At 43.3% G+C, this 230,686-nt stretch carries 173 protein-coding genes, 2 pseudogenes and 5 riboswitches (1 of these 180 cut by a window edge); of the genes and pseudogenes, 85 read left to right on the top strand and 90 right to left on the bottom strand.

The features are described from left to right. Positions 1-1,239 (top strand): sulfatase-like hydrolase/transferase (locus BQ7394_RS00880; RefSeq protein WP_075555645.1); only part of this gene is annotated, 1,239 nt, incomplete at its 5' end. Positions 1,240-1,355: 116 nt separating this feature from the next. Continuing rightward, positions 1,356-1,883: a 3'-5' exonuclease gene (locus BQ7394_RS00885; RefSeq protein ID WP_075555646.1), complete on the top strand. Its 528-nt coding sequence runs from the start codon at positions 1,356-1,358 to the stop codon at positions 1,881-1,883. Between the two features lie 9 nt (positions 1,884-1,892). On the opposite strand, the gene BQ7394_RS00890 is transcribed toward BQ7394_RS00885, so the two are convergent. The 3 genes from BQ7394_RS00890 to BQ7394_RS00900 form a co-directional block, all read right to left on the bottom strand. Beyond that, entirely contained in the window at positions 1,893-3,089 is a 1,197-nt protein-coding gene (locus BQ7394_RS00890) for a dicarboxylate/amino acid:cation symporter (protein WP_075555647.1), read from the bottom strand. Beyond that, positions 3,058-4,524 (bottom strand): Na+/H+ antiporter NhaC, encoded by a 1,467-nt coding sequence (gene nhaC / locus BQ7394_RS00895; RefSeq protein WP_075555648.1) that lies wholly within the window; start codon positions 4,522-4,524, stop codon positions 3,058-3,060. The genes BQ7394_RS00890 and nhaC overlap by 32 nt, the downstream gene beginning before the upstream one ends. A 363-nt stretch (positions 4,525-4,887) precedes the next feature. Continuing rightward, a complete protein-coding gene (locus BQ7394_RS00900; protein WP_075555649.1) occupies positions 4,888-5,586 on the bottom strand; it encodes an SIR2 family NAD-dependent protein deacylase in 699 nt (232 codons plus the stop codon). 321 nt (positions 5,587-5,907) lie between these two features. Here BQ7394_RS00900 and BQ7394_RS00905 point away from each other — a divergent pair, with 321 nt between their 5' ends. Continuing rightward, a complete protein-coding gene (locus tag BQ7394_RS00905; protein ID WP_075556816.1) occupies positions 5,908-6,366 on the top strand; it encodes a hypothetical protein in 459 nt (152 codons plus the stop codon). Between the two features lie 515 nt (positions 6,367-6,881). Here BQ7394_RS00905 and BQ7394_RS00910 read toward each other — a convergent pair. Continuing rightward, the gene (locus BQ7394_RS00910) at positions 6,882-8,351 is read right to left on the bottom strand and encodes a glycoside hydrolase family 125 protein (protein ID WP_075555650.1); all 1,470 of its coding nucleotides are present in this window, start codon (positions 8,349-8,351) and stop codon (positions 6,882-6,884) included. A 26-nt stretch (positions 8,352-8,377) separates the two neighbouring features. Then, positions 8,378-9,562, bottom strand: coding sequence for a glycoside hydrolase family 76 protein (locus tag BQ7394_RS00915; RefSeq protein ID WP_075555651.1), 1,185 nt, complete (start codon positions 9,560-9,562; stop codon positions 8,378-8,380). Between the two features lie 306 nt (positions 9,563-9,868). Between BQ7394_RS00915 and BQ7394_RS00920 the strand changes: the two genes are divergently transcribed. The 7 genes from BQ7394_RS00920 (at position 9,869) to BQ7394_RS00950 (ending at position 15,561) form a co-directional block, all read left to right on the top strand. Further along, positions 9,869-10,456, top strand: coding sequence for a BamJ family beta-barrel-assembly machinery protein (locus BQ7394_RS00920; RefSeq protein ID WP_075555652.1), 588 nt, complete (start codon positions 9,869-9,871; stop codon positions 10,454-10,456). Between the two features lie 13 nt (positions 10,457-10,469). Beyond that, positions 10,470-11,186 carry a BamJ family beta-barrel-assembly machinery protein gene (locus tag BQ7394_RS00925; protein WP_075555653.1) on the top strand — a complete coding sequence of 239 codons (717 nt, stop codon included), beginning with the start codon at positions 10,470-10,472 and terminating at the stop codon, positions 11,184-11,186. Positions 11,187-11,356: 170 nt separating this feature from the next. Next, on the top strand, positions 11,357-11,824 hold the full coding sequence (locus BQ7394_RS00930; protein WP_028728227.1) for an Lrp/AsnC family transcriptional regulator: 468 nt from the start codon (positions 11,357-11,359) through the stop codon (positions 11,822-11,824). A 109-nt stretch (positions 11,825-11,933) separates the two neighbouring features. Beyond that, on the top strand, positions 11,934-13,310 hold the full coding sequence (locus BQ7394_RS00935; RefSeq protein ID WP_075555654.1) for a S8 family peptidase: 1,377 nt from the start codon (positions 11,934-11,936) through the stop codon (positions 13,308-13,310). Then, positions 13,291-14,634, top strand: a complete 1,344-nt coding sequence (gene xseA / locus BQ7394_RS00940) for an exodeoxyribonuclease VII large subunit (protein ID WP_075555655.1) — start codon at positions 13,291-13,293, stop codon at positions 14,632-14,634. Before BQ7394_RS00935 ends, xseA begins: the two co-directional genes overlap by 20 nt. Before the next feature lie 13 nt (positions 14,635-14,647). Further along, positions 14,648-14,845, top strand: a complete 198-nt coding sequence (xseB, locus tag BQ7394_RS00945; protein WP_046145623.1) for an exodeoxyribonuclease VII small subunit — start codon at positions 14,648-14,650, stop codon at positions 14,843-14,845. Then, positions 14,845-15,561, top strand: a complete 717-nt coding sequence (locus tag BQ7394_RS00950; RefSeq protein ID WP_075555656.1) for a 2-C-methyl-D-erythritol 4-phosphate cytidylyltransferase — start codon at positions 14,845-14,847, stop codon at positions 15,559-15,561. Before xseB ends, BQ7394_RS00950 begins: the two co-directional genes overlap by 1 nt. Here BQ7394_RS00950 and BQ7394_RS00955 read toward each other — a convergent pair. Beyond that, positions 15,532-16,116, bottom strand: coding sequence for an RNA polymerase sigma-70 factor (locus BQ7394_RS00955; RefSeq protein WP_075555657.1), 585 nt, complete (start codon positions 16,114-16,116; stop codon positions 15,532-15,534). The two genes, BQ7394_RS00950 and BQ7394_RS00955, sit on opposite strands and share 30 nt — an antisense overlap. Positions 16,117-16,210: 94 nt before the next feature. Between BQ7394_RS00955 and BQ7394_RS00960 the strand changes: the two genes are divergently transcribed. The 5 genes from BQ7394_RS00960 to BQ7394_RS00980 all read left to right on the top strand — a co-directional run bounded on the left by BQ7394_RS00960 (position 16,211) and on the right by BQ7394_RS00980 (position 27,256). Continuing rightward, on the top strand, positions 16,211-17,131 hold the full coding sequence (locus BQ7394_RS00960) for a FecR family protein (RefSeq protein WP_075555658.1): 921 nt from the start codon (positions 16,211-16,213) through the stop codon (positions 17,129-17,131). Between the two features lie 234 nt (positions 17,132-17,365). Then, positions 17,366-20,731: a TonB-dependent receptor gene (locus BQ7394_RS00965; RefSeq protein ID WP_075556817.1), complete on the top strand. Its 3,366-nt coding sequence runs from the start codon at positions 17,366-17,368 to the stop codon at positions 20,729-20,731. Positions 20,732-20,753: 22 nt separating this feature from the next. Continuing rightward, positions 20,754-22,310 (top strand): RagB/SusD family nutrient uptake outer membrane protein, encoded by a 1,557-nt coding sequence (locus tag BQ7394_RS00970; protein WP_075555659.1) that lies wholly within the window; start codon positions 20,754-20,756, stop codon positions 22,308-22,310. Positions 22,311-22,397: 87 nt separating this feature from the next. Then, on the top strand, positions 22,398-24,704 hold the full coding sequence (locus BQ7394_RS00975; RefSeq protein WP_075555660.1) for a glycoside hydrolase family 3 N-terminal domain-containing protein: 2,307 nt from the start codon (positions 22,398-22,400) through the stop codon (positions 24,702-24,704). 17 nt (positions 24,705-24,721) lie between these two features. Then, positions 24,722-27,256 carry an alpha-L-arabinofuranosidase C-terminal domain-containing protein gene (locus tag BQ7394_RS00980; protein ID WP_075555661.1) on the top strand — a complete coding sequence of 845 codons (2,535 nt, stop codon included), beginning with the start codon at positions 24,722-24,724 and terminating at the stop codon, positions 27,254-27,256. 97 nt (positions 27,257-27,353) lie between these two features. Here BQ7394_RS00980 and BQ7394_RS00985 read toward each other — a convergent pair whose 3' ends face one another. Both BQ7394_RS00985 and BQ7394_RS00990 read right to left on the bottom strand, forming a co-directional pair. Continuing rightward, on the bottom strand, positions 27,354-29,417 hold the full coding sequence (locus BQ7394_RS00985; protein ID WP_075555662.1) for a glycoside hydrolase family protein: 2,064 nt from the start codon (positions 29,415-29,417) through the stop codon (positions 27,354-27,356). Positions 29,418-29,548: 131 nt separating this feature from the next. Further along, positions 29,549-30,685, bottom strand: coding sequence for a GntR family transcriptional regulator (locus tag BQ7394_RS00990; protein ID WP_082211589.1), 1,137 nt, complete (start codon positions 30,683-30,685; stop codon positions 29,549-29,551). A gap of 470 nt (positions 30,686-31,155) precedes the next feature. Here BQ7394_RS00990 and BQ7394_RS00995 point away from each other — a divergent pair, with 470 nt between their 5' ends. The 21 genes and pseudogenes from BQ7394_RS00995 (at position 31,156) to folE (ending at position 58,655) form a co-directional block, all read left to right on the top strand. Then, positions 31,156-32,637 carry a glycoside hydrolase family protein gene (locus tag BQ7394_RS00995; RefSeq protein WP_075555664.1) on the top strand — a complete coding sequence of 494 codons (1,482 nt, stop codon included), beginning with the start codon at positions 31,156-31,158 and terminating at the stop codon, positions 32,635-32,637. 340 nt (positions 32,638-32,977) lie between these two features. Then, a complete protein-coding gene (locus BQ7394_RS01000; protein WP_082211591.1) occupies positions 32,978-36,178 on the top strand; it encodes a SusC/RagA family TonB-linked outer membrane protein in 3,201 nt (1,066 codons plus the stop codon). Positions 36,179-36,201: 23 nt separating this feature from the next. Continuing rightward, positions 36,202-37,920 carry a RagB/SusD family nutrient uptake outer membrane protein gene (locus BQ7394_RS01005; RefSeq protein WP_075555665.1) on the top strand — a complete coding sequence of 573 codons (1,719 nt, stop codon included), beginning with the start codon at positions 36,202-36,204 and terminating at the stop codon, positions 37,918-37,920. Positions 37,921-38,049: 129 nt separating this feature from the next. Then, positions 38,050-40,224 carry a glycoside hydrolase family 32 protein gene (locus BQ7394_RS01010; protein WP_075555666.1) on the top strand — a complete coding sequence of 725 codons (2,175 nt, stop codon included), beginning with the start codon at positions 38,050-38,052 and terminating at the stop codon, positions 40,222-40,224. A gap of 13 nt (positions 40,225-40,237) precedes the next feature. After that, a complete protein-coding gene (locus tag BQ7394_RS01015; RefSeq protein WP_075555667.1) occupies positions 40,238-41,764 on the top strand; it encodes a glycoside hydrolase family 32 protein in 1,527 nt (508 codons plus the stop codon). A gap of 13 nt (positions 41,765-41,777) precedes the next feature. Beyond that, entirely contained in the window at positions 41,778-42,932 is a 1,155-nt protein-coding gene (locus BQ7394_RS01020; protein WP_075555668.1) for an MFS transporter, read from the top strand. Between the two features lie 101 nt (positions 42,933-43,033). Then, entirely contained in the window at positions 43,034-44,383 is a 1,350-nt protein-coding gene (locus BQ7394_RS01025; RefSeq protein WP_075555669.1) for a sedoheptulokinase, read from the top strand. A gap of 54 nt (positions 44,384-44,437) precedes the next feature. Further along, on the top strand, positions 44,438-44,764 hold the full coding sequence (locus BQ7394_RS01030; RefSeq protein ID WP_075555670.1) for an alpha-L-arabinofuranosidase C-terminal domain-containing protein: 327 nt from the start codon (positions 44,438-44,440) through the stop codon (positions 44,762-44,764). Between the two features lie 152 nt (positions 44,765-44,916). Next, complete coding sequence (locus BQ7394_RS01035; protein ID WP_075555671.1) at positions 44,917-45,852, top strand: DMT family transporter; 936 nt, start codon at positions 44,917-44,919, stop codon at positions 45,850-45,852. Between the two features lie 590 nt (positions 45,853-46,442). Next, positions 46,443-46,646: pseudogene (locus tag BQ7394_RS01040) on the top strand (IS66-like element ISPba3 family transposase); the annotation flags it as partial. Between the two features lie 401 nt (positions 46,647-47,047). Further along, positions 47,048-48,409, top strand: coding sequence for a tetratricopeptide repeat protein (locus BQ7394_RS01045; RefSeq protein WP_235848642.1), 1,362 nt, complete (start codon positions 47,048-47,050; stop codon positions 48,407-48,409). Positions 48,410-48,604: 195 nt separating this feature from the next. Next, positions 48,605-48,940 (top strand): DUF3244 domain-containing protein, encoded by a 336-nt coding sequence (locus BQ7394_RS25320; protein WP_161951769.1) that lies wholly within the window; start codon positions 48,605-48,607, stop codon positions 48,938-48,940. A 75-nt stretch (positions 48,941-49,015) separates the two neighbouring features. After that, complete coding sequence (locus tag BQ7394_RS01055; RefSeq protein WP_075555675.1) at positions 49,016-50,236, top strand: hypothetical protein; 1,221 nt, start codon at positions 49,016-49,018, stop codon at positions 50,234-50,236. A 305-nt stretch (positions 50,237-50,541) separates the two neighbouring features. Next, positions 50,542-51,003, top strand: a complete 462-nt coding sequence (locus BQ7394_RS01060) for a hypothetical protein (protein WP_075555676.1) — start codon at positions 50,542-50,544, stop codon at positions 51,001-51,003. Positions 51,004-51,172: 169 nt separating this feature from the next. Beyond that, entirely contained in the window at positions 51,173-53,269 is a 2,097-nt protein-coding gene (gene recG, locus BQ7394_RS01065) for an ATP-dependent DNA helicase RecG (protein ID WP_075555677.1), read from the top strand. Between the two features lie 210 nt (positions 53,270-53,479). Then, positions 53,480-54,733 carry a M23 family metallopeptidase gene (locus tag BQ7394_RS01070; RefSeq protein ID WP_075555678.1) on the top strand — a complete coding sequence of 418 codons (1,254 nt, stop codon included), beginning with the start codon at positions 53,480-53,482 and terminating at the stop codon, positions 54,731-54,733. Positions 54,734-54,826: 93 nt separating this feature from the next. Then, a complete protein-coding gene (locus BQ7394_RS01075) occupies positions 54,827-55,372 on the top strand; it encodes a DUF1599 domain-containing protein (protein WP_028728255.1) in 546 nt (181 codons plus the stop codon). A gap of 3 nt (positions 55,373-55,375) precedes the next feature. Beyond that, on the top strand, positions 55,376-56,653 hold the full coding sequence (locus BQ7394_RS01080; protein WP_075555679.1) for a BT_3928 family protein: 1,278 nt from the start codon (positions 55,376-55,378) through the stop codon (positions 56,651-56,653). A gap of 34 nt (positions 56,654-56,687) precedes the next feature. Next, complete coding sequence (gene tpiA / locus BQ7394_RS01085; RefSeq protein WP_075555680.1) at positions 56,688-57,443, top strand: triose-phosphate isomerase; 756 nt, start codon at positions 56,688-56,690, stop codon at positions 57,441-57,443. Positions 57,444-57,513: 70 nt separating this feature from the next. Continuing rightward, positions 57,514-58,017 carry an SPOR domain-containing protein gene (locus tag BQ7394_RS01090; protein ID WP_075555681.1) on the top strand — a complete coding sequence of 168 codons (504 nt, stop codon included), beginning with the start codon at positions 57,514-57,516 and terminating at the stop codon, positions 58,015-58,017. A 44-nt stretch (positions 58,018-58,061) separates the two neighbouring features. Then, on the top strand, positions 58,062-58,655 hold the full coding sequence (folE, locus tag BQ7394_RS01095) for a GTP cyclohydrolase I FolE (protein ID WP_075555682.1): 594 nt from the start codon (positions 58,062-58,064) through the stop codon (positions 58,653-58,655). A gap of 217 nt (positions 58,656-58,872) precedes the next feature. Here the strand turns inward: folE and BQ7394_RS01100 are convergent, their stop codons facing one another. After that, the gene (locus tag BQ7394_RS01100) at positions 58,873-61,236 is read right to left on the bottom strand and encodes an HzsA-related protein (protein ID WP_075555683.1); all 2,364 of its coding nucleotides are present in this window, start codon (positions 61,234-61,236) and stop codon (positions 58,873-58,875) included. Between the two features lie 26 nt (positions 61,237-61,262). After that, entirely contained in the window at positions 61,263-62,063 is an 801-nt protein-coding gene (locus BQ7394_RS01105) for an IclR family transcriptional regulator (protein ID WP_075555684.1), read from the bottom strand. A gap of 183 nt (positions 62,064-62,246) precedes the next feature. Between BQ7394_RS01105 and BQ7394_RS01110 the strand changes: the two genes are divergently transcribed. Both BQ7394_RS01110 and BQ7394_RS01115 read left to right on the top strand, forming a co-directional pair. Further along, positions 62,247-62,732 carry an RNA polymerase sigma factor gene (locus tag BQ7394_RS01110; RefSeq protein WP_075555685.1) on the top strand — a complete coding sequence of 162 codons (486 nt, stop codon included), beginning with the start codon at positions 62,247-62,249 and terminating at the stop codon, positions 62,730-62,732. 13 nt (positions 62,733-62,745) lie between these two features. Further along, positions 62,746-63,333, top strand: coding sequence for a hypothetical protein (locus BQ7394_RS01115; protein ID WP_075555686.1), 588 nt, complete (start codon positions 62,746-62,748; stop codon positions 63,331-63,333). Here the strand turns inward: BQ7394_RS01115 and BQ7394_RS01120 are convergent. Beyond that, positions 63,325-63,597: a type II toxin-antitoxin system RelE/ParE family toxin gene (locus BQ7394_RS01120; protein ID WP_075555687.1), complete on the bottom strand. Its 273-nt coding sequence runs from the start codon at positions 63,595-63,597 to the stop codon at positions 63,325-63,327. The genes BQ7394_RS01115 and BQ7394_RS01120 overlap by 9 nt on opposite strands. A 3-nt stretch (positions 63,598-63,600) precedes the next feature. Further along, positions 63,601-63,801: a hypothetical protein gene (locus tag BQ7394_RS01125; RefSeq protein WP_075555688.1), complete on the bottom strand. Its 201-nt coding sequence runs from the start codon at positions 63,799-63,801 to the stop codon at positions 63,601-63,603. A 162-nt stretch (positions 63,802-63,963) separates the two neighbouring features. On the opposite strand from BQ7394_RS01125, the gene BQ7394_RS01130 reads away from it, so the two are divergent. From BQ7394_RS01130 to BQ7394_RS01145, 4 genes are read left to right on the top strand one after another with little or no spacing between them, the layout of a single operon-like run. Then, complete coding sequence (locus BQ7394_RS01130; protein ID WP_075555689.1) at positions 63,964-66,162, top strand: outer membrane beta-barrel family protein; 2,199 nt, start codon at positions 63,964-63,966, stop codon at positions 66,160-66,162. Positions 66,163-66,166: 4 nt separating this feature from the next. Further along, on the top strand, positions 66,167-67,189 hold the full coding sequence (locus BQ7394_RS01135; RefSeq protein ID WP_075556819.1) for a sensor histidine kinase: 1,023 nt from the start codon (positions 66,167-66,169) through the stop codon (positions 67,187-67,189). Next, positions 67,186-67,881 carry a LytR/AlgR family response regulator transcription factor gene (locus BQ7394_RS01140; protein ID WP_075555690.1) on the top strand — a complete coding sequence of 232 codons (696 nt, stop codon included), beginning with the start codon at positions 67,186-67,188 and terminating at the stop codon, positions 67,879-67,881. The genes BQ7394_RS01135 and BQ7394_RS01140 overlap by 4 nt, the downstream gene beginning before the upstream one ends. A 36-nt stretch (positions 67,882-67,917) precedes the next feature. Continuing rightward, complete coding sequence (locus BQ7394_RS01145) at positions 67,918-68,580, top strand: outer membrane beta-barrel protein (RefSeq protein WP_082211601.1); 663 nt, start codon at positions 67,918-67,920, stop codon at positions 68,578-68,580. 30 nt (positions 68,581-68,610) lie between these two features. Here the strand turns inward: BQ7394_RS01145 and BQ7394_RS01150 are convergent, their stop codons facing one another. The 5 genes from BQ7394_RS01150 to BQ7394_RS01170 form a co-directional block, all read right to left on the bottom strand. After that, positions 68,611-69,819, bottom strand: coding sequence for a hypothetical protein (locus BQ7394_RS01150; RefSeq protein ID WP_075555691.1), 1,209 nt, complete (start codon positions 69,817-69,819; stop codon positions 68,611-68,613). A 51-nt stretch (positions 69,820-69,870) separates the two neighbouring features. Beyond that, the gene (locus tag BQ7394_RS01155; RefSeq protein WP_075555692.1) at positions 69,871-71,724 is read right to left on the bottom strand and encodes a DUF349 domain-containing protein; all 1,854 of its coding nucleotides are present in this window, start codon (positions 71,722-71,724) and stop codon (positions 69,871-69,873) included. A 228-nt stretch (positions 71,725-71,952) separates the two neighbouring features. Then, positions 71,953-73,188, bottom strand: coding sequence for a sodium ion-translocating decarboxylase subunit beta (locus tag BQ7394_RS01160; RefSeq protein ID WP_075555693.1), 1,236 nt, complete (start codon positions 73,186-73,188; stop codon positions 71,953-71,955). After that, entirely contained in the window at positions 73,188-75,077 is a 1,890-nt protein-coding gene (locus BQ7394_RS01165) for a biotin/lipoyl-containing protein (RefSeq protein WP_075555694.1), read from the bottom strand. Before BQ7394_RS01165 ends, BQ7394_RS01160 begins: the two co-directional genes overlap by 1 nt. 22 nt (positions 75,078-75,099) lie before the next feature. Further along, complete coding sequence (locus tag BQ7394_RS01170; protein ID WP_075555695.1) at positions 75,100-75,372, bottom strand: OadG family protein; 273 nt, start codon at positions 75,370-75,372, stop codon at positions 75,100-75,102. A 1,069-nt stretch (positions 75,373-76,441) separates the two neighbouring features. Here BQ7394_RS01170 and BQ7394_RS01175 point away from each other — a divergent pair. The 10 genes from BQ7394_RS01175 to BQ7394_RS01220 all read left to right on the top strand — a co-directional run bounded on the left by BQ7394_RS01175 (position 76,442) and on the right by BQ7394_RS01220 (position 89,005). Continuing rightward, positions 76,442-77,404: a tetratricopeptide repeat protein gene (locus tag BQ7394_RS01175; RefSeq protein ID WP_075555696.1), complete on the top strand. Its 963-nt coding sequence runs from the start codon at positions 76,442-76,444 to the stop codon at positions 77,402-77,404. A gap of 39 nt (positions 77,405-77,443) precedes the next feature. Next, positions 77,444-78,040: an RNA polymerase sigma-70 factor gene (locus BQ7394_RS01180; protein WP_235848643.1), complete on the top strand. Its 597-nt coding sequence runs from the start codon at positions 77,444-77,446 to the stop codon at positions 78,038-78,040. A 69-nt stretch (positions 78,041-78,109) separates the two neighbouring features. Beyond that, positions 78,110-79,120 (top strand): FecR family protein, encoded by a 1,011-nt coding sequence (locus tag BQ7394_RS01185; protein WP_235848644.1) that lies wholly within the window; start codon positions 78,110-78,112, stop codon positions 79,118-79,120. 271 nt (positions 79,121-79,391) lie between these two features. Further along, positions 79,392-82,844, top strand: coding sequence for a TonB-dependent receptor (locus BQ7394_RS01190; RefSeq protein ID WP_075555699.1), 3,453 nt, complete (start codon positions 79,392-79,394; stop codon positions 82,842-82,844). A gap of 12 nt (positions 82,845-82,856) precedes the next feature. Then, positions 82,857-84,746, top strand: coding sequence for a RagB/SusD family nutrient uptake outer membrane protein (locus BQ7394_RS01195; RefSeq protein ID WP_075555700.1), 1,890 nt, complete (start codon positions 82,857-82,859; stop codon positions 84,744-84,746). Between the two features lie 97 nt (positions 84,747-84,843). After that, positions 84,844-84,996: a 50S ribosomal protein L34 gene (gene rpmH, locus BQ7394_RS01200; protein WP_075555701.1), complete on the top strand. Its 153-nt coding sequence runs from the start codon at positions 84,844-84,846 to the stop codon at positions 84,994-84,996. 123 nt (positions 84,997-85,119) lie between these two features. Beyond that, a complete protein-coding gene (locus BQ7394_RS01205) occupies positions 85,120-85,743 on the top strand; it encodes a PASTA domain-containing protein (RefSeq protein WP_075555702.1) in 624 nt (207 codons plus the stop codon). A gap of 2 nt (positions 85,744-85,745) precedes the next feature. Then, a complete protein-coding gene (locus tag BQ7394_RS01210) occupies positions 85,746-86,822 on the top strand; it encodes an RluA family pseudouridine synthase (protein WP_075555703.1) in 1,077 nt (358 codons plus the stop codon). Between the two features lie 2 nt (positions 86,823-86,824). Then, positions 86,825-87,832 (top strand): D-alanine--D-alanine ligase, encoded by a 1,008-nt coding sequence (locus BQ7394_RS01215; RefSeq protein WP_075555704.1) that lies wholly within the window; start codon positions 86,825-86,827, stop codon positions 87,830-87,832. 12 nt (positions 87,833-87,844) lie between these two features. Continuing rightward, a complete protein-coding gene (locus BQ7394_RS01220; RefSeq protein WP_075555705.1) occupies positions 87,845-89,005 on the top strand; it encodes a 1-acyl-sn-glycerol-3-phosphate acyltransferase in 1,161 nt (386 codons plus the stop codon). Between the two features lie 77 nt (positions 89,006-89,082). Here the strand turns inward: BQ7394_RS01220 and BQ7394_RS01225 are convergent, their stop codons facing one another. Then, positions 89,083-93,042, bottom strand: a complete 3,960-nt coding sequence (locus tag BQ7394_RS01225) for a hybrid sensor histidine kinase/response regulator transcription factor (protein WP_075555706.1) — start codon at positions 93,040-93,042, stop codon at positions 89,083-89,085. 226 nt (positions 93,043-93,268) lie between these two features. Here BQ7394_RS01225 and BQ7394_RS01230 point away from each other — a divergent pair, with 226 nt between their 5' ends. The 8 genes from BQ7394_RS01230 to BQ7394_RS01265 all read left to right on the top strand — a co-directional run bounded on the left by BQ7394_RS01230 (position 93,269) and on the right by BQ7394_RS01265 (position 108,005). Further along, positions 93,269-94,504 carry an MFS transporter gene (locus tag BQ7394_RS01230; RefSeq protein ID WP_075555707.1) on the top strand — a complete coding sequence of 412 codons (1,236 nt, stop codon included), beginning with the start codon at positions 93,269-93,271 and terminating at the stop codon, positions 94,502-94,504. Positions 94,505-94,859: 355 nt separating this feature from the next. After that, positions 94,860-97,817, top strand: coding sequence for a M26 family metallopeptidase (locus tag BQ7394_RS01235; RefSeq protein WP_139317663.1), 2,958 nt, complete (start codon positions 94,860-94,862; stop codon positions 97,815-97,817). Positions 97,818-97,839: 22 nt separating this feature from the next. Next, positions 97,840-100,662, top strand: coding sequence for a hypothetical protein (locus BQ7394_RS01240; RefSeq protein ID WP_075555709.1), 2,823 nt, complete (start codon positions 97,840-97,842; stop codon positions 100,660-100,662). A 224-nt stretch (positions 100,663-100,886) separates the two neighbouring features. Beyond that, positions 100,887-102,098 (top strand): ornithine--oxo-acid transaminase, encoded by a 1,212-nt coding sequence (gene rocD, locus BQ7394_RS01245; protein WP_075555710.1) that lies wholly within the window; start codon positions 100,887-100,889, stop codon positions 102,096-102,098. A gap of 50 nt (positions 102,099-102,148) precedes the next feature. Then, positions 102,149-103,045 carry an arginase gene (gene rocF, locus BQ7394_RS01250; protein ID WP_075555711.1) on the top strand — a complete coding sequence of 299 codons (897 nt, stop codon included), beginning with the start codon at positions 102,149-102,151 and terminating at the stop codon, positions 103,043-103,045. 512 nt (positions 103,046-103,557) lie between these two features. After that, the gene (locus BQ7394_RS01255) at positions 103,558-104,334 is read left to right on the top strand and encodes a DUF4469 domain-containing protein (RefSeq protein ID WP_075555712.1); all 777 of its coding nucleotides are present in this window, start codon (positions 103,558-103,560) and stop codon (positions 104,332-104,334) included. 152 nt (positions 104,335-104,486) lie between these two features. Beyond that, on the top strand, positions 104,487-107,717 hold the full coding sequence (locus BQ7394_RS01260; RefSeq protein ID WP_075555713.1) for a GLUG motif-containing protein: 3,231 nt from the start codon (positions 104,487-104,489) through the stop codon (positions 107,715-107,717). A 12-nt stretch (positions 107,718-107,729) separates the two neighbouring features. Further along, positions 107,730-108,005, top strand: a complete 276-nt coding sequence (locus BQ7394_RS01265) for an HU family DNA-binding protein (protein WP_075555714.1) — start codon at positions 107,730-107,732, stop codon at positions 108,003-108,005. A 69-nt stretch (positions 108,006-108,074) separates the two neighbouring features. Here the strand turns inward: BQ7394_RS01265 and BQ7394_RS01270 are convergent, their stop codons facing one another. From BQ7394_RS01270 to dinD, 4 genes are all read right to left on the bottom strand, one after another. Beyond that, on the bottom strand, positions 108,075-109,445 hold the full coding sequence (locus BQ7394_RS01270; RefSeq protein WP_075555715.1) for a TolC family protein: 1,371 nt from the start codon (positions 109,443-109,445) through the stop codon (positions 108,075-108,077). After that, positions 109,435-112,662, bottom strand: a complete 3,228-nt coding sequence (locus BQ7394_RS01275) for an efflux RND transporter permease subunit (protein ID WP_075555716.1) — start codon at positions 112,660-112,662, stop codon at positions 109,435-109,437. Before BQ7394_RS01275 ends, BQ7394_RS01270 begins: the two co-directional genes overlap by 11 nt. 15 nt (positions 112,663-112,677) lie before the next feature. Further along, on the bottom strand, positions 112,678-113,778 hold the full coding sequence (locus BQ7394_RS01280) for an efflux RND transporter periplasmic adaptor subunit (RefSeq protein WP_235848692.1): 1,101 nt from the start codon (positions 113,776-113,778) through the stop codon (positions 112,678-112,680). A 230-nt stretch (positions 113,779-114,008) separates the two neighbouring features. Next, positions 114,009-114,842 carry a DNA damage-inducible protein D gene (gene dinD, locus BQ7394_RS01285; RefSeq protein ID WP_075555718.1) on the bottom strand — a complete coding sequence of 278 codons (834 nt, stop codon included), beginning with the start codon at positions 114,840-114,842 and terminating at the stop codon, positions 114,009-114,011. A gap of 245 nt (positions 114,843-115,087) precedes the next feature. On the opposite strand from dinD, the gene BQ7394_RS01290 reads away from it, so the two are divergent. Further along, positions 115,088-116,005, top strand: a complete 918-nt coding sequence (locus BQ7394_RS01290) for a helix-turn-helix domain-containing protein (protein WP_235848645.1) — start codon at positions 115,088-115,090, stop codon at positions 116,003-116,005. Positions 116,006-116,011: 6 nt separating this feature from the next. Here the strand turns inward: BQ7394_RS01290 and BQ7394_RS01295 are convergent, their stop codons facing one another. From BQ7394_RS01295 to BQ7394_RS01330, 8 genes are all read right to left on the bottom strand, one after another. Next, positions 116,012-116,338, bottom strand: coding sequence for a DUF2149 domain-containing protein (locus BQ7394_RS01295; RefSeq protein ID WP_075555719.1), 327 nt, complete (start codon positions 116,336-116,338; stop codon positions 116,012-116,014). Beyond that, positions 116,325-116,921 carry a MotA/TolQ/ExbB proton channel family protein gene (locus BQ7394_RS01300; RefSeq protein ID WP_075555720.1) on the bottom strand — a complete coding sequence of 199 codons (597 nt, stop codon included), beginning with the start codon at positions 116,919-116,921 and terminating at the stop codon, positions 116,325-116,327. The genes BQ7394_RS01295 and BQ7394_RS01300 overlap by 14 nt, the downstream gene beginning before the upstream one ends. Then, entirely contained in the window at positions 116,918-117,601 is a 684-nt protein-coding gene (locus tag BQ7394_RS01305; RefSeq protein ID WP_075555721.1) for a hypothetical protein, read from the bottom strand. The genes BQ7394_RS01300 and BQ7394_RS01305 overlap by 4 nt, the downstream gene beginning before the upstream one ends. A gap of 3 nt (positions 117,602-117,604) precedes the next feature. Next, on the bottom strand, positions 117,605-121,855 hold the full coding sequence (locus BQ7394_RS01310) for a cobaltochelatase subunit CobN (protein WP_075555722.1): 4,251 nt from the start codon (positions 121,853-121,855) through the stop codon (positions 117,605-117,607). Between the two features lie 60 nt (positions 121,856-121,915). Beyond that, complete coding sequence (locus BQ7394_RS01315; RefSeq protein WP_075555723.1) at positions 121,916-122,602, bottom strand: HmuY family protein; 687 nt, start codon at positions 122,600-122,602, stop codon at positions 121,916-121,918. 36 nt (positions 122,603-122,638) lie between these two features. Continuing rightward, positions 122,639-124,867, bottom strand: coding sequence for a TonB-dependent receptor (locus tag BQ7394_RS01320; protein ID WP_161951770.1), 2,229 nt, complete (start codon positions 124,865-124,867; stop codon positions 122,639-122,641). A gap of 79 nt (positions 124,868-124,946) precedes the next feature. Then, positions 124,947-125,224, bottom strand: a riboswitch (cobalamin riboswitch). Positions 125,225-125,478: 254 nt separating this feature from the next. Further along, positions 125,479-125,979 (bottom strand): anaerobic ribonucleoside-triphosphate reductase activating protein, encoded by a 501-nt coding sequence (gene nrdG / locus BQ7394_RS01325; protein ID WP_075555725.1) that lies wholly within the window; start codon positions 125,977-125,979, stop codon positions 125,479-125,481. Between the two features lie 42 nt (positions 125,980-126,021). After that, positions 126,022-128,229, bottom strand: coding sequence for an anaerobic ribonucleoside triphosphate reductase (locus tag BQ7394_RS01330; protein ID WP_075555726.1), 2,208 nt, complete (start codon positions 128,227-128,229; stop codon positions 126,022-126,024). 286 nt (positions 128,230-128,515) lie between these two features. Next, positions 128,516-128,714, top strand: a riboswitch (cobalamin riboswitch). Between the two features lie 59 nt (positions 128,715-128,773). On the opposite strand from BQ7394_RS01330, the gene BQ7394_RS01335 reads away from it, so the two are divergent. The 6 genes from BQ7394_RS01335 to BQ7394_RS01360 all read left to right on the top strand — a co-directional run bounded on the left by BQ7394_RS01335 (position 128,774) and on the right by BQ7394_RS01360 (position 134,855). Beyond that, entirely contained in the window at positions 128,774-128,989 is a 216-nt protein-coding gene (locus BQ7394_RS01335) for a cysteine-rich CWC family protein (protein WP_075555727.1), read from the top strand. Position 128,990: 1 nt separating this feature from the next. Then, positions 128,991-130,505 (top strand): acetyl-CoA carboxylase biotin carboxylase subunit, encoded by a 1,515-nt coding sequence (accC, locus tag BQ7394_RS01340; protein ID WP_075555728.1) that lies wholly within the window; start codon positions 128,991-128,993, stop codon positions 130,503-130,505. Positions 130,506-130,541: 36 nt separating this feature from the next. Then, positions 130,542-131,063 (top strand): acyl-CoA carboxylase biotin carboxyl carrier protein subunit, encoded by a 522-nt coding sequence (locus tag BQ7394_RS01345; protein WP_075555729.1) that lies wholly within the window; start codon positions 130,542-130,544, stop codon positions 131,061-131,063. Between the two features lies 1 nt (position 131,064). Then, entirely contained in the window at positions 131,065-132,597 is a 1,533-nt protein-coding gene (locus tag BQ7394_RS01350; RefSeq protein ID WP_075555730.1) for an acyl-CoA carboxylase subunit beta, read from the top strand. Between the two features lie 108 nt (positions 132,598-132,705). Next, positions 132,706-132,903: riboswitch (cobalamin riboswitch) on the top strand. A 60-nt stretch (positions 132,904-132,963) separates the two neighbouring features. Continuing rightward, positions 132,964-133,176 carry a hypothetical protein gene (locus BQ7394_RS01355; protein ID WP_075555731.1) on the top strand — a complete coding sequence of 71 codons (213 nt, stop codon included), beginning with the start codon at positions 132,964-132,966 and terminating at the stop codon, positions 133,174-133,176. A 2-nt stretch (positions 133,177-133,178) separates the two neighbouring features. After that, entirely contained in the window at positions 133,179-134,855 is a 1,677-nt protein-coding gene (locus tag BQ7394_RS01360; RefSeq protein ID WP_075555732.1) for a putative transporter, read from the top strand. Positions 134,856-134,966: 111 nt separating this feature from the next. Here BQ7394_RS01360 and BQ7394_RS01365 read toward each other — a convergent pair whose 3' ends face one another. The 10 genes from BQ7394_RS01365 to BQ7394_RS01410 form a co-directional block, all read right to left on the bottom strand. Next, a complete protein-coding gene (locus BQ7394_RS01365; RefSeq protein WP_075555733.1) occupies positions 134,967-135,821 on the bottom strand; it encodes a F0F1 ATP synthase subunit gamma in 855 nt (284 codons plus the stop codon). Positions 135,822-135,837: 16 nt separating this feature from the next. After that, on the bottom strand, positions 135,838-137,427 hold the full coding sequence (atpA, locus tag BQ7394_RS01370) for a F0F1 ATP synthase subunit alpha (protein ID WP_075555734.1): 1,590 nt from the start codon (positions 137,425-137,427) through the stop codon (positions 135,838-135,840). Positions 137,428-137,440: 13 nt separating this feature from the next. Next, a complete protein-coding gene (locus BQ7394_RS01375) occupies positions 137,441-137,983 on the bottom strand; it encodes a F0F1 ATP synthase subunit delta (RefSeq protein WP_075555735.1) in 543 nt (180 codons plus the stop codon). A gap of 3 nt (positions 137,984-137,986) precedes the next feature. Beyond that, positions 137,987-138,487, bottom strand: a complete 501-nt coding sequence (atpF, locus tag BQ7394_RS01380; RefSeq protein ID WP_075555736.1) for a F0F1 ATP synthase subunit B — start codon at positions 138,485-138,487, stop codon at positions 137,987-137,989. Positions 138,488-138,500: 13 nt separating this feature from the next. Continuing rightward, the gene (atpE, locus tag BQ7394_RS01385) at positions 138,501-138,755 is read right to left on the bottom strand and encodes an ATP synthase F0 subunit C (protein WP_007655657.1); all 255 of its coding nucleotides are present in this window, start codon (positions 138,753-138,755) and stop codon (positions 138,501-138,503) included. Between the two features lie 49 nt (positions 138,756-138,804). After that, positions 138,805-139,866 carry a F0F1 ATP synthase subunit A gene (gene atpB, locus BQ7394_RS01390; RefSeq protein ID WP_075555737.1) on the bottom strand — a complete coding sequence of 354 codons (1,062 nt, stop codon included), beginning with the start codon at positions 139,864-139,866 and terminating at the stop codon, positions 138,805-138,807. Continuing rightward, entirely contained in the window at positions 139,847-140,278 is a 432-nt protein-coding gene (locus tag BQ7394_RS01395; RefSeq protein WP_235848646.1) for a hypothetical protein, read from the bottom strand. Before BQ7394_RS01395 ends, atpB begins: the two co-directional genes overlap by 20 nt. 11 nt (positions 140,279-140,289) lie before the next feature. Continuing rightward, positions 140,290-140,529, bottom strand: coding sequence for a F0F1 ATP synthase subunit delta/epsilon (locus BQ7394_RS01400; protein WP_075555739.1), 240 nt, complete (start codon positions 140,527-140,529; stop codon positions 140,290-140,292). Positions 140,530-140,535: 6 nt separating this feature from the next. Next, a complete protein-coding gene (gene atpD, locus BQ7394_RS01405) occupies positions 140,536-142,053 on the bottom strand; it encodes a F0F1 ATP synthase subunit beta (protein WP_075555740.1) in 1,518 nt (505 codons plus the stop codon). A 285-nt stretch (positions 142,054-142,338) separates the two neighbouring features. Then, the gene (locus BQ7394_RS01410; RefSeq protein WP_075555741.1) at positions 142,339-143,676 is read right to left on the bottom strand and encodes a threonine/serine exporter family protein; all 1,338 of its coding nucleotides are present in this window, start codon (positions 143,674-143,676) and stop codon (positions 142,339-142,341) included. A gap of 45 nt (positions 143,677-143,721) precedes the next feature. Then, a riboswitch (cobalamin riboswitch) is annotated at positions 143,722-143,985 on the bottom strand. A 216-nt stretch (positions 143,986-144,201) separates the two neighbouring features. Here BQ7394_RS01410 and BQ7394_RS01415 point away from each other — a divergent pair. From BQ7394_RS01415 to BQ7394_RS01465, 11 genes are all read left to right on the top strand, one after another. Then, positions 144,202-144,774 carry an RNA polymerase sigma factor gene (locus BQ7394_RS01415; RefSeq protein ID WP_082211605.1) on the top strand — a complete coding sequence of 191 codons (573 nt, stop codon included), beginning with the start codon at positions 144,202-144,204 and terminating at the stop codon, positions 144,772-144,774. Positions 144,775-144,852: 78 nt separating this feature from the next. Beyond that, complete coding sequence (locus BQ7394_RS01420; protein ID WP_075555742.1) at positions 144,853-145,824, top strand: FecR family protein; 972 nt, start codon at positions 144,853-144,855, stop codon at positions 145,822-145,824. A 157-nt stretch (positions 145,825-145,981) separates the two neighbouring features. Continuing rightward, on the top strand, positions 145,982-149,302 hold the full coding sequence (locus BQ7394_RS01425; RefSeq protein WP_082211608.1) for a TonB-dependent receptor: 3,321 nt from the start codon (positions 145,982-145,984) through the stop codon (positions 149,300-149,302). A gap of 7 nt (positions 149,303-149,309) precedes the next feature. Continuing rightward, on the top strand, positions 149,310-150,923 hold the full coding sequence (locus tag BQ7394_RS01430; RefSeq protein WP_075555743.1) for a RagB/SusD family nutrient uptake outer membrane protein: 1,614 nt from the start codon (positions 149,310-149,312) through the stop codon (positions 150,921-150,923). Positions 150,924-150,940: 17 nt separating this feature from the next. Beyond that, positions 150,941-152,068: a formylglycine-generating enzyme family protein gene (locus BQ7394_RS01435; RefSeq protein WP_075555744.1), complete on the top strand. Its 1,128-nt coding sequence runs from the start codon at positions 150,941-150,943 to the stop codon at positions 152,066-152,068. A gap of 7 nt (positions 152,069-152,075) precedes the next feature. Next, positions 152,076-153,398 carry a fibrobacter succinogenes major paralogous domain-containing protein gene (locus BQ7394_RS01440; RefSeq protein WP_075555745.1) on the top strand — a complete coding sequence of 441 codons (1,323 nt, stop codon included), beginning with the start codon at positions 152,076-152,078 and terminating at the stop codon, positions 153,396-153,398. Positions 153,399-153,417: 19 nt separating this feature from the next. Next, positions 153,418-155,343: a DUF6383 domain-containing protein gene (locus BQ7394_RS01445; RefSeq protein WP_075555746.1), complete on the top strand. Its 1,926-nt coding sequence runs from the start codon at positions 153,418-153,420 to the stop codon at positions 155,341-155,343. 126 nt (positions 155,344-155,469) lie between these two features. Then, positions 155,470-155,669, top strand: a riboswitch (cobalamin riboswitch). Positions 155,670-155,702: 33 nt separating this feature from the next. Beyond that, positions 155,703-157,709, top strand: a complete 2,007-nt coding sequence (locus tag BQ7394_RS01450) for a TonB-dependent receptor plug domain-containing protein (protein ID WP_075556823.1) — start codon at positions 155,703-155,705, stop codon at positions 157,707-157,709. Positions 157,710-157,728: 19 nt separating this feature from the next. Continuing rightward, on the top strand, positions 157,729-159,150 hold the full coding sequence (locus BQ7394_RS01455; RefSeq protein ID WP_075555747.1) for a DUF5074 domain-containing protein: 1,422 nt from the start codon (positions 157,729-157,731) through the stop codon (positions 159,148-159,150). 40 nt (positions 159,151-159,190) lie between these two features. Beyond that, on the top strand, positions 159,191-160,270 hold the full coding sequence (locus BQ7394_RS01460) for an ABC transporter substrate-binding protein (RefSeq protein WP_394333685.1): 1,080 nt from the start codon (positions 159,191-159,193) through the stop codon (positions 160,268-160,270). A 963-nt stretch (positions 160,271-161,233) separates the two neighbouring features. After that, positions 161,234-162,109, top strand: coding sequence for an arginase family protein (locus BQ7394_RS01465; RefSeq protein WP_075555749.1), 876 nt, complete (start codon positions 161,234-161,236; stop codon positions 162,107-162,109). Between the two features lie 107 nt (positions 162,110-162,216). On the opposite strand, the gene BQ7394_RS01470 is transcribed toward BQ7394_RS01465, so the two are convergent. The 18 genes from BQ7394_RS01470 to BQ7394_RS01555 form a co-directional block, all read right to left on the bottom strand. Beyond that, positions 162,217-163,590, bottom strand: coding sequence for an NAD(P)/FAD-dependent oxidoreductase (locus BQ7394_RS01470; protein ID WP_075555750.1), 1,374 nt, complete (start codon positions 163,588-163,590; stop codon positions 162,217-162,219). 206 nt (positions 163,591-163,796) lie between these two features. Beyond that, on the bottom strand, positions 163,797-165,866 hold the full coding sequence (locus BQ7394_RS01475) for a ligand-binding sensor domain-containing protein (protein WP_075555751.1): 2,070 nt from the start codon (positions 165,864-165,866) through the stop codon (positions 163,797-163,799). A gap of 84 nt (positions 165,867-165,950) precedes the next feature. Beyond that, positions 165,951-169,169, bottom strand: a complete 3,219-nt coding sequence (carB, locus tag BQ7394_RS01480; protein WP_075555752.1) for a carbamoyl-phosphate synthase (glutamine-hydrolyzing) large subunit — start codon at positions 169,167-169,169, stop codon at positions 165,951-165,953. A gap of 380 nt (positions 169,170-169,549) precedes the next feature. Continuing rightward, the gene (locus tag BQ7394_RS01485) at positions 169,550-171,379 is read right to left on the bottom strand and encodes a Wzy polymerase domain-containing protein (protein ID WP_075555753.1); all 1,830 of its coding nucleotides are present in this window, start codon (positions 171,377-171,379) and stop codon (positions 169,550-169,552) included. 269 nt (positions 171,380-171,648) lie between these two features. After that, a complete protein-coding gene (locus tag BQ7394_RS01490) occupies positions 171,649-174,882 on the bottom strand; it encodes an efflux RND transporter permease subunit (protein ID WP_075555754.1) in 3,234 nt (1,077 codons plus the stop codon). A gap of 29 nt (positions 174,883-174,911) precedes the next feature. Then, positions 174,912-176,390 (bottom strand): TolC family protein, encoded by a 1,479-nt coding sequence (locus tag BQ7394_RS01495; protein WP_075556824.1) that lies wholly within the window; start codon positions 176,388-176,390, stop codon positions 174,912-174,914. A gap of 19 nt (positions 176,391-176,409) precedes the next feature. Next, entirely contained in the window at positions 176,410-179,496 is a 3,087-nt protein-coding gene (locus BQ7394_RS01500) for an efflux RND transporter permease subunit (RefSeq protein WP_075555755.1), read from the bottom strand. A 20-nt stretch (positions 179,497-179,516) separates the two neighbouring features. Beyond that, complete coding sequence (locus BQ7394_RS01505; protein ID WP_075556825.1) at positions 179,517-180,590, bottom strand: efflux RND transporter periplasmic adaptor subunit; 1,074 nt, start codon at positions 180,588-180,590, stop codon at positions 179,517-179,519. Between the two features lie 97 nt (positions 180,591-180,687). Next, positions 180,688-182,523 carry an O-antigen ligase family protein gene (locus BQ7394_RS01510; RefSeq protein WP_394333679.1) on the bottom strand — a complete coding sequence of 612 codons (1,836 nt, stop codon included), beginning with the start codon at positions 182,521-182,523 and terminating at the stop codon, positions 180,688-180,690. 9 nt (positions 182,524-182,532) lie between these two features. Next, on the bottom strand, positions 182,533-183,405 hold the full coding sequence (gene lepB, locus BQ7394_RS01515; protein WP_075555757.1) for a signal peptidase I: 873 nt from the start codon (positions 183,403-183,405) through the stop codon (positions 182,533-182,535). Between the two features lie 20 nt (positions 183,406-183,425). Continuing rightward, entirely contained in the window at positions 183,426-185,468 is a 2,043-nt protein-coding gene (locus BQ7394_RS01520; protein WP_235848647.1) for a hypothetical protein, read from the bottom strand. A gap of 15 nt (positions 185,469-185,483) precedes the next feature. Then, positions 185,484-186,533, bottom strand: a complete 1,050-nt coding sequence (locus BQ7394_RS01525; protein WP_075555758.1) for a 6-bladed beta-propeller — start codon at positions 186,531-186,533, stop codon at positions 185,484-185,486. A 513-nt stretch (positions 186,534-187,046) separates the two neighbouring features. After that, on the bottom strand, positions 187,047-188,060 hold the full coding sequence (locus BQ7394_RS01530) for a hypothetical protein (protein ID WP_075555759.1): 1,014 nt from the start codon (positions 188,058-188,060) through the stop codon (positions 187,047-187,049). A gap of 64 nt (positions 188,061-188,124) precedes the next feature. Next, on the bottom strand, positions 188,125-188,385 hold the full coding sequence (locus tag BQ7394_RS25620) for a hypothetical protein (protein WP_075555760.1): 261 nt from the start codon (positions 188,383-188,385) through the stop codon (positions 188,125-188,127). A gap of 11 nt (positions 188,386-188,396) precedes the next feature. Further along, on the bottom strand, positions 188,397-188,663 hold the full coding sequence (locus tag BQ7394_RS25330) for an NVEALA domain-containing protein (protein ID WP_082211614.1): 267 nt from the start codon (positions 188,661-188,663) through the stop codon (positions 188,397-188,399). A 172-nt stretch (positions 188,664-188,835) separates the two neighbouring features. After that, the gene (locus tag BQ7394_RS01545) at positions 188,836-189,717 is read right to left on the bottom strand and encodes a DUF1573 domain-containing protein (protein ID WP_075555761.1); all 882 of its coding nucleotides are present in this window, start codon (positions 189,715-189,717) and stop codon (positions 188,836-188,838) included. 8 nt (positions 189,718-189,725) lie between these two features. Continuing rightward, the gene (locus BQ7394_RS01550) at positions 189,726-190,781 is read right to left on the bottom strand and encodes a BF3164 family lipoprotein (RefSeq protein ID WP_075555762.1); all 1,056 of its coding nucleotides are present in this window, start codon (positions 190,779-190,781) and stop codon (positions 189,726-189,728) included. A 3-nt stretch (positions 190,782-190,784) separates the two neighbouring features. Further along, positions 190,785-191,006 carry an NVEALA domain-containing protein gene (locus tag BQ7394_RS01555; RefSeq protein ID WP_075555763.1) on the bottom strand — a complete coding sequence of 74 codons (222 nt, stop codon included), beginning with the start codon at positions 191,004-191,006 and terminating at the stop codon, positions 190,785-190,787. 155 nt (positions 191,007-191,161) lie between these two features. On the opposite strand from BQ7394_RS01555, the gene BQ7394_RS01560 reads away from it, so the two are divergent. Continuing rightward, positions 191,162-192,259, top strand: coding sequence for a winged helix-turn-helix domain-containing protein (locus tag BQ7394_RS01560; RefSeq protein ID WP_161951771.1), 1,098 nt, complete (start codon positions 191,162-191,164; stop codon positions 192,257-192,259). A gap of 222 nt (positions 192,260-192,481) precedes the next feature. Here BQ7394_RS01560 and BQ7394_RS01565 read toward each other — a convergent pair whose 3' ends face one another. From BQ7394_RS01565 to BQ7394_RS01625, 14 genes and pseudogenes are all read right to left on the bottom strand, one after another. Beyond that, entirely contained in the window at positions 192,482-193,537 is a 1,056-nt protein-coding gene (locus tag BQ7394_RS01565; RefSeq protein ID WP_075555765.1) for a 6-bladed beta-propeller, read from the bottom strand. Between the two features lie 318 nt (positions 193,538-193,855). Next, on the bottom strand, positions 193,856-195,025 hold the full coding sequence (locus BQ7394_RS01570) for an ATP-binding protein (RefSeq protein ID WP_075555766.1): 1,170 nt from the start codon (positions 195,023-195,025) through the stop codon (positions 193,856-193,858). Positions 195,026-195,175: 150 nt separating this feature from the next. After that, positions 195,176-195,619 carry an HU family DNA-binding protein gene (locus BQ7394_RS01575; RefSeq protein WP_075555767.1) on the bottom strand — a complete coding sequence of 148 codons (444 nt, stop codon included), beginning with the start codon at positions 195,617-195,619 and terminating at the stop codon, positions 195,176-195,178. Between the two features lie 150 nt (positions 195,620-195,769). Continuing rightward, complete coding sequence (locus tag BQ7394_RS01580) at positions 195,770-197,098, bottom strand: ATP-binding protein (RefSeq protein ID WP_075556827.1); 1,329 nt, start codon at positions 197,096-197,098, stop codon at positions 195,770-195,772. Between the two features lie 290 nt (positions 197,099-197,388). Further along, positions 197,389-198,399, bottom strand: a complete 1,011-nt coding sequence (locus BQ7394_RS01585; protein ID WP_075555768.1) for a hypothetical protein — start codon at positions 198,397-198,399, stop codon at positions 197,389-197,391. A gap of 137 nt (positions 198,400-198,536) precedes the next feature. Beyond that, positions 198,537-199,472, bottom strand: a complete 936-nt coding sequence (locus BQ7394_RS26155; RefSeq protein WP_235848648.1) for a tetratricopeptide repeat protein — start codon at positions 199,470-199,472, stop codon at positions 198,537-198,539. Positions 199,473-199,649: 177 nt separating this feature from the next. Continuing rightward, a pseudogene (locus tag BQ7394_RS26595) lies at positions 199,650-200,621 on the bottom strand (O-antigen ligase family protein); the annotation flags it as partial. Further along, positions 200,608-201,795: a zinc metalloprotease gene (locus BQ7394_RS01595; protein WP_075555770.1), complete on the bottom strand. Its 1,188-nt coding sequence runs from the start codon at positions 201,793-201,795 to the stop codon at positions 200,608-200,610. The gene BQ7394_RS01595 and the pseudogene BQ7394_RS26595, both read right to left, overlap by 14 nt. A 1-nt stretch (position 201,796) precedes the next feature. Further along, on the bottom strand, positions 201,797-204,088 hold the full coding sequence (locus BQ7394_RS01600; RefSeq protein ID WP_075555771.1) for a TonB-dependent receptor: 2,292 nt from the start codon (positions 204,086-204,088) through the stop codon (positions 201,797-201,799). 187 nt (positions 204,089-204,275) lie between these two features. Beyond that, positions 204,276-204,491 carry a hypothetical protein gene (locus BQ7394_RS25925; protein WP_075555772.1) on the bottom strand — a complete coding sequence of 72 codons (216 nt, stop codon included), beginning with the start codon at positions 204,489-204,491 and terminating at the stop codon, positions 204,276-204,278. 18 nt (positions 204,492-204,509) lie between these two features. Then, positions 204,510-205,694 carry a radical SAM/SPASM domain-containing protein gene (locus BQ7394_RS01610; protein WP_075555773.1) on the bottom strand — a complete coding sequence of 395 codons (1,185 nt, stop codon included), beginning with the start codon at positions 205,692-205,694 and terminating at the stop codon, positions 204,510-204,512. Next, positions 205,685-207,637, bottom strand: coding sequence for a transglutaminase-like domain-containing protein (locus tag BQ7394_RS01615; RefSeq protein WP_075555774.1), 1,953 nt, complete (start codon positions 207,635-207,637; stop codon positions 205,685-205,687). Before BQ7394_RS01615 ends, BQ7394_RS01610 begins: the two co-directional genes overlap by 10 nt. Before the next feature lie 50 nt (positions 207,638-207,687). Then, positions 207,688-208,035 carry a DUF3244 domain-containing protein gene (locus tag BQ7394_RS01620; protein ID WP_075555775.1) on the bottom strand — a complete coding sequence of 116 codons (348 nt, stop codon included), beginning with the start codon at positions 208,033-208,035 and terminating at the stop codon, positions 207,688-207,690. A 107-nt stretch (positions 208,036-208,142) separates the two neighbouring features. After that, complete coding sequence (locus BQ7394_RS01625) at positions 208,143-209,906, bottom strand: tetratricopeptide repeat protein (RefSeq protein ID WP_075555776.1); 1,764 nt, start codon at positions 209,904-209,906, stop codon at positions 208,143-208,145. 354 nt (positions 209,907-210,260) lie between these two features. Between BQ7394_RS01625 and BQ7394_RS01630 the strand changes: the two genes are divergently transcribed. From BQ7394_RS01630 to BQ7394_RS01640, 3 genes are all read left to right on the top strand, one after another. Next, on the top strand, positions 210,261-210,884 hold the full coding sequence (locus BQ7394_RS01630; protein WP_075555777.1) for a DUF4373 domain-containing protein: 624 nt from the start codon (positions 210,261-210,263) through the stop codon (positions 210,882-210,884). Positions 210,885-210,945: 61 nt separating this feature from the next. After that, positions 210,946-211,410, top strand: a complete 465-nt coding sequence (locus BQ7394_RS01635) for a DUF6633 family protein (RefSeq protein WP_235848649.1) — start codon at positions 210,946-210,948, stop codon at positions 211,408-211,410. Continuing rightward, complete coding sequence (locus BQ7394_RS01640) at positions 211,403-211,633, top strand: DUF4248 domain-containing protein (RefSeq protein ID WP_075555778.1); 231 nt, start codon at positions 211,403-211,405, stop codon at positions 211,631-211,633. Before BQ7394_RS01635 ends, BQ7394_RS01640 begins: the two co-directional genes overlap by 8 nt. A gap of 79 nt (positions 211,634-211,712) precedes the next feature. Here the strand turns inward: BQ7394_RS01640 and BQ7394_RS01645 are convergent, their stop codons facing one another. After that, complete coding sequence (locus BQ7394_RS01645; protein ID WP_075555779.1) at positions 211,713-212,909, bottom strand: ATP-binding protein; 1,197 nt, start codon at positions 212,907-212,909, stop codon at positions 211,713-211,715. Between the two features lie 237 nt (positions 212,910-213,146). Between BQ7394_RS01645 and BQ7394_RS01650 the strand changes: the two genes are divergently transcribed. From BQ7394_RS01650 to BQ7394_RS01660, 3 genes are read left to right on the top strand one after another with little or no spacing between them, the layout of a single operon-like run. Next, positions 213,147-213,596: an N-acetylmuramoyl-L-alanine amidase gene (locus BQ7394_RS01650; protein ID WP_075555780.1), complete on the top strand. Its 450-nt coding sequence runs from the start codon at positions 213,147-213,149 to the stop codon at positions 213,594-213,596. Beyond that, a complete protein-coding gene (locus tag BQ7394_RS01655) occupies positions 213,583-213,816 on the top strand; it encodes a hypothetical protein (RefSeq protein WP_075555781.1) in 234 nt (77 codons plus the stop codon). The genes BQ7394_RS01650 and BQ7394_RS01655 overlap by 14 nt, the downstream gene beginning before the upstream one ends. Beyond that, positions 213,800-214,264, top strand: coding sequence for a hypothetical protein (locus BQ7394_RS01660; RefSeq protein ID WP_139317664.1), 465 nt, complete (start codon positions 213,800-213,802; stop codon positions 214,262-214,264). The genes BQ7394_RS01655 and BQ7394_RS01660 overlap by 17 nt, the downstream gene beginning before the upstream one ends. Before the next feature lie 139 nt (positions 214,265-214,403). Here BQ7394_RS01660 and BQ7394_RS01665 read toward each other — a convergent pair whose 3' ends face one another. The 17 genes from BQ7394_RS01665 to BQ7394_RS01740 all read right to left on the bottom strand — a co-directional run. After that, a complete protein-coding gene (locus BQ7394_RS01665; protein ID WP_075555783.1) occupies positions 214,404-215,981 on the bottom strand; it encodes a RagB/SusD family nutrient uptake outer membrane protein in 1,578 nt (525 codons plus the stop codon). A 22-nt stretch (positions 215,982-216,003) separates the two neighbouring features. Then, on the bottom strand, positions 216,004-218,907 hold the full coding sequence (locus BQ7394_RS01670; RefSeq protein ID WP_082211616.1) for a SusC/RagA family TonB-linked outer membrane protein: 2,904 nt from the start codon (positions 218,905-218,907) through the stop codon (positions 216,004-216,006). A 290-nt stretch (positions 218,908-219,197) separates the two neighbouring features. After that, on the bottom strand, positions 219,198-219,932 hold the full coding sequence (locus BQ7394_RS01675; RefSeq protein WP_075555784.1) for a Mom family adenine methylcarbamoylation protein: 735 nt from the start codon (positions 219,930-219,932) through the stop codon (positions 219,198-219,200). Positions 219,933-220,000: 68 nt separating this feature from the next. Next, positions 220,001-220,243, bottom strand: a complete 243-nt coding sequence (locus BQ7394_RS01680; protein ID WP_075555785.1) for a hypothetical protein — start codon at positions 220,241-220,243, stop codon at positions 220,001-220,003. 184 nt (positions 220,244-220,427) lie between these two features. After that, positions 220,428-220,934 carry a hypothetical protein gene (locus tag BQ7394_RS01685; protein WP_075555786.1) on the bottom strand — a complete coding sequence of 169 codons (507 nt, stop codon included), beginning with the start codon at positions 220,932-220,934 and terminating at the stop codon, positions 220,428-220,430. Positions 220,935-220,944: 10 nt separating this feature from the next. Then, entirely contained in the window at positions 220,945-221,157 is a 213-nt protein-coding gene (locus BQ7394_RS25335; RefSeq protein WP_082211618.1) for a hypothetical protein, read from the bottom strand. Between the two features lie 18 nt (positions 221,158-221,175). Then, entirely contained in the window at positions 221,176-222,231 is a 1,056-nt protein-coding gene (locus BQ7394_RS01690) for a reverse transcriptase/maturase family protein (protein WP_082211620.1), read from the bottom strand. Positions 222,232-222,665: 434 nt separating this feature from the next. Further along, a complete protein-coding gene (locus BQ7394_RS01695) occupies positions 222,666-224,759 on the bottom strand; it encodes a hypothetical protein (protein ID WP_075555787.1) in 2,094 nt (697 codons plus the stop codon). Further along, the gene (locus BQ7394_RS01700) at positions 224,756-225,535 is read right to left on the bottom strand and encodes a hypothetical protein (RefSeq protein ID WP_075555788.1); all 780 of its coding nucleotides are present in this window, start codon (positions 225,533-225,535) and stop codon (positions 224,756-224,758) included. The genes BQ7394_RS01695 and BQ7394_RS01700 overlap by 4 nt, the downstream gene beginning before the upstream one ends. Beyond that, positions 225,532-225,987 (bottom strand): hypothetical protein, encoded by a 456-nt coding sequence (locus BQ7394_RS01705; protein ID WP_075555789.1) that lies wholly within the window; start codon positions 225,985-225,987, stop codon positions 225,532-225,534. Before BQ7394_RS01705 ends, BQ7394_RS01700 begins: the two co-directional genes overlap by 4 nt. Positions 225,988-225,989: 2 nt before the next feature. Next, the gene (locus BQ7394_RS01710) at positions 225,990-226,790 is read right to left on the bottom strand and encodes a hypothetical protein (protein ID WP_075555790.1); all 801 of its coding nucleotides are present in this window, start codon (positions 226,788-226,790) and stop codon (positions 225,990-225,992) included. After that, a complete protein-coding gene (locus BQ7394_RS01715) occupies positions 226,766-227,068 on the bottom strand; it encodes a hypothetical protein (RefSeq protein WP_075555791.1) in 303 nt (100 codons plus the stop codon). Before BQ7394_RS01715 ends, BQ7394_RS01710 begins: the two co-directional genes overlap by 25 nt. Continuing rightward, positions 227,055-227,351, bottom strand: a complete 297-nt coding sequence (locus tag BQ7394_RS01720; protein ID WP_075555792.1) for a hypothetical protein — start codon at positions 227,349-227,351, stop codon at positions 227,055-227,057. The genes BQ7394_RS01715 and BQ7394_RS01720 overlap by 14 nt, the downstream gene beginning before the upstream one ends. Before the next feature lie 3 nt (positions 227,352-227,354). Continuing rightward, positions 227,355-228,002: a hypothetical protein gene (locus BQ7394_RS01725; RefSeq protein WP_075555793.1), complete on the bottom strand. Its 648-nt coding sequence runs from the start codon at positions 228,000-228,002 to the stop codon at positions 227,355-227,357. Continuing rightward, the gene (locus BQ7394_RS01730; RefSeq protein ID WP_075555794.1) at positions 227,999-228,961 is read right to left on the bottom strand and encodes a hypothetical protein; all 963 of its coding nucleotides are present in this window, start codon (positions 228,959-228,961) and stop codon (positions 227,999-228,001) included. Before BQ7394_RS01730 ends, BQ7394_RS01725 begins: the two co-directional genes overlap by 4 nt. Position 228,962: 1 nt before the next feature. Beyond that, a complete protein-coding gene (locus tag BQ7394_RS01735) occupies positions 228,963-229,559 on the bottom strand; it encodes a DUF6046 domain-containing protein (protein ID WP_075555795.1) in 597 nt (198 codons plus the stop codon). After that, a protein-coding gene (locus tag BQ7394_RS01740) for a phage tail tape measure protein (protein ID WP_075555796.1) crosses the window boundary here: on the bottom strand, positions 229,556-230,686 show its end. Its footprint extends 1,749 nt past the window's final position; the window shows 1,131 of its 2,880 coding nt (coding positions 1,750-2,880); its start codon lies off the right edge, out of view; its stop codon occupies positions 229,556-229,558. Before BQ7394_RS01740 ends, BQ7394_RS01735 begins: the two co-directional genes overlap by 4 nt.

The raw sequence follows: 230,686 nt of genomic DNA on the forward strand, positions 1-230,686 counted from the left end.
CAGCGTCAGTGGCTGGCACACCAGGTGCAACACGATGAATTTGCACCCAAAGATAACTATCCGATCAACCGTGGTTTCCAGGATTGTTACGGTACGATCTATGGAGTGGTGGATTATTTCGACCCGTTCAGCCTGATCAGTGGAGATAAGCCGGTGAATTCTGTTCCAGATGATTATTACAGCACGATTGCATTGGCCGATACAGCCGTTGCCTACGTGAATAAGTATGCGGAAACCGATAAGCCTTTCTTTATGTACCTGGCTTTCCACTGTCCGCATTGGCCGTTGCATGCACTACCTGAAGATATAGAAAAGTATAAAGATACTTACAAAGACGGTTGGCAGGCTATCCGGGAAGCCCGTTACCAGCGGATGAAAGAAATGAAACTGTTCGGTGATGCTGACAATTTCCTATCTCCCCGCCAGTTTACCGACTCCTGGGACGAGAACCCAACCAAGGAATGGGATGCCCGTGCGATGGCAGTTCATGCAGCTATGGTAGACCGTATGGATCAGGAGATCGGTCGTGTGATAGAGACGCTAAAGAAGAACGGACAGTTGGATAATACCCTGATCCTCTTTATGTCGGATAACGGATGCAGTAACGAGGACTGTCAGAATTATTCGGAAGGGGAAAACGACCGTCCTGCCGAAACGCGCGATGGCCGTAAGATCGTTTATCCGAAAGAGAAAGAGATAATGCCTGGCCCGGAAACAAGTTATGCCTCTGTGGGTGCCAGATGGGCGAATGCCGCAAATACGCCGTTCCGTTTCTGGAAGGCAAAATCGTATGAAGGAGGAATTTGTACTCCGATGATCGCCCACTGGCCGAAAGGGATCAAGCAGCCGAAAGGAAGTGTTAATACCCAAATGGGGCATGTGATGGATATAATGGCAACCTGCCTTGATATATCCGGTACCGACTATCCGACGGAATACAATGGAAATAAGATCATTCCATTGGCCGGCAAAAGTCTGGACCCGATCTTTAAAACAGGGACGCGCCAGGGACACGACGAATTATGCTTCGAGCATTTCAACGAGAAAGCCCTGATCGATGTCTCCGGCTGGAAGATCGTATGGCCGAACAATAAAAAGGACTGGGAACTTTATAACCTAAATGAAGATCGCAGTGAGATGCATAATCTGGCCGATCAGTATCCGGAAAAGGTAAAAGAGATGGTAGCCCGGTATGAGGAATGGGAGAAAGATTATATGGTCGTTCCCCGTCCGAAATAATACATTACGTTTTTCAATATATGTAAATTAGAAAAACTTCCGGCTGTATTAGGAAGCATAAGCTCCTACATCACCGGGAGTTTTTATATCTTTGTGCGGAACATAAAACACATAATATGGAACGCTTCGCCGCAATTGATTTTGAAACTGCCAATGGAAAACGCTGCAGTGTATGCAGTGTCGGGGTGGCTATTGTCGAGGATAATAAAATCATCGATCAGGTATACAGCCTGATCCGCCCTTATCCGAATTACTATACACAGTGGACTACTGCCGTACATGGACTTACGCCAGCCGATACGAATGATGCCCCCGATTTTGAGGAAGTATGGGCAAAGATCGCACCTAAAATAGTCGATTTACCCCTGGTTGCCCATAACAGTCCTTTCGATGAAGGATGCCTGAAAGCCGTACACCAAACATACGAACTGGCTTATCCGAAATATCAGTTCTACTGCACCTGCCGTTTGTCGCGTAAGATGTATCCGTTCCTGGTGAATCATCAGTTGCACACGGTGGCAGCTTATTGTGGGTATGACCTTAGAAACCACCATCATGCAATGGCGGACGCGTATGCCTGTGCCCATATTGCAGTCACTATGATGCGCGAGAAAGGAGTAGAAACCTTACAGGAATTATTATAACCGGCAGCCTTATTCGGTGACCTCTTCTACGGTTACAGTCTGCTGCTTCCCGGCAATCTTATCGACCACAACTGCAATTGCGCCGTCGCCTGTTACGTTGCAGGCCGTACCGAAGCTATCCATTGCGATATAGAGGGCAATCATTAAAGCCTGTAAAGTCTCGTTGAATCCCAGCATGCTCTGCAATAATCCGAGCGCAGCCATAATAGCTCCCCCCGGGACTCCCGGAGCGGCAACCATCGTAATGCCCAGCATCATAATGAATCCGGCTAAACCGGCAAACGTTACCGGCTCTCCGGCCATATACATGATAGCCATTGCACAGGCCGTAATCTTCATCGTACTACCGGAAAGGTGAATGGTTGCGCATAATGGAATAACAAAAATAGCGATTGTCTCCCTGACGCCGTTCTTGACAGTCTGAGCCAGTGTCACCGGAATGGTAGCAGCCGACGATTGTGTTCCTAATGCAGTAGCATAAGCCGGCAGCATGTTTCTTAATAACCGGAATGGATTTTTTCCACTGATACTTCCGGCAATCGTGAACTGAATAATCAAAAGTAACACATGCAGTACGAATATCACGATGATCACTTTCAGGAACATGGCTATAATACTCATCACTTGTCCGCTGACCGTCATATTCAGAAAGATACCGAAGATATGCAAAGGAAGTAGCGGAATAATAATGGCCTCGATAAGTTTGGTTATAATCTTCTGAAAATCGTTGAATGCTTCCCGTAATGCGTTCCCGTCGATATAAGATAGTCCTAGCCCGATTGTAAACGATAATAACAGGGCGGTCATGACATCCATCAATGGAGGCATACCCACGGTGAAATAAGGAAGCAGCATGAAATCTTCCGGATTATCCATGGCTGTGAGTTCCGCATTGGCTGGTAATATATGCGGGAAGATCGCCGAAGTACTGAAGAACGTGAAGAATCCTGAAAAGATCGTCGATCCATAAGCGATCAGAGCCGTGATAGCCAATAGTTTGCCGGCTCCTTTTCCCAGGTCTCCGATGGCAGGTGTCACCAGTCCCAGAATGATAAGCGGGATGGAGAACGAAAGGAAGTTTCCGAACAACGAGTTGAAGGTTACAAAGATACGTGCGATACCATTCGGCAGAAACTGGCCGAACAACACACCGGCAGCGATGGCAATGACTACTTTAGTCAGTAGCGATACTTTCAGTTTTTTCATTTATCCGTTTGATTTTATACCCGATGGCGGCAACCGTGATGCTCATCAACGGGCTGATTAGATTAAAGAAACAATAAGGTAAATATGTAAGAGTGGCTACACCCAGAATGGTGGCCTGCGTCATACCGCAAGTATTCCATGGGATAAGAACGGAAGTCACCGTTACCGCATCTTCCGTGGTTCGGCTTAACAGGCGGCTTTCATATCCCTTCTTTTGATAAATATCCTTGAACATATTTCCTGTAAGGATAATCGAGATGTATTGGTCGGCAGTACAGATATTAAGGAACAGACCCGACACGACAGTCGATGCAACCAGTCCTACGGTACGTTTCATAAAGCGGATGAATACCGAGGTGATACTTCCCAGCATGCCGCTGGCAGTCATGGCTCCCCCGAAACACATGGCACAGATGATTAACCAGATCGTGTTCATCATTCCGCTCATCCCCCGGGTGGATACCAGATCGTTCAGGTCGGCATTGCCTGTCTGCACCTGGGTACTTCCATAGAAAGTCATAAGCAGCCCTTTGAATTGCGATTGTATGTTTTCGACAGGCAGGCCCGATATTTCCTGCAACAGGTGAGGCTGAAAGATTAAAGCGAATACACCTGCCAGGGTGGCAGATATAAATAAGGTGATGATGGAAGGCACCCTTTTGGCAATCAATATGCCGGTAACAATCGGGACGATCAACAGCCAGAATGAGATATTGAATGTTTCCTTCAGAGAGGTCGAGTACATAGCGATCTGGTCGCTTGCCGTTGCCTCGTGTGTGAAACCTGCTACGGTGAAAATAACTAGTGTGATTAGCATGGAAGGAACCGTCGTTATCATCATATATTTGATATGTTTGAACAACGGGGTATCGGTAACCGATGCAGCCAGTACCGTCGTATCCGAAAGCGGAGATATCTTATCGCCGAAATAGGCACCTGAAATAATAGCTCCGGCAATCCATCCGGCATCGAATCCCTGCGCCAGACCGATACCCAGTAAAGCTATACCGATCGTGGCAATCGTCGTCCACGAACTTCCCGTCATAACAGAAACGACCGCGCAAATGACACAGGTCGATGCCAGGAAGAAACTGGGGTGAATGATCTGCATTCCATAATAGATCAATGTCGGCACTACCCCGCTTATCATCCAGCTGCCGGATAACGCCCCGATAATTAAAAGAATGATCAGTGCCGTCGCTACCCCGGTGATATTGTTGATCATCGCCAGCTCGATCGATTTCCAGCGTACTTTGCTGTATCCCATGGCGATCAGACAGCAGACAGCTGTTGCCGTTAGCAAAACGACCTGGCTGCCTCCGCTCAGGGCATCACTGCCGAAGGTGCGGATGGTGACGAATAGGAGCGCAACCAATACAAGTATGGGAACGAGAGAAAGTAAGGGTGAAGGTATCTTTGCGGGAGTTTGATCCATATAAAATGAGTACTTGTAATTTTGCCTGCAAAAATACAACAAAAAAGTGAAATTGGGAAAAGTATGCCATCTTTGCCACCTCTCATAATCAAGAAATAAATGTAATAAATTTGATTTTTATGGAAAATGAAATTTTATTTGTATTGCTTAATGATTTTGCCGATTGGGATTGAGTAACCAAGACACGCTCGTCCTTGCTCAGATTAGCCGCATCCGCCACTTTCAGCAAAGGCAAATCGACAACCGTAGACGAAGGCGGCAGTTACACGATCAAGGACATCCAAAAAGATACGGAAATCGTCGTGTCAGGTATTGTAAAGAAAAAGAATACCGCTACCGCTTTAAGTAAGGGGAAGGCATTGTTTAGCTTGATCCCCCTTTTAGTATTATTGCCAGTTGCTTAACACCTTCCGATGCACCGGCTTTGATGAAGTGGATATCGTTCCGGTAAGTATTTACTTCTTTCGGGTCGATAAGATAGATAGGCTGGCCGCGACGAACGTAATTCAGCAGTCCCGCTGCCGGATAAACATTGAGGGAAGTGCCGATCACCACAAACAGGTCACATGACTCCACCAGGCGGATAGCCGGGTCGATCATCGGAACAGCTTCACCAAACCATACGATAAAAGGACGTAGCTGATTATCATGCGGATCTTTGTCACCGAGGTGGATGTCCGGATGTTCGGGGGAGATATCGTAGGTCGTGTTGAGATCCCGTACGGAACAGGATTTCATCAATTCTCCGTGAAGATGGAGCACGTTGCTGCTACCTGCCTGTTCGTGCAGGTTATCGATATTTTGTGTAATGATGTGCACATCGAAATCCTTTTCCAGTTCAGCCAGTCCGATATGTCCCGCGTTGGGTTTGGTGTTGAGCAATTCCCTGCGTCGCTGGTTATAGAAGTCGAGTACCAGTTCGGGGTTGGAGGCAAAGCCTTCGGGGGTTGCAACCTCTTCCACCCGGTATTTTTCCCAGAGACCATCGGAGTCACGAAAGGTCGAAATACCGCTTTCAGCACTCATGCCGGCGCCGGTCAGTACGACTAATTTCTTTTTCATAAGGCTATTGTTGTTTAATTTTACAAAGATAGAAAAGAATGTAGCTAAATGTATCTTCCTATAAATTTTGAAGCGTTTTTTATTGCACCCTTTAATTATTATCGTACATTTGCTGTGCATTTCATTCCAAAAGGTGGGGAAACCTGCCAATTTCCGTGGCGGGCATTTTTATGTCCGCTTACGATCATTCTATATGGCGGTTCCGTACCCCCGTGTGGAATATTAATGTATCTACTGCCTTTTGGGGTGAAATGCAACGGGACAGGCGGAACCGCTCTTATATTCAGAAAATCTTCGCCTTCACATCTAATATTAATAGGTATGGACACAGAATTTTTAACTGCCCAGCAAAGTGAAGACCTGCAAAGGTTAAGTGGAAACCCCTCTCCTTTTTCTGAAGAAGAACTAAAAGATTTTTACCTCAAACTGGCCCGTCTGGTCAATCCGGGTGCATGTTCTCCTAAACGCACCGATTTTGAAATATTGAGCATACTTAGTAAAGACCTGAAGAGAAACCTCGGATTTTTATGTAAATATACGCAACACTCCTGGGACGAAGGATTGTTGGAGATACAAATGGCCTGCGGCGTTTATTCCGTACAGGACAGTATCCCCAAAATGCAGCGATTAGAAATGAATACTTCTCTGGGGAGGCATTTACAATTTCTTGCCCGGATGGCATCCAGCTGTTCGGTTGCAAGAAAGATGCACGCGGAATATACCCGGCATTTTATTAATGTAGAATACCTTTTAAAGCAAATGGGAAATAAGACTAACTGAGTGGCAGGAGCTGGGAAAGTAATTTATTTCTCCCTATAAACTAATCGGAAAGTTAGGACTTTTTACTGCCAGGGTGTACAGGGTGACTGCGTAGGGTGTACTGGGTAGCAGGACAAGGTGTACACCCTGGTGGATTATCCTGTACAGGGTGGTTTTACAAACCGGGGAGTTAACAGTTAGTTTGTCATAGGTTTTGTTTTAATGAGACTGGGGGATGATAATAGTATCTTTATACACAAAGTTTACTGGTTTTGTTTGTTATTTGCAATATTTGCTTGTAATTTACTGGTATTAAGGTTTGTAAGACATTGCAAACGGGCTTTTTATTTGCAATGTTATTTGTCATCTGTCATGCTCTCTCTTGCAGTCAAACTATGACAAATGACAAACGCTATTGCAAACAAAGGAGGTGTTTGCAATAGCGTATCATATTGTTATGTAGTATATTATATCGATATATTGCAAATAACAAATAAATTGTCCAAACATTTTGTTGGATAACTATAATTACTCTGTTATCCCAGATTGTTCAGGATATCTGTTTTTCCTTCCTGTACCAGGCGGTAGATCATTTCTCCGAATAGAGTATTAACCCAGGCAAACCAGGAACGGGTAAAGTTCTTTGGATCGTCTTTGTGGAACGATTCGTGCATGAAACCGGTTTCTCCGTCGGTATCGCGCAGCATTTTAACGCAATGGCGTATTTCTTCCGGATCGCTGGTCGTGTTGCATCGCATGATGATACTCATAGGCCAGATAAAGTCGAAGCCGATATGCGGTCCGCCGATACCTTCACCCGCCTTACCTTTGAAGAAGTAAGGGTTTAATTCGCTAAGCACCAGCTTGCGTGTGTTCTGATATACCGGGTCGTTTACATCGACGCATCCCAGGTAAGGCATTGCCAGCAAACTCGGAACATTGGCGTCGTCCATGAAAACATGGTTGTAGAAACCGTCTGCTTCGAATGCATATACTTTACCGAATTTCGGATGCTCGACGATTCCGTATTTTTCGATGGCGGCAGCCACTTCGTCAGCCAATGAATCGCACTGGCGGGCAAAATCGTTATCCTTTTTGATGTCGCGCATCATTTCGGCCAGCTGGCGCAAGGAAGTTACGGCAAACATATTCGACGGGATCAGGAAGCCGAACAGGGTCGCGTCGTCCGAAGGACGGAAAGACGAAACGATCAGGCCTACCGGACGTACCGGGCTACCGTAACCATCATTTAGCAAAGTATCGCCCTGACGGTCTGTCTTACGGGAGAAACGGTAAGGGCCGAGGCTGTCTTTACGTTGTTGTTCGATGAAAGTCTTATAGACAGATTTCATTGCTTTGTCCCAGTCTGCATCGAAAGGAGAGGTGTCGCCTGTTTTTTTCCAGAAATGATAAGCCAGGCGGATCGGGTAACAAAGTGAGTCGATCTCCCACTTACGTTCGTGGAGCTCTTTCTTCATCTCCGTACGGTCGCTTTCCCATTCGCTGCCTGTCGGGCCTTCGTTGAAGCCGTTGGCATACGGATCGATGTTAATGCACCAGGTCTGACGGTTGATTACACCAGCCAGCATGGTTTTAACTTTTGGATCTTCATTGGCAAATTTAATGTGTGGGAAAACCTGTGCCGACGAGTCGCGCAACCACATTGCGTGGATGTCGCCTGTCAGGACGAAAGTGTCGGGTTTACCGTTCACTATCTTATGTTCGCAGGTGGTATCCAATGTGTTAGGGAAACAGTTTTCGAACATCCAGGCCAGTTTCGGGTCTTTTAGTTTTGCTTTAGTAGTTTTGATTGCCTGTTCTACGGCTGGCGAAGAAAAGTGACGTTTTTCCAGTGCCGGACGCAGACATGTGTACTGTGAAGTTTCAGAAATAACCGGCGAACCTGTAGCTGCTGACTCTGCTATGTGGGCAAACGATTTTTGTCCGACCAGCAGGCCTGCCAGTGAAAGGCTTCCGGATTTCAGGAAGTTTCTACGTGTAGTCATGATGAGTTTACGTTTTTGTTTTATGATTATTGAATATTATTGATCTCAGCAAAAAGTTCAATCATGCAGGCGTTGTCCAGCAACCATTTGAACTTCTTATTCTTGGTCCCCGCCCAATCGTTTCCCAGGAAACCGTTCTCGTCACGCGTATTTTGCCACGCATAACGGGCATTATCAGCCATGGTATTCACATACTCGTAATTGTTGTCGACCTCTGCCAATGCGAGAAGGCCACGCAGCAAAATGACATTGAACCACGGATTTGCGGGGTAAAAATAAGCATCTTTTCCATCAATACCAGTACGTTTATTCAAAAAATGCTTGTAAGCACCCTTCGCCGTATTTTGTGCATCTTGCAGGAATGTTTCATCCGAGGTGGTTTGGTATAACAGTACACCAGCTTGTATCATCTGTCCGCTGTTGTAAGTGAACTTTGCTTTGCCGATGGTTTTATCGAGGCTTATGTTGTCCCAATAAACCGAATCGGCAGGGTCGCATAAGTTTGTCTTTGTCCAGTTATAGGTTTTTATGGCCTGGTCCAGATACTTCTGTTCTTTCGTCAGGTTATACAGTTTCATACATAATACGGCTGCCGGAGCATTAGAGCAGGTGTTTTTGGATACTTTTTTCTGTTCGCACCAGTAGATACCACCATCCAATACATCGTCCCAGCCACTATAAATATATTCGTGTAATTCTTTTGCTTTCAGTAGATACTGCTGGTCGTTGGTGAGTGCATACAAATCGCAGAAGTCGATAGCCAGCCAATCATTATCATCGTAGAAACGGTCGCTTTCGCCGTTGAACATAGGATAGCTTTGATAGCAATGCGGGTTGCGGGTGTTGTCCCAGTATAAATCCAATCCCGGGATGATGCGTTTTTCCAATATTTCCAGGTATTTGTTATCACCGGTAGCATCATACAGGGCGATACAACCTGATAACATACCGGAGTAAGGCCAAAGGAAAGATACTTCCTGGTCCTTTTTCTGTTCGCTTCCTTCAGCGAGGTAAGTGACTTGGTTTTCAGGGTTAACCGGATAAGTCTCAGAAAGAAGACCGTATTTCTCGACATTATACTTTGTCAGAATGTTGGTCAGTAGCGAGTCTGCGATAATCACATCCTTGTTCGCATGGGGCTGTGGTTGCTTGGTGCACGCACAAAAACATATTGCGAGCAGGCAACAATTAAAAATTGGTCTAATTCTCATGGTCTATATATTTGAACTGAAATTGAAAAGTGCAAATGTAATATATTTTCTTTAGTTATTGAATAATAAAAGATAGTGGTTTTATACAATGAGCTATGTAGGAACTTGTATACTGACTTTTTTTTAGAAGTTCTCCCATGTAGTGGCGTTTTTATACAAAATTGTTAATTAATCACAATCGGTTGAAGATTTCATTCGTCATTCTCCATAACAGATGCAAAAGTAATAAAAAAGTACCTTCTGATGACGTTTGTGTACTTAAAAGCATTACTTTTGTAGCTTGTAATTAGTTGAAAACGAAAAAGAATGGATAAAGTAAGTTATGCACTTGGCTTAAGTATCGGAAATAATTTCCAGAACTCAGGCATTAATGATCTTCAGGTTGAAGACTTTGTAAAGGGATTGAAAGATGTTTTGGGTAATCAGACTCCTGAAATCAGTTATGACGAAGCTAAGCAAGTGATCAACGATTACTTCATGAAGCTACAGAAAGAAAAATTCGAAGTAAACAAAAAAGCCGGAGAAGAGTTTCTAAGCATCAACAAAGGTAAAGCGGGTGTTGTTACATTACCCAGCGGATTACAATATCAGGTACTTCAAAAAGGAAACGGTGCGAAACCGACCGCATCCGATCAGGTGAAATGCCATTATCACGGTACATTAATCAATGGAACAGTTTTTGATAGCTCCGTACAGCGCGGCGAACCGGCTGTATTCGGTGTATCGCAAGTGATCCCGGGATGGGTAGAAGCGCTGCAACTGATGGAAGTGGGCTCAAAATGGAGATTGTTCATCCCGTCTGACCTGGCTTATGGCGAACATGGTGCAGGTGAAGCGATCGAACCGAACAGTGCATTGGTATTTGATGTTGAATTATTGGACATAGTAAAATAATTTATAGAGAAAAATGAAAAAGATTAGTGTTTTAGCCGCTACAGCTATTGTAGCATTGGGCGTTTCTGCCACATCTTGTGACTCAAAAAAGAGCGCGAACCTGAAATCATCAGTAGATAGCGCGAGCTATGCAATTGGTGTTGCTAACGGTAGCATGTTCAAACAGAACCTGGATGGTATGCCTGGTGGTCCTGCTAATGTAGATGCTTTATTGGCAGGTTTCGAAGCTGCTATGAAGGGTGATTCTACCGGATTGAAAATGACTCCGGAACAGGCTCAGACTTACCTGAATACTTATTTCGTAGAAGCTCAGGCTCGTGACGCAAACAAGACAAAAGAAGAAGGTGAAAAGTTCCTTGCTGAAAACAAAGCTAAGGAAGGCGTTATTACTACAGAAAGCGGCTTGCAGTACAAAGTAGAAACAGAAGGTACAGGTGCAAAACCGACAGCTGACGACCAGGTGAAAGTACATTATACAGGAACATTGTTGGATGGTACTAAGTTCGATAGTTCTGTTGACCGTGGCGAACCTGCTGTATTCGGCGTTGGCCAGGTGATCAAAGGATGGACTGAAATCCTGCAGATCATGCCGGTAGGTTCTAAGTATGTGATCTGGGTTCCTTCTGATCTTGCTTATGGCGAACACGGAACTCGTGGTATCAAACCGAACAGCGTATTGAAATTCGAAGTGGAATTGCTGGATATCGTTAAAGACGATCAGAAAAAGTAATTTCTCATTTTAGTAGATAAAGGAGCGGGTAATTTATGCTGAAAAGCATTAATTGCCCGCTTTTATTATTTATTTGCTACTTTTTTCTTTCAGAATGATAGAATGTTGAAAATTATTATATACTTTTGATATATAAATAATTTAGAGCGTATAATAAAGCGATAGAAAACATGGAGAAAATAGACAAGCTGGATCGGCAGATATTGAACATTATTTCAAAGAATGCCAGGATTCCTTTCAAGGATGTAGCTGAAGAGTGTGGTGTGTCTCGTGCAGCCATTCATCAAAGGGTACAGCGCATGATTGATATGAATGTGATCGTTGGATCGGGTTATCATATTAATCCTAAAATTCTGGGATATAATACCTGCACGTATATCGGTGTTAAATTGGAACGTGGTTCTATGTATAAGGATGTGGTTCCTGAATTTGAAAAAATACCGGAAGTGGTTGAGTGTCATTTTACTACCGGTCCGTACACAATGCTGATCAAGTTGTATGCTCGCGATAATGAGCACCTGATGGAGCTTCTGAACTCGAAGATTCAGGAAATACCGGGTGTAACGGCTACAGAAACGCTGATCTCATTGCGGCAGAGCGTGAAACGTGAGATTCCTATCTGCAATGTCAACGAATAATTTGTAACATAATAGACAGCCCGGCCTCCTGAAGAGTTGCCGGGCTTTTTTATATCCATAGCAATTATTACCTTTGTAAAACCAATGTAATATAGAGTTTATTTGCTCCATGAAAAGATATGTAGGACTTATCATATTATTAAGCTGTTTTTCCTCATGGCTTGTTGCCGGGGAAAGCTATTGCTTTCGTGTCTATCTGAAAGATAAAGGCGATTCCGGTTATACAGTCGACCAACCGGAAGCATTTCTTTCGAAAGAATCTATTCAACGTCGTGAGAAAAACGGTACGCCTGTATCGGTCACCGATCTCCCCATAGCACGTTCTTACCTGGATACATTGGCTTTGGCAGGGGCTGAACCGGTTGTCCAGAGTAAATGGTTTTCTACTGTGGTGGTGACAAGCCAGGACAGTACTGTTGCTGATCGGCTGAAAGAATTAGCTATCGTCGACTCCGTAAAATGGGTCTGGAAAGGCAGTAATGTAGTTACTGCTGAACAGGAGGAGCAGGACGAGCGCTTCTTTCCGGCAGATACTCCGCTAAAAGACAGGTACGGATATGCCAGCGAACAGATTAAAATGCTTAACGGTATCAAATTGCATGAGGCAGGATTCCAGGGTGAAGGTATGCGAGTGGCCGTGATAGATGCCGGTTTTCAGAATGTAGACCGGATCAGTGTGTTCGATTCGTTGAGGCTGATCGGTACGCATAATGTGGTTTACCCGGGACAGAGCGTATATAATGCCGACGATCATGGAACGAAAGTGCTGTCTTGCTTGGCTGCCGATATGCCGGGTATTATGGTGGGGACGGCTCCTAAGGCGTCCTATCTCCTGATCAAAAGCGAAGACAGCGATTCCGAGTATCCCATCGAGGAAGACTATTGGGCGGCTGCGGTTGAGTATGCCGATAGTGTGGGAGTCGATGTGATCACTTCATCACTGGGGTATTTTGCTTTTGATGCCGATGAATTATCGTATGACCAGTCTGCCCTTGACGGCAAGACAACGTTGATCAGCCAGGCGGCTCATATGGCTGCCCAGAAAGGTATCCTGATGTTTTGCAGTGCAGGAAATGAAGGTAACGGGATTTGGGGAAAGATCACTTTCCCGTCCGATGCATCGGATGTGCTGACGGTGGGAGCGATCACGGAAGAAAAGAAGAAGAGTGTTTTCAGCTCTGTCGGTTTTACGGCCGACTATCGGGTGAAACCGGATGTGGTGGCACTGGGGTCGGGTAGTTGTGTGATCGACCCGAAAGGAAATGTGCGTTATGCCAGCGGAACTTCTTTTGCCACACCAATCCTGGCAGGTCTGGGTATTTGCCTGTGGCAGGCGTTACCCAAGCTGAATAATAAAGATATTATAGACCTATTGCACCAGGTGTCAAGCCAATCCAAACGGCCTGATGCCGAGCTGGGATATGGTATTCCCAATATGTACAAAGCTTATAAGAAAGGACTTCAATATGCCGGGGCTGAACATTAATCCGGAATATACAGGCAATGAACGCCGGGAGTTCTCTTTACTGGAATTGAATAATCTGGTACGGGGAGCGATCAGTGATGCTTTTCCCGGTACTTGCTGGGTGCGTGCGGAAATGAGTGATGTGCGGACCAATGCGGCTTCCGGTCATTGTTATCTGGAATTTATAGAAAAGAATCCGGTAACCGGACAACTGGTTGCCAGGGCACGAGGCTCTATCTGGGCGAAGACGTTCCGGATGTTGAAGCCTTATTTCGAGATGGAGACGGGGCAATTGTTTGCTTCCGGGCTGAAAGTATTGGTAAAGGTTTCCATCGAGTTTCATGAGTTGTACGGATATAGCCTGACTGTGACGGATATCGATCCGGCTTATACGATGGGTGATATGCTCCGGCGCCGGATGGAGATCATCCGCCAGTTGAAGGAAGAGGGTGTATTTACGCTTAACAAAGAGTTGCCTTTTCCTGAATTACCTAAACGTATTGCTGTTATCACTTCGCCTACTGCGGCAGGATATGAAGATTTCCTGAACCAACTAGCACATAATAAAGCCGGTTATCCTTTTTATACAAAGCTTTTTCCAGCCCTGATGCAGGGAGAAAAAACGGAAGAGTCGGTTATTGCGGCGCTGGACCGTATTTATCATCATATCGATTGTTTTGATGTGGTGGTGATCATTCGTGGAGGTGGAGCGACCTCCGACCTGAATAGTTTCGATTCGTATTTGCTGGCGGCTAATTGCGCCCAATTCCCTTTACCGGTTATTACCGGTATCGGTCATGAACGTGACGATACGATTCTGGATATGGTGGCTCATACCCGAATGAAGACGCCGACGGCTGTGGCGGAATTTCTGATCGGCCGTATGGATGCGGTGGCGATGGAGTTGGAAGAACTTCAACAGGATGTCAGTGAACTGGCTACCGGGATCTTGCAGAAGCAAAGGAATTTCCTGCAATTGTTGGGTACCCGCCTTCCTGCAATCACTATCAACCGGATTGAACGCAATCGCTCTCTTTTGCAGATGCTGGGGAATAAGCTTCCGGTATCCGCTTCCGCCATGTTGTTGCGTCGTCGTTCCGCGTTGGATACATTACAGTTGCAATTACAAAATCGTGTAACTTCCCGGATCACGGAGGGAACCCGTTTTATCCAGCTGACGGAGCAGTTCATCAAAATGGCTTCTCCCGATTATGTACTGAAACGAGGCTATAGCCTCGCCCTTAAAGACGGCAAAATAATTAAACATGCCACCGAACTGAGTTCCGGCGACGAACTGGTCACCCGGTTTGCGGATGGGGATGTGAAGAGTATCGTTAAAAAATAAATCAATCCGATATATGACAAAGAAAGAGGAAACATACAATGAAGCAGTAGAAAAACTGCGTAAGATCGTAGCCGATATAGAGAACGGCGAACTGGATGTGGATGTTCTTTCCGAGAAAGTGAAAGAAGCAACCCGGCTGATCAAATTGTGTAAAGAGAAATTATATAAGGTAGACGAAGAAGTTAAAAAGGTACTGGAGGAACTGGAATAATGCGTAAATACGTTCTGATCGTTGCCGGAGGGAAAGGGCTTCGGATGGGAGGAGACCTGCCAAAGCAGTTTATCCCGCTGGAAGGGAAACCTGTCCTGATGCATACGCTGGAAGCGTTTCATCGGTGGGATGCTTTGGCTGAACTGGTGTTGGTTCTTCCCGAAGATCATCAGTCTTATTGGAATATGCTTTGTCGCGAAATCGGATGCAAAGTACCTCACCGGATTGCCAATGGCGGGGAGACGCGTTTTCATTCCGTTCGGAACGGTTTGCAATTCCTTTCGGAAGAAATTGGAAATACATCCGGGAGAAATGAAAAAGCCCTGATAGCGGTGCATGACGGCGTACGCCCGTTTGTCTCTTCTGAAGTGATTGCTGCCTGTTTCGATGAAGCGGAAAAAAACAGAGTCGCTATTCCTGTTATGCCGATGATCGACTCCTTACGCGAAACAGACGAAAAAGGCTCTCATCCGGTAGACCGCAACCGTTATTTTGCTGTACAGACGCCGCAAGTGTTTGATGCCGAGCTGTTATTGAAAGCTTATGAACAAGAGTTTTCTGCTCTTTTTACAGATGATGCATCTGTCGTGGAAGCGATGGGGGAAGCCATTCACATGGTTACCGGAAACCGGGAAAATATAAAAATTACGACACCTTTTGATTTACTGGTTGCCGAAAGTTTGATTTTAAAACAAATATCCGATAAGGAGCGGTAAGTAATCTTTCAGGTCTTTTTTAAGAAGCTCGATTGCTTTATTTTTATACCGTTCAACTGTCCGTGTCGAAATATCCATCGATTCGGCTATTTCTCCGTAGCTTTTATCTTCAAAGCGGTTTAGTATGAATACACGGCGATAGTCTTCCGGGAGTTTGTTAAGTGCTTTCGCCAGTAATTCCTGTAATTCGGTCAGTGTATAAAAATCGTCATTATTTTCTGCGTATATAGGAATATTCTCCTGAATGACCTGTTCGAACGATTCTGTTGGCTGGCGGCGGAGAAAATTCAAGCAGTGATTTCGTACGCAAGTCAGTAAATAATTCCTGGCAGAAGTTTGCACAGATATATATTTCCTATTTTCCCAAATAGAAAAAAATACATCTTGAACGATGTCCTCCCGGGTTTCTCTTTCCTTGATAAAGCGCTTTGCATAGAGACATAATGCCGGGTAATAATATTCGAATAATTTACGAAAAGATCTCTCATCATCCAGGGTCGAAATGTTCCGAAATAAGAGCTCAATATCAACTGCGCCAGCGTGTTCCTTTTCCATGATTTGACAAATGTATTTCTTTTTTTGAAAAAAAACGGATTTTGCTGTCGTGATTTTTATTTTCGTGTGTCTCTATTATACAAAGGCTTGGAAAATGGAAAATAATAAAAAAACGATAGAAGAAATAAAGGCATTGACTGAAGATATTTTAGAATATCAGTCAGTAGATGTGGAAAAAGGATATATACGAATAGGAAAGCGGATGCAAAAAAAGCAAGGTCGCCGGATCTATATGCAGACCATTTCCCGTATAGCCGTTATTCTACTATTACCGTTGCTGATTTCTTCGATTGTTTTTTCTTATTTATACATGGATCAGAAAAAACAGCTGGCTCAGGTCACCTACAATCAGGTAAGTTCTGCTCCGGGTACAGTGACCCGCTTGGTTTTGCCGGATCAGTCCGTTGTATGGTTGAACTCCGGAAGTTCGTTGAGCTACCCGTCTGTCTTCAGTAGCAAGGAACGGGACGTGAAATTATCGGGCGAAGGATATTTTGAAGTACAATCGGATCGGGAGCATCCGTTTTACGTTTCCACCGACGGAGGTGTCAGGGTGATGGCTTACGGGACAAAATTTAATATCAATGCGTATGAAGATGAATCCGGCATAGAGGCTGTTCTTGCAAAAGGCAAGATCGACGTGATCAGCCAAAATCAAACGGTTTCTTTGGAACCGGAGAAACAAGCACTGTTTGATAAGGTAACAGGAAAGTTCACCGTCTCATCAGTGAACCTGGAGGAAAAAATAGGTTGGAAAGACGGACGGTTGGTTTTCAGGAATACACCGCTGGATGTGGTATTGAAGAAATTGTCCAAACGATATAATGTTGATATCGTATTGCATAAAACGAGTAACAAGGAATATAAATATCGTGCAGCATTCACGACAGAAACGGTAGAACAGATCCTGAATTACCTGAAACTGACAGCGCCTATTGAATGGACTGTGAAAGGCCTGGAGCAAAATAACGATGCCACTTTTGCCAGGGAACGGATCGATGTGTATCAGAAATAAAGACAAATAAAATATAGTTGTACTTAAATCGAATATGCCTATGGTGTAATAAAGAAATGTGCCTTAAAAAAAAGCAAGAATAAGCGCCAACTTATTCTTGCCCGTGTGAAACATCTTTTGACAGGCGCCAACCTGTCAAAAAAACAATAAATATAAATCATTTACAAAGTTATGAAGTTATTTAAATTACGCAAGAGCATCTATGCCCGATGTTTGCTTAAATCTTTCCGTATTATGAAGTTAAGTGTAGTGTTTTCATTTCTGTTGGCTACTCAGCTGTATGCAGGAGTATCTTATTCACAGACAACTTCACTTTCGTTATCTTTGAAAAACGTAACGGTTGAACAAGCGCTTGACCAAATAGAAAAAGAAACAGGTTTCTCTTTTTTGTTCAGAGATAATACAGTGGACGTAAATCGTATTGTAAGCCTGAAGGTAAACGGAGGCGATATCAATCATATCTTATCCCAGATATTCAACAATACGAATGTTGAGTACAAAATTGTGGACAAACAGATTATTTTGTCTAAAAAAGCAGCAGTAGCAGCAACTGTTCAGCAACAAGACCGTACAATCACGGGTGTTGTTACCGATAACCTGGGTGAACCTATTATCGGAGCTAACATTTCAATTAAAGGAACGACAATCGGTACGGTAACTGATATCGATGGTAATTTCTCGTTGGAAGTTCCTGCATCGGCTACTATAACGATCTCTTATATCGGTTATCTGACAAAAGAAGTTCCGGTAGGAAATAATTCCCGGATTGCTGTCAAGCTGGTGGAAGATACACAAAACCTGGATGAAGTTATTGTCGTAGGTTATGGTGTCCAGAAGAAATCAGACCTGACAGGTTCGGTTGCCAACATTAAATCGGAGAAATTGATGGAACGTCCGGCAACAACTGTTGAACAGGCTTTAGCAGGACGCGTAGCCGGTGTAAATGTATCTACCAACTCAGGTCGCCCGGGTGGACGAACCAGCATACAGATCCGTGGTTATAGTTCTATCAATGCAAGCAGTACCCCTCTTTATGTAGTCGACGGTGTTGTATGGGAAGGCGGAGGCCTAGATGCTATTAACCCGAATGATATCCAGAGCGTCGATGTTTTGAAAGATGCATCTTCTACCGCTATATACGGTACTCGTGGTTCTAATGGTGTTATCATCATTACAACGAAGAAAGGTAAACTGGGTCAAAAGGCAAGTGTCAGCTATGATGCTAACGTATCATTCAGCAAACTGGCCCGTAAGATCGATGTATTGAATTCAGAAGAATTTATGCAGGTATGGGATACCGGTTACAAGAACGCAGAAAAGTTCGACCCGGAAGGTTGGAAATCAGGAAAGTACAACTCATTCAGTCCCGAATATGTCCGCGAACATTATAAAGTAGGCAATACTTATGGCAACCGCGAATTGTTCGATGCCAACGGTAAGCCTTTATATGACACAGACTGGCAGGATGAAGCAACCCGTCTGGCTGTAAGTCAGAACCATAACCTGTCGGTAACAGGTGGATCGGAAAAAACATCTTATGCTGCTTTCCTGAATTATACAGATGATGAAGGTATCCTGAAGTCAACTTATAAGAAACGTTTCTCTGGTCGTCTGAACCTGGATACTGAAATTACCGATTGGTTGAAGGTCGGAACAATGTTAAGTTATAGTGATATCCGCGAAAGCTTCCAGGATCAGGAGCAGGGTTCAGGTAATATCCCGAGAACCATGATTGAAACGACTCCGATCATTCCTACCAAATGGGCTGATGGAACTTTTGCCCGTCCTGCAGATTTTGCCGGTATGGAAGATGCTGATACTCCTGCCAGCCTGGCAAGTGAATTGAAGTGGTTGAACAAGAGTGCTGTATTCAATGGTAATGCCTATGCGAACATTACTTTTATGAAAGGTCTTGAATTCAGAACGACTATTGGTGTCTCCAATACAGATTGGCATGAATTTATCTTTGCTCCTACTACGATCAGCTTACGTACAGGTGTGGGTAAAAACAAAGCGAATGTAAACAGTGAACGCCGCCGTTTCTGGCAGTGGGAAAATCACTTGACTTACAATACGACGATCAACGATATCCACTCGATCAACGCGATGGTCGGTGCCGAGTATCAGAAATATCACAAGCTGCGTACGGAACAAACCGGGCAGGATCTGTCTGACGATTTCTTCAATTGGAACAACCTGGGACAGGCAAAATCACAATCTATTGCTTCCGAATTTATGGGATGGCAGATGGAGTCTTATTTCGCCCGTATCAACTACAGTCTGAAAAACAAATATTTGCTGACTGTGACAGGACGTGTGGACGGTTCTTCCAAATTCGGTAAGAACAATAAATATGCATTCTTCCCATCAGCTGCATTAGGCTGGCGTGTCGTAGACGAAGCTTTCATGGAAAATACAAAAGACTGGTTATCTAATCTGAAACTGCGTTTAAGCTATGGTTTGACCGGTAACTCCGATATAGGCCAGTATCGTTCACTTTCAATGTTGGGATCAACTACTTATGTATTCGGAGGCGACAGAGCTCCCGGTATGATTATCGGTGAGTTGGCTAACCCGGATCTGAAATGGGAAAAGACAGAACAGTGGGACTTCGGTTTCGACTTCGGTGTACTTGACAACCGTCTATCTCTGGAAGCCGACTTCTTCCTGAAGAAAACAAAAGATTTATTGTATGAAGCTCCGGTTCCTGCAACCAGTGGTAAACGTTCTATGATGTCTAATATCGGTAGCATGGAAAATAAAGGTATTGAGTTGACATTGAACACTGTCAATATCAAAACCAACGACTTCCAATGGTCTTCTTCATTCAATATTTCATTCCTGAAGAACAAAATTACCCAATTAGGTGTAAATAATGAAGACAAACTGGTCGATCCCGATTTCCTGGGTAAGAACGTTATTCTGCGTGTCGGAGAACCTGTCGGATCATTCTGGGGTTATAAACTGCTGGGAACATGGGGTAGCAATGAAGCCGAAGAAGCCGCTAAATACGGAAAGAAACCGGGTGACCTGAAACATGAAGACCTGAATAATGATAATCAGATCAATGACGCAGATAAACAGATCATCGGTCGTGGAACACCTGACTTCTATGGTACATTCAATAACTACCTGCAATATAAGAACTTCGACTTCTCTCTGGAATTGCAGTATTCTGTCGGTGCCGATGTATTGAACAATACTAATCACTCTTCGGAAGACCGTACCAGCATTGCCAACTCTAAAAAGACTGTGTTGAATGCCTGGACAGAAGAAAATCAGAATACACCGATCGCACAGACTCGTCTGGCCAGTGCCGGATATACAACGCTGATCGACTCTCATAAGGTTGAAAACGGTTCTTTCCTGCGTGGTAAGAATATCTCTATCGGTTACTCTCTGCCAACAGAACTGATCAGTAAGATCGGTTTCACTAAACTTCGTGTTTCTTTCTCTGCCCAGAACTTCTTCCTGATCACATCTTATTCCGGATACGATCCTGAAGTTTCTACCTGGGATACCGGATTCTCACAGAATATCCAGTTCTATGATTATCCTAAAGCAAGAAGCTACACCTTTGGTCTTAGTGCAAGTTTTTAATTTAATATAATCTATATTGATCATGAAAAGAACAGTAAAACAATTCTATATATTCGCTTTGAGCGGTTTGCTTTTAGCAGGAGGTACCTCCTGTGAGGATTTTCTGGAAGAAAATCCTAAAACTAACTTTAGTCAGGATAGTTATTTCCAGAACATCAACCAGGCTAAGACTGCGGTAGACGGTGCTTACGAACGTTTGAGAGCGTTGCAGGCTTATGATGGTTATGGTGAAGGCCCGTGGGTAACACTGGAGTTATTGTGCGGACATGCAACCACTTTGGGACAAAGTACTTATAACAACGGTTATATCCGTCATACAACAGGAACGAACAGCCCTTCTTTCAAGAATATCTGGGAAGGTTTCTATGAAGGAATTGCCGACTGTAACATGTGTATCACCGGTATCCAGAAGGTTAGTGGCGACACTAAGAGCCTGCTGGGCGAAGTTCATACGTTGCGTGCCCTTTATTATTTCTATCTGGTACGTCTGTACGGCGATATCCCTCTGATCCTTGAACCAGTGACAGCCGACTCTGAACTCCTGTATCCGGAACGTGCCACAAAAGAGAAAGTATTCGAATCGATCCTGAGCGATTTGAAACTGGCAGAACAATCCGGTCTTCCTGAAACCGACCGTACGGGCCGTGTTTCTTTAGGTCTGGTGAAAACGATCATGGCTGATGTTTATCAGTATATGGCAGGTGCTCCGTTGAATAAGGGTGCTGAGTATTATAAGCTGGCTTACGAGAAAGCAAAAGAGGTGCTCGACAAATCTTATTGTGTTTCTCCAGCCAGTGCCGATTATAATGCCAGTGCAGCAGGTTCAGCCTGGTATTCTTTGTTCGATTCTTATGAAAAACTGCATGATGATGAAAACAAGAACCGTGGTGAACTGATCTTCCAGATCCAGTATAAAGAAGGTATCACAACGAACCAGATCACTTCCATGATTGTACCGACTATGAAGCAGATCATCAAGATCTACGACGAGTTCGGTGCTCTGATGCCGACCTGGGATTTCTATAATTCTTACGAAAAAGGAGATAAACGTACTGAAGAAAAGGAAATGTTTTTTACTAAAGACGGACATCGTGATGATAAGACCAATATTATCGAATTCGGTTCACCGGCTTTGTACAAGTATTATGACATCGAAGGTGCATTAAAGACCGGTCTGTGTGATATCAACTTTACTTTGTATCGTCTGCCGGAAGTTATGTTTATCTATGCAGAATCTTATACTCAGGCAAACGGTGCTCCCGACCAGTTGTCTTACGATATGGTCAACGCTATCCGTAGCCGTGCTAACCTGGCTCCTGTTGCCGGATTAAGCAAAGACGATTTCCTGCAGGCTGTATGGAAAGAACGTGCACATGAGTTATGCTTCGAGAATAAAGATTATTTCGATATTCAGCGTACCCGTAAGGCATATAATGTGAAAGCTAACAGTTATGATGCATATGATGGTTTTGCTAACGAAAGCGGTGTTACTTTCGACGAGAAATATCTGTTGTGGCCTATTCCTTCAACAGAGACAGATGCGAATCCGAAATTATTGCCGAATAACCCCGGTTGGTAATCATTCAGTTTAAATAATAGAAAGGGTAAGGGTTTTGGGAATGATTTATCAAACAAGACTTTTACCCTTTTTTATAAAGAGAAATATATGATCAGAAAAAGTATATGTATTCTTTTGGCTGTCTTTTGCGGACATGCGGCTTACCCGCAGTTGTATAAAGATCCGAAAGCCCCGGTAAAAGACCGTGTTGAAGACCTGCTCGGGCGCATGACGCTGGAAGAAAAGGTAGAACAAATGTCGATGACGGGACTAGGAAATTTCCCGCGTTCTTCGGGTGTATATGGCGTTTGCGACAGTCCTTTCGAAAGTCTGGAAAAGATTGTCGAACAATCCGCACAAGCTAAAAAGCATGCCCGCGAAAATACCCGTTTGGGTATTCCTCCGATCCAGATCGCGGAATGTCTGCACGGACAACTGGCCTACGGGGCAACAATATTCCCACAGGCCATCGCGCAGGGGAGCACCTGGAATCCGGAACTGATAGAAGAAATGGCCTCCGTCATCGCCTATGAAGCTTCTGCTTCGGGAGTAGACCAGGCTTTGTCTCCGCTCTTTGACCTGATCCGTGACGCACGCTACGGACGGAACGAGGAATGTTATGCCGAAGACCCTTACCTGGTAGGACAGATGGGATCGGCCTTTGTTATCGGTATGCAAGGAAAACCGGAACAGACCCGTATCGGTATTCCAGCCGGTAAACTGATGTGTACAGCCAAGCATTTTGCCGGATATAGCCAGCCGTGGGCTGGCATCAACCTGGCACCGGCATCATTGGGTGAACGAGAAATGCGATCTCTCCATTTGCCTCCTTTCCGGCAAGTCGTAAAAGACGCAAATGTATATGCCGTTATGCCATCCTATAATGAAGTGGACGGTGTGCCGGCTCATGCCAATCATTTCTTATTGACAGAGGTTTTACGTGATGAATGGGATTTCCAGGGATATGTCTTTTCGGATTACGGAGGTGTTTCGCAGCTCTATAACTTCCATAAGGTAGCCAGTGATAAAGCGGAAGCTGCTAAAATGGCCGTAACTGCCGGACTCGACCTGGAAGCAGCCCGCCCGGATATCTATCCTCATCTGGTTCAATTGGTGAAAGAAGGAAAAGTATCAGAGTCGTTGATCGATAATTCGGTCCGTCGTATCCTGACGGCAAAATTTAAAGCCGGCCTGTTCGAAAAACCTTATCCTGAAGCAGCAAATATAAAGAAAAGAGTTCACCTGCCGGCTCATATAGAACTTGCACAGAAGGTGGCAGAAGAATCCATTATCCTGTTGCAGAACGAGAACAAGACGCTTCCGTTGGAGATCGGCCAGCTGAAGAATATCGCCGTGGTTGGTCCGAATGCCGATCAGGTGCAGTATGGAGATTATTCCTATACGCGTGATAATAAGTCGGGAGTTACCGTGCTGGAAGGAATCCGGCAGGCGGTAGGAGACCGGGTGAATGTGCATTATGCCAAAGGTTGCAATATCTCGGGATTAAGTAAAGAAGGTTTCCCGGAAGCCGTAAGGGCTGCAGAGAAAAGCGATGCCGTAGTTGTCGTATTAGGCGGAACCAGTGTGATCCTTTCGGGACTGGGCTGGGGAAAAGGACCGGGCGAGAACGAGGTAGGCGACCCGTTTACCTGCGGGGAAGGATATGACCTGACAGACATCAATCCGCTGGGCGTTCAGCGTGAACTGGTACAGGCCCTGAAAGAAACCGGCAAGCCGATCATCCTGGTGTTGGTACATGGCCGTCCGTGGAGTATCTCCTGGGAAAAAGAAAATGTCCCGGCTATACTCGAAGCCTGGTATCCGGGGGAAAGAGGAGGTACAGCCGTTGCCAATATCCTGTTCGGCAAGGTGAATCCTTCCGGTCGTTTAAATGCGACGATCCCCCGGTCGGTGGGACATATTCCTGTTTTCTATGATTATAAACCCTCCGCAAAAGGGATCAACCGTGAACCGGGGACAAAAGAAAAGGCCGGACGTGATTATGTGTTTTCATCTCCAGCTCCTTTATTTCCTTTCGGATTCGGTTTGTCTTACACTTCTTTCGAATACTCCGATATGCAAGTTTCCAAAAAGACTTTCGGTAAAGAAAGTGTAGAGGTTTCCGTACTTGTAAAAAACACCGGCGACCGGACGGGAAAAGAAGTCGTACAATTTTATGTGAATGATAAAGTGAGTAGCGTCACTACTCCGGTAATTGCATTGAAACGTTTCAAGAAAATAGAACTAAAACCTGGTGAATCTAAACGTGTTACATTCTCAATATCCTATATAGAACTCGGCTTGTGGAATTCCCGGATGGAATTCGTTACGGAGCCCGGTGAGTTTGAATTTATGTTTGCAAAATCGGCGGAAGATATACAATGCCGGCAAACCGTAGAATACGTAGATAATTAATCTCAATTTTAAATACAATGGATAATAAATGGTATAAAAGATCTGGTTGGTTGGCAGGACTATCGTTGTGCTTGTCGATGGTCGCTTGTAATAAGTCGGACCAGATAATTGTGGATGTCTCCCAGGAAGGGGCCGAAGTGCCCTCTTCACTGTACGGTGTGTTTTTCGAAGAAATTACACATTCCGGAGATGGTGGTTTATATGCGGAAATGGTGCTTAACCGTGGGTTCGAAGACGGTAACTTGCCGTCAGGGACTGTTTACGAGGATGGATATGCCGTATCGAAAGATTTACCTTGCTATTCCAACGACTCGATCAATCATTTCAAGGTAAAATGGCAGGATGGAAAGGCCATGAACGGGTGGGAAGTCGTTTGTGCGGCAGGCCAGCCTGTTTATAAGGTCGTGGATAACCAACCCCTGCATCCGGCAACCCCGCATGCTTTACAGTTGGAACTGGGAAAGTCGGCAGGTGACGTACAGGTTATCAACAATGGATACTGGCATATGGCCCTTACCAAAGGGAGTTCTTATAAGCTGGCTTTTTACCTGAAAGCGGATGCTGCCAGCGATGAAGAAGTGTCTGTCGCTTTAATCGATGAGAACAATCAGCCGGCTGCTTCACAGAGCTTTAAAATCATCCGTGATAACCAGTGGCACCGTTACGACGGAACACTTGTCTCTGCTTCGACAGGAAACAAATACCGTCTGGCACTGACCTTCAAGAACAAAGGAACTATTTATCTGGATTATGTATCCCTGTTCCCGGAAGAAACATTTATGGATCGTCCGAACGGTATGCGTAAAGATGTGGCTGAAATGCTGGCTGATCTTCATCCTGCCTTTATCCGTTGGCCGGGTGGCTGTATCGTGGAAGGCCTGAACATGGCAAACCGTGTTAAATGGAAAGAAACGATCGGCGATCCTGTGACCCGTCCGGGCGAATATAACCTTTGGGGATATCGCAGTACGTATGGTTTCGGTTATCATGAGTTCTTGCAATTCTGCGAGGATGTGCATGCGGACGGTATGTTCGTTTGTAATGCCGGTATGGCCTGCCTGTTCCGTAACGGGGATTTCTGTGACGATAAACAGGTGGATGACCTGATCCAGGAAGCGTTGGATGCTATCGAGTATGCCATCGGCGATACAGATACTTATTGGGGTAAGAAAAGAGCGGAGAACGGTCACCCGGCTCCTTTCCCATTGAAATATGTCGAGATAGGAAACGAAAATATCGGTTCCCGTTATGCTGCCAATTACAAACGCTTCTATGCGGCTATCAAAGAGAAATATCCTCAGATCACACCGATCTGTGCCCTGATGTTCAGTCCTTATCTGCAAGAAGCCGGACCGATCGATATCATCGATCCGCATTATTATGAGACGGCCGACTGGTTCTATCGCAACGGCGACCTGTATGATAAACTTCCGGCCGATTATCCTTATAAGATTTATGTCGGTGAGTACGCCGCTACCGGACGTTCCAGCTTGTATTCTTCATTGGCTGAAGCTGCTTATCTGACGGGTGTGGAACGTAATGCCGATAAGGTACAGTTGGTATCTTACGCTCCTCTATTGGAAAATGCGGACGGACATGGCCGTAACCACCTGATCGTTTTGAAGAACGACTCGGTATATGGCCGTACGAACTATCATATCCTGAAGATGTTTTCAGATAACCGTCCGGATGTCAACCTGAAAACCCAGGTTCTTCCGGCTGAGACGCAGCCTATTTTCCAGACACAGGGAATTCTGGGTATCGGAACTTGCAACACCGTAGCCGAATTCAAAGACTTTAAGGTAACCCGTGACGGTGAAACGGTATACGCTACCGACTGGAGCGACCTGTCTTCTGCCTGGACTGCTTCACAAGGCGACTGGAGCCTTGATAACGGCGTCCTGAAACAGTCGAAAGTGGAAGGTGACTCTTACTTGTGGCTGAACGGCAAAGAACTTGGCGACTGCACCATAGAACTGAAAGCCCAAAAGCTTGAAGGACGTGAAGGTTTCCGTATCTTTTTCGGTTCTAAAGGAGAAGAACAATATTTTATGGCGGATATCGGTAGCCATACGAACGAGTCTGTGATCTTCGGAGAAAGAAATGCTGCCGGCAATGTCTCTTTGTTCGACTATCGTAACGCAACCGGTGTAAATACTTATCGCTGGTATGATGTCAGAATCGAGATTAAGGGAAATCACTGGAAATGTTATCTGGATAACCAGTTGGAGTATGAATATACTTATCTGCCGGTAATCCGTCATTATGCTGTTTCCGGCTATGACAAGCAGACTAACGAGGTTGTTATCAAATTGGTAAATGGTGAGAATACACCGTGGAATACTTCGATCAACCTGTCTAATATGAAATCGGTTCAAGCGGAAGGTACGCAGATCACTTTAAGTGGTGTGGATCCGGATGATGAGAACAGTTTTGCAAATCCGGAAAAAGTCGTTCCGGTAGAAACTGTCTTGAAAGGAATAAAACCTTCTTTCGAAATGGTTTGTCAGCCTAATTCATTTACGATCCTGCGAATTCCTTGCGAACGATAAGCACGATTAGCAAGTAAATATAATACCTGCCGGAATCTTTACAAAAAGACTTTCGGCAGGTATATTTATATCCGGACAGATAGAACAATTATATTAACTATTTGAGGGGAGCTATTTTCAAGTTTTTTATTTCTGTTTGTTCGGAGCGAAGAATTAATTTTTCCACTTTCAAACCCGGACGAAATGATATCATGGTACGTTGGCCTGCAATTTCAGTATCAATTTGTGAACCACCAAATTTATCTTCATATTTGACGATCATACGAAGTGTAAACGGTTTGTCGGTATCGATCAAGTTTTCAATGGCATAATCGCGTGCATGGTTTGGATAACCTCCTTCACGTAAAGTCTTTTCTGCTTCTGCGAATTTCTGCAGATTTCCTTTTGCATACTGTGCTTTCTTTGCTTTGGGACTAACCTGAATTTCACAAGCGTGATCGTTTTCGTCGGCACCGAGAAGTAAAGCTCCGAGTTTTCCGGATAGATCATCTCCGGGCTCAACATCGAATGTCAACATAAATGAAGGATTTTCAATAGTAAAAGAAGATGGCTCTGTTATTTTTTTAGCCAAAGTCTTTGCCTTTTCAGTAGCTGGAATAATTTCCTCCATCCATTTTGTTCCGATACGGCCGTCAGGGTAATGGATCATCTCATGAATGTTTAATGTCCCGCCCCAGTTAACCATTGGAATCCAACCGGCCATCAGGAAGCGCCCACCAGCTATTTCAGTGATGGCGGGTACACACATCCCATTATAAAAATCCAGTCCTTGTTTGACTACATCCGTATATTCATCTTCACCTGCATTAGATGGTTTTGACCATAAGCCAGTAAATCCACCGATTACATAATCAAAATTTCCCCAGCGGAAAAAGAACGTGCAGTCACCTCCCGGAGGAAATCCGGGATTGACAGACCACCAGCCACCATCGATTGAGCCAGACTCCCAGGTTCCTTTGGCTCCATAGTTGGCCAACATGCGTAAACGTCCTTCCGGATCGGTATATACACTTGGGTTTTCGCATGGGTGGAATAATATATGTGTTTTCTTGAAATTGCTTATACCATCCTGGCTGATAGAGTAAGTCGAACCGGCAGGAAATCCGGGCATCGTATCGTAACGGAAGGAGCCTGTTGCACCATGTTCATTATAGTAATCCCATAACTGTGGTAAGGTTGTCTTTTCTTTGGGATAAATACGGGTCGTATGAAGTCCGTAGCTGATACAAAGTTTATCGTTAAAAACAAAAGGCGTACCTGTACCTAATGTTTCCCATTGTTCTTCAATAGGGGTAGCTGGATCGTGTTCAGTCCATGTCTTGAAGTCAGTTGTTGAGATATGCTCGAAATAATGGGCTCCCCTGCCGAATTTGCTGGCATGTCCGCGTCTGTCATACAAATAAAATACATGATAACGTCCTTGGTAGAAGAAAGTTGCTACATCACCTACCCAGGTATTATGCCCTTCAGGTGTCCAGTATTGGATTTCCGGTGAAGTGCGTGGTGTATCTAAATTTGTTTTTTGAGGTTCAATTCCCGGAAAATATATTTCAGCTTTCGAAACAATAGAAGGATCTATTTCCCAGGTTGTTTGTTCTCCCCATTGAGGATAACCTAAAGGGAAGTCATTATCCAGGAGTTCATTGTCGACAAACATAGTCCATCGAACCCCTGAAAAATGAAGGACAATTTCATGTTCTCCTTCAGGCTTATCCAACATTGCCAACGGAATACCGACTGGCATATAGCGGGCTTCTTCCGGTTGAACCGGTAGATGGAGCAGGAGGGAAGCCTCCAATACAGGTACGGAACCGTCAGCCATAGGATAGGCCGGGTAATTTTGTTGTTTGCGGTCTTCCGGATCGTTTCGATATGTATTTAATTCCAATACCCCCGGAATTGTAAGTAACGATTTTTTTGAAGTGACTTTTGTCAGGTTGACCTGTAGTTTAATAGTGAAACTGCTACTATCTCCCGGTGATACAAAATTATTTTTTGCATTCTGCTGCGTGAGGGTATTTAATGGGGTATCCTGGGTTGTAAAATTCCAGGGGGAAGAACGGAGTTCGAGTTGAACCGGCTTTTGTGTCTCGGTACAGCCGATAATACTACTGATAATGAGTATGACTACGGTAAACGAAGTAATAAATTTAGTATTCATTTTTCCAGAAATTTGAGTGTAACAATTATCTGTCACAATCTTTTAAGAGACTGTGACTGTTAGAATTTAATAATTTGTAATCTCTGATGCCTGATGTAAGTCAAAAGGATCAGAGTGTAATTTGTATAATCTTAGAGAAATTGACTGGATTCACGAATCACTATTTCTCCTGTCAGGTTTGCTGTAATGGGAATGTGGTTGTTGTCTTTTAATCTCCGCATCAATAACTCAATGCTGACGTTGGCAATCTCCACACATGGTTGCCTGTAAGATGTCAATGAATGTTTGAGATGCTTTGAATATTTCATATCATCATATGCGCACATCAAAATATCCGATGATATTTTGATGCCTAAAGCATCCAAAGAAGACATGAGCACTGCAGCTGTGGAATCATTAGCACATATAATACCTGTTTTCCCGGGAACAATTTCCATTTGTTTAACAAAATCCAGATCTTCAGGATTCCCACAAAAAATATTATTCTCAGTAAATGGATACTGATGTTTAAGGACAGTTTCACGAACACCGGAAAGGCGTAAGTCTACAGAACTGGCCGAATCAGGACGGTAAAAAAAATGAAGTTTATTGCAGCCCTGATCGATCAGGTGTTTTGCCATGATACAACCGGCACTGAAATTATCCAGGCATACCACATCAAATTCACTTCGTTCGGGAAAAGTCAGAATATCCCTGTCAATAAGAACTAATGGTATATTGGCTTCCCGTATAGCTGCACAGATTTTTAAATTCAGGTTGTATGCATCCGGAACTCTTTCCAGCGGGGAAAAGAAAATACCATCGACCTTTTTATTTATGTAACTTTCACAGCACGTTTCAATAAGTGTTTTTCTGATTTCCGCACTGCTTGCTGTAGCTCCTTCCCAAAGGCAATTGAATCTACCGATTTCGGATTGCCTCAAGAGTTGGTCATTAATAATGGAAAATATTTCCGATTCACCTGCTCCGGGTAAAAGTAAGCCAAATGTATAGGTTGTATTTTTACATTGGTATATAACGACTGTACCAAGTCCTTTCGTCTTTTTTATAAAACCTTCTTCTTGTAACTGGTTATATACCTTAGCAATAGTCGGTCTGGAAACAGAATATTTTTGAGCCAGTGTTTGCTCGGTAGGTAACATAGACCCCGGGGCAAATGCTTCTTTCAATATCTGATCTTTCAATGTATTGTAAATAACCTTGTAGCTTATTTTAGATTCCATAAAGGTGATTTTAAAGTTATGTGCAAATGTAATTATTATTTGCAAATAGTTTGCATTTGTTGGTGGTAAATGTGATTTTTTTTTGTTGGTGGATTAGGAATGTAAAATATAGACCTTGCTGGATGTAAGTTATTCTTCTTGAAATGTTAAAGTGTGACATGTTGGTGTTTACATTTAATGAATGTAATGTTTGTAAGGTTTAAGATATTTTATTTAAAGGTATTTTGATGCTTATGCATTGATATATATACTATTAGGCTGTGTATTGCTTCTGTTCTGTCCTGGCGTCTTATATTTCTGTTTACTCTTTTTTAAGTATTGTATATGACGATAAATGTAATAAATGTGATAAATTAAAATGTGCTAAAATGTAAATTGTTCTTTGTTTATTATGATCTGATCTCTATATTTGCAACGGGAGACAAGGGATGTTTTGTTAGCTAAATGTAATATGACTATCATATTGCTTTGTTATTTACTTTACAACTAATGTATAAAAATTAAATCATACTCAAATGAAAAAAGAACTTTTAGCAACTTTTCTATTAGTTACGATATCTTCTTTTGCACAGGTTGTAAAAGATTATAATCCGGCCATTCAGCGCACTACCCATATGCAATATTTTAAACCGGTAGAAGAACATCTGTTTTCCGGTGATTGTATGCCTTATTATCATAATGGAACATTCTATTTGTACTGGCTACTGGACGAAGGGCATCATGCGGGTCTTGGAGGTTTGGGAGGTCATCAGTGGGCATTGAGCACTACAACTGATTTGATAAACTGGAAACACTATCCGGTTGCTTTAGGTATTGAAAACGAGGAATGGGAAAAGTCTATCTGTACAGGATCTGTAATTGCGGAAGGTGATAAATTCTATGCATTTTATGCAACGCGTGTGAAGGAAAACGAGAGAGTACATGAACAACTGAGCTATGCAATAAGTACGGATGGCGGATATACTTACCAAAAGCAGGAACCCAATCCGTTTTATTATGCTCCAGAAGAATGTATAAGCCGCGATTTTAGAGACCCGAAAGTCTTTAAGGATGAAAACGGTCTTTTCCATTTGTTCATTCCCGGTAATTTGAAAGAGCCCTCTTTAGACGGTTTTGGAGGATATCTGGTGCATCTTACTTCAACTGACCTGAAAAACTGGAAGGAAGTGGAATCTCCGTTGAAAGGACAACGCGGAACTCCCGAATGCGCGGATTATTTTAAGTGGAACGATTGGTATTATTTATTATACAGTATTGGTGGCCACACCTATTATCTTATGTCCAAAGATACGTATGGCCCCTGGATATATCCGGAATCACAGGCCTTGATTGAATATTTCGGAAGTGTCTATAAAACAGCTGGTTTTAAAGACGGACGCCGTATTGCAGTGGCCTATTCTCCCTGTCGTAAGGATGATAAAGATAACGGGGATAGGATTTGGGGTGGAACTATTTTGCTCAGGGAAGTATATCAGGAGCCGGATGGAACCTTAGCAACCAAATTTTTAAAAGAAGTTTTACCGGCTATGCATCCGATAACGACTCCGGCCATACAAATTTCTTCACCCGCAAATATTGTTTCTGTCTCCAAGGGAAATATAACAATGAATGCTTCGGGCGATATCGGTGTAGCTGCTCTTTCCGACCTTCCGGATAATTATCGCATTTCGATGAAGATAGAACCTAAAGGAAATTATGAAGAGTTGGGTTTGTTTTTGCGTGCAACAGACGGTCGGAAGAATGGTTATCGTTTGGAGTTAAACCCGGATAATCAAACGGTTTTAATGCATAATACATCTATTCATGGTGTAAAAGAATTGGATAAACCCATCTTGCTGGATTTGATTGTGAACGGAGAATTTTTTGATGTGTCTATAAATAACAAACGATGTGTGCTTAATCGTTTGCCAGAGCAAAAGGGGAAAAACCTCTTCTTCTATGTAAAAAACGGTAATGCCGTTATCAGAGATATACGAATTCAGGAAATCAAAAATTAGTGTTTATGGGTTTAAAATAAAACTTCAGTTTCTTTCCGTTCGGGTTGAATATGCCCGGAAAACTTATTTGAATATAATGTGTGAAAATCATCCGGATTGTCCGGTTGACAGGGCCCCTTTTGTCTTTAAAAGGTGAGTTTTTGATTGGATATTTTTCTGTCAGGGGAAATGATAGCCAAGTCTGGTAAATGGTAAATGAGTGACAAATTTATATATGTATGAAGAATTTAAATAGTGGATGAATCTGATTTAGGAAAGTATGATAAATACTTTGAGAGCAAAGTGAAAAGGCGAATATTAAAAAGCACCTTAAGTTTAATAACAATTAAAAATCTATTTCATGAATCAAACAACATTTCATGTGAAAAAAGCAATGTGTTACCTGACACTTGCGTTTTCCCTGTGTGCTATTACCGGACATGCATCTGCCGTGGATAAGGTAGGTACTGTCAATCAGCAGAAAATAGTTGCGACAGGTACTGTTTTAGATGAGACCGGCGAGCCTATGCCCGGCGTTTCTATTGTTGAAAAAGATGGAGATCGTAATGGCACCATAACAGATGCCGACGGACGTTTTTCATTAAATGTCGGAAGCCAAGGCACGTTAGTTTTGAGCTTTATCGGATATAAGACGAAGGAAATCCCAGTCTCGACAGCGAAAGATATAACGATCAGATTGGTAGAAGATGCACAGAATCTGGATGAGGTAGTTGTGACTGGTTATACCAGCCAGCGCAAAGCGGATTTGACTGGTTCCGTGTCTGTTGTCAAAGTAGACCAGATTCGTTCAAATATCGCAGGTAATGCTATGCGTGCCATCCAGGGAAAAGTAGCCGGTATGGCTGTCTCTACTAATGGGTCTCCGGATTCCAAGGCAACTATCCGTATACGTGGAGAAGGTACTTTAAACAACAATGACCCGTTGTATATTATTGACGGAACACCTACGACCCGTTCCATGGAAGAACTGTCCTCGATGGATATTGAATCGATCCAGGTGTTGAAAGATGCTTCTTCTGCATCTATCTATGGTTCGCGTGCTGCAAATGGAGTTATCATTATTACTACCCGGAAAGGGAAAAAAGGAACGACAGTCGATTTTAAGGCTTCTTATACGGTGGCAAGCAGTAAGAAGCCTTATGAACTGATGAACACCGAACAGCGCGGTATTGCTCAATACTGGGCGATCAAAAATGATAATTCCCAAGCTGATCCCAACCAGGTGGGTATCGGATATGTGAATGGTTATGGTGGTTTGTACCAATACCAGGATCATCAGGACTCGAACGGAAATTGGGTTTTGGATAATGTTTCCTGGCGAGAATATCTGGACCCGGTCGAAAAGACTATGCGTTCGGCTGATACGGATTGGCAAAAAGAAATTTTACGTACGGGACAGATCCAGCAATACAATGTCACTTTATCATCCGGTACAGATAGTGGAAATGCTCTTTTTGCTCTTGACTACTATGATAACAAAGGTACGATAAAAGGAAGTTATTTTAATCGTTTTAATGCCCGTGTAAATACTGATTACAGTTGGTTGGGCGGACGTGTGAAAGTCGGTGAGAATTTTACTGTATCCAAATGGAGGAGTAGCTCTAATGTCGGGGATGGCAACTTGGGAGGCTGCAAATCCCTGATGTCTATTGTCCCTGTTCATACGGTCGATGGAATTGGTTGGGGTGGCCCTATAGGTGGTATGAGTGACCGTCAAAATCCCGTCCGCTTAATTGAGGATAATGACCAGAACTATCAGGATAACCTGCGTTTATTCGGTAATGCCTATATCAGTATTGAGATACTGAAGGGACTGACTTTCCGTTCTTCTTTTGGAGCTGATTTTGTCGGTTTCTGGAGAAGAGAAATGAATCTGACTTATAGCTCCGGTTTTATGAGTGAAAGCCGTAACAAGCTAACCCAGACTTCAGACTATAATTTCGACTGGAATAACAGTAATATTTTGCAATATGTCTTTGATATAAATAAGCATGGTTTCGATATTATGCTGGGGCAGGAAACAGTGGACCATAGCTATCAAAAACATTGGGGAAGCAGACGTGTATTTGCATTGGAGACTCCTGATTATATGCAATTGGGTGCAGGTGAAGAAGACAGGGATAACGGAGGTTCTTCCAGTTATAATACGCTGATATCCTGGTTTGGTAAATTCAACTATAATTATGGAAACCGTTACCTTGCTTCAGTTACTCTCCGCCGGGATGCTTCTTCTGTATTCGGAGCGAATAACCGTTGGGCAACATTCCCCGCATTCTCATTGGGTTGGGTATTGAATAATGAAGCATTCCTGAAAGATGCATTATCCAACTTCTCTATTTTGAAACTTCGTTACGGTTGGGGACAAAACGGTAACTCACGTATAGATGACTATGCAGCTTATTTGATGTACGAGGCTCTCTACGATCATTATGCGGAAGATTGGAACTGGGGTACGGCTTATGACTTTACAGGGCAAGGCGGAAATAATCTACCTTCAGGTTTTCGCCGGACTCAAAGAGACAATCCTAACTTGAAATGGGAAACAACCGCACAGCATAACTTTGGATTGGATTTTGGTTTCTTTGATTCAAAGTTCGGAGGATCGTTTGATTACTACATAAAGAAAACATCCGATATCCTGATGAAGCCGGGTACTGTTGCCACTTTAGGTGAAGGAGCCCAGATGTGGTTGAATGGTGCTGATATTGATAACAAAGGGTTTGAATTAACCTTGAACTATACCGATAAATTTGGTGATGTAGGCTTTGACGTAAGTGGAGTATTCTCACATAATAAGCAGAAAATAATCCATGTTCCCGATGAGGTAATAAACAATTTTGCAGGTAACGGTACAGACCAGAATATTCTTGGCCGTCCCAAATCTTCTATGTATGGTTATATCGCTGACGGACTATTCCAGTCTCAGGCAGAGGTTGATGCACATGCTACGCAGGTAGGTGCTGCTCCCGGTCGTATTCGATACAAGGATATCAATAAAGACGGAAAGATCGATAGTGAAGACAGAACATGGTTAGGCGATCAAAATCCGGCCCTTGAATATGGTGTTAATGTTGCCTTAAACTGGAAAAACTTTGATTTTTCTGTATTCTTCAATGGAGTATTTGGAAAAAAACTGGATGTCAGCGGATGGAAGTCATGGACTGATATCTATGCGTTAAGTACTTCTGGTGAGAATTATGGAACACGTATGTTGGATGCCTGGACTCCGACGAATACCAGTTCTACCATTCCGGCGATGTCAATTAATAACTATAATGACGAAGGACGTTTTTCTACCTATTATGTGGAAAGTGGTTCTTATATGAAAATCCGGAATATCGAATTAGGATATACTATACCCAAGAATGTGCTGGCAAAAGTGAGAATGAGCAGAGCGAGACTTTCATTGAGAGCCGATAATGTGCTCACCTTGAAGAAAACCTGGGGCGACAATGCCTATACCGGCCTTGATCCGGAAACTCCCGGCAATGGATACCCGTTACCATTCTCCATGACATTCGGGGTAAATGTATCTTTTTAATAACTTCTAAAATTTAATGAAATATGAAAGCGATAACAATAGCCATTTTCGGTTTATCTCTACTCTTCTGTTCCTCATGTGATTCCATGCTGGATACGAAGCCACAGGGAGTTGTGTCCGATGAAGACTTAAATACACCTGAAAGAGTTGAGCAGATGGTGAATGCAGCTTATTCTTTTTGCGGACAAAACCATTTCAATAAACAGATGGGTATGCCCTATGAAGAAGGATCTGTCCGTGGTGGAGAAGCGTATAAAGGTGGTTCGGGTACAAATGACAATGCGGAAAGAAACCGTTGGGAAACATTCACATATATGCAGGCGACTAATGTAGGAGACCTGGATAACCTTTGGTGGGTTCATTACGTAGCGATAGGTAGGATACATGATGCTTTGAGAAGAGTAAAAGCATTGACACCGGAGGAATACCCGCTAAAAGACCAGCGGATCGCAGAGTTACGTTTCTTACGGGCGCATATCTACATGTATATGAAGCAATGTTTCAAATTCTTCCCTTATATCGATGAGGATACTCCGCAAGATATGTATGATAAGGTAAGCAACGATGAGTTGACCGATCAGGAACTTTGGGGAAAATTGATTGACGATCTTCGTTATGGGGTGAGTACTTTGCCTGAAAAACAAGATGAAGTAGGACGCCCGAATAAATTCGCGGCAAAGGCTTATTTGGCGAAAGTACTGATTTTTGCAGCCTATGAACAGGATGAAAAGCACAATGTCGTTAATATAAATCGTGAGAAACTAACAGAAGTTGCAAGTCTGTGTAAAGATATCATCGATAATTCCGGTAAGAGTCTGGCGTCAGATTTTGCGGAAAACTTCTTGTGTGAGTTTGAAAATGGTCCTGAATCTATATGGGCAATTCAATATACAGCAGATACTCCTCAGGGACGATTGAATTCCTGGTTGGTATCTCCCGTTAATTCGGACTATGGCTGTTGCGGATTCCTGCAGCCATCTGTAAATATGATGAACCGGTATAAAACAGTGAACGGAGTACCTGATTTCGAAAAGTTCAACGAAGGCGAAACGCTGGATAACAAAGAGGCTTTTGCTAAGACACCGATGGATCCGCGTTTGATGCATACCGCTTGTGTTCCAGGAATGCCCTGGAAGTACGAACCTTCTTATGTGATGCAGGAGAATTGGACACGTACGCCTGAAGTATATGGTTATTCCATGAGTCAGAAATTGCTTGTTTTACCGACATGCGATTGTTTTAAAAAGACCAATCCGTTTATGGGAGCCGGCTTGAACTGGGATGTACTTCGTTTGGATGAAGTGATGTTGTGGAGAGCGGAAGCGCTGATTCAATTAGGAGAAGGTATGGACGAGGCTCTAAACCTGATAAACCAGATTCGTCTTCGTGCAGCAGCAAGTACAGGTAGATTAAAGTTTGAAGATGGCACTCCTACCGGTAAGTTTGATGTTCAACCTTATCGACCGGGAGTGAACTGCCCCGCATGGACAAAAGACTTTGCGATGCAGGCTCTTCGCTGGGAACGTCACCTTGAATTCTCAACAGAGGGTAAATGGTTCTTCGATCTTGTACGCTGGGGTATTGCCGCAGAATACATGAATGAATATTTCGAAGTGGAGAAGACTCGCCGTTCTTATCTAAAGGATGCGAAGTTTACAAAGAACCGGGATGAATATTTCCCGATCCCTCAGGTACAGATCAGTTATGTGAAGGGATTATACAAGCAGAATACCGGATGGTAATATAACCGGTGATTGTAGGAGCTGTGCTCAGTTTCCTGAGTATGGCTCCTTTTTGCAAATCGAGACTGTATGCCTAAAAGGTTGAAGCCTGGAAACAAAGTAAAAAATATCCATAGAAATAGAAGTTATATGAATAGATTGTTTACATGGGGATTTATAGTGATGTTGTTAGCCTCATCCTGCCGTTCGGAAAGTGTTTTCGACGATGCTGTTGCCGTATGGGCATTCTCTGATCTGAATGATCAGGCGGGAGAAAACAGTATGTTGAAATCTCATGGCGAAGTTCCGATTGTGAACTTAAAAGGGAATAAAGCAGCTCAGTTTGACGGCTCTGCATGGCTGACCGCCGGCCAGGGAGCTGGTAACGAGCTAAATTTGACAGGGAAAGAGGTTACGCTTTATGCCCGTGTGAAGGCTTCTGTCGTGAATGGATATTCTCCGGTTATCACTAAGGCAGGCAACGATCAAAATCTGGCTTATAGCATTGCCCTTAATCCAATAGAAAAAGATATTTACATTGAAGTAAAAATGGGTAGCGACGAAATTGCCGGAACTCATTTATTAAAATATAAATTGTCGGAAGACGAAATAAATGGCTGGCAGGACATTCTTTTTCGTTTTAATGGAAAAATATCCGAATTGTTTGTAAATGGAATATTACGGGATGACGAAGTTACTGTTGGACAGATACGTGATTGGAACTGTCGTCCGTTACTTATCGGCGCACAATATAAACAACCTGACGGATACGCAGAAGTTGCAGACAATGAAGTGGAAGCTACTTTTAAGGGGTTGATTGACCTCGTTGCATTATGGGATAAGTGGTTGTCAGACTCGGAAGTCATGGCATTGTCTAATGTCACGATATTGAAAGACGGCCGGCCGGAATACTACAAAGAAAAATATCGCCCCCAATTCCATTTCTCTGCTAAAAAGAACTGGTTGAATGATCCGAACGGCCAAGTCTTTTATGACGGCGTTTATCATTTGTTTTTCCAGTATATGCCTCCGCATCGCCCGGGAGCGTATAAAGATTGGGGACACGCAATCAGTAAAGACCTGGTGCATTGGGAGCAGATAACAAATCATATCACTCCTCATAAAGTGTGGTCGGGATGTTGGTCGGGATCGGCAGTGGTCGATGTGAACAATGTCGCAGGTTTTCAAACAGGAGATAAAAAAGCAATTATTGCTTTTATCACAAATGGTGGACATCCGGATGCGGGCCTGGGCCCTTTATGCACGCAATGTATCGCTTACAGTAATGATGGCGGTATGACCTTTACTTATTATGATCAGAATCCAGTGATCCGGCATATTAAATATGCCAACCGTGATCCGAAAGTGGTATGGGATGAAGAATCGCAACAGTGGATCATGTCCTTGTTCATGAATGAAGGATATGAATTTGCCCTGTTCGGTTCGAAAAATCTGAAAGAGTGGAAATACCTGAGTACTTCTTCCATTGAGGGAGTAAGAGAATGTCCTGGGTTTGAAGCCCTGCCGGTTGATGGTGATCCGGACAATAAGAAATGGTTGTTTTTTGGTGCTAATGGGGACTATGTGATTGGTTCCTTTGACGGTAAAAACTTTAAGGCTGAAACAAAAGTGTTACGGGGGGATTACGGTACCAATTATTATGCGGCGCAGACATGGAATAATGTGCCAGACGGCAGATGTGTTACCATAGCTTGGATGCCAACATTAAAATATCCGGGAATGCCTTTTGAGCAACAGATGAATTTTCCGACTGAAATTACTTTACGAACGACTTCTACCGGATTAAAAGCCTTTCGTATACCTGTTCGGGAGATACAAAACCTCTATGATAAAGAATATACATGGGAAAATCAAACGATAAACGGAGAAGAAAAACTGGATAAACTGCATGATGATCTTTATGATATGGAATTTGAACTTGATGTAACCCGGTCGTCTTCCTTCGAAATAGCATTACGTAATGTGACGGTAACATACGATGCCGTAAAGAAAGTGCTCTCCTGTGGTGGAACTCCCATGCGCAACGGTATTATTCCCGATAACTGGGTTTCTGGAAATAAATCGGAAATCAATGATACGAACAATCTGGGAAGAGCATTCTTGCCTTCCCGGGATGGAAAGATCCGTCTGCGTATCTTATTAGACCGTAATTCGGTGGAGATATTCGGCAATGATGGCGAAGTCGTGATGAGCTCCTGCTTTATGCCGGAGGATAATAATAAAACGTATGCGATCCGTTCTCAAGGATCACTTCTGGTGGTGAAAGCCGAAGTTTATTCTTTAAAATCGGCCTGGAATATTTAAATGCAATAGTAAAATGAAACAGTTTGCTTTTTTGATTATAGGAATAATAACCGGACTTCTGTCCTCTTGCGGAGAGGGAAACGTTCATATCGGTGAAGAGATACATTTTTCACGGGAACAGAACTGGACCGGAGAACCGGCCGGTTTGATACATCATAACGGGAAATATCATCTGTTTTATCAATGTAACCCGTCGGATATTGTTTCTGGGAATATCTGTTGGGGGCATGCTGTCAGTACAGATATGATCCATTGGGAAGAATGCCCGATCGCAATCGCAGCAGATGAGAACGGCCAGGTTTATTCCGGTAGTGTGATTGTCGATAAGGACAATACCTCCGGACTAGGCTCTGCGGATCACCCGGTTTTTATCGCTTACTACACCCGTTATAAGCCGGAACAAGGTACAGGCAGTAATTCCTCTCCCTATTCGGTTGGAATGGCATACAGCAGAGATGAAGGAACGACCTGGACAGAGGCTGGTGTGGAGTGGGAAGATAATTCCGATAATAAGCGTTATCCCAATGTCTGTTGGAATAAACAGATAGATGCATGGGTAATGACTGTTTCTACAGGACGTACAGTCCGGTTTTATTTTTCACCGGATGCTATCCACTGGAAATGCATGAATGAGTTTGGAGGAGAAATGGATATAACGGGCAGTTGGGAAAATTCAACGCTTAGCCCATTGAAGATAGAGGGCTCGGATGATACGAAGTGGGTATTATTTATCAATGTAAACGAAGGAGTGTCGGATGGGGCACCGGGCACACGCTATTTTATTGGCGATTTCAATAACTCCGGTTTTCATATGACACAATCGAAAGAGTTGTGGGTTGATTATGGTAAAGATAATTATGGAGGCATCTTATGTAATAATTTACCGGATGACCGTACCATCATGGTCAGTTGGATGAATTGCTGGTTATATGCAAATCTGACACCACAAACAGAGAAGCGTGGAAGTATGACATTCCCCCGTGAATTGACATTGGTTTATGAAGGTAACAATTATACGCTTTGCTCAAAGCCGGTGCGTGAACTGAGCAGTTTATACGGCAAGACCCGGAAAATTGAAAATACGGAAATAGCAGGTATTCAAACTATTTTCAATAAAAGATCAGTCTCCCGATATCCTTTCGTTATTCATTTGGTTTTCGATGCCTCCGATCGTTATGCGATGTGGCATCCCCGTGAATATGGCATTCGTTTGAGAACAGTTTCCGGCGGAGAAATAGCCTTTGCATATCGGGCTGAAATGAATTATTACTATATGGATCGCTCCCGATTGTCGGACACTTCTTTTTCGGAAGATTATACAAGTCCGTTAGGAGCAGCCTACCGGGTAAATCCTCCGGTTGATGAATGGTACATTCTTGTCGATCGGGGCTCGGCTGAATGGTTTGCAGGAGACAATAAAGTTGCTATGACCTCTCTCTGTTTTACGGATGAGGCTATAGAATCAATAGATTGCTATACGGAGTCAGGGCATATTAATTTGAAAGAAGCCTCTTTGATAAGTATTGAAACAAACAAATAAATAAACAAATACCATGAAAAATGAAAATGTGATAGCAAAAATTATCCCGGTGATGCTGGTCTTCTTTACGATGGGGTTTATAGATCTTATCGGGATAGCTACGAATTATGTGAAGAGTGATTTTGACCTTTCCGATACGGCAGCCAATGCCTTTTCGGTGATGGTATTTCTGTGGTTCTTGGTCTTTTCTGTTCCTACGGGAATACTTATGAATAAAATCGGCAGGAAAAAGACGGTGCTGCTGAGTCTGATAGTCACCTTTGTTGCTTTATGTGTGCCTTTTGTCGCTTACAGCAGTATTTCCATGCTATTATGTTTTTCTCTTCTCGGACTGGGGAATACATTGATGCAAGTATCATTAAATCCTTTACTAACCAATATCGTAAGCGGGAATAAACTACCCAGTTTCCTGACATTGGGACAATTCGTAAAAGCTATAGCTTCTTTTGCTGCTCCGATTATTGCAGCTCAGGCATTGATTCATTATGGCAACTGGAAGCTACTTTTCCCGCTCTTTGCCGTTATTACCCTGATTGCTATCTTTTACCTCTATTTTACCGATATTAAAGAACATGCCATCGAAGGTAAGACTTCTTCTTTTAAAGAATGTATCGGAATGCTGGGGGATCGGATCATTCTGATCCTGTTTTTGGGTATATTGGTTCATGTAGGGATCGATGTCGGAGTGAATATTACAGCACCGAAGCTACTGATTGAACGAACCGGTATGGAGCTGGCTGAAGCTGGATATGCAACCAGTTTATATTTCCTGTTTCGTACTTGCGGTTGTTTTGCAGGTACTTTCATTCTGGCCAGGTTCTCTTCGAGAAATTTCTTTGTTATAAGCGTCTGTTTGATGCTTTTAGGTATTCTTGGCCTTTACTTCAGCTTTAATGCAATGACAATTTATATATGTGTGGCCTTTATCGGATTAGGAAACTCGAATGTATTTCCGATCATTTTCTCACGCGCCTTAATGTATAAGCCGGCACGTAACAATGAGATTTCCGGGTTGATGATCATGGGAATAGCCGGAGGAGCTGTTTTTCCGCTGTTGATGGGACTTGCTTCCGATAATCTCGGTGGCCAGGTCGGAGCTGTCGTTGTGCTAACAGTTTGTGTGGCTTACCTCGTATTTCTTATGTTGAAGTTTAATGAAAATACGTAACTTTGCATTTAATTGTCTGTACTACACAATTATATAAAAAAATATAAAGATTGGATTTTCCAGAATATACATTTAATGATTAGTAATTAAAGAAATAAAATATGTGCTTTATTGGAATAGATATCGGAACCAGTTCTATCAGTAGTGTTGCTTATGATCTGAAAAAAAATAAAATAGAATCGGTCACAATTACCAACGACTCAACGATTGTTTCGGAGGTTCTTTGGGAGAAAACCCAATCTCCCGGCAGAATCATTGAGATCGTGGAAGAAATAATGGATGATTTCTCTTCGCGTTACCCGGATATTAAAGGCATTGGTGTTACGGGACAAATGCATGGAATACTTTATTTGAATGAACAAGGCGAAGCGGTCAGTCCACTTTATACCTGGCAGGATGGGAGAGGTAATCAGTTATATCGTGATAATAAGACTTATGCAACTTACTTGTCGGATGAAACAGGCTATGCGCTGGCAACAGGTTTCGGTCTGGTGACGCATTTCTATAATCAGGTAAATGGGCTGGTTCCCGGTGATGCGAAACAGATCTGTACGATCATGGATTATGTTGTCATGAAGTTGGCCGGACAGAAAACGCCTCTTACTGATTACTCGAACGGTGCAAGCATCGGCTTTTTCGATACGAAAAATTTGTGCTTTGATCATGCCGCTTTGGATAAAGTGGGAATAGATCTTTCTATTTTACCGGAATTGTCGGAATCGGCCACTTGTTGTGGTTATAATAAGCAGCAGATACCCGTATATTCAGCGATAGGAGACAACCAGGCTGCTTTCCTCGGCTCGGTAAAGGATATCCATCATTCAATTCACATAACCGTAGGGACAAGTAGTCAGATCTCTGTTTACTCGGATAAGTTTATAAAAATACCGGAACTGGATACAAGGCCTTTCCCCGGGGGTGGATACATATTGGTGGGAGCCGCTCTTTGTGGCGGTCAGGCGTTCGTTTTGTTGAAAAACTTTTTTGAGCAGACTCTACGGTTTTTTTTACCGGCATTATCAGATGAGCAACTCCAGGCCGGCGGTTTGGATTTTTACCAGGTGATGACTTCTGTTCCCTATAAAGGAGACGTTAGTGGTCTTCCCATTGTGGAAACTTTATTTGACGGAACCCGTTTTGCTCCGTGCAAACGTGGTCATATTGAAAATATATCTCTTTCTAATTTTACTCCGGAAAATTTGATATTGGGTTTTCTGAAAGGCATCAGTCGTGAACTGTATAATTTTTATCAAAGGCTTCCGGAGAATATCCGTCATGAAAAAGATGTTATCGTTGGTTCGGGGAATGCTCTTAAAAGAAATCCGCTCCTGTGTCAGGCATTTGAAGAATTATTCGGATGTAAGTTGTCTTTTTCTTTGTATCAGGAGGAGGCTGCTTTTGGGGCTTGTTTGAGTGCTGTTAAAGGAGAAGACAGATGTAAAATTGCTTAAAGAGTCAGAATTGAGATTAAGGGAAATCACTGGAAATGTTATCTGGATAACCAGTTGGAGTATGAATATACTTATCAGCCGGTAATCCGTCATTATGCTGTTTCGGGCTATGATAAGCAGACTAACGAGGTTGTTATCAAATTGGTGAATGGTGAGAATACGCCGTGGAATATTTCGATCAACCTGTCTAATATGAAATCGGTTCAGTCGGAAGGTACGCAGATCACTTTAAGTGGCATGGATCCGGATGATGAGAACAGTTTTGTAAATCCGGAAAAAGTCGTTCCGGTAGAAACCGTCTTGAAAGGAATAAAACCTTCTTTCGAAATGGTTTGCCGGCCTAATTCATTTACGATCCTGCGAATTCCTTGCGAACATTGATATTGTAAAATAGATGAACCCCTAATGTCAGAGAAAACATTAGGGGTTTATATTTTTATTAAAAATATCGTTTGATGGTATTGTATATGTAAAAAGGACACTCTACATTTGCCGGCCATTATCGATATATTAATAAGCAAATATCTACTTCTATGAATGCAAAGGTAAAAGGATACGTATTGGGGGCCATAGCTGCCGCCACTTACGGCATGAATCCTCTTTTTGCTCTTCCCCTTTATAAAGCGGGAATGGATCCTGATTCTGTATTGTTTTTCAGATACTTGTTTGCCATTCCGGCATTGGGTGTTATGCTTAAAGCAAGAGGACGAAACTTTAAATTATGCCGGAGAGACCTCGTTCCGTTGATTGTCCTTGGATTCCTGGTCGCTTTTTCTTCGCTTGCCCTGTTCCAGAGTTATAATTACATGGAAGCCGGTATTGCATCGACCTTGTTGTTTGTTTATCCGATCATGGTTGCCCTGATCATGTCGGTGCTTTTTAAGGAGAAATTGACCTTGCAGACTATTCTTTGTATTTTCCTGGCATTAGGTGGTATAGGTTTGCTCTACCAAACCGGTAGCGGTGCGACACTTAGTACGATGGGTGTCCTTCTGGTTATGGGATCGGCGCTCAGTTACGCAATTTATATCGTTGGTGTGAACCGGCCGAGATTGAAGGATATAGCGACTCTTAAACTGACTTTTTATGTCTTGCTTTTCGGTGTTTTGCTTTTCCTGATCCGTGTGGATTTCGGGCAGAGCCTGCATATTCCCAACGACTGGTACCTGTGGGGTAATCTGATCGCTTTGGCTATCTTTCCCACCGCAATATCATTCCTGTGTACCACTCAGGCCATACAGTATATCGGTTCAACCCCGACAGCCATCCTCGGTGCGTTGGAACCTCTGACAGCTGTCTTTTTCGGTGTGACCATTTTCGGTGAAGTACTGACACCCAGATTGGGTTGTGGAATCGTGATGATCATCCTGGCTGTAACACTCATTATCGCCGGAAGTAATATCACAACCTATCTGATCCGTTTCAGGAAATTGTTTCCCCGGCTTCCGTTCAAGAAAAGGAGTGCTTGAATAAAGAATCGTTACGTGTATTGAGTTTAGAGAAGGAAAATATCAAAATGTAAAATGATGTCCTTTTTCTATAGGCTGTATGTGGCCCCGTTCGGCATTGTGCGTTTTTATTTGCTTTACGCGTATGACAAGAATGTCATTGTGTAGATATATACTCGATAATTATTTCTTTGTGGTTTCTGCAGAATTCGTTATTCGGAATCTTGGGTTGGGATGGCTGTTATTTGTGTCGATTTGCTTTGTCGTGTCTGTTCATGTATTTGCTCCTTCTGTAAAAGAAATATGTTATAAAGTATGTATTTGGGCGTAAAAATACTAGCTGAAAAAGATTTTTCCGGGTGTAATTAACAAATATTTACTCTTCGATAAAGGCTAACTTTGTTTTAAATGAAAAAAATTTCGTTTTAAACGAAGTTGTAATTCCTTTTAAATGAAAATTCTGGATTGATCTAAGTTGGATTAATGTTAAATATTGTATTTTATCCTCATCTGGCTTGGTTGTTTTAGTAAAAGGAGTTGATTTTATAATTGTCTAAAACGATGCATTTTGTCAGTTTTTATGGAAGAAATGTATCTTATTGCTGTTTTGCGGAAACGCAATCAAATACACTTACGAGATTTACCTCCGATTGATCAGATACCATCTGGATGGCAAGTATCTGATTGAGAATAATCTGGCAGAAAATGCTGCCGTCATCTATTCTTTGATGAGCTGCTGTAAAGCAGGAGAAGTAAACTTTAGAGAATGGCTGGTGTATGTCCTGAAGAATATATATGGCTATGACAGTTCATAATTATCAACCGTTGATTAGTCGCCATAGTAATTCAAATTAGTACGTATAGTAATTGCAAATAGATAGGCTGGAAAATATAATATCTTCTCATTGTTTGCATATTATAATATTTATTGTACTTTGCACTTTGAATGACACACACAAGTATTGATATGAAAAACGCCTTACTATTATTTATTTTGTCTTGTTTGTTCTTTTCCTGTAAAAAGAACAGTGAAATCCGTTCGAAAATAAAAGAAGCGGAAGAATTGATCTGGATTGAACAGCCGGATAGTGCTTTCTCGCTTCTGGAAGGTATTACGAACCCGGATGTTCTGAATGATAAAGCATTTGCTCATTTCTGTTTGATTTATGCCGGACTGTCTGAACAGTTGGGTGAAGATATGCCGTTTGTCCCGCAGATGGAACGAGCAAATGGGTATTATGAAAAGTATGGCTCTCCGGAAGAAAAGATGAATTGTTTGCTGTACTTGGGGATGTCTTATGAAGAGGAAACGGATTTCGAATGGGCGATGAAATCGTATTTACAGGCGGTGGAGATGGCGAAAGTAGAGAAAAAATATTTGTTGGCAGGGAAATTGTATAACAAGATTGCCGGATTGCATGATTTTGATGATAATTATGATGAGGCAGAACGTTGCCAATTGTTGAGTGGTGAATCTTACTTAAAAGGGAATGATAGCGTGAATTATATTTATTCGCTTCGGAATATAGGGTGGCTTCATGTGCTAAAAGAAGAATATAGAGAGGCTTCGGAGTATTTCCAGAATGCTTATAGATTAGCTTTGCCTTTGAATGACTCGTTGTTGCTAAGCTCTTTAACGAATCGGTTAGGGAATAATTATAAAGAAATGAATAGCTATTCATTGGCAGAAAATTATTTGTTCAAATCGATTGCTTATGATGAAGCAGGGAGTGGGCCAACTTATTTAGCATTGGCTAATTTGTTTACAAAAAAAGGAGAATATGATAAAGCACGTGAATATATAGAAATGGCTATTTTGCATAAAACGACTGACCGACCACTGACCGGTGGAATATTATACAGATCGTATATACTGGAAAAAGAGTTGGGTAATTACTCTTTGTCGTTGGACTATTATGAACGTTTTAACCATTTTGCTGATTCCATTGCTGAATTACAAGCGAAAACAGATGTGCTAAAAGCAGAAAAACGATATGAATATGTTGAGGTTTTGAATGAAAATACGAAATTGGAGTTGGAATATTATCGTTTTTTTGTTGGTAGTATTTTTATGTTTTTGATATTTGTTATTCTTGTCGTTAAGTATAGATATAGTCTTACTAAAAAAAATGAGAAGTTGAGAAATAAACAAAAGGAAATAAATAATGTATTGCAGGAGAAAGAATATGCAGTGCAGGGATTAAGTGAAAAAATATCAGGTATTCGAAAGGGTATATTAGAGAATTCTGATGTGTATAAAAAAATGATTCAGAATGCCCAATCAATAGAGAAAGCTAAAAAGAATCTGTTGACGGATCAGGAATGGCAGGCATTGTATGAGCTATTACGAATGGCATATCCGTTTTTTATGGATGGCCTACAAAAGAAATTCCTTGGTTTGACTGAGACAGAAAAGCGTTTTTGTTGTTTACTGAAACTAAGTTTTAATAATCAGCAGTTGGCTGTCTTTTTAAATATACAACCAACATCTGTCGATCGTAAGCGTTATAGGATCCGGAAAAAGGGAAATTTGGAAAATACAGAAACAACCTTGGAAGAAGTTATTGCAGGGCTTTAAATATTACTTCGAGATGGATTAAACACCCTCTGTACATATGTAACCATGTGTGTAGAGAGTGTTTGTTGTTTTATAATCAGCCTGTTAGCTCGTTTTGTGAAATTGATACTCTGTACATGCTATTTACTGTTTTGCATTGATCGTTTTGTTAATAGACTCCATACCTTTGCTGTCGGAAATAAAACAATTAGAATAATGAAAAGATTTTTATTAATTATGGTGTTGTTATGTGTAACAATGGCTGGTTTTGCAAAGAGGGAAAAGATCGATTTAATGGATCAAGCACGGTCTTTAATGCCTTCGATCGAAGCGTATATCGATGATCGAATGTTAGAGTTGGAAATTTCAGAAGACTTGGGAACATTGGATATATTAATAAAAGATGTTTCTGGGAATGTGGTTTTCAGTTCAGTAATTGATGGAAATCATGTTGCTATTCCTCTGGGTTTGGATTTGAAAAAAGGAGACTATGTGCTTATCATTGTAAATAAAGAAAATATTCTTGTGGGGAACTTTTCTATAGAAGAATAATTACTTGCTTTGGGTAAGTTAGAATTGCAAGGTTTTTTGATATAATATAAAAATTACTAACTAATTATTAATGAAATGAATGTATTTAAATTATGCGTAGCCACAGTATTTTGCTTTACGATGGCTTCTTGTTCAAATGAAGACTTAGACAGTGTCTCTGTTCCAGACCAATTGCCTAAAACAAAATCTGTGGAGAATGTGATAGAGTTATCTACTGTGGCTCAGTTGTTAGCTTCTATGGAAATCGATCAGACAGTAATGAATGAAGTTAAAATGGGAGTAGATCGTTCTTTAGCTTATGGTTTGGATGAAGAATATCGGTTTACTGATATGTTATGGCCCACTTCAAGTAAATTATTGCGGACTACGAATAATTATTCTTTTGTGGAAAAATTGAAAAATATATTAGAATCTTCTTCAATTGTGGAAGCTTATGGATTAAAATCTCCGGATATTCTTGATTATTTGTCTGAAAATGATGTTCAGATATATTGGCCTTATTCTAAAGCGTGGGATGGTAGGACGAAGCCTATCATTACATATCTTTTAGATGGTGATGAGAATTATAGATTGGGGTATATGATAAATGAAACCTCTAATATAGATACTATCAGTTTAGATAAAGAATTTGTAAAGACGCATCCGGTCTGGATAATAAGTAAGAATAATACTCCTTATGATGAGTTACCTAATTTTGAAAATGGGGAATATGTTAATAAAGATGGTGTATTTTTTTATAGTGAAGTGGCCAATCAATGGTTAAAAGAAAAGACTAGAGATGTGAGAACTTCACCAGGGACTGTTCCTGGATATATGCCAGGAAGTGCTGTTTATATTGGATCTATTAATTCTAAGAATAATCATGATGGAGGATTAGCAGGAGGACCTGAGTTTGATTTTATTTGGTGTCATGTAGGCCAGCCTATATCTGGTCCAGATCCTATTCCTTTTGTTAATAGATATAGAATTAATGTTTCAAAATCTGATGTTGGGACGGCAAAACAAATTGATCTGTGTATTCAGCCTAATTGGACACCTCAAGAAATAGATAATGCTTTAATTGTAATTGAAAAAGATGGTGGTAAAGATAAAAATAGAAGTGTTTCTTTGAAATATAATTATATGGGAAAAATTCTTCCGGTTAATGTATCATATAAATATGAGAAAAGGGATGACTTCATTTTAGATAAAATTTTTAATCGTACAGATATATTTGGCGATAATAATAAAACCACAGAAGGTGCTTGGAGACAATATAATGGTGACGAGTTTTGGGTTACTTTGCCAACGAAATGAAATAATTGATACAGTTAATAGGAACTTCTTGGATTCAGAATTGTTTAATATAAGTTGCATTCGTTTAAACTTTTTCTGTTGGCTATAAATTTGATCTTATTAATACTCATGAATTTAAAGTATGAATTGAAAAGTAGGTTTAACATTTGAAGAGTGATCGGTGGTTTCAAAAAATCAGATAACTGTGGTGTGACTTTTGGAGAACCCAGTGTTATACTTCGATTATTTTCTTTATACAATATAATAGTCTTGTGGTCGTTCTTAATAAACGAGACACTTTTAAGTCATGTATTAATATAAATATAATGAAAAAGACACTAGTATTAATTGGCATTACATTATGCTCTATTTTTAATTATGTACAAGCTGCCGATATCGAAGCTCGTACCGGAGTAATGGCTGGCGATGTATGGGGACTCCATGCAGGAGCCTATATAAATTTCCCACAATCAAAGTTATTTTCGATTCAGACCGGATTGTTGTTACATACAGCTAATCAGTGGTCAGTTAGAAATACGGATACGTGGGATATCGATTTTAATGTTCCTGTTTATGCTTCATTCCATATCCCTTTAAGTGAGAAAACGAATCTCCGTTTGAATGGCGGTGCGTATATAGGTACCGGAAGTTCGTGGCAAATAGGAGCGACGGCAGATGTTGGTGTGGAAGTGAAACGGTTGTTTGTAGGTGTAAGTTGTTTCCAGAACTGCATTAATAATCAGGAGTTCTTATTGGGAATATCTGTCGGCTATAAATTCCATTTATAATTAACTTGGTTTGCTATAAAGGGGTTTAATATCAAAGCCTGTGAAGATCTTGTAACAATAAGGCAACAACACTTCGTTTGGGATGAAGTGTTGTTGTTTATTTCTCTGTTGGTTATAAATTTGCATTATGACCATAAAAATAATAAATTCGCTGTCCAAATAGACAGCTATGCTTGATCTCGACAAACGATCCCTCATGTATCTGCCGGGTGTAGGCCCGAAGAAGGCGGAGATATTACGGAAAGAAGCCGGAATATCTTCGTATGAAGATCTGTTGTTTTATTTCCCGTATAAATATATTGACCGTAGCCGTTTTTATAAGGTGGCGGAGATTACGGGTAATATGCCTTATATCCAACTGAAAGGACGTATACTGTATTATGATACGGTCGGAGAGGGGCGGACCCGCCGCCTGGTGGCTAAATTTACAGACGGGACCGGGACGATCGACCTCGTTTGGTTCAAGGGACTTAACTATGTGACGGATAAATATAAGACAGGGACCGACTATATCGTTTTCGGTAAGCCGGCCGAGTTCGGCCATATCTATAATATTCCCCATCCCGACATCGATCCGGTGGAACAGGCAGAGCAGGTGGCCGGCGGTCTGACACCTTTCTATAATACATCGGAGAAGATGAAGAAATCGTTCCTCAATTCGAGGGCGATACAGAACCTGCAATATACCTTATTAAGTGCGTTGAACTGGGAGTTGCCTGAAACACTTCCCCCGGATGTGCTGTCGCGTATCCGTATGATGCCGTTGAAAGAAGCGATCCGGAATATCCATTTCCCGGAATCGGCGGAGAAATTGAAACAGGCACAGTTACGCCTGAAGTTCGACGAACTTTTCTTTATACAGTTGAACATCCTCCGTACGGCCAGTCTTCGGAAACTAAAACTGAAAGGAATCGTTTTCCCAACCGTCGGGGATTACTTCAATACATTTTATAAAGAGTATCTTCCTTTTGAACTGACCGGAGCACAAAAACGAGTCGTCAAGGAAATCCGTGCCGATATGGGAAGCGGACGACAGATGAACCGTCTTTTGCAGGGTGATGTGGGAAGCGGAAAGACATTGGTCGCATTGCTCTCCATGTTGCTGGCTGTCGATAACCATTGCCAGGCCTGTATGATGGCACCGACCGAAATACTTGCCACCCAGCATTATGCCACCGTCATGGAGTTTCTGAAGGATATGGATATCCGTGTTGCGCTGCTGACCGGTTCGACGAAAAAGAAAGAACGGAATGTGCTGCTTCCGGCTATTGCCCGGGGGGAAATACAGATCGTGATAGGGACGCATGCCCTGATCGAAGAGACTGTCGTTTTTTCTTCGCTGGGACTGGCCATCATCGACGAGCAACATCGTTTCGGAGTGGAACAACGTTCGCGCCTGTGGAAAAAGAATGCCATTGTTCCGCATGTACTGGTGATGACGGCAACACCCATCCCCCGGACTCTGGCCATGACGCTGTACGGAGATCTGGATGTCTCCGTGATCGATGAATTACCTCCCGGACGTAAGCCGATCCAGACGATGCACCGGTACGACAACAAGAAAGCCCAGCTCTATGATTTTCTGCGTAAGGAGATCGGATTGGGGCGCCAGGTCTATGTCGTTTATCCGTTGATCGAAGGAAGTGAAAAGCTGGATTACAAGAGTCTGGAAGATGGCTTTGAAACTTTTAAGGAAGTCTTTCCGGAATATAAGGTCTGTATGGTTCATGGAAAGATGAAGGCGGCCGACAAGGATGCCGAAATGCAGAAGTTCATATCCGGAGAAGCACATATATTAATGGCAACGACCGTGATCGAAGTAGGCGTGAACGTGCCGAATGCCTCCGTGATGGTCATTGAGAGTGCCGAACGTTTCGGACTTTCGCAGTTGCACCAGTTGCGCGGGCGTGTCGGACGTGGTGCGGAACAGTCCTATTGTATCCTGGTCTCCTCTTATAAACTGAGTAACGATACCCGTAAACGTCTGGAGATTATGGTAAACAGCAATAACGGTTTCGAAATAGCGGAAGCCGATCTGCGCCTTCGCGGGCATGGCGATCTGGAAGGAACCCAGCAAAGCGGGGAGGGGCTCGACCTGAAAATCGCCAATCTTGCAGCCGATGGCCAGATTCTCCAATATGCAAGGGATATCGCATTGGAAGTTTTGGACAAAGACCCGGAATTGTTGTCCGAACCTAACCGGATTTTGAACGAAAGGTTAAAAACACTCTTTGCCCGGAAGATAAATTGGGGTATGATCAGCTAATATGTTGTGAAACATGTTTTTGTGTAATGCGTTGTTTTTCAGTAAGAATAAATGGTGCTTTTGAATTTCTTTATTTTCATTGCGGAAATTTTTCAGGATTGAATTTTGTCAACTTACTCAAAATAACGAACTTTGGTCGATTTGTAAAAAATAGGGGCTGTTTCACAGCTTATTTTACTCCTGGATTCCGTATTTCGAAAAATGATAAAAATGAAGATAAAAGCACTACTTTTTATTTGCTGTACCTCCCTGATGGTATCGGCTGTATCGGCCAAAGATCCTGAAGGAAAAGATACACCAAAGCAGACAATCCATATCGTAAAGATGGATAAGCGCGTGTCGGAACTGATGGCTGACCGCGTAACGATCAGAAAAGATATGGGACTGAAAGAATTAGCAGAGATTAATGCAAGAGTGGATGAATCACTTGCCGCAAACGAAGATTTATTGTTCCCGGCAGATGAATTATACGGCTCAAACTGGGATACCCGTTGGGTAGATCCTTTCCGCGGAGGTTCCAAGATCGAGATGCCTGACTCTTGTGCTATCGATTGTTCCGCTTTTACCCTTCCTATCGACAGTCAGATTAAAGTAACTTCCAAATATGGTCCCCGTCGTCGTCGTATGCATAAAGGTATCGACCTGAAAGTACAGATCGGCGATACGATCCGTGCGGCATTTGACGGTAAAGTTCGTATCCGTAATTTCGAACGTCGCGGATATGGTAATTACCTGGTGGTTCGCCACCCGAACGGACTGGAAACAGTTTACGGTCACTTATCCAAATCGCTTGTAGATGTAAACGACATCGTACGTGCAGGCGATCCGATCGCATTAGGAGGAAATACCGGACGTTCTACCGGTTCTCACCTTCATTTCGAAACACGCTTTTTAGGTCAGGCTCTCAACCCGGCCGATATTATTGACTTCGAGAACGGAGTTCCCCACCAGGACACTTATGTATTCCATAATATAAAGATTAACGGTCGTAAGAGTAATATCTATACTTCTTCAAGCGACCAGATGGTTTATCACCGTGTGAAATCCGGCGATACATTAGGCAAGATCGCCCGTATGTACGGAACAACTGTGAACGAACTTTGTCGTCTGAACGGTATCAAGAGTACTAGCATGCTTCGTCTGGGACAGTCTATCCGTTGCAGTGCCGGCAAAGAAGTAGCTGCAGCTAAGCCTGCCACAAAACAGACTACGGCAAAAGCAACGACAGCTGCGGCTAAGACTACTAAGACTACTACTGTAGAAGCTGTGACTCCTGTTGCTTCACTGACTGGAAATGCCTCAACAGCTCAGGCAGCAGAGCCGGTTTATCACCGTATCAAAAGTGGCGATACGCTGGGGGCTTTAGCTGCTAAATACGGAACAACTGTCAGCAAGTTGTGCGAAATGAACGGGATATCTAAAACAACCGTGTTAAAATTAGGTCGTTCCATCCGTTGTAAATAAGTTATTTTTAAGATAAAGGAAAGGCACGGATGAAATCATACATCTGTGCCTTTGTTGTTTTTTTACTATCTTTGCGGCATAATAATGTAGGATATGGCTGATACGAAAGAACAGTTTGAGAAAGTGATCTCCCAGTGCCGGGAGTTATTCGAAAAGAAGTTGAAAGATTACGGTCCATCGTGGCGGATTATGCGTCCCCAGTCGTTGACCGACCAGATATTTATTAAAGCAAACCGTATCCGCAGCCTCGAGATAAAAGGAGTAAGTATGGTGGATGAAGGGATACGTCCCGAGTTCGTAGCCATCGTTAATTACGGGGTGATCGGATTGATCCAGCTGGCCAAAGGTTTTTCGGATACCACCGATATGACGAACGAGGAAGCACTGGCATTATACGATAAGTACATTACGGAGACCAAGGAGTTGATGTATGCCAAGAACCATGATTACGACGAAGCCTGGCGCAGCATGCGTATCAGCTCCTATACCGACCTGATCCTGATGAAGATCTACCGTACGAAGCAGATCGAAAGCCACGGTGGTAAGACCATCGTCTCGGAAGGTGTGGATGCCAACTATATGGATATGATCAATTATGCCCTGTTCGGTTTGATCAAACTGGAATACGGCGAAGAATAATATATGAACTATAAAGAGACTGCGATAAAAATACTGACTGAGTGCAGCCGTCTATTGATCGGGGTAGTGTTTATCTTTTCCGGTTTTGTGAAGGCGGTCGATCCGATGGGAGGAGCCATTAAGATTGGCGATTATCTGACTTCTTTCGGCCTGGATTTCTTGCAGCCCTTTACCGTTCTTGCCTCTTTTGCCTTATCGGCGGCCGAGTTCGCGATGGGTGTTTGTATGTTGCTCGGCGTATACCGTCGCTACAACTCCTTCCTGGTTTTACTTTTCATGGCGTTCATGACGCCGCTGACATTATATCTGGCCCTGTTCAATCCGGTTTCCGATTGTGGCTGTTTCGGTGATGCGATCGTTATCTCCAACTGGGAGACCTTCTTCAAAAACCTGGTATTGTCCGCAGCGGCGATTATGGTGTTTATGAATTCCGGAAAGATGTTCCAGTGCTTTACCTTTAAAGTGTATTGGTTTGTTGCCTTGTTTTCTTACATCTTCGGTATCGGGTTCGCTTACTGGAACTATAACCATCTGCCGGTCATCGATTTCCGTCCGTATAAGATCGGGGCGAATATCCCATCGTTGATGGCTATTCCCGACGGAGCACCGGAAGACGAATACCGTTACACCTTTGTTTATGAGAAAGACGGCATCAAGAAAGAATTCTCGCTGGAAGACTATCCGGAGAATGACAGCACCTGGACTTTCGTGGAGTCGAAGACCGAACTCCTAAAAAAGGGATACGAACCGCCGGTGGCCTCTTTCAATATTTATAATGCTGAAGGAGACGATGTCACAGACGATATATTGCATAATCCAAACCCTGTCCTTTTGTTGATCGCACCGAAACTGGAAACAGCGAACGACGAACGTATCGATGAGATCAACAGTGTTTACGATTATGCCCTCGAATATGAATTGCCGTTCTACTGTGTCACGGGCTCTTCTCCGGAGATGATCGACGAATGGAGCGATAATACCGGAGCTGAATATCCGTTCCGCATGGCTGATGAAGTGTTACTGAAGACGATCATCCGCGCCAACCCGGGGCTTGTCCTGTTGAAAGACGGTACCGTACTGGGTAAATGGCATTATAACGATATCCCCGACGAGGAACATATCAAGGCCGAAATCGAGAAGCATCTCGACGCAAATAAAACAAAAGAAAAAGAAGATGGCTGGCTAATAACCATCTTATTAACTTTTACCGTACCTTTGCTGCTCGTTTGGGTATATGACTTTTTCCGTTTCCGCCGGAGACGGAAAGACAAGGCAGAATAGAAGATTTTTATTTATATATTTAATTAATTAAATCATGAGAAAGAATATTGTTGCAGGAAACTGGAAGATGAACACTACTCTTCAGGAAGGCCTGGAATTAGCAAAAGGATTAAACGAAGCCCTGAAAGGCAAAGCTATCAACTGTGATGTAATCATCGGTACTCCGTTCACTCACCTGGCAAGCATCGCTGCTGCTATCGATACAGACAAGATCGGTGTAGCTGCTGAAAACTGTGCAGATAAGGAAAAAGGTGCTTACACTGGTGAAGTTTCAGCTGCAATGGTTGCTTCTACAGGTGCTAAATATGTGATCCTTGGCCACTCTGAAAGACGTGCTTACTATCACGAAACTCCGGCTATCCTGAAAACTAAAGTTGAACTGGCTCTGGCTAACGGTCTGACTCCGATCTTCTGTATCGGTGAAGTATTGGAAGAAAGAGAAGCCGGCAAACACTTCGAAGTGGTAGACGCTCAGATCAAAGAATCATTGTTCGATCTTTCTGCTGAAGATTTCGGTAAGATCGTTCTGGCTTACGAACCGGTTTGGGCTATCGGAACAGGTAAGACTGCTACAGCTGAACAGGCTGAAGAAATCCACGCTCACATCCGTGCTACACTGGCTGCTAAATACGGCAACACAGTAGCTGACGATTGCACAATTCTGTATGGCGGTAGCGCAAATGCAGGTAACGCTAAAGAATTGTTCTCTAAACCGAACGTAGACGGTGGTCTGATCGGTGGTGCTTCTTTGGCTGTTGATAAATTCATGCCGATCGTCGAAGCATTTTAATGACATTATCTTGTAGGGAAGGAGCGGTTCTGCTCCCTCCCTCTCGATTTGAACATAAAAAACAATCACAATGAAGAATTTCCCTTGTATCATTTTATTATTCATGTTGCTGGCCTGTGTGACCGGAGCGTCTGCACAGACAAGTGTCGACGGATCGGTTCAGACAATCTTCGATGATCTCCAGACCTCGAAGCCGGGTAAAGGCGAGGTGATAATCAATCAGCCCCAGGCTCTCCGGGATTTAGTTGGAGTACGCTTGTCGGGTGATAATGTTGAGAAGACGGACAGCACTGCTTTCCTGAAGATACAAGGTTTCCGGACACAGGTTTTCTCCGGTAATAACCAGCGTAAGTCGAAAGACGAAGCGTTTGATAAGGAGAAGAAGGTTAAAGAGCTTTTCCCTGACGTCCCGACTTATGTTACCTATACCGCTCCGTTCTGGAGGTTGCGTGTAGGTGATTTCCGTTCGCACGAAGAAGCGTATCATATGCAGCGCCTGCTGATGACAGCTTTCCCTTCGTTCGGAAAGGAAATGTATATTGTTAGAGAAGAAGTAAAGATCCCTCTGAATTAACAGTGGCGAAAACTCTTTCGCCCTCCTTTATTATATACACAGAAATGATAGAAGAAATAAACGACAAGACCTTGGCGGCACGTGAAGAACTGGCAGGCCATTACAAAGGAATACTCGGTTTGCTGGGTGAGGATGCCGAACGCGAAGGTTTACTTAAGACGCCGGAACGCGTAGCGAAGGCTATGCAGTTTTTAACCAAAGGATATAACGAAGACCCTGCGAAAGTATTGGCTTCCGCCATGTTTCAGGAAGAAGATTACAAGCAGATGGTTATTGTGAAAGATATCGATTTCTTCTCTCTTTGCGAGCATCATATGCTTCCATTCTTCGGGAAGGCACATGTCGCTTATATTCCTAAGAAATATATTACAGGCTTAAGCAAGATACCCCGGGTGGTGGATATCTTTGCCCGTCGTTTGCAGATCCAGGAACGCCTGACGATGCAGATCAAGGATTGTATTCAGCAGACACTCGATCCGCTGGGCGTAATGGTCGTGATCGAAGCACAACATATGTGCATGCAGATGCGTGGAGTGGAAAAGCAAAACTCCCTGACTACTACTTCAGATTTCACAGGCTTCTTTCAGCAGGCAAAGACCCGCGAGGAGTTTATGAACCTTATTAAGAGCAACAGATAGTTGTCATACTAAAGACAAGGCTCTGCCATCCCTATGGCAGAGTTGTGCCACTAGGATGGCAGTGCCCTGTCATGCCTATGGCAGAAGTTTGCCAACCGCATGGCAAAATACCTTTGAGCGTAGGACGGAGCGGCTTCTTGCCCGTACGGCGCTGATATCGATCAGGCGCGCAATGTCTTGTGAGGTAGGATTCCTGTAATTCATCGCCTTATTGTTTTTACTTGTCGTATACTTTGCCGTGTTCCCCTATGACCGAGCAGTTCTGCTGTTCGATCTTAAGCCGTTCGGCATATTTGCGGAGTTGCGCTTTATGCCGCTCGCAAGGAACAAGGTCTTTTTCGATATCGCCGCGCGGCGTGGCTTTCAGACGCTTTTGTCCGGTCCGGATGATCTCGACAGCGCGGGAATACTTTTGCTTGTCGTTCCGTATGCCGTCCAAGCAAGGGCTGACCTCCGGGCGGTCGAAGGATATTTGCGCGGTCAGTTTCCGTCCGTGGTGGTTCAGATCCCATATGTTTACATTGGTCAGTTGTTTCAGTTCTTCTATTTCCTGGTTATAGAGCGGGCTTCGTCCGGCCAGTGTCGTGTCGAATGCCGACTCGTAAACCGGGTAGTAAACACCGTTCAGGTCCATCCAGGTATAAAGGATCTCTTTGTCTTTGGCCGATAACTTTACGCCGTGATGGTCGCCGTCGATCACTTTGGTCAGTTTGCTGGCATGCGATCCCCAGGTGTAAGGTTCCTGTATCGGGGCCGGGCCGCCGCCTACCAACGTGATTTCTTTCTTAACGTACAGGTTTACGTAAGCAGCATTAAAGAACGGGTTCTTGTCTTTTGCCAGTACGAGCTTGTCGCGGTTCTTCGGATCGAAGTCGTGACAACGGACGCAACTTTTATCCAGGATGGGTTGTACCTGTTCCATGAACGAGAAGTTCTTTGGGGCTTTACCCATCCAGCCGCTCAATTTGACCGGTGCTTTCTTCAGGGCCAACGGGGTCGGCCCCATATTGCTCGGTATGCTCAAGCGGTCTTCGTGGCAACCGATACAGCCATTCACTTCACCGGACATAACCATTGTGCCGCTTCGCATGGACTGGATCATCTTTTTATCCTTATCCAGCAACTGGAAGTAAACGAACGTGCCGGAGGGAACTTCGAAGTTGGCGGAACCGTCGGCTTCTACCGGGACTTCTCCCAGGATACGTTTGTTCTCGAAGCTATGCCAGTTTACGGCGGGAGCCTGCTCGCCTTGTCCGCCCCAGCCGCTCTGCGTCCAGGTTCTTTTTTCCGGCGACTCGACGATGCGCAGATATTTTGCGGTACCGGGCTCTATACCTTTCATGTGTGTACCTTGATAAACGTTCTGCACGTAGAAGGTTCCTTTCTTGTCCGTATAATTCCTGTTCGAAGGAATGGCATGCGGTTTGGGACGCGGTTCGATGATCATCGGGTCAAAGAGGCTCTGGTTTCCTTCAACAATCAGTTCTTGTGTGCCGTCTCTTCCGACCAGATAAATTCCGGATTTGGAATCGATGTGCATCCATCCGCCGGGCTTTGCCCAGATTGTTCTTGAGGTCAGGAAGAAGTTCTCATTGAGTGGATAAGGGTCTTCGAAGAAGTATTCGATCCATTTGAAAGAGTCCAGGTCGCCTTTATCCACCAGCTTCAGGCTTTCTTCCGGCCATATTTGCAGAACTGGCTCTACGCCGTCCACTCCCTTTTTGCGGTCGATAATAGCCAGTGCACCCCAGGGGCGGTCGTGGCAGGAACCGAAGATGCAGATAACCTGGTCGGTTCCGGGGATTTGCCGTGCATCGATGACACCACCCGGCGATTTGGTGTTGTTACCGTAATAGATGGAATGCTTTGTCCCGTCTGGGTTTACCGTCCATAATCCCTGGGCATCCCCGAAGTTGCGGTCTACATATTCCCAGCGGTCGTACAATATTCTTCCGTCGCTCAATAGAGAAGAGTGCCCTTCGAATAATGTGCTGACACCGATCTGTGTGATGTTGGCGCCGTCGGCCTCCATCCGGTAGAGGTTACACATAATATGGCGGTTGCACATACAATATTTCGGTTGGCGGGTGGAACTGAATACGATTCCTCCATCCGGTAGGTAAAGCGGATCGATATCGGAAATACCTTCTGCGAAGGTGAGCTGTTTCATACCGCTTCCGTCCACATTCATTTCATAGATATGATAAAAGTCGTCTTTGTTCTTCCGCATGGAGAAGATGATCTTTTTACCGTCGAAAGACAATTCCGGGTCACGAACCACACCGTCTTTCAATTCTATCAGTGTCGTGATATTCCCGCTGTCGACATCATAGATACGCATCGCTCCTCCCGGAAAGAAACTGCTCTCGTTGATCTCTCCTTTTTGGAACATAGTGGCCGTGTTGTGGTGATCCGGTGCATACTGTTCCCGTTCTACATAAAGTATTTGCTTGCCGGTCAGTTGCTCTTTTGCTTTTGGGGTCAGTGTAATTCTTTTTGGGTCCATCTGTTCGGCGGAAAGCAACATGCTTCCTCCGCAAATGAAGGCCAGAAGAATAATTAATTGGTTGTAGTTTCTCATGATATGGTTATTTAAAGAGTGACGATTTATTCAGGAATATATCCCAGGTTAGCGGATATCGTATGAGCAGTCCGGATCAGTTCTTTCGAAATCTCCGGGAATTTATCTTTCGACAACCTGCCGGACGGGCCTGAAGTCCATAACGTAGCAGCAATAGTTCCGAATTGGTTGAAGATAGGGGTTGCGATACAATGAACACCTGCCATTTCTTCTTCCAGGTCTATTGCATATCCTACCTTTTTTATATGTGCCATTTCTTTCCTCAACTGTTTCTCGTCGGCTATCGTATGTTTGTTGAAGACCGTATATTGGATACTTTGTATCGCCTTTTCCCGTTCTTCTTCCGGAAGGTAAGTGGTAAATATCTTACCCGGAGCCGAGGCATGCAGGCAGAAACTTGTCCCCGGACGCAGAAGAAAAGTGAAGTTATGCGATCCCAATACCTGTTCCAGTAATACTACCCGATTCTCCATGAATACTCCCAACATAATACTTTCTTTTATCGTGTCACGCAGGGCACGCATAGGGGCAAGCGACTGTTCTACGATATTCGACTCGCCCAGAGCCGCCAGACCCAGTTTGAGAAACCTTTTGGATAGGGAGAAACGTTGGGTATCGATATTTTTGGTCAGATACCCCATATTGGATAAAGAATTGAGCAGTCTGTATATGGTCGTTTTAGGTGTATCCAATAGGTTGACCATCTCCTGCATAGTTAAACCACTGGGATAATTGACCAACAATTCCAGGAGCTCGAAGCTTTTTTCAAGCATGGGAATGTTATACTTTTCAACACTTTTATCTTTTATTTCTTCCAGAACTATCATTGCATTATAGGTTATATCATTGTTTCTTATGTGGAACTATGTTTCTTATATGGAACAAATGTATGTTTTTCTGATAAACGAGCTCTATTTATTTTGTTAATTAATAATATAATTTTCTCTCTTCGATGTAATTATCCATATTTGTATACGACTGATATAGTAAATAATACGAGAGCAAACTAAATGGATGTACAGCAACAAGAGAAGGATTTTATAGCACTTGTAGAGGATTATAAGCAAGTGATATATAAGGTATGCTATATTTATGCAACCGATCCGGATAATCTGAACGACTTGTATCAGGAGGTGGTGATCAACCTGTGGAAAGCTTTTCCCCGCTTCCGGGGCGAGTGTAAGGCTTCGACCTGGGTGTATCGTATCGGACTGAATACTTGTATCTCCTTTTTCCGCAAATCCAAGTCCCGACCGGAAGTGGTGCCTATCTCGGTCGACCTAGAAGCAGTTGCAGAGGAAGATAAAACAGCCCAACTCCATGAACTGTACCGAATGATTAACCGGCTGGGGCGTTTGGAACGTGCCCTGATCTTGCTCTGGCTGGAGGAAAGGAGTTACCAAGAGATGGCGGATATCACCGGTATATCCCGTACGAATGTGGCCGTTAAGCTTAATCGTATTAAAGAGAAACTAAGAACGATGTCGAACAGTTAAATCAAAAAAGAATATGGAACTGGAAGAATTGAAAGCGAACTGGAATATTCTGAATGAACGTTTGCAAAAGAATGAGATTTTAAATAAGAGGATTGTCAAAGATATGATTACTAGTCGGATATTAACGGCTAGGGAACGTTTAATGTGGAAAATAATAATCGGATACTGTATATATTTTGCTTGTATACTATTGACCGCTTTTAGCCCTGTCCTATTTGGAACTCCCTTGTTTATGGTCTATTGTCTAATAGGCTTTATGGTCGCTATTTTATTGGGAGGACTACCAGCTTTTATCTCTTTTTACGGATTTAATGTGGAGAATCCACTGACAGACTCTTTCCGCCGGTTATTATTTTATCAGAAATTTATGAGATTGGGTTATCCGATTATTGTTATTGCAGGGTTGGTTTTGATGACAATTCTTTGTTGGGATCATTGGAAATTTGGAGCAAACAGAATTACTTTTGTTTATGTTTCAGCATTTCTTATAGCCATTGTCGGCAGTTGCGTCGAATATCGTTGGGATTCTTCGAAAGTGGAAGCAATGAAAAAAGGACTTGAAGAGTTGAAAGAATTTGAGGAGGAGGATTATTTAGAATAAGTCTGAATGTGTTCCCGTATCAGTCATGATCAGGATTAATTCCGTATCATTTTGTTGCCATATCAGAAGCCAGTCGCCTTTGATATGGCATTCCCATAGACCTTCGAATTTACCGCTTAGTTTATGGGGATGATATTGGAGTGGTAATGTCCCATCTTTTTGTAAGAGCTCGATAACCTCCCATAAGAGTTCAGGATTCAGGTTCCTTTTCAGACAACGTTTGAAACTTTTGTCAAATTGTTTGGTCGTTTCTACAGTATACATCTTCTATTGGTTTAATAGATGTCGTTTCAAATCGTCCATATCTTTAGCCTTATAGACTCTTCCGGCTGCAATATCTTCTAATCCTTTTTCTATTCCGGATTTCTTCTTTCCGATACTCCAACCGAACTTTTTGGCTAGTTCTTTCAATAAAGCCATATCTACTTCCGGAATGGAAAGTTCTACTTTTTTGATTGTCGTATCCATATTACTTATTCTTTAAATGATTATAGTTACAAAGTTACGTAATTTCTTTATATCGACAAATTAAAGAAAGATAAACCATTCGTCAACGAACTCCTGTCGTTTGTCACAATAATTTCCCTGCTTGCTTCTGCTCGTTTACTTTTGGATAAAAAACAAAGGGATATGAGTAGAAGCAAATTTTTGTTAGCCATATTATCGGGGCTTTTTTCTCTGGGAGATATATCGGCACAGTTTATTATGCCGGACACCATACCTGATCAGGATATCGGGGAAGTGGTAGTTGTGGCTAAACTTCCGGAGTTGGAAATAAAGGCCGATAAGATGACTTATCACCTGGATGCCTCTGTCGTGCGTAAACAAGGCAGTTTATATGAGGTACTCGAGACGCTACCCGGAGTTGTCGTTACTCAGGATGGAACCATCTATATGAACGGACAGAGTGGAATCAACGTCCTGATGGACGGAAAGCAGACTTATCTTTCCGGACAGGAGCTGGTGAACCTGCTTAAAGCAACCCCTGCATCGATGGCTGATAAGATCGACCTGATCACTCATCCTTCCGCCCGCTATGATGCCAGTGGCAATTCCGGTATTATCGATATCCATACTAAAAAGATCAAATTGCAAGGGTTGAATCTTTCAGTGAACGGAAGTTTTTCCCAAGGAAAGTTCGGCAAAGGAGACGGAAGTTTTTCCTTAAATCGGCGAAGTGGAAAACTTAATTTTTTCCTGACCTATTCCTATTATCAGGGAACCAGCCAGAATGATCTTGAAGTGGATCGCATCTTTTCTACTTCATTTACAGGGCTTGACGAAGAGTTGAATATGCACCAGGACTCTTATCGTGAATCTCCGTACAAGTCTCATTATTACCGCGTGGGAGCAGATATTTACCTTTCACCTCTGACTACCTTGGGGTTTACGGCAAGCGGCAATCTGCTTCGGAGCGAAAATAACGGGACAATGCTTTCTTCTTTTTATATGTTCCCCTTGTCAACGCCTGACTCTACCCTTTCTACCCGGAATCTCAGCGATAGGAAAAAGAATAACTTTTCCGGTGGTGTCAATCTGACTCATCACCTGAACCAGGAAGGGGGATTGCTGGATGCTTCACTTGATTATTTCTATTTTGATAATGTGGAAGATCAATATGTGTACAACGCTTTCCAGAATAAAATCAATCAGTTGACAAGGCAAGACTCGATAAGAGGAGATATTAACGGTAACATCAACCTATATACGGGCCAGATAAATCTGACGTTACCGTTCGAAAACGGATGGGTACTGAGTGCCGGAGGTAAGTCATCTTATGTCTCTATTGATAATGAAGCCTTCTATGCGAACCGGCATGAAGACGGCTGGGTTCCTAATTCCTATAGTCAGGCTTTTTCCTATAAAGAAAATATCAATGCTGTTTATGTACAGGGAAATGCCAAATTTGAGTCTTTATCCGTGCAGGCCGGTTTGCGCCTGGAGAACACCCGTATAAAAGGAAGGCAGATGGATGCAGTCAGCGATTCTTCCTTTAAAAATCATTACACGAATCTTTTTCCTACCCTGCTACTGGAATATCCTGTTTCAAAAGGAAAATTATCCTTGTTTTATGGAAAGCGTATCATGCGTCCGAATTATGGCGACCTGAATCCTTCCGCTTATATCTTCGACAATTATACTTATGAACGGGGAAACACCCTGTTACAGCCGGAGACAGCAGACAATATAGAAGTCGCTTATGCCTTTAAAGAATTATTTAAAGCCGGCTTCCTGTTCTCTTATACCCATGATGCAATCGTAAAAAGTTATATTCTGGAAGAAAACAAACGGGTTTTCGTTACTCCCTTGAATCTAACCAAGGCAATCACGCTCGGACCACGTGTCAATACAGGAATTCTGTCTTTGACCTCTTTCTGGAATCTGAATGCCAACGCTGCCTTTATCTTCAACCGTTATCAATGGTCGGAGGAGCTGGAAAATAAAGTGAACAAGCATGCTACCTGGATTGCCGGACTGAATAATCAGTTCTCCTTTGGTAGAGGGTGGGGAGCTGAACTCACGGCTTCTTACAACGGAAAGATGGCTGCCGGTCAGGCCACGATCAGCCCCATCTGGCAGGTACATGCCGGTTTGCAGAAAAAGATTTTGAAGAACAACGGTTCTATAAATCTTTTTGTAAGAGATATGTTTCACTCTTACCGCTATAAAATGAGCCTTGAAGTGCCAGGACAACGTGCATCTACTTACGAACGTAATGATAACACGGTAGTCGGCATATCTTTTTCCTATCGCTTCAAGAAGGGGAGCGAATCGAAAGAAAGAGCATGGAAAAATGGGACGGATGAAACGAAAAGAGTAAATTTGTGATATGATGGTAAAGAACTTATATAAATGGTTAATGCCGATATTGACAGCATTATTGTTGTTCATCTGCATTCGCTTGGTAACTGATGTTCCTAATCAGCAGTACTATTGGACGGGAAATACTCCTTATTTTATGTTGGTAGAGATAGGTACCATTATAGTATCTTCATACCTGTTGATTATGGTTCTGTATATCTGGTTGAGATGGAACCGCAAACAGAAGAAAGGATTATGGGTGGAATATGGCGGGTTATTCCTGCTTACTACCTGCTGGTGTGTCGGAACCATGCTCTTTACCTGGGGATTAAATGAGCGGATGTTTACTTTGCAGGATGTGGCTATTCCCGAGGTTATTGCCGTCTTGTTTGTTTTCTTAACCTATACTTTTATGCGTAACCAAGCCGTAGAAAAAGAGTATGCCGAGCAACGGTTGCAGTTGGAAAAGATAAAAAATGACCAGTTACAAACCGAATTGAAATTCCTGAAAGCGCAATATCATCCTCATTTCCTGTTCAATGTGCTCAATACGGTTTATTTTCAAATAGATGAAAAGAATAAAGCGCCGCGTCATACCCTGGAAATCTTGTCCGACCTGCTTCGTTATCAGTTGTACAATGCAGGGGATAAAGTGGCCATCCAGGTAGAGATCGATTATTTGAAAAGGTATATCAGTTTGTGCCAACTTCGCTGTTCAGAGCGTTTACAGTTGCAAACATCTTTTGATGAGGCACTGAAGGAGCAGGAAATATCTCCGCTATTGTTTATTCCGTTGGTCGAAAATGCTTTTAAATATGTGGGAGGCGATTATCATATCGATCTGAACATGTCCTGGAAAGAAGGTAAACTGATTTTTGATATGATGAATTCTAAACCCTTGGATCGTGTTCACAAACCAACCAGGCAGGGAATAGGACTAGATAACCTGCGAAGAAGGCTCGTACTGTTGTATCCGGATAAACACAAACTGGAAATAAAAGATGAACCGGATCGTTTTACTGTAAAACTGATTATTGAACCGGATAACGTATGAATATAAAATGTATCATAACCGATGACGAACCTGTAGCCCGTAAAGGGTTGCAGTCGTATGTGGAGAAAGTCGATTTTCTGACACTGACAGGTGTTTGTGAAGATGCCATTCAATTAAATACCTTGTTGAAAACCGAGCGTCCGGATTTACTCTTTCTGGATATAGAGATGCCCTATCTCTCAGGTCTGGATTTATTGGCAACCCTCACTAATCCACCGAAGGTCATCATTACATCTGCTTATGAACAGTATGCTTTGAAAGGGTATGAATTCGATGTAACAGATTACCTGTTGAAACCGATTCCTTTCGAACGTTTCCTGAAAGCAGTGAATAAAGTACATGATCTTTTATTAAAAGAAACACCTCCCGGAGCAGAAGAATTCCTTTTTGTAAAGAGTGAGAAGCAAATGAAAAAGATTTTTTTGAAGGATATTCTTTTTATTGAAGGATTAGAGAACTATATTTGCATTTATACCGTTTCAGATAAGACGTTGGTTCATTCGACGATGAAAAATATATATAGCTCGTTGCCGGAAAGTGACTTTATCCAGACTCATCGGTCTTTTATTGTTAATATTAATCGCGTTAGCCTGATCGAAGGCAACATCCTGAATATTGAAGGCCATGAAATACCTGTTGCGCGTAATTATCGGGAACTGGTTTTTGCCCGGATAATAAAAAATCCCCTGTAGTTCTCTCTAGGAGACCTTACTATAAATTGAATACTGATGATGAAAAAAAAGAATTATGTGTGGTTGGTGTGCGTATTGCTGTGCTCTGCGACTATAATGAATGCGCAAGTACTGAAAGTAGAAAGTGGAATGGCTTTTTCTATGTTGAAGACCAGCGGTTTGGAAAAAGATCAGATTTTTAATAAATCGGTTAAGCCGTTTCAATGTTCAGTGGGTATAGAGTATTTGGATAAGAAGCTTTTTAACCTGTCCAGTTCCATCGGATATCTTCGTATGGGTGGAAAAAATAAAACATATCAATATAATGGTCCGGATCCCACGGACGCGCTGCTTGTAGATCATAAATATTTTATTGATTATCTGACAATAAATACATTGTTTAATCTGAAACGCTCAGTTCGTCGTTTCACTTATTATCTGGGAGCTGGCCCCAGAGTTGATATAAAGATAGGAGAGAAAGAAACAGGAATTGAAAGTATGGAATATGTCGATGGGCAACAGCCTAAGGTGAATGCTGCTGTGTTTGGTTTGAAGTGTGAACTAGGGGGTTGGTATGCCTTGGATAACCATTTTCGTTTAGGAGCTAACGTTAGTTATTTACCAAGTTTTACAAAGGCTTGGACTTCTCCTGTTGCTCCCGATGTTACAATGACTACGCGTTCATTTACTTTAGGCGTGTCTTTAGGATATGTCTTGTAATAATTAGTTATGTAGATAGGCTAAACCTGTCTACATAACCAATATATATGCCCTGTACCGTGTCTCCTTAGTCACCGGGCATAATGATAAATATCCTTCTTTTATCTTGCCGTCCTCGATTATCAGCGGATAAGTCTCTTTCATAAAACGATGTCGTTCGTAAGCCTCTCCGTCTTTATTCTCGTAGGTGACGTGAAAATCCCCGACCGTAGTAGGTGCGAGATATTTTTGGCTTAAGCGAAGGGCCACCATTCCCATAGTATAGCGCATGTTGATCTCTATGCAGGGATGAATGGCATAAGCACCTTTTGAAGTCTTGTAGACGATCATATCTACCCCGAGATAACCCTGGTATATATTCCCATAAACGTTTTTCAACGCCTCCGTTACGGCATTTTGTATCTGGCTGTAAACCTCTTCTCCCACCCAATGTGTGATCTGTTTACATAAATAATCCTGGTTACCCAGCATATTGCCGGAATAACTACCCTGTCGTTCCGTACCGAATACGGAAATACCTTCATAAGTAACATTTCCTTCTCCGTTAGAATAGAACTCCATAGCGAAATCCTGTACTTTATCCAGTCCGCATTCGATGCTGACAGTACCCTGCTTATTGATTGCCCCTTCTATCCATGTACGGTCTTTGAGAGTTAGTTTGCGTTCGGGCAACCAGTGTAATCCGCGTCCGGAAGAAGAATAAGGGGTTTTCAATACAAAAGGAGCATTTTGCAGAATCAGATATTTTTCAACTTCCCTGATCTTTTTGCAGAATTTAGGAGCAACGGGAATCGGCAACTCCGGTAATTGCTGGCGGATCAGTTCGAGACATTCGGCGGCAGTCTGGCGCCCGGTCAGTTTAAAATAATCCTCTTTCCAGGAAGGAACGGATAAGTTTAACCGGCAACTCTTCTTTAAATCTTCAAACAGGCGCAGGCTTTGGGGAGATAACCCCCAGGGAGTTGCAACCATCTCCGGGAGGGCACTTCCTTTTGCTTTTAACTCTTTTCTGGAAATAAGCGTGGCGAACGGCCTGAATTCTTTCGGTTGTAAAGAGAAAAAACGCGGGGAAACGATCTCTTCCACAAAAACAAAATCATCGTTGTTGGCATACCAAACGGGAAGGCATGATAATTCTTTTATCATCCTTTGCACATTGGTTGGAGGAGTATAGTTTTCTGAACCTAATAAAACAGCAGTTTCATGTCCAGGATTAAAATAGTGTATTTGAGATATCATAGGTATAGAAACAGCGAAGCCGTCTGTTAGAGTGAGACGGCTTCGTTTTATTTATTCAAGATTTTCATCTATTGCATCGATTTTTTTGATAATGAGTGCCATCTCATCTTTCAGCTTTTCGATCTTACGCTCCATCTCTTTCACCAGGCCACCTCCGCCTTTCGAGGAGATGCTGAGGAAGCCGATGTTGTTTTCGTATGTCTGAAGTTCGTTTTTCATCCGTTCAAACATTCTCATCAGCTTTTCACGTTCGCCGTAAAGCTTACCTTTTCCACGTTCGCCACCTGCCATGTCGCTCAGATTGCTACGGAAACTCTGCATCTTACGGTCGCTCTGGTCTACTTTCAAACGATCGAACTGACTGTCTACTGCTTCGTGATATTCCTTATAGATCTTATCTTTTTCTTTGAAAGGAACATGACCGATCGTATTCCATTCAGCCATCATCGCTTTCAACTCGGTCATCGCGTCATCCGCACCCAGTGTCTCGTCTAAGTTTTTGATCTTTTCGATCAGCTCTTTCTTGGCTGCCAGGTTTGTCTGTTCTACGTTCTTTTGAGAAGAAACGTTCTTGTTTTTTTGTTCGAAGAAATAGTCGCAGGCAGATATGAAACGTTTCCAAACGGCATCCGAATGCTTGCGTGCAACCGAACCGATTGTTTTCCATTCCTTCTGGAGTGCGATCATCTTCTCCGTAGTGCTCTTCCATTCTGTGCTGTCTTTCAATGCTTCTGCTTTTTCACATAACGCTTTTTTCAGCTCCAGATTCTTCTCCATATCTTCCTTGATACTCTTATAGAAGGCACTTTTCTTATTGAAATAAACATCGCAGGCGGCACGGAAACGTTCGAATATCTTTACATTCGATTTTTTCGGAGCGAAACCGATTGTTTTCCATTTTTCCTGCAAGGCAATCACTTCTTTGTTCTTATCTTCCCAGTCTTTGAATGTTTTCAAAGCATCGAAATCAATACCTTCAATTTCTTCGCAGATAGCTGTCTTTGCGATCAGGTTTTCCTGTTCTTTCGATTTCAACGATTCGAAATGCTCCTGATGGCGTTTGTTGATCACTGTTGAGGCCGCTTTGAAACGTGCCCACAGTTCTTCACGCAATTCTTTTGCTACCGGGCCAATTTCACGCCATTGCTGATGCAACTTCTGTAACTGGTGGAACGCAGATACCACATCCGGTTCTGTTTGCAGTTTTTCAACTGTTTCGCATAAAGCGGTTTTCATTTCCAGATTCTTCTTGAAGTCATAATCGCGGAACTGATTGTTGATCTTGATTATGTCGTAGAATCTTTCTGTGTAAGTCTGGTAACTTTTCCACAGTTCATTCGCATGTTCCTGTGGTACGGCCTTAATTTCTTTCCATCTTTGTTGGATGTCTTTAAAGTCGTTGTATAATTTATTGAAGTCGTCCTGGCTTTCGGTCAGAACCTTTAACTGGTCTATCAATTGGAGTTTCAGTGCATAGTTAGCAGCTTTCACTCGTTCTTCTTCTGCCAGGATTGCAGCTCTTTTTTCTTTGTAAACAGCCAGCAACTCTTTCAGTTTATTTTCATCTTCGTCTTCGGGAACTACGAAATCCTTTTCTTCTCCTTCATTTTCAAGGAATGCCTTTTTCAATTCTTCTACTTCGGCTCTATGGATTTTATAGAATGCCTGCTTCAACGCTTCCACTTCGTTGCGTGTTGCTTCGGCAGCAGCATTTACCAGTCCGGTCAATTTTTCCAGAATTTCTTCTTTTGATAATTTACCGACTGCATTAGCAGTTGCTTCTTCCACTGTTTCGGTTACTTCTACTTCAGCCGCAGTGTTTTCCGGAGTTACTTCCGGTGCTTTAGTTTCTTCCAATTTGCCGGTTTCTTCAGCAGGCAAATTAGTTTCATGAGTGTCATTCATATTCAATCACATTTAAGAGAAGGATAAATACATTCCTATATCAAGTCACAAATTAAAGTAATTATTTTTGGATTACAGCATTTGACGACGATTTATTTATTAGAAAAGGTTAATAAATCAGCAAAAAGGCTGTAATAGCTTGCGCTTTTAGTTGATTTCACAGATAAAAAAATCCCTGTAACAGGTTTAGACCGGATTACAGGGTTTTTTTATTATTTATTATATCTCTTATCCTAAGAACGAGATCAATACCCCTGCTGCAACAGCCGAGCCGATCACACCTGAAATGTTACTGGCCATGCAATACTGAAGCACATGGTTCTTCGGGTCGTATTTCAGTGCGATTTCGTTGGCTACACGCGAAGCCATCGGAACGGCACTCAATCCGGTTGCACCGATAAGCGGGTTGATTTTCTTCTTGGTGAACAGGTTGACCAGTTTTACAAAGAAGATACCTCCGGCGATCGACAAGGCAAAGGCCAGGAATCCGCCGATCACGATACCGATCGTTGTCATGTTAAGGAAAGCTTCGGCAGTCATGGTAGCACCTACCGATAGACCGAGGAATATCGTAGCTGCGTTCATGATACTGTTTGAGGCCGCATCGAACAGGCGGAATGTGTTTGTTCCGATCTCTTTTACCAGATTACCGAACATCAACATACCGATCAAAGGAACTGCACTTGGCACAAACAAGGCCACGACTGTTGTAACGACAATCGGGAAGATTATTTTCAGTACCTGCATGTTCTTGATTTCCGTAGTGGACGGGTACTTCTTTTCCTGCTCCTTCATGTTGATGCATAGTTCTTTTTTAGAACACAGGGCTTTAACAACTAAGGGGATAATAACCGGAACCAATGCCATGTAAGAGTATGCAGCAATAGCGATCGGCCCCAATAGATGGGGAGCCAGCTTAATGGTAGTAAAGATTGCCGTAGGGCCATCGGCACCACCGATAATACCCAGGGCAGCAGCTTCTTTCGGTGTAAATCCCATCAGGATAGCCACTAATAATACGGTGAAGATACCCAACTGGGCAGCTGCGCCGAAAATAGACAGGCGAAGATTACGGAGCATCGGGCCAAAGTCGGTCAAAGCTCCTACGCCCATAAAGATAATAGGGGGAAGGAACCCTGTTTTGATCAACATATAATAGATGAAATTCATGATACCCAGTTCATGCGCAATGTCGTGCAGAGGCATTTCCCAGATGTTCTTCATCACTCCGTGTACATTGATCAGCCCGTTCTCGTCAGCCTGGATCACACCCATGTCGCCTCCCGGAAAGTTGGCTAGCAACACACCGAAAGCGATGGGGACAAGCAGCAAAGGCTCATATTGTTTCTTGATACCCAGATAAAGCAATATAAATGCGATTGCATACATGATCAGAAACTGCGGTTCAGCAATAATGTTGCTGAACGCAGTCATATCGTACAGATTTTGAAATATCTCGTTCATTACTGTATTGTCATTAATACGTCATCTTCAGAAACGGTATCGCCGGCAGCATAATTGATGGATGTAACTGTTCCGCTGAATTCCGAGCGTACGGCATTATATGTTTTCATCGCTTCTACGTAGCAAAGAACATCCCCTTCTTTTACTGTATCGCCTATTCTTACAGGTGCATCCGATGCGTTTTTCACAAGGAAGAATTTACCTTCCAGCGGTGAAAGAACTTCGTTGCCTGCTCCGGCGGGTGCGGGAGCGGCTGCCGGTTGTGCTGCGGGCTGAGCCGGGGCTGCTGTCGGTGCGGCATTGGCGGTCTCTCCGAAAGCAACGGTTACACGGTAAGGCTGTCCGTCTACATCTACGGTCAATACCTGTGGAGTAGTAGGCAGGGCGGGAGCAGCAGCCGGTGCGGTCGGATGCTCTTTTTCCTGTTGAGCTTTTTTCTTCAGGGCTACATCGGCCAGGAATTCAACTTTGGCTTTTCCTGAACGATATGCTTCGTATTGTGCCGGGTGCATAGCGTATTCGAACAGTTCTTCGTCGTCTTCGCCTGTTTCCCACTGCTTCTCGTTCATCATCTTACGATATTTGTCGAGTGCATCCGGATAGTTGTCTTGCGGATTGCCGGTAAAGAATTTGCGTCCTTCGGCTTTTGCTTTTTCGATAATCTCCGGAGCAAGTTCACCCGGTAAACGTCCTGCTTTTCCGAGAAGCATATCCCAGATGTCGTCGGCAATCATGCTCCAACGGGCTTTGCCTTTTTCCATCTGCATTACGTTCATCAAGGCCAGGTTCTTTACGTACTGGCTGAACGGCGTTACCAATGGGGGATAACCTACGCGCGGCCATACATAAGCCACTTCGTCGAACAGTTTGATCAGTAACTGGTCTTGCGACATCAGCGGCTTGTTGTTCTTGATATTGTTTTTATTGATAGATTCCAGATTCTTTTCCAGGTCTGACATCAAGCTACCCATCATACCGCCGGGAAGTCCCGGGCCGATCAACAGAGAGTTCATCAGACGGTTTTTCGGACTGATATACAAGCCCAAGAAATCGTCCATAAATTCCTGGATCATACTGCGTACCTTCATATAAGCCTCCATATTGATCTCCGGTACTTTGTAACCGGCATCTTTCAACATGGCCTGTACAGTCAACAGGTCGGCATGTCCCGTACCCCATGAAAGCGGTTCCATACCCACGTCGATATAATCGCAGCCGGCATTACATACTTCCAGGATGGAAGCCACGTTGAAACCGGGGCCTGCATGGCTATGGTACTGGATAGGAATTTCAGGATGTTTGGCTTTGATATTGGCAACGATCTGTCCCAGTGAATAAGGACGGCCGATACCTGCCATATCTTTGATACAGATCTCGTCGGCTCCGAGTTCGATCAGTTCCAACGCCATCTTGGTGTAATATTCAACCGTATGGATCGGAGAGTGGGTGATGCACAGCGAGCACTGGGAAATCATTCCGGCTTCTTTGGCATATTGGATAGAAGGAGCGATGTTGCGTACGTCGTTCAGTCCGCAGAACGTACGGGTAATGTCGGTACCCTGTGCTTTTTTCACCTTGTAGAACAACTGGCGTACATCTGCGGGAACCGGGCTCATACGAAGCCCGTTGAGGGCACGATCCAGCATGTGTGTCTGGATACCTGCTTCATGGAATGGCTTCGTCCATTCGCGTACGGCTTTATTTGGATTTTCTCCGAATAGTAAATTAACTTGCTCGAATCCCCCTCCGTTGGTTTCAACGCGGGCAAAACAGCCCATCTCAACAATAGCGGGGGCAACTCTGGTTAGTTGGTCTACTCTCGGGACATATTTTCCGGCAGATTGCCACATGTCTCTAAAGACCAAACTGAATTTGATTTCTCTTTTCATGATATTTTGTGTATAGCTAGTATTATAATTTCTCAATTTTGGATACCTTTCCTTGTCCGCCGGTAACCATGCTGACTGCGGCTACGATAGCGGCAGTTGTTTTGCCGGGTATATTTCCGGCTTGTGCAGTAGCGGTTTGTCTTGCTGTTTGTTTCTTTACGACGACTTCTTCAGGTGCGTACTTGTTTACCAGTGTGATTAATCCTTTTCCGAGATAAATAACGATCAAAAGAATTGCAAAAACCGTGGTCATTCCGACTACCATTAACAAAAGTCCAGTTTCTATGTTTTCCATATCTAATTTGTATGTGACTAAGTATCTTTATTATTTTTGAGAGAAGTGACTAAAAAAATCTCCGCCAAGTTATAAATTGAATGCAAAAATAACAAAATCCCACAATTATTCATTTGGTAAGGCTATAAAAAAAGTAAAAGAATGGAATATTTATTCTTTTAAATGTTTTGTTTCGTTGGCTTAATGTGACTTTTTGTGATAAATGTATATTTTATGAGATAAGGAATTAAGGTCTGTTACTTACTGAAATTTATATATGAGGCAAAGAAAAGATAACATGTACGCTTTAGGTGTAATTGTCGGGAGTGGCAGGTTTGATAAAATGAAGTGATATGAAGTAATTGTTAAGCAAAAAGATTCTATTGGTTGACTTTTTGTGACGTATATATTCTTTGGAATGAGTGTTGTAGAATATCGTTAGATACATTATTTAACAATTATCTTCGTGAATACATCTTTCAAGGTTCGTTTTAAACAACTTTCCAACTCGTTTAAAACGAATTTTTTTTCATTTTAAATGAATAGATAATTTGTTTAAACCTAAATTGGTGTTAATTAATGTTGAATGTGACTTTTTTTGCAGCTCTTTTCTATGAAAAAAGCATGTTGAAAAACATTTTTATTTTCTGTGGCAAGGAAAACAGGTGCGTAAATGAAAGGATGTAAATGGTGGTGTATTTGAGGAATATGCAATGAATTATATTGAATTGTTTTTTATTGGTTTCATTGTGTTGCTTTTTTGAATCCGGATACGTTTAAATGTTATTTGCCAAATCCTTGACAGATGCGTGAAAAATAACCGGCCTTGACCTGTTTCCGTGCAGCTTCTCTAGAGACTGGTTAAATTGACAGTTTGATACTTTTGAATTACAATCTTAAAGTCAATCCGGCAGTATATGGTTTACGACATACCGTATCATTTTGTTAGTTGTGGAATTCTTCAGTTCATGCTCAATCGCTTATGAATGGCTTTTCTGTCGTTATTCGGAAAATTAAAGCATGTTTGTGACATGAATGTTACAATCCAAAATAATTGTATATTTGCCCTCTCGAACATAAATAAATAACCATGGGAAATTTCTTTACATCTTTATTCTCTTCTTCAAAAAATGGGGATAGCGCAGAAGAGAAAGTGAAAAACGATCAGAAAAATTTCGACATATTGAAATACGACGGTGTCCGTGCCCAGAAAATCGGACAGGTAGCTTATGCCATCAAATGTTTTACGGAGGCTTTAAATATCCAGGAGGATTTTGAGACGATGAACTACCTGGTGTCGGCCTATTCTATGGCCAACCAAACGGAAAAGGCATTGGAAGTATTGAACCGTATGGTGGAAATGGAACCGGAACATGTACAGACCCTGTTGACACGGGTGAGCGTTCTCTTTATGTTGGATAAGGATGCCGAAGTTATTGCAGACTGCCTGCGGGTGATCGAACTGGACGAATCCAATCATCTGGCCTGGTTCCTGGTGGCTAAAGCCAAAAGAACGACCGGCGACCAGCTCGGAGCTATTGCCGACCTGACGAAAGCAATTGTTTTGAAAGACGATTTCACGGATGCTTATCTGTTGCGTGCGGAGATTTTGCTTGCTTTGAAGCAGGGTAAAGAAGCATTACCCGATATCGAGAAAGCTATTTCTTTAGCACCGGAAGAAGAGACGACTTACCTGGTAAGAGGAAAGATACACGAATCACTGGGTGATCTGGAAGCTGCCGCTGCCGATTATCAGCAGGCACTCGACCTGAACCCGTTCAACGAAGACGCCTGTTTGTTGAAAGGAACCCTCCTGATTACGAAAGAACAGTTGGATGAAGCGATCGCTTTCTTCGACGACGCTATTGAAATCAAGCCGGATTTTGCTAAAGCGTATGCCGAACGCGGACGGGCAAAGAACCTGAAAGGCGATAAGGACGGTGCTTTCGAAGACCTGAAAAAATCCATCGAGCTGAATCCGGAAGGAGAGGAAGCGAAAAAGTTTGAAGGGCAGCACGCTAATTTTGAGAATAAAACATATATGCCTTTTTGATGTTATATAAACAGTAGGTGAATATATGGGGGATAAGCAGTGGCAATATTGCATGAGGAAAACTTGATAAAAGGTTTGCGTCTTGGAGACGAAGCTGCTTATAAAGCATTGTATAAGCAGCATTACAAGGTGCTTTGTGCTTTTGCATATTCGTATGTGAATGATTCTTTTGTTGCTGAAACTTTAGTGAGCGATATCATATTCAATATATGGGAAAAAAGGGAATCGTTATTTATTACCCAATCCCTCCGGGCCTATCTGATGAAAGCTGTTAAAAACAGCAGTATCAATTATCTGGATCATCAGGAACGGCAGGACAATCTGAAACGATCTGTCTCCCGGCAAATGGAGAAACGGCAGGAGTCTTTTCATGAACAGGACTACTATCCGATGTGTTCGTTGCTGGAAAAGGAGTTGGAAGACAAAATTGCCGTTTCTGTCGGTTCGTTGCCTGAACTGACACGTGAAATATACCAGATGAGTCGGAACGACGGTATGAAGTATGAAGAAATTGCCAGGGAAAAGAACCTGACTATCGATATTGTGAAATATCATATACGATTATCGTTGAATCAGCTACGCCATGATTTAAAAGACTACCTGCCGGTCTGGCTGACCATGTTCCTGTTTTTGTGAAAAAAAAGTGATATTTTTTTCACCCATTCCTCTTTTTCGTTTGTCATATTTATAGAAGCACTAATGAATATGCAAATAGTAGATAGGGGATATTGGGATGATCTGATCATAGATCGTCTGTCCGGTAATTTGTCGAAAACAGATGGGGAACTACTGGATAATTGGTTGGATGAATCGGAGGAAAACCGGTTGTATTTCAGCCAGATGAAAGATCTGTGGGATTCTTCCGGCATCGTGAATGAAGGTTTCTCATTTGATTATGAAAGAGCCTATGAACTTTTCCGAACAAGAACAGCCTCTCCTGCATTCAAGTCACAAGGGAAAAAACGCCCGCTTTGGAAGAAGGCTGTGTCTGTTGCTGCCGTTCTGCTTCCGTTTATTTTCCTGGGTTATTATACTGCCTTATATTTCAGATCCCAACAAAAAGAAATTCCTGTGTCTCTTATTTCTGAAATCACTTGCCCGAACGGTTCCCGAACGCAATTGCGTCTGGCAGACGGTTCGCTTGTCTGGCTGAATTCTGGTAGCACACTCTTTTATTCCGATGATTTTGGAAAATCGAACCGTTATTTGAAACTGGTTGGAGAGGCTTATCTGGAAGTTGCCCGGAATGAGCAATTGCCATTGATTGTCGAGGCTGGGGAAATGAAAGTGAAGGTGTTGGGCACTAAGTTTAATGTAAGTGCATACGGCGACAGTGAAGAGATCAGAGTGTTTTTGCTGAATGGGTCGGTCAGTCTTTCCGGTGAAGGAGGAGAGCCGCTCGTTCTGCAACCGATGGAAAAAGCGATCTATAATATCGGTTCCGGGCAATTGGAGGTGTTTGAGGAAAAATCGGGATCGGCACTTAGCTGGATGCAAAACCGGTTGATCTTTAAAGGTGAAACCCTGGCACAAATTGTCCGTACCTTGCAACGGTGCTATAATGTAAAAATAAATATCCACAATGAATTGTTGAAAGAACGCCGGTTTGCAGGAGATTTCAAAACGAATGACCCGATAGATAAGGTGTTTAAAATTATGGCTTCGAGTAATAAATTCCACTATATGATCAAAGGGGATACGATCGATATTTATTAGATTGGACACAATCGAAAAATTGAAAAGAGAGATATAGAACTTTATTTTGTTAACAGTTTAGAATGTAAAATGCCTATGAGAAAAATCTGAATTAACCTGATTCAGGCAAATTGAGGAATGCGCTAACATTCCTCAATCCTGTTGCCAAAAAGTAGAAAATCAATACTGATAAGATTATTAACTAATTAACAACTAACTGCAAATGTATCAAAAAGCATGCAGCATGGGTTCGCTATGTCGAATTATATGCAATAAAAAAAGTCTAAATATTATGAAAATATCTATTATTCTGTTGTTTTTGGGGATATTTTCGGTGTCGGCTACTACCTGGTCACAAGTATCGAATGTTTCGTTGGATATGAATAAAGTGAGGGTAGGTGAAGTATTTGATGCGATACAGTCTCAGACCGATTATTCTTTCTGGTATGACCTGAAAGATGTGGATGTAGACCGCATTGTATCGGTGAAAGCCGAAAATAAATCGGTTAAAGAAGTGCTGGAAACTATTTTTAAAGATAAAAATGTGGATATCCAGTTGGTCGATAACCATTTTGTCCTCAAAACGAAAAGTTTATTGCCCGTACATTCGGGTGTTACACAAGCTTACCGGGTTACGGGACTTGTGAAAGATCATTTGGGAGATCCGGTTATCGGGGCAAATATTGTGGAGAAAGGAACTGCTAATGGAACGATTACCGATATCGACGGACGTTTCTCTATCGAAGTTTCGCCGGGGGCAACACTGGTTGTTTCTTATATCGGTTATTTGTCGAAAGAGATTCCGGTCAATAACCAGCGGGAGATCCGGGTAGATCTGGTAGAAGATACGCAGACACTGAGCGAAGTGGTGATAGTCGGATTCGGTTCACAGAAAAAGGAAAACCTGACTGGTGCCGTTTCTCAGGTGAAAATGACGGATGTGTTGGGTTCCCGTCCGGTAACGAATGCTATGAGTGCCTTACAAGGGACTATGCCGGGATTACAGATCACAGCCAATAATGATGCAGCCGGTCCGGGATCATCGAAGAATTTCAATATCCGCGGTACGACTTCTATTAACGGTGGCGGCCCGTTGGTTCTGATCGATAACGTGCCGGGGGATATCGATATGCTTAATCCGGAAGATATCGAAAGTGTTTCGGTATTGAAAGATGCCGCTTCTTCTGCTATTTACGGGGCACGTGCTGCGTTCGGTGTTATCCTTGTTACGACGAAGAAAGCACAGAAAGGACAGCGTTTTCAGGTGAATTATAATAATAATTTCGGTTTTCAGTCTTCCATCAATGAACCGGGTATAGCGGACGGTATGCAATGGTTGCAGGCCTATAAGGATGCACAATTCGGTTCCGGTAGTTATTTCGCCGGACAGGATATCGATACGTGGATCAACTATCTGGCAGCCTACCGCCAGGACCCGAGCCAGTTCAAAACGTATGGGGATGGTGTTTATACCGATCCGGAAACAGGTGTGAACTATTATCTGAATGAAAAGAATGTATATACCAATATGTTCGATAATTTCGGTTTCCTGCAAAATCATAATGCATCGTTGAGCGGTGGCGGTGAGAAAATCACTTACCGTATGTCGTTGGGATATAACAAGGAACAAGGTATTCTGAAAACAGACAAAGACTCTTATAAACGGGCTTCTGCGAGTGCGTATGTTTCGGCGGATGTCACTTCCTGGTTGACACAGTCGGCGGATGTCCGTTATGCACAGAGCACGAAAAACATGCCGCTCACTTCCACTTCGTCGACTCTTTACGATATGCGTCAGCCCAGCTTGTATCCGGAAGGATATCTGGTCATGCCCGACGGGGAAGAGTTATTGACGGATACGCCACAGAATTTATTGAAACTGGCGTCAGACAACAGGACGATCCGGGATAACACGCGTTTGATGTCGAAAACGGTTGTAAAACCTTTGTCCGGATTGGAAATGGTATTTGAATATACGTTTGACAAAGTGGTACAGAACAATCGTCAGAACCGTGCGATCAAGGATTATGCCAATGTACAGATGGCAAAAAAGCAGACGGCAGCCAATTCTTCTCTGCAGGAGATCAATGAGGCTACCGATTATCATGCGATCAATGCGTATGCTACTTATACCCGCACTTTCAATGAGAAACATAATCTGACGGGTATGGTCGGATTCAATCAGGAGCATAGTAAATATACAAAACTGACGGCTTATGCCTACGATCTGATCAATGACGAAGTACCTTCTTTCAATACGGCTACCGGTGAGACAAAAACGATCACGGATCAATACCGTGAATACACCGTACGTGGGGCTTTCTATCGTTTGAATTATGATTATGAAGGGCGTTATTTATTTGAAGCGAACGGGCGTTACGACGGTTCCTCGAAATTCCCGAAGAAAAGTCGTTTCGGTTTCTTCCCTTCTTTCTCTGTTGGCTGGAACATTGCCCGCGAAGCGTTTATGGAACCTGCTTCCGGCTGGATAAGCGAATTGAAGCTGAGAGGTTCGTGGGGGCAGATAGGTAACCAGGCCATCGATCCGTATAAGTTTACTCCTGTGATGTCGGCTTATCCCAAAAATGAAATCAACTGGATCGTGAACGGGGATAAACCGACCACATTGAAAGCTCCGGGACTGGTCAGCGATAATTTTACCTGGGAGACAGTGGAAACGTTAGACTTCGGTGTCGATATCTCTATGCTGAATAACCGCCTGCGCGGAACATTCGACTGGTATCAGCGCGATACAAAAGATATGTTGGCTCCGGGATTGGAATTACCGGCTTTGGTCGGGGCCTCTGCTCCGTTGCAAAATGTGGCCGACTTGCGTACGAAAGGATGGGAGTTGAGCCTGAACTGGCGCGATAAGATCGGTGCCTGGGGATACAATGTCGGTTTTAACCTGTATGATTCGCGTACGACTGTTACAAAATATGATAATGAATCGTTTGTATTACAGAATAGTAGCGGGGAGAATAACTACTATACCGGTTATGAGATCGGTACGATCTGGGGATATGTGACGGACGGATATTATACGGTCGATGATTTTGAAGATACAAATACCTGGAAGCTGAAAGAGGGAGTTACCTCTATCAACGGCGTAAACCCGCGTCCGGGTGATGTGAAATACCAGAATTTGAAGGACGACGAGAACAGTACCAACCGTATCGATGCCGGTGACGGCACACTGGAGAATCCGGGCGACCGCAAGATCATCGGTAACAATCGGATACGTTTTCAGTATGGTATCAATCTGGGTGTGAATTATAAAGGATTCGACCTGAATGTTTTGTTGCAAGGAGTCGGTAAACGTGACGTATGGATGAGCGATGCACGCAGATGGTCGTTCTCTTCCGGACAATTCGGACAGATCTTTGACGACCAGTTGGATTACTGGAAGCCGATCGATCCGGAAAACGGAAACTGGAACCCGGTAAATCCGGATGCCGAATACTTCCGTATCTATAACCAGCGTGAAAACGCGAGTTCGAATACCCGGGCACAAACGAAATATTTGCTGAACGGCTCTTATCTGCGTGTGAAGAACATCACATTAAGCTATACATTCCCGAAGACATGGATGGATACGATCCATCTGAATGCCCTGAAAGCCTTTGTGAGTTGTGAGAATCTGCACACATTCACCTCTTTGCCGAAAGGCTATGATCCGGAACGCCTTTCCTGGGGATATCCTTTCTATCGCACCATTTCGTTTGGTATAAATGTAACACTTTAAACTAGCAGGAAAATGAAAAAAATACTATATTCTTTGATGATAATGGCAGGTCTTGCTGCCTTACCTGGTTGTAATGACGATTTCATGGAGCGTTATCCGCAGGATTCGTTGACTGAAGAAACGGTTTTCTCTACTTATAGTACGTTTAAAACGTATTCATGGGGATTATATAATGTTTTTACGAACGGGAATATGCTACGGCGTCCGGGTACGGGCGGCGGTTATGCCAGTGCTGTTTCTTATCAGGGGGATATCAATGCGGGTTACCTGATGCGGCGCCTGGGAAGTGGGAATAGTTATGCTTTCCAGACGATAACAGACGTATCTTCCGGGAACGGTTGGGACTTTTCTTTTATCCGTAATGTCAACCTGATGTTGGATAATATCGATAATTCGGCTATGGGCGACGCGGATAAGGAACATTGGCGTTCCGTCGGCTATTTTTTCCGTGCTTATTATTATTCGGAACTGATTGCCCGTTTCGGAGATGTGTCCTGGGTTGAGCATGTACTGGGCGATAGCGATACGGAAGTGGCTTATGGTTCCCGTACGCCGCGTAAAGAGGTGGCAGATAAAGTGCTTGAAAACTTACTATACGCTGAACAATATATAAAACCGGCAGGCGACGGGGATAATACGATCAATGTGCATGTAGTACGTGCCTTGATCTCCCGTTTTGCCCTGTTTGAAGGAACCTGGCGGAAATATCATGAATTGGGTGATTATGAGAAATATTTCGATGCCTGCGTCAAAGCGTCTGAGAGTCTGATGGCTACTTATCCGACGGTGCACAGTAACTTCGGTGAAATGCTGACTTCTGACCTGGCGGGTATTCCGGGTGTGATCCTTTATCAGGAATATATTCCGAGCATCTTTACGAATTATGTATTGACCCATGTGGAACGAACTTCTACCCATAATGTGGAAATGCCGCAGCACATTGTCGATATGTACTTGTGTAAAGACGGGAAACCGGTCTCGACAAGTAAAGAATACGAATGGGATAAGACGGATAAAACGATGTATGCCACATTCCGTAACCGCGACTATCGCTTGTTGGAAACTGTTGTTCCTCCCTATAAGGTGGTGCGCACCAATAACAATAATTCCTGGGAATATACTGATGATCCGGCACATAGAGAGTACATGGATCTGATGGGGGTTACTACTTACACCGGTTATGGCGGCGGACATGGGGAAGCCGGTAAGCATAAGGTCTTTCCGCTGATGAACTGGTCGGCATCCGTACTGGAAGGTGTTCCTCATTTCTCTACGAATAACTGGGGGCAGGGATTTATCGTAGCTCGTAGCGGTAATTATGTATACCGTTATTATAATGTGTGGGACGATTCACGAGAAAATCAGGGAACTTCCGATGTGCCGTTGTTCAGGATAGAAGAAGTGTTACTGAATTATGCAGAAGCAAAATTTGAAAAAGGTGAATTTAATCAGGGCGTAGTTGATGCGACTATCAATAAATTGCGTACACGGGCTAAAATCGCAAACATGGCAGTTGCAGAAATAAATGACAGCTTTGATCGGAAACGCGATCCGTCGGTAGCTCCGGTTCTTTGGGAGATCCGCCGCGAGCGTATGGTGGAACTGATGGGAGAAGGCTTTGGTTTCTATGATGTGCGCCGTTGGAAAAAAGCCGAATGGTTTGTGAACAAGGTACAATACGGTCAGTGGGCAACCAAAGAACAGATCGGTAGTAGCGGACAGTTCATCGATCTGAACACCGGTTTTGCCGATGCATCCGGGAAAACGGAAGGATATGTATATATGTATAACGATCCGGTTAAAACAGGTAAAGGTTGGCTGGAGAAATACTATCTGTATCAGATTCCTACCAATGAGATCGCCTTGAATCCGAATCTGACACAAAATCCGGGCTGGAATTAAAAGAAAAAACTTTCAACTCTTTGTTTATTAAAAAAAAGCCTCTATCTTTGCAGCCCGAATTGGTATATAAGATAATAATAAATAAATATATAGAAAGATGAAAAGAACATTCCAACCTTCCAACAGAAAAAGAAAGAACAAGCACGGTTTCCGTTCAAGAATGGCAACAGCTAATGGTCGTAGAGTATTAGCATCTCGTCGTGCTAAAGGAAGAGCTAAGTTATCAGTTTCTGACGAATATAACGGATAATCAATCCGTTTTAAAGAAATTATTCATAAAGAAAGTAGAGGTTTTTGCTAAAAAGCCTTTACTTTCTTTGTTTTAACGGCTTTGTTTTCTACTTTTGATCCCGCCTACAAATACAAAATAGAAATGAATAACTTTTTTGTTAAACTGATAAAGAATCCGTACGTCTTGAACCTGCTATTGGCAGTGGTCGTGACATGTGGCCTGATTTATGGAACCTTGAAATGGCTCGATAAGTATACGCGACATAACGAGGCAGTTGTCGTACCGGATGTGAAAGGATTGAAGGTGGAAGAAGCTGCTGAATTCTTCAAGAATAACAACTTACGTTATAATGTGATCGACTCTGTATTCTCCAAGGATGTTAGTCCGGGAGCAATTGTGGAGTTGGTGCCTTCAGCCGGATCGAAGGTAAAAGAAGGCCGGATCGTATTTATCACGGTAAATGCATTGACATCGCAGATGGCTACTATTCCCGAGGTGGAAGATTTGTCGTTCCGCCAGGCCTACGCCTTATTGCGTGCCCGTGGATTTGAGAATGTGGAGATCGAATATGTTCCGGGTGACTTTAAAGACCTGGCTGTTTCTGTCGATTTGCGTGGAAGAACGTTGGAAAAAGGCGAGCATGTCCCGCTCACCGCTCCTTTGATTCTTAAAGTGAGCAGTGGCGAGGCCGAAGTCCTTCCCGAAGATTCTTTGTCGACTATGCCCGTCGAGTCGCTGGATAGTGAAGAAGAAAACTGGTTTTAACGATGGATGAATTTTTCGACGAAATGGATGATGAACAGGCTGATGACCTGTTAGGACAGGAAGAGGAGGGTGGAACTCCCCAGCTGTATGAACATTTCCGCTTCGTTGCCGATCGCGGACAGTCTTTGTTGCGGGTAGACAAATTCCTGGTCGACCGTATGTTCGGTGCCACCCGCAACCGGATACAATTGGCAGCCGATGCGGGTTGTATCCTGGCAAACGGCAAGCCGGTAAAAAGTAATTACCGTGTGAAACCCGAGGATGTGGTGACGATCGTGATGACGCGTCCCCGTCGCGAACTGGAAATTATTCCTGAAAATATCCCTATTAAAATAATATACGAAGACGATGACTTGCTGGTGGTTGATAAACCGGCAGGACTGGTTGTGCATCCCGGACACGGTAATTATACCGGTACGTTGGTCAATGCGTTGGCCTGGTACCTGAAAGACGATCCGACCTATGATCCGTCCGATCCCCGGCTGGGATTAGTGCATCGTATAGATAAAGATACATCCGGGTTATTGGTTGTCGCCAAGAAACCGGAAGCAAAGGCTAATCTGAGCCTGCAATTCTTTAATAAGACGACCAAGCGCGAATACCGGGCATTGGTCTGGGGAATCGTGCAGGAAGATGAAGGCCGCATAGAAGGTAATATCGGGCGCGATCCCCGCGACCGGATGCAGATGACCGTCTTTCCCGAAGGAGATCAGGGAAAAACGGCCGTTACTCATTATTCCGTATTGGAACGCCTGGGCTATGTGACATTGGTGAAGTGTCGCCTGGAAACCGGACGTACGCACCAGATTCGTGTACATATGAAATATATCGGTCATACACTTTTCAACGATGAACGGTATGGTGGGCACGAAATTCTTAAAGGAACAACTTTTACTAAATATAAACAGTTCGTACAGAACTGCTTTGCCATCTGTCCCCGGCAGGCACTGCATGCCAAAACGCTGGGATTTGTGCATCCTACTACCGGCGAGGAAATGTTTTTTGATTCCGAGATTCCCGCTGATATGACACAGTTGATAGAGAAGTGGCGGATATATGCAAATACTAAAGAAATATAAAAATGAAAAAGAACATTGCTATTGTAGCCGGAGGAGATTCTTCCGAGATTGTTGTTTCATTAAAAAGTGCAGAAGGAATCTACTCTTTTATTGATAAAGACAAATATAATTTATATATTGCAATCGTTAAGAAAGGCGAATGGGCGGTTAAACTTCCTGGCGGGGAATATACACCAATTGATAAAAATGATTTTAGTTTCCGGGAGCATGGTGAAGTGAAGCACTTCGACTTTGCTTATATCACTATTCACGGTACTCCGGGAGAGGATGGCAGATTACAAGGCTACTTCGATATGATAGGGATGCCTTATTCTTCGTGCAATCAGTTGGTCAGCGCTCTTACCTTTAATAAATTTGTTTGTAATAATTATTTGCATAGTTTCGGTATCAATGTATCTGACTCTATCCGTTTGTTCAGAGGACAGACAGTGACAGACGAGGAAGTTGTAGGCCGTCTGGGATTGCCGGTATTTGTGAAACCGAATGATGGGGGAAGCAGTTTCGGCGTTACAAAAGTGAAGGAAGTTTCACAATTGCAACCTGCTATTGCAAAGGCTTTTGCTGAAGGCAACGAGGTCATACTGGAAAGTTTTATTTCAGGAACAGAAGTGACTTGCGGTTGTTATAAGGTAGGTGGCGGCCCGGAGGCTGCCCGGAAGGAAGTTGTCTTTCCGCTTACCGAAGTGGTTACAAAGAACGAGTTCTTTGATTTCAACGCGAAGTATAATGGCGAGTCAGACGAGATAACTCCGGCTCGTATCTCTCCCGAACTGACGGAGAAAGTACAACGCGAAACATCGAAGATTTATGACATACTGGGCGCCAAAGGACTCATCCGGGTTGATTTTATTATCGAAGCAGACGGTAAACCGAAAATGCTCGAGGTAAATACGACACCGGGTATGACGGCTACCAGCTTTATTCCGCAGCAGGTTCGGGCTGCCGGATTGGACATCAAGGAGGTCATGACTGACATAATTGAAAATGAACTGCAAAAGGTAGGTAAATAATAATAAAAAGATATGGATACAGAAGTTTCCTATAATTTTGACGACATTCGTCCGCTGAACAACGACGAGGTGAAGGATGCTATTGAAGCACTGGTAACCAACGAAGATTTCGAGCGGGCCTTCCGGTACATCAAACCGGATGTGAACTGGGAAGAGTTTTCTGAAACGATGCGTTCGTTCAAGACAAAAGAAGACTTTAAATCGAAGCTGGCTTACGAAGCTGTGATGATGGTTGCCAATAAGACGACTTTCTCACTGACAATCTCCGGACGAAGCCGTCTTCCGAAAGATAAAAAGCCTTGTACGTTTATTTCCAATCACCGTGACATTGTTCTGGATGCCTCATTCCTGAATGTAATGTTGTATGATGTGGGGTATGGTATGACGCAGGTAGCGATAGGTGATAACCTGATGATCCGTCCCTGGATCGAAACACTGGTTCGCCTGAATAACAGTTTTATCGTAAAACGTGGTGTCTCTGTACGCCAAATGCTGGATGTAAGTAAAAAACTTTCGGCATATATCCGTCATACGATAAATGAAACGAAAGAATCTATCTGGATCGCGCAGCGCGAAGGCCGTGCCAAAGATTCAAACGACCGCACACAGGGTAGTGTCTTGAAAATGTTGAATATGAGCGGAGGGAAGGATATCGTTTCCAACATCATGGATTTGAATATTTTCCCGGTTGCTATCTCTTACGAGTACGATCCGTGCGACTTCCTGAAAGCAAAAGAGTTCCAGATGAAACGCGATGATCCTGATTATGTGAAGAGCCAGCGTGACGATTTATTGAGCATGGAGACGGGTATCCTGAATAATAAAGGACGTGTTCACTTCACCTTGACGGAACCGATCAACGACCAGTTGGCTGCTCTCGATAGGAATATGGAAAAGAATGAATTGGTTGCTGCTATCGCTTCTATCATCGATAGGGAAATTTATAAACATTATCGTTTCTATCCTTGCAACTATGTGGCGTATGATATGCTGACCGGTACAAAACGTTTCAGCGGTAACTACGGGTTGAGAGACAAAAAACATTTTGAAGAGTATCTGCAGGGACAATTGGATAAGATTGTCTTGCCGAATAAAGACGAAGCATTCCTGCGCACGAAGATACTTGAAATGTACACGAATCCTTTGAAGAATTACCTGGCAAACCAGGAATAAGAAAAATAGAACCGAGATATATGAAAAGGGACTGTCATCTTCGTGGCAGTCCCTTTTGATTTGTTGTGGTTATTATCCTATCGGTTTTCTTTTGCATATTTCGACGGACTCATTCCGAACTGCTTGATAAAGGCTGACCAGAAATAAGATTGCGAACTGAAACCTACTGCTTCTGAAATCTCGTATATCTTCATATTTCCTTGCAGTAATAATTCCGCAGCCTTTTTCAAACGGCTGATCTTGATCAGGTCGTTGGGGGTGAGGTCTGATATCGCACGTATCTTGCGGTATAAGGTCGGGCGGCTCAGGTGCATCAGGTCGGCAATCATATTGACATCCAGATCGGGATTACCGATGTTCTCGTTGATAATTTCGTTCAGCTTTTCAAGAAAGCCTTCATCGGCTTTGGTGTAGGCCATCGATTTCATATTCGCTATCGGCGAGTTGAAATAGAACTTACGGATATTATCCCGGTTCGAAAGCAAATTGGATATTTGCGCCATCAACAGGCTGGTGGAGAACGGTTTCTCGATATATGCGTCTGCTCCCAGCTCCAACCCTTCCAAACGGGCCTGCATCGTGTTTTTAGCCGTTAACAGAATGACCGGGATATGGCTGAATTCAAGATCTGTCTTTACGCTTTGAAGTAGAGTGAAGCCATCCATGACAGGCATCATAACGTCACTGATGATCAGTTGGATACTTTGTTTTTTGAGTTGTTCCAATGCTTCTACACCGTTGCCGGCGATCAATACATTATAGTTTTCGTTGACTTCGTCGGCGATAAAAGCACTCATTTCTTTATTATCCTCGACAATAAGGAGGGTCGGACGAGTTTCTTCCCAGGTATAAGCGGTTTTTCTGGCTTCCGATTGCGGCTGTGGCTCTTCTTCGGCTGCTTTGACGGCACTAGCCAGTTTGACCGGTAAGGTGATACGGAATACAGTCTGGTTACCCGAAGTATCTGCCAGTTCGAGCGTTCCATGATGCATTTCGGCCAATGAGCGTGCCAAAGGCAAGCCCAGGCCGGTTCCGGGTTTGTCTTCATTTCCTTTGATACGGTAGAAGGGTTCGAATATTCTTTCTCTCATTTCTGCCGGAACGGGAATACCGTCGTTGATAAAGTCGATCGTGAAAGTCTCGTAATCGGCAGACGGTTGCAAGCGGACCACGATACTGCCGGCTGCATATTTAACGGCATTTGAGAACAGGTTGCTCATAATCTTGGTGAGTGCTTCCCTGTCTACAAATACATATAGTTCCTGTACGGTCAGGTCGAGGTTGAGCAGCAGATTGTTTTCTGTGGCCATTTCCTGAAAGCGTTTGGCTGTCTCGGTCAGTAGCGATACAACCTCTGTGCGAACAAAATTCAGGCGGTATCCTTCTATTTCAGTTTTTCTGAAATCCAATAACTGATTGACCAGCAGTAGTAGGCGGGATACGTTCTTGTCCATCAATGTCAGCGAATTGTTCTCTTTTTCACCGATCTTGTCTGATTTCAATAGACGTTCGAGCGGATTCTTTATCAGGGTCAGTGGGGTACGTATTTCATGTGCGATGTTGATAAAGAAATCGATCTTAGCCTGGTAGAGTTCCTTTTCTTTTTTACTTTCAAACATTTGCATATTGTATGCCATGGTACGTTTGTTCTTCCGGCGCCAGTAAAAGATAAAGTAAATGATAATAGTCAGAATGAATGCGGAATATATAATGTATGCCGTAGTGGAAACCCACCAGGGCGGCAATACGGTTATGTGCAAACGGGTTATTTTATCTCCCCAGTTATTGGAAAGATTGGCCGCTTTTACTTCAAAGGTATAGTCGCCGGGATGCAGTTCGGTGAAGTACACGATGTTACGTTCGCCAAGCGGTATCCAATCCTTGTCGAGACTCACCATCCGGTAGGCATATTGTATGGAACCCGGTGCGATGAAGTTGAGGGAAGAGAAGTTTATGTTGAACGTGGACTGACTGTGGTTCAATGTAATATTTTTTACGTCGGAGGAGGAAGAACTGTTGATAATCTTTCTTCCGCCTGTTCCGTTCTGTATGTCGAGCGAACTGATGTGCACATCCATTTTTTCGGCGGCCGGCCTTACATCGGTGGGTTTGAAATGGACAAAGCCTTTTACCGTACCGAAATAAAGCGTCCCGTCGTTATCTTTGAAAGCTGAGTTATAGTTGAACTGCCGGGTGACAAGACCGTGTGCTTCGGTATAGGTCATGATCTTTTCCGTTTGCGTGTTGAGGCAGACCAGGCCATTGGCTGTGCTGATCCAGAGGTTGTTGTTCTCATCCGGCAGGATACGGAAAGCTACGTTACTCGGCATTCCGTTCTTTACGGTATAGTGTAATGACTCTCCGGTCTGGAAGTCATATTTGATGACGCCTTCCACAGTGGCAAACCACATATTTCCGTCTTTATCTTCGCAGGCATCGTTCACGGAGTTGTGACGTTGGGTATTCAGTTTGTCGTATTGCAGATACATTCCGGTGTTGCTGGTCGTATTGAAGTAATAGCTCCGGTTGAACATGCCGAGCCAGATCTTTCCTGAACGGTCTTCATACAGGCAGTTTACGGCAAAGGGTGGAAACTGGGGGGCATATACAAAACGGTCGTTCAGGTAGTCGTAACGGAAAATACCGTCTTCTGTCCCGACTAATACTTCCCCTTCGCGAAGGACTTTGATGCAGCGTACCGTGCTGTTTTTGACTGTCCGGGTGTCTTTCAACAGGTCGTAATGTTTGATCACTTTCCGGGTCCGTATATCCATCAGGTCGATGCCGTGTATTACATGTCCGATCCAGAGATTGTCGCCTGAGGCGGCCAGTCCGCGGATATTGGTATGGGAAAGGCTTTTCACACCGGGAACGGGCTGGTAGTTCGTGAATGTCCCTGTTTTCTTTTCCAGGCAGTTCACTCCGGCGTCTTCCGTTCCGATCCACCTGTTACCATAGGCGTCGCTACAAATGTCGCGAATAACTTCACCTTTCAAAGAATGCGGCTCGTTCCAGGGATAATATACGTTGAACGGGCGGAAGGGTGAGTAATAGTTCAGGCCGTTCTGATGGAAGCAGATCCAAACACCTTCCTCCCGGTCTTCAAAGAGGGCGGAAATGAAATGGCTTGAAAGGGCATACGGGTCGAGGGGGTCTTGCCGGATCCGTTTGCAGGTTCCCGATAATAGGTCGTAGATGAACAAACCTGAATCTGTTCCTATCCAGAGTTCTTCTTTGTCTTTTTCGAGGAAGCAGTTGATCAGGATCGTCAGTTGATTCTTTTCCTGTATATTCAGATCCTGATAGGTTTTTGAGAGTACATTGAATATTTTTACATCGTCATGTTCGAAGGCTACATAAATGTTGGCGGAAGAAGGCGATTGATAGAGCATGGACAGTTTCCGGGATGTTGTAGCCGGGGAATGTGCAAAGAGGTCGTACGAGTCGAGTGTCCCGTCTTCCGTGTTCAACAGGGAAATAAGACCTTCCGAGTCTCCCAGCCAGATAGAGTTGTCGGGCATGATACAAAAAGAGGTATAGGTCTGCCCTTTGTTGCCGGCAAAGATGCGAAACTGTCCGTCGGAGATATTATATTGTATCAAGGTTCCGTCCATCAACAGCCATAACTGGTTGTTCTTATCAAACTGAAAGAGGTCGATCCCTTTATTTTTTGTAAAGGGTACGTGCAGGAACGACTCTTTTGTTTCGTTGTACTGGTATAATCCGGAAAGAGTCCCTACCCATAGATTTCCGTCGTGGTCGCAGTTCAGATGGGTGATCCAGTTATTTCCAAGCGACTCGGTATCGTCGGCATCGTTACGGAATACTTTAAATGTGTAGCCGTCGAAACGGTTCAGACCGTCACGTGTCCCGATCCATATATAACCGCTTTTATCCTGTATGCAACAGGTCACCATATTATCACTTAATCCGTTTTCCACCTGGTAATGGCGAAAAAGGTAGTTGCTTTCATCGGCAAATATCCAGTGGGAACAAGACAGGAAAAGTATAGATAAGATCAACTTCAGATAGCTCATAAATAAGTTTGTTGTTTGACACTGCAAGATATATAAAATTGTATTACGACTTTTCATTTATTGTATCACGGATTTCAAAAATTGTATCATACCCGGTGAGAATGCCATAGAATGAGATAAATACGGGAATTAATGCAACCGGAACGGATAGAGATTCTTTTCAGGAAGGAGTACTTTTGATCAACGAAATTGGAAAACACAACAAGTAACCTTTTTATTCACTATCATGAGTACACTACATTCTAATACAAGAATCGGAACAAAAGTTCAGCTTTGCCTGATGATGTTTCTTCAGTACATGCTAAGTGCTGTCTGGTGGGTGCCACTGGCTGCCTATCTTTCACACACACTTAAGCTGGAAGTGTATCAGGTCTCCTTAGTATTAAGTGCGATGGCTATCGGTGCAATGGCTTCTTCTTTTATCGGAGCGATTGCCGATCGTTACTTTGCCGCAGAAAAGATATTAGCAGTATTGAATATATTAACGGGTGTCTTTCTCTTACTGGCAGCCCAGCAAAAGGATTTTCTTCCTTTGATGTTCTTTGTAGTAATGGCTATGCTTTGTCACATGCCGACACAGAGTCTGACAAGTACGATCGCGATGAGCCATGCTCCGTCCGAGCAGTTTCCGCGTATACGTATGTTCGGTTCGGTCGGTTGGGTTGCTTCGGGGATATTCAGTCTGGTGGCTATCCATTTATTAGGAATGGAAGCGTTCGACGATACGAATCTGCCGATGTATTGTGGAGCCGGTGTCTGTTTCATAGCCGCTTTTGCTAATCTGACACTTCCGCATACTCCTCCCTCGGTAGCAAAGAGTTCAAAGATATCGGTGATGGATATTACAGGTTTCAGCGCTTTCTCGCTGATGAAAGATAAGAACTACCGGGTGTTTATGATACTGACTTTCCTGTCGATTATACCGTTTACACTTTATCATGTATATGGTTCTATGATTCTGGCAGACGAGCAGGTACGAAATATTACGGTGACGATGAACTTCGGACAGTTGGCAGAAATGTTTTTCCTGGTTATCACTACGACGATCCTTGTGAAGTCGGGAATTAAGAATACATTGATCTTTGGTATGATAGCTATGCTGGTCCGTTACGGAGCCTTCTTTTTCGGTGCGGAAACCGGACAACAGTGGTTCTATTATATCGGAATTATCGTACACGGGCTGATTTTCGGATTGTTCTATGTCGGTGGACAGGTTTATACGGATAATGTGGCCCCGAAGGAAATGAAAGCACAGGCTCAGGGGCTTCTTTTCTTCCTGGTATGGGGTGTAGGCTTCCTGATCGGTACATTGTGGAATGGATGGTTGATAGGATTTTTCCGGGATGGTGACAAGTGCGACTGGCCGGTACTGTTTATAATATCTTCTATTTGTACAGCAGTATTACTGTTTTTGTTCATATTCCTGTTCAAACCGGTAAGCCTTAAAACAGCAGATAAATAATACGCATTTAATTCTCAAGACTATATATATTTTTTACGCCAAACATGAAAAAAGGGGACACGAGGGTGTCCCTTTTTTATTTTAATAAGCCACTATCCGCCAGACAAGCTGTTTTCTCATCCTTTGTTTATCCGGCTTTCCTCTTTGCTGAATGCATTTGTCTATTCAATTGTCTATCGGTGTTTTAAAGGTTTTTACTCCTATTTACATACTTTTACTTATCAGTACTTAAGCACTTCGTTCAGAACCAGAAGTAGCCAGTCACGATAACCGGGTACGGTAGCCGTATAAAAATAACTTGTCTGTTAAGATGCGATTATGAATATATCAGTTAAACTTAATAATGTGAATGCTTATGAACACTTTCAAACCAATTTTTGCAGCTTTGGTGTTATTCCTTTTTCAGGCAATCTTCCTGGCTTGCGGCGACGACAAAGAAGATATTATTATTCCCTCGGAGAATAGCATACCCGGACAGGAATTTGGAATACGCCAGCTAACAGTGAAACTTCCCCGTCTGGGACGACTCGAAATACTATTCTCTAAAATTAACTGCCGTATTCATATAAAAGGAGTAGACGACCGGATTACTTATCCTGTCAACACATTCCTTTCAGCTACGGCTGACTCGTTGATTATCGAAGCGGAAGACCCGATACTAAGTGAACTTCCCCACCAGATGTACCATCTGAACTATATCACTTTCCCGAAGAAAGACCTGGCTGTGAAAGCAGCAGAGGTAACTGCGGAGGCAGGCATACAGGATACCGTTTACTTGGGTGCCCGCCTGTCGGTCGAAGACCCGGACAATATCGTTTTCCGTTCGAGCTTCAACCTGGAAGCCGATCAGATAGGCGTGGGGAGTGCGGCAGACCCTATTGCCATTGCGTGCGGAAAAAACTTTTACGATGTTATTTGTACCGAGTTGACTGCCGGTAATGATTTAACAGACAAATGTTTCGAACTCACAGCGAATATCAATTTCCAACTGCCTGAGATAACTACCGATAAGGGGTGGCAACCTGCCGGTAGACATAATGTCAACGGAAGTTCCACCTCCTTTAACGGCATGATAGATGGTAACGGTAATGCGATCGACTTGCTATCCAGCAGCTCTACGGAAGATTATGCAGGGCTCTTCTATACATTAGGATCGCGAGCCTATGTGCATGATATCGAGTTTACCTCTGTTGCTTTAAATGGAAAAGACTATATAGGAGCGGTTGCCTGCCATTCGGAAGAAGGGGCACGGCTTGAAAATATAAGTTTGACCGGCTTTATAGATGGCGCTTCCAATATAGGCGGACTGGTAGGTTCGGGCGATGTCACGGTTACAAACTGTGTTTCCAGTCTTGCTGTAAAGGTAAAATCAGATAAATCAGCATCTAATATAGGCGGGTTGATTGGCTATACCACCTCTTCCGAGATTAAGAACTGCATCCTTACCGGACTGGTTACAGCTCCTAAGGGCAAGAATGTAGGAGGCATTACCGGAACCGGAGGTTCGTTTACCAATTGCTACGTAGGTGGTTCTATTGAAGGTTATGACTATACAGGAGGGATCACCGGAATGGCTGGGGGCACCTTTGCCGGTTGCCGGGTCGGCGCAACGATGAGTTACAATTCGTATGCCTTTCCTTGGGAAGTCTTTCTGACTCAACCGTTGGTAACTCCGTTCTCAATCAGTATTATAGGTCATAATTATGTGGGTGGTTTTGCCGGTGGCGGCTCCCTTACTCTGGAAGGAGAGAATATATTCATGCGTGAGTCGGGGACAACCGCTACCCTAACCGGATACGACTATGTCGGCGGACTGGTCGGACACAGCAATTCTCTGGAAGCCCGCGCTTCGGCCTCTTATATCTCTTACGCTCATATCAAAGCCCATGACTATAGTGGTGGGGTAGCCGGTCGTCTGGAAAATATGAATACCGATGCCATTTTCACCAATCGTGGATCCATTAATGCGACAGGCTACCACTGTGGCGGAATTGTGGGTTGGGGAACGGCTCTTGCATGTAAAGGTACCTGGACTAATGAAGCTACTATCGTAGGCGTGAGAGCGGTGGGAGGTATTATCGGTGATGTGGATAAAATGGATAGCCAATGCGAAATACATATGATCAATGACGGATCGGTGACAAGTACGAATTATTATCTCGGAGGTCTGGTCGGATACAGCAACAGTCAGCTTAACTTTGGTGAGAACAGCCGTGTCAGCCATGAAGGAGGTTCTATGAAAATCACAGGTGAATATTATGTAGGCGGTGTAATCGGAAGCCTTGAAATGGAGGTCGGTTCCAAGTCATACATCATAAACAAACAACCTGCCGTTCATGCAAATATATATGCTCGTTCGTATGTCGGTGGTATAAGTGGTTATATGCGGTTGCGAAATGCAACTGGAGTAACCGGAGTGATCAACGGCACTAATACGTGTAAGATTGTGATTACTTCTTCAAGTACAAGCGGTACTTGCGTAGGCGGAGCGATCGGTTTTATGCGTGCGGAAACCAATACAGATAACGTCGGGCAGATCAAACTCAGCGGGATTACCCAGTTGACCGGCAGTATTACTGCAGCCGGTGGAGCTGTCGGCGGCATTGTTGGACGGTTGGAAAACAATAAAAACAAGAGTGTCCTGATTGAGGATTGTAAGAACTTTGTCAACCTAACCTCTACGGCAACCAGCAATGTAGACGGTTTCGGTGGTATCAGCGGATTACGTGAAGAACTGGGATATGAGATCCGGATTTCTCGTTGTGCCAATTATGCCGATATATCCGGAAGGAATGTTTCTGCTGCAGGAGGAATCTTTGGTCAACAGGAAGAGAACGTCTATATCGATCAATGCTTCAATGTCGGTAAGGTCGATGCAAACAGTGCAGTGGGCGGTATCCTCGGCCGTGCCTTTGATGGAACGACTGTGGAAAACTGCTTCAATATGGGAGAAGTGCCCTGGGTATCGGGCAAGACACTTCTGGCCGGTATCGTCGGACAGAAAGAAAACAAAAGTAAGAAAGACCTTCGGATCAAGAACTGCTATAATGTAGGCACCACTGGCTGGGGTATTATCGGTGGAGAAGACGACAAAAACGTGGATTGCCTGAACTGCTATTACCTCGACACCGCCTCCAACGGGGATATGAAAAAGAGCGGATCTGTATCGAAAAACGCCACTCAGATGCGTCAGAAAGGCACTTATTCCGGCTATTCTACTGACATCTGGTTGTTCGGTACTGACGGGCAAGGCGCTCCTACGTTGAAGAATAATAAGATAGCTTCCGGTTTTCCTAATCCATTATCCCAATAAATATATTTTATACATAGATATTATGAGAATACAGAAAAATCATACATTTTGTTTCAGCCGCTTTCTTCTGTTCCTTCTGGCAACATCTTTCCTGATGCTGACAGGTTGTAAGGATGACGAAAATCAAACACCTGTGCCCGGAGGGGAAGACTACGGGCAGGAGCGACGTATTGAACTGGCTGCCGATCTTAGCAGTCAAATTCCCACGGGTGAAATAAGTTTCCGCCTTATCTACAACAGGGATACTCCATTGGCTGTTAAAGCCATCCATTCGGTCGAGAACGGAAAATCCGTCTTCTATCTCGACTCTCAGCTCCGTGTTGGCCGCTATATTCTGGCTTCCATTATTCATAAGACGAGCGAGGAAATCTTCAGCGAAGCTAATGTAGGCTGTGCTCTTGATGTTTCCACCCGCGCCAATGCCGTTTCGCCTTCCACTTTCGATAAACTGGCAGGCTATTTCGGTACCGGAACGGCTGACGACCCTTACCGCATCGCCTCATCGACAGGTTTCGACGTCATGCGCAAGCTAATCGAAGACGGCAATAACTCGTTCGAAGGCAAATACTTCCTGCAAACCGCCGATATCAATATGGTCGGCTCCTACAATAAAGGCTTCCGTCCCATCGCCCACCAACAGGCTTTTCCATTCAAAGGCTGTTATGACGGGGGAGGACATACTATTTCCTATTGTGCCATCCGTACCCTCGACTCGAAAGAACAGAAGGTCGGGAGCGAGGTACACGCTTCGGGACTGTTCGGCTATGCCTGTGGTGCTACCTTCCGCAACGTCACGATGGTAGACCCTGTCTCGATCGGAGCCAACTCGACAGGTAGCCTGGTCGGTGCCGTACTGGGAACCTCGGGAGAAGTAGAAACTCCGACCTATCTCGATAATTGCCGCGTACGGAAAACGTCTTCTTCTGCTAGCGAAATATACGGTATCAGTTTCGTCGGTGGCCTGGTCGGTGGTGTGGATGCGCAGGCTGTATTGGTCATGCACCGCTGTGTGAACGAAAACCTGCCGGTAGGCAACCGTTCCGACGGCTCGTTTGTCGGTGGCCTGGTGGGCGGAGGAACTATCAATGCCACCGCCATTATGGACAGTTGCGTGAACCAGTCGTCGGTCGTTGCAGCCGGCAGTCGTTGTACAGGTGGACTGATCGGCGGTATCGAAACCGCCAACATCACCAACTGCCTGAATAAAGGTAACGTCAGCGCCACCCATCGGTCGGCTCTCGGAACCGGAGGCATTGTCGGCGGTCTGGGTACATCCACCCTGGCAGTCGTGCAGAACGAAGGCCGCATAAACGGTTACGAAGGAACAGGCGGAATCGTAGGCAGTACCGTAATCAGCAAAGACGACGGCAGCTACAACGACCTTATCATCACCTCCGCCCACAATTACGGAGCCATTCTCGGAACCGACAACTCCGGTGGTATCGCCGGAGAAGCCCAGGCGATGATGACCGATTGCTACAACGAAGGCTCGGTCGAGGCAACAGGCGATTTTGCAGGTGGCTTGGCTGGGTATACGCCTACGGTCGTTATTAACAACAGTTACAACAACGGTGCGGTTGATGCCAACAAATTTGCCGGTGGATTACTGGCCCGTGCCGCCTATTACATTGTGACCAACAGCTCGAATCTCGGTCCCGTAACCGCCTCCCACGGAATGGCGGCAGGTATCCTGACACTGGGTGGTACGACCGGCATGATTAACTTCTGTACCAATTATGCCTCCGTGAGAGGTGCCGTGTACGTGGCAGGGATCATTGCCCATTCCGGCGAAACCAAATCGTTTACCAAACGCGACTTTGCTTCCATCGTTGTTTCCACCGGAAAGGGAACTTTCAAGCTGATGAAGGCGCTGCGAACCCCGCCTAAGAATGTATCCAGTCTGAAAGCCCTCTTCAAAGGCGGCAAAAAGGTCGTGAAGATCGCTTCTAATACCCTGGATCTGATCAGCGCCATCGCCACCCCACCCCTGATGCAGGACATAAGTATGTGGGACGATCTGTATAACCGGAAACTCGATGTGCGTAACGAAGAAATGATAGCCGGCATGCACGCCAAAGTCGCCGCTGCGCTACCTACTACCAGAGGACCTTTGGCAGGTTCGGAGGTACTCCCCGGACTGGTCTACGAAAACTCGAAAGCCTTCTCCAGGAGTCTGGAAGGCGAGGGCGACGACCTGTATGGCGATGCCGTGCACAGCCGCCTGGCGGATATCAGCGAACAGGTTGCCAAAATGGAACAGAATCGTGAAATCGCGATTGCTGCCGTCAACTGCGTCCTGGCGGTGGCAGGCGCAATCTTTACAGGCGGGGCGGCTACGGCAGCCATCGTCGTCTGTTCAACAGCCGTCACGACCGTCGGTATCCTAACCGACCGTATGGATAATTGTATCGAAATATCTCAATGCTGTAACTTCGGAGACATCAACGCCGGAGAAAACGGCTATGGTATCATCGCCTTCCAGGGCGACCACCTCCGGCTTCACAACTGTTTCTCTGCCGGTGCAGCCTCCGGTTATGGTGTGGCGGACACGGCTCTCGACGGCTTGGACGATGTTAAACCGCGTCGTATCATTTCGATCGGGACAATGAATCAGTATCCTTTCAAAAGCGGTGCTGCCGTAGCAAACCAGGGGCTTTTCTTCCTGGTAGACAACAAAGGTTCCCACGGATCGCGGATCGGATACTGTTTCGCCGACGACCTGGCCCGTAAGTCGACTTACACGGATACCGAAAGTCCTTTCGACTTCGATAATACCAGGGCATGGAGTTTCCAAAGCCCCATCGTGCCGCTACCGTACAATAATTTGTATTACAGTTTCAGGTAAAAAACTTCGTAGGGCTACAAAACCGTCACTGCAACCGTGGAAAATCCTTTGTAGCCCTACACTATTCAGTTCGTCTTCAGATACCTGCGGGGCAACCATATCATCCGTAGTGTGTTTCTTAACATATCCCTTTCCGTGACATACTGTCACTCAAATCACTACCTTTGGGACAATGGCTGTATGAAACGCTTACAGTCTGACAAAACAATTAAATCTGAAATAGTATGAGACCGGAAGATTACATCACCCGTGAGGGGAAGTTTGGTGCACACAACTATCATCCCCTGCCTGTCGTTCTCAAGAAAGGAGAAGGCGTATTTGTGTGGGACGTGGAAGGCAAACGTTATTTTGATTTCCTGTCCGGTTATTCCGCCCTGAGCCAGGGGCATTGCCATCCTAAAATCATCCAGGCACTGACGGATCAGGCACAGAAGCTGACACTGGTATCGCGCGCTTTCCATTCGGACGTATTGGGCGAGTATATGGAGTTTGCCTGTAAGTTCTTCGGCTATGATAAATTACTACCTATGAATACCGGTGCCGAAGCGGTAGAGACAGCCTTGAAACTGGCACGCCGCTGGGGATATCGTATCAAAGGCATTGCACCGGAAAAGGCGAAGATCATCGTATGCAGCGAGAACTTCCACGGACGTACCATCACGATTATCTCCATGAGCACGGATCCCAGTTCGTATGCCGACTTCGGGCCTTATACACCCGGTTTTATCAAAGTACAATATAATAATGTAGGAGCGTTGGAAGAAGCCTTGAAAGACCCCGACGTGGTCGGCTTCCTGTTGGAACCGATTCAGGGGGAAGCAGGCGTAGTTGTCCCCGACGAAGGGTATCTCCGCACTTGTTACGACTTATGCCATGCCCATCATGTGCTGTTCATTGCCGACGAGATACAGACCGGCATCGGGCGTACCGGTAAACTGCTTGCCTGCGATTATGAGCATATTCATCCCGATATACTGATCCTGGGGAAAGCCCTCTCCGGTGGTGTCACTCCTGTTTCCGCCGTACTGGCGAGCGACGAGATCATGTTGACGATTGCTCCGGGCGAACATGGTTCCACGTATGGAGGAAACCCGTTGGCTGCCGCTGTCGGAATAGCTGCCCTTGAAGTGGTGCGCGACGAACATCTTTCGGAGAATGCTTACGAGATGGGTGAATTGTTCCGCAGTGAAATGCAGAAGATAGATAATCCGATGATTAAGCAGGTACGCGGAAAAGGCTTACTGAATGCCGTCGTTACCGAACCTCGCGGCGGAAAGGTGGCGTGGGATATCTGTCTGGCACTGAAAGAAAACGGTTTGATAGCTAAACCGACACACGATCACATCATTCGTTTCACACCGCCGCTGGTCATTACCCGCGAACAGATGATGGAAGCGATCGGTATAATAAAGGAAACGTTGTCCCGATTTTTGTAGGGGCGGTTCGCGAACCGCCCCCACCTGACACATTAACACATTATTGTAATATGAAAATAAACGTAATAGGAGTTCCTTTGAATCTGGGTTGCGACCGTGAAGGCGTGGAGCGTGCCCCGAATCATCTGCGCGAACGGGGATTGATGAAGGTGATCCGGAAGAACGGCCATCGTGCCTTCGACCTGGGGAATCTGTATGTCCCTCCCGTTTCGGAAACGGATAAATTTGCCCGTGGCAAGAGCATGAAGTATCTGGACGCCATCGTCGAGGTGAATAATAATCTGGCGGAGCTGGTGTATGACACCTTGCGCGGCGGGGCATTCCCGCTTGTTATCGGCGGCGATCATTCACTTGGGCTGGGAAGTGCTTCCGGTGTAGGGAAATGTTTCGACGATTTCGGGATCATCTGGCTGGATGCGCATGGCGATCTCAACACGAATGAAACCTCTCCCAGCGGGAATATCCACGGAATGCCCTTGAGTGCCCTGATGGGGATGGGAAGCGAAGAACTTGTCAATATCTATGCCCCCGGCAATAAGGTGAATCCGCAGAATGTCTTCCTCGTGGGAACCCGCAGCCTGGACGAAGGCGAACAGGCTCTCATCGAACGGGAACGTCTGAGTGTTTACACCATGGATACGATCCATCTGAAAGGAATCGATTTTGTAGCCGAAGATATTAAGCGGAAGCTGAAGGAAAGGAAAATACGTAATGTCCATTTCAGTATCGATGTGGACAGTATCGATCCGCGGTTTGCTCCGGGTACAGGAACACGGGTCAGCGAAGGGCTTATACCCGATGAATTTAAGGATTTTGTCAATCATATCCTTTTAACAAATCTTGTGAAGTCGTTGGATTTGGTGGAACTCAATCCCGACTTGGATACGAACGACCTGACAACCAATCTCTGCCTCGATATTATCGATTATATAACAGCAAGGATTTAATAAAATATTGATATCAATTTATGGGACTGTCTAACAACAACAAGTTAGATAGTCTCTTTTTTTGTCAAATCACCTTGGATAGTCTAAATTGTAAGAAGTGGGATATCCTAAAAAGGACTTAGTCCGGTTAGAACTAAGTTAATAATGTTGACAAAGGTAGTAAAAGCATTGATATATAGACACAGTAAGCGTAAAAATCAAGCGTTCTTTCATTATTTTAGGTTCAGAATGACCTTTATTGATCTATTTAGAGTGACCGATTTGGTACTTTAGTTATAGTGACGGGAGTAACCTTTCCCCTCTTGAGAGGGGGCAGGGGGTGTGTTATAGTTCCGCCTTATAACTAGCTTTAACACACCCCCTACCCCCTCTCAAGAGGGGAAAAGGTTACCTTCAAACTCTAAAAAACAAGACGATAAGCCGAAAAAACACCAGATTTCCAATAGACGAAGTGATTTATTCAGATTGCCAGCCCCATAGTTCTAACCGAACTCAATAAATTTAATAGGCTTATGGCATCAAATGAACCTAAAAAACGTAGCATAACGGGCAACCTCGTTGCTAACATGCTGACAGAACGTGAAGATGACTTCACTTTCAATGTAACTTATGTAGCTAGCCGTTCGATCGAAGACCTTTGCAAAATCGCGGCAAACGGGAAAAGCAAATTCTCGGCATCGGAATTATTAAGTGCTTACAACGATTTAAAGGCTGTAGCCAAGGAAGAATTATACTCAGCTTCTACCGTTGAATTCGGGCTGACCAACAACTCGCTGGGAGTAGACGGTTCCTTTATCGGCCCGAAAGCCAAATTCGATCCGGCAAAGAACAATGTGACCCTTCGCAGCACCCCGATCGTAGAGATTAAGAAAGACCTGAAAGACATCAGCGTGATCGTTGGTGAAGTAGTAGAAGGCCTCCCGACTATCACCAAAGTAACCGATGTATTTACTGGCGAAGTAAACGCCAAACTCACTCCGGGCAATACCCTCAACGGCGAAGGCAAACGTATAAAGATCGTAGGAGCCGAAGGCAGTTCGGTCGGTTTCTTCTTTGTCAAAGCAGAAGGTGAAACAGAAACTGCCGTTCCGATGACATCCGTTTCACGCAACGATCCGTCTTATTTCTCCTTTATCATTCCGGCATTGGCCGACGGCAAGTACTACCTGGAAGTCGCCACCCAGTATGGCGGCAATACCAAACAATTACTCAAAGAGATTCGCCGTAACCGTTTCCCCTACCTATTGACAGTAGGTACAGACGACGATGACCGGCCAGTCATCGAATAAGACATTATTATACGATCATCGTATGCGCTCCTATACGACAACCGTATGCGCCCGTATACGATGACCGTATCCTCCCACATACGACGATCGTATACGGGAACATACGACCGTCGTATATAAAAGAACCAATTAATCAATCAAATAAAAAGACAATGAAGTATTATTTACAAAAGAGAATTTTCCGGCTGCTATTGGCAGCCGTTATAGTCTGCCTCCTTCCCTTAGCGGCATGGGGGCAAGGGGTACAACCTTCCGGAGGCGGTGCCAGCGTGAGTGATCCCTACCAGATCAGCTCCAGGGCACATTTGGAATGGATAGCGGAGCAGGTAGCAGGAAGTAACGATTTCGATGGCAAGTACTTCAAACTACAAAACGAGATCTACCTGAGCGACAGTCCCTGGACACCGATCGGAAAACCCTACCACAACTCTTTTTGCGGCACTTTCGATGGCGACGGATATAAGATAACCGGACTCTATATCCCGGCGACAAGTCCTGTAGTGTATGGATACTTGGGACTGTTCGGAAACATCGGTGCAAACGGGCATATCAAGAATCTGGGCGTAGAAATAGCTCCGGGCGGCATAGAACTGTATCCCGTCGATTATACATGCGAAGCTGCCGACCTGTTAGCCGGTGGAATAGCCGCATACACAAATGATTGCACGATTGAGGACTGTTATGTTACCGGCGGCGGGTTCTATTGCAACAAAGACTCGGAAGGATATTCCATCATTATGGGCGGTATAGTAGGAGAAGCCAATGGGTCTACAACAATCAAAAACTGTTACGCCACGATAGACCTGACATTTGAATGCGAAAACTTTAAATACTACCAAGCAAATAATCGGAGCGGACTGTCGGGAATAGCGAAGGGAGGAACTATCACGAATTGTTATTATTCCGGGAAATTGAGGGCGCATGTTGGTACCAATACAAATTATAACTGGAGCGTGGGCGGCATATCTTCCGATGGAGCTACAATCAACAACTGTTTGGTTCTAAGTCCGGATATATCGGCTATTGTTGATAATGGAACGGGAACTGTAAGAGCCTACACAATTTCCTCGAACCCAACTGGTAGTTCAAATTATGTCTCACAATACACCACTTTAAACGGAACAGAACCCATCTACGACGATGGAGCAAACGGCACGAAATGGACGGATATCGGGGATGGCGACGCACCGCTTTCTGCTTGGATAGGAACCAGCAATTGGGTTGCAAATACTTATGATAAATACATGACAGTCCTGAAGATGACCGATGGAAATACATTCAAAGAAGACCCATCTAACGTTTTCAAAGAAGTAATCCCCATCAAGACTGCTGCCGAATTAGCAGCGATTAGCGCTAATGCAACATCTTTGGCCAAAGATTACCGATTGGCAAACGACATCGACTTGACCGAGTATATCACCAACAACGGAGGCAGCTGGAAATCAATCGGTAATAACACGACGCCTTTCAAGGGTACCTTTAACGGGGATGGCTACCGGATCACCGGACTGACCATTCCGGAAGGATCAAGTAATACAGGAGACGAGGGCGGCTTGTTCGGGAAGATTGGTACATATAACTCCCCTGATTATATAAAACCCGAAATAGTTATAAAAAACCTGGGAGTAGTAATAGCCGAAAGCGGCATACATATAAATCATAATATACAACGGGGAGGTGGTATTGCATCTTCTATTTACAGTAGCAAAATACAAAACTGTTACGTAACCGGAGGATCTGTTATTGCTGTTGGTAATCCCAATTCTCGAGGAACGCTTAGCATTGGAGGAATAGCCGGACAAATTTACGCAACTATTGAGCATTGCTATTCTACTATTGACCTAAAAGCAGATTGGGATAATCCAAGGGATGGCAATCCCGGTGAGGATTTATATGTCGGTGGTATTGTCGGTGAAGCAAGCAACGGAATTATAAAGAACTGTTTTGCAACCGGAACGATATCAGTCTCTCTCAGTAATGTTTCGGATGTAGGGTTCAACTCTTATGCAGGGGGGATAGCTGCATTTAATACAGGCCATAGTTGTACAATAGAGAATTGTCTGTCGGTAAATAGTGGTGGACTTTCAATCGAAACAGCTATACCTGCATCAGCTTCTATCAACAATATAATTGGCATTAAAGGCACTGGAAACTTTACAGGAAACTATACCCTGTCAGATATTCCGAAGACAGCAGGCGTTACAAGTGACCAAGGGGATGCCGGAACGGATTGGGACGGTGTTGTAGCCTATCCCGCAGGTATCTTCGATAACGGGGAATGGCAAAAACCTGTCACAAGCATTTCTGCAAGTACATTCCCTAAACTCTGTTATGCCGGTACAACCCGGCTTATGCCCAACCAGCCGGATGTGAGACATCCGTACAGGGTCAATGTCAGTTCGGTCAGCAACGGTACGCTTACTACCAATCGTCAGCCCTGGGGGAAAGTGGGCGAGACTATTACCATCACAACCACCCCTGACGGAGACTACGTGACGAACGGCTCCCCGACAGTAACCGGTACAAGTGGGACTATTGCGGTATCAGGCTCCGGTAACAGCTATACGTTTACCATGCCTGCTGAAAACGTTACGGTATCCGCTACATTCATCAAAGTCTATACGATAACCGTCGATGGTTCCATCGCAAATGGAAGTATCGAGGTGAAGAAACCCGATGGGACTCTTCTAAGCTCGGGTGCTAATGCTGATATAGCAAATGGTACTGTACTTAGCATCACAGCCACCCCGGACGGAGGCTACCGCCTGAAACAATTGACTGTGGACGGAAGCCCGATCACGGGAAGTACCCATACCGTTATGGCCGATGCCACCCTCTCCGCCGAGTTCGAGCTGACACCGGTTACACCTCCTGTCGATCCCGATCCAACGCCTCCTGCCCCAACGGTTTACTATACGGTAACCCTCCCATCCGTAGAAGGTGCCGCCACCGATCCTGTAGCCGGAGAGTACGAAGTAGAGGCCTGGGGTAATTTCCGTTTCTATCTCACTTTGGATAAGGAATACGATCAGTCGGAGCCTGTCATTACGACCGACCGTGGCGAAACCATCACGCCACGCAACAGTGATGGTGCTTACATTATCAAATATGTTCGCAACGATGTGGGGATATTCATCGACAATGTCGTGAAGAACCCCGACCCGGTTGCCAACGAAACGATAGCTACAGATGATATCAAAGTATGGGCGGCAAAAGGTTACCTGCATATCAGCAACCCGACAGCACAAAAGGCACAGGTCTACAACCTGACCGGATCGCTGGTTAAACAGGCTGACATCCCGGCAGGAGATACTGAATGGCAATTGCCTGCCGGCATCTACATCATACGGGTAGGCGCTGTACGCCAGACAGTCATTTTATAAAAAGAACTGATTATGACAAAAACTGAATTGATAAAAAAGGTTGCCGACGATACGGGACTAGCAGTTACTCAGGTGAAAAAGACTGTTGAATCGCTGCTCCTGATCATGACCCAAACTTTGAGCAACAGCGATGAAATATGCATCCAAAACTTCGGAACGTTACGTCCCTGGTTACAGAATGGACGCATGGCGCGCAATCCCAAGACTGGTGTTGCCGTTAAAATTTCTCCCCGTGTATCAGTGAAGTTCCGTCCCGGGAAAGCATTATTGAACGAGCTTAATAAATAACTTTAGAGAGCTCAACAAACAAAGAAGGTGTCCCCATAGTCTTACGACAAAAGGAGACACCTTCTTTTTTTATTCTTCCTGTCCGCCGCCTAATGCGTGGTAGAGGTTAATAACACCTTGTATCTCATCGAAACGGTCGGCTACCTGCGAGAGTTCCGTTTGTAGTAAACCTTGCTGGGCAGTCAGCACCTCCAAATAAGTGGTGTTTCCGTGTTGCATCAGTAACCGGGTGCTTTTTACGGCCTTTTGTAAAGCTGTAATCTGCTGGTCGGCGAGTTGGATGCGTCCGCGTGCCGTCTGCCATTGTGTCAAGGCGTTGTTAACTTCGCTTCCGGCATTCAATAGGCTCTGCTGGAAAGCCAGGGAGGCCTCTTCCTGTTGTGCCTTGGCTATTTTCAACTGGGCGATGTTGGCACCTTTGTTGAATAGCGGTTGTGTCAGCGAGCCTATCGCCTGCAACAGCCAGCCACCCGGGTTAGTGATGATCCCCGTTCCGTTATTGGTCCATCCGGCAACACCGCTGAGGGTGATGTTCGGATAGAAAGCACTGCGTGCTCCGTTCGTTGCATAGAATGCCTGTGCCAACGAATATTCTGCCTGCCGTACATCCGGACGGTTGCTTAACAGGGAGAGCGGAACGCCGACGGATAGTGTCTGGGGAAATTCCTGTCGATCCAGTTCTCCCCGTTCCATCCGGTGAGGCACTTCTCCGAGCAGGTTGGAGAGGCTGTTTTCCATCTCGTTGATCTGCTGGCGTAGGGTCAGGAGGGAGGCTTCCACACTCAGGCTGTTCGCTTCCGACTGGGAAACGGCGGCTTCATCTGCCAGACCTGCTTTTTTCAATGCACGCATCGCCTGTACGTTCTCTTTCCAAAGAGAGGCCGTCCGTTCACTGATGACAAGTTGTTTGTCGAGCAATAATAAAGTGTAATAGGAATTGGCTACAGTGGCTATTAGTTGTGTCCGGACGGCCTGTTTGTATGATTTAGTTTGTTCGAGAGCTGCCTGTGCACTTCTTTTTGCATTGGTGAGTTTCCCGAATATATCGATTTCCCAACTGGCAGCTACCGCCAACTGATAGCTTTTGGCGGCTTTCGAACCGTCGAAGCTACTGATCGTACCCTGCGGATTCAGGTTCAGTGCCGGAAGGTAAGCCAGACGCGAAGTCATCAGGGCTGCTTCGGCTTCCTGTACCCGCAAATGGGCGGTGCGCATGTCGGTGTTATTCTCCAGTCCTTTTTCGATCAACGTCTGCAATTGAGAGTCTGTGAAGAGTTCCCGCCAGTCGAGACTGCCGATGCTGGTCGTATCCGTAGCCATCGCCTCGTCCCTGAACAGGTTATCGGGAACGGAGGTCTCCGGTTTGTAGGATGTATAGATGCCGCACCCGCTCAGTAACGAGAGGGTGGCGACGGATAATAGAATGATATTATTTTTCATCTGCTTGATTTCCTTTCTTTTTACTTTCGAGATAGTCTTTCCGCTCGGCGGTTACTTCTACCACTTCTTCCTGGATCTGCCAGTCGTGAGTCGGCTCGAACTGTATCGGGCGCACTTTTTCTTGCAGATACTGGAATACGATGAACAGGGAAGGCACGACGAACAGCAGTGCCAGTGTTCCGATCAACATACCGCCTACGGCACCTGTGCCCAATGAACTGTTACCATTTGCACCGACACCTGTCGCTACTACCAACGGAAGCAGACCGAAGATCATGGTCAACGCCGTCATCAGGATCGGACGCAGACGTACTTTGGCAGCAGACAGTGCGGCAGATGTCAGGCTCATACCGGCGGCACGCCGTTCGGCAGCATATTCAGTTAGCAGGATGGCTGTTTTGGCCAACAGACCGATCAACATGATCAAACCGGTTTGCAAATAAATGTTATTCTCCAGCCCCATGATCTTGGCGAACAGGAAGCTACCCATCAGACCGAACGGAACGGAAAGGATCACGGCAAACGGGATCAGGAAGCTTTCGTAAAGCGCACTCAGGATCAGGTAGATCATCAGGATACAGATGACGAAGATCACGGCTGTCGTATTGCTTTCCTGGTTCTCTTCGCGGGTGATACCGGCAAAGTCGTAACCATACCCTTTCGGCAGGCTGGTTGCCGCTACTTCTTTTACGGCATTGATGGCATCACCGGAACTATATCCTGGCGCTGGCATTGCATTAACCCCGATCGAGTTGTACATATTGAAACGGCTCAGCGATTCGGCGCCGTATACCTTTGTCAGGTTCACGAACTGGCTTAACGGAGCCATTTCGCCGTTTGCCATACGTACAAAAGTATTATCCAGTGAAGATTCATCCAGACGATAATCGGGGGAAGCCTGTATCATCACCTTATATACTTTCGAGAAACGGTTGAAGTTAGATACATATTGTCCTCCGTAATAACCTGACAAGGTGCTTAGTACGGCATCCGGTGTGATACCGGCACGCTTACATTTAGCTGCATCTACCGTCACTTCCCACTGCGGGTAGTTGATAGAGAAGGTTGAATAGGCGGCTGCAATTTCCGGACGTTCGCGCAAGGCCCCCAGGTATTGTTGTGTCGTATTGAAGAAATCAGTCAGATCGCCTCCCTTTTTATCTTGCATATACATTTCCAGCGCATTACCCATACCGTAACCGGGGATCATACCCGGCGACATGGCGAAGATGTTTGCATCCTTGATGTCGGCAGTCCGTCCGTATATCTGGTTGATAACCGATTGTACGTGATCTTCTTTGTCCGTCCGTTCATCCCACGGTTTCAGTTTGATGATGAACATACCGAATGAGTTTCCTTGTCCGGAGATCAGTCCGTAACCGGATACTTTGTTATAATCCTTAATCTGCGGCAGGTCTTTGATACGATTCTCGATGTTGGTCATCACGTCGTTGGTCGTTGCCAGTGAGTTACCGGCAGCCGTTGTTACGTTGACGAACAATACACCCTGGTCTTCATCCGGCACCAGACTGGTCTTCGTCGTTTTCATCAGGAAGAACAACAGGACAACCGAGCAAGCCAGCATCGACCACATCAGCCATTTGCGTTTGATAAAGAAGAGTACGCCCTTCTTGTATTTGGCAATTAGGGCATCGAAAGCAGTATTGAACGCTTTACGGAAGCGGGAGGCAAAGTTATTCTTTTGCGTACCGTCCTCATTGATATACGGTTTCAGTATCAGTGCGCATAACGCCGGGCTCAATGTCAATGCATTGATCGCTGAGATACCTACGGCAACCGCCATTGTCAGACCGAATTGTGTATAGAATGTACCTGAAGTTCCGCTCATGAACGATACCGGAATAAACACGGCCATAAACACCAGTGAAGAAGAGATAATGGCGGCACTGATCCCGTTCATGGCATCCATACTTGCCATGTACGAAGATTTATACCCGACGTCGAACCGGGCCTGTACCGCCTCGACGACGACGATGGCATCATCGACCACCGTACCGATTACGAGAACGAGTGCAAACAAAGTAATCAGGTTGATACTGAATCCGGCAATCGACATGAATGCGAATGTACCGATCAGTGACACGATGATACCTACCAGCGGGATCAGGGTTGAACGGATATCCTGCAGGAATATGTATACCACCAGGATAACCAGTAAGATCGCTTCGATTAATGTCTTTATCACCTCGTGGATAGAGGCGAACAGGAAGTCGTTCGAACTCATCATCTGTACGATCTCAACACCTTTCGGCAGGTCTTTGCGTGCTTCGTCGAGGAAAGCGTCGATTTGTTGGTTTACCTCGGTCGCGTTGGAGCCGGCTGTCTGGAATACCATACAGGAAACGCCGACATGACCGGTCAGTTCGCCGATGTAAGAGTAGTTTTCACGTCCCAGTTCTATTTCTGCTATATCTTTCAGTTTCAGTACTTCACCGTCTTCGGTCGAACGGATCACGATATCCCCGAATTCTTCCGGCTGTATCAGGCGGCCTTTGTACTTCATCGTATATTGGTAGGTCTCTGTAGAGTTCTCACCGAATGCACCGGTTGCCGATTCTATATTCTGTTCGGCCAGTACGGCGGTCACATCCGAAGGGATCAGGTTATATTGCGCCATCACATCCGGTTTCATCCAGACACGCATACTGTAATCTCCACCCATTACCATCAGTTCGCCGACACCTGAGATACGGAGGATTTCCGGCTTCAGGTTAATGCTCAGGTAGTTGGCAAGAAAGCCTTCGTCGTATGAATCGTCAGGGCTGTAAATCGAGAAGATCTGCAACATACTGGTCTGACGTTTGGTAGTAGTGACCCCTACTTGAGTAACTTCTGCGGGTAACTGACCGGTGGCTTTGGACACACGGTTCTGTACGTTTACGGTTGCCATATCCGGATCGGTACCTTGTTTGAAGTATACCATGATGGATACGGTTCCTGCATTGGTTGCCGTAGATGTCATGTAGGTCATATCTTCTACACCGTTGATGGCCTCTTCCAATGGAGCGATCACACTCTTTTGAAGGGTTTCCGCACTGGCACCGAAGTAAGTTGTACTCACCATAACGGTGGGCGGGGCAATATCGGGATATTGTTCGACGGGCAGACTGGTCAACCCGATGATACCCATAAATACTATCACGATAGAGATAACGGCTGATAGTACCGGGCGTTCTATAAAGGTTCTTAATTTCATATTCCGTTCTTCCTATTATTGTTTAACCTGGATCGGAGTTCCTTCGCGCAGCAAACCTACACCTTCGGCAACGATCACGTCACCGGCTTTCAGACCTTCGTTCACGATATATTCCTGGCCTCCGTTCACACGGGTAATATTGACCTGAGCCGATGTCGCTTTGCCATCTATGACTTTATAAACGTATACTTTATCCTGTATTTCGAATGTGGCTGTTTGCGGGATCACGATACTGCCCGATTTCTCTGTCGACAGGATAATGTTTCCGGAACTGCCGCTGTAAAGGATCTCTTCTTCGTTCGGGAATACGGCACGCAGGCTGACTGTTCCGGTGTTGCGATCGATTACACCGCTAATGGTTTCGACTTTCCCTTTTGCCGGATAAACGGATTTATCATTCAGTTGCAATTCGACTTCCGGCATCATCTCCAAAGCTTTCTGCTTGGAACCATATTGGCGAGTGAGTGACAATAACTGGTTTTCCGTTAGGGAGAAGTAGACATACATGTTCGAATTATCTGAAACAGTTGTCAACGGTTTAGGCGAATTGGCGCTGACCAAAGCTCCGACACGGTAGGGTAGTGTTCCGACAACTCCGTTGGACGGACTTTTAACCTCTGTGTATGAGAGGTTGTTGCGTGCACTCAGTTCCTGTGCTTTCATCTGGGCTAGCTGTGCTTTGGCACTTAGCCACGAATTTTCAGCGGTTTGCAGGTCGAAAGCCGATACTACATTTTGTGCATGCAGTTCTTTTTTACTGTCGAACGTCAACTTTGCCGTGTTCAGTGCTGCCTGTGCAGCTTCTACATTCGCAGTCGCTGTCTGTAACGCTGCTTGATAAGGAACCTGGTCGATGATGAACAACAACTGTCCTTTTCTGACAGCTTGTCCTTCTTCCACACATAACTGTGTGATAAATCCTGAGACCTGCGGATAGATGTCGATATCCTGTCGTCCGCGTATCGTGGCGAAATAAAGACTGCTCAGGGTTTTGTCGGTTGTCGACACTTTCAGCACTTTGTACTCACTGTTAACCATTGTTGCCGGTTGCTCTTTACATGAGCTTGCGATAAGGCAAAGAAGCCCTACCCCGATGCCATTGAGGCATCGGGCCATAAAATTTTTCTTCATATTCTGCTATTATTCAATTATAATCCCGGCAGTAGGATTGTTCCAAAATCAAAACATCAACACGGTAATGTCAGAGTGTTGTAAGTTTGCTACTCATTGATATATACTGCCTTAACTAATAACCGGTGCAAATATCCGACTTTTTGAGATAATAGCTGTGGTTGAAAAATGAATATATTTGTTCCAAAATTGAACAGGGACAAGTAAGCTGCCTGCTACTTTTTCTTCTTGGGATCGTTCAGCTTTTTAGCATCTTTTTTCAGTCGTTTCTCTACCTTTTTTATGTCTTCTCCGGCAGGAAATTGTTCGGGAAATATGCCTCTGCTGACCAACATGTCTCTTACGGCCAGGTTGTTATCCACATGCTCGTTTTCGATGGAGGTTTGTCCGTATAAATCGTTTTGCTGCACATTGACAGAGGTCATTTCTGCGGCAAAATCCTTGGCTTTTATACTGATTGTCGGTAGAAAATCAGCCAAAGGGCGGCTGTCGGGTACTCCTAATTTGCGTTTGAGTAGTTTGGTATCAATACGAAACAGTGCTTTATCTCCTTTAGAACGTATGGTGGCAAAGCCTTTGCTGTCTATGCCTCTCTCATATAAAACGCCGGAAAGTAGCTTTTCTGTTTCGGCTAGTTTGGTACGTGCATTGATGCGTTCATAGTCTAATAGACGTTGTTCTATAAGCTCTGCGCGTCTGGTCTGTACGGCAAAATAGTTTTGTGCAAAAGCTATTTCAGGCTTCCGGGGATCGCCATTTTGTGCAATTAAGTAGCATGCATAACGCGTTAGGAGGATGTTATCTACCTCTCTTTCAGCGCCTTTACCTATACTTATCATTTTCTCCACGTGGGGAAAATGATATTCTATAGTTTCTCCTGCATTTCTACATGCCTCTTCCGCCTTATTTATTACATTAATGAATTTATCCCACTTGACATAGCCTAATAGACTTTGCAATTCTCTAGCACTCCAACACTCTACGCCGTTGTAATCACAAACAATACTCTCAAATTGAGTAAATAACTCTTTAATTTCTTCTGTTTTCATAGTTTCCGTTTTTAATTAAATTGCTACAAATATAGAAATAGATATTGAATACAGCATGTGTTTTTTATGATTATTTCTTATCACTTGATTTATATATTGTGCGATCATTTTGCGGGCGTGCGCAAAATGATGTTTTGAATTTCTGTTAGACCATTTTGCTGACGTCAGCAAAATGGTTGTATGAAGACCGACCCAAAGCTGCTTTCGGATATATTTTCTATCTTTGCATCCTTATAAAAATGGATATGGAAGAATCTTTTTTGCAGCTGAGTATTGCGGACTTGCTTCGTTTTAAAATGAATCTGAAGTCCTATCAGGATAAATTGGTTATTGTGAGAATGGATGGTAACAATCATAGGAATCCCGGATTCAAAGAAGATGTTTCTATTCGCCTGGATGCCTTTTCTATTTTTCTGGTTCGGCAAGGAGATATAGAGATTACCATAGATGATTTTACCTATCATTTATCTGATAATCTGTTGTTGAATATAATGGATATGCACTCGGTAAAGAACTTCCGTTTTTCTTCCGATTTCAAAGGCTATCATCTGATCATCGAACGCAATCTGTTTTCCGAGATCATGTTAAACAGCCGTCGTATGCCAGCTGCTTATATCGCTTCCCTGCATAGTCGTCCTATCCAACATCTGAATGAAGAGGAAGGTCTTTTATTGGAGAATTGCCTCTGCCGTATCGAGCAGAATATCGACCGTACGGAACATGCATGGCAACGCGATATTATCCTGAACGAACTCCGTGGCTTTTTACTGGAGATGAATAACATTGTCTATCAGGCAAACCGTCATAAAGTAAATCCGAATCCACCGGAAAAAGATGTATTGCTTTTCCTGTTTATCCAGTTACTGAACAAACATTGCCGGACAGAACATTCCGTTTCTTTCTATGCTGGTGAATTGTGCATTACCCCCGAGTACCTGTCGCGTATAATGAAAAGTTTTAGCGGAAGGACTGTCAACCAATGGATCAGTGAAGCATTGATGCGCGAAGCTGAGATACTTTTGCGGAATCCGGATTTCTCCATTCAACAGATAGCCGACATGCTGAATTTTTCCGATCAGTCCTCTTTCGGGAAATTCTTTAAGAAACACAGGGGGATATCGCCTATATTATTCAAACGCCAGTTTGCCACAGGAAAAGAATAAACTTTTTTATTCCGGAACATAGATGATCTCCCCGTTCTCCAGCTCATACGCAATCCCTACCTTGCGACCTTTTTTGCTGTTGCTTTCCTGGTTTTCGGAGGGGCTGTAGCGGTGGATGGTTTCTCCTTCTTTTGTGATGATTTCCATATTCTCTTTTCCGGGATTTTTCACCAGTGAGAAATCCTCTTTCGAGAAAAGCTCCGTCATATTGAAACGTGTGACGAGAGCAACCATCAGGGCAACGGCAAACACCATCGCCACGTCAAAAAGATTGGCTACCACACCCATCGGGTCGGAGTCTCCGTCTATATGAAGCAACCTATTTCGTTTCATTTCGCAGATTTTTGTAGATGTATTCCAGGTCGTTCATGTCGCGGGCATACCATCGCTGTTTGATTTGCAGGGTGACAACTCCGATCGCAGCAATTACCATACCTACCACCGTAGTCGCAAAAGCCACCTGCATATTATAGGCCATGGAAGCAATATCACCTGTCGATAATCCGACCAGAGCCGGCCCCATCGGAATCAGCGTACCCATCAATCCCAGCATGGGACCCAGTTTGATAAAGGTACGTGAGCGGCCCAGTTCCTTTTCGGCTTCCACTTCGTAGTTGGCCAATAGACGTTCGCAATAAGCAGCGTTCTCTTTGTGACCGTATAATTTCTCAAGACAACGTAGCAACGGGATATTTTTGTTTTCGGGCAGCTGTTTGTAAAGTTCCTCAGCTGTATCGGGTGTCATTTCTTCAAGCATTCCATTCACCTGTTGCTGTAAATGTGTTTTCTGCCAGAACTCACCGAAGAAGCCGCCTACCATCAAAATAGCCCGTACAAAGAAAAGTAGTAACAGCACTACAACGGGAACTAATAGCCCGTTAGAGATCCAGAATAAAGCATTAGAGATCGATGTCATATCCTTGTTTTTTTAATAAATTTCCATATAAATCCGATGAGAGCCCCTGCAATGAAAACCCCCAGCGTAACGATCATTGCCTGTATGTTGACATTGGAGACACTCTGGTAACTGGTACGCCCGTTTTCCGTAGCAATGATCCCCATCAACAGGATAAAAAGATTGGTGACGAACAGTAACTCCAACCGGAGGCTCTCGTCTGCCAGATACTTTTTGAGGAACCATCCGATACCGACTATACCGATCCCCGTTCCACCGGCAAACAGCCAGGCAACGGTACGAAAACTGGTTCCGGGATAAGCAAAGATCAATTGCGTCAGGCTATAAGCCAGAACGATCGTGATCAGTATTCCCGGATATATTTTCAATAAACGCGTCAGTGTCCGTTTGAAAAACGTATCATGCCTGCGTAGTCCGGCAAAACAGTCGAAGCAGAAAGCGATCATCACGGCCGATTCGAGCGTGATCATAACGGCGGCATCCTGCATACGCTCGGGTGACGATAGGAAATCGGCGATCTGTGTTTTCGATTGTTCGGTAGTCCACGGCCAGATAGCCAATACAAACAAGCTGCATCCCAGCCCTGCGGCAAGAATACCGGAAAAAGAATTATAAAACCCTATCTTCAGCAGAAAATTCAGGGCGATAAATCCGAGTAATATGCCGATCACATATTCCATCCGTTATTTTTTCTTCCGTTTCAGTACGAATACCAACATGATAAACAACAAGGTGACCACTACCGCGATCAGGATACCGTTCAGCGTCTGGCTTTCCTGCTGGGGAGCCTGTGTCAGTTGATCCTTTTTCAGAACCACCTGCTGCCCTGTTTCGACAGCGACCTCTTTTATCTCAGTGATATTCCGCTGGTAAGTTTTTGCCTGCTCAGGAGTGACTTGTCCGGCAATAAATTCTTTCAGTTTATCATTATCGCAGACAAATCCGGTGCAGGCCGGTTTGAATTCATTGATCAGCTCTACATGCAATTCGGAAATTTGTTGTAACTGTTCGTTTGTTGCTTTCCAATAGCCTTTACGCGCTGTTTCCAGCATGACCGCTGTCATTTCTTCCAGGGCGGCAGGACTTTCCTTTTTGAAGAAATCATGTATCCCCAACTGTTGTTCGTCGAGAACATACATTTTGTATAACTCATCCCAAAGCTCATTGTCGATGGTAGAAGGTTTCATTACATTCCAGCCATAGGTATTACGGAATGTCTTGGAGAAATTTTCGGCAGTGGTGGCTCCCCCTTTCATCTTTTCTTTGATGTATTCCGGGTTGAGTAACGTCGTGCGGCTTTCCACGCCGATTGCTTCCCGCAGGTTTTGCAGGCGGATATTGTGACGGTTACGGTAGTCTGACAGGTAAGCTTCCGGATCTTTGCCCGTCACGTTACGAACAGACAGGTTCAATCCTCCCATAAATTCATACATGTGGTCGAGGCTTAAGGCTCCCCAGGTATTACTCTGTCGGGGTTGCATAACAACATCCGTATGTTGCAATACAATGCTAAACAGGTCTTTTACCACTTCGCCCCACTTTTCCTGATCGCCATAGATCGCTCCCATATTATTCAGGTAAGTGGATGCTATCTGCGATTCGTTATTCCATGCATCCCCTTTTTCTACCAGGCTGGTGATACCTGTTCCGTAGCCACCGTTCACCGCTCCGAATATACGCATGGTAGACAGTTCGCGTGCTTCTTTGGGAGAGATACCCTTTTCTACCAGCATTTTTTCCGATTCTATGGTACCTTCGGCTACATAGTTGCCATATTGGTCGCCTTCCGATTTGGCTGCCATCGATACGGCTTTGCTTAGCATGGCCAAGCGTGAAGCCGCCAGGTCGCGAAGCTGTCCGGATGTTTGTACGACGATGTCGATGCGCGGACGTTTCAACTCTTCGGAAGGGATCAGGCGGAGGTCTGTGACGCGTCCCATACCGTCGCGTACCGGCTCTACACCCAGCATATAGAGGGCTTGTGCCAGTGTGGCACCTTCCGTTTCGATAAATTCACCGGCCCAGAAAGTATAGCTGACCTTACGCGGCCAATCCTCATGTTTCTTAAAATAAGTCTGTAAAGTAGCATCTGCCAGCGCTTTACCGTTATCCCAGGCACGGGTTCCCGGCGTTGCTTCCGCATTGATAGAATACATGTTCCGTCCGGTCGGTAACGTGTTAGGTGCCAGCACTACATCACCGCCGGGACTCGGGGCGATATATCCCCCGTTGAGGGCATGCAGGATTCCCTGCAATTCCGCCTCCGGTGATGTTTCCAATAGTTGTTTATAGTTCAGTACATTTTTCAGTGTGCGTTCTATTTCCAGTACGGCGAAGGAGAAATCTTTCTCTTCCTGCGGAATTTCCGGCATTTCGGCTTTCTTTCCTTCTTTCTTTGCTTTTTTGCGGGCTTCGATCCGTTTCTTCACCCAATCCGGCATTTTTCCTACTTTCGGCATTCCGGCCGGCATTTTCATTCCTCCGTTTTCGTCTGAACCACTCTCGTCGTTATCGGCGGAGGCCATAGCCATCATCTCACTCATCGACATCTGTCGGGGATTGACAGCCATTTCCGTTGCACGCGCTTTCATCAGGTCGGCACGGGTCAACGAGGTCACTTCCTGCATCAGCTGGTCGCTGTTTTTAGACGGGGAGGCCAGTATCTGTTTGATCTTCGCTTTTACCGGGGTGAGATAATGGCGGGATACATAGGTGTTGCTTTCCAACTGTTCCCGTGTGATCTTTTGGTTCAGAGCATCCAGGCGTGCCAGGCTGTAAGCCAGCGGATCAGCCGACATGGCGATGGCAGTCGATTCGATATCTTCTTTACTATAAGGTTGCCCCAGTGTATAAAGGCGTCCGGTCATCTTCTCGTTGGCGATCTCTTCTGCGAAGTTTTCGATGCGTTCTATCTCTTCCGCCGTATAAGGAGTTCCGGCTACGCTGTCCAGTTGCAGGTCGCGCTGTAAGCCCATTTTTAATACCGTCTCTTTTATCTGAAGGCCGATCTCTTTTTGCTTGCTTTCGGATGCCTGATACCAGGCGTCGATATTACTGAACAAACCGGCAAAACGTCCCCGTGTACGGCTTTCCATAAAAGGCGGTGTGATATGCGACAGCATAACAGCATGTGTACGGCGTTTGGCGATAATGGCTTCTCCTACGTTTGCGATACTGTAATAATAGAAATGCGGCAGGTTACCGATCAGACAGTCCGGCCAGTCCCTGTTGGATAAACCGGCCTGTTTGCCCGGAGTGAATTCCAAGCTGCCATGTGTCCCGAAATGAACCAGGGCATCCGCTTTAAATTCATTCTGAACCCACAGGTAGGGGGCGATATAGGCATGTGGTGGTGCGACGCTAGCGCCGTGTACGATCTGGAACTCGTCATCCCCTTCGGCAGCATGCGGCTGGGGGAAAAGTACGATGTTTCCGAATTGCAGGCGGGCGATGGCCAGCGAAGGTTCTCCGTTGTGTTCGGCACTCAGGTAGTTACCCGGCGCTTCTCCGTACTTCTCTACTACTTCTTTGTATTTATCGGGTACAAGCGTTTTTGCAACCCATTGTTCATAGTCTGTTTTGCTGACCCATAGTGGGTTTCCGTTCTTCATGAAATCATTCTGTGCTCCTTTGGCGTAGGCTCCTAATACAGCTCCCTGTTTTTTCAGTAACAGGTTGAATGCCTCGAAGGTATCGGGTAGACCGTCTACATTATACCCTTCCTGTTTCAAACGTTTCAGTAACTCGTAGAGGGAAGGGGCGACTTCCAGTCCGGCGGCAACCAATGCGGCTTGCCCGGCTGCTTTGAAATAACAGATTGCCACCCGTTTATCTTTGTTGGGTATAGAACGTAGTTGCAGGTATTTCTTTACGTTGCCGGTGAAGTTATCCAGTCGTTCACTTTCGGCGTCAAACATAAAATAGCCGTTCTGATGTTCGTTCTGGGTAGAGATCACCAGTGGGTCGATTCCTCCGTCTATCTCCGGCAAGACGATACGGGCAGTCAGGTAACCGCCTGTCACACCTTTGTTCTTGTCGTCGCTCAGCCATTCTTCCCGGCTCAGCATGATGGAAAGCGGACAGAAGAGCGGGATATTGTTTTGGGTCAGCCATTCTACCGTCTTGTCTCCTCCCAGGCGTCCCATTGGCAGATAGACAACTGCATCCGGGTGAACGCTTTCCATCAGTTCCTGCCGTTTGGCAGCTGCCGCGATGGGATAAACGTTGAATCCTGCATCCGTCAGACGGGTGATCAGGCTGTCCACATAACTCCGGTTTCCTTCCAGCGGGGAAGTCATACCCGATACGAATGCGATGCGTGGTGCATCTTCCTTGTATATTTTCTTTTCACGCAGGTGGTTGGTCAGTTCGTCGGCAGTACGGTAGAATACACCGTCTTCCAGATGGAAAAAGATGTCGGAAGGGATAAGTACCGCTTCTTCCGGTTTTGTTTGGAATAATTTCCGGCTGTCGAACGTGCTGCGGATATAGTGCAGCATATTCCGGTAGTTCACTTTGCTCCGGTTGTTGTAGTAGGTGTCCAGCTGTTCTTGCTGCAAACTGTCTACATGGTGGTTGATGATGGAGCCGGACGAGAAGATAAAGGTGTACACCGTTGTCCCGTTTTTCCCTGCGGCTTCAATGTTTTCTGTCTGCTCTTCCGTCAATCGCAGTCCCGGACCGAACAACAGGATCGCGTCGTATTTCTTCAGTGAAGAAGCATCTTCCGGCTTTACTTCGCTGACTTGTATCAGGCGACTGTCGCTGGCCATGGCTATGTTGGATACCTGATAAGACGGGAAGTTTACCAACGCTATTTGGGTAGGCGACAATAGCAGGCTATAAAAAGCATATAAGCCGAGTACCAGCAAAAGTGCCAGCCCGGCTTTCCATCCTGCAGATTTGTGTTGACGGAGGAATTGAATTACAGACATGATATGAAATAATTAACAAAGGGAAGGGAGATCTCCCTTCCTTTGTGTGATTAACTAATGTTATTTAAACGGATATACGTAGTCAAAAGTGATGTGTCCGGATTTATTATCATCGCTTTTGTATTTCTGCATGATTATTTTTGCATAGTTCTTGCCGTCGGCAGTTTTGATAACAAATACATTTTTGTTATAATGCCATTGCATATCTCCCGTAGGAGCATCGAACCATGCCCAAACCGGATGTTCCAAAACCTGAAATGCTGTATTGGCTGGGCGTGTTTCGAATTTACCCATCACCGTCATCATTTCAATATCGGTATCGACAATGAATCCTTCGGTCGGAACTTTTGTTACTTTATCGAATGCTGTTTCTTTAGTATCCAGAGCACCGCCTTGTCCTTCACCTGCCGTACCGCTGTTAGTACGGATATAGAAACGTTGGAAAGCGATATCCCATGTTTTATCTTTGGCTGCGTTCGCTTTGTCTATTGCTACGCTATCTCCTTTTTCAAAAGAGAAATAAACCCATTCGTTGGCAGCTGTGCTGGTAGATACAAAAGAAAAGGACTTAGGTTCTGCTGGCGTTTCCGGTTCCGGTTCTGGTTCCGGAGCTGGAGCCGGTGTTGGTTCAGGTTCGGGATCATCACTGCCACAAGCCACAAAACAGGTAGAAAGTAAACACAACGTAACAAGTACCATGATCTGTTTCAGACCAAATACTGCAAAATTTAATTTGTTTGTTTTCATAAAATGATTAATAATTATAATGTTCATAAATCGCTATCAGAATTTAAAGATGACGGAACCAAACACGCGTCGTCCCGGATCGTAGGTCGTATAGTTGACCGGATCGGTGTAGTTGAAGATGTTCTGTACACCGGCTGTCAATAGCAAGTTCATATATTTATGTTTCCAGATGCTATACTGCACGGTCAGTTTCCAAAGGCTGTATGCGTCTTGCGGGCTGTCTACCATTTGCTGGATCGTTTCTCCCGTTTCAGGATCGACCACAGTCTTTTCGCGGAAGTTGATTTTCTTCGATGTCCATCGTCCGGCAACGGAGACAGAGGCTTCCCGTTTGAAGACATCGAATAAGAACATCGCGTTGCAACTGAGAGCATGCTTAGTGTTTCCGGTCAGCTGCAGGCCGGTAGCTTTGTCCTGTGCATCCGTAAAGTCGTAAGTTCCTTGAAGGTTTACCCATCGGAACGGTTTATAAGTGACAGAGATCTCCGCTCCACGGATACGGGCATTGTCCACATTTCTGTATCGTAACTGTGCTTCTTCGCCTCCGTCGGGCAGTTCCACGATAACGTTATATGACTGTATTTTATCTTTGATATCGTTCTGGTAGATTTCTCCACTGATATTCAGCTTGTTGAAAGTGTATTCCGCAGAGAAAGAGTAATAATTGGAATGCTCGGCTTTCAGATCCGGATTACCGATATTGTGGGAAACGGAACCCATCTGGAAGTCGGAGAACAGTTCGGTAGCATCGGGGGCTTTGAAACCTTTGCTGTATCCGGCACGCAGGCGCAGATTACCGGGTGAATACATTACGTTGACTTTCGGTGTATAAGCATTTCCGAACACAGAATGATGTGTATAACGGAAGCCCCCGATAATGTCGAGTTGGGGAATGACTTTCCAGTCCAACTGTACAAATCCGTTGATATCGTTTACTTTTCGGGTTTTCATCTTTTCCCCGTATTGCATGATATTATAGTCTTTGTTCCAGTTGAATTCAACCCCGGCTATACCTTGCAGATTATCGAGTGGGTTATAAATATCAGTCAGACGTAGGGTCTGTACATTCGAACTGGCATTCTTTCCAACCGAATCCAGTTTTTCAAAGACAGTCCGTCGGATATAAAAGTCACCGTAATAGATTGCTTTCAACATATTCTTTTCTCCCAGTTTCTGTTCGAGTCCGGCGCGGAATGTTTTGTTGAAACTCTTATAATGTGTCACTTCGTTGCTTAATTTCGGATTCTTTTCTTCGTTCAGGAAGAAATCGGCTGAAGCATTCAGTTTAGTGTCGTTATGTTCCCAACCCAGCTTTTCGGATATGGTCATATTGGCGGATGGGTTTTGCGTATAGTTTGCCGGTGTCTCGGGTGTCAGGTCGTAACCGTCCGTCGAGTTACGGTTGAACAATGTCTGCGAAGTGAAATTCTTATATTTTGTCCCGAAAGCAGCATCCATCAATAACTCATTATAACGTGAGTAGCGCACTTTAGCCCATCCTTCGGCCGGACGTTCGGGAGTCTTGGTGATGATATTGATGATCATACCGATAGCACTCGAACCATACAGGGCGGATGCGGCTCCCTTGACCACTTCTATCTGCTTGATATTGGATGTACTTAGACGTTCGAAGTCGATCGGGCCTCCGGGGGTGGTAGACAGGCGCTCACCATCGACCAGAATCAGGATATATTTGTTTTCCAATCCCTGGATACGGATATTATCCCCTCGCGGATCGCTGTTGAATTGCAATCCCGGAATGGAAAACTCCAGTGCATCCATAATATTTTCGAAGTCATTGCGCTGTAATTGGGAAGCCGGGATCAGTTTGGTCAGTACCGGAGAGTTTTTAATAAGTTTTTCGGTGCGTGTTCCGGTCACCACCACTTCATTCAGATCGAATATACCGGCATTCATTCGGATATCCATCTGTTTTTGTGCTCCGTTGGCATTGACTTTGATACTCTGTTCCATGTATCCGGTCGAGCGTACCAGCAGATTGTAACTTTTTCCTTCGATCAGTTCCAGACGGAAACGACCGTCTGCATCACAGGCGGTGCCAATCAATGTTCCCGGAACATTGATTGTGGCCATTGGTATACCTTCTCCTGTTTCAAAGTCGATGATTCTGCCGGTCAACACACAAATGCCGGTTTGTACTTGTTCTTTCTCGGGTGTATTGTTTGTCATTCCTCCGTCAACAGCCATTGCCGGGGTAAACACGCACACCGAAAGTAAAGACATAGCAATACCTTTCAGTCTCATATAAGTAAGCATATAAAAAATGGAAGAATTTGTATTGAAATTCTGCCTTGTGTTAATTCCTGCTCTTTATCCCGAAAGCATGAATATAAATGATCAGGCAGGTTTTCTGACTTTCCCGGCTTTGCAAAGCCTTCCCGACGGAATAGTTGACAGTTGACAGATAAAATACGGACAGAAAAACTGTCAACTGTCAACTTTCCACTATCAACTGAATCGTCAGTGGCATGAAGTTGCAAGCATTTCCGGCAGGCTGCCGGAACGGGATTACAGCAACGGGCATTGTTCCGGACTTTCACCGGATTCCCTCTCATCACCAGCAGAATGCATCGTGATTCACCTTAATCCGTTACAAAAGTACTAAAGTATTTTTGAATACAAATAATAATTATTCAGGAAAAAATGTTTAAGCAAGATCGGTTTTGTTGTGAATCGTGATTATCAAAATGACACTACCCTACCATGTAAATGGGATTACTATACCGGGTAAATGAAATTACCCGGCCAGGTAATATTTTTTAACATATTAAAGAGCTAGGAGAATAGTCGATTTGAGAAGCAAAATGTAATCTCAGGGGATTCGTCCTCCGAGAGTTTAAAATCCTTTTATGATTTCAGAGAAACGGATTATAATTGTAGAAAACCACTTTCTTTTCTTTCAGTGATTTCTTTACGTCGATCAACCGTTGGTTGCTGCTGCCGCGGAATAATAAACTTTCATCGTGCAAAGCCTGTTTGAATTTCCCGTCCACCAGTACATCGATGTATTGAAGCAACGCTGCCTGTTTTGGGTTTTCCAATAGTTTTTCAAACTTATATCCCGTGTAGCACCAAATATTTTTCTGGCTTTTTTCTTTAATGGCACGAGCCAGTTTGGTAAATTCTTCCGGTTGGAACATCGGATCACCGCCGCTAAATGTAACGTCGGCAAATTCGTCGGCCAGAACTTTGTCCAATATTTCTTCCGTCGGGGTTGGTTTACCTTTCTTTATATCCCATGACTCCGGATTGTGGCAACCCGGGCATTGATTCGGGCATCCGGCAGCGTAGATAGCGGTCCGGAATCCCGGACCGTCTACGGTTGTATCTTCTATAATGTCTATGATTGAAAGCATAAAAAATAATGTGTCAATAAATTAATATGCTAATGAAAATTATCAATTATGAATAATGCGATCATTTAATTCGGCAAGTTTGGCATTGTTCCAGCGGTCGGTTGTGCCTACCAGGTAACCGGTGATACGCTGCAACTTATCCAGATGCTTGCTACCGCACTTCGGACATTCTTCCATGTGGGCATCTGCATTTTCATAACCGCAATCCAGGCAACGGTTACGGTTATGGTTTACCGAGCCGTATCCGATATTATATTTGTCCATCATATCGACCACTTTCATAATCACTTCCGGGTTATGGGTTGCATCGCCGTCTATTTCAACATAGAAAATATGGCCGCCACCAGTTAATGCGTGATAAGGAGCTTCTACCTCTGCTTTATGACGGGCGCTGCATTTATAATATACCGGAACGTGGTTGGAGTTGGTATAATATTCACGATCGGTGATACCTGGCAGTGCTCCGAATTTCTTGCGGTCGCGTGCCGTAAATTTGCCGGAAAGTCCTTCTGCCGGAGTGGCAAGTACACTGTAATTATGCTGGTATTGTTCCGAGAACTGATTTACGCGGTCGCGCATATAAGTGACGATTTTCAAACCGAGTTCCTGTGAAGCCGCATCTTCTCCATGATGTTTGCCAGTCAGGGCAACCAGGCATTCAGCCAGTCCGATGAATCCGATACCCAGTGTACCCTGGTTGATAACCGGGGCGATCGTATCTGTCGGTTTTAACTTCTCACTACCCAGCCAAAGTGAAGTCATCAGCAACGGGAACTGTTTGGCATAAGCTGTTTTCTGGAATTCCATACGTTCGTGCAACTGGCGTGCAGTAATTTCCAGCATTTCGTCTAGCTTGGCAAAGAAGCGGGCGATACGAAGTTCTTTATCTTCTATACTCATGCATTCTATAGCCAGGCGTACGATGTTGATAGTCGAGAAAGAAATGTTTCCGCGTCCGATGGAAGTCTTCGGTCCGAAGCGGTTCTCGAATACACGGGTACGGCATCCCATGGTTGCTACCTCATACATATAGCGTTGTGGGTCGTCCGCTTTCCAGTCTTCATGCTGGTTGAATGTAGCATCCAGGTTCAGGAAGTTCGGGAAGAAACGGCGGGCAGTCACTTTACATGCCAGTTCGTACAAGTCATAGTTGCGGTCTTCCGGCAGATAGCTGACGCCACGTTTCTTTTTCCATATCTGGATCGGGAAGATAGCCGTTTCGCCGTTGCCGACACCACGATAAGTACTTTTCAATATCTCACGAATGATGCAACGCCCTTCGGCTGAAGTATCCGTGCCGTAGTTGATAGAGCTGAACACCACCTGGTTACCACCGCGTGAATGAATGGTGTTCATATTGTGAATGAAAGCTTCCATCGACTGATGGACACGGCTGACAGTTTTATTAATAGCATGCTGTATGATCCGTTTGTCACCGCTCAGGCCATCCAGCGGACGCGTTACATAGTCGTCCAGTTCTTTATTATACAGATGTGAGTAATTCACGCCGTTCAGGTCTTCCAGGTTCTTGATCTCTTCAATAAAGCTGTTACGTACGTAAGGAGCCAGATAGAAGTCGAAAGCGGGGATAGCCTGTCCGCCGTGCATTTCGTTCTGAGCTGTTTCCAGGGAGATGCAGCCCAGGATGCTGGCTGTCTCGATGCGTTTTGCCGGGCGTGATTCGCCATGTCCGGCAGAGAATCCATATTTAAGGATGCGGTCCAGCGGATGCTGAACGCATGTCAGGCTCTTGGTCGGGTAATAATCTTTATCATGAATGTGCAGGTAGTTGTTTGCAACGGCCTCTTTTACCTCTTCACTCAACAGGTAATCGTCGACAAACGGTTTGGTGGTTTCACTGGAGAATTTCATCATCATGCCTGCAGGGGTATCTGCATTCATATTGGCATTTTCGCGCGTGATATCGTTCGATTTGATGTTGATAATCTCCAGGAACATATCGCGTGTTTTAGCTTTACGGGCAACACTGCGCTGATTGCGGTAAGCGATATATTTCTGTGCAACGTCCTTACGGCTACTGTTCATTAGTTCCAGTTCGACTGCGTCCTGTATCGCTTCGACTGTCATTTGCGGTTCTCCTTTGAATGAAATATGATCCGTAATCTGGCGGATCAGCTGCAAATCCTCCCCATTTTCTGTATGCAGCATGGCTTTTCGTATCGCTGTTACTATCTTCTCCTCATTAAATCCGACGATACGTCCATCCCGTTTGATAACTGTTTGTATCATGATAAAATTGATAATATATTTATGTTGTTTTTACTTAGACAAAGGTATGTTTAAACTATATATGGTGTTCTTTTTGGAAAACTTTTAACGAGTTAAATTATGTCAAACATCTGATTGTTAGATATGAAATTAGTAAAAGTGGAAAACTTTTTGATTTTTGAAGTAAAAATGTTTTCCCAAAAAGGATAGTCAAGGATGAGCTCTCTTCTAACTGTTGTATTATCAGCCTCTTATGTGTTCCAATAAAAAATATGCACAATTTGGAGTAAAATGTGTAATAAATTCTCTACATTTGTCGCCGAATCGGTTCTGTATTATCTGGTCGGGTGATACAGATTAAAAGGGAATCGGGTGTAAATCCCGGACAGTCCCGCTGCTGTGAAGCTCCGTTCAACATTCTGAAAACAACTTATGCCACTGACGAAGGTCGGGAAGGCTTCAGAATGGGAGTAAGTCAGAAGACCTGCCATTCATTAAAGGCTCATATCCTCGTGGGTTAGGATACGGGTTCGAAAAGATTGTTTATTATAAAAAATATCAGATCATGGAGAAAGATTGTCCGCGTTGTGGTATCTCCTTTGTTTGCCGGGTGGATGATATATCCGCTTGTCATTGTGCGCCCGTAAAGCTGGACGAGCTTCAGCTAGCCTATGTGAAATTGCATTATCCGGGGTGCCTGTGCAGTGCATGCCTGAATGAAATAAAGAAATACTTCTATGCATGTGAAGTGAATCCTCGTTATAAACGGTTAAAACATTAATATGATTCAAAAAGTATTGGTAGCGAACCGCGGTGAGATCGCCGTACGCGTTATGCGCTCCTGCCGGGAGATGGGAATACAGTCGGTGGCTGTGTTCTCGGAAGCCGACCGGGCAGCGCGTCATGTCTTGTATGCAGATGAGGCTTGTCTGATAGGACCTGCTGCATCCAAAGAGAGTTATCTGGATATAGAAAAGATTATCCGGGCAGCAAAAGAGCATCAGGCAGATGCCATTCACCCGGGGTATGGTTTTCTTTCCGAGAATGCCGATTTTGCCAGGCGGTGCAAAGAGGAGAATATTATATTTATCGGTCCTACAGCAGAAACGATGGAAGCAATGGGCGATAAGATCTCGGCTCGTAAGCGGATGATTGCGGCTGGTGTTCCGGTAGTTCCGGGTACCCAACAACCTCTGCAGGACGCAGCGGAAGCGCTTCGTATATGTAAAGAGATCGGTTTCCCGGTGATGCTGAAAGCTTCTATGGGAGGCGGTGGAAAAGGGATGCGCCTGATTCATAATGAGAATGAAGTGGAGGAGGCTTATAACTCTGCCCGCTCGGAATCTCTTTCCTCTTTTGGTGACGATACGGTTTATCTGGAGAAGTTCGTGGAAGAACCACATCATATCGAGTTCCAGATATTGGGTGATAACCATGGAAATGTGATCCACCTGTGTGAACGTGAATGTTCGGTTCAACGTCGTAACCAGAAGATTGTAGAAGAGAGTCCTTCTCCGTTTATTACGGTTGAGTTACGGAAAAATATGGGAGAAAAGGCAGTTGCAGCAGCAAAGGCCGTTAATTATTCCGGAGCAGGTACTATCGAGTTTCTGGTAGATAAGCACCGGAATTTTTATTTTTTGGAGATGAATACCCGCTTGCAGGTGGAACATCCTATTACGGAAGAGGTATTGGGTGTCGATCTGGTGAAAGAACAGATTAGGGTGGCAAACAACGAACCGCTCCATATCCGGCAGGAAGATATTGTACAGCGTGGTCATGCGATCGAATGCCGTATCTGTGCCGAAGATACCGATGCCGGTTTTATGCCTTCGCCCGGTGTTATACGCCAACTGACAGAACCCAATGGTATTGGTGTCCGTGTAGACAGTTATGTGTATGAAGGATATGAAATTCCTGTTTACTATGACCCGATGATTGGAAAGCTGATCGTATGGGCGACGACACGCCAGTATGCTATCGAACGGATGCGGCGTGTGTTACATGAGTACAAGATCACCGGTCTGAAAACAAATATCAGTTATCTGCGCCGCATCATGGATTCTTCCGATTTTGTGAAAGGGAAATATGATACTTCTTTTATTGAAAAGCATGCAGAACAATTGCAGCATCCGGTAAGTGAAAGTGGCACGGAAACCGAAAATGTAGCTATGATTGCCGCTTATATGGATTATCTGATCAACCTAGAAGAAAATAAGTCCGGGCAGGGATCCGACAATCGTCCGATCAGCCGCTGGCGTGAGTTCGGCCTGCAAAAGGGGGTCTTACGTATTTAATGATTGGCATAGTAGTACATTAGAAAATTATTCGTTATGGAAATACATATAGGAAAAAGAGTGGCGGATGTTTCGCTGGTCAGTAAAGAAGGGAATAAGGTTCAGTTGACGATTGACGGTGTTCCTTATGAAGTCGATATTATGATGGCGGAGAACGGAGCCTGTTCGATCTTGCATAATGGTATTTCGTATAATGCCGAGTTGATTCGTGGTGAAGGAGGCAAGAATTATACGGTGAATACGCATTTCCTGTCATATAATGTTGATATTGTGGATTCGCAGACTAAGTATCTGCGTATGCGTAAGGGCGGTGAAGAACGTCAGGATAACAAAATCGTTTCCCCGATGCCGGGAAAAGTAATGAAAGTCCTGGTGCAGAAAGGCGACAGCCTGGAAGCCGGCGATATTGTCGTAGTGATAGAAGCGATGAAAATGCAGAGTAATTATAAGGTTAGTTCAACCTGTAAGGTGCGTGAGGTGCTGGTAAAAGAAGGAGACTCGGTGGCAAGCAACCAGGTTCTTCTGACGTTGGACGTAATAAAAGATAAGGAAGAATAAAATGGGAAAGGAACAATTGTATAAAACCTTTGAAGAACGTGACAATGCGGCTTCACAGGGAGGAGGGATTGCACGTATAGAAAAGCAACACGAATCCGGACGGATGACTGCCTGCGAACGTATCGATATGTTGCTGGACAAAGGTACATTTAACGAATTGGATAAGTTTGTTGTCCATCGCTGTACGAACTTCGGTATGGATAAGAATAAGATCCCGGGAGATGGTATCGTGTCCGGCTATGGAAAGATAGACGGGCGGCAGGTATTTGTCTATGCCTACGACTTTACGGCTTACGGAGGAACGTTGAGTGCCACGAATGCCGCTAAGATCGTAAAGGTTCAACAACTGGCTTTGAAAAGCGGAGCCCCGGTTATTGCCCTGAACGACTCGGGTGGTGCCCGTATCCAGGAAGGGGTAAGTAGCCTGGCGGGCTATGCTTCCATCTTTTACCAGAACACGATGGCTTCGGGTGTTGTTCCGCAGATATCGGCGATTCTGGGGCCTTGTGCGGGCGGTGCCTGCTATTCTCCTGCATTGACCGATTTTATCTTTATGGTGAAGGAGAAGAGCCATATGTTCATAACCGGTCCGGATGTGGTGAAAGCCGTTACACATGAAGAGGTCGGCAAGGAAGAACTGGGAGGTGCTTATACACATAGCAGCAAGAGTGGTGTGACTCATTTTATGTGCGACACGGAAGAAGAAACGTTGATGAGCATTCGTGAGTTGCTGAGTTTCCTGCCTTCAAATAATATGGAAGATGCGCCGGTGATCTCCTGTACGGATGATATTCGCCGTGAAGAAGAAGCTTTGCAGCAGGTTATTCCCGATGATCCGAATATACCTTATGATATCAAGGACATTATAGAACCGGTGGTCGATAATCATTATTTCTTTGAGGTAATGCCTCATTTTGCTAAAAATGTCGTAGTCGGTTTTGCCCGTTTGGGAGGACGTTCAGTCGGTATAGTAGCCAATCAACCAGCTTTTCTGGCAGGGGTACTGGATATCGACGCATCAGACAAGGCAGCACGTTTTATCCGTTTTTGTGATTGTTTCAATATACCGTTGATCACTTTTGAAGATGTACCCGGATTTTTACCCGGTTGCCAGCAGGAGCATGATGGTATTATCCGGCACGGAGCCAAGATCGTTTATGCTTATTCCGAAGCAACGGTGCCTAAAATCACGCTGATTACCCGTAAGGCTTATGGAGGAGCTTATATCGTGATGTCGAGCAAGCCGACCGGAGCCGATATAAATCTGGCTTATCCGATGGCTGAAATTGCCGTGATGGGAGCCGAAGGGGCTGTCAATATCCTGTACAGGAAAGCGACAGGAGAGGAAAAAGTGCAGGCAATGGCAGAATATGCAGAAAACTTTTCAAATCCGTACCGGGCAGCCGAGCAGGGCTTTATCGATGAGATCATTATGCCCCGGCAGACTCGTTACAAACTCATACAGGCATTGGAAATGGCTAAAAATAAAAGCCAGAGTAACCCGCCGAAAAAACATGGCAATATGCCGTTGTAAAAGAAATTGTTGTTAGAAGTATGAATAGCGAATCTCCTTTTGCCGTGAGGCAGAGGGGGATTTTTTTTGAAATAAAAATATATTGTGATAGTTATTTGTGTTTTATTTTGTAGTTTTGCAGCGAATTGGTTTCGCACTGCCTGTTCGGGTGTGCGAATTAAAAGGGAATCGGGTGTAAATCCCGGACAGTCCCGCTGCTGTGAAGCTCCGTTCAACATTCTGAAAACAACTTATGCCACTGACGATAGTCGGGAAGGCTTCAGGATGGGAGTCAGTCAGAAGACCTGCCGTTCATTAAAGACTTTTTTCCTCGTGGGTTAGGAAGATCGTTCGAAAAAGATATTAATTGTCTAAAATGTGAATTTTATGGAGAAGCTTTGTACGCGTTGTGGCGTGAAGTTTGCCAGCAGTAACGGCGTTTTGCCGGGTAATCAGCATGTATTTACCGGTTTGGACCAGTATCAACGGGTCTTTATCAGAGTTTATTACAAAGATTGCCTGTGTCCTTCCTGTACCTTGTATATAAAGGACAACTTTTATGCATTTGATATTTCTTCCGCTTATTTGAAAAACAAATAATTATGGAGTGGATAAGTGATTTGTTGTGGGGCGAAGGAATAGGGCATTCCATCCTCTTATTATCGCTGGTGATTGCTGTCGGTATCCAGTTGGGAAAGATCAAGGTATTTGGTATCTCTCTGGGAATAACGCTGGTTCTGTTTGTCGGTATTTTACTGGGGCATTTCGGATTTACCATCAATCCCTCTGTTATCCACTTCTTTAAGGAGTTCGGATTGATCCTGTTTGTCTATTCGGTAGGGATGCAGGTAGGACCGGGGTTCTTTTCTTCTTTTAAGAAAGGGGGGATGACCTTGAACGGATTGGCTTGCGGAATTGTCTTTCTCGGCGTTATAACAGCATTAGCTATTCATTTTATAACAGATATTCCTATACCGACGATGGTTGGTATTTTGTCGGGAGCTGTAACGAATACTCCCGGTTTGGGAGCTGCACAGCAGGCATTTACGGATATGACGGGTACATCGGATGAAACGATTGCGTTGGGATATGCCGTTGCTTATCCGTTGGGAGTCGTTGGTATCATCCTTTCCATGTTGTTTGTCCGGTATATTTTTCATATTAGTTTTGAAAAAGAGACAGAACAACTGGAAGCGGAAAATGATGTGCATAACAGTGAAGCTACTCCTATATCGCTCGTTGTGAAAAATCCGGCTCTTTTTGGCCGTAAAGTGATGGAACTTGGCGCCTTTCTTGAACACCGGCAATATGTTATATCCCGTATCTGGCGAAAGAAGAGTAGTAAGGTGGAGATAGTCACCGGCAATACCATTCTGGAAGAGGATGATAAGATATTTGTGATTACGACTGAACATGATGCGGAGACAATAAAAACATTTGTCGGCCAGGAAATAGAAATGGATCGTAAGCAGTGGATTCCTGCAGAAAGTGAATTTGTGAGCCGTCGTATCCTGGTTACCAAACCGGAACTGACAGGTTCCCGTCTGGGGGATTTACAGTTGCGGCGTTTGCACGGTATCAATGTGACGCGTGTGAATCGTGCCGGACTTGAACTGGTGGCTACCCAGGGATTGCAATTGCAGGTGGGTGACCGTGTAACGGTGGTTGGTAGTGAACTGGCCGTCGACAAGGTGAGTATGATATTGGGTAACTCGATGAAGCGCCTGAATGAGCCTAACCTGATCCCTATCTTTATAGGTATTGCTTTAGGTATTATTCTGGGTAGTATCCCATTCACTATTCCGGGTATTCCACAACCGATCAAACTCGGTCTGGCAGGTGGCCCGTTGGTTGTTTCTATCTTGCTGAGCCGGTTCGGATACCGTTATAAATTGGTTACTTATACCACTCAGAGTGCAAATCTGATGTTGAGGGAGATCGGTATAACCATGTTCCTTGCCTGTGTAGGTTTGAGTGCCGGGGATGGATTTGTGGATACGATCGTGAATAAAGGAGGTTTTGCCTGGATCGGTTACGGTTTCATCATCACGATGTTGCCTTTATTGATTATCGGATTGGTAGGACGGCATTTCTTTAAACTGAACTATTATACGTTGATGGGGCTACTGGCCGGAAGTACGACCGATCCTCCTGCGCTGGCTTATGCAAATGCAACGGCAGGAAATGATGCTCCAGCTGTGGGGTATGCAACGGTTTATCCTTTGACAATGTTTCTGCGCGTATTAACCGCGCAACTAATGATATTATTCTTCTATTAAATTTATAAGATTTGGTTGTTAGAATATTGTTCAATAATAATTTTAAAGCCAGAAGCTCCGCCGAAGTGATTTCGCCGGAGCTTCGTTCTTTATAGAGGTAATGAGGTTGTATTATCCCGCTCCTCCCATAATATCCAACAATTCGTTGGTGATGGCTTGCTGGCGGGTTTTATTATATTGGAGTGTCAGTTCCTGGATCAGGTCATTCGCATTATCGTTGGCCGTCTGCATGGCCAGCATACGGGCGGCATGTTCGGCTGTAACGGTGTCGAGCAATGTCGTATAGATATGCAGGTGAAGTACTTTCGGGAGCAACAAGGCCAACAGATGTTCGGATGACGGTTCGAGTATGTAGTTGGCTGATGTATGTGCCGGATCTATTTCCGGTAGGGTGACCGGCAGGAATACCTTTTCGGTCAGTACCTGTTCTGCCATATTCTTGAAATGATGGTAGAGCAATTCTACTCGGTCTGCTTCTCCGGAAGTATAAAGCGTCATCAGCGCAGTAGCCAGCTTGCTGGCATCTTCGTAATTCAGCTTGTCTGAGATCAGCAGGAAACTCTCGTCTGTCTGATACCCTGCTTTATGAAGTTCGTCGGCTATCTTTTTACCGACAGGATAGAGGCGCACAGTGATACCATCCGCCTCATACCGGTGAAGGCGGGCAGACAGCTCCTTCCATATGTTGGCATTGAAAGCACCACACAGACCCGTATTGGATGAAAAGGCGACGATAGCTACCTGTTTTACCTCCCGTTGGGCGGTATAAGGTGAATTCAGTTCGCTTTCGGCTGCCAGGGTTCCGCTCAACAGGGCGCTCAGCTTACTTTCGTATGCAAGCATATTTTCGACAATCGTTTGCGTGTGATGCAGTTTGGCAGAAGATACCATCTTCATGGCTGAAGTGATCTTCTGTGTGTTCCTGATCGACGCAAGACGGACTTTTATCTCTTTCAGTGATGCCATAATTTAGTTTCTATATTCAACCTGCTTTGTATGCACCGCTTACCTGGTGGGCAGTTTCCTCCAGGATACGGCAGACGTCGTCGTTTATCACACCCGATTTCAGTACGTCGAGTACGTCGTGCTGGTGGTTGGTGATCAATGTCTGCAGGTATGCGTTCTCGAAATCGTGAACATGTTCCAGCGGCACTTCCTTCAATAAACCTTTTGTTCCGCAATACAGGATCGCGATCTGTTGTTCGACCGGCATCGGGCTGTATTGGGGCTGGATTAATAGTTGGGTATTCTTTTGTCCCTTGTCGATGGTAAAAGCGGTAACAGTATCCATCTCGCCACCGAATTTGGTGAACGACTCGAGTTCGCGGAACTGTGCCTGGTCTATCTTTAAAGTACCGGCCACTTTCTTCATCGCTTTCAACTGGGCGTTACCACCTACGCGGGATACCGATATACCTACGTTGATCGCCGGACGGTTTCCCTGGTTGAACAGGTCTGTTTCCAGAAATATCTGTCCGTCGGTGATAGAGATTACGTTGGTTGGGATATAAGCGGAAACGTCACCTGCCTGCGTTTCGATGATCGGCAGGGCAGTCAACGAACCGCCTCCCTTTACCAATTCTTTCATGCTATCCGGCAGGTCGTTCATTTCTCTGGCTACTTCCTGCTGGTTGATGATCTTCGCAGCACGTTCCAACAGACGGGAGTGCAAGTAGAAGATATCGCCCGGATAAGCCTCGCGACCGGAAGGACGGCGCAGGATCAGGGATACTTCACGGTAAGCAACAGCTTGTTTGGACAGGTCGTCGTAAACAACCAGGGCATGACGTCCGCTGTCGCGGAAGTATTCGCCGATAGCCGCACCGGCAAAAGGAGCGAAATATTGCATGGCTGCCGGGTCGGAAGCTGTGGCACTGACAACGATCGTGTAGTCCATAGCACCTTTTTCTTGCAGCGTATTGACCAAAGAGGCGACAGTAGAACCCTTTTGTCCGATTGCAACATAGATACAGAAAACAGGATTGCCTGCTTCGTAGTTGCTACGCTGGTTGATAATGGTATCGATCGCGATGGAGGTTTTACCTGTCTGGCGGTCGCCAATGATCAGTTCACGCTGTCCGCGTCCGATAGGTATCATGGCATCTACCGCCTTGATACCCGTCTGCAACGGTTCGTTGACCGGCTGGCGGAAAATAACGCCCGGCGCTTTCCGTTCCAGCGGCATCTGGTATTTTTTTCCTATGATCTCGCCTTTTCCGTCGATCGGGTTACCCAGCGGATCGATCACACGGCCGATCATGTTTTCGCTTACATTGATGGAAGCGATGCGGCGGGTACGTTTTACGGTATCGCCTTCTTTTACCTGGTCGGTCGGGCCGAGTAATACGGCACCTACGTTATCCTCTTCCAGGTTCATAACGATGGCTTCCATGCCGTTGTCGAAAGCCAGCAGTTCGTTGGCTTCCGCATTATCCAGTCCATAGATGCGTGCCACCCCGTCGCTTACCTGAAGCACGGTACCTACTTCCTCCAGATGGATACTGGTATTGATACCTTCCAGTTGCTCGCGTAATATGGCGGAAACTTCACTTACTTTTATCTGGTCTGTCATACGTTTTACTTTTTTAATTTCTTTCGATCAGCTTGTTTCTTATCTCCCGGAGTTGTCGTGAATAACTGGCGTCGATCCGGATGTTGCCGATCCGGAGAACGAATCCTCCGATCAGTTCAGGCCGGAGCACTCCCGTAAACTCGATGGTGTCGCCGGTTTCTTCCTGCAACCGTTTCTTCAGATGCTCCTGGGTCGCTTTGTCTACCGGAACCGGTGTCTTGAACAATACCCGGGTGATCTTCTTATCTTTCCGGTACATATGTATATAGATGTATGCCATGAGCGGTAACAGGCTTTCCCTTTTACGCTGCAACACCAGGCGGATAAAGCGAGCGAACAGGTCGCTTACTTCCAGTCCGGCGGCGGTAGTGAGCAACCGGATCTTTTCCTTTTCGGGAATGATCGGGTTGTCAAGTACCGTTTTCAGTCCCGGTTGTTCTTCGAAACTGACCATTAGCATCTTCATATCATCATATACCCGGGTCTCCTGCTTTTTCTCTTTAGCTAGTGAAAAGAGTGCTTTGACATACCGGGAAGAGATTGTACCTACATCCATATATTATGATTTACTAAACGAAACATTGTCGAGCAGCCTGTTGATGATCTTTTCCTGTTCATCCGTGCGGCTGATTTTCTCTTTCATTACTTTCTCTGCAATAGCGACAGACAAATCGGCTATTTCGGTACGGACTTCACGGATCGCTTTGTCTTTTTCTTCCCGTATATGCCGCGTTGCCTCTTCTACTTGCAGATGGGCTTCAGCGGAAGCTTTCTGATGGGCTTCGCTGATGATCTGTTCTTTTTCAACCAGGGCTTGTTTCAGGATCTCATTCTGCTGCTCCCTTGCCTGGGCAAGGATCTTTTCGCTTTCAGCCTGTATGCCGGCAAGCTGTTCGTTTGCCTGGCGGGCCGATTCGAGGGATTGGTCGATGTATTCTTTCCGTTGTTCCACGGCTTTGATGATCACCGGGAACCCGTATTTGGAAAGAATGACAAAGACAATTCCGAAGGAAAGGATCATCCAGAATAAAAGCCCTGCGTCTGGTGTGAGCAATGACATAGTTTACTTTATTTTATTGGAACAATCCTAAGAAACATACAACGATCGCAAACAGGGCAACCCCTTCTACCAACGCACCCATAATAAGCATGGATGTACGGATATCGCCGGCTGCCGACGGTTGACGGCTGATTCCTTCAACTGCACCTTTTCCGATAAGTCCGATACCGATACCTGCACCGATAGCTGCTAATCCTGCTCCGACTGTTGCACCTAGTTTAGCTATGCCTGCACCGGCTGCTGCTTGTAATAAAATTGCTGATAACATAGTTTTTAATCTTTTAATTAGTAACCTTGTTTTTAATAAATATGTTTGTTTACTCTCTTACTTTGGCCAGTCCGATATAATTGGCCGACAGCAGGGTAAATATGTAGGCCTGCAGACATGCCACCAACAACTCGAGACAGTTCATAAATACGGTGAACAGTACGGATACCACCGTCATTGTCCCGTTTATGGCTACCCCCATCGAGGCGGTGATGAATATCAGGCAAGTCAGTGCCAGGATGATCGTATGTCCGGCCATGATGTTGGCAAACAGACGGATCATCAGGGCGAATGGCTTCGTTAGTATGCCGAAGAATTCCACAAAGGGCATGATCGGCAATGGTAACTTCAGGAACAAAGGAGCATTCGGCCAGAATATCTCTTTCCAGTATTCTTTGGTGGCAAACAGGTTTACCGCCAGGAATGTACATCCTGCCAATACTGCCGTGATGGCAATATTACCTGTAACATTGGCTCCTCCCGGAAAGATCGGGATAATACCGATCAGGTTATTGATCAGGATAAAGAAAAATACCGTCAACAGATAGGATGAGAAAGGTTTGTACTCCTTGCCGATACCTTCCTTCACCACTCCTTCATGGATATACATGACGACCATCTCCATCAATCCGGTAAATCCACCGGGTGCTTCGTAGGGATGCTTCTTGTACCAGCGGGCTGTCCTGAGGACGATGAAAAGCAATATCCCGCAACTGAGCAACAGGGCTACGGCATTTTTGGTGAGCGACAGGTCGAGAGGTTTTACCTCTTCACCCCGGCTGTTCTTTTCCACCACTTTCCCGGCATGTTCGCCTTCTCCCGCAAGATAGTAGTTATGATGTACGTTACCATGATGCAGGTGCGAGGAGAGGAACATGTCCCATCCGCGCTCGTCGCTCTTTACCAGGACAGGTAGCGGTATGGAGATCTCCTTGCCATTCCATTCGGTAATATGCCAGGTGTAGGCATCCCTGATATGGGAGAATACGATATCCTGCACATCTACCTTTCCCGGCTCGTCGCCTGTGGCTGCTGCGTTTATCGGAGCGCTGATACAGGCCAATAGCAAAAAGGTAAACCAAAACAGGTATTTATTTTTTATTCTGTTCATCTTTTTCTCTTTTCTCACTTTTCATTCTTTTCTTCTCAAACAGATACATTGTATATGTTTCCAGTACGAGATAAATGAAATAAAACAACATCATCGTAAATCCGAAAGCTTTCAGGTTTTTGCCGACCATTGCGGCGTATAACCAAAGAAAGACGAGCGCAAGTATGATTTTGCATAGCCGGACTACCATATATGTAACAATGGTGACATCGCCGTGTTTTCGTTTTACATGGTCCAGGAAGAAAGTCATCAACATGGCCATCAACCAGTAGAAAACCGGGATAGACGGGTACCAGTCAAAATAGACAGAAGGCCAGATGGTATATAACAACCCTCCTAAAGTGACACCAATAACTACATTGATAAAAGTGATTAAGCCCATTAGCTTCATTCTTAATCTACCGCTGCTCATGATCGTATTTTTTATTCGATGCATACGGACAGGATATCGTTTTTTATCTCGACGAATCCACTCTGTATTTTTATTTCTTGTTGTTCTGTCTTTTCTTTTGTCTGATACCGGATAACACCTTCTTCCAACGCGGCTATCATAGAGGCATGGTGAGGCAATACGTCGAACGATCCGGCGATACCCGGAAAAGAAACGTAGTCTGTTTCACCTTTGAACAGAATGCCTGCAGGAGATATGATTTCCAGTTCCATACGTTATTAATTTGCTTGTTCTGCCAGTTTCTTTCCTTTCTCGATCACATCTTCAATTGTTCCTACGTTGAGGAAGGCCTGTTCAGGGATATCGTCCGTTTCACCATCCATGATCATATTGAAACCACGGATCGTGTCTTCGATAGAGACCATAACACCCGGTATACCGGTGAACTGTTCCGCCACGGCGAAAGGCTGCGACAGGAAACGTTGTACGCGACGGGCACGGTTAACAGTCTGACGGTCTTCGTCCGAAAGTTCTTCCATACCCAGGATAGAAATGATATCCTGCAGTTCCTTGTTACGTTGAAGGATCTGTTTTACGCGCTGGGCTGTTTCGTAATGTTCCTTTCCAACGACCAGAGGATCGAGGATACGGGAAGTCGATTCCAACGGGTCGACAGCCGGATAGATACCCAACTCGGTGATTTTACGGCTCAATACGGTGGTGGCATCCAGGTGTGTAAAAGTAGTTGCCGGTGCCGGGTCTGTCAAGTCGTCGGCAGGAACATAAACCGCCTGTACGGAGGTGATCGAACCTTTCTTTGTCGAGGTGATACGTTCCTGCATGGCTCCCATTTCGGTAGCCAGTGTCGGTTGATACCCTACCGCTGACGGCATACGTCCCAACAACGCAGAAACTTCGGAACCAGCCTGGGTAAAACGGAATATATTATCGATAAAGAACAGGATGTCGCGTGTTTCCCCTTCGGGTGCCAGGTCGCGGAACGACTCGGCGATGGTTAATCCTGACAATGCCACTGACGAACGCGCTCCGGGCGGTTCGTTCATCTGTCCGAATACCAATGTAGCCTGCGATTTAGCCAGTTCCTCGTGATCTATCTTCGACAGATCCCAGTGCCCGGCTTCCATGCTTTCCCTGAACTCTTTGCCGTAGCGGATCACACCCGACTGGATCATTTCACGCAACAGGTCGTTACCTTCGCGGGTACGTTCGCCCACGCCGGCAAAAACAGAAAAACCGTTGTTCTTTTTAGCAATGTTATTGATAAGTTCCATGATAAGAACCGTCTTACCTACACCGGCTCCTCCGAAAAGACCGATCTTACCCCCTTTGGAATAAGGTTCCAAAAGATCGATCACTTTAATACCTGTGTAAAGAACGTCTTTACTGGTCGTTAAATCTTCAAACTTCGGTGGTTCACGGTGGATGGGGAGAGCTCCTTTACGATCCAGTTCTTCCATCCCGTCGATCGAATCACCGGTAACATTCATCAAACGCCCTTTTACCTGATCGCCAACTGGCATGGTAATAGGCGAACCGCATGAAACGGCTTCCATTCCTCGCTGCAATCCGTCTGTCGTGTCCATAGCGACTGTACGGACTGTGTTTTCCCCAATATGTTGTTGTACTTCGACAATCAACGCTTTTCCATTGGGGCGGGCTATCTCCATGGCGTCATGGATGCGGGGTAGTACTACTTTTACTTCTTTTTCGTTATCGAAGTGAATATCCACAACCGGCCCGATAACCTGCGAAACATAACCTTTTGTTTCTCCCATACAATTCTAATTAACCTTTTCAATCTGTTTTCAAGGTTGCAATATTACGAAAACAACCCGCCGGAAACCAGAACATATTACTTTTTGGGCTTTTTTGCATTTAGTTAAACTTTAAACTATTTTTGGGTATGTACCTAAATAGACCAATAACTTTTGGATATGGAACAATTTGGATCAACATTCCCGTCGAATGTTGATCCATAACTGATCTTTTTTGGTTTCAATCTAATGTGGGACGGATTTGTTTCTTGTGTTTCTCTTTGTTAAAAAATATACTTATTTATCTTACCATTCAAGAAATTTTCCACGTTGCCGGCGTTTCTCCAACTCTTCCTGCAGATACCGTTTACGATCTTTGGCGATGTATTGGCGGGCAAAGATATTCGGAACGGCAACTCCCAGGGAAATACAAAGAATAATAAGTGCCGAATTGATACCGTTGGCAAAAGCATTAGTCACTTCGCCAATGACCCCATGCATATTGATGAATGCGAGTAAGGAGCGATACATCAGTACTCCCGGAACCATCGGAATGACTGAAGGGATAGTCAGTACGTGGTTAGGCACATGAAACCAGTGGACTGCTTTTACGGCAAGCAGACTGACAACGAAACTACCCATAAACGAACCGATCACGGGACCATAGCCCAGTTCAAAATTGACGAAGTTACGGGTACATACGGCGATAATACCCCCTAGGGCTACTACCCAGAGCAGGCGGCGCTGTATATTGAAGATCATAGAAAATCCCATGGCGGAAATCGCTGCGGCAATAGCATAAACGAAGTACGTGTCGTGAGGAACCATGCTTAATTCGCTGAACTTATGGTCGATCGATATGTCGTTCATTACAAGCAGGCGCATAGCAAAAGCGATACCAAAAGTCATTGCCACTACCATCATGGCAGTATTGGCAGCACGGGTCATTCCGACGAGCAGATGATTATCAAGCATATCATCCACGAAATTGATCAGCGGTACTCCCGGCACAATAAACAGGGCGCAAGCCAGCAACGGCTGATAAGGTGTTTCTGACAATCCCGTAAAAGAAGATGCATAAGCAACGCAGGTGGAAGCGAAAGCGGCAAGTGCGATACTCATATAGACATTTAAGCCGGCCTCGATACAGCGGGCGCGTACCCGGAAACCAATAAACGCACTGATGGAAGCAAACAGGAAAGCGATCCAGTCGCAACCGAATAATTTACAGAAGCCCCCGCAGGCAAATCCTGCTCCGATAGCTACGATGTAGGGAAGATAGTTTCTGGGTTTGCAAGCAATCTTTTCCAGTTCTTCCTCATATTGGTCCAGAGAATAATCGTCTTCGATGGCGTGCCACGAAAGATCGCTGATCTGCGAGATCATGGTCATATTGATACCATGTTTTTCACATTTCTGGAATTTGGAGAATGAGTTTCTTTCGTCACTAACATTTACCATGATCATTGTCCACCGGATATCGAGATGTAATTTCTCTTCCGGTATACCCATAAATGCTGCTACCCGTTTCATGTTCCGTTCAATACGGTTTGTGTCGGCAGCACTTTCCATCAATAATTTGCCAGTACGAAGCAAAAGGTCGAGTTTGCGTCGTAATAACAATACATCCTTGTCTGTCATCATTTTTTCTATATTCTAAAATGTTACACCTATCCTAACCCACGAGGATATGAGCCTGAACGAACGGCAGGTCTTCTGACTGACTCCTATCCTAAAGCCTTCCCGACGAGATAGTTGATAGTTGACAGTTGACAGTTTAATTATTCTTTAATCTGTCAACTGTCCTCTGTCAACTGCTTTGCCAGTGGCGTAAGTAGTATTAGGCTGTTAACGGAGCTTCACAGCAGCGGGACTGTCCGGGATTTACACCCGATTCCCTTTTAATCCGCATTCCCGAATGGGGGTACGGAACCAATTCGGGCGCGAAGGTACTGATTTTTTTTATATCTTCACCCTGAGTTTTGTCTCATTCTGTGTGATAGTTTTCGGTTGAGGGAGGCAAAGCGTATATGCTGCGTAATCGGTGTATCCTGAACCGGAATGAAATAAAGAATAAAAAATAAATGTAATTTGTTGTAATTTCGTATTTTTGAGTGATTTAGGATTATAAATAGGATAGGATCACCCATCAAATCAACCTGAAAAACAATGAATTATATTGAAAAACAAATGATCGATGGTTTGAGAAATGGCTCAGTTGATGACTTTAATTCTTTGTATTCAATCTATGCCGACTCTCTTTACTCATTTTCATTTAAAATGCTAAAGTCAAAAAGTGAAGCGCAGGATATCGTGCAAGATACCTTTTTGAAGATTTGGATAAAACGGGAACAGTTGTCTTCCGAGTTATCTTTTAAAGCCTATCTGTATACCATCGCCAAGAATAAGATTTTGACGATATTCCAACAGAGGATCAAAGAAATATTACTGGAAGATTTACAAATTCCGATAGATGAAGATCAGGCCGATGGTACCGATATCGAACAACACATGATTTGCCAGGATATCAAATATAGAATTTACAGTTCTATGTCCAGGCTTCCGGCCTTACAGGCAAAGATATTAATTATGAGAACAGAAGAGGATCTGTCCACACAAGAAATATCCTCCCGCCTTGATATCCCCCATCAAACAGTTAAGAACAACCTGACAAAAGCAATGAAAAGTGTTCGTGAAGAACTGAAACGGTTGAGAAGTATCCTGGTTATTTTTCATTTTTAATCGGAATATGTTTTGCAACATTGTTTTTTTGCGGTACAAAATTCCCTTTCCAAGATATATACTATATAAAACGATAATATGAAAGATCATAAAGACAACATAACGAATGACATCAGAGATTGGATGAATAATGATGTAGATGCAAAAAAGTTGGATCGCTTAAAATCGCAACTAGGTACAGCCTCTACTGAATCGTTGGATGAAATATTATCTCCGATCTGGGATTCGTATGATAATGACTCGATTAATGAACGGAGATATCATGTGCAGCAGGAATCCCGTCAGAAAGAGAAGGTCAGAAGACTCAATTATAAATATCGGCGTTTACAAATAGCGGCTATACTGATACCGGTTATCATGGTAATGGGTTTTGCTGCACTTTATTGGGGAATGGAAAAACAATCAAATTATTTTGAACTCCAGGCCCTGAAAGGAGAAAAGTCATTCCTTAACCTGCCTGACCGGAGTAAGGTGTGGATCAACAGCGAATCCAGTTTACGGTATGCATCTGATTTTAATATGGAGGAGCGGCATTTGTATCTGAAGGGAGAAGGATTCTTTGATGTGGCCCATCAGGTAGGATTACCTTTTACGGTATCTGTCGGTAGCATCAATATTGTAGTTAAAGGAACAAAATTTAATGTGAAAAGCGATCCGGGAGAGGTCGAAATCGCTTTACTGGAGGGAAAAGTGGATGTATTCCATGACAAGACCCAGCTTATCGCTTCTCTGCTGCCCAATCAGATTATCAATATAGACACAAACGATCCGCGAAAGTTTACCATACGAAATGAGCGTGGGGAAGATTATGGTATATGGACTCAGAATATACTGGTTATCCAGAATGAGAATTTATCTGATATATCGAGAAAGATAGGAAAATGGTATGGCGTGAACATTCGGTTGTTTAATGTAGACCTGGATCAGAAATATACATTTACAATTAAGACTGAATCTTTGAATGAGACATTGGGCTTGATGAACCAATTAATGTCAATCGATTATTCGGTAAACGGAGAGGAGGTGGTTATCAGGCAAGACACGAAATAATATAAAAAAGTATGGAGAACCGGCATTCCCCATACTATTGATTGTCATAAGATTGTGCATTTGTCATCTAGCTATTTTTAGTTAGATAAAAGACCCTTATGTATATCTAAAGGCAAAGGTAGTGAAAAATAATTTGTGAACTTATAAATATTAAACTATGTTTAGAAAATGCCTATTATTTGTCTTTTTATTATTCTCAGCAGCTATGCTTTCTCATGCTCAACAGGAAAATATCAGCATAGATAAATCGAATGTAACTGTAAAAGTATTGCTGACAGAAATAGGAAAGGCAACCGATTATTCGTTTATGTATAATAATGCAGACGTAAACGAAAATCAAAAGATCAGTTTTAAAGTAGAAAGCCAACCTGTCGATGAAGTACTGGAAATGTTGGCTAAACAATTAAGTGTTACCTATCAGATAAACGGGAGACAGGTTATCCTTAAAAAATCAGAGTCTAATACCTTGATAACCGTTACTGGAAAAATTGTTGATGTCGTTAATAACGAACCGATTATCGGAGCGACCGTACAGCAAACCAACAGTATGACCAATGGGACAGTGAGCGATATAGATGGAAACTTTTCATTAAAACTTCCTTCCAACGGCTCTTTTACCGTCTCCTATATGGGATACCTGACCAAGACGATCCAGGTAAAAGGCAAGGCCCGGTTTATGGTATATCTGGAAGAAAATTCCGAGTTGCTGGATGAAGTAGTGGTTGTGGGGTACGGTACTCAGAAGAAGGTGAATCTGACCGGTGCCGTAGAAAGTCTTGATCTGGCGAAAGCCAAAGGACGTGCTTATACCAATGCCAGTGCCATGTTGCAAGGGAATATAACCGGTGCTTTTATCAGCCAGATTTCCGGTCAGCCGGGAAATGATAATGCCAAGATACAGATCCGTGGTATAGGTACATTCAACAATACAGACCCTTTGATCATTATTGATGGTATGGAGGGTAGTCTCGATGCGGTTAACCCCAAAGATATCGAATCGGTTTCTGTTTTGAAAGATGCAGCATCCAGTGCGATTTACGGTAACCGTGCGGCGAATGGGGTAGTACTTATCACCACCAAAACCGGTGAACTGGATAAAATGAATATCGAATACAATGGATTGTATGGCCTGCAAAAGGCTACTTCTTTGCCGAATGTCCTTAAAGGCATCGATTATCTGGAACTGAAGGCTGAAGCTTATCGTAATACCAATAACGCATGGCCGACCTGGTATACCGACGAGTATATGGATAATTATCGTAACCATGTGGACGAATATATGTATCCGACAAATTACAGTTGGCTGGACGATACCTATCGCACGGCCCAGATGACGGACCATTATATTGCGATATCCGGAGGTAGTAAGAATCTGAAATACTCGACATCGGCCGGCTATCTGTATCAGGATGGCATTGTAAAAGGCAATAGTTCGAATAAGTTTACATTCAGAGGGAATGTGACGGCTTTCTTTTTTGACCAGAAACTGCAGGTAAATGCAACCATCGCTACCCAGAATAAGAAGATTGAAGACCTGGTAGATGGAACATCCAGCGCAATCTATGGCTCCTATGTAGCACCTCCGACTATTCGTATGACGGTTCCGGGAATCGGTTATAACAATGCCGGATATAGTTTCGGGGCCAGGGATGCCGGAGGCTTTAACCGGACGCGTGAAACTCCTTTGACCATCAATGCCTCGATCAGTGCGGATCTTTTAAAAGGATTGAATGTTACTGTATATGGGGGTATGGACCGGACTTTCTGGGAAAACAAGAACTTTAAGCCGACTGTACAGCTGTTCGGTTTGAATGATAACGGAAGCGTGAGTACTCCGCAGCCCCGTAATTCCGAATTATCGCTGAATTCGTCAGAGTCACAGACGTATGTATTGAACGGCCGTATTAATTATAATTTGACATTGGCCGAAAAACATGCTTTTGCCATTATGGGTGGTTACGAGATGCGGGAATATACTTATCATTCCCATTGGATGTCTCGTAAAAAGTTGACGGTCAATATCCCTGAATTCGGGGTGGGTGATCCTGATACACAAGAAAATGGTAGTAGTGCCAACGATCTGGCGTGGATGTCGTATTTCGGACGTTTGAACTATACTTTTAACGAACGATATATGCTCGAATTCAATCTGCGTTACGACGGCTCTTCCCGTTTCATTGATAAATGGGGACTTTTCCCTTCTGCTTCTGCTGCGTGGCGTATCACGGAAGAACGTTTTATGAAACAGTTCGATTGGCTGAATAATCTGAAGCTTCGCCTCTCCTGGGGAAGACTGGGAAATGAAAGTATCGGGCAATCCTATGCAGCATCCGATGAACTTAGTTTGAATGGGTTAATGAATTTCAACAATACACTGGTGGGTATTGCCGCAGTGACTAAACTGGCCAATAAGAAAACATCATGGGAAACAACCGAACAATATAATATCGGGCTGGATGTAGATGTTTTCAACAAGATATCGACCAGTCTCGATTATTACATCAAGAATACAAGCGATATTTTGATGCAGGTTCCTGTTTCAAGTACATTGGGGATGACAACGGTACCTTATCAGAATGCTGGTAAGATGCGTAACCGTGGACTTGAGATGACTTTGCGCTATAATGACCGCTTCGGAGATGTAGGAACCCAGTTCAGTGTGTCGGCTACCCGTATAAAGAATGAAGTAAGAGACTTGGCAGGTAAAGATGAACTTATTATGGGAAATACGATCTGGCGTGTGGGTGAATCTTTCAACTCTTTTTACGGATTGCAGACAGAAGGAATCTATCAAAGTCAGGAAGAGATAAATAACCATTTGATCTTCAATGATAGAGGAACGGCCGTCAATCCTTACATGGGGATGACTCCGATGCCCGGCGATATCCGTTTTAAAGACCAAATCAACGTGGATACCGACGGTGACGGAATACCTGACTCCCGGAATGGGATTATCAATGCAGACGACAAGGTTATACTGGGGCCCTCTTTTCCGAAATGGACGTTCTCCGCGACACTCGGGCTCGATTGGAAAGGATTCGACTTGTCGATCTTCCTGCAAGGTGTTTCGGGAATCAAAACGTTGAACCAGGGGATCATTACCGTTCCGTTCCATTCCGGGGATGCCAATGTCGGCGACTGGTATATGGACAGATGGACGCCTGAAAATCCGAGCCAGACCATACAGCGGCTTTATTCCGATCCTAACCGTTCGGAGATCATATCGGAATATTACTTGGAAAATGCTTCTTATATAAGATGTAAGAGTCTGGATATCGGCTATACATTGCCGCGTCATCTATTCAGGAATGTTTTCAGTTCAAATAGTTCGGTGCGTTTCTATGTGTCTATGCAGAACCTGTTCACTATCACCAGTATGCGATATGGTTTCGATCCGGAAAAACCGACCAGTACAACGAATACGTTACAGTACCCCCAGTCGAGAATTTATTCATTAGGAGTTAATCTTAAATTTTAGGAGTCGTATGAAAAAGATTAAGAATGTATTATATTGTGTTTTATTCCTTTCGGTATTCAGTTCCTGCAGTGATTTCTTGGACAGGACCCCACTCGATTTCATATCGCCGGATAATTATCTGACGAATGAGAACCAGGCGGAGAAATTACTGAACGGAGTGTATCAGTGCCTGATGGCCAGTGGCGAAGGTAACGACCGTTTGTTCCCGATCCATCTGGCTACGCTCACCGACGACGCATTCGATTCTCAACCCTGGCATTCAACCACCGAATGGCCGCGTGGACAAGGGAATGCCCAGAGCGGATGGCCACAGTGGAAATGGTCGCAGGATTATCGGGGTATCTCCCGGGCGAACGTGTTTTTGAATAGTATAGACAATGCCTCTTTCTCTTCCAGTCTTATCCCGAGATACATAGGGGAAGCCAAATTTCTGAGGGCTTGGTATTATCTGGATCTCGTAACGTTTTATGGGGATGTACCTTTGGTGCTCGAACCCGGCGACCTGAGTAACAGTATGCCTAGCCGTACTCCCAAACAGGAAGTAATAGGACAGATCCTACTCGATTTGGAGGATGCGATCAAGACATTACCACTGGCATACGAAGAAAAAGAGTCGGGGCGCATTACGAAAGGAGCGGCTATGGGGTTAAAATCGAGGGTCCTGCTATATGAAAGTCGCTGGGCGGAAGCAGCCGAGGCGGCACAGGCCGTAATAGACCTGAATGTGTATTCTCTTTTCCCCGATTATCAGGGGCTGTTCCTGGAAAGGAATGAGGGAGCAGCTACTTGCGAGGTTATGTTCCAGCGTTATTATTCACCACAGGTAGATCCATCTTACTTGTATTACCCGATTGGTGAATGGCCTGCTTTTTCACCCACGAAACAGCTTATCGATTGCTATTATATGAATGACGGTTTGCCTATCGGTAAATCTTCAAAGTATGACAGGGCTAACCCGCATATGAACCGTGATCCCCGTTTTTATGCTTCGATCTTCTATCCGGGCTGCAAGTATTTGAACTTTATGCTGAAAGCTCCCGATCCGGCTCTTTCTACCGATTCCATCACGATTTATCAGTGGCTGTTGAATGTCAGCGGATACCGTTCGAAGAAACACCTGGACGGGTATCTGACGGATAGCAAAGCAGAAGGACGTAATACCTATTTCATGCGGTATGCGGAGATCTTGCTGAACTTTGCCGAAGCAAAGAATGAAACGGAAGGTCCGGTGAAAGCCGTCTATGATGCGATCGATATGCTACGCGACCGGGCCAATATGGTTCGACTGTCTACGGTCATGCCCGGTATGTCTAAGGAGCAGATGCGGGAAGAGATCAGAAATGAACGCCGTATCGAATTGGCATTTGAAGGAATGAGATGGGCGGATATAAGGCGTTGGAGAATAGGCGAAAAAGTTATGGTGGATGCCTGGGGACTGGATAATTCCTTATTGAAGGAGGGTATGTATCCGGGAGACGGCAAAGGAGAAAGCGAAAACTGGAAATACGAGTATATTGTAATCGACCAGCGTCAGTTCAATCCGCAGAGAGATTATCTGTGGCCTATCCCGCAGAACGAAATGGATGCGAATGAAAATATGGTTCAGAATCCCGGTTATTAATTAAAGAATGAAGAACAATGAAAAATATATATTTCTTATTGGTTTTATTGCTTACAGTGGCAATTTTTGCCGGATGTGATAAGGATGATGAGGTTCCGGCAATGTCGCGTACAACGGTGATTGCCTACGGACCTGACTTTGCAGACATCCAGGGACGGATTTATCTGACAGGCGGTTCTCCTATTGAACGGAGCGGTGCTTGCTGGGTACTGAAATCGACGGTTCCAGACGATGAAAAAGCCCTGGAATTTGCAACTCTCGACAATACGGTACAGGAGAGCGAAGTGGAAAATCCCGAACCTGGAATCTTCCAGATGAGGGTGATCGGGTTGCAACCTGATACGGTCTATTATGTACGTTTTTTTGCCACTAATAAGCAAGGTACTTTTTATAGTTATCCAGCTAGGGTAAAGACCGGCAAGATATACGATGATTTTTGTTTTGTGGAGTCCGGCATCTATTCGATGGGAAATGCCGGGGGGGCTGTTGATGAAATGCCGGTTCACCAGGTCGAGTTAAGTCATAATTTTTATATATCCACAAAGGAAATTACAAATACAGAGTTCTGCGAGTTCCTGAACAAGCAGGATGTCGGTACAAACGGGGCGAAGAACGGTGAAAAGTGGATAGATATGGGTTCTCCGGACGTCCTTATTACTCTCGACGGAGGTTTGTTCGTACCTAAAGCCGGTGCAGGTGATAAACCGGCAATCTGTGTGACCTGGTACGGGGCAGAAGCCTATTGTAAATCGCGTGGCGGATATCTCCCTACGGAAGCCGAATGGGAGTTTGCAGCAAAAGGTGGCTTGTCGTTTGCCAATTTCAAATATTCCGGTAGCGACCGTGCCGATGAAGTCGGATGGTTCGATATAACGGAATTGCAGGTGGGAGGAGCTAAAAAGAGTAATGGACTGGGTGTATACGATATGTCGGGTAATGTTGCCGAATGGTGTAACGACTGGTATTCGGATAAAGCGTATGAAAATTCAGTTCAGAAAGATCCCGAAGGTCCTAAGTCAGGTGATGCCAAGGTGATACGTGGCGGCAGTTACAACCAGTCTCCTTCCACGGTTACGGCAAGAGGTTCCATGAAGCCGGGAACTGCCTCTCCTTATGTCGGTTTCAGAGTGGTCATTAAATTATAGAGATACGATGAGAAATATATTATTATGCATAGCAGCCGTTTGTTTACTTGTAACCTGTAAACGAGACGAAGATTGTAATCCGGCCGTACAACCTATTGCCCAGACCACTTCGCCAAAAGGTGTCACTTGCGAAAAAGCTATTCTTACCGGAAAGGGACTGAACGGTGGTAGCAATGTTCTGGAACGGGGATTTATCTATATGGAGAATTCAACCGGACAGATCACGGAGAGTACAACGGATATCGAGGCGAACGAGATCCTGGCCGGCCAGGGTACTAAGGTGAGTATCCCGCTCGACGGTGAATTCGAATATACACTTACCGGACTAAAAAAGGAGACAGCCTATTGTGCACAGGCGTATGTGATTGCGGATGCCGGACGATCGGTCGGTTATCCGGTTCTGTTCGTGACTTCACAGGAAGTACCTCCCACCATATCTATCGAAATGGAATATGAGAAAGAGGAAGGTTCGACCAATGTTACAATAACGGCCAGCCTGGATGCGCCGGGTGGAGATGATATTTCCTCAAAAGGACTTGTATGGAGCAATACGAATGCAAGTCCGACACTGGAAGACGGCGAGACAATACCATCCGACCTGGGTATAGGTACATTCACCACAAAAATGAATGACCTGCAATGGTTCAGGAAATATTATGTGCGTGCGTATGCTCAGAATAAATATGGAATATCTTATAGTTCTACGCTGCTGGTTTTGTTTATGGATGATAAATTCATCGATCCGCGCGATAATGAGTCGTATACAGTTAGACAGTATGGAAATTCCGTATGGCTTACACAGAACTTCCGTCATATCCCAGCGAATGGTATAAATAATGAAGTCTGGGTACAGCAATATAGCGGTAATAGCGTGGAAGAAGCGAAAGCGAGCGATTATTACCGGACATACGGTTGCTTATATTCTTTCGGTATGGCCCAACAAGTGGCTCCGGAAGGATGGCATCTGCCGTCGGATGCCGAATGGCAGGAGTTGGAGCTATTGACTGGAATGACTCCGGAGGATGTGGCCCGGGACGACGATTGGCGCGGCAGTACGAACGACAGGCTGAAGGCAGATACCTGGGAAGGGCTTGGCGCATGGAGTAATACGTTGGAGTTCAATCTTCACCCTGCAGGAAAGCAGTGGTGTGGCGGCGCTTTCCAGAACTGTGACGAATTAGGCTTTTTCTGGACATCGACCATCAATGACCATCGTTCCGATGGCCAGTTGAACCCTTATTACCGGTTCTTCTCCAGTGGGTTGGCAACAGGTCGGTTTAGCGACTTCCCTTCTTGTGTGGGCATGTCTGTAAGATACGTAATGGATTAATTTATAAATAACTGACAAGATGAAGAAAAGAGATCATTCTATCAATTATATAATATGTGTATTATTAGCATTCTGTACGGTTCCTCTTTCATGTGCACAGAATACTGAAACGGATATTCTACAATCTACTTATATTTCCCGGCCATCTTTATGGCTGGGGCCTACACTCTGGGAGTCGGGGTTTGCTGTAGAAGTGGAAGTCAGTTCGTTGGGTGCTTATCGCGATCATGGAACGACAATTAAGTCTATCGAAAAACATCAGGTAGGCGAACCCTCATCCAAACTGCCTGATATTAAAGTTGCCGAGTGGGGATATACCGTCCTGAATCTGGCTACGGGGCAGTATGATGGCGCCGGAAGGATGATTAATAATATCTATCTGGATAACCTGGCGGCCATAACGAGCAGGGAACAGGCATTGGGGAAAATTATGGAGTTCGTTAAGTCCCAATATGGATACCGGGTGGATGAGAATACCTGGCATACCATTGATCAGGGGTATCCCTGGTATTCTATGAACGGGCACCACTGCTGGCATCATTATGCCGGTGCCGAAGGGGCGGATGTGTTAGGCAGTGAGATCGGCGAGAATATTCACGGTTACCAGCTTCATATCGCAATGAACCGGGGAGCTGCCAAGCAATATAACCGTCCGTGGACGATCGATTTTTCAGCCTGGCATGGTGCAAGTATTCTCGATTATTCCACACATGGGATTTGGGAAGGTTACAGTGGAGCGAATCACGGGCATTCAATCAGCTTGTTGGAACGTTCCATGCTGATGAGTTATATGGCAGGTGCCGATGCTGTGATAGCTGAAGCTGGTGGAGCGATCTCTTTTTATGAAGAAAAAACATCCGACGGAACTTATGACCTGACTCCTTACGGGAAAGTGTTCCAACGGCTGACCGCTTTTTCCAAAGAGCATCAGGTGGGTATCACTTATACTCCGGTTGCTGTTTTACTCGACCGCTATCATGGTATGGACCGTCAGCCGTCAGGTCAGAAAGCCTTTGGGAAATTTGATTATGAAGAAGCTGATATGCGGACATTCACATTAATAGAGAAACTGTGGCCTGAAACATTTTCCGTGGAACGGAATGGTAATGAGAGAGGGACAATGGTAAACGGGCCGTTCGCCGACCAGTTTGATTTCTTGTTACAGGACGCGCCGCTCGATTTGCTTAATACTTATAAAGTCGTGATGCTTAGCGGGGATGTGAAACTGTCGGATGGGGAACTTGCTAATTTGAAGTCGTATGCTGAAAATGGAGGTGTGGTTCTTGCTGATGCTTATAATTTCCCCCAGTTCGGTTTTGGTACAGTAGGCATCGGGCAAGTGAAGAAGGAGGAATTGGGTAGAGGTTTGATCGTCGGATATAAAGTATCTGCTTTGGATGAGGTTATGGCTGAGTATTTTAAATATGACGTCCCTTTTACCTTTTCCGAAACGGTAGAACATCTCGTCAATGTGAAGGACGGAGCATTCTATGTAACGCTTATCAACAACGATGGCCTGACCAAGACTTCTCATGCCGATCCTGTTACGGATAATTCCAAAGCGAAAACTATCACCGTGACTTATACCGGCAAAGCCTCTTTGGGTAAAATAGAAGAGATATGGAGGGGTAAACCGGTCAGTGTCAACGGTAATTCTGCGACGATAATCCTGCAACCCGGTGAAGCGGCAGTTCTCGAGTTTCCTCAGGGAGAATCGGTTAGTAATAAGACAATCGCCGAACAACAGCGGTTCACAGTGTCGGCTAAAAATAGACGGATGCTGGTTGAGGGGTGCGAAGGTCATCCTCTTTTGGTGTCGGATCTGGGTGGACAATTATGCTACCAGACCCAAAAAGCATCGGAGAATATGGAGATACGGCTACCTTCTTCCGGTATCTATATCGTGAAATGTGGCGATAAAGCTCAGAAAATATGTGTTTACTAAATAGGTTTACTGTCAGGTAAATATCCTTTCGGATCTATGATGTCTTGTGATTCCGGGATAAGAGAAGGCTTTGTCCCGGAATCATAAAATGTAGAAAATACTACGCTCATTAGATATAAATCCGTATTTTTGTCATCGAATTGTGGTGTAGCGGTTTAGCTGTCGCTAATCGTTAGTAAAAGGGAATCCGGTGTAAATCCGGAACTGTACCCGTAGCTGTAAGTTCTATAACCCCGGCAAATCTTGTTGCCACTGACTGCAAAGTTGGGAAGGCGGCCGATCATGGGAGAACGAGTCAGAAAACCTGCCATCATTCGATATGCAATGCCTCGGGTAAGGTATTGATAGACCTAAGATATATGCGGAATTTATACATAATAAGAACTCTATGCCTGTTTGGCGCATGGCTGTATGCGGCTGTGTCGGTCAATGCACAACAGATAGATACTACGACTTATCATCAGCTGAAAGGGGTGGAAGTGGTGGAGAAGGCGCGTCCGTCCACTACCCGCGAAGCGACTCCTTTGCAGGTGATGGATCGTGCCGGTATCGAACGGTTGGGTATACAGGACCTGTCGGAAGCGGTAAAACGTTTCTCCGGTGCTACCGTAAAGGATTACGGTGGGATAGGGGGATTGAAGACTGTTTCGGTGCGCAGCCTGGGTGCACAACATACAGCCGTCAGCTATGATGGCGTGACGATAACGGATGCCCAGAGCGGACAGGTCGATATCAGCCGCTTTTCACTGGATAATGTAGAAATGGTTTCACTTTCGATCGGACAGACCGACGATATTTTCCAGACGGCCCGGATGTATGCATCGGCGGGGGCGTTGAGTGTGAAGACAGAAACGCCGTCTTTTAAAGAGAAGGACTTTAACTTAAGAGGTTTGGTTAAGGCCGGCTCATTTGGAATGTTCAATCCTTCCCTTCGCTATGAGCAAAAGCTTTCCGGGAAATATGTACTTTCTGCGTTTGCCGATTGGCAGCGTGCCGACGGGCAATATCCTTATACTTTTACGAACGGGAATATTGTGACGGAGGAGAAAAGAAAGAATAGCGATATTTCAGCCTGGCATGGCGAACTGAATTTATTTGCCGACTGGAACAAGGCAGGTGCCTTGCAACTGAAAGGATACTGGTTTGACTCCGACCGCGGATTGCCCGGATCGGTTATCCTCTATAACGATTATCATAAGGAACGGTTGAAGAACCGGAATGGTTTCTTGCAGGCAGGCTACGATAAGAAGTTCGGCGACCTGTTCTCTTTCAAAGCAAAAGGTAAATTCGATTATGCCTGGAACCGTTATCAGGACTTCCACAGTCGCCATCCCAACGGTGTACAGACAGATGTGTATACCCAACGGGAGTATTATGGTTCTGCCGCTTTGTTATATCAACCACTGCCAGTCATTTCTTTTTCGCTGGCGGAAGACTTCTTTGTCAATACGTTGGACGCAACAATACCTAAATGCCCGTTTCCTACACGCTATACCTCTTTATCGGCTTTGGCTGCACAATATAAAGATACCCGGCTGACGGCAACCGCTAGTCTATTAGGTACGTTTGCCACGGAAGAACTGGAAATAGGAGAACCGGCAGCCGACCGAAAACGGTTGTCGCCGGCAGTAAGCGTTTCTTACCGTCTGTTGAGAAATCAGAATTTACGTGTCCGGGCTTCTTATAAAGATATTTTCCGTATGCCTACTTTTAATGATCTTTATTATGACCGTTTTGGCAATAAGGACTTGAAACCCGAGAAAGCAACCCAATATAATGTAGGACTTACGTGGAGCGGCAGTTGTCCTGTCATTGGTACGGACTATCTGAGTTTTACGGTGGATGGCTATTATAACCGGGTAAAAGATAAGATCGTTGCTATCCCGACCATGTTTATCTGGAAGATGATGAATATGGGAGTCGTAGAGATTAAAGGAATAGATGCGAACTTGTCGGCACATGTTCTTTTGCCGTTCAGGATGGCGTTGCAGATGGATGCTTCCTATACCTGGCAACATGCCGTTGATAAAACGGAAGAAGGTTCAAAGATTTATGATAATCAGATCCCTTATACTCCCGAGCATACGGGGGTGACTTCCGTAACCCTCGAAAATCCATGGGTGAATGTCGGTTGGATGCTTACAGCTGTGGGTGACCGTTATTCGCTTCCTCAAAATATCGAAACAAACCTGATAGATGGATATGTGGAACAGCAAATAACTGTGAACCGTTCTTTTACATTGGGAAAATGCCAGTTGCGCCTGCAGGCGGAAGTGGTTAACCTGGGGAATGTAACCTACGATGTGATACGTTATTACCCGATGCCGGGACGTTCTTTCAGAGCAAGCATAAAAATTACATATTAATAACTTTAAAACAGAACAAATGAAAGTCAGAAATTTATTATTCCTGTTCACTTTGTGTACATTGTTTACCATCTCCTTTTCATCCTGTAGTGATGACGATGAGGATGAACTAAGTGTGCCTTCGGCCGTAGTTACCAATCTCTCTTTTTTAGATACGGATGAAGAAGTACTGAAAATCGGAGGAACGCTTTCTTGGACTCTTCCTGCTTCCGAAGCCGATATCACAGGTTATGTAGTTTATCTGGGTAGTAGCGCAACTGATAGGACTACAAAATTAGGTGAGGTTGCAACCGGAAAGACCTCCTTTGAGGTGCCGGCAGGTACAACCTATAATACAACTTTATTGGTTGTTGCAAAGAATGTTGTAGGAGAATCAGGAAATGCAGCAAGTATTGCTGTACAAGATATCAATGTCGATGTTCCCGAACCTCAGCCGCAGACAGTAGGTTATTATATACTGAATCGTGGAAATTTCAATGCCAACAATGCAACTATCAGTTATTATGATCTGGCTGCAGGTAAGCTAACTTCAAATTATTATCAGTCTGTTAATGGTAAGGGATTGGGTTCTGATGCCGAACAGATGTTTATGTATGGTTCTAAGATCTATGTATCTGTTACTTCTTCTAACCGGTTGGTCGTTCTTGACAGACAGGGGAAAGAAATAAAAGAATTCACGCCTAAGAACAGTGCTGGCGAAACAATGAATCCACGTTGCTTCACTGCGCTGGATGGAAAAGTATATGTTTCCTATTATTATGGCAGTTCAGTAGCTGTACTCGATACAACTTCACTGGAACTGGAAAAGGAAATATCCCTGGGAATGGCAACTACTACCGATAAAGATGGAAACGAAGTGAAATCCAGCCGTTATCCGGAGCAGTTGGCTGCTGCTAACGGTAAGATCTATGTAGCTTTGTCTGAATATGGAAAGGGTAAGACAGTAGGTGTGATCGATCCTGTCGCTGCTAAACTGGAGAAAGAAATAGAAGTAATTATCAATCCTTGTAACCTGTCGGCTAATAGCAAAGGGGACGTGTATGTCGTTTCTATGGGTGATTATGGTGATATTAAAAACACGGTACAACGTATCGATGCTTCAGACAACGTAACGGTTATCGGTAATGGTTCGAAAATGTCGTTGGTCAACGATAAACTGTATGTGATGTACGCACAATGGGGTGCACCGGCTCCTTCTTTCATGAAGTATGATGCATTGACCGGTGCTGTTGAATCCCAGAACCTGATAACTGACGGTACGACATTGGCGAATCCGAATTCAATCGACGTAGATCCTCTTACAGGTAAGATCTATATTAGTAATGCTGCTTATGGCGAAACCGGTACTATGTATGTCTTTACTCCCGAAGGTAAGAAGGATGGCGAACCATTCGATACCGGTGGTTATGATACTCAAAAGGTTTGTTTTATAACACAGTAAAATGAAACAAATACTGTTATTCTGGATTGCCTGTTTGGTTATGTCTTGTGCACAACCAAACAGGCAATCTGTTTCCAAACAATCCCTCTCTTCCGACACTATCCGTTACGCGCAAGGATTTACGATTCAATATTTCGACGACTACACTTCCGTCGAAGTTCGTGACCCCTGGGACAGTACTCGTATCCTGCAACGGTATCTTTTGGTAGACCGTGAGCAGTCGGTACCGGGTAATCTGCCGAAAGGAACAGTGGTGCGGACTCCTATTCACAATATAGTCGTTTATACTTCTGTTCATGCCGCCATTCTTGATCAGCTGGGAGAGGTGGATAAGGTGATCGGTGTATGCGAACCCCGGTATATGGATACTCCTTCCATCCAGGAAGGTCTGCGTGCCGGACGGATTGCCGATCTGGGAGAAGCTACCTCTCCGAATATAGAAAAGATAATCGATATAGGGGCGGAGATCATCATCGCTTCCCCTTTTCAGAATGCAGGATACGGTCCGGCTGAGAAACTGGGTATCCCCATTATCGAGGCAGCCGACTATATGGAGTCGTTACCTCTGGGACGGACTGAATGGATACGTTTCTATGGCTTGTTGTTTGGAAAGAGTGCGATGGCCGACTCTATCTTCCGAGAAACGGAACAAAGCTACCTGGAACTGAAAGAGCTGGCAAGGACCGTGACCAACCGTCCGACCGTCATCTCCGAAAAGAAATTCGGCTCTTCCTGGTATATGCCTGCCGGCGATAGCTACATCGCCCATCTGTATACCGATGCCGGTGCCGATTATATCTTTAAAGAGCTTCCCGGAGCAGGCAGCACACCTCTGGCTTTTGAAACCGTGCTCGATAAAGCCATCCATGCCGATTTATGGTTAATCAAATATAATCAGGCAAATGATATGACATACAAAGACCTTCGTACCGAGTATACTCCCTACGAAAACTTTGATGCCTTCAAGAACCGTCGGATCTATACCTGTAATACGGGTGTTGTTCCTTATTATGAGGAGTTTCCGATCCATCCGGATTATCTGTTGAAAGACCTGGTGTGGGTATTTCATCCTGAATTACTGCCCGGTTATACACCGCGTTACTACCGGAAGATGGAATAACGTAATTCTACCTAAAAGTTTTTCGGATTTATTTGTTATTTGCAATAATAACTTATAATATCCTGTTTATTAGAATATAACGCCATTGCAAATGCCTCTTTTATTTGCAATGGCGTTTGTCATTTGTCATATATACACAAAGTTTTCAAAAACTATCTGCCATCTGTCACTTGTCGGTGTAACATTCATGTTATCAAATGATAAAGTGTTGCAGACGCTTCTTTTTATCTGCAACTTCATCTGTCACCTGTCAACTGTCACCTGTATCGTTACCTGCATAAGACTATGTATTAATAGCCATGTAACTGCCTGTTAAGAAGGGAGATACTAGTATAAAAGTCCCGACCTGTTAAAACTACCCTGTACAGGGTAGCTTGGCAGGGTGTACGGGCTGGTTTTGTACGGTGTACAGGGTGATTTACCAGGGTGTACAGGGTAGAAATAGTAACTCAGGTCTTAACGTTTAGTCCCTCCTGTCTTAACACATAAAAGTGGCTGAGGAGGCTTCTACTATCTCCTATGAGGCTCCGCCTCATGCCGCAGGCTCTCTTTTGCCGTTTGCTTCAGCAAACGGATATCTAAAAGCTCAGGCTTTGCCGGATCCTCTGTGGGTTTTAACCCCTTTCATATAGGAAAGAAGCCCCGTTAATAAAGGGGCTTAAGCCCACAGAGGAAGAGGCTTTGCCTCCTGTCTTTTATATCCGTCGGTTAAAAACCGACGGCAAAAGAGAGCCTGCGGCACAAGGCGTTGCCTTGTAATGAAAGATAGCTCACATCTGATAATAACTGTCAACTGTCACTTGTCAACTGTCAACTTCAGAAATGAAACATTTCTGACAAAATATGGATATTCTCCCTTTTAACAAGAGCCGACTTTTATTTGGCTTTCTACTGGAGTCATTTGTTTTTGTTTGGTATATTGTTGAGAACTCTTTATCTTCGTTTCAAATAAAGGTGAATGATATGGAAAAGAAAACATCGACTCTTCGTTTGATTTACCCGCAATGGCAGGGAGGGATAGTGGCTCATTGGATGCCGGATATTCCCGCTGATGATGCTTCAAGGGGATATTATCTCGGGGCTCAGCTTTTAAATTTACTGGCACCCGAAAGTTCGCAAAAGACAGTGGTAGTGCCCGTCTCCCTGGATATTAATGACCGGAAAACGGAAAAAGGCGTGAGTGGGCACCGGGTTATTTTGGAGCAGACTAAGGCGGCTCTGGCAAAACTCAGGGAGAATAATCCCGACCGGATTGTAACATTGGGAGGCGAATGCTCCGTCAGTGTAGTTCCGTTTACCTATTTAGCAGAAAAGTATCCAGGGGATGTAGCTGTTGTCTGGATCGATGCACATCCCGACGTTAACCTGCCTTATGATGATTATAAGGGCTATCATGCAATGGCGCTGACCGCTTGCCTGGGTATGGGAGATGAGGAAATTATGAATGTATTGCCCGGAAAGATCGAAGCATCAAAATCATTGCTTGTGGGGCTACGCTCCTGGGATGAAGGGATGAAAGAGCGCCAGAAGGAATTAGGTATAATAGGTTTCTCGCCTGCGGAAGTGGCTGCCGATAGTACGGCTGTCCTGGAATGGCTGAAAGGAACAGGGGTATCCAAAGTAGTTATCCATTTTGACCTGGATGTGCTCGACCCGAACGAAATGATTGCCGGGGTAGGTGTTGAGCCGGATGGAATGAAAATACAGGAAGTGGTCCGTGTGATCAATGATATCGCTGCCGGATATGATTTAGTGGGGCTTACCGTAGCTGAACCCATGCCGCGTATCGCCATTAAGATCAGAAATATGCTGGATCAATTGCCTTTGTTGAAAGAATAGGTCTGCTGCAGCGCGGTAGAAGAACAAAATCCCCGGTCTCAAGAGCTTGAGCCGGGGATTTTCTGTAGTTTGGCATTTGAATTATAGGGAGTTGTTATTTTGGTCCGTTATGCATAGCCGTTCAGCATTCCGTAGAAATACATCGGCTTCAACATGTAAACTTTCAGTAACCAGGCTGCCCATTGTTCTTTTGATGTGTCTAACATCGTGAACGGGAATGAAGTTGCCGGTTTCTTATCATAATCGAACTCGCACAAAAGCACGTGTCCATAGTCTGTAACGATCGGGCAGGCTGCATATCCGTTGTATTTCTCAACAGGCTCTTTGCCTTCCATCAGCGAGATCAGGTTTTTTGCAGCGATCGGCACTTGCATGCGTACGGCAGCAGATGTTTTACTGGTCGGTATGCCGGCAACATCTCCCAAAGAGACAATGTTCGGATACGTTTTATGTACCAGTGTCGTTTTATCGACCATCACCCAGGCTTCGGCAGCCAGCTTACCTTCTGTCCATCCTAGTCCGGCTTCGCGAACAAAATCAGGAGCCGACATAGGCGGTGCGAAGTGGAAGAAATCGTAATCTTCTATGAAAGGAGTTATTACTTTTTCTTCTCCGACTGTTTCTACCTTTTCAAAATGTACTTGTTTGGCTGCTGTATCGACACCTTTTACACGCACATTGAGATTGATCGGAATATTGCGTTCCTTATAAATCTCCAGTAGACGGGGAGTATAGAAAGGAATATCATACAGCTCTTTAGAAGCTGTGAAGTAATCCAGTTTAAGTGTATCCCGTGTACCCTGTTTGCGGCTGTAATCCTCTGTCAGCAAGCAAATCTTTTTCGGTGCTCCTCCGCATTTGTGTTTCGTGTATGTATCGGTGTAGATACCACGGCCACCTGTTTTAGAGAATTCCTGGAGCGCTTTCCAGGTTTTTTGTGCACCTTCGAAATCATATATACTGTGAGCATTTCCTGCTCCTAATGTATCATGTGTAATACCTTCTACTTTTTCCCAGTTTGTCTGCACTCCCGGTGTCAGGACCAGAAAGTCGTAAGGTATCTTTTCTTTTCCGGTTGTTGTAACCTGGTTCATCACCGGGTCGACTGCTGCAACCGAATCTTTAATCCATTTTACTCCGTCGGGAATACAATTCTCTTGTTTTTTCCAAACATCGTCCGGTTGATAAACACCGGAAGCTATCAAAGTGAAACCTGGCTGGTAGAACTGGCGATCGCTTGGGTCTATCAGTGTGATGTCCGGATTATCCAGCCAATGCATCAAACGTGCTGCCATACTGATTCCGGCCGCCCCTCCTCCGATGACTACGATCTTGCCTTTTGCATTACTTGAGAATGCATGGACTTTCTCTGTTCCTACTGCCGTTATAATTCCGGCTGCTACTAGTGTCTTTAGGAAATGGCGGCGATTAATGCCTTGCCTTTCCAACTCTTCAAGTTGTTCTTCCAGCTCGTGTTTCATCGTGTCTTTAGAATTTAAGATATAAATGCACTGGCAAAGGAAGCGTATTTGGAAATATATCGGCTAAAAAGTACTACTACACTACTTGCACAATTAATTTATGGGTTGGAATTAATTGCTACAATACTTTCTCACGCCTGTCTCATGGGTGTATATCTTATTGATATACATTGGTTTGCGAGGCAGATGAATTTAGAAAATATTTTTTAGTAATTCATCAGGAAATCGATAAGATTGGTGTCGCCGTCCAGTGACAGACGCTTTCTTAATCGGTATCTGCGTAATTCTATTGCACGTATCGATACATTTAGAAGGGATGCAATTTCTTTTGTGGAAAGATTCATTCGCAACAAGCAGCAGATACGTAAGTCGCCTGTTGTGATATCCGAATATTGTTGACGTAAACGATCGATGAAATTCTGATGTGCACTGTTGAAGTGGCTTTCAAACAATAGCCAGTCGGCCTGGTCGTTCAGCGATTCTTCCATCAGGCTTTTCATCCGCATATATTGTTTATTCGGATAGCGGTCGCCCAAGGTTTCTTTCTGACGTTCCAGCTCGTCCAGCAATGTCTGTATGGCCTGATTCCTTTTAACAAGGGCAGAGGTCTGCAGACTCAGTTCGTTGTTTTTATTTTGCAGTTCGGCTTCCAGCATTTCACTTTTCATCTGCTGGATCTTCTGTTCTTCCGCCTGTCTTTCCGCTTCCTGCCTGGCCAGTTCTTCTTTGCGAAGATTTTTCAGATGATAACCGAGTACGGCTTTAACGATTAGTGCGGTAAGGATGATATAGGCCAGCCATGCCCATAGCGTGTTGTACCACGGTGGACGGACAGTAATAGGAATCCCTATTTCCATATAAGGACCCCGGACTACATATTTCCGGATTTTCAGGGTGTATTTGCCTTCCGGTAATTGCAGAAAGGATATTTGACCGTCTTTTTGCCAGGGAGACCAATCGGACGATACTCCTTCTATCATGTAGCTGACTAAATGGTTCGGTGTGAAGATAGTACTCCCTACATAAACGGATAATTCCTGGAAGTTATGAGGCAGTATGATCTTTTCCGAATTGACCGGCAGGTTGTGTTCGCCATTTTTATCCACATATTCTATCTCTGATATCTGTAAAGGAGTTCCTGCTCCCAGGCTGCTGCCTATCAGGTCGCGTATGTTTATCAGTAACACGCCCTGCATGGCGGATATCAGGTGCAAAGAGTCGCTGAGCGGAAACATCCTTCTGTCGCGACTGACCATATTCATATTGTAATTATCGAGTAGCAACCTGCATTTCAAAGTCCCGTTGCCGTTTTCATTATGGAATAATCCGGCTTCGTTTTTAACACAGAGCCAGTACATATCATCTCCGATCGGATAGATCTGGTCGGCATGTGCAAAATTGCCTAATGCTTCGACATTATTGAATATCGAACTGATCTGCAAGGTGTCGTAAGCAATTGTTTGTGGCGGGAGATGGATCTGCTCTTTACTTATATCGACCGGTTCGAAGCTGTCGCCGCCTTTTAGCGTCCTTTTAAAATAGCCGGTATTTGTCTGGATATATAATGTGTCGTTACGCAGGGAGGCATTTTTGAGTTTGCCTATTTCACTGCGTTTTCCCAGTCTGACAAGGGATGGCTCGAATGTTATCTGCGATAATCCGTTGTCGAAAGCGATCCATATCTGCTGTGCATCCTGTATACAGATGGCTCGTACGATATTGTCGGGCAATGTCTGGTCCTGTGTGGATAAATGACGCAGGATCGTTCCGTCCGGACTTGTGATATATAGTCCCCGGTTCTGTGTACCGATAAAATACATGTCATCTATGGTCATAAAGACAGATGGCTGGGCATGAAGTATCTCGTCCGGGAGAATGAAGGGGATGGAGGCCGGCGGTTCTTTGAATTTGACTTCGGCCGGTATTTTGTTCAGTTTGTGGTAGCGCATCACTCCGAGGTTGTCGCGTGTCCAGCCTCCGAAAGATCCTTCGCTGATGGTATAAATCGTATCGTTCAGGAAAGTAACGCCGTTGATTGGTGATTTATCCGGTGTCTCGAAATGTTTCCAGGTGTTTCCGTCGAAGGTCAGTAGCCCCATATTGTTGGCTACATACAGTACGCCGTCGGATGCAACGGACAACCCCCAGTTCTGACAACTGGCTTTGTAATCGTCTACAGTAAAGTTTTTTATGAAAATATTGGGAATATCTACCGATCCGCGTGCAGTCAGCACGCTAAGCATAAAGGCCAGGAATATTATCGGTAGTTTATACATCGCTCGAATTGATTTAAACGTGTAGAGACAAGGTAATGCCTTGTCTCTACGTATTATGGTTACAAATATAATAAAAATATTTGCTTATTTATAATCCTGCCAGTCTTTGATTTGGATATCTTTCACATCCATTGTACAGAATGCTTCGATAAATGCACTTGCCAGACGTGCGTTGGTGATCAGCGGAATATTATGGTCGATCGCAGCACGGCGGATCTTGTAACCGTTGGTCAGTTCGCGTTTGCTGTGGTCTTTCGGGATGTTTACAACCAGTTCGAATACGTGGTTGCTGAACATATCCATGATATTCAGGTCGCCTTGTTCATCCGGCCAGCATACGGCAGTCGTATTGATACCGTTTTCATTCAGGAACTTAGCAGTACCGGCAGTGCCGTAAATCTGGTATCCTTTTTCGCTCAGCAGGCGGCAAGGTTCCAGCAGATCTACTTTACTCTTGGCTGCACCTGAAGAAACTAGGACATTCTTTTTCGGAATGTTGTTGCCTACGGCGATCATGGCAGACAGCAATGCTTCATTGAAGTCGTCGCCGATACAACCTACTTCACCGGTAGAACTCATATCCACGCCCAGTACAGGGTCTGCCTTATGCAGACGGGCGAATGAGAACTGAGAAGCCTTTACACCGATCCAGTCGATATCGAAAGCGCTCTTGTCCGGTTTTGTATAGGGAGCGTCCAGCATGATGCGGGTGGCCGTTTCGATGAAGTTGCGTTTCAGTACTTTTGAAACGAACGGGAAACTACGTGATGCACGCAGGTTACATTCGATTACCTTCACATCGTTGTTCTTAGCCAGGAACTGGATATTGAACGGTCCGCTGATGTTCAACTCTTTGGCGATCATCTTGCTTACCTTCTTGATGCGGCGTGCTGTTTCGAAGTAAATCTTCTGAGCCGGGAATACCAGTGTAGCGTCACCAGAGTGAACACCGGCAAACTCGATATGTTCGGAGATAGCGTATTCAACCACTTCGCCGTTCATCGCCACTGCGTCAAATTCTACTTCTTTGGCTCCCTGCAGGAACTCGGATACAACCACCGGATATTCTTTAGATACCTTAGCTGCCAGATCCAGGAATTCGATCATCTGTTCCTTGTTGTGGCAAACGTTCATGGCAGCACCTGAAAGAACATAAGAAGGACGGATCAGGATCGGGAAGCCAACCTTTTCGATGAAGCCGTCGATCTCTTCCATACTGGTCAACTCTGCCCATGCCGGCTGGTCGATACCCAGTGTGTCCAACATAGCTGAGAATTTATGGCGGTTTTCAGCGCGGTCGATCGACAGCGGAGAAGTACCCAGTACCGGTACATTCTGGCGATACAACTTCATTGCCAGGTTGTTCGGGATCTGTCCGCCTACGGATACGATCACACCCTTCGGCATTTCCAGGTCCATTACGTCGAGTACACGTTCGAAAGAAAGTTCGTCGAAGTACAGACGGTCGCACATATCGTAGTCGGTAGAAACCGTTTCCGGGTTGTAGTTGATCATGATCGACTTGTAACCCAGCTTACGTGCAGTCTGTGCAGCGTTCACCGAACACCAGTCGAACTCTACGGAAGAACCGATGCGGTAAGCACCTGATCCCAGGATCACGACGCTCTTGTCATTCTTATAGTAAGGGATATCATGTTCGCTACCGTCGTATGTCATATACAGGTAGTTAGTCAGTTCCGGATGTTCCGAAGCGATCGTGTTGATACGTTTTACGCTCGGCAGGACACCCAGTTTCTTACGCAGGTTACGTACACGGATGTTTTCTTTTTCCATGTTGCCTTCCGGATTTTCTACATAACGTGCAATCTGGAAGTCGGAGAAGCCCAGGCGTTTAGCTTTTTTCAGAACATCTTCGGGCAGATCTTCGATTTTGTTGTATTGAGATAATACTTTCGTATAATCTACGATGTTTTTCAAACCGTTCAGGAACCACGGAGTGATCTTTGACAGTTCGTGGATACGTTCTACTGTGTAACCCTCTTCCAATGCTTTTGCAACGGCGAAGATACGCAAGTCGGTCGGGTTGGCCAGTGCATCGTCCAGGTTGTCGAATTCCAGGTCGTTGTTTCCAACGAAACCGTGCATACCCTGTCCGATCATACGCAGACCTTTCTGCATGATCTCTTCGAAGCTCTTACCGATCGACATGATCTCGCCGACAGACTTCATGCTTGAACCGATCAGGCGGCTTACGCCAACGAACTTGGTCAAGTCCCAACGCGGGATCTTCACGATCATATAGTCTACTTCCGGAGCTTTATAAGCAGAGTTCGGAGTACCCATTTCGCCGATTTCATCGAGGCTGTAACCTAATGCCAGCTTAGCAGCGACGAATGCCAGGGGATAACCGCTTGCTTTGGAAGCCAGTGCGGAAGAACGGCTCAGGCGAGCGTTTACTTCGATCACACGGTAGTCGCAAGTGTCGGAATTGAATGCGTATTGGATGTTACATTCGCCCACGATACCCAGGTGGCGGATTGTCTTGGTCGACAGTTCTTTCAGCAGATCCAGTTCCTTATCTGTCAGAGAGCAGGTAGGAGCCACTACGATACTTTCACCGGTATGTACGCCCAGCGGGTCTACATTTTCCATGCTTACAACCGTGAAGCAATGGTCGTTCTTATCGCGGATTACTTCGAATTCAATTTCTTTCCAGCCTTTCAATGATTCTTCTACCAGGATCTGTGAAGAATAAGCGAAAGCGCTTTCAGCCAGCGTGCGCAGCTCTGCTTCGTCTTTGCAGATACCGCTACCCATACCTCCCAGAGCATAAGCAGAACGGATCATTACCGGGAAACCGATCTTGTAGGCAGCTTTCACTGCATCTTCCATCGTTTCAACAGCCTGGCTTATCGGAGTTTTTACGTCGATTTCATTCAGTTTCTTTACAAACAGGTCGCGGTCTTCTGTATACATGATAGCTTCAACAGAAGTACCCAGTACCTTTACACCATATTTGGCGAGTGTGCCGCTGGTGTATAACTGAGTTCCGCAGTTCAGGGCAGTCTGGCCACCAAAAGCCAGCAGGATTCCGTCCGGTTGTTCTTTTTTGATTACTTCTTCAACAAAATACGGAGTGATAGGCAGGAAGTACACCTTGTCTGCTACCCCTTCGGATGTTTGAATAGTTGCAATGTTCGGATTCAGCAATACGGTACTGATACCTTCTTCTTTCAGTGCCTTTAATGCTTGTGAACCAGAGTAGTCAAACTCTCCGGCCTGTCCGATCTTCAGGGCACCCGAGCCCAGAACAATCACCTTTTTGATTCCAATTTTCGACATAGTAATTGGGTTGTTTTGTTTATTAATTGATTTTATAGAATGTTATACCTTCATATTATCGCTATCCGCGGGACACAAAAAAAATGCGTTAGTAAAAATAACCAACGCATCTTATATTACCAAATGATAATCCCGTAAAGTAAAGAAATGAGCCTCAATGTCCGGCGTTGAACCGGAAATAAACATCGGATTACACTTATGTATCTTATTCGTCATGAAACTCTTCCTCGCAAAATTTCGGCAAAGATAGGGGATATAATTTGAATGTGCAATAAAATAGGAGGGAATCGTGGTTTAAAAATTGTACTCATAATTACGTTGTATTAATGGAAACTTGTTTATAAAAAGGAAATGGTGTTGCTTGTCCGATATTCTGTTTGTTATTTATTCTTGATTATTGTATATTGAAGAAGCTTGTTTACGTCTTCCTTCATTAATTTAATAGTTTTCGATTGATCCTTGGGCTGTCTGGTAAGAACAGAGTAGGCCGCTAACCTGAGTTTATCGGGTTGGTAATAAGAATCGTCCGAATATAACTTTGTCAGTAGATAATAGGTGTCAATCTTTTCCGGCAGGATATGCAGGCATTGTAATAAATACTTCTCGGCTTGCTCATAAAGACCCAGCTGTTGGTAACTTTCTGCCAGTATGTAATAGAATTCCGGATTGGCACTTAGCCGGATTGCTTGGTGACTCCAGACGATAGCATCCGAATATTGTTTACACTGTAACAGGCATCTGGCTCCTTCCTGCAGGAATTCGACCCGGTGGTTGAGACGTGGATATAAACACTGGTATCCTTGTGTGGCCACCTGTTGTTCATTTTGCTGTTTGAGCAGTCGTAATGTTTTCCATTCTTTATAAGAATCGTAATAACCTCTTTGACCGAAAAATAGCATGCAGGCGGCTAATGCTGCAAAAGTTCCGATGTAGGGAAATGTTTTCGGGGAAGGTTTTTGCAACTTACCGGGTATTGTTACACAAATAGCCGAGAAGAATAATAGTAATACCCAAAACGACGGTAATTGTAACGGATAAGAATACATTGAGAAAAAGAGCAAAGCGATAATGCTTCCCGTCGCTCCGATCTGTTTGTTTTTTAGTCCGTAATAAAGGCTGAACCCGATCCACAAAGAGAAAAGTAACAGTCCGGCGATTCCGAATTCGAGTCCCATCTGCAGATACTCGTTGAATGCAAATCTCGGACAACAGGCAGCCTGCCGTTCCATGTCGGAAGCTTTTCCGGATGAAAAGTAGTCGGCTTGCGTCTTCGCATAGGATGTGGAAAAACCTCCCAGGCCTGTTCCTGTCACAGGTTGTTCCAAGATTGCTTTGGTTGTTACGTTCCACATCAGTAGGCGACTGGCCGATTGGTCCGGGTGGATAAAACTACCCAGAGTGGGTAATCCTGCAATGCCCAGGAATAATAAAGCACAAACGATCACGACAGTCTTACTGTGCATTATTACTCTTTGTTTCAGGATTTTCCAACCGGATTTGCGTAAAAAGAATACCCAGCAGCAGGAGGCAACGGCGGCTAGCCATGCAGGACGGCTTGCTCCTCCCGGGAGGGCGATCAGGATGATTAGTATACCGATGACTGACAGGTAAAACAACATGGTTCTGGTTTCCCACCATGCTATTTTATCGCAATCACGGAATCGCAGGGCCAGGTTCAGGCATAAAGGGAGTACGATTGCCAGATAACCGGAAAACGGACCGGGATTAAAAATCAGTCCGCTGCCATTAAACAGTGGATGGTCTTCCGCCGGGTTACCGTGTATATGCCCCATTCCCCACATCGCTTCAAACATGCCGGTCGATATAATGATCGAAATGAAAAAGAGCCTGAGCTCGGGATGTGTCTGTATGACAGCTCGTAACATAAACCATAGCATGGTCAGTTGACCGACAAAGAGCAATCTTTCCGGTTGTGGGTTCAACTCACGGTCGTAGGTGATCAGAATCAGTCCGGTGAAGAGAAGTAGCAGTCCGTCAGGTAGTGTGAATGTGAAACAACTTTTTTTGATGGTGGCTTCCATAAAAAATACACTGAAGGCAAGTAATAAAACAGCGAAATGGAACCAGAAAATTTTGCCGGCGATAGTTCCTTCTGCAATGTCAGGATTGGCGGCAAATACAATGCATAATAGTAACGCTCCACTCGTAGAGAGGGATAATAGCCGTAGGTACTTGAATAAAATTTTCATCTTTAATTTATTTTAGGGTGATATCGGACTCTGCTTTTTGTTTATGAAAATCGATAACTACCTTTTCCGGTTATTACATTAATGGATGTAAATTCCGGAAGAAGATCGATGAAAAAACAAGTTGTGACGTTCTCTTTAGTGCTACTTCTTAGCTCTTAGATTAAACACGCAGAGGACAAGAAGGGTTTGAAAAAATAACAATTTGTCCATTGATATCGCAAAATTAGGAAAGAAAATAGTTTCAGATGGTCTAAATAGGTTCAAGATGGTTATTTTTTTAAGGTAAAAATAGGAAGGTAAATAAAGATTCCGGCAATCGACATAGCTAGCCCTCCGATCGTACCGGCTGCCAGTGGAAACCAAAATGCTTCTTTATCGGGACCTAACATAAACGGAATGAATCCCAGAATAGTGGAAATCACAGTAAGGAAAATTGGTGTTATTTTTGCATTCCATGCTTTCAGGTAAATGCGCCAGAGTGGCATCGAGGGTTTTGCTTCGCGTAGCTGATTGAATTCGTTCAATACATAGATGCTGGCATTTACCGTAATACCGCATAATAAAACGAATGAAGCAAATCCTCCCTGGTCGAAGTTTAACTTGAACCAATAAAACGTCAGGAATACGCCGATATAGGAGATCGGTATCACGCAGATGACGGCTAATGGTTGTTTCAAAGAGTTAAACAGGATACTGGTAGTAAAGAAAATGATTACGATAATAAGCAACAATAACAGATATTGTTTATTATCTTTCGTGTTCCAATCCCAGTAATAGCTTTCCGACTTGGCTGTATAACCCATAGGGAGCGAAGCATTGAATTCCTTCAATACACGTTCCTGTATCTTGTTCCCCTGGTTGGATGCACCGATATATTCGTATTGCAGGCAAAGCCGGTATTGCTGGTTTACCTTGGCTACTTTCTGCGGCATCTGTCCTTTTTCCACAGTTGCCAGTTCTGCTAATTTATAAGACTTGTCTTTGACGGTTTGAGGCACATATTGCATACTCCAGATATCATAATCCTTTGCTTGTCGGGAACTTAGTTTCAGCTTTTCCACTTCATTGTCGACAACAATCGTTCCGCTATAAATATCTTTTCCGAATACCGGATTCAATGAGGCGAACAACTCGATCGGCAGAATGCTCTCTTGGGCCATCCGTGCTTTGTTCAGGTTGAAGTAGAACTCTTGGTAATCGTCTTTCCACCAGGAGAATTCGGAGTTGATAAGCACTTCCTTGATACGTCGGAAGGTGAGAAGTTTGCCTTTTAATTGTTCGGCCCATTCGTATAACTCGTCGTAATTATATCCGAACATTTCGATCCTGAATGACCCGGCTCCTTCCCGTACATCATTGCTGAACCCCTGATCCTGAAGACCGTATACTCCCCAGCTACCGCCGCCCAGTTCTAAAGCTTTACTGATGATCTTGCTTTTCAGGGTGTAAGGGAAGCCGCTCCGTTCGGCAGCTTTGGTGAAGTATATGCGTATACCTGCCTGACGGGCACTGTATACATTTGTCTGGAACTGGCGTATATCCTTGAATGTACTCAGGTAAGCCTCCATACGGGTCATCAGTTGGTTCATCTGTTCCAACGTAGTACCGTTGGGTAGGGAGGCTGTGACGGATAGAACCGTTTCATCGTTGCGGGTAAAGTAACTACCTTCATACACTTTCTGCACAAAAAGCCGTAAAGTTCCTCCCAACGCTTTGTCTATGATGGGTTTTACCTTTTCTTTATAGGTATCCCCGGATACAATCTTGTTGTATTTTTCGATGAATAGCGAGTCGGTAGCCGTGTAAACTTTGTCTTTACCATCCATTTCTATTTTTTCAGGCAACAGGAAGATCGGTAATCCGAATGCTAGGACTAACACTACACAAGCAGTCTTTTTCCATCGGCAAAGGAAATCGATCTGTGCATGGTAATAGCGGTTGAAATAGACCGGATACCGCTTAAGAACTCTGTTACCCCATATTTTGAACCGATTGAATCGGCCACTCTCCTGGCTTTCGGATAATAGGGCTTTTTGCTTTATATTTTTCTTTTGTCCCAATCCCAGTTTGTCTATCATGGCAGGAACAAAGAACAGGGCAACAGCCAGCGATACAGCCAGATTAATAATCACCACAGCTGCGAAATCCTGTAAATTCAATCGTATTTTTTCATCGAGGAAGAAAATAATCACCAATGCTCCGATCGTAGTCAGAGTGGCTGCCAGGATAGAAAGGAAAGCTTTCCGGTTATGGCGGTTACGTATATGGTCGGTCATCACGATCGTATTGTCGATCACCAGGCTTAAAGATATGGTGACACCGGCCAGCGAATAAAGTTGCATCTCCAGCTTTGCCAGGTAAAAGAAGATGACGGCAATGCAGAGGTTTACACTCAGGCTGACAACGATCAGGAACAGGTAACGAACATTCCGGGTGATCAATAGAACGAATAAAAGCAGGATCAGGATAGTCAATCCGGTACGTAAATATATTTTGTCCAACTCGTTGTGGATGAATTCCGTAGCGTCATAACTCGTGTGTATCTCATAGCCTTGCGGCAGTAACTGACGGATATGATTCATCTCCTGTTTTACCTGTTCTGCCAGTTTCAACTGGTTTGCCGTTTCTTCCGCCTGAATGGATAGGTAAATGGAATTCAATCCGTTGATACGATAATAACTTTGTGGAGCCTCTTCCTGGCGGGTTACTTTCAGTAGTTGGTCCAGACGGATTAGTTTTCCTTCTTTATTGGTGACTGTGATATAAGATGCGTCAAAACCATCCCGGCTATCTTCCGGTATCAGGGCGAGGCGGATCCATTCCTCCTGTCCATTCGTCTCTACATTCCCTGTTCCGAGAAACTCTTTGTTATAGTATTGACTGATGGCAGTTTGTATATCGCTGGTGGTAATTCCGAGTGAAACCAGTTGGCGGCTGTCGTACTCTAATCGCCATTCCATCGGCGTAGCTCCCCGTACATCTATCCTGTAAATTCCCGGAATGCTGGCTAGGCGCGGTTTGATCTGATCTTCTGCAAACCGCTGGATAAAGATTGGGGTTGCTGCGGCATTTAAAGTATATGTCATGAAAGGTCCGGACTCCTTGTCATCCGGGCGGCTCATTTCCAGGATCGGATAACTAAGTCCGTCAGGCAGGCTTGGCCAGGTCTGTCGGACGATGGTGGAGGCTTCAAAGCGGGCGGCATCGATATTGGTATGCTTATCCAGTTCTACGGTCACATATCCCCATCCGTTACCGGAAGTCGAATTGATCTCCTTGATCCCTTTGATGCGTGCAAGCATTGCTTCCAGACGAGAAGTCACTTCCATTTCGATCACGCGTGCCGAATTGCCGGGCATATTATAACTGATAGTCAGCCGGGGCAATGTGCGTGAAGGCGATAGCTTGATGGGCAGTAAAGGAATGAATGTTATTCCTGCCAAAGCTATGCAGAGGAAAACGACAATAATCGTAAAGGATGATATTTTAGGAGATGAACTCATTTTATAGCTATTTTCTTACTACGGGAAAATTATAACTCGTTCCGATAATCAAATTCATTCGACAAGGAAATCCCGGTCTCGAAATCATGTAATGTCAGCTTCCTTATCTTAAAATAACTCAGCCAATAGTTTTGCAACGCCGAGATATAGTTACGCTGTGCCTCCTGTTGGCGGTTCAACGACAAAGTCAAGCTGTTGATATCCGCTTTCCCGATCATAAACCGCTGCTTGGTCTCTGCGTATGCCATGACTGCCAGGTCGAGCACTTCTTCAGCACTACTGATCAGGTGCTGTTGAATATTAAAATCACCGACTGTCATGATCACATCCTCTTCCACGGTCAATTCTTCCTGGCGGGCGGATATTTGAGCTACGTTCAGATTGTTTTTGGCAATATTATGTTTCCCTTTCCGTACGCCCCAGTCTATCAGGGGGATGGAGATCGATACGGAAACAACATCCTGTTGCAACGGATCACGGTAAGCATTTTTCAATTTGCTTGACACCTGGTTAAAACCGATGCTGGCATTGACGGAAGCATTGAACATAGCCTCCTTTTTTGTCTTGTCCACTTGTTGTTCCGCTTCCAGCACCTCTTGTTTCAGGTCGAGAAATTTAGGGTTATTCTCCCGGGCAAGCGTTAATGCTTCATCTACCGATATCTGCATATCTTTCGGACGTCCGGGCAAGCGTAACCGGATTTCCGTATTTTTGTCGAAGTTGAGGAAAGAGGCAAGGCTGAACATGGCTCTTTTGAGGGCTATATCTGCATTTTGCAATGTGTTGCGTGCATTGACGGCATCCAGTTTCAAGGTCAGTAGTTCTGCCTTGTCGATAGAGGCTATCTTATGTCGCTCCTGTCCTGTCCGGTAGAGAGTATCGGTCGAAGCGACATTCTCTTTGGCCAAATCGTATTCGGCCTGTGCCATTGCCAGTTGGAAGAAGTAGGTGGTGGCCTGTTCGCTGATGTTTTCTATATTGTATAACAATTCCTTTTTAGCGATCTCATATTTCAGCGGTTCGATCTTTCGCTCCCACCGGAAAGGATTATAGCCTAAAAGATCCTGGCTATAACCTATTCTTATAGGAATAGTCGTGAATTGATTATACGTATTTTCCCCGAAGTTACGCATATATCCCAGGTCCGAATCCAGAAAGAAGGTACCTCCCAGTAAGTCGAAATTCTGCTTGACCCTAAGATTACCACTGGCATAGAATGACTGTTGAGTACGATATTCTTCCACGTTTTTATCGTAATTATACCGCTTCGTAATATCCCGGTAATACTGTGCCGGTGTCAGGTTCAATGTCAGGCTCGGTAGTCTTCCTGCCTTGAATGTTCTGTATTGCCAGTATCCGGCCAGATACATGTTCTTTGTCCTGAATGCCTCCAGCGAACTGTCTGCTGCCAGAGAGATCGTCCGTTCCAGCGACAGCGTCAGTGTCTGTGCATGTAGGGCGGTGGAGGTAAATAACAGGAATGACAATATTATCTTATATATCTTCATAACGGCATTATATAATTCGTTAAACTTCAGTTTGTTTTTCGGTAACATCATGTTTCCGGTAGATGTACCAGTAAATCAATGGAATGATGAACAGACTGACTGCGGTACCGACCAGCATCGCAGAGATCATTGCGATAGATAACGGCTTTTGCAACTCACTACCCATATCGAATGTAAACAACAAAGGTACCATACCGAATATCGTAGTCAGTGATGTCATGATGATTGGACGCAGACGGCGACGACCGGCCTCGTGTATCGCTTCCATCAACGGGACTCCCTCTTTCCTCAGCTCATTGATCATGTCAATTTTCAGAATGGAGTCGTTGATCACAATACCGCAAGTCACCACAATACCGATGGCACTCATCAGGTTAATGGTATGCCCGCATATCCAGAGTATCAGTAAAGCCGCAGCTACGTCGATCGGTATTTCAAGCAACAGGATCAACGGTTGCAGGAAACTCTCAAACTGGGCTGCCAGGATAAAATACATCAACAGGAGTGAAATAAACAAGATCACTACCAGTTCATTCAACATTTTCTGGTTGGAAAAGAAACTACCGGAAAAGTCGATTTCCCAATTCTGTCCGCTTAGTTGTTTTACGTTGTCCATCAGCTGCTCCGGCTTTTGGATATTATAGAAGCTAAACGGGATATACTCACCGTTTTTCCCGGCTGTTATCGTTTTGAGGTCTTCTCCCTGGGTCACCTTGATCAATGATTGCAACGGGATATATTGACTTTTACTGTCTTTGTCCGGTTGTGTTTGCACCAGTGTGTTTTGTAATACTTCATTGATTGTCTGTCCGTCACCTGCCAATGCTATCGGAAGATATTGCTGGTAGGAGCGGAGGGTAGCAACTTCATTTTCTTTGAATGCCGTTTTCAGAAGACGGTACACTTCATTATAATTGACATTATATAAGAGTAGTTTCTGTCTGTCGATCGAAATATTCAGCTGGTTGTCGAATGCCACTCCGACAGGCGCCTGACCGGTGGTCGTTTTCATTTCCGATTCCAGTTTTTGCAGTTCGAAGGCTTCCGGTGCTGTTGCTTTGTTACGTGTATAAAACTCAGCTACCACATCGGCTTCGCCTGTGACAAAGAGTTTTTCAAACACAGTGATAGGAGGAGAAAAAGAAAATACCGCCTGTGGATAATTGGTATCCAGCCATTGGGAAATCTTTTCCTGTAAGGGAGCAATGGCAGATGTTTTTTCCGTTCTGAAATACAACTCGGCTTCGGAGGCGGATAATTCACGGTCGCGATTCAATAAGAACTGTTGCTGTCCGATATAGGATGTATATTCTTTGACATCACCGGCTGTCTGGTTAAAAAGCCGGCTAACCCTGTCTTTATTCTCGTCGATATGAATATTCTCGTTCCATTCTATATGAGCGATCAACTCGTTCTGGTCGATCTCCGGCATTCGCGTTTTCGGTACTTCATAGAAAAGGAAAACACAGAGAGGAAGAGTTAGGGCAGTGAGTATCAGACTCGCTTTTTTATGGCGGAAGGTGAAGTTGACACCTGCGTCATAAAAACCATACAATGCGCTGTCTTTGATCAGATTTTTTATCCTGCGGTTAAAACCGGTATGTTTGATGTCGGGGATACTGTAAACCAGCTTGTACAATACCGGAAGCAGCATGATACCGGTAAAATAAGAGACCAGCAATCCCACTGTTACGGCAAAAGCCTGGTCATAGAATATAGCTCCGGCAATACCACTCATAAATACCAGCGGAAAGAATACGGCGATTGTTGTAAAAGTGGAACTCAACATCGGAGTGATTACTTCTGTTGTCCCTTTGGCGCATGCTTCGTCCAGAGAGAATCCTTTTGTCCGGTATTGCGTGATGTTTTCCGTTACGATAATCGAACTGTCTATCATCATACCCAGAGCGAGGATCAGGCCTGACAGAGAGATGATGTTCAACGACATTTTGAATAAGTAAAAAAACAGGAAGCTGACGATGAGGCTGATTATCATACTCAAACCGATCACGGCGGGTATTTTTATATCTCCCAGGAAGAGGATAGCCACGATACAGATAAAGATAAAACCTAATGTCAGGTTTTGCTTCAGGTTCGACACCGAATAATCCAATAGCTCTGTCTGGTTGCGGCTGACACTGAATTCTATATCCGGGTATATGGTCTCAAAATAGTCTGTTATGCCTTCCAGCGCTTCTTTCATGTTGTCCATATTCTCGTCTGTTTGCTTGATTACGGCCAGTGTGACTGCCCGTTTTCCTCCGGCCAATGATGCCCCGGTCTCTTTTTCAGGGACAACAGCGATTTTGGCCAGGTCCTTCAACTGGAATATGCGATCGTTTTTCCGGATATAAATGTTTTGCACATCCTCCGGTGTACGCAGTAGCGTAGAAAATTTGATATTATATTCGTAGTACCCGTCCCGCACGGTCATGCTTCCCGGTTCGATATTATTCGAGTTAAGTGCCGATTCCAGATCGTCCAGAGTAATCCCCGCCATTTCCAGTATCTTTATATCGGGTACAATCTGTAACTGCCGTTTTACCATTCCGGTGATATCCACCATGGCGACTTCCGGCAATTGTTCAATACGCCGTTTGATCACATTCTCGGCAAACTGGCAAAGGTCGAGGAAAGCAGCCTCGCTTTCACTTGACTTTCCGCTTTCATCGGATTTAAGTGTCAGGTTCAGGCAAAAGACCGGAATATCCGTAGCGCTGGCCTTGATTACCCGCGGACGTTCCACTTCGCGCGGAAGATAGTTCATGGCTGCGTCTATCTTTTCGTTCACTTCGATAAAAGCCAGGTCCGTATTGGTTCCGAAGTCAAAATTCAGACGGATAATGCCGGAGCCGTCACGGGTCTCGCTATGGATATCCCGTAAGGCGGAAACCTGCATCAGTTGTTGACGGATCGGTTTGACAACCGTGTTCTCCAGTTCGCGGGCAGATGTATTTTGTCCGGACACCTGTATCGTAATTTCCGGTATTGCAATATCCGGCAACAACGATATCGGGATAGTGAAATAAGTCACCAACCCTATGATAAAACAGGCAGTAAAAGCCATCAGTACCGCGATAGGACGTTGTAACAAGAATTTAACCATGAATTTTCAAATTTCAATTCTTAATTTTCAATTATCGTAACCGGAGCCTCATGTGCCAGATTGATATTACCGCTGGTAATGACGATATCATCTTCTTTCAGACCGTCTGCAATCGTGTAACTGTCTGCATTTTCCAGGCCGGTATGCACGTAAGTCCAATAGGCCTTTGTCTTTGTGCTGTCCAGAACAAACACCACCTGCTTTCCCGAACGCAGTACAACCGACTCTTTCGGAACGACCAACTGTTTACCGAGTGAACGGTGGATGCTGACACGTACATTCATTCCTTCGAATAACTTGCCTCTGTCCGTAACTGCCGCTTTCACCTGTACCATCCCATTTTCGTCTACCAACGGATTTATTTCGCTGATACGTCCCTCTGCTTTGACATCGCTCAGGGCAAACGGAGTCACTTCTACCCGGTCGCCGTTCTTTATTAAAGGCAGTTCATTTTCCAGAACGGTGAATGCCGCTTCCAGACTGACTGGGTCGATAATGGTACAGAAGACATCGGAGGTGGAAGCTGTATTATATTGCTTGGCAAACAGGTTGGCAACAATGCCGTCGAAAGGAGCGGTCAACACTGCATTCTGCTCTTCATATTCGGCAAGCTGGTATTGGATCAGTGCCTGGTCGTAGCCACTCTTTACCCGGGCAAGCTGCATGGTAGCCGGGGGAACTTTTGCCGAGTCCGACAGCGCATATCCCTGGCCAATCAGTACATCCTGCAATTCCAGTTTGGCACGTTCCAAGGCGTCTTTTGTAGTAGCTGTTTTGTTTTTCAATCGGAAGGTCGATAATTCCGCTAATTTTTGCCCTTTGGTCACCCGGTCGCCATTTTTTACATGGATAATAGCAATCGGTTCGGACGATTCAAACCGCAGGTCGACATGACGGCGGGCCGACAATTTGCCGTTACTGATCAGTTCATGGTTGAAATCAGTAGCCTTCAGTGTCATCACGGTCACCTCGTTGGTTTCGTCCGGTAGAACTGTTTCAACAGTTTCTTCCCCTGTACTGTCTCCTTTCTTTTCACCGGAACAGGCTATCATTCCGGAAAGGATCAGTATTGCCAGCAAATTGTAGTATTTCATATTCATATAAACTATGATTCTGTTTTCAATTTCCAAATATACAAATTAATTATTACGATGTTCTCGTAATTGATATATAAATAAACTAATTACGATTTTATCGTATGTTGTTGAGCATGTTTTTAACTTCTGTTCTCATTTCCCGTATAGCTGTACTTTCCACTTTCGGCTCTTTTTTCAATACGGCATCAGCAGCTTTGATAAACTTATCTTCCTGAAAGAAAGTAGGTTCCGTATAAAGTTTAGTAAGCAGATAATACGGGTAGATCCGTTCCGGTAATATATCGATTGCATGTAGCAATAAATATTCAGCTTCCAGGAAATTTCCTTGTGCCTGTTCGTTTTTTGCAGCCATATAATGGATCATCGGATCGGCACTCAGTTTCATTGCCCGTTCTAACAAACGATTCGCCTCTGCAAACCGCTCCGTCTTACTCAAGCATTGCGCCGTTTCAAATAGTAGTTCCGGCTTATGTCCCATCAACGGTACCAACTTTTCATACCCGTCTGCCGCCGCTTCATAAGCTTTGCTATTATATAACATCTTCATCGTATTCCACTTTTTATACCCTTTATAATACTCCTTCTGCTGCCAGAAAAGCCATCCGCAACATACTGCCATCCCCCCGATTACGGCGACTGAGAGTAACCTTTTCCCCTCTCGAGAGAGGGTAGGGGGTGTGTCAGTGGGAACAGCAGTATCAGCAACCCCCATCAAAACCACCAACACCACCCAGAACTCCGGCAATTGTAACGGATAAGACGCCAGGCTAAACACCATCAACGCCAATATCCCTCCGGCCGCTCCGATCTGTCTGTTCTTTACCCCCCGGAACAAAGAATAACTTAACAACAATACAAAAACCATTAAACCAAACACTCCTTGTTCCAAACCAATCTGTAAAAACTCATTAAACCCGTATTCCGGACATCCGGCCACCAGTTTTTCTGTATCCGGAGTTCTGCCGGAAGAAAAATATTCTGCTTGTGTTTCGGCATAAGCCGCCGGAAAACCACCGAGTCCGGTCCCTGTCCAGGGTTGTTTTATTATTGCTTGCGTCGTTATTTTCCATAAAAGTAGCCGGCCATCGGCAGATTCTTTTTTTAGCACGTAAATACCAGCCAATGCACTGGCTACAAGGATCAGTATCAAAAAAGATGATACTACAGTTAAGGCTTGGTGTCCTTTTATAAACCGTTTAGTCTTTTTCCATCCGATACTTTGTATCCAATAAACCCATCCGCACGAAACCGCCGCCGCGATCCAGGCTGCCCGGCTCATTCCGGCAGGCAATATGACAATAATTGCCAGTAAACTGATCCACCCCAGATAGTACAGGTAAACTTCAGTCTGCCGCCATCCCCCTTTTTTATAGCCGTTGAACCGTAGGATCATCCATAGGCAAACCGGTAGCACCATCGCGAGATACCCCGAATAAGGCCCCGGATTATAAAAATCCCCGGTCAGTCTGAACAGTGAATGGTTCGAACCTTCAAATCCATGTAATTGACGCATCCCTGATATTGCTTCTATCAGTCCGGTCCCTACAATTGCAACCAGGTAAAAAATCTTCAACTGCGGCCATCCGGTAAATATGAACCGCAACAGAAACCACAATATAACCAGTTGTCCTCCGAACAACATTTTCTCCGGTTCGGGATTCAGTTGCCAGCCATAAGTAAATGTAACGATAGCCATTAAAACCAGTACTGCTCCATCTGCTACTGAGAAAGTAAATTGTTTCGCCGGCTTAGTAAGGACGATTGTTGTCAGACTACATAGAACCAGAAACACCATTGCCAGGTGATACCAATGGATTTTTCCTGTGACCAGACCGTTTGCCAGGCTAATGTCTGTTGCAAAAACGGTACACAATAGAAAGAATCCACTGACAGCAAGTAGTGACCAACTTATATATCTTTTATACATCATCCTCTTTATTTAATGAATTACTTTAAATAAACGATCCCATCTAAATTTCTCTGTGTATGGATCTATTGATTTCCAGATAATCCAGGCTTTCCCAACAATATATTCTTCAGGCAATAATCCCCAATAACGCGAATCCTGCGAATTCATCCCGTTATCGCCTGCCATGAAATAATAATTTTTCCGGAAGCGATAGCCGTTGATCGGACTCCCCTTAAGAAAAGCTGTCGAATCCTTATATTGAAGTTCTCCTTGTTGTTCCCATTCGATCAACTTTTTATATAGCCGATAGTTTGTCCGATCCAATGTGATGGAATCTCCTTTTCCTGGAATATAAAGGGGACCAAAATCTTTGATATTCCAACCGATGATACTGTCATAAGGAAAGCTGTGGAATACTCCATCCTGAAATTTATTTGTTATCGATATTTTCTTTTGTGAATCCATATTACCCAAAGGAAGATGATTACCTTTTATATGATAGAATCCGTTTCGGATAGATAATGTATCTCCCGGTAATCCTACACAACGTTTGATATAATATTTTAGGATATGCATTTCAATTTTATCCCAACTGTTCGGATGAGGAAAATTGAAAACAAGGATATCGTTACGATCTATTTTCTTGAAACCAGGGATGCGGTAAATATCTGTTTGCTCGTTTCGCATGGAAGCAAAAATGTTGAATAATCGAGGGCCGATTGACATTTTATATACCAGTACATTATCTCCGATAATTAGTTCCGGTTCCATAGAATCACTAGGAATACGAAAAGATGCAAAAAAGAATACCTGAAAAAATATCCAAAGAGCAATTACAGAGAAACTTATCAGTATTAAATTCAATCCCTGATCAAGCATTTTGTTTATAAATTTTATTGTCATGTTTATCTTTTTTGATCTTATTACCACCAAACCTGTTTTCCGTTTTCGTAGGTAAATGGCCTGTGTTCATTTCCTTGTGTATGATTGTGAATTCTGAATATTACATTCTTGGGTATATCATAATACACTAGTTTATCATCTTTTGCCTGTTGTCGACCTAAAGATATCCATTTGCCATTCCAATAAAATAACTCATATAGTTCTCCTGTCACGATCTTGTTGTCATCGCTTCTTGGATAAAATTCTATTTTTTCAATTTTATGGGCTTGTCCCATGTCAAGAATGATATGCTGTTGTCTTTCGTCCATATCCGGTTGATAATATGAGAGTCGGGATTCATCTGTTATATTTTCCAATCCTACTTTATATCGGCTTTTTGTGCCCTTCCAATTCCCTGTTATAATTTTTTTATCTTTTCCGAACACTTTTATTTCAGCGATGTAAAATGGTTCACCTATTGGATAAACGTTTTGAAAGTCACATACTATATAACGATATTTTTTATTGTCTTTTATTTTAAATGTATCAATATAAAAGGGCGGTTCATTTATCTTATGGACAAAAATACTGTCAGATAAATCACTCTTATTGCATAGATAAAAACGTGTACCAACAGTACTGGCAGCTTTAAGTGCAGTATGTAGACGATATGGTATTTTTGTGTAGAAAGTAGCAATTTTTTCAGTTTTAGAGATTTGTGGTGAAAGACCTTTCAATTCTCCTTTAGTAGTCAGGATAAAGGCATCTCCAGCAGGAATAATTGTCCCTTTGTCATAATAGGCGGGTAAATAAAGAACATTAACTCCCATTTTCTGAAAAGAAGCTTGCTTTTTTTGAGGTATGCTCCAGCTAACAGGATTCCAATTTCCTGCATTATAGCAGCATAAGTAGATATATCTTTTTGGATGAGAACTATTCCACAATGGTACTTTTATGTCTTTGCTTATAACGTATTTATCTGTGATGTCTTCTATTCCTGGATCTCTGAATAAAGCTGGAATTTCTTCTTGTGCAGATAAAACTAAACTGTTATTTTGTATCTCATAGTTAAAGCGAAATATTTTAGACACTGTTCTACAATAATCAATGGTGATTAATGGAGATATGTCTTTTATTAATGGATTATAAGCATTAAACCAAAACATGTCACTGACTAATATGTCATCTTCTGAAAAATAAGGCCTTTGAGTATTATCATACAATTTCCGTATGGGTCTATCACCAATTATTTCAGTCCAGAAATGACTATAACTAAAATTTGCCCACCCTGGGTGTGTATTTAAAACAGCTGGAATACCATTTGCTCGTAGAGCTGTAATTTTATAAATGTTTTGCTCTAAGCAAGAACCCATTTGCGCGGATGCTATATTTTGAAAAGTAGTTGGAAGTAGTTCTTTATATTCTTCATAGATAGGCCATTCCTTTAAGAATGTCGTATCAATATGATGAGATATGAGTTTACCCACTTCTGTATAAGATTTATTTTGAATCGTATCTCTTAATACGGCATACTTCTGGTCAAAGAAGTATGATGCCTGTTCCCAATAGTAATTATTGGTAGTATAGGGAAGGATATATTTATAAAAAGTTTCAGTATCTATGTCTTTACACCAAGGGTATTTACGCCATAAGTTAAAATATTTGTCGATGTGGTGTATTAGGTAATTAGATGATAATATCCGAATATCTTGTAGATATCGGGGAGATATTTCTGTGTTTGAACATAATAGTTTTATGCTATCACATATGGAATATTGTACATTTTTCTTATAACTGCCAAATTTTTCTACATGATTTGTAAGAGCATCATAAAAAGGCTGTATCTTTTTGACGGAATTACTGTCTATGGCCTGTTTGCCAAGCATATTTTTAATAAGAAAATAAGCTCCATTTAACTTCTCAGGCTCGTTTTTATAATGTTTTAGTGTTCTTTTCAGCTCTTGTTTGTTCTCTTTGGCAAGTTCGAGTGTAAATTTCAATTGTTTGTCATTTTGAGAATCACAAGCTAACAGTATCATTGATAATATTGTTAGTCCTATATTAATTAATTTAGTGTTCATCATTTTGAATATGATTAGTTATTTCAAATGCATTATTTGTAATAATGTATTACAGTCTTTTTCATGTCTATCAACTACTCGACACCATGTTGAGTCATTTAAATAGAATAATTTATAATTTGACGATTTCATTTCATCAAAATCGTTTTCTAAATTTTTGCAAACCACTATATTTGTCTTTCTTTTTCGATCTAAAAGTACCCATCTAAATGGATTCTCATTTTCTCCAAATATGAAATATGTAAATATTATATGTTTAGATGAAATACAAAAATCATACATCATTGAGTGCCCTTCCAATTCTATTGGACTTAGATTTGAAATATTACGTACTTTTTCTGGTGATTTTTGTTTTAAGTTTATTGTATATAATAATTTAGCAGAGTCTGCATTTATCAAATAGATATTATCGTTATTTCGATCGTAGTAATATATTCCATCAAAAGTTTCGTTATACAATGTTGAAATAAATTCAAATTCTTGATTATTAGATTTATGTTCTATTAATTGTTTTATGAATTTATTATTAGACGAACAAATCCAAACTCCATTTTTTTTATAAGTCTTACTTGTATATGGTTGGAACATTATATTATACCCCTCTACTGTGATAGCAAAATCCTTCATGAAATATTCAACTTTATCTGATTTAATGAACTCTCCCTGATAAGTATATTGGTTTATTTTGAAATTTATTACGTCATAAATATATATATGATTTGAAATTGTATCAACTGTAATAGCATTTACGTTATGATATTCAGCAAGTCCTTCTCCTATGTAATTAATCTGTTTAATAAATTTTCCATTGTGTGTAAAGATATAAATCCCTTCTCTCTTTTTATCTTGAACAATTATTGTATCATTATCAAAATATATTTTTTGTATTCCTGACAAAAGACAAGTGTCTCCCAGATTTAAAGTAATGTAGTCTAATGATTTTATAAGTTGAGAGTATTTTATATCATTAGATGACTCGTGAAGATTTAAAGGTATAATTGACTCTTCTTTTCTTTTTTGACATGAGCTAATGTACAATATGACAAAAATCAATAATATATATTTCATACATTGAATTGTTAATAGTGTAAATAAAAAGACTCCTAAATTTGTATCTCTTCTAGTATTCTTTCACTTCTTGTTAATGTTTCCATGTTAGTAGAAGGAAGCTCTGATAGCTTAACTTTATTTTTGCTCCGATTGAAGTGTCGATCGGCCGCAATAGCCATAGTGAGTAATGAATACTGTCCCAAAGATCTTTTTTCATGATCTTATTGTTTTGTTTAGTTGTGGATTAATTAGTTTATTTTAATATGTTTTTTTTGAATTAAATAGCTGAACGTTAGAAATTCTATTTTGAACTAATATCATTTTATCCTTAAAAGAGCTACTGAGGAGTTTAGCATAACAGCTGAAACTATAGTGTAGGGTTCTCTTTTTGTTCCTTTAGTATCTAAACAGTATCTTTACAATCTCTAACCAGCTTCGTAATTTTTTGTTCGTAATACTATGATTTTATGTTGAATCTGACGATATAAGGGATATTTCCATATGTTATTGTTTGAGGATTATTATTTATAATTAAATTTTGATATCATAGGAAAGAATGCATTCTTTATATAATCCATTATATCCATATAAGATGTTGTTTACCTCATCGAATACGAATAGAATAGGAGAAATGTCAAATCTATATTCATTAATGTAATTACCATGATTATCATATATCAGCAATTTGTCTTTATAAGGATTCTTCATAAAATCTTCATAATTTAAACCTCTGTATAATAAAAAAATATATGATTTAGAGGCAAATGCATTGATAAATGTGTTTGTATTGGATTTGAAATTATTTATATTAATATGTGGTTTCTGCTTTTCACCCAAGATACTTTTTTTTAAATTGCCATCAAAATCAATGAAATCAATTTTGTCTTTGTAAAAATATGCATAGACCATTATGGAATCATTAGCAACTAATATGCCTTTATTTGAATAGAAAAAACTTTCAGGATGGTCATCTTTAGGGAATGAGTATAATACTTCTGTAGAATTATTGTCAAAATTATATTTACAAATACTTAATTGGAAAATGTTGTTGTATATTAAATATTTATTATACGAATAAACATTGTTCATTGGTTCGCCCGTATTGAATATGTTATATAGATTTTGTTTGTTAATATTGTTGTTTTTTAAATCGTAACCATAGGCATTCTTTCCTCTATTAAATCCTCCAATAAGGAATTGGCTGCTTGTACTTTTGTATAAATGTGGATTCGAAAATTCCATGGGACCTTCACCTTTATGACCAAAGCTGTTTAACAACTGAAAATCAGGTGTCTGATATATGTGTATAATTGTATCAGATGATATTGATTGAAATATTATGTTGTTTTTTACTATAGCTAAATCTGAAACATCAAATATTTCGTTTAAATAAATCTCTTTTACTACTAATTTGTCAATTTCTTTTTGGGAGTTATTTTCACCCATATGTGTGTCCTTTAATTCATTACTATTGAACGAACAGGATGTTGATAAATATAAATAACCTATCGTAATGTTTAGAATTTGAAATATTTTATGTTTCATGATATATCTTTTTTATTATTGAAATCCAAAGTATAGAATACTATTCTATACTTTGGATTTTGAATTATAGGCAGATTGATTTATGACTATAGCTATATGCTTGTAATTCAGTGCATCCGTTGATCCCTCCGCAATATATTACAGAGGAAGCAGGATATCCGCCATGAGAATCTACATATTTATAACATTCTCCTAATAAACTGCCTTCAGATTGTGCTAATGCTTCAATGTTCATTAATGTTAAATCAATACTCTTTTCAGATTGATTAGCAATTGTGATGAAAAAAGAAGCTATAATGAATGATAGAATTGATATTTTTTTCATACAGAATAATTTTAACAATTACTTATATTACTATATAAAACAGCTTTAACAGTTTGACAACCTAAGCAGTAAATAACATAGTATGATGGAAAGACATGCTCAAAAGATAATGTTTGATAACAGATGCCATGGGGGTAAATCCCTTCATCTTGTGCTAAGGCTTCTACATTAGCTAGTGCCAAGTCTGACAGTTCTACTTCATTTTGTTTCATACTGAAATTCCAACTTATCATTAAAGCTATCATAGCTATAATAGTGATACCAATAATCTTTTTCATGGTGTTTATCTTTTTTAGTTTATGAAATCAATTTCTGTTGTTTTTATCCTCTATACACACTCATTGAGTGTGCAAAAAGTAGCTAAGTCTACATGATACACCTCCTTTTCTGGGATTCTGAGAGTTTACTTGTACAATTTATCTGTTGTGCAGTAAACTATTTTTCGTTCGATCACCGAACATTCCCTTTAATTATAACTTTGGCCGGTTGATTGTTCATACTGTTGTATTTGATCGTCACGACTTCCTTGAAGAATCCTATCTCCTTAGGTGTCATCTTAATTTCAATTCCAAGGGATTCTCCTGGCTTTGCAGATCGTTTGTCATGCGTGGATATCGTACAGCCACAAGTTGTACTTACATCCATTATTACAAGGGGTTTGTCTCCTGTGTTTTTTATTTCGATGACTGTTTCTTTTATTTCCGATTTGTTGAAGGTTCCGAAGTCAATCTCCGTTTCCGTAGCTTTGGCGGTTGTTTTCAGCGTATTTTTAGTCGGATTTTCTTTTCTTGTAATCTGTTTCAGGTAGAGGTCTTTTATGGCTGTATTGTGTACTGGATTTCCTATAGCTACTACTTTATTCTTTTTATCCAGCAGAAATGTTTGGAAAGTCATATCTGCCGGAAACTTATTTAGATTGTTTAGTTGATCGTTCATATCAATGCAGACAGGACGGTCAAAACCATCGCGCTTTAACAGATAGTGTATTTCTTTATAATCTTTCGAGTGAAAGAAAAATAGGAAAGGTACTTTCTCTTTTGTAACGGAATCAGTATATTCAATCAAGTCTTTCCATTTATGTAATTGCAGCTTACAACTGGTGCAGCCGGTAGAGTCAACATATATCAATACTTTATATTCGGATTGCAGAAATTTGTAATCTGTTGTATCTGTCAGATAGCGCGTGAAGATCAAGTTTTCAGGAAATACAATTTCTTTGCCCTGCCATTTATTCACCAACTGCGCAATATGTTTTTCTTTCGCTTTTTGATCGTTATTGCAGGAAAAAAAGATAGATAAGAATACTAGTATGATTAGATTTAGAGTTTTCATCTTGTTCTTTAAATTTTGAATTCTATGATCGGATCATCACTTTTTACTTCGGTTGCAACGATCGTATTTGTTTCTTCGTTTATGTCAATACCATATATGGCATGATCGAGGGTATATTTACAAACCGGATTCCCTAGTAGGTCAAAAACATAGATAAATCTTCCTCCATCTTCCGGCCGTTCTCCACGCTGATAGGTGGCTAGCTTGTCTTTAAATTTAACACCTTGAAATACAGCGTAGATATGTTTGGTTGTTACTTTTATATCACTAAATCCCATAATTCCACTTGGGATACCTGAGCCGTCTTTACCTGTTTGGAACTCTGGCTCTCCTGCTGGCCCGTATAGGACTTTATGTGTATTGTTATTTAAATTATAAATTTCGATTGCTTCTCCCAACTGTGTTGCCATAGCTAATACTCCATTGTCTGGATTATAGTCTATAAAACTTCGCCAAGCTTGTGCCAGTGCCGGACGAGATGTTTCTTCATCAGCTGTTTCGCTTGGTATTATACCATTACTGTTTATTGGTTCACCATTACTGTTTACTTCCCAAAAACGATGCTCTCCCATGTAGTCAGGAATTAAAAAGCCCGATTCCATCGTGTGAAAATCCAAAGAACGGACAAGTTTCTTGTCTAGTTTAATCTCCTCTACCCGTTCTGCAGAACCGGTAGAAGGAGATATTTTCCAGCGTGTGATCTCCATCTTATTAGGATCGAGAGCCCACAAAGAATCTAAGGAGTTAAATTGGATGTTTGCTGCTGAAAGCATCTCCTCCGGTGCTTCTCCACGTCTGCCGAATGAAGCAATATGTTTCCACGCCGGATAAGTAAACGCATGTAAATAATGATCTGTATTATGCAGATCCATTATAACGGCAATACTATCCCTGACCGTTATCCGGAACGGGTAACGGAACAGGATAGTATCCAGGTTGATAACCTGTGCACTGAGCGCCTTGGTTTCGGTAAAGTGCGAGTATCTTGGGAAGTGCGTATCCGGAGAACTCGTGCAGGCACCCAGGCAGCTAATACCTATTAATATGTATAGGAGATGCTTCATTGTTTATTCAAGTTTAAAACCTTCGATTTTCATTTCTGCCCAACCTCCGAGGCATTCAACAGAGCCATCGCCGTAGCAGTTAACCCTATCTCCATGTTCACCATTAGCCAATGCCTCTATGTTCTCTAATACAAGAGTTGATAATTCGTTTTTTTGATTGATCCAAAAACAAAAGCCAGCGATCAGGCAAACTATAAATCCTACAAATTTCAATTTCTTCTTCATATCTGTTTTTATGTTTGTGACAGCAAAAGTAGAGAGGCTTTCTCGAAAAAACTCCTAGATTTTACCTAGATTTTGCCTATATAGGTGTTTTTTTATTCGTTTCACCTCATTTTGAGAGGTTCTTTCGTATTTTTGTATTCAAAATAAATATGATAATGAATTTGGATTCATCAAGTCGGTTGTATTTGATTATTGCAGTTTCCGTAATTGCTATAGGGGTAGGGTATTGGTATTCCTGTAACTTACGTACCAAAGTGACTGAAATCTGGAAACAAACTTTATGGGATGACTGCGCGAACAGGATGAGAGAAATCGGTGTAAAGAAGACACATGGATTTTCTCCTGAAGTTTCATCTGGTATCAAAATAGAGACTGAAAACCAAACATTGTATTTTGAAAAGGATAGTACTAAGGTTTTAACTGCTGATGAGGGTGATTTTCTGGCTGATCAATTTTATTTGTCGCTAAAGAACCCTGTAAAAATAGAAGAACTGGACAGTACTTTTCGATTGAAGTTGAAAGAGAATGGTTTTAATTTTAAAACGACAGTGTCTATTTATAATAATGATTCAGATAAAAAGACGTTTTATGGTATTAATAATGTATGTCTTTTACCCGATTATTTAAAATTGACGTATAAGGTGGATATTCAAGATGTCATAGTTTTAGAGGGATATGTTAAGGGAGGATGGTTAGACAGTTTATTGTGGGGGAAAGGTTATTATATCTTATTATCCCTAATTTTTTTTGGATCTCTGGTTTTATTGGTATTGGAAAAGAGGAGGTTAAAGTATTTGAATCAATTTGTTTCTGAGAATGAACAGTCCCGGGAAATACCTCAGACTTTACCCGCTGAATTTGTTCAGCAGGATGTGGAATTTATTACAGAATCCGTAGAGATACATGCACAGCCAGAGTTTAATTTGCGACCAACAAATATAGTTGTCTTTCTGGATGAAAAGAAACACACTTTAGTTTATGCAGATAAGGAAATACCACTTGCTCCGAAAGTGTTCGGTTTGTTTTATCTGCTGGCGCAAGGGAAAGATTATTTCCAATCTTATGATTTTTTGCTTGAAAATCTCTGGTCTGATAAGGAAAGTAGAGATAAAAAACACTTGGAACAAGTTGTTATCCGTTTACGGAAAGACTTGAAAGATGATCTCCCGTGGTTGAATATTGATGTTATACGAGGGAGTGGGTACCAGATCAAAGGGGAAAATAATATAGAAATTACTATTAAACAGATATAATGCAATAATGAGTAATTATATTATTAGAGGATTACGTCCAAACAACAATTTTCTTCCATTGAATGATTCATTCTACAATCGTGTTTCTTTCGTTTGACATATATCAAACGAAAGAAACATATATATGCTTTATTCATTTGATAATTGCCAAATGAATAATTGTATGAGAACAAAATATGAATCTTTTATATATAGCTAGATTTGTTTACCCTTGCTATAATCTTATTTCAGATTTATAATTTGTAATTGAACATTGCAGTTATTTGTTTCATCGTCTAGTATACGGCACCATACTTTATCGCTCAGATAGAATATTTGATCGGAAGATGATTGTACATGGTCGATGTCATTGATAACAGTAGTCGATGTTGTTAATTCGTGCGTCTCTTTATCGTATAAAACCCATCTAAAGGGATTCTCTTCTACGTAATAGTAATAGGTTAGTAGTAGGAAATTGCTAGAATTACTGAAACCCCACATCATTGCAAAATCCTGTAATGGAATTGTTTCAGGATCTTTTTTTCTGAGATCATCTTTTAGTCGTTGCTTTAAATTAATTTGGTATTTCACGATGGCCGTGTCTTTGGTGACGTATGAGAGATTATCCCAGTTCCTGTCATAGTAATAAAAGGCTTGGTCCGATAAATTGGTATATAAGTTTACGAATTCGAACTTGTCATCTTTCGGAATATCAAAATTTATTTTCTTGATGATGTTATCTTCTCTGTCGACCGTCCATATTCCATAAGGTAAATTCTTTTCGTAGTAAGGTAAAACGCACAATCTTATTCCGTCTTTTAATATAGCAAAATCTCTAACGTATAAAGTTGTCTTTATCGATTCTATAAAATCTCCATTGTAATTGTATATGTTTATTTTCTGTGAGAAAGTGTCGAGTATGTGGATCCGATTAAGAACCGGATCAATCGTAAATGCATGTATTCTGATAAACTCTTCCGGTGCATTCCCATAGTGATTGATCTGGTTGACGAGTTTACCCTCTGACGTGAAAATCAGAATGCCGGCTTTCTTTCTGTCTAGGAGTATCAACGTATCATCGTCTAAAAAGATATTGCGAACACCGGATACTATACATGAGTCGTTTGTGTTTAACTCAATATAGTCTAATGACTTGGCAAATTGAGAATATAGGATCGCATCTTTTGTATCGTCCAGGTCGATAGCTAGTTCAGGAACATTACTTGTCTTTTCCTGACTGCATGAAACAGCCAGACCAATAAATAAGAGAAGTAAATATGTGATATGATTGATTTTCATGGGATAATATGGTGTTATTCGGTTGTGCTTGATTGTCTACATTAGGTGATTTGCTTATTCCATAATCATGCACTGTATATAGTGCAAATAACGCTAAAATTTGCTTTATATACAAAGCAAATGAGTTGTTTTTATTTTATAAAAGTGTTTCTTTTGTTTGAGATATATCAAACGGCCAGATACATAAGCTAGAGAAGTTCTCACGACAACGCTGGTTTGTTTATTCGATAAGCCATATTGTTCTGTCTATTGAACAAAAATAGTATTATTTGTTCAGTAAACAAGACAAAACATGATTGATTTTTATAGACTAATATGTTAATAATTAAGTCCGAACTGCCATAAAGGGATTACATTCATGTAGCCTTGTTCTATATTGTCTTTTACAACGAAACCGTTCTCAATTCCTTGCAACTGTTTTTGCTTTTTGTTCTTTCCTCCTACTTCGAAGGTGTAGTCTGCTATTTGAAAGTCAGAAACAGCCGAGGTAATAACATCTTGCTCCACGCGCATTTGATTCAGGAAAAATGTTTCTCTGATATTCCCGAGATTTGTAGTATCTTGTGCTAAGTTGTACATAAGGGTTGTATTGTCTAAATAGACTTTGTCCACTTTGCCTAGTCCTCTGATACCCCCCGTGTTGTCACGTAATTGTGAGATTAATCCGGCTTCTTCGAGGTAAAGAAAGTGGTCGGATAAATTATTACGGCTTACTCCTAACATGGTTGCAATACTGCTCATATTGGGCTTGAACGGTACGCTTCGGGCGATGATAGTGAGCAATTGCTTTAATTTTCGTGCTGTCGACACACTCATTTCGGAATATTGTGGAATATCGACTTCCAACGTTTTGTTTATTACTTGTTGTAAACGTATATGAAACTGATCTTCTTTGGAGAATGGATAATAACCCTCTTCCAGATAGGATTGGAAATAGGTATAAGGACGAAATTTATCAGGAAGTTCAATGTGATGTTGTATGATATCAATCAATGGATAGACCGGAATTTCCATATGGTGAAACATATTCAGGTATTCACGAAACGAAAGCCCCTGCATAGAATAGATTATCGCCCGTCGGCTTAGATCTGCCGATCCTTTGTTAATATCAAGAATGGAAGAGCCGGTAAAAAAGATCTTTAGATCTGCATGATAGTCATACATCAGCTTTAACTCGCGTGCCCAATCCTTGTATTTATGAATCTCGTCAATAATAAGATGAGTTCCTCCTCGCTTCACAAATTCATCAGCCAATTCCACTAGGTGGTGAGCAGAAAAATATAAATCGTCAGCATTGACGAATAGAGTCGTGTTCCTGTTCAGCTTCTCCTTGGCATATTGCAACATCAACGTAGTTTTCCCTACGCCACGTGGTCCGACCAATCCTAACAGACGGTTGTTCCAATTAATACGGTCGAACATATATCGATGAAATGTGGTTGGTATGGAACGTAACATTGCATCGAAACTTTGTTGTAATTTATCCATGATTCTTATGTATTTCTGCAAATATAGTCAATTGCACTGTAAAAAGTGCAATTATTGTGCATATTTGCACTTTTTACAGTGCAAAACAAAGTTCTCACGACAACGTTATCCATAAAAAAAGTCCCAGGTTTTGGCCTGGGACTGATCTGTTTATTCGATAACCGGTCTGTCATCCTCGTTGTCACCATCTTCTTTCACGGAGGGCTGTGTTCCTGCTTTTTCGAATTTGGTGTCTTTGCGGGCCTGGCGCAGAGCGGAACCCGGACTGAAGATGATACGTGGGGTTTTGATCATTGAGTTATCAAAATTCTTTTCCGTATCGGCTCCGGCCGAACCTAGCCCATAACGGAAGTTTCCGAATTCACCGAACTGTACACGTCGTCCGGCAGCCAGATGTTTTCTGAACAGGTGGTTCATACGGTCGGCTACTCCTTTCACCTGATTGGAAGGAATACCGGCTTCGCTGATCTCTCCCAGCAACTCCTCGAACTTTACCAGGTCTGAATAGAGTGGCTGTGCATACAATTTTTTCGGGGTTTCGTCTTTGTCCTTACCCAGGTTGTTTCTCTCTACTAAACGATACTTTACTGACATAATCTTTTAATTTTGAATGTGAATAGATAATACTTTGTTTGTTCTCGAAAACATGACAAAGATATATCCCACTAAAAACTGCAAATCGACTTAGGTCTGTTTAGTACGGAATAGGGGGAATTAAGTGGAAGAATGGCACGTTAGAGAGGGCTACATGTCATCCATGCTGAAAATTTTTGTTTCAATTTTGTATTTAGAGAGCACTTTGTTTCTGATTATTTCTATCTTCTTGTTGAATTCGTCCGGATTAAAGTTCTTACGCTGCCGTTTTACTTCGGCAACTAATGCAGATTTGTCATCGATATGAATTCCTACGATGTCAATCTCGCATGGCTCCTGTCCTTTTTTGACCTGCCACCATGAACCGATATTGCTGTATTGTTTACTTTCAGCCATTTTTTGGCGGAAGTACATTTCAAGCGTCAATCCTGAATAAGTAGGATAATCTTTTTTGATGATTTCCCCCAACTGTTCCAGATTATCACTTTCGATGAGATAATGGTATTTGATGAAGTACCGGAACCAAAATCGCAGGAATAGGTCGGTTATCACAAAACGGATGGTTTGTGTCCCCTCTTTAGCAAAAATTGGTCGTTTCTTTGCAATTAACTCATAATCTTCTTCCAATCTCCTGAGATGCCCGGCTATGCTTGTTTCCCCCATGTTCTTTTCAATTTCCGGATACGTATTTCGCCCGTTGGCAATATCCGACAGAATAGCGAAATAATTACCATACTTCTTCCCGAATTCCTGTATTAGCAGTGCTTTACCTTCATTTAGGAATGGTGAGTCGGGTTGTACGATGTAATTGATCATACTGTCAAGGTCGGTACATCCTTTTTGCATGAAAAGATCGATATATTTAGGTACTCCTCCGGTGAAAGTGTAGAGGGCCAATAGATCTTCCGGCGTATAGTCTGGCTTGTAGTCTGATAGAATTTCTTTTAATACAGTGGTCGTAAACGGCTTTATCTTCATAATACTGTCACAGCGACCATATAACGGTTCTCTGGCATTTTGGAATATCTGAATCATGAGGGTGTAGACAGATCCGCTTGTAATCAGGTTGACGTGTGTCGTATCCTTGTATCTGTCCCAAATATCCTGCATTTGGCTGTATATGGACGGATTAATATAGAAAAATTCCTGAAATTCGTCTATCACCAGATTATAAGATCTATTTCGACCAATCCCCATCAGCATTTCGAATAATCCGGCAAAAGAGGATATTTCCTGCGGTATGTAGGTATCCAGTTCTTTACCGGCTATTTGGGCAAATTGGCTGCAAAGTTGTGCTTCATTGCTTCGTCCGACAAATAAATAGACTGTTGGTGTATCCTCACAACTTTTCAATATAAGTTTGGTCTTTCCGATACGTCTGCGTCCTGTCAATACGGTCATTTGTGAGTGGTCGCTAAAGGCAACCTTCTGTGTCTCATTTAATAACTTTAATTCTGTCTCACGATTATAAAACTTCATATCCAGCAAGTTAAGTTTATTTTCCTGAAATTATACGGCTGTAAGTTTTACCGTCGTATAATTTTGTAAAGATAGGACTTTTTCTTGCGTAATCAAATTATACAGCCGTAAGTTTTACCGCTGTATAATTTGGCTGGCATTAATCGTATCATATACAAAGCAAACAGGTGTTTTTTATAAACAAGTCCCAGGTTTTAGCTTGGGACTGATCTGTTTATTCGATAATCCTAAAGGCGTGTAGATAATCCCTTGAGATTCGATCTTCTTTTTCTTATATGTCTTTGTCCGGATCAGAATAGCCCCGGAAGAGGACGGGATAAATCGGTATTTAGCAAGATCGCTTTTTCGGTAGCTGAAAAATGATTTGAAGTATCTGGTTTATTAAAGTAACAAAGCGTTTCCGATACTATTTGGTGCTGTTCATCCAGTAATATTCCGGTTATCAGTCCCTGATGGTGATGTGAGAGCTTAATGAGACCTTCTTTGTTTTGGTGGGTGACGGTTTGTTGCAGGCAAATTTCTCCCCCATGAAAAAGTATGAACTGGTAGGCTGTCTGGTTTTCCGGTGTGAATAGAATATTATAATGCAGCTGTGCGTTGTTCAGATTCAGTTGCAAAGCAGGTTTACTACTTGCTGGCGGACAAGGATATGACTGATCTCCAACTTGTATGAAATAGTGTGACGATTTTTCAGGGATGAAAGAAAAGCGTCCGATTCCATGCTTATCTGTCTGTAAGGCAGAATACACTGTGTCGCCCGAGTTACGGCATAATGCTACGGTTGTCTCAACAGGAAATCCTTTTTGGTCGACGATCTCAAAGGCTACATTCTGTAATGCACCGGTCGTGAGGTGTCCTCCTTCCGGGTAGAAGTGAACTTGTTCTGTCTTATTGCCGGAAGAACGGATTACGACCTTACAGCCCACAGGTATGACAAGGGTCGTGAAAGCGGTAGGCGAGTAATTGCACATTAATCTGGTATATGCCCGAATATAATAGTCGTTCGGGGATATATCCGGATCCAGAGGTATCCGGCTTGTGAAACGAGCAGAGTCACAGACTAGCTTCTGTCTGGTTAACACGGAATCATTCCTGCCGAGTAGTTCCACATAGGCATAATTGCTGTAAAGGGATTGTTGCAATGTATTTGCTTCGAGTAGTATACCCGACAAACAGATTGTATCTCCCGGATTATATTGTGTTTTGTCAGTGGATAATAAAATCTTTTCGCTTCGTAGTTCGGCCGACGAAGCGAAAAGGTAGGGAATATTCAACAGTATGAAAAAAATGAAATACCTCATTCTGTCTATGATCCTGTGACATTTAATTCAACAATATTTGAATTTGTTATAAACAAATATAGTGAAATATATGGATGTATAGGTACTGATCCCCGGAAAATCGGTTGTTTTCGGTGAAATTATCTCTTGATATTATATTAATTACAGTTATACAAATCTATCCCATACCAGTTTCTGAACTTGGGTTGATAGAACATGTTGAACAGGCGTTCGTCGCTCATCTCTTTTTCTTCCGGCAGTTCGGTAGATAACAGATCCTTTTGGAAAGCTCCGTATAGCAATAGGCGGTATTTATTGTCATCGCCCAGCAGGTGCCAGGGAGTAGCAAGGTTAGGGAGGTCTTCTACTGCTTTCCGAAGATACTTTTCAGCCACAGATTGGTTACCGCACCACCAGGCGATATAACCCAAACGCGCATAATCAGTAGGGCTGTCTTCCGGAGACGGTGTTAAGGCTGATAAATGTTGCTGTAAGGTGTTATAAAATACCGGATCATTTTGTCTCAAAAGGCGAATTCGTTTGCCGGTCAATAGGCGGGGGGTATAACGGATGGCATTTACCAATGGCTGCAAAGCGGCCTCTTTCTCTCCTTGTTGGTACAAGATATTCGACAAGGCAGAGAGGTAGAGTGAGTTTTTAGGATAATCAGTAGCCAGTTCTTCTATTATCTGCCGGGCTTTCCCCGATGCTTTATTATCTATGTAGAGACGTGCTTGCAGATAACGGATTTGTATGTCTTCCGGTTGTTGCAGCCGGGCTTTCTGCAAGACCTCTTCTGCCACTTGTTGATATTGGGGATTTGCTGTTTTATGGTAATATTGCATATACAGTAGTCCACGGTTGATCAGGTTGGGCGTTAGTTCCTTTGTCTGTTCCATCAGGCGGATAGCCTCTGTGAACTGCCCTTTTTTCCAGGCTATTATGCTTTGTTGCTGGTATGATTTATCCTGATTTTGTATAAGGTTAAATATAAGCCAATTTAGATAACAGAATGTTATAATGCAGGGGATTACATAGGTAGAGGTATATTGTTTACTGTCCCTTTCATCTAAAGTGAGTTCTTTTTTTTGCAAAAAAGCTAGTAATATGTATATCATAAGCAATGCAAAAGGAGTATGGAATAACGTAGCCTGTGTCATTTCTTTAGCGGTTAATGCTAGGAAAAGGCAACCTATTTTATAATTTTCGGGTTGTTCTTGATGTTTTATAATTTTTCGACAGATAGCTAGAGCTAATAGTAAATAAAATAAGCTACCAATGATACCTTTTTCTATCAATAGCTGTATGATAATATTAGGCGAAATTGAAGTCTTTGAATACGTACTATCCTGGTTAAGTGCTCGATCAACAGCAAAAATATAGTTTCTGTTTCCGTATCCGAGTAGTGGCTGTTTCTGAAAAATATCCCAACTAGCTTGTGTTGCGGTAATACGTCCTTCTGTACTCCGTTGTTGTGATGTGGTATGATTCATTAGTACAGTAGTTCTCATTTCGTTAGGAAAGAAAATGCCTGTTAAAATGATAGCTGTAATACAGATTACAAGCAAAAACCATTTTTCGTGTTTGGGTTTTACAAGTAACAACCAACTTATAATATAAACGGCTAATGCAATATAGGCACCTCGAGAGAAAGAAAAAAGTATTGCAATGACTATCAGGAAAATAAACCATCCCGAATAACGATGCGCAATGCACATCCAGCTTAACATTACAAGTAATACTTCTACCCATATATTAGTAATGTAACCTAATGGGTGAAAGAGAAAGCGGAAGTGATATATGTCCTGAAAACCAACTCCTAAAATGGATTGTCGAAACAAAAAAAAAGAACATAGCGAAAGGATAAGGGAGATACCAATAGGTAAATAGCTACTTTGCAAAACAATTCGTGTCGCATGCTTCGATGTAAAGAGTTTTCGTGATACGAAATAGGTTGTACAACAAAGCATAGATAAAAGTGTGCCATGGATAGCCGGAACTAGACAATGTGCATATAAGCAGGTTATAATATCATAGACTGTTATTAGACAGATGTATAGATCTATTACTGTCCATTGCCGTAAAGGAAGCGGATGTATTATCAACACACTACCCAAAAGTAATAATAAGCAAAGCTGATAGCTGTCCTCTATCTGAAACAAGAGAGTTGTTATTACTGCTACAAGTAAAATCGCTACGCCAGTAAATTTCTTATCTGGAAAAATAGACTTATTTTTTGACATGTTTCTTTATCAGTGGATTGATAACTTTCCATAATAAAAAACCTAGTAATCCTAGAAAGAGCATTTGTGTACCAATATTTCTCAGAAGAACAAATGGTGGTGTTATGTTATTGGACAAGTAGAGGATCAACTCGTTTATCTCATCGGGGAAGCTACTAACAAATCGGTATAGGAATTTGGGAATTATATAGAAGAAATAGAATCCCATGAATAGATTTACTACAATGGAGTATACCAATAAACCATATTTCTCAGTAGAACGCATTTGTAATAGATAAGGGACTTTATGTATTGGCAATTTGTGTAAATAGCTATACCAATATCTTAATAGTTCTTTCGAACGAGAACGCAGGTTAGGAACTCCCAATAAATCTGAAGCAATCCAATAACCGTCGAACTTGAAAAAAGGATTCAGTGTCATCAAGAAACCGAGATTCATAATCAAGATAAGATAGCGTAAAATATCATTATTTGTCAACAAAAAAACTATCAGCATAAGAATCAGCCAATAGCACTGGAAGTATACACCTGCAATATTTACTATGCAACGTTGTCTTCGATCGAGTTTCCATACTTCGGTCACTTCGGTATATAGGACTGGGAAGTTCAGGTATAGTCCAAATCCAATGCAACCATGGTGTATACCAAAGTATTTACAAGCAGAAGCATGCCCCAATTCATGGAAAAAGGAAGAGGTGAGCATAAATATGAATAATCCTACTACCATATATATATTTACTTTGTTATTGAATAGCAACAGGTCGTTGGTTGTCAAAAAAAAGTAGACATCTAGTACCGCGGTGATTATTAGAACTATTGCCATATATACTTTGTTGAATAAAAAACTGAATGTGTCTGAGAATTTGTCGATAGACGCTGGACTGAACAATTCCTTTTCGTAGAGAAAAGTGAGTTTCTTTTTGGGGGCAGCAAAAACAGGCTTGATAAACTTGCTGATAATCCGCTCCACTTGTTCTTGAGTATATTTCCCCTTTTTTCGGTTGATATAAGAAGTGATAGCTTCCTCTTCTGACTGTTTTTCCTGTAATTCTTTTACTAATTCCACAATGGGAAAGTTTGCTTCATAATATTGTCCATTATAGGATAATAAATAATGCTTGTTTTTCGTAGAAGATGCAAGAGGATGAATAATAATGTTACTATAGTCGTTCATATTATTTTACTTTTAAAATGGCACTATTAATATTTTTATCCATATTATTAGATTCACGAGATATTTTCTTCCCAAAATCAAAAGTATAAGCAATTTTCACATATCCTGTTTGTTGATAAATACGGCTAGTTTGCATTTGATTATATTTATATACTCCATAGTTACCATATTCCCGGTAATAAATATGTTTTGTAAACGGGTTTTCTGTACCTATTTCTGCCATCCAGTTATTTTGATTGTAACGAATCGAAAGTCCATAAATTCCAGGAGATTTTATAAAAGCAAGAGTTGTATTATTTAAAATTCTTTCTGGTGTTTTTGCATATACATTGATTGTGAATGATTTCAGAAAGTAATTTATATCTGTTGAAAATATAAAATTATTCTCCCTAAATTTTGATTCTCCTGGAATATTCATGTATTTGTATATTAAATTAATGTTTGCACGTAGGTTCTCAGAAATTCGGTAAGATGCCAGTAATTCAGCTTTTAATTTGTGAAAAGAGGAATTAGAGCGATAACTGGTAACCAATTTATTACTTTCAATATAAAAATCAGAGCAGATATTATTGGAATAAATGAAATACCCCAAATTGAACTGTAAGTTCACTGGTTTTATTTGAGCATTATAAGTTAATAAATATTCATATAACTTCGTATTATCTAAATTGGGATTTCCTCTCTTGATCTGAAGAAAGTCAATAGTTTGATCCATCGTGTTTAGATGGCTAAGTTCTACTTGGTCGTTTCCCATTGCGAAAGCGACAACTATTTGATGTCTTGGATTGATACGATAACGAATCCATGAGTTAGTCCTGAACGTATGGAAACGATGGAGTTCATCTCCATGTAACTTATACTTTAGTAGAGAGCCTCCAGGAGAGAATGTGAATGTAAAATTTTTGCCGATATCCTGTGAATAATTCAGAAAAAGGAGAGTTTCTCCCTGCCACAAATGTTGCCATGAAGTATAATCTCCACTATATGAGGAAGAGGTAATGTTATGGTGATGTTGAATATTACCTCCAAACGAATTATTATGTTTTAGTTGAATGTTGTAGATACCAATTGCACTGAATGAATATAAGTTTTCATTTACATTTGTAATAGACAGTTGTTTGCCCTCTGTATAATCTCTGCTATAAGTATTCTGAGTATATGAACTGTTCAGTAAAACATGTATTCGCTGATTTTCCTTTGGATGGAAGACCCCGTCCAAGCTTATAGCAGGCTTCAAGCTCTGTTGGTCTATTTTTTCATATGACTGTATGTTTTGATCTTTATACCCAGAATAACAGACGCTTTCATTTCTGTCATTGTCCGGTGTTATGTTACGAACGAAAGAAATGAACCCGAATAAGTTCCGTTTTTTGGTATTGTTACTTATTTTGAATTGGGCATATTGTTGATTGTTACTAAAATTTGCATTATTATTGGTTCGATTTCGTTTTATTGTATAATCAGGAAAAAAGATTTCCTCTTTTTTATCTTGAGCTATTCCATCATATTTTTTCATATTGTAACCACTGAAAAAAGTATAGTTGGTATTATTATGTGCTATTTTAGTTCCTATATCATACTTTCCGGCCAGATAGCCTATATTTTGTTCTCCATCCAAAGATATATACCCTCCAGTTCTGTATTCTTTGGTTATATAGTTTATAGAAGCCTTATCTCCTAGATATTTACCCGTAGGCTTATCATAATATTCTACTTTTTCAATGTCTTTTGGGCGTAAATTTTGAACTTCCCGAAAGTCTGCTCTCACTCCGTTTATATAAATGGTTGCTGCCCCTTGTGAAGTAGATACTGTTCCTTCGCGACGATTGACGGTAATGCCTGGTATCATAAGATTATACAATAGATCATATCCAGAATAGGCATGCTTTATTTGTATTTTCTCTGGTATGACAAGCAGGTGATCTTTTTTGTAGATAGAGGAATTACCCTTAATCTCAACCGCATCTAATAAGATATTGTCTGCTTTTAAAATAATCAGTGGCAATGTTTGAACTTTTTCTACCATCTCAAAATTCAAATATTTATTGATATAACCGATGCAACTAATAGCTAGAATATACTTTCCTTTTTCTATGTTATTAAATAAGAACAAACCCTTATCGTCTGTTGTCGCTCCATTAACAAATGCTGAATCCATTGTAAGAATTCTTATAGTCACAGAAGAAACTCCTTTATTAAATTCATCTTGAATGATTCCTTTCAAGATATTTTGGGCTTGTATTAGGGGGGCGAAAAAACAAAATATGAATGTTAATAAAAATAGCTTTTTCATGAGATGAGATTCTATTATGTATTTATATGGATTGCTCTATTTTTAGAAACGAATGCTTCATAGTAAAAGTTGCATCAAAAAGATTCACCTCATAAATAGAAACAAAATCTTCAGAATCAAAAAAAGATTTGTGTGGTCATATTTATGAGGTGTTTTGTTAATGTTACATCTTTATACACTAAACATATTAATGTATATTACAGTCCATACCAGCCTCACAATGAATACATTCAGATGAACTAAGGTTTGTTAATGACATATCTCCCGAAGAAGCCATATCCAATAAACCTCCTACAGCCAACGGATCAGTTTCTAAACGCTGTTCCAATTCTTGCAAGCTAAACTCAGTTAATTCTGAATTTAGAGAAACAAGTTCTTTTTTTTCTAAATCCTCTTTTTTCATGATTTGAAAATTAAATGATTAAATATTTATTTTAAATTTAGCATAAGCCCTATTGACTTCTATGCTGAATTTTTTTCGAAAAATAGCACATTGAATATTCTCTCCCAACATATTATGATAAGGGCATCCGCCACCACATAAAAGCGCGTATTTACAATGGTTACATGGTTTTTTCTGACCAATGTCTGTGTTTTTCCATTGATTTAACACTTCGTGATTCCATGTAACTCCTTCTGAGGAATAGGTACCTTTAAGATACTTTTTCTTTCCAATAACCTCCCAGCATGGATAAATATTCCCCAAAGGATCAAGTACACACCCATTTGCTTGAGCGGCACAACTTATCGATCTAAAAGTGATAGGAGTCTTTTTCGATAGTGCATTATAAATATTTTGATACATATCAGAATCTCTATCTTGATCTTTTTCTTCTTGTTGTCTTTGTTTATCAAAAAATGATTGCGCTGATAAAAAACTGAGATTTTTATGCTCTAAAGGGGATACGGAATTATTATCTTTTAATATGGCTGAATAGAATTCGAATTTAGAATAACTGTAAAATCCTTTTTCTGAAAAATAGTTTTTTAGTTCAGTATATTGTTCTATATTCCGATCGTCAGAATTCATTCTAACAACTACTTTCACCTCTTTATCTAAGGCTAATTTTACATTTTCTACAATTTTGTCAAAAGTATCATGATCTTTGTGATGTATCCTTCGTGAATCATGAATTCTTTTAGGACCATCTATTGTTATTTGGAGTTTGTAAATACTATCTGGTGCTAGTAAATTCAAGAAATGGTCTATTTCATATCCGTTAGTCACGGCTACAAATGTATAGCCCCGTTTACGTCCTTCTTCTACAATGTAGTTTACAACTGCTTTATTTTCAGCTAGCAAAGGCTCTCCTCCATAAAGAGTTATTACATTCTTTCGTAGTTTTTTGTGAGGTTGGATTTTGTCTTGAACATCATAAGCAATGTTTACTTGTTCCTTAGTGAAAGCGAGTTGATTTTTTCCATCTTTTTTGTCTCTACCCTCAAAGCAATAAGGACAGCGAAAATTACAATTGTAGGTTACCACCCATGTAAATGTTGTATATAAAATATCGCATTCTCTGTGTAATGCTTTTGCTATTCTTGCAACATAAGCATGTTCTTCTTCTTGTGTTTTTGTTGTTAAATATCCTCTTTTTAATGCCAAATAACTGTATTGTTCTTTATTTCGAATATTCTTTCTTCCTTTCCTTTGGTATAATCACGAAGCCAATATAAAGCTCCTGTCGGTATTTGTTTATAAAGTAGCTTATCATCTTCTGTTGCTGTTAATTTTCCTAATGAGTCCCAATTTCCTTTGTTCATATAAAAAAGTTCATATTCATGCCCTTTGCGAATGCCATTGTCGTCATTGCGAATAATAAAACGTATTTTTGAAATAACATTTGCTTCTTTCAACTCCAATCCACCCCAGCTAAGTGTGTCATTTGAATGGAAGAATGTCAATGGGTCATTGTCGAATAACATTTCTGCTCCATACCGCGGATAATAAATACTAGGTTCATAATTTCCAATAACTTTTCCTTTTAATGGGTTTTCTGAATTTGCAGAATAAAATTCGACTTCAGCCATATTTCCCCATGTTTTGTCTGAGGACAGATAACGTACGTATTTCACCGCTTTTGAACTTTCAGATGCAACAGTAGTATATTTGAAATTCGGATTTCTGGTAATAGTATATAATGTAACGGGATTTTTAAATTCTTGGTTGTCTGCCCCTTGAAACTGACAACCATTCATTAAAGGTGGGAGGTAAGCCAAATAATTGGGCTCTGCTTTTTTTCGTTCGAGTACATAATTTATTTTTTCTATTTGTGGTGTGTAATAGGATATATCCCCTAAAGTATCAACCAAGAATGGGTTACCTACTAATTCTAACTTCTCGTTAGCATACAGTGCAGCATGATAAACAATGTTGGGTCCAACTGCTTGAAACTGTATTTTATCTTTTTTTATATTACCCCACCCAACAGGTGTCCATCCATTTGGATCGAATACACATAGATAGGCAAATTTACGGTTTGTTTTTTCCGGTAACGGAATGCTTATATCTTTCGATTCGATGAATGGATAATTTTCTGTTACATCTGTCATATAAGCGTTTTTGAAAAATGCTGGGATATCTTCGTTTCCATGAAGCATTGCCAACGAATTTTTATGTTTACCAAAAGTTTTTCTATATACTTTGGGAATTTCGTTCTTAAAGCGAATCAAATGTTTGTCTGGATTTTGTTCTGCGCCCGAAAAATCATGGAATGTATGATTGTTGTCATATACGACATTAAATGCATGGGAGTTATTCCCACGTCCCCAATGCGGAATAATTTCTATTGCTACTGGTATTCCTAAGGCTCGCATTGCAAAAATTGCTAAATTAGCATAATCTCCACATAGTCCGAATTTGATGTTTGCTAATGTACTCGGACGTAAGTTAATTGCTAAAACGGATGTCGTTGCAATATGAATCGGCAGTTTTATTAGTTCATTATTGATAGCAACACAAGCTTGTTTTGCTGTTTGAATAGTATCTGATTGCAAAATATCTTCGAAGCGTTCCTTATATAGTTGTCTCCAAGTTTCTGGTATTTCTATTCCTACGCGATAAGGCAAAATGAACTCACAGAACTCCTCAAAATTTAAATGCTGGTTCCACGGTCGATTCCAAATAGCAAATGCTTCTTCAATATTCCTAATCAGATAGTTTGCAGATAGGGTTCGTACATCCTGATTGATAGTAGGCTTTTCTTCCGAATACTTGTTTTTTCTCCTGAACTCATCATAAATTGTTGGAATATCATATTCTTCCTGTTGGATCTGATATACAGAGTCGATAAATGCATAATATTCGTCGATTGCTTTTCCGGTATAATAGAATTTATCCGTCATATTCTCAATAAGGAAAAGAGCTGCTTTCAGTTTTAATGAGTCCTCTCCATTCTGATAATGTCGGATCACCTGAAACAATTCATCTCGGTTACTGCCTGCTTTTGATAGTGCTTCCTCTACGCCTGGAGTTGGTGTCGGCATCCGACAACTTCCCAATAGTAGAAAGCTTATTCCTACATAACCGATGATATTATGAACATTCATTTCTTTTAAATAAATAGAGTCTTGAAAAGTTGAAATCTAAACGAGTAATATTATTTCGTTAAATACCAGGTTACAGGTTGGTTGTCTTTTGTCAGTATAACCTGATAATTACCTTCCGGCAGATACGATAAAGGAATTGTCAATTCTTCTTCGGATGGAATGGTTATTACATCGATATAGATTGTTTGACCATCCGGATCGATCATTTGAATACCTATATTATCCCATTGTTTATCGGAATAAATATGGAGGTCGTTCTTTTCTATGGATAAAAAGATGGAAATGGAACGACCATCTTCTGGGTACCAATTCTCTTTATCAGCTTTAGCATTTACAGAAAAAAGAACAATCGAAATTGTTGCGAAAAATAAAGTAGTTATGAATTTTTTCCTATCCATTTTGCATTTGTTTTTGTTTACGAATGCAAATGTAGAATTAATGGTCTATTGAATGGATAAAACTGAGTTCACAAATACTTCACAAATAGTTCACAAGGGTTTAAGGCTTATAAATCAAGGATGAATTTATCTAGCATTTCCGCTTTTCCCTCTTTCCCATGTATCTTTTTGTATAGTCGGGTACGTGAGTTGCTAATAGCTGGTAAGCTAAGAAGAAGGATTTTTGCTATACCTTTGACGGGTATCTGTATTTTGATCAGGTAACAAATATGGAGTTCGTGTTCCGTTATTTGTGGATATAAGGCATACAGCTTTTCTGTAAAATTATTATAAGTCGCATCAATGATTTGTCGTAATTCTTTCCAACTCTCTTCTGTTATAGATTTGGATTTATCTTCTTGGTGGATTGCCTGATGGAATAATTGATATATGTCCGATTTGTTAAGGGATAACTTTAATAGATCCTTTTCATTTAGCCCCATTTGGATTTTTTGATTCGATACTTCCAGTAATTCTTTTTGTGATCGGATTAGTTGTTTTTTTAATGTGTCCTTTTCTCCTTCTACTTGTTGTAATAGAATGCCTAATTCCTTAATCCTCTTTTTATTATCAAGGATATAGGCTTGGCTATTCTTATATTGTTCATCTTTTAGTTGAAGTAATCTTTTTTGTTGCTCCAAAGCGATTCTTTTTTGTGTTCTTGTATAGTTCGTATAAAAAGCAGCTGAACCTATAAATATCAGCAAACAGATAATTAGTAGATAGTTTTGTTTTTCTTTCTGTTCGTTTTTTAATAATAGTTGTTGATTCTCTTTTTCTGTATGCCGATAATTATAAAGGGCATGTATTTTTCCTATTGCTTCTGTCCGGGTAATTTTTTTTATAGAATCTTCAAGTTTAAGACATTGTTGTGCATAATCGAAAGCTGAATTGAAATTTCTTTTTTGTGCTTCTATTTTTGCTAATGTATTATTGACATAACTTTGCAAATAAATATTCTGTGCTTTTCTATTATCTTGCAATGCTTTTTTGAAATAAAATTGTGCAGAATCAAGTTGTGATGTTAACAGAAAAATAGAACCTAACCCTTTTAGATATATGGCATCATCTTTTAACTTCGGAATTTTTGAGAAAACTTTTTTAGCCGAGTCCAGCTTTCCTAATTCGAGGTAAACATTACCTAACTCTGATGATATCGAATTAATCAATTTTTGATCCTTTAATTCAGTGGCTTTACTATAAGCGGCCTGGTAGTAATATTCTGCACTATCAGGTTGGTTTAACGATCCATGCATTCGCCCCAAATTTCGTAATGCATAGATAAGATTAGGATTTTCTTTTTTTTGCTTTAGCCTACAAACATAAGCTATTTTGTAAGCCTTCAAAGCATCTTCATACAACGACTGATAAGCAAATAAAGTTCCCATCTGTTCATAAATCCGCCCTAAAACCTCATACCTCTGGCTATTCTCCCCAACATCCGCTGCTTGCTGAAAAATAGCTATCGCTCGTGGCGCATCCTTCATATCCCGATAAACGGAGCCTAAATAATAATAGGCTTCCATTAGTTTATCCGTATCACCATAGGATTCATAAAAGCGAACCACTTCTTTCATCAGTGAATCGGATTTGTGTGGGATATATTTTTTATCCTTGGCTTTTGTTGTAAGCAATCCATAATACATCCGTGTTTCTTCCGGTTCGTGCTGTATGACGGAGTCGAGCGAAGACAGATAAGTAAGCGCACTATCTGGGTATTGTTCGATACAACGTTTAGCCTTTAGCATCGCTTCCGGATAGGGCCTGTCTGTCCGACAGGAAAAAAGCATGATTAGTCCGGCGAATAATAATATGGGTTTAAGTAATTTCATCCGGTTACAAAGATAGGAGAAAATATATATTTTTCGTTTATCGAATTATCAAAATGTAACTACTATACCACCCAAATCGAGTTTCTATACCGGGAAAATGAAATTACCTGACCGGGTAATGTTTTTTAACATATTAAACTGTTTATAATAACTCTTTAATGTTGGCATTTTGTCAAAAGTCCTATCTTTGTGGGAAAGAGTCTAAAGGTTGAATTTTAAACGAAAGTTTGGAGTTCAACCTTTGCTGCTTTTATAACGCCATGTGTTAACCTGTGAAGCTTCTTCTCCTTTCTTTCGCACCGGATTTGTTAACCGTTGGTGCTTCAGGTATCTAACAATTTAAAATGTATAGTTATGGCGCGTCCATTAAAAAAGGGACTGGGGTATTTCCCGTTGGATACGGATATGTTGTCCGACCGGAAAATACAACGACTGTCCCATCGGTACGGATGTAAGGGCGTCTGTACGTATCTGACCATTCTCTGTGAAATATACGGGGAGAGAGGGTATTACATTCCTTACAGCAATGATTTTTGTTTCGATATCGCTTTTACGCTTGGCTTGGAAGAGGCGGTGGTGAAAGAGATTGTACTCTACTGTGTGGCGATCCGCTTGTTCGACTGCGAACTGTTGGAATGCAGGCAGGTATTATCGTCGGCCGGTATCCAACGCCGTTTCCGGGAGATCAGCAAAAGAAATATGGCTGGAATAGATCCGGATCTGGAAATTCCCGACGACTCGGTGTATGGAGGTATTCCTGCGGCAAAAACAGCCGATAATGTAACAGAAACTCCGGTAATTGTAACAGAAACCCTGGTTTCTGCTGCAATAACCCCTGCAAATGGAAATGAAAATAAAATGAAAACAACAACACAACATGGAAAATCAAATGAAGCTCAATTTTCAAAAGATAACGGAGAGTCTGCCCGACGGGAAGAACTTATCCGTATGGCAAAAGAAGCAACAGGAGGTTGCTGATATGCATACGCGTTACGGGAATGCGGAAAAATTCCTGAATACGTTTAACCCTGATATGTAGGTGGCCACTGCGCGTTATGCCGAGCGGGCCTATTTCGGGACGGCTCCTTCGCTCGAAACGGTCTGCCTGGGGTACGGGGAGCAGACGGCTATTGTATGGAACTGTATCCAGCTGGAGAACATCAATCTGTTTGCCGGTGTAAAGGAGAAGATGCCGGTAGCCCGGCAGAGAGAGTTATCGCGGTTGATGATGGCTGAATATCCGTATCTGAAGGTGACGGAACTGTTACTCTTTTTCCATCGTTTGAAGTGCGGACGTTACGGTCGTTTTTATGGGATGGTGGATGCGCTGTTTATTACCAGTGCACTGGTGCAGTTTATGGAAGAACGTCGCACGGAAACAAAGCGTTTCCTGGCGGCACGGATGAAGGAGGATAAACCGGAAGAAAAGACGTCCGGCGGTATCACGTATCAGGAATATTTATTGCTCAAAGAAAAGAAACAAAAACCGGAAAATCATGGATAAGAACAGATCGTGGGGCCATATGGAACTGGCTCTGTTATATTTCCCGAATATTTTACCCAAATCGGCTTCTTCGCAGTTGTCGCAATGGATCCGACGGGATGAAGAGTTGCTGGCCGACCTGCTGAAGGCAGGATATAAGAAAGGACAGCGTATGTATACACCCCGCCAGGTGTCGATACTGATCGATCATTTGGGTGAACCGGAAACCTGGAAAATCCGGTAAATAAGTAACGAAGTCCCCGCGATTGGCCAGCTCGGGTTTGACCTTTGTTCTCTTTTCTTTCCTGCATTTTCGTAAACCTCTAATAAGTGAATCCAAACATCCATAATGGGATTTTATGACCGAACCCCGTTTCAATGTTGTCCATAGCAATAAAGCTATTTTTCAGATTTTGAATTTGCTTATAGTTTTTTCCTTTCCCGCCAACTTCAAAGATATATTTCTCGTCAATCATAAAGTCACCTTGTTTACTAGCCGTTAGCTTGTGATTAGCTGAACATTGGTTAGCAAAAAATGTTTCCCTAAGATTTCCTTCATTTATACTGGAAGCTGCCAATGAATGAATCAGATTTGTGTTATCCAGATATATTTTCTCCGGCTTATTCATCAGGTTCATACCTTTACCGGCTGGAGCCAATAATTTAATGAGGCCTGCTTTTTGCAAATAACCGAGATATTTAATAGCAGATGCCCTGTTGGTTTCAATTTCGGTACTTAAAGAAGTTAAGTTTGGGGAAAAAGGAACCAATGAGGATATTATCATTAGCATCTTCTTGATTTTCAGAATAGTGTTGTATTCTATTTTTTCTACCGAAGGCAGGTCATTGTCGAGTATGATGTTTACTATATTTTGCAGACGTAAAGAATATGATTCTATTCCTTCTTTGTAAAAAGGGTAGTAACCGTATTCAAGGTATTTTTTGAATTCCGGAAGAACTTTTATTTTATTAGTGATCTCTGCAGCAATGTTCATGTGATTACATATTATATCTTCCAGCGTCAATCTGGGATAATCTGTGTTCGTTTCCATAGCTAAATATTCCCTGAATGAAAGCCCATATAAGTGATAACTTATTGCACGTCTTGATAAATCCGCGTTGGATTTATATATTTCTAATATGGATGATCCGGTAAAGACTATGTGTAAATCCGGGTAACTGTCATATATGTTTTTTATTTCGATAGACCAGTTTGGATAGCGATGTACCTCGTCTACAAATAAATGAGTTCCACCAAATGTATAAAATTGATTTACTAATTCTATTAAACTGTTTTTTGTGAACCAAATGTTGTCTAAGCTCACATAGAGAGCTTTGGACCTATCTTTGAATGTGGTTTTAATATGTTGCAATAACATGGTCGTTTTACCAGTGCCACGACTACCGGTTATACCGATCAAACGGTTTTCCCAATTTATTTCATTATAGAGATATCGAAAAAAACGACTATCTGTTGCATCCAGTAGACGTAAATAGATCTGATAAAGTATATTTTCCATAACCTGTTTTATTTAATAATATGGCAAATATACCAAAAGTGTTCCGTCTGTGGAACACTTTTGATGTTAAATCGTTCCCTGGAAGGAACGATTTTGTCAAATATGATTGACAAAATATAGGCTTCGGCTCTTTGTTCTCCTCCTTATTCCTAGCTATCCCGATTGATCTCCTATTTGTTTTTATTACTCTTGATACTTTTGGCTTTACATAAAGTATAAACTAAAAAAACAGGTATCATGAGAAAAATTAATCTGATTGTTTTGCATTGTTCGGCTACCCGGGAAGATATGGAGTATACGCCTGAACAATTGGAGCGTGACCACAAGGCACGCGGATTCCTTTCTGCCGGTTATAATTATTATATCCGTCGTTCGGGAGAGATCGTTTCGATGCGTCCACCGGAGCAGATTCCGGCACATGTGAAGGGTTTTAACCGTTTTAGTCTGGGGATTTGCTATGAAGGGGGATTGGATGCCGGAGGACGGCCGAAAGATACGCGTACAAAAGAACAGAAAGAGTCGATCCGAGTTTTGTTGTTATTGTTGCTTGTCAGACATCCGGGCTGCAGGATTTGCGGACACCGTGACTTGTCCCCTGACAGGAACGGCGATGGAAAGATCACACCGGACGAGTGGTTGAAGGAGTGCCCTTGTTTTAATGCGGAGGAAGAGTATGGCAGGTTATAGGAAATTTGGGGCGATGGTCAACTGTCAGTTGTTGATCGCCGTATTGTTGTCGTTGGCAGGAGTTGTTTTATTGTTCATGGGGTTCTGGTGTAGCCCGACCGGGGAGATCCATAATTCGGTACTGGTGGGTTTCGGGGAGGTTTCTACTTTTTCCGGGGCGTTGTTCGGGGTGGATTATAGTTATAAATATAAGTACGGAAAAGATGAGAAACAGGAATAATATCGCGTTGCCAGTTGGTTTATTGAGCGTTTGTCTGTTTTTATACGGTTGTGGAGTACGGAAAAAAACAGAGTCGGAGCGGAGGTTCACGGAAAGAGATTCTTTGTCGGTCGAACGAATCGATAGCATACAGATGGGACGGCTGTGGAAGTTGGATGGTGAAACACATATCTCCTGGGAAGAAATAACCTTGTCCGTTCCTGACAGTAACGGCCAGCAGCATATTTCCAGTGTCCGGACGGCTGTGGTCGGAAACCGTTATGCTCTGACACAAAAAGATACTTGTAGCGTACAGAGGCGCTTGACTAGTGACCATTCCCGTCTGCTTCATGCCAGGGAGCAGGCAATGGCTCTTCCTACTCTCAACAGAAGAGGCTGTTGGTGGGGGATAGTAGGGTTATTTGTTGTCGGTGGGGTAGTATTGAGGATCTATAATCGTAGAAAATAGTTTTATTCGTTATAACTGATCTATTTCATAAATATAATTTGCCGATAACGGCAAAATTACCTCGAAAAATCGTGTGTCAGATAACTTCTTTATAGCGGAACACATGGGTTTTCACGTGTTCCGCGTTGTCTGTGTTTTCTTAGAATGCCGGATACCCCGGATTCTGTTTCAGGTTTTGATTGGTTTGCCAGGCATCCTGCGGGATGGGAAACAGGTTTCTGTAATCTTCACCTTTTGTATCCGGTTTCAGGAAACGGGCATTCTGGAAAGTGCCGAAGCGGATGCAGTCCTGACGGGAGTAGCATTCCCAGGCAAGTTCGAGCTTACGTTCCAGGGCAATTTCATCGAGTGTGACAGATGCATAATTGTGCTCCGAATTCTCGAACCCTCTTTGGCGGATCTCATTCACCAGGCGGGTCGCTTCTCCGTTGTCTATACCCATACGTACCAGGCATTCGGCTTTCATCAGATAGATATCGGCCAGGCGGAACAAGGCGAAGTCGTTCTCTACGCCGTCTACAGTCGATTTGTCGAAAGGCCATTTGATGGCACGGCCGCCATCTTCCTGGTTCACATCCCCCCAGGCTGTACCGTCACGTTCCGTTCCTGGGATGATCGTAACGTCTTCCGTGTGGATCAATGGACGGTCGTGAGCTGTAATGATTACTTTTCCGGTAGCCGGGTCGATCATTTCACCCAACAGGAAAGAGCCTTTTTTACGTATGTCGGCATCGTCGAACAGTTTTACATAATCCGGCTGTCCGCAGACGCCGTTGTCACCTGTCACTTTCAGTCCGAGAACCAGATTGTCCTTGTAGTGCAGGGTCCAGGCAAACAGTCGGTTACGGTAGTCTGTGTTGTTTATATCCTGATCGTTTGCACTGAAGCAAATGGGGAAAATCGTTTCCATAGACGACTCGTTGTTGCTTACGAAATTGGCTTTCCAGTCCGATTCGAGGGTATAGCCGAGTTTCATCACTTCATCGCAAGCATCCGCAGCTTCCTGCCAACGTGGAACATCGACACCCCATGCTTCGGCATTCAGATACATTTTTGCCAGTAATGCGTAGGCGGCACCTTTTGTGAATTTTCCGTAAGAAGCCGTACTGACGTCCTTCCGTAAGACATCTTTGATCTCAGTAAGCTCTTTCAGGATAAAATTATATACCTCTTTGCGCGGTGTCACGCTGGGAAGGCTGGTGTCTTTGAAATCGGTGGTAAGAGGAATGTTTCCCCAGTTATCCATCATAATGTAGAACCAGACGGCACGTACGCCTCTGATCTCGGCCAATGTTCTTTGTTTCAGCTCGTCGCTGATGAAGGTGTTGCTTTCAACGATACTGTAAACCAGGTTGCAGGTAGAGATGGATTTGGTAGCCATACTCCAGCAATTCTTTATCTGGTTGGTGTTGGCTGTCCAGGAGTGCATATGCAATTCGCGGTATTGTCCGCCATCGTACCAGTCGCCTCCTTTGCGTGTCGGGACAATGGCCATATCGCCGCTGCATTCGGACAAAGCCATGAAATTGTAGGGGACATACTGGTTTAAGCTTCTGTAAACCGGTCCGACTATGGATGCTATCTCCGCTTCGTTCTTGCCGAACTGGCCGGCTTGTACTTTGTCGTAAACAGTCTCGCCCAGGTCCATACACGAGGGCATAGAGCAAAAGAGAAGGGTTGCTCCGGCGAGTGATATTATCAATGATTTCTTTTTCATAAGAATGTGCTTAATTAGTAAGTTAGAATGTTAAGTTAACGCCTAAAGTGAAAGTTCTTGATTTAGGGAAGAACTGGCGGTGTTCGATACCCGGAGACAGGCCGGCATCCGCATCTGTGATTTCTCCGCGGAAGATCTCTACTTCCGGATCGACACCCTTGTAGCCGGTAATTACGAACAGGTTTTGTCCGGCCACGTAAACACGGGCTTTATCCAGCCAGTTGATCTTTTTCGTGTTGAAGGTATAACCCAGAGATATGTTGTCCAGGCGCATGAAGGAAGCATTCTCGATGTAGTAGGAACAGATACGGGAAGACTCTGTCAACTGGTGAACCAGCGGGTCGTTCAATGCATTGGTTCCGATCAGGAATGTATTATTGCCATAGGCGGCGCGCGGATTGTTGAATACTTTCTGGCCGATGGAACCACGGAAGAAGAAACTCAGGTCCCAACTTTTCCAGCTGAATGAGTTGTTCCATCCGAATGTAAGATCCGGTTGTGCGTCGCCGCAATAATCACGGTCGTCGTCTGTTATCTGTCCGTCTTTATTCTTGTCTTTGATGATGTATTTGCCGTTTTCGTCGATTCCTTCGCAGATCAGCATATAGAATTGTCCTACCGGACGACCTTCTTCAATGACGTGTGAGGTAACGCCTGAACCGCCGCGCAACCAGGGATCGCCTGTGTAAAGACGGCTGGTCGTATAAACGTCGCTCGACAGTTTGGTGATCTCATTCTTGTTGTGGGCCAGGTTTAATGACATGTTCCAGGAGAAGTCTTTCTTGCGGAGGATATCCATGTTCAGCATGATCTCGATACCCTTGTTGGTCATATCGCCTACGTTGGCCTGCATTTTATTGTACACGAACGGGGGAGTCGGAACTTCGTAATTGTACAGCATATCGGATGTTTTCTTGTTATACCATTCGATGGTACCGTTCAGGCGGCTGTTGAACAAGGTGAAATCGAGGCCCACGTTCAGCATGGCGGTAGACTCCCATTTCAGGTCGGGGTTGGCATTCTGGTTGATCTTATAGGCCGTCTGCCAGCTGCCGTCATTATAATAGATACCTTCCGATCCGTATAATTCAAGACTTTTATAAGGTTGCAGGCCGTCCTGATTACCGGTTACACCGTAGCCGATGCGGAATTTCAAATCGTTTACCCACTTGACATCCTTCATAAAGGATTCCTGCGAGATCCCCCAGGCTGCGGATGCGGAAGGGAATGTACCCCATTTATGGTTGGCTCCGAATTTAGAAGAACCGTCGCGGCGTACCGTTGCCGTAATCATATAGCGTTCGGCATAGCTGTAATGGGCGCGTGCGAACATGGAGATCAGTTTGTAGGAGTTTTTGTCTGACGACACGTCGCCGGTTTTCAGGCCAGTACCTGACTGAAGGTTATTTGCTCCCAGGTCGTTGGTCAGGAAGTTACGGTTCTGTGAAGTGAATGAGGAGTAATTGTTATCTTCCCAGGAGTAACCTATCATACCTTGTATCTTGTTTTCTTCGGCGGCTCCGAATGTTTTTTCGTAGTCGGCTGTCCATTCCATCAGGTTACGGTTCCAGGTGCGGTTCCGTTTTTGTGCATATCCGTTATTGCTTTGTCCCTGCTTGGTTTCAGAGTTGTCATATCGGCTGAATTCGCTGGAATAACGGCTTTTGTATAAATTGGCTTTCACGTTCAGGCCGTCGATAATTGTGAATTGTATATCTCCTGCGCCATAGAAATAGATATTATTCATATCTTTTCTGTTCAGGTCCTGGTTTTGCACGGGGTTTCCCTGGTCGTACTCCGTATTTACTTTGGTGAAATAAGAACCATCGGCATTGTAAACCGGATAAACGGGAAGCATGCTATAAGCTAACACGAAATTGTCTCCGTAAGGGATACGTGCATCCGTTAAGGTGGCTGATCCGAGCAAACCGATACGCAGGCGGTCGTTGATGGCCCGTTGCTGGAACTGGAAGCGGAAGCTGTAACGGTTCATGTCGTTGTCGCGCATGATACCGTTGCGGTCAAGATAGGTGAACGAAGCACGGTAATTACTTTTAGAACCTCCTCCGGAGAGGGAAATGGCATGGTTCTGCGAAATACCTGTCCGGGTTATGGCATCGAACCAGTCGGTATCGGCCCCATATTGGTCGTATACGCTGGCGTCCTGCCCTGATTCTTTGGCGTATGCTCTCCATTCGTCGGCATTCATCAGGTCGGGTTTGTTTGCCAGATGATCCATGGCCACGTATCCGTCGTAAGAAATCTGTGTTTTCGAGCCTGAACCTCTTTTCGTGGTGATAAGGATAACACCGCCGGCTGCACGCGAACCGTAAATGGCGGCTGAAGATGCATCCTTCAGCACCGATATCGATTCGATATCGGATGGTGCTACGGTTGTCATATCACCTCCGGGGATACCATCGATAACGATCAGCGGTCCCTGGTCGTTTTGCAGGGTAGATGTTCCGCGCAGACGGATGGTTGAACTTTTGGTTACGTCACCGGAGCCGGATGTGATTGTCAGACCGGCCACTTTGCCTTGCAACAGGTCGGAGGCATCCCTGGTTACGCCTTTGTTGAAGTTCTCTTCTGAAACATTGGCAACGGAACCTGTAATTTCTTTACGTGTCTGTGTTCCATAACCGATGGCTACGACTTCACCCAGATTAACAACAGACGGAGCCAGCCTGATATCAATTGTCTTTCGCCCTTTTACGGCTTCTTCCGTTGTGTTATAACCGATGAATGAAAACTGAAGAACGGCTTTCGACAGGTCGTTCAATGTGAGCGTGTAGTTACCGTCTACATCTGTGACAGTACCATTGGTCGAACCTTTTTCTACTACATTTGTTCCGATGATCGGTTCACCTAGTTCATCTAAAACTTTTCCTTTGACAGTGCCCGATTGAGCAAAGACAGTTGTCATACAAAGTGACATTAATACTGAAAGTATCCCTACCTTGCAGCATTTGAAAGAATTATAATCCGCAAAACCACCCGGACGAATTTTTAAAACGAAACGGTTCGGTTTTTTCCGGGGGCTTAAAACGAAGCGGTTCAATTTTGAGTAAAAACGAATAGCATTAAAATGGCACTTGAACGCTATTTTAATGCTATTCGTTTTTTTGTTGTTTTGTGGAAATAAGTCATTCTAAAAGTTGCGTATGTCGCATAAAATCATTACCTTTATAACAAATAAAGAAAGTGTGAAATCTCTTAGGCGGCTATCTTATCAAGTAGTCTAATGATATTCGCTTTTATTTTTGTATTATCCCTAACCCATTCGGTTGGTTCTTCGCCTTTATCATACGCTGGATAAGGTTGCGGGTCGCGAATGAACTTAAACTTTTTGCAAAGTGGATATATGTAGCGGTACGTCTTTACCCGAAATATCTCCATGTCACCCAACAAGAAGGCCATATTTGAACGTAAATAACCGCTTGGTGATGTACTATTAGTAAATATTTGTTCGTGTGTTACTTCGCCCGTGCGCTTGTTACGGCAGAATTTGGTATAATGAAAGCCGTAATATGTAAAGTTGGCCGCCTTATAAATTGTGCCACATCCTAACCGTCCATCAGCAAACGACTGCACCGCTACACAGGTCGGATCATCTTTTCTTAGCAACTTGATAGACGCAGCAATCAATATACTCTCTGCATTATGTCCCAATTCATCATCTATCCACATGCGGTTCAACTCGCACATCCAAGCATCCGGATTCGGGTGGGTGAACAGTTTAGCATTTGGGTTCTTCAAATAACCGTACACAGCAACGCCCAAGCATTTGTCCGGGGCTTCTTCCCGGAATATACCATAATTGAACTTACCAAAACCGCCATCGTTCCACTTGTGCGAATAGTGGTGTTCTACAATCAGTTCTTTTGCCAAAGCCTTCGGAACTGCCTTAATAACTAAATTACCTAAAGTTGTCCTTTTTAATATTTCCATGCCTTATTCGTTTTTTGTTTACACAAAGTTGCATGAAAACAGGTACAAGGCATAATTTTCGTATCGGGTTACACTGCACTACTTTTGCAGTCTTTCCCTAAACGGCCTATGACGGAATAAACCTGCCTTTCACTAACATTGTACTTATCGGAAAGCATGGCAACAATATAGGTCATTTTATAACCTGTATCACGCATTTGCAGATAGTCGTTATACAAATCCACATACACACAATCATTCGCTTTAATTCCTGTTGCCATCAGGCGGCGCAATAACTCCTTATTAAAATTAAGTATCTCAAAAACTGTCATAACTGAATTTATTAGCGTATATTTGCAATGCCAATCATATTTATATAAAAAACGACAGTGTCGCGGAAGAAGGTTATTAGCCCTCGGCCGCGCGGCACTGTCGTTTGTGTATATAAATATGATTGGCGTCTATGTATATACTGGCCGGGGGCTTTTTTACACCCTCCCCCGAAAGGCTTCAGTGTTATTCCTGATATGGTACAAAGTTGAATGTATCCTTTTTCATCCAGCCTTCTTTCAACGTGTCCTGAACAAACGCTACCGATTTGATATAAAAATCAGTCAGTTCGTCAAGTGCTTTAAACTCGTGATAGACCGGGGTTTCGTCCGAACCGAATTTAAAAGTAACCGGCAAGGTTGTTCCATTCATTTGTACGGCAAGGTCGTAAGCCGCTTTGTAGTTAAATTGATTTTCGGTAGATAACCATACCGGATAACCATTCCACACAAAGCCGGATAAAATCTTTTCGTCAATTGACTGGTTGAACCACCCTGTAATCAGTTCCTTTATTTCCGGGAAGGTCGGTTTACATGAAAATTCTTCTTCCATGTAATTGACACCCGTTTCCGGTTCGCCCTTTTCGTCAGTTCCGGCATTTGCCTGAACATCCCAACGGACACGCCATTTATTTGTTATAGGGTTTACACATTCAACCAGCGCAACCCCGTCTGTTCCTTTAATTCGTTTCATAATTTACTAATTAAGAAAATACATACTTAGTTTTATTACCACCGAATGTTTCGCGACGGATGGTTGTTTCAAAAGGAAGTTCGCCCAGTTCCTTGATTTGGTCAAGAATGTTCTTCATTTCGTCTGAAGCTGTGATAAACTTGCCTTTTTGCCCGTCAAGTTCATATTGAACTACATACCGGCCTTCGCCTTCCTTCGTTTTGATATCGGTTTCAAAATCCAAAACACAGATTTTGCAGTTTTAGAGTTGCCCCAAAGGGGTTAGATTGCCCTCAAAGCGTTTCTTTCCGTCTGCGGGCTTGTACACGACGCCTAAATCTTTAAAACTTTTCATATTTGTTAATTTAAAAAATAAATGTGTTCCATTACAATGCTTTATCCATCCCCAAAAAGAGGCGATAACAATGTACTTTCGTTTCTTACTTTTAACCTTGTGCAACCTACGAGCAACACGAACTTTTATATGTTTGCGAACCAACACATAATCATGCCGGATAACATAACCTAAAAAATCAATGCCTCGCGCTTCTACCGGGAACACCTGATAATTTGACTTGACGGTAAGATGAAGCCGGCCTTCTATCACAGTCCGCATCTTTTCCAGTATAGCATGTAATTCTTGTTTGGATGAAGATAAAATAACAATATCATCGCAATAACGAAAGTAGTATTTTACCCCTAAGTCCATTTTTACGTAGTAATCCAACAAACACAGATAGAAGTTTCCAAGTAGCTGGCTGGAATGATACCCGATAGGTAAACCGGTGTCATAACTCCGAATAATACCTATAAGAATATCCATCATCCGGCTATCCTTTATTTTTCTACCAAGCAGTTTAATCAATACATCTTGGTCGACAGAGTGGTAAAACTTTTTAAGGTCGATTTTCAGGCAATATCTTGTACCCGGCTTATCTTTTAGAGCCTTACGAACACGCATCAAACCGTCGTGTATTCCACGTTTCGGAAGGCTGGCATAAGTATCGCGTATCAACATACCGCCGAAAATCTTACCTAAAATGTTCATTATGGCGTGAAGGGCGATACGGTCTTTAAAAGGAAGGGATTGTATCTCGCGAACTTTACCATGTTCCACCACGGTAAATTCACGATAACCGGCAAGTCTATATGTACCGGCCTTTATTTCTTCCGCAAGTTCTGCAAGTAAGCTGTCCCGGTTCTTTATCAGATAACGAACGGTGCGGGTGCGCTTCTTTCCGCGCATCACAGCGTCGAAGGCATCTGTCAGGTTGCCTTCTTCAATCACTTGTTCTATTAAATAACCATATCGTTTCATATTAAAATCGCTTTCAGAAATCTATGTGCTTCGACTATTTCTACCTACCACACACATTTTTGACTGTTTATTTTCTGCCAAGAGGCAAGGTGCATTTCCCTGTGGAATGTCCGGGGACACGTCCCCATCAAGAGCCACATAACAAAATTCTTTTTCCTGAATATGAGGCGCGAACCGATATTCGTGTTCGAGTTCGACGCGGCGTTATTCGCATTCGAGTACGCAACACCGCCATTCGTATTCGACGAGTTATAGGAGCGCAACAAACAGAAGGGCCGGGAAAATCTACCTGTTTATCTTCATCTTTTTCTAATTATTACGTCTTTAGGTTACACATATTTTAAATCATTTGCAAAATTAATAAGTTTCAAGCGATTCAGGACGGATCACTGAATTTTCTAAAATTTTTCGACCGGCTTACGCCGGTAAGAGTATCAAAGCACTGACAGTGCTTTGAACGCATTTACGCTTTCCGCTTCACGAATAACGCCCCTGAAAGCGAGGCGCGAACCGAAACTCGTGCTCGAGTCCGACGCGGCGTGAAACGCAACCGAGTACGCAACACCGCCACCCGCACTCGACGAGCCACAGGAGCGCAACAAACAGAAGGGGCCGCCGGTTGTTTGATAGTAATGGTCTGAATAATGTGTTGTTTCAGAACCACCAACAGCAATCGGAACCATATCAAAAAACGGGCCGTTTTCTGCCGCTATTTTCGTAATCCATCCGCTTTCCGTTCCCGCATTGACATTCCTTTGCGTTCCGTCCGGGTCGGTAATAGTCCAAACCCTATCTTGAATTGATACATTCTGAACCCATTCGTACTGGCCGCCGAAAACACCTTCAAGCCCCAGCCCGTTTACATAGCCGGACGTTTCGTTTACGGTGTCCCTGTTGCCCTTTTGATTGGTTGTGCCGGTAGTAGTGGCGGGGTTATAAGTTGCGCCGCCAGCCCCTAATACGGCTTGCAAATTTCGGTTGCCATACTTCGCGTAAAGCATAAAAGCAATAACGCAATGTTGTTGGAAATCAATCAAACGGTAACCCGCCCCGCGAGCCGCTGCGTAGCTGGCAAAATTTGTATAGGTTGTGCTTGTTGTTGGTGTTACGCCACTACGGCTATAAAGTTTATTTCCGGTCTGATAGGCTTTATAAGCCCCTACCAAACTACGCGGAACATGCTTGAATGTGCCGTCAACATTATATTCTGCGAAACGGTAACGGAATTTATTTGCGTCGACCTGTTCCCATTTATAGTAAAATTCGGGAAAATCAACCATTACGTCACCTTCATTTCCATTTAGTTGCGCCGCTGTGCCATCTTCATAATAATTACTGTCTGTGTCCTTCAGGTAGGCGATGGTAACCTGTCCGTCGGCTGTCTTTTTACACAGGCAACGACGGAACTTCGATAGAATAGTGGCAAGAACGCCGCTGTTTATTTCCCCCGTAATATTTTCCGGGTCGCTGATTGACTTATTGAATGTAATGCCGGCATCCACAATCTTTTCATACTCAAAATTGACTGTACGGGTCACAGCATTCGCGGTAAAAGTTTGTTCCGAAGGTGTTAAATAACCGGCAAATTCATCAACAGACACTTTATAACTTATTCCGAAAGGTACTTTTATAACCACATTCGCACCGGTTCCGGTTCCTATGACTTCCGAATTTCCACTGTTTACAATTCTGACAGTCCGCCCGGAACAGTCCGCCGCATCATTTGTCGATACATTTACGGTTACTTCTTCAGTACGATAAACAAGGCTTATTTCCCTTTTATTGCCACCTACGGCAACATAAGTTTGTGTTTCAGGGGAAAGATAACCGGTAATATCAGCGGGTATTACCTGATATTCTACCGACATCGGAATAGTAGCGGACAGTTCCGAACCAGACCAGACAAGGTCGGTTTGCTGACCGGAATACTTAATAGACACGACAGCACCGTTAAGGGCGGCATCGGCTCCCTGATTGCTGGATAATACAATTTTTACCGTTTCGGAAAAAGCGGAACCATCAGAACCGGCAATCTGCCAGTCGGCTTTGCCTTCTTCCGTAATATCATACAACTGATAAAAAACATACTTTTGATTTTCCGTATCAAAGACGCGGCACTGTTGACCTATCGAAAATGCACGGGTTACTTCGCCGGATTTATACGTTAAGGTTTCCTCTGTTGGTTTTTCCGGTAAAGTGGGTGTTTCCGCAAACTTGCCGTCCAGCGAAGCAACCAAATTCTGAACTGTTTCTATTTTCTCATCCAACAAGCCAAGAGAAACATAAAATTCTTCTTTTGTTCCTTTGTAGCCGCCAAGCTGTGCTGCTTCCCACGCGCTTAACCCGTATTCGTCCAGTTTGCTATAAGGGCGAAGGCCGTCTGATAGTTTGGTTATGATTTTACCGTCTGTCCTACGTTCAAACAGCCATACATTTTCGACAATAATAGACGTGTCGGCCGCCCATTCCGCTGTCGTTTTTACAATTTGTTGGTACACATACGCACCTGTTGTTGCACTTTCACTCATGATAAATAACCTTGTTTAATTAATATACTCGCTTTTGAAAAATTCGTTTGCCCGGTCAGATATACCGCACCGCCATAGCTTCCGCCACCGCCGCCACCTTCACCGCTTGGCTTCCAAACGGCCGCGCCTTTGATGTTATCGTGGCACTTCCAAAATGTTTTCGCTCCATTCTCGGCGATAGTCCAAACCTCTACGCCTATATCATAGCCATCATCCGTAACTGTCGGCTTATGGTCTAAAAACGAAGGCATCTTTTTTTCAAGTTTGGTAAGCCGGTCACCGGCTTTTACATCAAACTCCTGCAATGCCTTAATAGCTTTCCAAATGGCATCATCATTTTTTGCCAGTTCTTTCAGCCGGTTTAATATTTCCGTCAGCCACGTTGTTTGTAAGCTATCGAAAAAGCGGGGCACACCGTCAGCCGCAACCTCTATGTATTCGCCTGCCGGTTTTTCCTGTACCTTTTTGGCATAATATTCTACTACTATATCCCGAACCACATCATCGGCATATTCGCGCTGGACATGCTTTTCATCCTTTACCAAGTACACCGGGAAAACTTCTATGCCTGTTACGGCTTCAAACGGCATAATCATTCCGCCAATACTGACCAAGCCGGAAGAAATACCGTTTTCCGATACTTCGCAGCCCGTTATAACACAGTTGCCATATTGAGAAAAGAACTTATCCGCAATCAAAAGCCCTTCGCTTTGCAACTCAATCAAATCATCGCCCGACCACTTCCGTATGCCGGGGTACTGCACGTGTCGTTTCATTTTCTTGTTACTATTTTATAGGCTTTATCAGCCAGTTTGTATTTTTCTATTTCGGCGGATAACAAATTTAAGTCTATGCCTTCAGGCGCGTAGACAATAAAATCAACATCGGAAAAACTCTGCCCGCCTTCACCTTCCAGCGCAATTTCCTGCATAGGTTCAAAAATTGCCCAGTGCGCCGGTTCAATATTAAGCCCGATATCCAAAAACTGGTCGTTATAACTTTTGATGATAATACCGCCACCGAATATATACTTCAAATGCCCTTGCAAGGCTTTATGCTGGCTGGTCACATGTGTTTTATACCGGTAGTAATCCCGCCACGTTGAAAAAGTATCATATACGCCCTGCAAATCCACAAGCGACCAAAGCCACTGCAAGCGTGCGGAACCCCGGCGGTGCGGGGCTACATATTGCCTTACCAACTCTTTAAAGTTTAATATTATATTCATGGCTATATGTCATTAATGGATATCAGTGTCAGCGTACTGTCTTCGGTATAATTGTAATAGCCGGCATGCAGATAAGAAATTGTATCTATGTCGATAAAATCGGCATCTTCCGTCCCTTTGCGGGCAAGCGAAACAAGTTTGGCCGTTACAACGCCATTAACGGAAGTGACAGCTTCCAGCATTTTATGCCGGTAGATAACGCCCCCGAATTTTTGCGAAGTCTTAAATTCTTCCAGCGCGGAAAGAACATTGAGCCGAACTGTTTCTACCGGGTTGGCCGGATTATGGTAAACAGTCAGTTGATAACGCACTTCGTCCGCATCCGTCGAAATAACGGTCGACTTTGTGCCGGCGAATTTGATTGCGTCAATATAGTTTTTGAAGTTAAGCAGCTGGTTACTGGTTATCGGAACAACTTTGCCTTCTTCGTCTTTTGTGGCGACACGAAAAAAGATAGTGCCGTCCTCGGAAACATTCACCGATGCAATTTTTATAACGCGGGCCGCTTCGTCTGCCTGTTCATACTCCAACAAGCCGGTAACAGTATCAAACACAAGTTCGTGCCCCATCTGAAATTCATAACACTTGTCATTATACCAAGTCAGCGTGCCGGCAACCTCTTTTTCCGCATCCGCATCCATTTCCGCTTTGAATGCGTCGAGTACCAATTCAAACATATAGATAGCGTATGCGACACAATGAACCCAAAGCCGCCATTCTGCCGCCGCCGAAGTGGAAAGGGTGAAAGTTGCTTTCAGGCTTTCCGTAATACTTTCTTTTATCTGTTCAATCGTTCTTGCCATTGTTCCGTCATATAAGTGTTTACATCATTCTCTATTTTTTTGACTACCGTTTTTATCATGGTACGGCTATCATCATTAATTTGCAGCGATTGCCCGACCTGAAGTTTTATATCAGGGTAAAAGCTACCTAATTCCCGGCCGACAGACACAAGGGCTTGCGGTTCGTTCCTGATACCGGGATTGTTTACCAGCAGTTCGCCGACAGCTTCCGCCGTCCCGTAATATTGCAGGGCTATATCAAGCAATATCTGGTTATCTTTTACTTTAATCGTTTTCATAACTTGCCTCGGTTTCCAAATCATCACTATAAGGCGAAAAGGCAACCTTTTTAACCTTCATTCCATCCGCTGTAAATTCCTTGCGGGTTGCCCGAAGCAATGCTTCAGGTTCATTGTCTAAAAGGTAATTGACAGCCCCCACGCCCGCTTCGGCCTTATCCCGGATATGCCCCTTATCAGACAACAGCAAATCGCGCTGGTGCTGGTAAGTACTTTCAGTTACGACCAAATCGCCGGTAGAAAGGTCTAAATCTCCCTTATCAGTCTGTTTGTAATCAAGCATAAATCATCCTTCTAAATAGTTAGGTAAATCTGATTGTATCGCGGCAAACTTTGCCGCATTGACAGGAGTTCCCGATATGCCATGTGGCGTTGGGACGGTTAATGCCTGAATAGCCGTAAGCATATCATCAAGTGTCTTTTTAAGGCCGGAACTGCCGCGGGTAATTGTCACCCCACCGGTCGAAGTCTTAACGGTCGTACTGCCAGCGGTAACCGTCAAAGCCGAACCCTCATGCAATACATTGACTTTGTCGTTTGTTACTTCCAACTTTTCCTTATCAACATGGACGGCTATTTTATCACCTTTCTTTATGTCGATATTATCCAAATCAACCACCAGCTTCAAATCATTGTCGGTAAATATAACCTTGTCTATTTCGGTAAAACAGCAAACAAAAAGTTCGTTGCTTTTTCCGATGCGACACACAAGCACAACGCTTTGAAGCCGGGGGATGAAGGCAAAGCCCTGCAAATCGGCATTAACCAACCCACGCAGGCGGACATCGAAGAAATCAACCTGTTCATCCCGGCGGACGGTACAGGTAAATTCATCTTCGTTCACATCAGTAACAACAGCCTGAAAAACGGCGTCGCCATCATTACCGAACACGCCCTGAAATTTCCGTCGTATTTCTTCAAGTTCCTTACTCATGCTTTTATTCCTAATTCAACGACACGACGACCGCCACCGGTTCCAAACTGTACTTCTACCGTTTCAATGAAGTAATCGCCGCTTCGTTCATTATATACTTTGTCTTCAATACTTGCAACCATTCCGGGAAGCGCATAGGGAAACAGGAATGTTTTAATTTTGCCACGGTAGCCGTCAAAAGAATACCGCTTTAATTCTTCCTGTGCCAGCGTTTTTAATTCGCCGGCGTCTTTTACGTCATAGTAGTAAAATGTGCGTTGTTCGCCGCCATCTTCGCCCAATTCGCCTTCTATTTTCGTACCATCCTTGTAATAGCAAACAGCCTTGACTTTCAATTTTACATCTTCGGCAAGTTGGTACTTCAGTTCGTCGTCGCTGATTACATTTTCACGAAGCCGGTATTTTACCGTTTCGCCTTTGACATCGTTAGCCTTTCCAACGTATAACTTTCCGTTTATATCAAAGTAGGCGATCAGGCCGTATTCTTTTTTAAGGTAGCCAAGAACCCATGAACCGGGTTTATTATTTATTACGAAGTTTTTTAATGTCAGGTCTACCACATTGCCGAATGTTATACCTGTTAGAACGGTATTCAAACAGTCTTTTAACGTCGTTTCCTTTTTGCTGAAAACACAGTTTACAAAACGCAGCTTGTAATATTCATCTTCGCATTCAATTTCAAGCGGAACCTTATAATTAAGCCGTTTTACATACCCGACAAACTCGGTGTTCAACGTATTGTCATAGCCCAGCTTAATTTCAACCTTATCACCCACCTTGACCGCCTGCGCCGTTTCTATGTGTGTAGGCGGTTCACCGGCATGTTTGAGCACAGCGGTAACCGGAACCTTTACAATTGCCGTTGCGGCAAGGCTGTAAAGGCTTCGCTTTATCTCTACATTGTGAACGCTCTTAAAAGAAACGCCACCGATTTTTATTTCTGCACATAGAACAAACATATCATTCAAGTATTAATTCAAAACTACGGTCTGTAACTAAATTCATTTTAAAGACTTGCGCCGTTTCACAGCCGCGCATTTCCTGAAAGTCGATGCTTTTTAAAACAACCTTATCTTCTTCCTCTAAAAAAATATCTGTAAGGGCACATTTCAATGTTACCGCCTCATTGATATTATACAGGTCGTTCAATTCTGCAATCTGGCTGTCGGGGAAATCACTGTCCAAAGCCACACCGGCAATGTTTATTTCGTAATCATCTACCGATATAAGTTCTTTGACCGTCCCCTTCCTTCCAACCATCGCAGTTTCCACAATCGTTTTTTTTCCGTTAATGGAAATAACGGCATTCGGTATTTCGTATTCCTTACCTTTGTGCTCCAACACCACCGGCATAAAATACCACCGGCCCTGTGCGTCTTTCTTCCTGAGAACACTACCCAAATCGGAATAAGTCTTTTCCGAAGCCGCATCGCCGGGGTATTCATAGCCTGAACCCTTATACTGCGGCGGCTTATCAGGGAAAAAACCGCTGGGGTAAGGAATACCTTTGTAACCTATAAAGCTGGCCAATATGCCGCCTAAACTAAATTTACTCATCCTTCTGCCAATTCGTCTAATACGCGCATAATTTCAGCACGTATGGTTTCACTTCCTTTATTATCCGTATTTGCGACATGTATAACCACGCTGTCGCAAACCTTTCCTACATGCACCGTCTTGCCGGTTTCTACCGTAGTGGTGTTTTCAGATATAAAGCTGCTTTTTTCCGTTGTTTTTTCCGGCATGGAATAAGCATCGGAAAGCTGGGGTAACTTTACATCAGGAACGGAAGACGCCGGAAATTCCGGTACATTTACTACCGGTTCATCCAATTCAATAGCCGGGCTTACAATTGGGGGAACATTTACCGGTGAAACAGAAACATCGGGAACGGGAGCCTTCGGAAATTCCGGCACATTTATCACCGGGCCGCCCAGCTGAACGGCCGGGGATTGCGCTACAAGTTCAGGCGAAGCTAAATTAACAACGGGCTGTTCTGCCCCCTTTACTTCAGGTGAAGAAAGGGTAACCGCTAAAGGAAGCATAACAGCCGCCGCAATTTTCCGAACATTCGACAGAATATTAGAAAGGTAATTTTCCTTTTCCGGCTCATAACTTTGTGTACGATCGTCCGCTTTAGCCGCAAAGGTGGTTTTTGCGTCAATAACATTGCCGGCGGGTAATACCTTATTCGTTACCTGCTCTTTTGCTTCTGTCGGCTTCAGGCTGACTGTAAGTGGGGCCAGCTTCCGGGTAACAGCCGTATAAACAGCCGTTTCGTTCAGGTTTTTTACATCATCATCAAGTTTAAGAACTTTCTTAGCCTTCGCGCCCTTCTTATCCTTCCCCAATTTAGCCATCAGGTCATTAAAGTTCGTTCCCGGCATATTACCCGGTTCCGGTAATGGTGCAGGCGTTGGAATAAGTTTATCCATCGTTGATACATCATCCGTCTTTTGCTGGGACGCGGCCCAACTATCACGCCCGGCCTGTTTGCCTTTCTCCCACGCCTGCGAATAATTGCCGTTTTGGGCCGTATCGTACAAAATTGACACAGGATTAGCACCCAACACGCCTTCACCAATATTTTTAAAACCATCCTTAGCCGCGGCGGCCGCTTCTTTAAAATTGCCTTTTACAAGGTTTACAATAGCCGAACAAACCCCACCAATACCGGAAAGCAC

Source organism: Parabacteroides timonensis, assembly GCF_900128505.1.
Taxonomy (GTDB): Bacteria; Bacteroidota; Bacteroidia; order Bacteroidales; family Tannerellaceae; genus Parabacteroides; species Parabacteroides timonensis.

What these genes read in the sequence shown, in the direction of transcription:
- BQ7394_RS00885 (WP_075555646.1), top strand. Translation starts at nt 1,356, where the DNA reads ATGGAACGCTTCGCCGCAATTGATTTTGAAACTGCCAATGGAAAACGC.
- BQ7394_RS00890 (WP_075555647.1), bottom strand. Translation starts at nt 3,089, where the DNA reads ATGAAAAAACTGAAAGTATCGCTACTGACTAAAGTAGTCATTGCCATC.
- nhaC (WP_075555648.1), bottom strand. Translation starts at nt 4,524, where the DNA reads ATGGATCAAACTCCCGCAAAGATACCTTCACCCTTACTTTCTCTCGTT.
- BQ7394_RS00900 (WP_075555649.1), bottom strand. Translation starts at nt 5,586, where the DNA reads ATGAAAAAGAAATTAGTCGTACTGACCGGCGCCGGCATGAGTGCTGAA.
- BQ7394_RS00905 (WP_075556816.1), top strand. Translation starts at nt 5,908, where the DNA reads ATGGACACAGAATTTTTAACTGCCCAGCAAAGTGAAGACCTGCAAAGG.
- BQ7394_RS00910 (WP_075555650.1), bottom strand. Translation starts at nt 8,351, where the DNA reads ATGACTACACGTAGAAACTTCCTGAAATCCGGAAGCCTTTCACTGGCA.
- BQ7394_RS00915 (WP_075555651.1), bottom strand. Translation starts at nt 9,562, where the DNA reads ATGAGAATTAGACCAATTTTTAATTGTTGCCTGCTCGCAATATGTTTT.
- BQ7394_RS00920 (WP_075555652.1), top strand. Translation starts at nt 9,869, where the DNA reads ATGGATAAAGTAAGTTATGCACTTGGCTTAAGTATCGGAAATAATTTC.
- BQ7394_RS00925 (WP_075555653.1), top strand. Translation starts at nt 10,470, where the DNA reads ATGAAAAAGATTAGTGTTTTAGCCGCTACAGCTATTGTAGCATTGGGC.
- BQ7394_RS00930 (WP_028728227.1), top strand. Translation starts at nt 11,357, where the DNA reads ATGGAGAAAATAGACAAGCTGGATCGGCAGATATTGAACATTATTTCA.
- BQ7394_RS00935 (WP_075555654.1), top strand. Translation starts at nt 11,934, where the DNA reads ATGAAAAGATATGTAGGACTTATCATATTATTAAGCTGTTTTTCCTCA.
- xseA (WP_075555655.1), top strand. Translation starts at nt 13,291, where the DNA reads ATGCCGGGGCTGAACATTAATCCGGAATATACAGGCAATGAACGCCGG.
- xseB (WP_046145623.1), top strand. Translation starts at nt 14,648, where the DNA reads ATGACAAAGAAAGAGGAAACATACAATGAAGCAGTAGAAAAACTGCGT.
- BQ7394_RS00950 (WP_075555656.1), top strand. Translation starts at nt 14,845, where the DNA reads ATGCGTAAATACGTTCTGATCGTTGCCGGAGGGAAAGGGCTTCGGATG.
- BQ7394_RS00955 (WP_075555657.1), bottom strand. Translation starts at nt 16,116, where the DNA reads ATGGAAAAGGAACACGCTGGCGCAGTTGATATTGAGCTCTTATTTCGG.
- BQ7394_RS00960 (WP_075555658.1), top strand. Translation starts at nt 16,211, where the DNA reads ATGGAAAATAATAAAAAAACGATAGAAGAAATAAAGGCATTGACTGAA.
- BQ7394_RS00965 (WP_075556817.1), top strand. Translation starts at nt 17,366, where the DNA reads ATGAAGTTAAGTGTAGTGTTTTCATTTCTGTTGGCTACTCAGCTGTAT.
- BQ7394_RS00970 (WP_075555659.1), top strand. Translation starts at nt 20,754, where the DNA reads ATGAAAAGAACAGTAAAACAATTCTATATATTCGCTTTGAGCGGTTTG.
- BQ7394_RS00975 (WP_075555660.1), top strand. Translation starts at nt 22,398, where the DNA reads ATGATCAGAAAAAGTATATGTATTCTTTTGGCTGTCTTTTGCGGACAT.
- BQ7394_RS00980 (WP_075555661.1), top strand. Translation starts at nt 24,722, where the DNA reads ATGGATAATAAATGGTATAAAAGATCTGGTTGGTTGGCAGGACTATCG.
- BQ7394_RS00985 (WP_075555662.1), bottom strand. Translation starts at nt 29,417, where the DNA reads ATGAATACTAAATTTATTACTTCGTTTACCGTAGTCATACTCATTATC.
- BQ7394_RS00995 (WP_075555664.1), top strand. Translation starts at nt 31,156, where the DNA reads ATGAAAAAAGAACTTTTAGCAACTTTTCTATTAGTTACGATATCTTCT.
- BQ7394_RS01000 (WP_082211591.1), top strand. Translation starts at nt 32,978, where the DNA reads ATGAATCAAACAACATTTCATGTGAAAAAAGCAATGTGTTACCTGACA.
- BQ7394_RS01005 (WP_075555665.1), top strand. Translation starts at nt 36,202, where the DNA reads ATGAAAGCGATAACAATAGCCATTTTCGGTTTATCTCTACTCTTCTGT.
- BQ7394_RS01010 (WP_075555666.1), top strand. Translation starts at nt 38,050, where the DNA reads ATGAATAGATTGTTTACATGGGGATTTATAGTGATGTTGTTAGCCTCA.
- BQ7394_RS01015 (WP_075555667.1), top strand. Translation starts at nt 40,238, where the DNA reads ATGAAACAGTTTGCTTTTTTGATTATAGGAATAATAACCGGACTTCTG.
- BQ7394_RS01020 (WP_075555668.1), top strand. Translation starts at nt 41,778, where the DNA reads ATGAAAAATGAAAATGTGATAGCAAAAATTATCCCGGTGATGCTGGTC.
- BQ7394_RS01025 (WP_075555669.1), top strand. Translation starts at nt 43,034, where the DNA reads ATGTGCTTTATTGGAATAGATATCGGAACCAGTTCTATCAGTAGTGTT.
- BQ7394_RS01035 (WP_075555671.1), top strand. Translation starts at nt 44,917, where the DNA reads ATGAATGCAAAGGTAAAAGGATACGTATTGGGGGCCATAGCTGCCGCC.
- BQ7394_RS01045 (WP_235848642.1), top strand. Translation starts at nt 47,048, where the DNA reads ATGGAACGAGCAAATGGGTATTATGAAAAGTATGGCTCTCCGGAAGAA.
- BQ7394_RS25320 (WP_161951769.1), top strand. Translation starts at nt 48,605, where the DNA reads ATGAAAAGATTTTTATTAATTATGGTGTTGTTATGTGTAACAATGGCT.
- BQ7394_RS01055 (WP_075555675.1), top strand. Translation starts at nt 49,016, where the DNA reads ATGAATGTATTTAAATTATGCGTAGCCACAGTATTTTGCTTTACGATG.
- BQ7394_RS01060 (WP_075555676.1), top strand. Translation starts at nt 50,542, where the DNA reads ATGAAAAAGACACTAGTATTAATTGGCATTACATTATGCTCTATTTTT.
- recG (WP_075555677.1), top strand. Translation starts at nt 51,173, where the DNA reads ATGCTTGATCTCGACAAACGATCCCTCATGTATCTGCCGGGTGTAGGC.
- BQ7394_RS01070 (WP_075555678.1), top strand. Translation starts at nt 53,480, where the DNA reads ATGAAGATAAAAGCACTACTTTTTATTTGCTGTACCTCCCTGATGGTA.
- BQ7394_RS01075 (WP_028728255.1), top strand. Translation starts at nt 54,827, where the DNA reads ATGGCTGATACGAAAGAACAGTTTGAGAAAGTGATCTCCCAGTGCCGG.
- BQ7394_RS01080 (WP_075555679.1), top strand. Translation starts at nt 55,376, where the DNA reads ATGAACTATAAAGAGACTGCGATAAAAATACTGACTGAGTGCAGCCGT.
- tpiA (WP_075555680.1), top strand. Translation starts at nt 56,688, where the DNA reads ATGAGAAAGAATATTGTTGCAGGAAACTGGAAGATGAACACTACTCTT.
- BQ7394_RS01090 (WP_075555681.1), top strand. Translation starts at nt 57,514, where the DNA reads ATGAAGAATTTCCCTTGTATCATTTTATTATTCATGTTGCTGGCCTGT.
- folE (WP_075555682.1), top strand. Translation starts at nt 58,062, where the DNA reads ATGATAGAAGAAATAAACGACAAGACCTTGGCGGCACGTGAAGAACTG.
- BQ7394_RS01100 (WP_075555683.1), bottom strand. Translation starts at nt 61,236, where the DNA reads ATGAGAAACTACAACCAATTAATTATTCTTCTGGCCTTCATTTGCGGA.
- BQ7394_RS01105 (WP_075555684.1), bottom strand. Translation starts at nt 62,063, where the DNA reads ATGATAGTTCTGGAAGAAATAAAAGATAAAAGTGTTGAAAAGTATAAC.
- BQ7394_RS01110 (WP_075555685.1), top strand. Translation starts at nt 62,247, where the DNA reads ATGGATGTACAGCAACAAGAGAAGGATTTTATAGCACTTGTAGAGGAT.
- BQ7394_RS01115 (WP_075555686.1), top strand. Translation starts at nt 62,746, where the DNA reads ATGGAACTGGAAGAATTGAAAGCGAACTGGAATATTCTGAATGAACGT.
- BQ7394_RS01120 (WP_075555687.1), bottom strand. Translation starts at nt 63,597, where the DNA reads ATGTATACTGTAGAAACGACCAAACAATTTGACAAAAGTTTCAAACGT.
- BQ7394_RS01125 (WP_075555688.1), bottom strand. Translation starts at nt 63,801, where the DNA reads ATGGATACGACAATCAAAAAAGTAGAACTTTCCATTCCGGAAGTAGAT.
- BQ7394_RS01130 (WP_075555689.1), top strand. Translation starts at nt 63,964, where the DNA reads ATGAGTAGAAGCAAATTTTTGTTAGCCATATTATCGGGGCTTTTTTCT.
- BQ7394_RS01135 (WP_075556819.1), top strand. Translation starts at nt 66,167, where the DNA reads ATGGTAAAGAACTTATATAAATGGTTAATGCCGATATTGACAGCATTA.
- BQ7394_RS01140 (WP_075555690.1), top strand. Translation starts at nt 67,186, where the DNA reads ATGAATATAAAATGTATCATAACCGATGACGAACCTGTAGCCCGTAAA.
- BQ7394_RS01145 (WP_082211601.1), top strand. Translation starts at nt 67,918, where the DNA reads ATGATGAAAAAAAAGAATTATGTGTGGTTGGTGTGCGTATTGCTGTGC.
- BQ7394_RS01150 (WP_075555691.1), bottom strand. Translation starts at nt 69,819, where the DNA reads ATGATATCTCAAATACACTATTTTAATCCTGGACATGAAACTGCTGTT.
- BQ7394_RS01155 (WP_075555692.1), bottom strand. Translation starts at nt 71,724, where the DNA reads ATGAATGACACTCATGAAACTAATTTGCCTGCTGAAGAAACCGGCAAA.
- BQ7394_RS01160 (WP_075555693.1), bottom strand. Translation starts at nt 73,188, where the DNA reads ATGAACGAGATATTTCAAAATCTGTACGATATGACTGCGTTCAGCAAC.
- BQ7394_RS01165 (WP_075555694.1), bottom strand. Translation starts at nt 75,077, where the DNA reads ATGAAAAGAGAAATCAAATTCAGTTTGGTCTTTAGAGACATGTGGCAA.
- BQ7394_RS01170 (WP_075555695.1), bottom strand. Translation starts at nt 75,372, where the DNA reads ATGGAAAACATAGAAACTGGACTTTTGTTAATGGTAGTCGGAATGACC.
- BQ7394_RS01175 (WP_075555696.1), top strand. Translation starts at nt 76,442, where the DNA reads ATGGGAAATTTCTTTACATCTTTATTCTCTTCTTCAAAAAATGGGGAT.
- BQ7394_RS01185 (WP_235848644.1), top strand. Translation starts at nt 78,110, where the DNA reads ATGCAAATAGTAGATAGGGGATATTGGGATGATCTGATCATAGATCGT.
- BQ7394_RS01190 (WP_075555699.1), top strand. Translation starts at nt 79,392, where the DNA reads ATGAAAATATCTATTATTCTGTTGTTTTTGGGGATATTTTCGGTGTCG.
- BQ7394_RS01195 (WP_075555700.1), top strand. Translation starts at nt 82,857, where the DNA reads ATGAAAAAAATACTATATTCTTTGATGATAATGGCAGGTCTTGCTGCC.
- rpmH (WP_075555701.1), top strand. Translation starts at nt 84,844, where the DNA reads ATGAAAAGAACATTCCAACCTTCCAACAGAAAAAGAAAGAACAAGCAC.
- BQ7394_RS01205 (WP_075555702.1), top strand. Translation starts at nt 85,120, where the DNA reads ATGAATAACTTTTTTGTTAAACTGATAAAGAATCCGTACGTCTTGAAC.
- BQ7394_RS01210 (WP_075555703.1), top strand. Translation starts at nt 85,746, where the DNA reads ATGGATGAATTTTTCGACGAAATGGATGATGAACAGGCTGATGACCTG.
- BQ7394_RS01215 (WP_075555704.1), top strand. Translation starts at nt 86,825, where the DNA reads ATGAAAAAGAACATTGCTATTGTAGCCGGAGGAGATTCTTCCGAGATT.
- BQ7394_RS01220 (WP_075555705.1), top strand. Translation starts at nt 87,845, where the DNA reads ATGGATACAGAAGTTTCCTATAATTTTGACGACATTCGTCCGCTGAAC.
- BQ7394_RS01225 (WP_075555706.1), bottom strand. Translation starts at nt 93,042, where the DNA reads ATGAGCTATCTGAAGTTGATCTTATCTATACTTTTCCTGTCTTGTTCC.
- BQ7394_RS01230 (WP_075555707.1), top strand. Translation starts at nt 93,269, where the DNA reads ATGAGTACACTACATTCTAATACAAGAATCGGAACAAAAGTTCAGCTT.
- BQ7394_RS01235 (WP_139317663.1), top strand. Translation starts at nt 94,860, where the DNA reads ATGAACACTTTCAAACCAATTTTTGCAGCTTTGGTGTTATTCCTTTTT.
- BQ7394_RS01240 (WP_075555709.1), top strand. Translation starts at nt 97,840, where the DNA reads ATGAGAATACAGAAAAATCATACATTTTGTTTCAGCCGCTTTCTTCTG.
- rocD (WP_075555710.1), top strand. Translation starts at nt 100,887, where the DNA reads ATGAGACCGGAAGATTACATCACCCGTGAGGGGAAGTTTGGTGCACAC.
- rocF (WP_075555711.1), top strand. Translation starts at nt 102,149, where the DNA reads ATGAAAATAAACGTAATAGGAGTTCCTTTGAATCTGGGTTGCGACCGT.
- BQ7394_RS01255 (WP_075555712.1), top strand. Translation starts at nt 103,558, where the DNA reads ATGGCATCAAATGAACCTAAAAAACGTAGCATAACGGGCAACCTCGTT.
- BQ7394_RS01260 (WP_075555713.1), top strand. Translation starts at nt 104,487, where the DNA reads ATGAAGTATTATTTACAAAAGAGAATTTTCCGGCTGCTATTGGCAGCC.
- BQ7394_RS01265 (WP_075555714.1), top strand. Translation starts at nt 107,730, where the DNA reads ATGACAAAAACTGAATTGATAAAAAAGGTTGCCGACGATACGGGACTA.
- BQ7394_RS01270 (WP_075555715.1), bottom strand. Translation starts at nt 109,445, where the DNA reads ATGAAAAATAATATCATTCTATTATCCGTCGCCACCCTCTCGTTACTG.
- BQ7394_RS01275 (WP_075555716.1), bottom strand. Translation starts at nt 112,662, where the DNA reads ATGAAATTAAGAACCTTTATAGAACGCCCGGTACTATCAGCCGTTATC.
- BQ7394_RS01280 (WP_235848692.1), bottom strand. Translation starts at nt 113,778, where the DNA reads ATGGCCCGATGCCTCAATGGCATCGGGGTAGGGCTTCTTTGCCTTATC.
- dinD (WP_075555718.1), bottom strand. Translation starts at nt 114,842, where the DNA reads ATGAAAACAGAAGAAATTAAAGAGTTATTTACTCAATTTGAGAGTATT.
- BQ7394_RS01290 (WP_235848645.1), top strand. Translation starts at nt 115,088, where the DNA reads ATGGAAGAATCTTTTTTGCAGCTGAGTATTGCGGACTTGCTTCGTTTT.
- BQ7394_RS01295 (WP_075555719.1), bottom strand. Translation starts at nt 116,338, where the DNA reads ATGAAACGAAATAGGTTGCTTCATATAGACGGAGACTCCGACCCGATG.
- BQ7394_RS01300 (WP_075555720.1), bottom strand. Translation starts at nt 116,921, where the DNA reads ATGACATCGATCTCTAATGCTTTATTCTGGATCTCTAACGGGCTATTA.
- BQ7394_RS01305 (WP_075555721.1), bottom strand. Translation starts at nt 117,601, where the DNA reads ATGGAATATGTGATCGGCATATTACTCGGATTTATCGCCCTGAATTTT.
- BQ7394_RS01310 (WP_075555722.1), bottom strand. Translation starts at nt 121,855, where the DNA reads ATGTCTGTAATTCAATTCCTCCGTCAACACAAATCTGCAGGATGGAAA.
- BQ7394_RS01315 (WP_075555723.1), bottom strand. Translation starts at nt 122,602, where the DNA reads ATGAAAACAAACAAATTAAATTTTGCAGTATTTGGTCTGAAACAGATC.
- BQ7394_RS01320 (WP_161951770.1), bottom strand. Translation starts at nt 124,867, where the DNA reads ATGAGACTGAAAGGTATTGCTATGTCTTTACTTTCGGTGTGCGTGTTT.
- nrdG (WP_075555725.1), bottom strand. Translation starts at nt 125,979, where the DNA reads ATGCTTTCAATCATAGACATTATAGAAGATACAACCGTAGACGGTCCG.
- BQ7394_RS01330 (WP_075555726.1), bottom strand. Translation starts at nt 128,229, where the DNA reads ATGATACAAACAGTTATCAAACGGGATGGACGTATCGTCGGATTTAAT.
- BQ7394_RS01335 (WP_075555727.1), top strand. Translation starts at nt 128,774, where the DNA reads ATGGAGAAAGATTGTCCGCGTTGTGGTATCTCCTTTGTTTGCCGGGTG.
- accC (WP_075555728.1), top strand. Translation starts at nt 128,991, where the DNA reads ATGATTCAAAAAGTATTGGTAGCGAACCGCGGTGAGATCGCCGTACGC.
- BQ7394_RS01345 (WP_075555729.1), top strand. Translation starts at nt 130,542, where the DNA reads ATGGAAATACATATAGGAAAAAGAGTGGCGGATGTTTCGCTGGTCAGT.
- BQ7394_RS01350 (WP_075555730.1), top strand. Translation starts at nt 131,065, where the DNA reads ATGGGAAAGGAACAATTGTATAAAACCTTTGAAGAACGTGACAATGCG.
- BQ7394_RS01355 (WP_075555731.1), top strand. Translation starts at nt 132,964, where the DNA reads ATGGAGAAGCTTTGTACGCGTTGTGGCGTGAAGTTTGCCAGCAGTAAC.
- BQ7394_RS01360 (WP_075555732.1), top strand. Translation starts at nt 133,179, where the DNA reads ATGGAGTGGATAAGTGATTTGTTGTGGGGCGAAGGAATAGGGCATTCC.
- BQ7394_RS01365 (WP_075555733.1), bottom strand. Translation starts at nt 135,821, where the DNA reads ATGGCATCACTGAAAGAGATAAAAGTCCGTCTTGCGTCGATCAGGAAC.
- atpA (WP_075555734.1), bottom strand. Translation starts at nt 137,427, where the DNA reads ATGACAGACCAGATAAAAGTAAGTGAAGTTTCCGCCATATTACGCGAG.
- BQ7394_RS01375 (WP_075555735.1), bottom strand. Translation starts at nt 137,983, where the DNA reads ATGGATGTAGGTACAATCTCTTCCCGGTATGTCAAAGCACTCTTTTCA.
- atpF (WP_075555736.1), bottom strand. Translation starts at nt 138,487, where the DNA reads ATGTCATTGCTCACACCAGACGCAGGGCTTTTATTCTGGATGATCCTT.
- atpE (WP_007655657.1), bottom strand. Translation starts at nt 138,755, where the DNA reads ATGTTATCAGCAATTTTATTACAAGCAGCAGCCGGTGCAGGCATAGCT.
- atpB (WP_075555737.1), bottom strand. Translation starts at nt 139,866, where the DNA reads ATGAACAGAATAAAAAATAAATACCTGTTTTGGTTTACCTTTTTGCTA.
- BQ7394_RS01395 (WP_235848646.1), bottom strand. Translation starts at nt 140,278, where the DNA reads ATGAGCAGCGGTAGATTAAGAATGAAGCTAATGGGCTTAATCACTTTT.
- BQ7394_RS01400 (WP_075555739.1), bottom strand. Translation starts at nt 140,529, where the DNA reads ATGGAACTGGAAATCATATCTCCTGCAGGCATTCTGTTCAAAGGTGAA.
- atpD (WP_075555740.1), bottom strand. Translation starts at nt 142,053, where the DNA reads ATGGGAGAAACAAAAGGTTATGTTTCGCAGGTTATCGGGCCGGTTGTG.
- BQ7394_RS01410 (WP_075555741.1), bottom strand. Translation starts at nt 143,676, where the DNA reads ATGATGACAGACAAGGATGTATTGTTATTACGACGCAAACTCGACCTT.
- BQ7394_RS01415 (WP_082211605.1), top strand. Translation starts at nt 144,202, where the DNA reads ATGAATTATATTGAAAAACAAATGATCGATGGTTTGAGAAATGGCTCA.
- BQ7394_RS01420 (WP_075555742.1), top strand. Translation starts at nt 144,853, where the DNA reads ATGAAAGATCATAAAGACAACATAACGAATGACATCAGAGATTGGATG.
- BQ7394_RS01425 (WP_082211608.1), top strand. Translation starts at nt 145,982, where the DNA reads ATGTTTAGAAAATGCCTATTATTTGTCTTTTTATTATTCTCAGCAGCT.
- BQ7394_RS01430 (WP_075555743.1), top strand. Translation starts at nt 149,310, where the DNA reads ATGAAAAAGATTAAGAATGTATTATATTGTGTTTTATTCCTTTCGGTA.
- BQ7394_RS01435 (WP_075555744.1), top strand. Translation starts at nt 150,941, where the DNA reads ATGAAAAATATATATTTCTTATTGGTTTTATTGCTTACAGTGGCAATT.
- BQ7394_RS01440 (WP_075555745.1), top strand. Translation starts at nt 152,076, where the DNA reads ATGAGAAATATATTATTATGCATAGCAGCCGTTTGTTTACTTGTAACC.
- BQ7394_RS01445 (WP_075555746.1), top strand. Translation starts at nt 153,418, where the DNA reads ATGAAGAAAAGAGATCATTCTATCAATTATATAATATGTGTATTATTA.
- BQ7394_RS01450 (WP_075556823.1), top strand. Translation starts at nt 155,703, where the DNA reads ATGCGGAATTTATACATAATAAGAACTCTATGCCTGTTTGGCGCATGG.
- BQ7394_RS01455 (WP_075555747.1), top strand. Translation starts at nt 157,729, where the DNA reads ATGAAAGTCAGAAATTTATTATTCCTGTTCACTTTGTGTACATTGTTT.
- BQ7394_RS01460 (WP_394333685.1), top strand. Translation starts at nt 159,191, where the DNA reads ATGTCTTGTGCACAACCAAACAGGCAATCTGTTTCCAAACAATCCCTC.
- BQ7394_RS01465 (WP_075555749.1), top strand. Translation starts at nt 161,234, where the DNA reads ATGGAAAAGAAAACATCGACTCTTCGTTTGATTTACCCGCAATGGCAG.
- BQ7394_RS01470 (WP_075555750.1), bottom strand. Translation starts at nt 163,590, where the DNA reads ATGAAACACGAGCTGGAAGAACAACTTGAAGAGTTGGAAAGGCAAGGC.
- BQ7394_RS01475 (WP_075555751.1), bottom strand. Translation starts at nt 165,866, where the DNA reads ATGTATAAACTACCGATAATATTCCTGGCCTTTATGCTTAGCGTGCTG.
- carB (WP_075555752.1), bottom strand. Translation starts at nt 169,169, where the DNA reads ATGTCGAAAATTGGAATCAAAAAGGTGATTGTTCTGGGCTCGGGTGCC.
- BQ7394_RS01485 (WP_075555753.1), bottom strand. Translation starts at nt 171,379, where the DNA reads ATGAAAATTTTATTCAAGTACCTACGGCTATTATCCCTCTCTACGAGT.
- BQ7394_RS01490 (WP_075555754.1), bottom strand. Translation starts at nt 174,882, where the DNA reads ATGAGTTCATCTCCTAAAATATCATCCTTTACGATTATTGTCGTTTTC.
- BQ7394_RS01495 (WP_075556824.1), bottom strand. Translation starts at nt 176,390, where the DNA reads ATGAAGATATATAAGATAATATTGTCATTCCTGTTATTTACCTCCACC.
- BQ7394_RS01500 (WP_075555755.1), bottom strand. Translation starts at nt 179,496, where the DNA reads ATGGTTAAATTCTTGTTACAACGTCCTATCGCGGTACTGATGGCTTTT.
- BQ7394_RS01505 (WP_075556825.1), bottom strand. Translation starts at nt 180,590, where the DNA reads ATGAAATACTACAATTTGCTGGCAATACTGATCCTTTCCGGAATGATA.
- BQ7394_RS01510 (WP_394333679.1), bottom strand. Translation starts at nt 182,523, where the DNA reads ATGATGTATAAAAGATATATAAGTTGGTCACTACTTGCTGTCAGTGGA.
- lepB (WP_075555757.1), bottom strand. Translation starts at nt 183,405, where the DNA reads ATGACAATAAAATTTATAAACAAAATGCTTGATCAGGGATTGAATTTA.
- BQ7394_RS01520 (WP_235848647.1), bottom strand. Translation starts at nt 185,468, where the DNA reads ATGATGAACACTAAATTAATTAATATAGGACTAACAATATTATCAATG.
- BQ7394_RS01525 (WP_075555758.1), bottom strand. Translation starts at nt 186,533, where the DNA reads ATGAAATATATATTATTGATTTTTGTCATATTGTACATTAGCTCATGT.
- BQ7394_RS01530 (WP_075555759.1), bottom strand. Translation starts at nt 188,060, where the DNA reads ATGAAACATAAAATATTTCAAATTCTAAACATTACGATAGGTTATTTA.
- BQ7394_RS25620 (WP_075555760.1), bottom strand. Translation starts at nt 188,385, where the DNA reads ATGAAAAAAATATCAATTCTATCATTCATTATAGCTTCTTTTTTCATC.
- BQ7394_RS25330 (WP_082211614.1), bottom strand. Translation starts at nt 188,663, where the DNA reads ATGAAAAAGATTATTGGTATCACTATTATAGCTATGATAGCTTTAATG.
- BQ7394_RS01545 (WP_075555761.1), bottom strand. Translation starts at nt 189,717, where the DNA reads ATGAAAACTCTAAATCTAATCATACTAGTATTCTTATCTATCTTTTTT.
- BQ7394_RS01550 (WP_075555762.1), bottom strand. Translation starts at nt 190,781, where the DNA reads ATGAAGCATCTCCTATACATATTAATAGGTATTAGCTGCCTGGGTGCC.
- BQ7394_RS01555 (WP_075555763.1), bottom strand. Translation starts at nt 191,006, where the DNA reads ATGAAGAAGAAATTGAAATTTGTAGGATTTATAGTTTGCCTGATCGCT.
- BQ7394_RS01560 (WP_161951771.1), top strand. Translation starts at nt 191,162, where the DNA reads ATGAATTTGGATTCATCAAGTCGGTTGTATTTGATTATTGCAGTTTCC.
- BQ7394_RS01565 (WP_075555765.1), bottom strand. Translation starts at nt 193,537, where the DNA reads ATGAAAATCAATCATATCACATATTTACTTCTCTTATTTATTGGTCTG.
- BQ7394_RS01570 (WP_075555766.1), bottom strand. Translation starts at nt 195,025, where the DNA reads ATGGATAAATTACAACAAAGTTTCGATGCAATGTTACGTTCCATACCA.
- BQ7394_RS01575 (WP_075555767.1), bottom strand. Translation starts at nt 195,619, where the DNA reads ATGTCAGTAAAGTATCGTTTAGTAGAGAGAAACAACCTGGGTAAGGAC.
- BQ7394_RS01580 (WP_075556827.1), bottom strand. Translation starts at nt 197,098, where the DNA reads ATGAAGTTTTATAATCGTGAGACAGAATTAAAGTTATTAAATGAGACA.
- BQ7394_RS01585 (WP_075555768.1), bottom strand. Translation starts at nt 198,399, where the DNA reads ATGAGGTATTTCATTTTTTTCATACTGTTGAATATTCCCTACCTTTTC.
- BQ7394_RS01595 (WP_075555770.1), bottom strand. Translation starts at nt 201,795, where the DNA reads ATGAACGACTATAGTAACATTATTATTCATCCTCTTGCATCTTCTACG.
- BQ7394_RS01600 (WP_075555771.1), bottom strand. Translation starts at nt 204,088, where the DNA reads ATGAAAAAGCTATTTTTATTAACATTCATATTTTGTTTTTTCGCCCCC.
- BQ7394_RS25925 (WP_075555772.1), bottom strand. Translation starts at nt 204,491, where the DNA reads ATGAAAAAAGAGGATTTAGAAAAAAAAGAACTTGTTTCTCTAAATTCA.
- BQ7394_RS01615 (WP_075555774.1), bottom strand. Translation starts at nt 207,637, where the DNA reads ATGAATGTTCATAATATCATCGGTTATGTAGGAATAAGCTTTCTACTA.
- BQ7394_RS01620 (WP_075555775.1), bottom strand. Translation starts at nt 208,035, where the DNA reads ATGGATAGGAAAAAATTCATAACTACTTTATTTTTCGCAACAATTTCG.
- BQ7394_RS01625 (WP_075555776.1), bottom strand. Translation starts at nt 209,906, where the DNA reads ATGAAATTACTTAAACCCATATTATTATTCGCCGGACTAATCATGCTT.
- BQ7394_RS01630 (WP_075555777.1), top strand. Translation starts at nt 210,261, where the DNA reads ATGGCGCGTCCATTAAAAAAGGGACTGGGGTATTTCCCGTTGGATACG.
- BQ7394_RS01640 (WP_075555778.1), top strand. Translation starts at nt 211,403, where the DNA reads ATGGATAAGAACAGATCGTGGGGCCATATGGAACTGGCTCTGTTATAT.
- BQ7394_RS01645 (WP_075555779.1), bottom strand. Translation starts at nt 212,909, where the DNA reads ATGGAAAATATACTTTATCAGATCTATTTACGTCTACTGGATGCAACA.
- BQ7394_RS01650 (WP_075555780.1), top strand. Translation starts at nt 213,147, where the DNA reads ATGAGAAAAATTAATCTGATTGTTTTGCATTGTTCGGCTACCCGGGAA.
- BQ7394_RS01655 (WP_075555781.1), top strand. Translation starts at nt 213,583, where the DNA reads ATGGCAGGTTATAGGAAATTTGGGGCGATGGTCAACTGTCAGTTGTTG.
- BQ7394_RS01660 (WP_139317664.1), top strand. Translation starts at nt 213,800, where the DNA reads ATGAGAAACAGGAATAATATCGCGTTGCCAGTTGGTTTATTGAGCGTT.
- BQ7394_RS01665 (WP_075555783.1), bottom strand. Translation starts at nt 215,981, where the DNA reads ATGAAAAAGAAATCATTGATAATATCACTCGCCGGAGCAACCCTTCTC.
- BQ7394_RS01670 (WP_082211616.1), bottom strand. Translation starts at nt 218,907, where the DNA reads ATGACAACTGTCTTTGCTCAATCGGGCACTGTCAAAGGAAAAGTTTTA.
- BQ7394_RS01675 (WP_075555784.1), bottom strand. Translation starts at nt 219,932, where the DNA reads ATGGAAATATTAAAAAGGACAACTTTAGGTAATTTAGTTATTAAGGCA.
- BQ7394_RS01680 (WP_075555785.1), bottom strand. Translation starts at nt 220,243, where the DNA reads ATGACAGTTTTTGAGATACTTAATTTTAATAAGGAGTTATTGCGCCGC.
- BQ7394_RS01685 (WP_075555786.1), bottom strand. Translation starts at nt 220,934, where the DNA reads ATGAAACGAATTAAAGGAACAGACGGGGTTGCGCTGGTTGAATGTGTA.
- BQ7394_RS01690 (WP_082211620.1), bottom strand. Translation starts at nt 222,231, where the DNA reads ATGAAACGATATGGTTATTTAATAGAACAAGTGATTGAAGAAGGCAAC.
- BQ7394_RS01695 (WP_075555787.1), bottom strand. Translation starts at nt 224,759, where the DNA reads ATGAGTGAAAGTGCAACAACAGGTGCGTATGTGTACCAACAAATTGTA.
- BQ7394_RS01700 (WP_075555788.1), bottom strand. Translation starts at nt 225,535, where the DNA reads ATGAAACGACACGTGCAGTACCCCGGCATACGGAAGTGGTCGGGCGAT.
- BQ7394_RS01705 (WP_075555789.1), bottom strand. Translation starts at nt 225,987, where the DNA reads ATGAATATAATATTAAACTTTAAAGAGTTGGTAAGGCAATATGTAGCC.
- BQ7394_RS01710 (WP_075555790.1), bottom strand. Translation starts at nt 226,790, where the DNA reads ATGGCAAGAACGATTGAACAGATAAAAGAAAGTATTACGGAAAGCCTG.
- BQ7394_RS01715 (WP_075555791.1), bottom strand. Translation starts at nt 227,068, where the DNA reads ATGAAAACGATTAAAGTAAAAGATAACCAGATATTGCTTGATATAGCC.
- BQ7394_RS01720 (WP_075555792.1), bottom strand. Translation starts at nt 227,351, where the DNA reads ATGCTTGATTACAAACAGACTGATAAGGGAGATTTAGACCTTTCTACC.
- BQ7394_RS01725 (WP_075555793.1), bottom strand. Translation starts at nt 228,002, where the DNA reads ATGAGTAAGGAACTTGAAGAAATACGACGGAAATTTCAGGGCGTGTTC.
- BQ7394_RS01730 (WP_075555794.1), bottom strand. Translation starts at nt 228,961, where the DNA reads ATGTTTGTTCTATGTGCAGAAATAAAAATCGGTGGCGTTTCTTTTAAG.
- BQ7394_RS01735 (WP_075555795.1), bottom strand. Translation starts at nt 229,559, where the DNA reads ATGAGTAAATTTAGTTTAGGCGGCATATTGGCCAGCTTTATAGGTTAC.